Source organism: Helcococcus massiliensis (assembly GCF_900258485.1).
GTDB classification, from domain to species: domain Bacteria; phylum Bacillota; class Clostridia; order Tissierellales; family Peptoniphilaceae; genus Helcococcus; species Helcococcus massiliensis.
In genome coordinates this window covers 1-230686 of the sequence record NZ_OGVE01000002.1, presented here as the reverse complement: position 1 = coordinate 230686, position 230686 = coordinate 1, and the positions used below count along the sequence as shown (strand labels likewise).

Below are 230686 nucleotides of genomic sequence, written 5' to 3'. Positions count from 1 at the left end.
AAAATATATTTTAGAGCTAATAAAAAATGGCAAGATGGATGTCTATCAATTGCTAACAGTGGCTGGAATATACACTTTGGTATTTATAATATCAAAGTCCTTAAACTTATACCTTGAAGGTAAGATTCAATACATTTTTATGCTAGATAGAAATAATATAATGATTGAAATGGTTGACAAAGTCATGACCATGGACTTTGAATATTTTGAAGATTCAGAATTTGAACTTAAGGTAAACCAAGCCTTTATGGGAGTTGGAGGGGACAATAGGGGTTATCAAAATATTTTAATGAGGACCTTTAGACTTTTTCCAAATCTACTATTGATAATAATCTTTTCAGTTTTCTTATTAAGAGAATCATACATAGTTTTTTTTGTAAGCATGGTATCCATGCTAATAAATCTGTTTTTAGCTACAAAAACAGCTGAATATGCTAATAAGGTTAGACCTGCTATCCAAGATGAGTCTAGGAAGTATGAAAAATACAAGGAAGTTGTAGAAGATTTTAAATATGGTAAAGATATTAGAATATTTTCCTTAAAAAATAGGCTGCTGGCTAATATCAAAAACTTTATGAATAGGATGCTTGATAAGCAACACAAGGTTGACGAATATAGGTTTAATATTTCATTTTTAGAAAATTTATCAATTTATCTAGGACAATTTGTAGCCTTGCTTGTCTTTACTTATATGGCGGTAAATGGGCAAATGACTATAGCGACTTTGATAGCTTCTTTGACCATTCTTACTATTTTGTCAAATATAATCCAAGCTGTAAACCAGGATGTCACAAATGTATACGAAAATATCCAGTATGTAATTTTAACCTATGATTTTCTCGATTCTAATTTAATAAAGAGTAGGGATGGCATAGATCATAAATTCCAAGGACCTATATCCATCAAATTTGATAGGGTTTCATTTAAATATCCGGGATCTGATAAATATGTATTTAAGGACTTATCTTTTGAAATAGATGCTGATAAAAATGTGGCCCTAGTTGGAGTAAATGGAGCAGGTAAAACTACTATAGTTAAACTTTTAGTTGGTTTATACAAGCCTACAGAAGGAACTATTTACTTAGATGGTGTAAATGCGGATGATTTGAGTATGCAAGCAAGATTTAGAATATTTTCCGTTGTCTTCCAAGAAACAGAACCTTTAGCTCTTACAGTTGCTGAAAATATAGCAGGTGTAGAAGATGGAATAAATAGGGAAAGAGTCAAAGAAACTTTAGAAAAAGTGGGTCTTTGGGATAAGATATCATCATTAGAAAATGGTATAGATCAAAATGTCTTGAAAGTTATATATGAAGATGGGGTCATTTTATCAGGTGGAGAAAATCAAAAACTAATGATAGCTAGAGCTTTGTATAAAAAGGATACATCGGTAATGATTATGGATGAACCAACATCGGCCCTAGATGCCCTGGCGGAAGAGAAGATATATAAAGAATTTGATTCATATATGGGAAATAAGACCGGTATATTTATATCACATAGGCTGGCTTCAACAAGATTTTGTGATGAAATTCTATTCTTGGATGGGGGTGAAATTTCAGCCAAGGGTAGCCACCAATACTTAATGGAAAATTCTAATGAATATAGAGAAATGTTTGAAACTCAAGGTAAATACTATAAGGAGGTTGAAAATGAAAGCTTATAAAACTATATCAAGGCTAATAAAAGAAGCTTGGAAGATTGATAAGACTTACTTTGTCTTATTGGCCATATTAGTTATATTTGAAAGTTTAATCTCCATAGCAAGTATGTATTTACCAGCAAGCGTAATAGCTTACTTAGAAAAAGGAGAATCCTTTAAGTCTATTTTATATCTTATACTTGCCTTTGTAGGAGGAATTTATTTATTAAAACAAATAAGTGAATTTATAAAACTTAAATACCAAAAAAGAGCCAATTTTCAAAGTGAAATGTTGGCTGTTAAATTGTCTGAAAAAACTATGGACCTATCTTATGATAATCTAGAAGATCCAAAAGTTTTAGACTTTATACAAAGGGCTAAGATGCCAATAAGTTGGGGATATATCGAATTAACTTTAGAGGAAATTAAAGATCTTTTAGTAGCTTTAACTACCATATTTGGATTTTTAGTGATTTTATTTACTCATAGTATCGTATACACTATTACAATATTGATTATTTTAACACTTTCAACTATAACAACCATACATATGCAAAAAAAGCATGATAGTTTGATGCAAGAAAATGTTCCTTTGAATAGGAAGTACGGATATTTTTTAGACGAGGCTGTTGGTCCTACTAGTCAGAAAGAGTATAGGATATATGGAATAAGTAAAATATGGATTTCCAAAATGCTTGGATATAGGGACTTTGTATTTAAATGGGTTGGAGACTTGATCGGTATTGCAACTAGTTTAGAAGTTTTCAGAACTATCTTTGCCAGCTTAATTACCTTTATAGCTATAGCCTATAATGGGACAAGATTAATAAGCGATATATGGGGTCCGGTAATAAGCATAGCTACTTTTACCCTAGTTTTTAATTCAACAGATAAATTAGTAAATCTTATCCAAGCTGTATCAAAATCAATCTCTGGGCTTAATACTGCCAATGCCCACTTAAGTCCATGGAAAGACTATATCGACTTAAAAGAATTTGAAAATACAGGAAATAAAAAAGCGGACAAGCTCGAAAGTCTTGAATTTAAAAATGTTTACTTCTCCTATCCAAATACATATAGGTTGATATTAGAAGATGTATCATTCAAGATAGAAAAAGGAGAAAAAATATCAATTGTAGGATTAAACAATGCTGGTAAGTCTACCATAGTAAAATTAATATCTAGATTTTACGAGCCAAACAAGGGTCAGATTTTATGGAATGGTGTTGATATAAGAGAATACGATATAAATTCTTATATAGACCAAATTTCAGCTGTCTTCCAAGACTTTACCCTTATGCCTTATACAATATTTGAAAATATAATGCCTGGATCTGATGATAGGAAAGAAGCCGAAGAGTCCTTGAAAGATGTAAATATGTATGAATATATCGAAAGTTTACCTAAGAAAATGGACGCTTATCTTGATAAATCTTTAGAAAAAGATGCTACACATTTTTCGGGCGGACAAGCTCAAAAACTTGCTATAGCCAGGGCTATAAACAAGGGAGGATCACTCATGATAATGGATGAGCCTACAGCTGCTCTAGATCCTATAGCAGAATCTGAAATATTTGAAAAGTTTGCAGAACTAACAAAAAATAAAACTTCTATATTTATATCCCATAGGATGTCATCATCAACTTTTTCTGATAAGGTCCTATTGATAGATGGGGGTAAGGTTGCTGCCTATGACCACCATAGTAAGTTGATGAAGGGGCATAACTTATATAGGGAACTATTTGAAACTCAAGCAAAAAATTATATATAAAAAACTCTCCCTTTTTTATAGGGAGAGTCTTTTTTATCCTTAGGGGGATATGTCAATTAAAGTTTTTTACATAGTTATTTATTTATAAAGTTCTTTAGTTTTTCTAAATCACCATCGTATTTATAAGTTTCAAAATCTAATTCTTTTGCTATAGTTAAGCTTTCTTCACATGTATCTATTAGTAAGCAATCTTCTGCCTTTAACTTATTTTGCTTTAAAAAGTCAAGGTAAGATATATAAGTTGGTTTTATAAAACCTCTCACATATGATATATAAACCCCATCGAATAAATCTATTAAATCTTGGTTGGACTTTTCGATGTTAACAAATTGGTCAGAAAAGTTTGCGAATAAGTATAAGTTAAAAGATTCTTCTTTTAATTTTTCTAAGTATCTTTCCATTTTACCGTTTATATCGAAAAACTTGTACCAATTAGCCAAGATTTCCTTTATTGCTTTATGGTACTTAGGGTTTACTCTTTTTATTGCCTTGTTATAAACTCTTTCGGTAGTTTTTCCTTCATAGAGCTCATTCCATATTTTTTTAGAATTGAACAAGTCTTTAATGTAGTCAGCATCTTCGGTGGAATCTGTGTAATTATAAAAAACTTCATCTTGGTCGAATGAGGCGATTACATTTGCAAAGTCAAATATCAAATTTTTCATCCTTCACCACCTTTACATTATTCTGCCTATATTATAACAAAAAGAAAACATTTTCACAACTTATATTTATTTTTCGTTAATTTTATAATAAAAACAATAATTTTATTAAAGTTTTTGGAGAATTATAGCTTTATTATAAATATTTTTGCTAATAAATTTATATCTCATCATTAAAAATGCTATAATATCAGTAATTGAATGGAGGAATTATGTCAAACACAATAAAGTATATAAAAGAGTTAACAAGTATAGCCTCACCTACAGGTTATACAAAAGATATTATTAATTATGTAGACCAATTAGTTAAAGATTGGGGTTATGAAAGTAAAATCACAAACAAGGGTGGTTTGATGGTAACTGTAAAAGGTAAGGATGACGAAAAACACAGAGTCCTTACAGCTCACTTAGATACCCTGGGAGCTATTGTAAGATCTATAAAGGCTGATGGAAGATTGAAAATTGACTTAATAGGTGGCTTTGCCTATAGCTCAATAGAGGGTGAAAATTGTATGGTTCATGTAAATAAAAATCAAGCAAAAATTTCGGGTACTATCCTAATGCACCAAAGTACTGTTCATGTATATGATAATGTAAATAGTGCAGAAAGAAACCAGGCTAATATCGAAGTAAGACTTGATGTGGAAAGTAAGTCTGCAGAGGATACAAAGAAATTAGGTATAGAAGTTGGTGACTTTATCTCCTTTGATCCAAGGACTATAGTTACCGATACTGGATTTATAAAGAGTAGACACCTAGATGACAAGGTTTCAGCAGCCATTCTATTGAACCAGTTAAAGACTATCAAGGAAGAAAATTTAGAATTGCCTTATACAAGTCATTTTTATTTCTCAAATAATGAGGAAATAGGCTATGGGGCAAACTCATCTATTCCGAAAAAGACGGTAGAATATATAGCTGTGGATATGGGTGCCATGGGGGATGACCAAACAACTGATGAATATTCAGTATCAATTTGTGTTAAAGATTCTTCAGGTCCCTACAATTTTGATTTAAAAAACCATCTAGTTTCCCTTTGCGAAGAAAAGAAAATTGATTATAGGCTAGATATTTATCCAAGATATGGGTCTGATGCTTCAGCTGCAATGATGGCGGGCCTTGATATAAAACATGCCTTATTTGGTGCTGGTATAGAATCAAGCCATTCTTATGAAAGAACCCATAAAAAATCTGTAGAGGCTACAGAAGCCTTGGTAAATGCTTATCTATTTAGTGAAATGGCATAGGAGTAAATATGAATAAGGGACAAATTTTAAGAAGAATAAATGATTGGTTGAAAGAAAACTTTATATCATTTTTGATACTATCACTTATGGTGGTATTTTTAGGTGTTTCAATATTTTACTTTAATAACGATAATCTTGATAGCAAGGATTATACTAGAGACTTGCTTATATATACATCATTAAATACGTTACTAGCCCTATTTAATACTTATGTAAGGATAGAAAATTATGAAGCTTTAAAAGAAAATAGAAAAGTTAAAACTTTTGGATTTATAAAACAAGCAAGTAAGCATGGTAATAAAATGTTTTTACTAAGCATGTTGATACAAATAAAAATAACCTTATGGACTATGTTATTTATAATACCAGGTTTGGTAAAAAGATTAGAATACCAAAGGGCTGTATATAACATGGTTGACTATCCAGATATGCAAATTGGTGAAGCTTTTGCAAGTGCTAGACAGGAGATGAGTAGTAGAAAATGGGACCTATTTTCAATAGAATTGATAACCTTAATACCTCTTATGCTTGCAGTAATGATGTTATTCTACTCATTTGTACAAATTACTTTTGATGGTGGGATGAGAATTGACTATTCTATTGATGTATTTAAAGTAATTGTTGGCTTATTTGCAGTATTTGGAATCATGTATTCAAACATGCTTTCCTTATCATTAGAACCAGTATTTAACTTAGAATTAAATAAAAAAAGAGAAGAAAATATAACAGATAATTATAGTATTTAATAAAAGAAATGGAGCTTGAAAAATTCAAGCTCCATTTTTATATATATTCTTAAACACCTTCATATGCTTGGTATAAGATTTCTTTTAATTCTTCAATCATTGGTTCTTTAGGGTTAGCTGTTGTACATTGGTCTTCGTAAGCTAATACTGCTAGCTTATCAACCTTAGCTTCAAATTCTTCCTTGCTTATACCTTGGCCCTTGATTGAAAGATCAAGATTTAAGTCTTTAGATAAGTCTATGATTTTTTGTACAAATGCTTCTACCAATTCTTCAGTAGTTTCACCTTTACAACCTACAGTCTTAGCTAATTTAGCATAGTCTTCATCTGCTCTAAAGTATTCATACTTAGACCAAACTTGTGTCTTACCGTTGTTCTTAGCATTGTATCTAATTACGTGTGGCATCAAGATAGCATTAGCATAACCGTGAGCTATGTGGAATTCTGCACCAATCTTGTGGGCAAGTGAGTGGTTTATTCCTAAGAATGCATTGGCAAATGCCATACCTGCGATTGTTGATGCGTTGTGCATGATTTCTTTTGGTTCGTGTTTATTTGTATGGTAAGAATCAGATAATGACTTAAATACTAATTCTACAGCTTGCATACTTAAACCTCTTGTATAGTCGGATGCCATTGAAGATACGAATGATTCAATAGCATGGGTAAGTACGTCCATACCTGTGTAAGCGATCATTGGTTTTGGTAGGGTATAAGTAAATTGTGGGTCTACGATTGCTACTGATGGTGTCAATGCGTAGTCAGCAATTGGATACTTCATACCTGTTTCTGAGTCTGTTATAACTGCAAATGGTGTAACTTCTGAACCTGTACCTGATGTTGTTGGGATACATACTAATTGTGCCTTTTGTCCTAAGTCAGGTAGCTTGTAAGCTCTCTTTCTAATATCTAGGAATTTTTGTTTTGCTCCCCAGAAGCTTATTTCAGGTGCTTCATACATTAACCACATCATCTTTGCAGCATCAAGTGGGGATCCACCACCAACAGCTATGATTGTATCTGGTTCAAAGTCTTTTATCTTAGCTAATCCTTTTTCTACTGTATTTGTTGTTGGATCTGGTTCGATATCTGAGAAGATTTCATAAACAACTTGGTTTGATCTCTTTCTTAAAACGTCAACAACTTTTGCTACTAGACCGTGTTCCACCATACCTTGGTCAGTAACTATAAATACCTTTTCTACATCAGGCATTTTTTCTAGATATCTTACTGAGTTCTTTTCAAAGTATAATTTTGATGGTAGTTTTTGCCATTGCATATTGTTTCTCCTCTTAGCTATAGTCTTTACGTTTATTAAGTGTTTTACTGATACGTTTTCACTTATTGAGTTTTTACCGTATGATCCACAACCCAATGTAAGTGAAGGAGTCATTTCATTATATAGGTCTCCTATACCACCTATTGAAGAAGGAGAGTTTACTAAGATTCTAGAAGCTTGCATTCTTACTGCGAAATCTTCGATTAAATCGTTGTTGCTTCCGTGTGTATGGATTGATGCAGAGTGGCCCATACCGCCAAATTCAAGCATTTGTTTTGATTTTTCAAAACCGTCTTCTGTTGATTCAGCCTTGATAAATGCTAAAACAGGAGATAGTTTTTCTCTTGTAAGTGGATATTTTTCACCAACACCCTTACATTCAGCTATAAGTAATTTTGTACCTTCAGGTACTTTTACTCCTGCGTGTTCTGCTATCCATTCAGCACTTTGACCAACTATGTCTGGGTTAACTGATTGTTTTTCCTTGTTGATTACAAAGTCTTCTAATTTTTTGATGTCTTTGCTTGGTACAAAGTAAGCTCTATTTCTTTCGAATTCTTCTTTAACTTGGTCGTAAATTTCTTTATCACATATTACTGCTTGCTCTGAAGCACAAATCATACCATTATCAAAAGTTTTTGAAACAATTAGGTCGTTTACAGATCTTCTGATGTCACATGATTTTTCAAAATATGCTGGTACGTTTCCTGGTCCAACACCTAAAGCTGGTTTACCTGTTGAGTAAGCTGCGTGAACCATTCCTGCTCCACCTGTTGCTAGAGTGATAGCAACACCATCGTTATTTATAAGAGCGGATGTCTTATCTAAACCTGGATTTTCGATCCATTGGATACAATCTTTTGGAGCGCCTGCTTCAACTGCTGCGTCATAAACTGTTTTAGCTGCTAGGGCAGAACAGTTTTGTGCGCTTGGGTGGAAGGCGAAGATGATTGGGTTTCTTGCCATGATTGAAATAATAGCCTTAAACATTGTTGTTGAGGTTGGGTTTGTAACTGGAGTGATACCTGCAACTACACCAAGAGGGGATGCAACCTTTATGATACCTGTTTGCATGTCTCTATCTATAACATCACATGTTTTTTCATACTTAATTGAGTGCCAGATTGTTTCTGTTGAATATAAGTTTTTAATAGCTTTATCTTCAGCAACACCTCTTTTTGTTTCTTTAACTGTTTCTAAAGCTAGGTGCATGTGTTGGTCTATACCAGCCATTACCATAGCGTGTACTATTTTATTTACTTTTTCTTGGTCAAATGTTTCTAAAGTTTTTAAAGCAACTTTAGCCTTGTCAACTAATTTTTGTATTTCTTGTTCAGCTGTTATCTTTGTTTCTTTCTTTTCGGTCATAATTTTTTCCTCCATTATGATATTTATCTGTTAAATAATTAACACTACATGAATATAGTAACCTATGAAAAAATAAATGTAAATAGACAAATGATGTGTTAATGTTTTCACAAAATAAGATATTAATTATTTGTAACATAATCTGTGTTATAATCAAATAAAAGCAGTAAGGAGTATTAGATGAATGAGATTTTAACTACGGTTTACCATGATTCGAGTAAACACTTTATTTCAAATCCCTTTCCTAAAATTGGAGATACTATAGAAGTACTTATAAGGATAAAAAAGAATGACCTTATAAAAAAAGTGTTTATAAGATATAGGGACCAGGGTGTAGAAAAAATTGAAGAAATGTCTGTTAAATATGAAAAAAACGGCTTGATTTATTATAAGTATGATATGGAAGTTTATGATAAATTAATTACTTATAATTTCGTATTGGCGGGTGAAGATAAATTTTATTACTATTCCCAATATAAGATAAGTGACTATCAACCCGATAGGTCTAGGGACTTTAAGATACTAGTCGACTATAGGGCGCCTAGCTGGATGAAGGACCAGGTCTTTTATCAAATACTTCCAGATAGATTTTACAATGGTCGTCCAGACTTAACATATAAGGAAGATTCTTTCACTTATAGAGGACATAAGCCTATACAAATGGCTTGGGAAGACCAACCTTTAGAATTCGAAGATAGTCATTGTTTAGACTTTTACGGTGGTGACCTTTGGGGGGTAATAGATAAGCTGGATTACCTTGAAGAGCTCGGAGTCACAGGTTTGTATTTAAATCCGATATTTAAATCACCTACCATGCACAAGTATGATAGTTTAGATTATTTTAAGATAGATGATAGTCTTGGTGGAGAAGAGGCTTTGATAGCCTTGTCTGAAAACCTGCATAAAAGAGGGATGAAGCTGGTTTTAGATATTTCGATCAACCATACCTCATCAGATTCAAAGTGGTTTAATATGGATGGGACCTTCTATCCTAAATCTGTTGGTGCCTACAACAATCCTTCATCTGAAGAAAGAGACTTTTATTTTATAAATGATGATGGAACTTATGAGTCTTGGTATGGGGTGAAGACCATGCCTAGTTTAAACTATAGTAGTCAAAATCTAAGAGACTTGGTTTATAGGAATGAAGATTCTGTCCTAAAAAAATATTTGAAAGAACCCTTTAATATAGATGGTTGGAGATTTGATGTTGCCGATGTAATGGCTAGAAATAGACAAAAAGACTTATACTATGAAGTATGGGAAGAAATCAACCACGAACTTAAGTCTGTAAAGGAAGATGTTTTAATCATGGCTGAAGAATGGGCTGATACCCCAGATATGTACAATCAAGATAGGTGGGATTCTACCATGAACTATTTTGGTGTAGGATCACCTTTAAGAGAATTTACAGGCCAAAAAGACCTGCTTTTAAGAAGAAAACCATACTTTTCAGACTTTGCCTACGAGTTTACAGGCCACCAATTAGCAGAAAGGATAATCCAATTTTTAGATAAACACCCTACAGAAATAGGTTATCAAATGTTTAATTTGATAAATAGCCATGATGTCGAAAGATTATATAACCATGAAGATTTAGATTATGATGTTTATAGGGGAACGATAATAAGTCTATTTGGCTTACCAGGTGCAGTAAACATCTATTATGGTGATGAAAAATATTTAGATGGAAGAATTGAGACTATGGAAGGGGCGAGGTATCCAATGGATTGGACCCCGGAAAATGATTTAATAGGAAGAAAGAAAGATTCTTACCATTTATATAAAACCTTGGCGAATTTGAAAAAGAATAATGAGGCTCTTAAATCGGGAGGATTTAAGTTGCTTCATGTAGATGATGAAGTTTTTGCTTTCGCTAGATTTACCCAGGACGACTTATTTATATTCGCCTGGACCAAATCTGAAAATAAAGAAAAATTTGAAGTAGACTTAGGACAGTTTGGATTAACTAGCTCATTTGACCAAATAATTGGAAATTCTTCTTTAAGTATAGAAAGAGAAAAATTAACTATTGAATTAAATCCTAAGGAATCAATAGTAGTTCAAGTAAGATAGGAGCATATATGGACAATTATATTTTATTAAATTTTAACTTATCTAAAGAAGAGAATAAGAAATTTGAAAATAAGATTTATGATTTTGATAATATAGGATTTTTAGTAGATGACCCTGAAGAGAAAATTGAAATTTTAAGTTCTTTACCAGAATGGGAAACTAGTGATTTAGTAATTGATAAAGATGCTAGGATCAACTATGAAGTATATTTCGAAGCTTCCGATAAAGGCCTAGAAGATAGGGAAAAGCTTAAGAAATATCTGTCTAAAGAATTTCCTTCAATAGACTTTATAGAAAAAGAAATTGATAATTCTAATTGGGAAGATGAGTGGAAAAAGACCTACAAGTCTTTCAATATAGGAGATAGGATATTGATTAAACCTTCCTGGGAAGAAGAGGTAGATACAGACAAGATTGTTATTGAAATAGAACCTAAAATGGCCTTTGGGTCTGGGACTCACGAAACTACTTCCTTGTGTATGGAATATGTTGAAGATAAAGACCTATCTGGAATGGATATCTTAGATATAGGTTGCGGGTCAGGTATACTTTCAATACTTGCTAAAAAACTAGGGGCTAAAAATGTTTTAGCTTGTGATATAGATCCTATAGCTGTTTCTTCAACAATAGATAATGCTAAGATAAATGGGGTTGATTTACAAGCTAAGGAGTCAAACCTTTTTGCTAATGTTGAAGGTGAATACGACTTAATATTTGCCAATATTTTAGCGGAGATATTAGTTGAAATGATTGGACAATCTAAGGAATATATTAAAAAATCAGGAATCTTAATCTTATCTGGAATAATCAATGAAAAGGCTGATATAGTAAAAGAAGCCTTGATAGAAAATGCTTATGAAATATTAGACCAAAGAGAAAAAGGGGAATGGACCCTATTGGTAGCAAGGAGCAAAGATGTATAGGTTTTTTGAAGACCAGTCAAGTGTAGTAAATAATGAAATAATACTTTCAAAAGATAATAGCCACCATATAAAAGTGCTTAGGATTAAAGATGATGAAAAATTTGAAGTGGTGGTTGATGGAGTGGTCTACCTGGTAAAACTATTGGAAAAAGATAAAAACAACAGCTCTTGTGTCATCTTGTCCCAAAAAAAGGACGAAAATGAGTCAAATATTAAAATAAACCTATACCAGGGTCTTGCTAAGAGTGATAAGTTAGAATGGATTATACAAAAATGTACAGAACTTGGTATAAATACAATAACTCCCTTCACATCATCCAGAACTATAGTTAAATGGGATGGTAAAAAAGAAAAGAAAAAACTTACTAGATACCATGATATAGCTGAATCAGCTGCTAAACAATCAAAAAGATCAATCATACCTACCGTTAAAGCATCCTTGACTTTTAATGAAATGGCAAGGGATTTAGAAGGTAAGTTTGTGATTGTAGCCTATGAAAATAGGGGCTATAGCTTAAAAGAAGTATTAACAAAAAACTCCTTAAGTGAAGTGAATATAGTTATAGGACCAGAAGGTGGTTTTTCAGAAGAAGAGATTGAAAAGCTTGAATCAATTTCTGCCCACATTGTAAACTTAGGCAATAGGATATTGAGAACTGAAACTGCTGCTATGGCCCTTACTGCAATGATTCAGTATGAATCTGGAGACATTAATTAAGTTTGCAATATTAATGTAAATCATATATAATAAACCAGTAATCCACAAAAGTGGGGAGGTGAAGAGATTGACAGAAGTTAGAGTTCATGAAAATGAATCTATTGATAGCGCATTAAAAAGATTTAAGAGACAATGTGCACGTACAGGAGTTTTATCAGAATATAAAAGAAAAGAATTCTACGAAAAACCATCTGTAGTTAAGAAAAGAAAAATAGATCAAGCAAAAAGAAAGAAAAGAAGAGGTTAATTAACCTTTAGATAAAGATTGATTATTACTATTACGAAATGACACTTATCCAAGTGTCATTTTTTTTGTGCAAAAAAATTTGACTTTTTTTTAAATCCTAATATAATTAAACGGTAATGAGAATCACTATCAATTAAAAAAAAGGAGTTAATATGAAAAGATTCAACAAAATATCAATTTTAGTATTAGCATTATCATTAGCTTTAGTAGCTTGTGGTAAAGGTAATAAGGAAAGTCAAAAGGAAACAGTAAAAGAAACTGTAAAAGAAACAACTATGGAAGAATCCAAAGATGATAAAAAAGATGGCTTATCTTTAGTAAAAGTTGTTAAAATAGATGACTTAAAAGATAAGGAAGTTACAGAAATTTCTAAGCATGGTGATCATTGGCACATTATTACAAAAGAAGGCGAAGAATTTTTAACTTATGAAGATCCAAGCCAAGCATTTCCAAATATTGAGATAAAAGAATATGAAGGACACCATGGTGACCATGACCACGACCATGACCACGATCACGACCATGACCATGATCATAAAGAAAGCAAAAATAGTGGTAAAAATATTTTTTTAGGAAGCGGCTCTACAGCTAGAGCTGCTTCTAATTCTGTAAAAAAGAAATCTACAAATGAAACAAAAGAAAAAGTGATAAGAATAGCAAAACATGGAGACCATTACCACTTATATACAAACAAGGGAAATGAGTATATAACTTATACAAATCCAAGTGCCCAATATCCTGGTATAAAAATTGAAACCTACCATGGTAGCCATGGACATGGATCAGTGGCTAAAACCAATAAAACAACTAGTTCGTCAAGAAGAACTAGCCAAGGTTCAAGCAAAAAAACATCAAACAATTCTTCTTCAACTTCATCCTCAAATACAGGATCAACAAGTAAAAAACCTTCAAATACAAATAAAAAGTTAAATAGGAATAAAGAAATAAGTAAACTCAAAATTACAAATATTCTAGGGAAAGCAAAAGTAAATAGGTTTGATATAGTAAGGATATTAAAACACGAAGACCATTATCACTTATTTGATTCCAAGGGAAATGAAGGAATAGTTTATGAAAACCCTAAAGACCTATATCCAAATGCACAATTTGGAGAATATAAGGGAGACCATGATAACAACAATCAAACCAGCAATAAAGAAGAAAATAATAAAAATATAGATAAGAAACCAGAGAATCAAGATCATAATCACGACCACAATCATGGCCAAAATGCTGATCATAGCCATGATCACAATCATGACCACAATCATGACCATAGCCACGACCACAATAGTGAAGGAAAGTTTGAATGGCCAAAAGGTGTTACAAGAATTTGGCAACATGGAGACCACTATCACTTATATATAAATGAAGAAGAAATAGCTATAGTTCATGAAGATCCTAGACCTCATTACCCAAATGCTGAATTTATAGCAGATGATTCAGACGCAAATAAAGATGTAGAAGTTAAAGATTCTGAATTATTCACATATGATTCAATAAGTCCAGAGCTTCACAAGGATTTGATTCCATACCTAGATGATCTAAAAAATATGACTCATTTTGGTAGCTTAAAAAATACTGATTTACCTGTATATGGTACAGAAGAAAGAGAAAATATTTTTTACTGGTTACATGGTGGACATTATCATGCCATGAGTATTAAGCAAATCATACAAAATTCTAAAGCTGGCAAATATAATGGTTATACTGCTAAAGAAGTTGTTGCTACAGTAAAATATTTACTAAATAATGACTATGAAATAGAAGAAAAAGAAATTGATTTTGATAAAGCACAAAAAGTAAAAGATTATCTAATAGACCAATACAAGGCTGATCCATTTGATGTAATGCATATAGGTAATTTAATATATCTTACAGATCCAAAAACTTCAGACCAATATACATTTAATTTAGATGACTTTGAAATTAAAAATAATCAAGTTAAATATAAAAAAGAATTTCCAGGTAAATAAAGAAAAGGGGCTATTTTTCAACAGCCCCTTTTTTTTTCAAAAATTGTACTGTAGATAAATGCATTTCTTGCACCACTTCTACTTTTCAATATATTTTTATATTTTTTTGTATTTTTTTTCTTTTCTAAATTAGTAAATTCCAAACTATCATTTTTTTCTCTTTGAAGAGTTTTAACTTCTGCATTCCTTTTAGTCTCTTTATATCTTCTAAGTCTTTCTTCGATAGGAATATCTTCGATATTTTTATTTACATCTGCTTCAATAAGAGTTTGAAATTCAGTCGGATTTTTCCTTTTAATATTTGTTTTTACAGAAGATTTTTTACCTGATTTATAGTTTTTATTCTTATATTCTTTTTCTATTCTTTGTAAAAATTCTTCCGCCTTTTTACCATTTTTATTTATTCTATCTTTTCTAGCCTTATCTGATTTTAGCTGTTCTGATACAACTTCATTCCCAATCTCTGCAAGTTTAGATAAAAGATCTATTAATAAACCCATATTATTCCCCCTCTGTTGGGTCTAATTCATCACCTGCAATAGAATTTCTCATATCAGTGTCAGCTATAACATTTTGTAATTTATAATAATCCATGTATCCCATCTTACCTGATTTTAATGCTTCAGCTAATGCAAGTGGAACTTCTGATTCTGCTTCTACTACTTTTGCTTTCATTCGTCTTACTTCTGCTTGCATTTCTTGTTCTTGGGCAACAGCCATAGCTCTTCTTTCTTCAGCTTTTGCTTGAGCTATCTTCTTATCTGTTTCCGCTTGGTCAGCTTGAAGTGCAGCACCTATATTTCTTCCAACGTCAACGTCTGCTATATCAATAGATAAAATTTCAAAAGCGGTACCTGAGTCTAAACCTTTAACAAGAACATTCTTTGATATATTATCTGGATTTTCTAAAACTTCTTTATGTGTTGTTGATGAACCTACTGTAGTTACTATACCTTCACCGACTCTTGCGATGATAGTTTCTTCACCAGCACCCCCAACTAATCTATTTAAATTTGCTCTAACTGTTACTTTTGCAATAGCTCTAATTTCAATACCATCCATTGCTACCGCTGCAATTGTTGGTGTTTGTATAACTTTTGGATTTACAGAGATTTGTACAGCTTCGAATACATCTCTACCTGCTAAATCTATAGCTGCAGCTTGTTCAAATTCAAGATCTATATCAGCTCTTTGAGCTGCAATCAACGCATCCACTACTTTACTTACATTACCACCTGATAGATAATGTGCTTCTAATTCATTAATATTTATTTTAATTCCACCCTTTGTTGCTTTAATAAGTGGATTGATTATTTTAGAAGGGATTACTCTTCTCATTCGCATACCAATAAGTGTGCCAAGTCCTACTTTTACACCTGAGAATGCAGCTGTAATCCACAATCCAACAGGAATAAATCTAAAGAAAATAGACACAAACATTATTACTAGTATTGTAATAATTCCTACGCTAAAAAATCCACTATTGTCTAATAATGCTAAAACCATAATTATCTCCTATTTATTTTACAATATAATGTGCTTCCTTCAACATTATCTACAATCACTGTGTCTCCTTTATCAATAAAGTTTCCATAGCTTGTTGCTACATATACTTTTCCTTCAATTTCAATCTCGCCATAAGGTCTTAATGTTTTGTTTACAATACCCATCTTTCCTATTAAATCTTTCGTATCTAAATTTGGACCATTTCCTTTAGCTTTAGACAAGTTAGTATTTAATACTATTTTATTAGTATCCATGTTTTTTACGAAAGACTTCACGAGTATAAAATCTAATATTAAAGTTATAAATATAGATATTAAAACGTACATAACAACATTTTCAATATTACCAGCTGCAAGTATTGATTCAAATATCAGATACCCTCCAGTTATACCGAAAATTCCACCAGGTACGAAAATCTCTATTGAAACTAAAGTCAACGCAATAGTTAACAGCAATGTAAATAGTACTGGGTTTGTTATAAACTCTTTAAGCATACAACCTCCTTGTAATATGGGATTATCTTAATAAAACTTTAATCCACTTATACAGCTTAATTATACCTTAAAATCAATATATCAAGCAATAAATTAATATTATTTTATTTATAAAGTTAAAAAGGTAGTGTATCAGAAATTTAGTCATTCTGACACACCACCTTTGTGAATATAAATATTTTTTAATAAGCGTATTTTATATCAGCTTCACCAGAAACTTGAGAAGCTATTATTTTCTTTGCAGCTTCTTTGTATTCTTCTGGGCTATCATTTTTGATTAAATTATTATCGCCTAAAATATTTTCTCCATTAAACACTACAAATACGCCGGTAGTAGATTCTTTATAGTAAACAGCATTACCAATTTTGTTTTCTCCGTATCTAACTACATAACCAATAGAATCTTTGGTTTCGTATTTAGCAATAGCTTGTAAGTTTTCTTTAGGAAATTGGTTGTAGTTTAAATCATCGCTTTCTATAAGGGTTACAGAGTAATCTTTTAAGAAGTTTTGCATTTCTGCTGTTAGATCACTATTTAACTCTTTTGCTTCTGATTGTTTTACATTAATTTCTTTTGATTTAGGATTGTCAGATCCACTTTCTTTATCTTCGACAACAATATTATCTTCAGATTTTACAGCGTTATTTTCAGTTTCTTTTTGTGTTTCTGTCATAGTCTCTTTAACTGATTCTTTAACAGTTTCATTGACAGTTTCTTGTTGAGTTTCTTTTTGTTTTTTATCAGAACATGCTACAAAAATTAAACTCAAGGCCAAGATTGACAATATGATTTTTATTTTTTTCATATTTATCCTCCTCTATTTTTTAATATTAGCATAAAAGTGATGTAAAATAAAGTATTCAGCGTTTCATAAGTTTATAAATTTGCTGACTTATAGTATAATACACATATAAATAAGACAAAAATGGAGGCTAATTATTAAAAAAATATATTACGATTTAAAAGACGGACAAGACGTAAGGATCTTGTTTGGAGATTTAGATAAAAATATAAACTTTATAGAGGAATCTTTTGGAGCTAGGATTAAACTTGATAATGGTAGACTTAGAATAAAGGCAGATGAAAACTTATTGCCTATGATAAGCCATTTATTCGATGTTCTATTCGAAATTATTGAAAGTAAAAATACCCTAAGCATTGAAGATGTAAGATATGCTGTAGATATGGAAAAGAAAAATAATAGTGATAAGATAAAAGATGCTCTAAATGATGTAGTGGTTACTACTTATCAAGGTAAGCCTATAAGACCAAAGACTATTGGTCAAAAAAAATATGTGGATATGATAAGAAATAATGGTGTTGTCTTTGGTATAGGACCAGCAGGTACTGGTAAAACATACTTAGCTATGGCCATGGCTATAGAAGCTTTTAAAAATAAGGAAGTGAATAGGATTATACTTACAAGACCAGCAGTTGAAGCTGGAGAATCACTTGGTTTCTTACCTGGTGATTTGCAAGAAAAAATAGATCCATATTTAAGACCTCTTTATGATGCCCTATATGAAATAATGGGGCCTGAAACCTATCTAAAATTGATGGAAAGAGGACAAATAGAGGTGGCTCCTTTGGCTTATATGAGAGGTAGAACCTTAGATAATTCATTTATTATTTTAGATGAGGCTCAAAACACTACTGCTGAACAGATGAAGATGTTTTTAACCAGGATGGGTTATGGTTCTAAGGCTATAATCACTGGTGATATTACCCAGCTAGACCTTCCAAGAGGTAAAAAATCAGGCTTAGTTACGATAAGAAAAATCCTGAAGGGGATAGAGGGAATTAAGTTTATAGAATTAGATAGTAGTGATGTAGTTAGACACCCTCTAGTACAAAGAATTATAGAAGCTTATGATAAGTATGACCAAGAGATGAAAGAAAAACATGAGCTGAGAAATAAAGATAAGGAAAATAAGGAATAGGCAAATGGATATTCTTATAAATAATGAAAATGAAGATATAAAAATTTCTGACTCCATGCTAAAAAAAATAGAAGAAGCTTTAGAAACTGCCTTAGATTTAGCGGGATATGGTCAAGATTATGAAATTTCTATATCTGTGGTTAGTCCAGAAGAGATAAGAATTCTAAATAGAGACTATAGGTCAGTAGATAAGGAAACTGATGTCTTATCATTTCCCTTGTTTGAAAGAGGACAAATCCCTTCTAGTGGAATGCTTGGGGATATAGTTATTTCAAGCCAAAGGGTAAAGGAACAGGCTAAAGAATTTAACCATAGTGAAGAAAGAGAATTTATTTACCTATCAATTCATTCTTTACTTCATCTTTTAGGTTATGACCATATAGAGGATGATGATAGGCTAGAGATGAGAAGTAAAGAAAAAGAAATAATGAAAAAATTAGGTATATTCAAATGAAGTCATATGATAATGAAGAATCAAAAAAAGTAAAAAATAATAGTAAGATAGTTGATTCTTTCAATAATGCTATTAATGGAATTATCGAGAGCATAAGCACAGAAAGAAATATGTTCTTTCATATGTTTATGGCCTTTTTTATTATAATCTTAGCCATGATATTAGATTTTACTAGACTAGAATTGATAGTTATCGGCCTGACGGTTGTTTTTGTTTTAGTTTCAGAATTATTTAATACTGCAATAGAAGTTCTGACTGATCTGGCATCGGACAATAAATATCATGAACTTGCTAAGAAAACAAAAGACATAGCGGCTGGCGCAGTTTTACTTTCAGCTATAGCTTCTGTCTTTGTAGGATACTTACTTATATATCCAAAGATAAAAGATATGATAGAGAAAGGTTCCTTTCAATTAAAAGCCATGGAAAATGTTGAACACATGATAGTTATTTCTATAGTTGTAACTTTGATAGCTGTTCTTTTATTGAAAGGAATATTTTATAAAAAAGATACCAGCCACCTATTTGGAGGCAGTGTATCTGGTCATGCAGCCTTAGCTTTTAATTTATCAACAATAGCTACAATCTTGGCTGATAATATAACACTAATTGTTATTGTTAATATGCTTGCTATAATAGTTGCAGAATCAAGGTATGAGGCTAAAATTCATAGTTTAAAAGAAGTTATTTTGGGAGCTATTTTAGGAATATTACTAGCCTTATTATTATTTATGAAATTTATATAGGAGACTTATGTTTAAATCAGGATTTATAACAGTTGTGGGTAGACCAAATGTTGGAAAATCAACCTTGCTTAACGGTGTGGTTGGTGAGAAAATTTCAATCATTTCAGATAAACCACAAACTACCAGAAACAAAATACAGATGATATATACAGATGATAGGATGCAAGCTATATTTTTAGATACTCCTGGCATTCAGATGCCTAAAAATAAGCTAGGCGACTATATGTTGACTGTATCTAAATCTACATTAAATGAAGTTGACTTGATAACCTTCATGGTGGATTTAAGCGAAGATATAGGAAAGCTAGACCAGTACATTTTAGATGAATTGTCCGGTATATCAACTAAAAAAATATTACTAATAAATAAAATAGACCTTGCAGAGGATGAGAAACAGATACAAGATTTGATTAAAAAGTATGAAAAAATGAATGCTTTTGAAAGAATTATTCCTATTTCAGCCTTGGAAGAAAAAAACTTTGACCAATACTTTGATGCAGTATATGACTTACTTTCTGAAGGTCCTATGTATTATCCATCAGACTATATTACAGACCAACCTGAAAGGAATATAATTGCTGAAATAGTTAGGGAAAAAGTGCTTAGAAATATGCGCCAGGAAATACCTCATGGTATAGCTGTTGAAGTTTTACAGATTAGACAAAGAGAAGGTAAAGACTTGTTGGATATTGATGTAAACTTATTTGTTGAACAAAATTCACACAAGGGAATGGTTATTGGAAAAGGCGGAAGCATGCTTAAAAAAATAGGCAGCGAAGCCAGACAAGATATTCAAAATCTCATGGATTCAAAAGTTAACTTAAATATTTGGGTTAAGGTTGCAAAAGACTGGAGAAAAAAAGACTTGAGGTTGAAAGACTTTGGATACATATAATTTTAAGGGTTTAGTGTTTAGGTCTGTAGACTACGGAGATACAAGCAAAATAGTAACCGTCCTTACTGAAGATAAAGGCTTTATCTCTCTAATGGCTAGGGGAGTAAAAAAACCAAAATCAAAAAAACAAAATTTAGTTGCAAGCTTTACCGAATTATACTTTGAAGCCAATAGGTCAGGGGATTTCTATTATTTAAAAGATGGGGAAATTATTAATGACAATTTAAATTTAAGGCAAGGCCTTATGAATATATACCTAGGTCAATTATTTTTAGATATTGTCGAAAGAACATCTATTAAAGACCAGGTGGAAAAAGATCATTATTCCCTACTAGTCAAGGCTTTATCGACTTTGAATGATAATAGTGACAAAGAAGATATTCTTAAGATTGCTAATATGTTTTTGATAAAATATATATCTATGATAGGTTACAAACCGTCTATTTTTTCTTGCCTGAAATGTAAGACAAGCAAGTTCAAACAAGTATATTTTTCTAAAGAGCTAGGCGGAATATTATGCCAAAATCATTATACAGAAAATGCTATTAGACTTAGTTTTGAAGAGTACCAATATTTAATTGATATTTTATTAGGAGTTTTCGAAAAGCTTGGTATAATAGATGGTGGAATAGATCAGATTAAGATATTTAATTTAATAATTGATTTTATATTTTATAATTTAGATATAAAGGTTCCGGCTTCCTTAAATATGTTCAAGAAGCTTATAGGAGCTAATTAAAGGAGTAAGAATGAATTTACAAGAAATGATGGATAAGTTAAAGTCCTTCTGGGCTGAAAGAGGTGCTGTAGTTCTAGAACCCTATGATGTAGAAAAGGGTGCGGGGACTATGAATCCTAATACATTTTTAAAATCATTAGGACCAGAACCTTGGAAGACTGTTTATGTAGAACCATCAAGAAGACCATCTGATGGTAGGTATGGTGAAAATCCTAATAGATTATACCAACACCACCAGTTACAAGTAATATTAAAACCAACACCAGAAGACATTCAAGATATATACCTAAAATCTCTTGAAGAAATTGGCATAGATCCAAGTATTCATGATATTAGATTTGTTGAAGATAACTGGGAATCACCAACCTTAGGTGCATGGGGAGTTGGCTGGGAAGTCTGGTTAGATGGGATGGAGATCACACAATTTACTTACTTCCAGCAAGTAGGAGGGATTCCTCTAGACATAGAGACTGGTGAAATCACAATGGGAATTGAAAGATTAGCCATGTATATTCAAAATGTTGACTCTGTATATGATTTAAAATGGAATGATGAAATCACCTATGGTGACTTATTTAAAGATGCAGAATATGAAAATTCATCTTACGCCTTTGACCATGCAGATACAAAGATGTTATTTAAAACTTTTGAAATGTATGAAAAAGAAGCAGAAAGATTATCTGAATTAAAATTAGTATTACCAGCTTATGACTACACTTTAAAATGTTCTCACATATTTAACACCCTAGATGCTAGGGGAGCCATATCTCAATCCGAGAGAAATAATTATATTTTAAAGGTGAGAAATTTAGCTAGAAAAGTAGCAGAGAACTATTTAGAAAAAAGAGAAGAAAAAGGATTCCCATTATTAAATAAGGGGGAAAGTAATGAGTAATTATTTATTAGAAATTGGTGTTGAGGAGTTTCCAGCAAAATACATTCCTAGTACAGAAAGCCAATTAAAAAATAATTTGGAAAAAACTTTATTAGAAAACAATTTTACTTTTGAAGATATAAAGGTTACATCTACACCAAGAAGATTTTCCTTATTGATAAAAAATATTGAGGCTAATAAGAGTAATCAAAAAGAAAAAATCAAAGGACCTTCTAGAAAAATTGCCTTTGATGACCAAGGATTACCAAGCAAGGCCTTACAAGGCTTTATGAAATCTAAAAATATTAGCCTTGAGGATATTGTCTATGAAGAAGTAAATGGTGAAGAGTATATTTATGCTGTTATCGTTAAAGAAAATAAAAAACTTGACCAGCTGTTAAAAGAAAGCGTTCCAAATATAATCAAAAATATCTCCAATCCAAGACAAATGAGATGGGGTGGTAAAAATATAAGATTTTTAAGACCTATCAGGTGGATTGTATCACTCTTAGATGATGCAGTTTTAAAATTTGATTTAGAAGGAATAAAAGTTTCAAATGTTACCAAAGGGCATAGAACTTTAGGTTCTGACAATATTGTAATTACTTCTATAGATGATTACGAGAGCTTATTAGAAGCGAATTATGTAATTGTTTCAGAAGAAAAAAGAAAGAAAATGATTCTCCGAGGAATAAATAGGCTCTCTAAAGAAATAGGTGGCCACTATCTAGAAGATGAAGATTTATTAGAAGAATTAGTTTATATAAATGAATACCCAACAGCTTTCATGGGTAAATTTGATTCTGAATATCTAAACCTTCCAAAAGAAGTAATTATAACTCCAATGAAAGACCACCAAAGATATTTCCCGGTTGAAGATGATGATAATAATCTTTTGCCATACTTCTTAGGTGTAAGAAATGGGGATGATAAAGGACTTGATGTAGTAGCTACAGGTAACGAAAAGGTGCTAGTAGCAAGACTTGAAGATGCTAAGTTTTTCTATGAAAAAGATATGGAGAAAAAACTTGAAGAATATGTTCCAGAATTAGAACATGTTGGTTTTGTAGAAGGTTTAGGTAATATGCTTGATAAGACCCAAAGACTTGAAAAATTAGTTGAGACTTTAGGTGAAAATATCGAAAGTGGTCTAGATGCTATAAATATTTCTAAAAGAGCAGCTTATTTAGCAAAGGCTGACTTAGTTACTCAGACTGTAATAGAATTTACTGAATTACAAGGTATTATAGGTAGGGTTTTTGCGGAGAAATCTGGAGAAAGTCCTTTAGTTGCCAAGGCTATTGAAGAACAATATATGCCAGTAAAATCAGGAGCTGATTTACCAGAAACTATAAGTGGTAGAATTTTATCAATAGCTGATAAATTAGATACTATTACAGGTCTTCATTCTGCTGGAATTGAAGTAACTGGTTCTCAAGACTTATATGGGCAAAGAAGGGCTGTTTTAGGTATATTAAATATTCTTATAGAATACAAGATTAATGTAGACTTAAGAGCGATGATAAGTGAATCCTTATACAACTATGTAGATATGTTTGGAGAAAACTTTGAGTTCAAAGAAGTAAGAGATAAGGTTGAAAACTTTATTTTAGGTAGGTTTGAAAACTTATTATCTGAAAGAGGATTCAGATATGACATTATAGACTCTGTATTAGGCCAAAAGGATTTGAATATCAGAGAAATGTACAACAAGGTTGTAAGCTTAGATGAAATGGCTAAAAGTGATGAATATTTTGATGAAATAACCACAAAATATGTAAGACTAGTAAACATATCCTCAAAAGCAGAAAGATCTGAAGTAGACCAAGCTTCATTATTAGAAGAAGATATGGATGTATACCATGCTTTATCAGAACTTGATCAGGTAGATAAGCTAATAAACCAAGGAAACTTGGCAGAAATTAGAGAATTTTTAGATCCTATTGTTGATAAATTCAATGATTATTTAGACAATACACATGTAATGGTTGAAGACGAAAACTTAAAAGCTAACCGTTTAGCAATGGTTAAAAGTGTTGCTGACAGAATATTGAAAATATTTGACCCAAGAAAAATAGTGAGGTAGGTATGTATAATTTATTTACTGTATCAGATTCAACAGGCGAAACAGTTAACCAGATAGCAAATGCTATATTAATACAATTTCCTAATTTAGAATTTGTAAAAAAAAGATTTTCAAATATAAATACTATAGAGGCTTGTCAACAAGTATTTGATCACCTACCAGATGGTAAAACTATTATTTTAGTTACTGTTGCTAAAGATGAAATAGCAACTGAACTAAAAGAGTTAGCTGAGGGTAGAGATGAAGTTTTGCTTATTGATCTATTAGCAAATTCATTAAATCAAATTGAACAATTTACAAATGAGAAAGCTACTAGAGAAGCAGGATTGATCAGAGTTTTAGACAATGAGTACTTTGACAAAATTGAAGCTATAGAATTTGCTATGAACTTTGATGATGGTAAAAATCCGGCTGGATTTTTAGAAGCTGATGTAGTTTTATTGGGTGTATCACGTACATCAAAAACACCCCTATCAGTATATCTAGCCAACAAGTCTTATAAAGTGGCTAACCTACCTTTAGTTCCTGAGGTAAACATTCCTAAAGAAATCTACCAGGTAGACCCTAAAAAGTTGATAGGACTTATTATAGATCCTGAAAAATTAAATGAAATTAGAAATGAAAGACTAGCAACTCTTGGTTTATCACTTGACTCAACTTATGCGCAGAATGAAAGAATTCAAAAAGAATTAGATTACGCAAAAGAACTATTTGATGAATTAGGTTGCGTGGTTATTGATGTATCATCTTCTACGATTGAAGAAACTGCAGCAAAAATTATAGAACATATAGAAAATTAATTTACAAAATTTGTTGATATTTATTTTAAAGAAATAGAGGTTTTATGGGTTACATACCAGAAAATCAAATAAACGACTTAAAAGATAGGCTTGATATAGTGTCTATTATTTCTGAATATGTAGAATTGAAAAGGGCAGGATCCAGTTTTAAAGGATTGTGCCCGTTTCATCATGAAAAAACTCCTTCTTTTTCAGTTAGTCCGGAAAGGAATACCTTCCATTGTTTTGGTTGTCATGAGGGAGGAGATGCTATATCTTTCATAATGAAGATTGAAAATCTTAATTATATAGAAGCAGTTAAGTTTTTGGCTGACAAGATGGGGATTACCTTATCAGAAGAAAATTATTCTCATTCTAAAACTCAAAAACGTCAAAGAATGTATGAAATAAATTCTTTAGCAGCCAAATATTATATGAAAAATTTATTAACCCATGATTTTCCTCAAAAATATATGGAAGACAGGGGATTGCAAAAGAAGATATTAAATAGATTCTTTTTAGGTTATGCAAAGTCTGGACCAAACAGGCAAAATGATGACCTTATGCAATACTTGCTCTCTAAAAATGTTTCCAAAGAAGAAATGCTTGAATTAGGACTTTTATCAGAATCAAATGGCAAGGTATATGATAGGTTTGTAGAAAGATTGATATTTCCTATATTAAATAATAAAAATCAGGTAATAGGCTTTGGTGCAAGGACCCTAACTAATTCAAAGATTAAATATTTAAATTCTCCTGAGTCTGAAATATTTATAAAAGGAGAAAACTTATACGGGGTTAATGTCATAAACAGGTCTAGAAATAGGACTAAAATATTGTTAGTAGAAGGTTACATGGATGTGATTGGTCTCTATAACCAGGGAATTGATTATGCTGTAGCTAGTCTTGGTACTGCTCTTACTCCGGCTCAAGCTAATCTTGTTAAAAGGTATGGACACAATATTATAGTAGCTTACGATGGGGACGAAGCAGGTATAAAAGCAGCCTTAAAGGCTATAGATGTATTTAAAAACATGGAAGTAAACTTAAGCATAATGGAATTACCAAAGGGTCAAGATCCTGATGAATTTATTGTTAATCATGGTAAAGAAGCCTTTCATGAACTAGAAGACCAGGCTGTAAGTCCTATAGATTTTAAATTGCAAAAGCTCTATGAAAAGTATCCAAAGAAATTAGATTTTATTAAAGAAATTATTGAATTCCTTGCTGATATTGAAGGGAATACTGTTAGGGACCTTTATACAGATAAGACTGCAAAGTTTATAGGAGTATCAACGGACTCTTTAAGACAGGATGTTGATATAAGAAGAAAAGAGCTATTGGCAAAAGAAGAAAGAAAAAATGCTGTAAATAGTTACAATAACAATGATTTTGGGTATAAAGACAATAAGTATAGTAGCAGGCTTATAAATCCAGTAAATCAAAAAGAAAACATGACTAAAGCTAATGATATAAAATTAGAAAAAGAGTTGCTTATTATGTCAATGATAGATAAGCAAAAGTTCGCTTTACTAAAAGAGCATTCAGATATCATAGAAAATGAAGAGGTCAAGGAATTTTATTACGAAATTAATAAAGTCTATGAAAATTCAAATCAAGCAAGTGATCTTGTAAATTCAGATTTGTTTAAAAGTCTAAACTTGCTTAAAGATTACGAAGAAGCAAAAGATAGTCCTAAAATAGACCAAATGGTTGATGAATTAAGGGATAGAATATTGAGATATAAGCTTTTATTAAGGAAAAAAGAATTGGAAAAGCTTATTAAAAACAATTCAAAAGATGAGAGTGTTTATTTAGAATTAGCAGATATATTAAAGAAATTGACTTGAGGAGGCAATGTGAAAGATAATGATATAGAGTTAGAAGATTTAAGATTGTCTATTTTAGAAGAGGCTAAATCAATAGCTGAAGATAATAATGATACTATTTTGATATCTCAGCTAGAGTCAATTGAAGGGTTTTCAGAACTAGAAGAGGACGATGTAGATAAATTAAGGAAAGATTTGACCCAACTTGATATAGACTTGTTAAAAGATATGTATGAAGTAGAAGAAGATGATCCTGATGAAGTTGATTATGATTCCATAATGGATAATGATGATGACGATGATGAAGAAGATGATGAAGAACTTGTTGATGAAAATATCAGTGAAATCAAGGGTGCCTTCGTTGATGATCCTGTTAAGATGTATTTAAAAGAAATTGGTAAATTAAATCTTCTTACAAAAGATGAAGAAATACAGTTAGCAAGGGAAATGGAAGAAGGGGATATAGCTTATAAGGCTATAAATAATCTTCCTTATACATTAGATGAAGAGGTTGAATTATCTAAAAAACAAATTTATTTCGACCTAGCTAAAAATTTACTATATTCAAATTCTTTATTAGAAGATGGGGAAGAGATTCCGAAAGAAAAACTAGATGACCTTAAATTTGCTAAGGCCTTTAGAGACTTTACAAATAAGGAAGAAAAAGCGAGCGAAGAAGAAAATATAAGACTGCAAATTCTAAAAGCTCTTAATGACATGATCGTAAATAGGTTAGATAAAGATGAGCCTAGTTTAGATCAAGTGAATGACGTAAGAGTGACTGTTGAAATGATCAAATCTGTCTTGTTCGATTTATTAATTGATGAAAACCACGAGTTAGAATTAGATCAAGTTAATGTAAATAGTTATGAAGATATCTTCAATTATGTTTTAAGTAATAGAGATAGAATATTGAAGCTATCAAGATCTCTTTCAGACAAAACAGATTCTGAAGATTATTACCATGAAGAATTTTCAGATTTAGGTATAAAACTTTATACAGATGCTGATGATTTATCTACTGAAAAGAAATATCAAATATTAAAATATTATGTATATTCTGACGTGCTTATTAGAGAAAAGTATGATAAGGACAGTAGGAAGTTAATGTTCTTCGAAGAAGAAGCTTATAGTATTTTAGATATAGGTTTAGAAAAGATATTTAATAGACTTGAAGGTGGAGAAAACCAAGCAGATATAAGCTTATCAGTAGATGAATATGAAACTATAAAAAGAATCTACGAAAAAGGTAAGTTAAATGAAAAGATGATTACCTCTGCAGAATTAGATGAAGCAGATATAAAATATCTTAAAAAACTAAATAGGACTGGTGAATTAGCGAAAGCGAAATTAGCTGAAACCAACTTAAGATTAGTTGTTTCTATTGCGAAAAAATACGTAGGTAGAGGGATGTCATTCCTAGACCTTATCCAAGAGGGGAACTTAGGTTTAATGAAGGCTGTAGAAAAGTTCGACTATAAGAGAGGTTTTAAGTTTTCAACTTATGCGACCTGGTGGATAAGACAAGCTATTACAAGGTCTATTGCTGACCAGGCACGTACAATCAGGATACCAGTTCATATGGTTGAAACTATAAATAAATTAGTTAGAACTCAAAGGCAACTAGTTCAAAAATTAGGACGTAACCCTACCAATGCTGAAATTGCTAAGGAAATGGGTATAGACGAAGAGAAAGTAAGAGAAGTAAGAAAAATTTCACAAGAGCCTGTGTCATTAGAAGCTCCAATAGGTGAAGAGGACGATTCACACTTAGGTGATTTTATAGAAGATGAAAGAGCCCTTGCTCCTGAACAAGCCGCAGACCAAACTATGCTAAGAGAGCATTTAGAAGAGATTTTATCAACCCTTTCTGAAAGAGAGAAAAGAGTTATAGAATTGAGATTTGGATTAATTGATGGTGTACCAAAAACCTTGGAAGATGTAGGTAAGGAATTTGATGTAACCAGAGAACGTATAAGACAAATCGAAGCTAAAGCTATTAGAAAACTTAGAAGACCTGGTAAGGGTGATAAGGTAAAAGACTTCTTAGAAGGATTTTAATATTTAGGAAAAAGCCGCAAGGCTTTTTTCTTTTTTAAATATTGTCTAGATATAATTTTAAGCTTATGATATAAGTATATATGGTATTAATTAAGCTGAGGATGAGGAGTTAAGAAATGAAAAGATTAGATAAAATAGTATCTTTTGTAGGAGAAAATAAAATAGTTGCAGATATTGGATCTGACCATGGTATAACAGCCATAAAAATTTATGAAGAAAAAAATCCTAAAAAGGTTATTGCTACAGATATTTCTGCTCCTTCCTTACAAAAACTAAAAGATAAGCTGAAACATTCTGGATATGAAATAGAAACAATAGTGACAGATGGATTGAAAAATCTGCCAATGGATATAGAAGAGGCTGTAATTTCTGGTATGGGAGCAAATCTGATAGTAAATATTTTAAGAGGCAACTTGGATTTATCAAGGTCTTTAGAAAAAATAATTACATCACCAAATAATTCCCTTGAATACTATAGAAGATGGTTGATGGATAATGGTTTTACAATAATAAATGATGAAAAAATAGAAGACGAGGGTGTCTTATATGATGTGGTTGTTATCAAATACACTGGTGAAAAGACTAGTTATGATAGGGACTACGAATATATGTATGGAAAAAACAATTTAGCAAATAAAAACCCATTCACTATAAAAGAGATTGAACAAGAGATAAATAGAAACCATGGAATATTAGAAAAGTTTTCTGGAATTGATTCAGCCAGAATTACAGATAGAATAGAAGAGTTGAAGGTTAAAAATCAAAAGTTGGAGGAATTATTGTGCGAATTAAAGAATTAATAAATAGTTTTGAAGAAGACTATCCTTTAGAAACGAGTGAAGATTGGGATAATTCAGGTATTCAAGTGGGTGATATAAATCAAGAACTTAAGAATATAATGGTGACCCTAGAAATAACAGAAGAAGCCCTAGCAAGAGCAGTTGAAGAAGATGTTAATTTAATAATATGCCACCATCCACTTATTTTTCCAACTATAGCAAATATAGACAAGGATAATTTCAAAGGATCAAAGCTTATCAATGCTATTAAAAACAACATAGTTATATATGCTTCCCATTCACCAATAGACATGGCTGGTTTTAATGAGTATATTTTTAATAGACTAGGTTTCCAATCTGAAGGAAAGATTTCATATACTAATGAAGCGAAAACTTTGGCTTATGGAGACTATGCAAACGAGAAGATTAGTCTAAGACCCCTGGTGGAACAAATAAAAGAAAACCTAGACTTAGACCATCTTGTAGTCTGGGGAGATAAAAATGAGTTTAAGAAAATTGGTCTAGTTACTGGGTCCGGGATGAGTTTTATAGAAGATGTGAAAAGATTGGGTATTGATTTATTCATAACGGGAGATATAGGTCACCATGACGCCATGGATGCTATAGAACAAGGTATAACCTTGATAGATATATCTCATGAGGGGTCTGAAAAGTTCTTCACATATTTTGTTGAAAGAATACTGGATGAAGAATTTGAAGACGGACAAATAAATATAATTAAATACTATAATGAAGATAAATATTTAAGAAAAATAATGTAAAAAATGTTATTATATAAGAGTAAGGGTGAGAGCTTACAAAAGTTAAGACTTTTGTGAGCTCTTTTTGCTTTTAAATGAGATATTGGAGATAAAAAGGTGAGAGCAAAACTATGAGATTTGATAAATAAGTTTTAAAAACAAAAATTGAAAATAAAACTTACTAAAATGTGAAAAGTGTAAGTGTAAAATTCGAAAAGTAGATTTAAAACTTATCCAACCAAGAGTAAATAAGTTTTAAAATCGAAAATTGAAAATAAAACTTACTAAAATGTGAAAAGTGTAAGTATAAAAGTCAAAAAGTTAATTTAAAACTTATTTATATAAATTTGAAAAATATTAAGGAGTTAAAATGAAATCAATAGAAGAAAATTTAATGGAAATAAAAAATAATTTAGAAGAAAATATCAAAATAAGTGAATCTAAATTAGATAAAAATAACAAGGATAAGATATGGGTATCCAAGATAAATGGAAAAAGTCGATTTTATCATTTATCTAATGGCGAAAAAAGATATTTATCTGATAATGAGGAAGATAAAAAGAAGTATCTTATTCAACAAGAATACTACAGAAAGTTAAATCTACATAGTAGAGCTCTAATGAAGAAAGTAAATTCTATATTAAAGTATTGTGATAAAAAGAAATTGTTTAATTTTCAACGAAATTTTCATCCTGAAAAAGAAAAATATATTGAACCAATAAATAAAAGCTGGGTAGACCTAGTTGAAGAATGGTATAAAATCCCATTCATCCCAAGTTCGTATAAAAGTGAAAATTTAATTATTCCTACAAAATCAGGGGTTCAAGTTAGACGTCGTATTGAAAAAATAATTGCGGATTATTTATATGATAATAATATTAAATTCAAGTATGAGTGTCCGATATTTCTAAAAAAGAGTAAAAATACTTTATATCCAGATTTTACAGTCTTAAATCCAGCGACTGGTAAGGTCTTGTTAATAGAATATTTTGGGCTTATGGATAATGAAGAATATAGAAATGATGCTTATAAAAAAATAAAAATTTATGAGGACGAAGGATACTTGCATGGAGTAGATTTTATTTACTTTTTCGAATCCGAATCTCATCCCTTAAACCTGAAAAATATTTTTGTCTATCTTAATTTATATATAATTAATCCCGCTAAAGATCTTATCAATTGAAAAGAATCCCATTTTAAGGTAAAATATATAGGCAAGTATGTCAGATAATCGCTAGATATAAATATCTAGAGGAAAGTCCGTGCACCACACAGCAGAATGCCAGATAACATCTGGTGGAGGTGACTCCAAGGATAGTGCAACAGAGATATACCGCCTGGTAATCCAGGTAAGGGTGGAAAGGCGAGGTAAGAGCTCACCAGCATATAGGTAACTATGTGGCTATGTAAACCCCATTCGGTGCAAGATCAAGATAGGATAAAAGTCCTGCAGCTGGCAGGGCCCGGAAGGTAGATTGCTTGAGTCTATAGGCGACTGTAGACCTAGATAGATGATTATCTAATACAGAACACGGCTTATAGACATGCTTGCTAAACTTAATCCAAAAAATTAGGAGTGAGTATGAAATTAAAAATGATGACAGAAAAATTCAAACCTGCTTATGCTACAGAAGGTTCAGCGGGTTTTGATTTATATTGCAACAACAAAGAACCGATAGTAGTAGGACCAAATGAAGTGGCCAAGGTGCCAACAGGCATTAGAGTTTCCATTCCAAAAGGATATTTTGGTGCTGTTTACCCAAGGTCTTCCACAGGTATTAAACATAGGATAACTTTAGCTAATACAGTAGGAATCATTGACTCGGACTATAGGGGTGACATACAGATATTTTTTGTGAATAATTCTGATAAACCTTATACTATAGAACATGGTGAAAGACTAGCTCAAATGGTTATACAACCTTATGTAAAGGTAGATATAGAACTAGTCGATAGTCTTGATGAAACTGAAAGAGGAGAAGGTGGAATAGGTTCCACAGGTAAATAAAGCCAAGGATTAAATTTATATTTAATCCTTTTTTTATAAGGGGAGAATATGTACACAATAGAAACAATTAATAATGGGATTAAAGTTTCTGGTTTAAGAGATTTTAATATTGAACACATCTTTGAATGTGGCCAAGCCTTTAATTGGGAAAAAACTGAAGATAATACTTATATAATAGTTGCTTACAATAAAGTTATAGAGCTTGAAGAAAAAGGTGATGACTTATATATTTACAATAGTAATGAAGAAGATTTTGAGAATATTTGGCACAAGTACTTTGATTTAGATAGGGATTATTCTGAAATAAAAAAAGAATTAGCAAAAACAAAGGCATATAACCTAAATGAAAGTCTTCAAGAGGCTATGGAATTTGGTTATGGAATTAGGATCTTACAACAAGACCAATTTGAAATGATAGTATCATTTATAATATCAGCTAATAACCAAATACCAAGGATAAAAAAATCCATAAAAATTCTATCGGAAACATATGGAGACTTTATTCAGACCTATAAGGGAAATGACTATTATGCCTTTCCTAAGCCTGAAGTTTTAGCATCAGCAGACCCGGAAGAGGTAAAAGAAATTGCTAGAGTTGGATTTAGAAATCAAAGGATTGTCGATGCTGGGCAAGCATTCTTAACAAGGCCAGAGGATTTCTCTCAAGATTTATCAGATGAAGATTTAGGAAATAACTTACTTGAACTTAATGGAGTAGGTCCCAAGGTTAGGGACTGTATACTGCTATTTGGCTACAACAGACCAAAGACCTTCCCAGTAGATGTATGGGTAAAAAGATTGATGGAGACCTTATATATAGGACATGAAATTCCTAATAAAAAGATTTTAGAAAAAGGAACTGAGCTATTTGGTGATTTTAGAGGATATGCTCAACAATATTTATTCTACTATGCAAGAGAAAATAAAATAGGAAAATAAAGATAAGTCAAACAAGGTCAAAAATAACTTTGACTATGTTTGACTTTATGTTATAATAAAATTATCACTCGGGAGTATAGAGTGATAATAAACTTTTAAAAATGAATATAAAAAATAAAATTAATTATAGGGGGAAGTATGAAGATTAAGCCAATAGGACAAAGATTAGTTTTAAAAGAGATACATAAGGAAGAAAAAACTTCTTCAGGTATCATCATGCCTGATTCAGCAGTAGAAAAACCAGAGTTTGCTGAAGTGGTAGAAATATCAAAAGACCTAGATACAGATTTGATTAGAAATGGTGATAAAGTCTTGTATACAAAATATAAGGGAACTAACATTAAAGATGGAGATGATACTTATATAGTAATTGACTTTGAAGATGTATTAGCAGTAGTTGAAGAGTAAGAGTTTAAAGATTAGGAGTTTTTATTATGGCAAAAGATATTAAATATGGATTAGAATCAAGAAAATCTTTAGAAGCAGGTATTAATAAATTAGCAGATGCTGTCAAGGTCACAGTAGGGCCTAAGGGTAGAAATGTAGTTATAGACAAGGCCTATGGTGCACCTTTGATTACAAACGATGGGGTGACTATAGCTAAAGAAATTGAACTAGAAGATAGATTTGAAAATATGGGAGCTCAACTTTTAAAGGAAGTTGCTATAAAAACAAATGATGTAGCGGGTGATGGTACAACAACCGCAACTATTTTAGCCCAAGCTATTGTTAGGGAAGGCTTGAAAAATATAGCAGCTGGCGCAAATCCTGTAATTATAAAAAAAGGTATTGAAGAAGCGGTTAAAATAGTGGTGGAAGAAATTAAATCATTCTCTACACCGGTTGAAACTACAGAAGCCATAGCTCAAGTTGGCGCTATTTCCTCAGCAGATCCTAAGGTTGGACAATTAATAGCTGACGCTATGGAAAAAATTGGCAAGGATGGGGTCATAAGTGTTGAAGAATCAAACACTATGGACACAAATCTATCAGTTGTGGAAGGTATGCAATTTGACAAAGGATACCTATCACCATATATGGTAAGTGATGGAGAAAAGAAAATCGCAGAATTAGAAAATCCATTTATCCTCGTAACAGACAAGAAAATAAATAATATCCAAGAAATCTTACCAGTTTTAGAACAAGTTGTTGAATCATCTAGACCACTATTGATAATAGCCGATGATATAGAGAGCGAAGTGCTCACAACTCTAGTATTAAACAAGCTAAGAGGAACCTTCAATGTGGTAGCTGTGAAGGCGCCTGGATACGGTGAAAATAGGAATGCAATCCTTGAAGATATAGCTGTATTGACAGGTACACAGGTATTTAAAGAAGAATTAAATGATGACTTGAAATTAGTAAAACTAGACCAATTAGGATCAGCTAAAAAGGTAAATGTAGACAAGGATTCTACAACTATCGTAGATGGTTCTGGTTCAAAGGAAAACTTAGAAAACAGAATCAATCACATTAAAACAGATATAAAAAATTCTGATTCAGAATTTGATGTTAAGAGATACCAAGAAAGATTGGCTAAGTTATCTGGTGGTGTTGCTTTAATCCAAGTTGGAGCTGTTACTGAAGTAGAAATGAAGGAAAAGAAACTTAGAATTGAAGATGCCTTAGCTGCAACAAAAGCAGCTGTTGAAGAAGGAATAGTTGCAGGAGGTGGAACTGTTTTAATAGATTCTATAAAATCACTTGATGAATATATCTCAAGCGTAGATGGGGATGAAAAAACAGGAGCCATGATAGTAGCTAGAGCCTTGGAAGAACCTTTAAGACAAATCGCAGAAAATGCTGGTATAGAAGGTGCTATAATAGTAAATGAGGTAAAATCATCAGACAAGGGATTAGGATATGATGCCTTAAATGATAAGTTTGTAGACATGGTAAAGGAAGGGATAGTAGACCCAACCAAGGTTACAAGATCTGCCTTGGAAAATGCTGCATCAATAGCTTCAATGATTTTGACAACAGAAACAGCTATAGCAGATATAGAAGAAGAAAATCCTATGAACCCAATGGCTGGCCAAATGGGTATGGGAATGTAATTTAATAAAGCGTGAAAAAGCAGACTTAGGTCTGCTTTTTTTATGAAAAAACTTACTTTAAATTATTTATAAAACTATAGTATTTATTTATGAAGAATGTAAAAAAGCATGCTAAATAATTGGTAATATAATTCTTTTTTGATAATATAAAAATGTAAACGTATAGCTAATAATAAAGAGAGAATATTATGAAAGAAAAACGAAACTTTTATTTAATACTATTCATTTTAAATATATGTCTAATATTTGCTTTTAACTATTTAGTTTTAGGAGCCTACTATAAGTATAAATATGATTTAGGAACTGACTATTTGCAATTTACTAAAACAAACAAAAGTAAGGATAGCGATTTTTCATTTTTGTTAGACTATGAAGACCTATCTCTAGTTGCTGAAACAAATAAAGATGATTCTGTGGTTGCCCTATATGACCCTTCTATGTACTATTATACAAGTTCATCGAAAATAATTTCACCGCAAGATTTAAGATATTTTTCAAAAGATGACTATATAAATAAAAAAAATGTTTCTATGCTTCTAGCTGATCTGGAATCTATATTTAATGGAAAAATAGACGAAAAATTACATGGATTTGAAGATAAATATAACACAAACATTATAAATGTTTTAGCTGATAATTCTGCAATTGCTATTGAGAATAAAAATTTAAAATTAATAAAAAATTTATTTTCTGTAAACACTTCTGATATAGACCATATCTATATGAGAAATCATCCTAAGGAAAAAGAGAGTGATCTAATATCACATTTTGAGCAAGCTGGATTTAAGCAAAATAAAGACAGTCTATTGCAGCTATTAGAAAGATTTATAGTGATGAATTGGAATACAAGTCTTTACACACGTGCAATACTTCTGTCTCTTGGGATAATTTATATGATACTTATATTTTTCACAGAAATTTATAGTAGAAGATTAAAAAAAGATGTTTTGATTAGCAGGATATATGGGGCAAGTTTAAAAGACTATATTAACTTGCATCTAAAGGACCATATAACAAAAGTTTTTTTAGGACTCTTAGTATCGACAATACTGACTATTTTTTACTTTGAAATAATTGGAAATAGGCAAATAAAGTTAGACTTTATAATAGTTTCCTTTGTATCAGTATTGTTTATTACATCCTTTATATCTATTTTTAAAATAATTAAATATTTTAAGATGAAACTTCCTCAAAGGGGGGAATTATGAGTACAAGTACAATCAAATTAGCTTTTAGAGATATAAAAAATATGTATAAATCATTTATATATTTGCTTATTATTTTATCTGGCTTTTCTTTTTTGTTCATCCCCTTGTTCTCATCTATTTATCATAATTATATAAATGAAAATGAACTTAAGCCATCACCTTTTAAGGTTCACTATGCACCAGTAGTAACGTCCCTAGAAAATAATGATGATTTGTCGAAATTAACTAAAGATTTAGATAAATTATATGCTAAAGATGTGTTTACTTATTTTAATAGTAGTAAACTTTCTGAAGATTTTGGCTATCATACTTATATAGTAGATGGCAGGGGGATAAAGGATTTAGATAATTCCTTTTATTGGATAGTGGCTCAGAAAGTAGATAAAGAAAGTATAGAAAAATATACAAATGAATATAAAATAGACAATTCTATAGAGAAGATGAACTTTTTATCAAAATTTACTCACCTTGAAAAGGAAGAATTATCTACACTTTATAACATTTTAAAGGTTGAAGATTCAAAATGGCAAGATTTTCAAGCTTATGATATAAAGAAAAATGAAATTATGGAAATTGTAGACCATAGCAAGCTTCAAGATGAATTATTAAAAGATAAGGTATACGAAAAGATGAAGACTATATTCAAGGGTAGCTTTTTATCTGTTGCTATGCAGGTAGCTACAGAAAGTGTTTCTGAAGAGTACTTCATATTAACTTATATGGTTCCTTATGTAATCTTTTTATTAGCACTGCTTGTGGCTGTATTTGTCTATTTTTATAATAATTTATTTACAGAGTTAGAAAAAGAATATGATATTCATTATATATTTGGAGCAAAAAATAAGGATATATTTCTAAGAAATCAAATTTTGATAATATCTATACTTTTTATAAATTTTGCTTTGATGAATTATCTTAATGGATTTAATATCGACCATAGATTTACCATTATAGCCTGCGTTACTATGTTTTATTATATAATTTTTACTATAAATCTATTGCATCAAATATATAAGAAAAATCAAAGAGGAGTCTTGAATGCTAGAGCTTAAAAATATCAATAAAATTTTTAATAAAGATTATGATAATCAAACTATTATTTTAAATCAGGCCGATTTTAAAGTTAATAAGGGAGACAAGATACTTATTAGTGGAGAAAATGGTATAGGAAAGACAAGTCTTTTAAAAATATTAGCTACTTACGATCTTGATTTTGAGGGGACCTATTTAATAAATGGGAAAGATGTAAAAGACATGACAGAAGGAGAATTAGCAAAAATAAGAAATGAAATGTTTGGATTTATTTTTCAAGATTACTTTCTTCTAGAAGATGAAAGTACCAAGTACAATATTGAAATTCCCCTACTTTATTCAAAAAAATATAAATCTAGCGAAAAAAAAGAACGCTTTGACAAACTAATTGATGAATTTGAACTTAATAAAAAGTTGAAGCAAGCTGTTAAGACTATGTCTGGAGGGGAAAGACAAAAGATAGCTATTTGCAGGGCTATTATAAATGATCCTGAAATTTTAATTTTAGATGAACCTACAGCAGCCTTAAATCCTAGATTCAAAGAAAAGTTTTATGAATATATTTTTACCAACATCAAAGACGAAACCACCCTCATATTGGTAAGTCATGATACTAGATATTTTGATTCAAAGATATTTAAAGAATATAAATTTGTTGATGGAAAATTGTATTTGAGTTAGTTATATAATTTTTTTGTTATTGATTTAATAGTTAAAAATCCTTTTTCGTTGCCATAAATGATGTTAACGAAAGAGGATTTTTTTATTATAACTAAACATGGTTAACACCTAGAATGCATTAAAAGACAAGAGATTAAGATTTCTTGTCCTATATATTACATTTATGTTATAATTTATTTATAAATGTATGGAAGAGGTATAGATTTGAAAATATTATTAGTAAACTCTGACCAAGACTTTATAGACAATTTCAAATATAGTTTTAAGACTGAGGATTATGCAATCACTTCTACTAAAACTATAAAAGAGGCTATAGATGCCTTTAGTAAATATCATTATGATTTAGCAATTATAGACATGAAATATAAAGATGGTACAGGTTTAGATTTAAAAAGACAAATGAATGAAGTCCGTAATATTCCTACAATAGTAGTATCAGAAACGAAGGAAGCAAATGAAGTTGTTTTAGCCTTAGAATATGGTTGTGATGACTATATTGTGAGACCTTTTTATTTACTTGAGCTTAAGGCTAGGATTAGGTCAGTATTGAGAAGAAGTATACCAAATAAACCTACAAATGAAAATTCAAATAGCAAACAAATAAATACTGTGAAAACAGGTGACTTTGAATTTAATATGCTAGGTAGAAAGGTTAGAATAAATACAACCGACATAGAATTAACTGGTAAAGAATTCGACCTGTTGTTTATCCTAGTTACAAATAAGGATAAGATATTTACTAGACAAGAACTAGCCCAAGAACTATGGGAAGGTGTTGGGGAGTCTAACATAAGAACTGTTGATGTTCATATTAGAAGGCTTAGAGAAAAGCTTACACCAAGTGATACATATAAATATATAAAGACAGCCTGGGGTGAAGGTTACTACTTTAATGATGACGAATAAGGAGGTCCTATGTCAGAGAGTATAAAATGGGATTTAACTAGTATATACGAATCAGATGATAAGGCTTATGAAGATTTAAAAAATATACAAAAAGATGTAGACAAATTAAATGAATTAAAGAAGAATCCAAAAGAAAATTTAACAGATTTAATTATTTTAGAAAGTGATTTTTCTAGAAAAATTGAAAAATTATATGCTTATTCACACTTGAAAAAAGACGAAGACTCAAATGTGGCTAAGTACCAAAGATTAGATAAGGAAGTTTTAAATCTAGTTAATGAATTTTCTACAGGTATTTCATTTTTAAATCCTTTACTTTTATCTTTAACTAATGAAGAAATAAAAAAATTAGAAAATGAAAAGAGATTAAAAGACCATGACTTATATCTTGAAAGGATTTTAAGGTATAAAGATCACACTTTGTCTGATAAGGAAGAGGCTGTACTATCTACCTTGTCATCTGCAAGGTCTACAGCGTCAAATGTATACTACTACTTAACAAATTCCGATATGGAATTTCCATATCTAGAAGATTTTGATACAAAAATTACCAATGTAAATTTTGTCCAATTACAACAAGCAGAAGATAGAGAATTAAGAAAACAAGCTTTCGAAGCTTACTATAAAACTTACAATCAATTTGGAAATACTATAGCTCAAGCTTATTATTCACATATTGATAACCTGGTTAAGATAGCTAAATTAAAAGGTTATGAAAATGTTAGACAAATGTTTCTATTTAGGGATGATGTAGAAGAGAAAGTCTATGATGCTCTTATAGAATCAGTTCATAACAATTTAGACTATTTACAAAAATATTATGAAATTAAAAAGAGAGCTTTGGGGCTAGAAGACCAACACATGTATGATGTTTACATGCCAATATCAAGTGACTTTGATAAGAAATATACTTTTGAAGAAGCTAAAGATTTAGTTATAGAGTCTGTAAAACCTTTAGGTGAAGAATACGTTGACAACTATAAAAAGGCTTTCGAAGAAAATTGGATAGATGCAGATATTAGAGAAGGCAAAAGGGGTGGAGCATATTCATCAGGATCTTATGATACCAAACCATTCATCCTAATGAACTTTGATGGAAGCCTATCTTCAGTCTTTACTTTAGCTCATGAAATGGGACATTCATTGCATTCTTACTATGATAGGAATACAAATGACTACCTACATTCAGGCTATACAATTTTCGTAGCTGAAGTTGCTTCTACCTTCAATGAAGCTCTATTATTAGACTTATTGATGGATAGAGCTGAATCAGAAGAAGAAATGATTTACCTAACAGACTTTTATATAAACAACTATAAATCAACAGTATTTAGGCAAACAATGTTTGCTGAATTTGAAAGAGAAGTTCATTCAAAAATAGAGAATAAAGAAGTTTTAACAAAGGATGATTTTTCAAAGATATACCATGACTTAAATAAAAAATACTTTGGAGATTCGATAATTTCTGATGAAGAAATAGCCTATGAATGGATGAGGATACCTCACTTCTATTCAAACTTCTATGTATACAAATATGCAACCGGATTCTCGGCTTCATCAATACTATCTAAAAGAGTATTGGACGGCCAAGAAGGAGCTGTGGAAGATTATATTAAGTTCCTAAAAGACGGGGCAAACCACTTCCCAATTGAGCAACTTAAGATTGCTGGGGTAAATATGTCAAAACCAGAAACTGTAAATCAATCACTAGATATATTTAGAAATCTAGTTGATAAATTAGATAAGTTAATAAAATAAAAATATAAACATTTTATAAGGGGGAAAAAATGGCGCAAGCAAAGGTAACAAATAGATATAGATTTTCAGCAAGAGGACAAGTATTTACATTTTATGCAAATAGTAAAGAATTATTAGCAGTAGATGTAAACCACAGTGAAAATGTGGATTTAGAAGGTCCATTCTTAACAAAATCAAATGAAATCATTGATAAAGCAATTTCACAAATCAATGACTTTATACATGGTGAAAGAAAAACTATTGATCTACCATTTGTTGAAAATAAGAGCAAACATAACAAAGAAATCAAGGATGCTTTATCTGGAAAATAATTAAGAGGTAATATGGGAAATATAGTCAAAGTTAGCTTGTTAGCTACAAGTGACATACATGGCTTTTATCTTCCCTGGGATTATGCGAAAGATGAAGAAGTAGAGACTGGTGGTTTAGCCAGGATAAGTACAATAATAAATAAGATTAGAGAAGAAAATCCCCATACTGTCGTTATTGACAATGGGGATTTAATTCAGGGAAATAGTGCTGAATACTTCTTGTCTGATAAAAAATATCCAGGCATAGAAGCTATAAATTTAATAAAATATGACATCTATAATATGGGAAACCACGAGTTTAACTTTGGCATGGATCATTTAAACCAGGCTATAAAAGACTTTAATGGTGTATCCATGATGGGAAATATTTATAAAAAAGGTGAAGATTTCAGGTATTTAAAAGCTATTTATTATAAGGAAATAGCTGGAGTGAAAATAGCCTTTATTAGTCTAAATACTCCTTTGGTAAGAGTTTTTGAAGCCAAAAGAGGAAACCTAGACGATTACACAGTTACAGATGCGGAAAAAGAATTAGAACTTATACTAAGTCAGCTAGAAGATGTTGATGCAGTTATAGGTCTATTTCACATGGGTAAAATGAATGAAAATGATATTCCTTTTACAGGGGTGAAAGATTTAATAGAGAATGTAGATGGAAGCCATAGAATTGCTGGAATTTTTGCAGGTCACATGCACAAAAAATTAATAGAAAAAATTAATGACACCTATATTTTAGAACCAGGTGCCTATGGACAAGCACTTTCTAGAATAGACTTATACTTCGATTTGGATAAAACTCAGAACAGACTTATCGATATAAATGCAAAACTTATAGATATAAACAAGGACATAGACCAAGATTCTGAAGTTATAAAGGCTATGGAACCATACCACAAGAGATTGAGGGCTTATATAAATGAAATCCTTGGTTATTCAGATATAGCCTTGGATGATGAAGATAAAATCAAAGGTATCCCACAAACCAGGATAAGTCAAAGTAAATTGGGAGATTTTTTTACTGACCTTATGTTGTATTATTCAAAGGCGGATATAGTTGCCTACCATTTTGACAACTTCTATCCAAATATAAAATCTACAACCATTAAAAGAAAAGACTTATACAATGCCTACAGGTATGCTGGAGGTGAAATAAGTAAGTTTGTAATAAGTGGAAAAGAATTAAAGGCTTACATGGAGTGGTCAGCTGGATATTTTAATGGCTACCAAGATGGAGATGTGACTTTATCTTTTGATAAAGATAGGGCCATGAGCAAATATTCTACATTTGATATGTTTGGAAATTTAAACTATGAAATTGATTTAAGGCAAGAGGTTGGGAACAGGATAAAAAATATCTGTAAAGCTAATGGTCAGTCTATCAATGATGACGACCAAATAGTTATAGGTATGAATAAGTATAGGATGGACTTTTTATGTTCGTCTAGAGGTCCTTTAGCTGGTAAAGATATAAGACCTATCTGGTCTTCAATGGCAGATGAAAATATTGCAAAACCTGGAAATATAAGGTCTTTAGCTATAAGTTTTTTAGACAAACAAGAAAATAAAACTTATAAGCATAAAAGAAGGGCTAAGTGGAATATCAAGACTGCAGATGAAAATACTGAATTAGTAGATGCAGCGATAGCTTTAATCAATAGTGGAGATTTATTACTATATAAAGACGAAGATGGTAATAATGATTTAACAAGGTCTATCAACCTATATAAGGACTTAGAAGACTATCAGCTTGATAAGTTAAAAGAAAAGTATGATATAGGGTCTGCTAAAACTTTAATTGATGTCTTAGATATTATTAGAGAAAGTAAGAGATAATCAAAATATGAAAATTATAGTTAAATATTAGCCTTTATATTTTATAAAAACCTTTTCAAACTTAGAAATATCCTATATAATATAGGTGCAAGTATGCTATAAAAATATTTAGGAGGTTATATGTTAGAAATTTTCTATTTTGTTATGATTAGTGTTTTCTTGATTTGGGCATGGTCGAAAATGACTGGTATAATGAATGAGTATATATAGGAAATATCAACATATATTAAAAGAAAGTGATTGAAAACCAATCACTTTCTTTTTTTATGCTTAACCTAGTGCTACGTCTAATACCATCATGAGTGTAAATCCAGCTAAAAAAGCTAAGGTTGCAGAATCAGTAAAACCAGATTCTTGAGATTCAGGTATCAACTCTTCAACAACTACGAAAATCATAGCGCCTGCTGCAAAAGATAGGCCGTATGGTAGTAGTGCTGTAATTTGTGTAACAGCCCAGGCACCGAGAACGGCACCTATTGGTTCGATTATTGCGGATAATTGTCCTAAATTAAAGGCTTCTTTTTTACTTTTACCACCTGCTAGAATAGGTAGGGATAGGGCTGAACCTTCAGGGAAGTTTTGCAGGCCTATACCAATTGTAAGAGCGATAGCTCCAGACATACTTGCAAGTCCCGGTTGAGCAGCTGCAGCAGCATAAGCTACACCCAAGGCCATACCTTCTGGGAAGTTATGGATAGTAACTGCTAAAAATAGCATGGTATTTTTACCTAATTTACTATCATTTATATCAAAGTCCCCATGGTCAGCACTGGTATGTAAGTGTGGAATTACTTTATCTAGTATTCTTAAAAATATACCACCTAGTAAAAATCCTATAGCTGCAGGCATCCATGCTGGTAAAGGACCACTTTCTCCATATTCTACATGTGGAGACCATAGCGTTGATACAAAAGACGTAAATTTAGAAATCCTGCATTTTAAGCAGTTTTATAAGCATTTTGTCTTCGATAAAGATGAAGAAGGATATGTAAAAAAGACTCAAAAAAACTACATGGATGTAAGAGTAGTTTTGAGACTAGTATGAGGAAACACAAAAAATATAATAACTCATTTTGTACTTTCTACAAGAGTAGCTTATAAGGCTGCTCTTTTTTTCTAAAAAGTTGGTACATATAAATTTTAAATATTACGAATAATACAAAATCTAATTTCCGAAAAGCAGAAGTCCAGACTTCCGAAAATCGGAATTCAAGAACTCCGAATATCGGAGAGTAACTATAATAATATTAGTAATATTGAGTTAAGAAAGAATAATTTTAGAAAAGGATTAAGGATTCGTTACATCCTTTTCAAAATATTAAAAATTCACAAGCCAACTTTACATATTCGCTTTTATAATATATAATAAAAGCGTAAACGAGAGGAGGCGGACTATGAATACACTTAAAGAATATATACAAGAAAATTTAGTAATCACCAACAAAGAAGCAGAAGAACTTGGATATACTAGGCATAATCTATCAGAATTAACAAAAAATGGACAATTAGAAAGATTAAGACCGGGACTATATCAATTAAAAGGAAAAGTAATAGACGATTTTGTTTTAATATCATCCAATAGTAACCGAATTATATTTTCCCATCAAACAGCTCTATACCTCTACGATCTATCAGATAGGACTCCAAATGTATTTCATATATCTGTACCCCAAGGCTACAATGCCAGCCATATCAAAAAGAGGTACGAAGATCTACAAGTTCACTATGTAAAAAAAGACTTATATGAAATTGGAAAGACAGAAATAAAATCACCCCAAGGCAATGTTATACCAGTTTACGATATTGATCGAACAATTTGCGATATCATAATCGATAGAGAAAGAATAGATAAGCAAATTTTTACAGAAGCCATAAAAAGATACTTTAAATCATCAAATAAAAATCTAAGACGACTCATAAAATACAGTAGACTATTTAAAATAGAAGATGAAATTAGAAAATACATGGAGGTATTATCGAAGATTTAATTTTCAAAGGTTGTATTGAAGGAGATGAACAAAATCTTATTGAGACACATAAAAGAATTAACATTATAACGTTTGCAGTAGATGCATTAAATTAGCAGAAAAAACCAAAGAGTTTGAAAATGGAGCTATCATATATTACACAAGGAAAGTCCGCAAAGAAAAAATTTTATAAGTGACTAAAAAACTAGATAAAAGAAGTGGTTTCAACTTATATAAAGTAAGATGATTCTAATATCAAGGACGAAGAAGCAATAAAAATTCAACATTATAAAAATATACAAATTTTAAAGGAGAAGAGTAAATATGGAATGGGATGAATTTATTGATAAAGTAAAATTTATATTGAGAAGATTTAATAAAGAATTTAATATAGATTATAGCGAAGATAGTATTAGTTATATTGTGGGTGAAAAAAGTTTTGAATTTAGTAAATCTGACTATAATAATATTAGTAATGATGCAATGAAATCGGATTTGTCACAATTTACAGTATCAAATAATAATAGTTATGAAGTTATTATTTATCAAACAAATAAAATGATTCGAAGACTTTTGCCATATAAATTTGAGGAACGAATAATATCTACTAATATTAAAGATTCCATGAATAATATAGAATATAAATTTCAAGAAATATCAGATGTAATGGTATGGAACATTATTAAAGAAATAGACTTGGAAAGTTTAAAAAGAACTTTTATGATTTTTCCTCCTAGATTGCGAGAAGATGAAGGTGAAAATTTTTTTAATTTATTAAGAGTTTGTTTTAGAAATCCTTATTCATTAATTGTTTCATATAATAAAGATATTGATAAAAATAAACTTAATGATTATATTAATTCGTTTTTATTTAACTTTTGCTATAATTATGGATATTCCTTCAGGATTATGAATAGCTTAGATGAATTATTAAATATTAGGTATAGGAATAAAAATAGCTCTTACAAAAGTGAAGAGTTAGATGCACCAAGATTATTATATAAACAAGATTTAACAGAACAGTACCATATGGCGGTCTCTTCAGAAGATCCGTTTGTACAATTCATAGGATTTTATCATATTATGGAATATTTTTATGAAGAAATATATAAAGAAGGTGTTGTTAATAATGTTAAGGAAATATTGTTAGATCCGGGATTTTCTACAAAAAGAAAAAAAGATATAATGAAACTTGTAGATTTAATTAATAAAAAGAGAACTGAAAGTACAGTAGGAAGTGAATTGGAAGCACTGGAATTAACATTAAGAAAGTATATAGATATTGAAAAGATAATAGAAAAATTGAATGAAATTGATAAAGATATTATAGAATACTATAAAAACAATAAGGTTAATTTTTCAAATGGAGATGCAATAGATTTAATAGGAGACAAAAAACATATATTTAAGAAGTTGGCTAATAGAGTATATAAAACTAGAAATTCACTTGTTCACAGCAAGTCTAATAAAGTTAGATCGAATGAAAGAGGAATTTATAAACCTTTTAAAGATTCTAAAGCCTTATTAAAGGAAATACCATTACTTAAAGTGATATCAGAAGAGATTATTATAAAATCAGCGAGTGAATTATAGTATAATAAATTTAAGAGAAGATACATAAGACTAAAAGGTCTTGTATCTTCTTTTATGGAAGTATTGTCTTTTATGGAAGTATTGTCAAATTGATAGTGTAAAGAGTTTGTGTATCATCCCTACTGATATGAGGTATTTTTGTAATTGCCATACTAATCACCAGAACTTTCTTTTGATTTATTAAGAAGTAGGGAATGAATCTGCCATATTTCTCTTGATAAATTTTCTATTTGCTTATTCATTGATTCAATTTCATTTTTGTAAATAACACCAGTTGTATTAGTTGTTTTTGCAATCTGGTTTATGTTATTTGTTGCATTCGAAAGTAGCCATTGTAGGTTTCTAAATGGCTCTAAATCTACAACATAAATCTCTTTTTCTAATACACATTTTCTAAGAAAATGGGACATTGTTTTGCAATTAGCAAGTTTCATTTTCTTTTCAAAAACTTCTTTTTCTTCTTTAGTTAGTTTTATTTCTATTCTTTCATTTCTAAATCTATTTGCCATTTTATTCTCCTTTATAAAATATATTTCGGGGTCTTAGGGTTCTCCCTAACAAGGTAAAAATTAAAAAAATGGAGCATTCCGTAAAGGGCTGCTCCATTAATTTTTTCGTAAGTGTCCGTACACTTACTGTGCTTGCTATTAAAGTTATAAGCGTTAAGCGTTTATTCAGTTTTATTAATTATACCGCATTTAAATAAATTAATAAAGAAGTATAAGCGAAGCTATTGACAATGATTATCAGTGCTGATACAATAATACCGACAAGAGTGTCGGTTTGGAGGTTATTTATGAAATGAAAATGGAAGCTGATGAAAGAAAAAAGCAGATTAGACAAGCGGCTATGAAAGTATTTTTGGACAAAGGGTTTAGAAATACAGTTATGAATGACATTATGGAAGCTACTGGGCTTTCTAGAGGTGGTTTGTATCATCATTATGGTTCTACGCATGAAATCTTATACGACATTATTATGGAAGGTAATTTAAATAGAAAAGATATTGTTCAAAAATCAAGTTACGATGAAGGATTAATATTAAGTCCACAATTGTTTTCAAGAATGATTATAGACAAGATACTTGCGGATAGCGATTATGTAAAGCTTTATGTTATGTTTTTATGTGAGTTAAAAGAAAATGATGATCTGAGAGAACTATATGTGAAAATAAAAAAAGAGTCCATACAAGTATTTAAAGAATTGTTTTCTACTTTGTTTAATGAGTTACCTTCTGATGATACATTTGAATTTATGATTAATATTATAAATTCTGGATTGATGGCTTGCGAAATTTTGAATGCACGTGAGAATTTTACAAAAAATAAGATATATCTAACTGAAATGATAGAGACTTATTTTACAAATGTAATGAAAAAAGATGATGAAAGGAGTTAAATTTATGGATCTATTAAAAAATTACATTAAGAGAAATAAAGCACCATATTTTATTTCTGTCTTGTTTGCAATACTTGGAGTAATTTCAAATCTTTTTGTATATATTATTCTAAGTAAGATGATTATATCATTAATTGATGGTAGCCAAGATTTTTATTACTATATAAATAAAATTTTCTTTATACTTTTATGTCTTATAATCAAAGAAGTGTTTATGTTTTTGTCAACAATGATTTCTCATAAAACAGCCTATAAAATAATACGAGATATAAGAAAAAGCCTTATGGAAAAATTATTTAATATGCCATTAGGAGATATATTGAATGAATCTACTGGTAAGTTAAAAGACATAATTGTAAATCAAGTCGATAATACTGAAACAACATTGGCTCATATGATACCTGAGATGACAGCTAATTTAGTCGGACCTATAATATTATTTGTTTACATGTTAATTTTAGATTATAGACTAAGTTTAATATCTTTAATTCCATTAGTTATTGGTGGATTTTTTATGACAGGGCCGATGAAAAGAATGAAGGTAAAGTTTCCACAAGCAGTTAAAATTGGCCAAGATATGAATAATTCCGTGGTTGAATATATAAATGGAATAGAGGTTATTAAAACATTTAATCAAGGCGAAAAATCTTATAGAAAATACAGGGACAATGTGTATAAAAAGGCAAATTACTATTATGATTGGATGGGAGAAAATACAAGAGACTATGCGATAAGTATGTCTATTGCTCCAGTTGGTATTTTGACAATTATACCATTTGGTTTATATTTCTGTATGAATGGTTCACTAGATGGTGGTGTATTTTTAACATTGATAATCCTTTCTTTTGGGACTATCCAAAATATTATGAGAGTAATGACTTTTGAAGATGATATTGGAAGAATGTCAACTATTTTCGAAGAGATTAAAAATATACTTTCTGCGAGAGAATTATCTCATAAAAATGAAAATTTGGATATAAAAAATTATAATATAGAGATAAAAAACGTAGATTTTTCTTATGAAAAAGATAAGCAAGTCCTAAACAATATAAATATAAATATAGAAGAAGGAAGTGTGAATGCTTTAGTAGGCGAATCGGGTTCGGGAAAGTCGACTATTGCAAAACTAATTTCAGGATTTTGGGATGTAGATAGTGGTTCTATAAGCATAGGAAATGTAAATATTAAAGATATGTCCCTTGAAAAGTTATCTACTGTTATTTCCTATGTAGCACAAGATAATTTTCTTTTTGATATGTCAATTAAAGATAACATCAGAATAGGAAATAAAAATGCCAGTGATGAGGAAATAATTGAAGTATGTAAGAAAGCAGCCTGCCATGATTTTATAATGAAGTTGTCAGATGGATATGATACAAGAGTAGGAGAAGCTGGTAAACATTTGTCTGGAGGAGAAAGGCAAAGAATATCAATTGCAAGAGCTATGATAAAGAATGCTCCAATAGTTATTTTAGACGAGGCTACCTCTTATATCGATCCTGAAAATGAAGCCTTGATTCAAGATGCAATATCAGAGCTTGTCAAAGGGAAAACTCTAATTATAATTGCCCATCGTTTAAAGACAATAACAGATGTAGATAATATATTTGTAATTAAAAATGGAGAACTTGCATGTAAAGGAAGTCATGAAGAGCTTTTGAAGGAATCAAAAGATTATCATGATCTTTGGGAAACTGCCTTGAAAGGAGAAGAAAATGCTTAGTGTTTTTAAAAAAATATGGAATTTTTCTATTGAAGAACAAGTGTATATAAAAAAATCAATCTTTGCTAATTTTTTCGGTTCTATTTTTAATGCTCTACAATTTGCAGCCATTTATTATGCGATTTTTGGGATAGTAAACAAGGATATAAGTTTCAAAACAATAGGAATATCATGTTTATTTTTATTAATTAGTATAGCTGGAGTAATTATTTCAAAAAATTCCTCTATGCTCAAACAAACACATGCTGGATATTTTATGGCTGGACACAAGAGAATTGAATTAGGTGAAAAAATAAAAAAAGTTCCCATGGGATTCTTCTCAAGTTTAAGTTTAGGAAATTTAACAACTATTGCGACTACTAACTTAGATAATGTAGAGACTTGGGTTCCAACTTTGTGTATTATGGTTTTCGGTGGCATGCTTAATGCTATTGTTTTTATCTTATCCTTATTTTTGTTTTCTTATAAGGTAGGTATTGTAGCAATAGTTGGTTCTATTGTATTTTTAATGATCATTGCTCGTATGCAAAAAAGGTCAAGTAAAAATGCAGATAAGATTCATGAGATTCAGGTATCACTTACCAAAGAAGTCTTATCAACATTGCAAGGAATGCAAATTATAAAATCATATAATCTTGGAGGAAACAATAATAAGAAACTTGACAAGAGCTTAGATAGTGCTAGTGAATATTCTTTTGATTTAGAAAAAACTATAATGCCATATAGTTTATTAGCTAAAATCATAATAGCTATAACAATTTGTTTGATGTTGTTTATTTCAATAAAATTATATTTTGTTGAAAATGGTCAAATAGTCAATACTATTATGATACTTATAGCAAGTTTTGTAATATTTGACGGACTTATTACATCTGGATCTGCTATTGCAATGCTAAGAATGGTTGAGAATGCAATAGATTCTTATTCTTATGTAAATGATATGGAAGATATGAAAGAAGGAAGTATTACAGAGCCAATAAAAAATCACAACATAGTCTTTAAAAATGTATCATTTTCCTATGATGATAGACCAATTTTAAAAAATGTATCAGCAGAGATAGAAGAAAATACTATGACTGCTATTGTTGGACCATCTGGATCTGGTAAGACAACATTTTGTAATCTTATTGCAAGATTTTGGGATGTAAAATCTGGCGAAATTTTAATAGGTGGAAAAAATATTAAGGATTATAATATAGAAAATCTTATGAACTCAATTTCCATGGTATTTCAAGACGTCTATCTCTTCGAAGACACTATTGAAAACAATATAAAATTTGGAAAACAAAATGCAAGCCAAGAAGAAGTAGTTGAAGCTGCAAAGAAGGCAAGGTGCCATGAATTTATAGAAGCTTTACCAGAAGGATATGACACTATAATCGGAGAAGGTGGAGCAAGTCTATCTGGCGGAGAAAAACAAAGAATTTCCATAGCTAGAGCCATGCTAAAAGATGCAGATATAATTATCTTTGATGAAGCAACTGCAAATATAGACCCAGAAAATGAAGATAAGCTTAAAGAAGCAATAGAATCATTAACAAAAAATAAGACAGTAATTATGATTGCCCACAGACTAAAGACAATAAGAAATGCTGACCAGATTTTAGTCTTAAAAGATGGAGAAATAGTAGAACGTGGAAATCATGAAGAACTGATTAAAAATAATGGACTTTATTCTGATCTTATTAATGCAAAAGCTAAGGCAGAATCATGGAAATTAAATAATTGATGGAAGAAAGATTTAAAGTCTTTAAACAGTAAAATTTAGATTAGAGGATTTATGCCTATGTGCATAAGTCCTCATTTTTTATGTTCAAATTAATCATTAAAACTCAAAAATACAATAAACAATAAAAATTCTGGTTACCAAAGAGGACAAATTTCACTATATAAAGTGAGGGGTATTTTGTCATCTTTCTATAAAAATCCAAATACTTTGAAGTGTGAAGATTCTTGAAATTGATTATGTGAGATTAGTATATGTCAAATTTAATCCACTTATCAAGGTAAAAAAATAACTTACATAGGAGGTAAAATGCAAGCAATAAAGATTTATAGTATGAGAGTTGCTATGTTATGTAGACTTTATGATCTTAAATTAATTAATGATAAGGAATATAGAAAAATTAAGAACAGGTTAGAAAATGATTATAAGAATATGGATAGAAAGTAGTTAATCTTGTGATATAATAACACTGTAGAAAGATACAAAATGGGAAGGAGGTAAAATGAATACTAAAGTAAAAGTAATAAAAGCTTCAAATACAGGAGCAAGAAATAGAAATGCACTGCATTTAGATTTAAAACGAGTTGCAGCATATTGTCGAGTTAGCACTGATAGTAAAGACCAACTTGAATCATATAAATCGCAAGTTGATTATTACACAAATCTAATAAAAAATAATAAAAACTGGACTTTAGCTGGTATATATGCAGATGAAGCAACAACAGGAACAACTGCTACTAAAAGAGTAGATTTCATGAGGCTAATTAGTGATTGTCAAAATGGAGATATAGACATGATAATTACTAAATCTATATCAAGATTTGCTAGAAATACATTAGATACCTTAAAGTATGTAAGACTATTAAAGGAAAACAATGTTGGTGTAGTATTTGAAGAAGAAAATATAGATACTTTGACAATGGATGGAGAGCTATTACTAACAATATTAAGTTCAGTAGCTCAACAAGAAGTAGAAAATACCTCAGCCCATGTAAAAAAAGGACTGAAAATGAAAATGGAAAAAGGGGAGCTTATTGGTTTTCAAGGTTGCCTTGGATACGATTATGACCCTACAACAAAAAGTATCTCTATAAATGAAGAAGAAGCCAAAATTGTCAGATACATCTTTAAAAGATATTTAGAGGGCAATGGCGGATCAGTCATTGGCAGGGAACTAGAAGAGCAAGGATATCTCACCCCGAGAGGTAAAACAAAATGGTCTGATACTACAGTGTTAGGAATAATTAAGAATGAAAAGTATATTGGCGATATACTAATGGGAAAGACCTTCACAGTTGATCCCATAACAAAAAGAAGGCTAGCAAATTTTGGAGAATCTGATAAATACCACATTGAAAATCATCACGATCCAATTATATCAAGAGAAGACTTTGAAAAGGCACAGGAGATTAGACTCAGAAGAGCACAAAACAGAAACACCATTGCTAATAAGGATAGGAAAAGAGAAAAACTATCAAGACAATATGCTTTTTCAAGTATGCTTGAATGTGGATTTTGTGGCGAAATACTTTCAAGAAGAACTTGGCACACAAGTTCAATTTACAAAAAAATTAACTGGCAATGTGTAAGGTCAACAAAAAAAGGTAAAAAATATTGCCCTCATTCAAAGGGAATACAAGAAGCGGCAATAGAAAAAGCATTTGTTGAAAGCTATAGGCAATTATGCCATGCAGATTCAACAGTAATAGATGACTTTTTAAAAATTGTAGAAGAAGAAATAAATGATAATACTTTAGTCAAAGATTTGAAAAAGTTAGAAAACCAATTAAACAGAGTCATTAGTTAAGAAAGAAAGTTAGTTGATCTTCATTTAGAAGATAGTATAGACGAAGAAGTTTATGTTAAAAAGTATAAAAAACTGACAAAGCAAAAAGAAGAATTACTTGATGAAAAGAAAACACTTGAACTAACGATAAAAGATGAAGACTCTATTAAAGAAAGATTAAAGCAATTTAAAAAGGTGTTAGAGAATAGAGAAGTTATAGAGGAATTTAACAGAACAGTATTTGAAAGCATAGTTGATAAAGTCGTGGTTGGAAGAATTGACAAAGACGGAACAGTTCATCCATATGACTTAACATTCTATTTCAAAACAGGAGTTAAAGATAGTCAAGATTCTAATAATTTTAAAGATAAAAGAAAAAATGCCAAAGACGATGACATTAATAAATTGTGTTCCTACAAGAATGACGAGGATAAAAAATTATGTTCCCAAGCAAAAGACAACACAGCTGGATCAAGTAGAGACCAAAATGATGCTGCAGTCATCACTCCTGCTGCTAATCCTTGTATTATAGCAAGAAACTTATCATCCATTTTTCTTACAAAAAACACCACAGCAGCTCCAAGGGCTGTACAAGCCCAGGTGAAAATACCAGCCATTAGTGCTTGTAAGATTGGATTTATTCCTAAAAACCATTCATACATAATTAACTCCTTTTGTTTTTAACATACTCATTATACTGAACTTATTAAAGTTTTACAATTTCATTTATAAATTCAATTTTTAGTGGTAAGATATATAACAAGACAGGAGGAATTATGAAATTTAATGATTTACAATACAAAAGACCAGATTTTGACCAAGACTTAGAAAGTTTAAATCAATATCTAGATACTTTAGAAAATGCAGAAAATTCAGAAGAATTTTTCGAAGCCCATAAAAAATATGAAGATAAAATGGCTCAATTTGCAGAAATGTATACAATAGCCTACATAAGAAATTCAATTGATACAAGGGATGAGTTTTATGAAAAAGAGGTAGAAGCTTTTGATCAAATCATTCCTAAATTTTCACAAGCTGGAAATAGGCTTCAAAATATCAGATTAAAATCTCAATTTAGAAAAGAATTTGAAGATAAGTATGGTACAAACATCACTAAAACTGATGAATTGCAAAAAAATATCTTCAAACCTGAAATCATGGAAGATAGGGTGGAAGAAGCAAAGTTGACTCAAGAATACCAAAAATTAACGGGTACAGCAGAGTTTGAATTTGAAGGAAAAACCTACAATCTTTCAAGTTTTTCACCAGTCCTACAAGACAAGGATAGGGCTAGAAGAAAAGCTGCCCAAGAAACTATGACCAAATGGTTTGAAGAAAGAAAAGAAGATTTTGATAGGATTTATGATGAATTGGTAAAAATCAGAACAAGAATAGCCAACAAATTAGGCTTTGATTCATACATTGATGTAGCCTACAGATCTTTTGGTAGAACCGATTGGGATAGAGATGATGCTAAAAATTATAGGGACCAAATTTACATATATATTGTACCGCTAGCACAAAAATACTATAAAGAACAAGCTAAGAGAATCAGTATTGAAGATATGAAATATTACGATTTAAATCTAAATTTCATAAGTGGAAACCCTACACCAAAGGGGGATGAAAATCATTTAGTTAAATTAGCTAAAGACATGTATGCTGAACTTTCGCCAGAAACTGAAGAATTCTTCAATAAAATGGTAGAAAATGAAATGATGGACTTAAGTTCTAAGGCGGGTAAGGCACCAGGTGGCTATATGACATCTCTACCTGTAACAAAACTACCTTTCATATTTGCAAATTTTAATGGAACTGCCCATGATGCTGAAGTTTTAACCCATGAAGCCGGTCACGCCTTCCAAGGTTACCTTGTAAGGAATGTTTATCCATCAGACAACCAATCAGCATGTATGGAAATCATGGAAACTCATTCCATGTCAATGGAATATTTTACACACCCTTGGATGAAAGAATTCTTCAAAGAAGATACTGAAAAATTCCTATATAACCATGTAGTTGGATCTATCCAATTCTTACCTTATGGTGCTTCAATTGACGAGTTCCAAGAATGGGTATATGACAATCCACAAGCAAGCCCACAAGAAAGAAATACTAAGTTTAGACAAATCCAAAAGAAATATAATCCTGAAATAGATTATGAAGATAATCATTTCATGGAAGAAGGTAGAAGATGGCAAAGACAAGGTCATGTTTACTCATCACCTTTCTATTACCTAGACTATACAATAGCCCAAGTAAATGCCTTCCAATTCTTTGTAATGGATATGGAAGACCACAAGGATGCATGGGAAAAATACCTAGACTTATGTAAACTTGGTGGTAAGTATGGAACAAAAGAAACTATAGAAAAGGTTGGATTAAAAAATCCATTTGAAGAAGAAACCTTTAAGTATATAGTTCCTAAATTGGAAGAATATATAGAATCATTGGATCATTCAAAAATTAAATAGAATAAAAGTAAAAGCTATGAAATAATTTAATTTCATAGCTTTTTAATTATTAATCATTATTTTTGTTAGTTCATATATAATTTTTTCGAAAATATAGTAAACACTAAAAGTTTGCCAATGTACAAAGTTGCTGTCTTTATCATTATTCAAATAAATTAGACTAATATCTGATATTTCATCAAGTGGGGAGTTTTTATTTAAGCATAGACCTATAATTTTTACCTTATTATCTTTTAATTCTTTAACCTTATCATGGTAGGCTGCTAAATCACCACTATAAGAAAGTATCAAGACTGTAGAATCGCTAGTTTTTTTTATCTTCACAAATTCTTCAATAGACCTTATATAACTTATTTCAATATTATATAGACTTATATCACTAATAAAGTTTTGAGATAATTTTTCTTGTTTCCATCCTGTAGAATAGCAATATATATTTTTGCTGTTCATCAAGGTTTCAGCTACAAGTTTGATTTTATCTTGGTTGATTTTATCAGTTAGTTCTAATTGCTCCTCTAGTTTTGTTAAGAATAGATTATCTGAAAGTTTATCGTCTTTTTTGCTTTTATCGATTTCGTTTCGAATGTAAAATTTAAATTCAGTAAAACTATTAAATCCTAGTTTTTGTACCAATCTAAAAAAACTAGAAGTAGAAGTATAAGTTATCAATGCAAGTTCATTTATTGTACTATCTTTTATTTTGTTAATATTTTTATCTAATACTTTTAGGATATCAATATCAGAATTTGAAAGATTATCTTGATTTTTAATTATTAGATAATTTATGATACTCATTTTTTTCTCCTAACTAAACTATATGTGTATTTTATCATATAGAAAAATAAAAATATAGTTTGGAAAAATTTCCATGAAACACTTTATATAAAACAGATTAAGAAAAAACTTCCATTTTATGTCCCATGATTGGAATATGAACATTAATTTGATATTATTATTTTGAAGGAAAAAGTTTTCAAAATAAAAAAGGAGGAAAAATGAAGAGTATAAAAGTAACAATTGCAGGTGCGGGTAGTGGATATACACCTGGTATAGTTTTAACTCTACTAAATAGTGATGAATTCAATGTGGAAGAGTTAAGATTGTATGACATAGATCCTGTTAGAAATGATGATATGCATGTAATTATCGATTTTATAGTAAATAATGGTGGCTATGATATCGAGTTAATTAAAACAGAAGATCCAAAGATAGCTTTTACAGGAGTTGATTTTGTATTCTCTCAAATCCGTGTAGGTAAAATGGAGATGAGAGAAATCGATGAAAAAATCCCTCTAAAGCATGGCTTAGTTGGTCAAGAAACATGTGGTTTAGGAGGATTTTCATATGGAATGAGATCTATGAAGGGATTCTCTGAATTAATAGATCTTATCCAAGAATATGCTCCACAAGCATGGATTCTAAATTATACTAATCCAGAAACTATTGTTGCTGAAACAGTTAGAAGAAAATATCCTGACGCTAAAATTGTAAATGCTTGTGATATGACTATCGGTATAGAAGATTTAATATGTGATAGTTTCGATTATGATAGAAAAAATTGGATACAAGAATATTATGGTCTAAATCATTTTGGTTGGTATAAGTCAATTTATGATGTTTCTTTAGGAAGAGATATTATGCCAGAAATTTTAGAGAAAATTCAAAAACAAGGTTTTAATGTTGAAGGAATGGATGATAGTTGGGCTTTAACCTATGAAAATATGAAAAAAATGGTTGATGATTTTCCAACACATATTCCTAATAATTATTTACAATATTACTTATATCCAGAAATGATAGTTGAACAATCTGATCCAAACTATACTAGAGCAAATGAGATAATGGATGGTAGGTTAAAGAAAATCAAAGAAACAGCAAAAATGATTAGAGAAAATCCAGACTTAGAAGGAATTGACTATGAAGGAAATTCACATGGTCAGTATATTGTAGATATAGCTGCTTCTATTCTTTACAATAAGAATGACAGATTTATGCTGATAGTACCAAATATGGGGTCTATACCAAATCTTAGACAAGATGCTACGGTTGAAGTACCTTGCTATGTAAACGCGAAAGGTGTAGAACCTATTAGGTTAGGATTTAATATACCTGATTTCCATAAAGGGTTAATGGAAGCTCAAGTTGCTTCAGAAAAATTATTGGTTGATGCTTACTTTGAAAATTCATATCAAAAAGCTTTAGAAGCCTTCACCTTAAATCAAACAGTTCCAAATGCTAAAGTTGCAAAAGCTGTATTAGATGATTTAATCGAAGCCAACGGAGATTATTGGGTTGAATTAAAATAGGAGATATGATGGGAAAGTTAATAATTAATGCGGATGACTTTGGATATGGCAAAGGTGTTAATATGGGGATTATTGAAGCCTATCAAAATGGAGTTTTGACATCTACTACATTAATGGCAGGTATGCCAGGCTTCGATCAAGCGGTAAAACTTGCTAAAGACAACCCTGGTTTAGGTGTAGGTGTTCACTTGACACTTACTTGTGGTTATCCTGCAAGTAAGGGGTTAAAGACAATAGTAGATGATGAGGGAGCATTTCTAAATCTTTCATTCTATGAAAAAAAAGATAATCTAAACTTAATAAATTTAGACGAAGTTTATAAAGAATGGAAGGCTCAAATAGACAAAGTAATAGATAGCGGTATAAATCCAACTCATATTGATAGCCACCACCATATAAATAGTGTAGGTGAATTAAAGAAAATATATTTAAGATTGGCTGATGAATATAGTTTGCCTGTAAGAAATAATTTTAATTTACCTGAAGGGTATAAATCAACAAGTAAAATGATGGATTACTTTGACCATATAGGATCAAATAAAGAAATTTGGAGACACATGGATACTAATAACTTGATAAGAGATTGTAAAATCTATGATAGTATTGAAATTATGTGTCACCCAGCCTATGTTGATTCATTCTTAGTTGAAAATTCTTCTTATACACTTGGTAGAACAAGTACATTAAAAGAGTTGCTAAGTCCTGAAATAAAGAAACTTTTAGAAGACAACGAAATAGAACTAGTTACTTTTAGAGATATATAGGAGATACTATGAAAAATAAGTTATATAATTTAGGTCAGAAATTTTCACAAGCAGTAATACAGCCTGTTATGTTCATGGCGGTAGCTGGTATTCTTATTGCTTTAGCAGCTATAATGAGATTAGAATTTATGCCTGATTTTCTTATTAAAACAGGAGAATTTATAAATACTGTAGCTGTAAATGGTATGATAGGTAATTTAGCCGTTGTATTCTGTATTGGGATAGCCTCAGCTTTAGTACCTGATAAGAAGACTGATGCGGCAGTAATTGCAATTACTTCATTCTTAATGTTTTTATTTGCAAACAATTATTGGTTGACAGCAACAAACCGTTTAGCAGAAGCTGGAGATACAGGATTATTTGGTACTGGTCAAGGCATGGTCCTTGGTGTACAGGTTACCGATATGGGTGTATTTTTAGGTATAGTTATGGGATGTATAGTTGGCTATGTTGTTAATAAGTTCAAGGATGTAAAATTCCACCAATACTTACAACTGTATGAAGGTACAAAATTTGCATTTTTAATAATGATTATAGTATCAAGTTTGCTAGCAATAGCAGTAACTTATGTATGGCCAATATTTAATCAAGGTTTAAGTGCAATGATGAGATGGATTTCAGGCGCTGGTCCATTTGGATACTTTGTATATGGATTTGTAAACAGGTTAGCCTTACCATTTGGTCTCCATCATTTATTATGGGTTCCAATGTCCTATTCACCAATAGGTGGGGAGGCTATTATTGCAGGCCAAGCCTATTACGGTGCAACTAATATTTGGTATGCTGAGTTAGCAAACTTAGATAAGATTACAGAAATTCATTCATCAATTGGTTCTTTATTGAACTTTGGATACACAGCTTTACCTTTAGGTATTGCATTCGCCTTAGTTCATACAGCTAAAGCAGAAAATAAGGATAAAGTTAAATCAATGGTTATACCAGCTGTTGCGGCTTCAATGCTAGCAGGTATCACAGAACCTATAGAATTTCTATTCTTATTCAGTTCACCTATACTATGGCTAGCCCATGCTGTAATTTACGGATTTGGTATGCTGATTTCTAGTGCCTTAGGACTTGGTGTATATGTAGGTAACTTAGTTGAAACTATACTATACTCCTTAGCAGTTCCAATGGAATTAGGTAAACAATGGTTAATACCTATACTATTTATTGGCCTTGCCGTATTAGAATACTTTGTATTTAGATTAATGATTAATAAAATGAATCTAAATACTGTTGGTAGAACTATGCCAACAGAAATTGAAATGAAAGAAGCTAGAGAGAAAAGAGATAGGATGAAAGGAAAGATTCCAGTAGAAACATCATCAGTAAATGAACGTGATTCAGAAATAGCCTTGATAATTGATGGATTAGGCGGAAAAGATAATATAAAATCTATAACTAACTGTTATACAAGGTTGAGAACGGAAGTTCATGATGCAAACAAGGTTGATAAGGAAATCCTTGAAATTTATCCATCAAAAGGAATTATCCAATCAGGCTCAAATGTGCAAATCATAATTGGCTTGGGGGTAGAAGAAGTAAGGAAAGATGTAGAAAATGAACTAAATAAATATTGAATGAAAAAAAGCTTGCAAATTTTTGCAAGCTTTTCTTAAAATACTTCTAAAACAGATAAGGTAATAAATACAATTATATAAATATAAAATGCAGGATCTTTTATTAAATTATTTAATCCATCAATATTTTTTTCTTTATCTGCATCTTCTTTTGAAACGCCTAGATTTTCTTTTATCTCATCCTTAACTGACTTATTAAAAATTAAAAGTCCAGCTGTAACTAAGATCAATATTAGGATTGCTATTCCTACAAACATTGCTAGTGTGGATTCAGGATTAGCAATGATATATCTAGAAACAATAGTTGCATATAAGTTGTTTATAAAGTGGAATAAAACTGCATATACAAATCCATATGAGTATCCAACATAACTTATAACTAAAGACATACCTATAGTACCTATACTTTGAATAAAGTTTCCATGCATAAAAGAAAAACAAATAGAAACTAGTAAGATAGTAGCTAGACTACTATATTTTCTTCCGTGCTCTAGGTATAAACCTCTAAATTGGAATTCTTCCATGATAGGTGCAAAAATAACTGCATATATAAATAAGTTTAAGTTTAGGTTATCATTTATTATTCGAGTTACATCAACAGATTGGATGTTAAAAGCCTTAATTAAAATATTTGTAAGATTAACAAATACTATACTAGATAAAAACATGAGACCAAATAAAAATAAAAAATTAGAAAAAGTCATTTTTTTTCTTATTACTTTTAATTTTCCAAGTTTGTTTTTTCCATCCATTAAAAGAAAAACTGGTATAAGAGAAATTGAGACAGCTAATATCATTAAAATTCCGCTTATTTCCTGGCTAATAAAATTAGCTAAAAATGGTACGATAAAATTTAGTGAGAATAAGAAAATTATAGAAGTGAAAATAATTTGCCTATAGGCTCTTCTTTCTTTTTCTTTATAATCGTTATTAAATTCGAAATTATCTGAGTGATTTTCGTTATTTTCATCAAAATTATAATTATTTATCATAAAGACTCCTTTCTAGATTATTATAGCATAATATCAGTTTTAAACTTAGTGCAAAAAATAACAAACTTGTGCAAACATTTGTCATTTAACTTTATCACTTTAATTGATATATTTAGAGTGAAAGATATTAGGAGGTGAAATTATGTCGGTTAGAAAAATCATGACAGCCTGTGGATCAGGTATTGGCTCAAGCTTAATGGTAAGAATGAATGTGCAAAAAATTCTTACAGCTATGGGTAGAGATGATATAGAAGTATTTAACTCTACAACATCTGATGCTCAGCCAGGAGCTGCAGATATATTTGTAGTAGGTAAAGACTTGGAAAACTTTGTATCAGGATTAGACAATGTTATTACTTTAGATAATATAGTTTCTAGACCTGAGTTAGAAGAAAAATTAAAAGCTTTATTCGATGAATTAGGCGAAGAATATAATAAATAATCTAGAAAGGATTAAAATGAATCAAAAGGAGTTAATTGAATTAAAAAAATTAACAGCACAAATAAGAATTGACGTTATTAAAATGCTTAAATGGCGTAGATATGGACACCTAGGTGGTTCATTATCTATAGCAGAGCTACTATCTGTGCTTTATGGTAAATATATGGACATAGATCCAAAAAATCCCCACAAAGAAGATAGAGATTACTTAGTTCTATCTAAAGGACATGCAGGTCCAGCTTTATATGCAACACTAGCTAATATGGGATATTTCGACAAAGAAATGCTTTATACTTTGAATGAAATAAGAACAAACTTACCTTCCCATCCAGATAGACTTAGAACCCCAGGTATAGATGCTACTACTGGTTCACTAGGACAAGGTACATCTGTAGCTACCGGTTTAGCTTATGGATTAAGAATGGAAAAATCGGATAAGAATGTATACTTAATAGTTGGTGATGGGGAATTAAATGAAGGACAAGTTTGGGAAGCCTTCCAATTTATAGCCCATCATAAATTAAATGAAGTGGTTGTATTTATCGATAATAACAAAATGCAATTAGATGGAACAACAGAAGATATTCTAAATCCATTTGACATAAAAGCTAAAATGGAAGCTTTTGGATTCTATACTCAAGAGGTGGATGGACACTCTGAAGAAGCATTGATTGAAGCTATAGATAAGGCGAAATCAGTTAAAGATAAGGCTGTAGCTATTGTATTAGATACAGTAAAGGCTAAAGGATTCCCATATTTCGAAGAAAACATTGGAAACCACTCTCCAAAATTCGATGATAAAGTTGATGCGGAAGCTGACAAGATTGTAAAAGAACTTGAAGACTTTATTAAAGAGAATGGAGGTTTGAAACATGTTTAAGTTAAGCAAAGAAAGAAAAGATAAAGAATTAAGACAAACTTTTGTAGATACCATTTCAGAATTGATGGATGAAAATCCTAAGCTTGTTTTATATGAAGCTGACTTGGGTGGAGCATCAGGTACTACAAAGCTTAAAGAAAAGCACGGTGATAAATTTATACAAGCTGGTATTGCTGAGGCTAATATGATTGGTATGGCAGCTGGATTATCAATTAAAGGATATGTACCATTTGTTCATACTTTTGCACCATTCTCAACAAGAAGAGCTTTGGACCAAATATTTATATCTGGAGCCTATGCAGGTAATACAGTAAATATATGGGGATCAGACCCTGGCTTCTGTGCTGGAGCTAACGGTGGTACCCATTCTACTTACGATGATATTTCAATCATGAGAAATATACCAGGAGTTACAGTTTTAGCGCCCGCTGATAGTGTGCAATTTGAATGGTGTATTAAACAAGTAGCAAATATTAAAGGGGTAAACTACATAAGGGCTAATAGAAAAGACAATCCTAAAATCTATGAAGAAGGATCAACTTTCGAGTTAGGTAAAGGAAATGTTTTAAGAGAAGGTAATGATATTGTTATATATAGTATTGGTGAACTTTTATCATATGCTTTAGAAGCAGCTGAAGAACTAGAAAAACATGGTATACAAGCTCAAGTTATAGACATGTTTTCATTAAAGCCTTTTGATAAGACTGTAGTTAAAGAAGCAAGCAAGGATAAAAAATTAGCAATTACTTTTGAAAACCACAATGTACTTGGCGGTTTAGGTTCAAGTGTATCAGAAGTTTTAACAGATAATGCTATATGTACTAAATTGGTTAGAATAGGTGTTGAAGAAAGATTTGGACAAGTTGGTGATCCAGAACTTCAAAGACTAGATTATAACTTAACTACAGAAAATGTAGTAAACACTGTATTAGATAATATAGGTGAATGATATGGATCTAAAATCTGTATTGAAAAGGGATAATGTTTCTTTAATTAACCAAGATATGGATTGGGAGCAAGCAATACGTCTTGCTACCAAACCATTAGTAGAACAGGGTTATGTTGAAGAAAGATATCCAGAAGAAATTATAAAAAACACCCTAGAATTTGGTCCTTATTACATTTTAGTAGAGGGGATAGCATTTTTACATGTTAGACCTGAACAAGGCGTTATCAAAGACCAAATTGCAGTAACTGTAAACAAGAGTTCTGTTAAATTTTCAGAAGATGATCCAAGCAAAAGAGCGAATTTATTAATTACTTTTGCTGCAGAAGGATCAGAAAGCCATCTTGAAATAATGCAAGCCTTAGCAGAAATTTTAACAGACGAGGAAAGAACAAGGAAAATAATAGAAGCAAATAGCGAGGAAGAAATCTACCAATTAATGGTGGATTAAAGGAGGAAAGATGCAAATTCTATTGATATTTCAGGAAATTTTATCAACTCCAGCTATATTAGTTGGTTTGATGGCATTATTAGGATTAATTTTACAAAAAAGACCTGCTACAGATGTTATTAAAGGAACTGTTAAAACAATAGTTGGTTTCTTAGTATTATCAGCAGGTGCATCATATCTACAAACAGGTTCATTAACAGACTTTGGAGTTATATTTAATTATGCGTTTGAACTAAAGGGTGTTGTTCCTAACAACGAAGCTATAGTAACTACAGCCCTAGTAGATATTGCAAGTATTACTGCTTGGATAATGATGTTTGGTATGTTAGCTAACATCGTTATTGCAAGATTATCAAACTTAAAATACATATTCTTAACAGGTCACCACACCTTATACATGGCATGTATGATAGCTATAGTATTAAGAGTTGGTGGATTAGATGGATGGCAATTAGTTTTAGGTGGATCATTAATTTTAGGTCTAGCAATGGCAGCATTCCCTGCATTAGGTCAAAAAACAATGACACACATCACAGGATCAGATGATATTGCTTTAGGACACTTCTCAACAGTAGGTTACTGGTTCTCAGCTCAAGTTGCTAAGTTAACAAGAGGTAAAAAATCAAGAGAAGAAGTTAAATCAACAGAAGATATAAACTTCCCTAAATGGATGACATTCATGCGTGATACAACTGTTGCTATTTCAATCACAATGATTGCAGTATTTGTAATAGTAGTAGCTGTAGCAGCATCAAAACCTGGTTATGCAGAAGCTTTAAAAGATGGTGGAGTATTATCAGGAACAGCTTTAACAGGATATTCAAACTGGATTGTATATGCATTAATTAGTGGTATGAACTTTGCTGGTGGTATTTATGTAATCCTATCAGGTGTACGTTTAATCTTAGCTGAAATAGTTCCAGCCTTCCAAGGTATAGCTGATAAATTAGTACCAAACGCAAAACCAGCTATTGACTGTCCAGTAGTATTCCCATATGCACCAAATGCAGTATTGATCGGTTTCTTAACCTCATTCGTTGGTGGTATTTTAGGTATGTTTATACTAATAGCTATAAACCCAGCATTCAGCAATGCTTTACCAATAATCTTACCAGGTGTTGTTCCTCACTTCTTCTGTGGTGCTACTGCAGGTGTATTTGCTAACGCAGAAGGTGGTTTGAAGGGTACTATAGTAGGTGGTTTATTACACGGTCTACTAATTACATTCTTACCAGTATTATGTATGCCAGTAATGGGTGATTTAGGTTTTGCAGCTACAACATTCTCAGATGCAGACTTTACAGTAATAGGTATTGCATTAGGTAATGTTGCTCAATTAATCAAGGGTACACCATTACTAATATTCTGTATAGTAGCATTCTTAGCACCAATAGCTACAAGACTAGTTAGAGGCGAAAAAGTTAAATAAAACAAAAATAAATAAATAGTATATAATTAAAGAAGGATCTTACGTTAGTAATATCCTTCTTTAAATTTTCTAGGAGCAAAAAATGAAAAATCGTCAATATAAAATATTTCAATCAATATTACAAAATAATGGTTTATCATTGCAAGAGTTAATGGATAACTATGGGGTCTCTAAGAGAACTATATACTATGACATTAATGAAATTAACTATGAAATAAAAGAATACGGTAAAATCGAAAATCTTAATAGAAAGTTTATTTACTTGGGTGATGAAAAAATTTATGCCAAATATAATATAAAAAATGATATATCAAGTGATATGGAATATAGGCATAGATATCTTGTAGAAAAAATATTTACAGACACTTTTTCTACTATAGATGAAATTAGTGAAGAACTTTTGGTTAGCAAGGGAACTATTTTTACTGATATTAAAGAGATAAAAGACCGCTTACATTTAGAAAATATTGATTTAATTTTTGACAAGAAGTATAAGTTAAAAGCAGATGAGCTAATAATTAGAGATTATTATATTAATTATATGTATCTAGACCAAGACCTAATTAGTTATGTTGATCCAAGGATTTTGGAAGTAAATAAAAGAGCAGATTTACATCTTACTGATTACTCAATTTCTTTATTATCTAAATTTGTTATGTTTACTGATAATAGAATAAAATCTGGTAATAAGTTAAAAGAAACCAGTTTATATGATGATGCTAAAAACTTTTATTATTACAAAATACTTGAAGATGTTATGGACTATGATGATGAAGATGAGTTAAAATATTTAGCAGCCTTTGTAGCTTCTATGACAAAATTAAAAAGTGACAAGTTAAATAGTAATATCAAAAAATTTGTAAATGAATTGATTCATAATTTTGAAAAATATGCTGCTGTAGTGATACAAAATAAGGATGATTTTGCAAAAGACATTACTAGGCACCTATCTTCTTCATATTATAGGTTAAAATTTAAGTTTCCTATATATAATGGATCATTAAAGGAGATAAAAAAAGATTATTCTTACTTAATGGACCTAGTTAAAATATCGGTTAAAAATACTAATAGTGCAGTTTTCAGTGAAATGAGAGAATCTGAAATTGGATTTTTAGCTATGTATTTTGGAGCTAGGGTAGAAAGTTTTTCTAGAAGAGAAAATAGAGTTGTTATAGTTTGTCCAAATGGTAGAGTAATTTCTAAGATGTTAGAAACACAGCTTTATAACTATTTACCAACCATAAATATTGTTGGTGTAGTATCTATACACGAACTGGATGAAATGAGTACTCAATTTGATTATATAATATCAACAGTTCCCTTAGAAAAATATAAGAATGTTATTTTAGTTAAGCCAGTTTTAACACCTCATAACATATCCGTTTTATACGAGAAGCTATTGAATATAAATTCTGTAATAGATGAAGATAGTATAAATCAAATTATAGATATAGTAAAAGACTATGCAGAAATAAAAGATGAAGAAAAACTTAAAAAAGCATTGTTGGAAACGCTAATATATAAAAATGAAGCCATAAGAAAAGCTGATAATAAGATTATGCTTAGTCAAGTATTAGATGAAAATAGAATAAGGAAAATTAAAAGAGTTAGTGATTGGAAAGAAGCTATTAATATAGGCTCTGAAATTTTGCTAAAAGAAGCAAGTATAGAAAAATCCTACGTCGAAGATATGATTGAATCTATAGAAAAAGTAGGTCCATATGTAGTTATATCAGATGGTATCGCTATGCCGCATGCTAAATATAAACATAATGTTTCTAAAGTAGATATAAGCATACTTATTTTAGACGAAGCAGTAGATATGAAAGGTAAGGATATAGATACTTTTATAATACTAGCCAACATGGACAATAATGACCATATCCAGATGTTATCAGTATTAACTGACATATTGAATGATAAAAAATCTATGGAAATATTAAAAACTGCTGACTATAAGATAGTAAATAAGATGATTAAAGGTTATGAAGATTAAAAGAAAAATGTAGCATAAAAATTTCCTACCCCTAGGGGTAGGATGGGACAAATAAATACCAGAGCTAGTCTAGTTCTAACCCTGGTATTAGGTCCAACTTTATGGGGTCACCTTAAAGCAACTCATTTTTTTATACATTAAATCTAAAATTAACTATATCTCCATCTTGCATGATGTAGTCTTTACCTTCAAGTCTGATTTTTCCTGCTTCTTTTGCCTTAACCATTGAACCTTCGTGTTTCATAAGTTCATCAAAGGAAACTATTTCTGCTCTAATAAATCCACGAGAAATATCTGTATGGATTTTACCTGCTGCATCAACTGCCTTGGTTCCTTTTTTTATAGTCCAAGCCCTGGTTTCAATTTGGCCTGTTGTTATAAAGCTCATTAGTCCCAATAGGTCATAAGAGGCTTCAATCAATTTATTTAATCCTGGCTCTTCAAGACCCATCAAGGATAAGTATTCTTCCTTTTCTTCTTCATCTTCTATTGTAGAAATCTCAGCTTCTATTTGTGCAGAAATCACAACAACCTTTGCGTCTTCTGTAGCTGCAAATTCTCTTATTTTTTCTACCCATTCATTAGAAGCACCATCATTTGCTGCATCTTCTTCTGAAACATTAGCAACATAAATGATAGGTTTTGAAGATAGTAGATTATAGGATTTCAAGATTTTTTCTTCGTCTTCAGTTAAGTCTAAAACTCTAGCTGATTTACCTTTTTCTAATACTTCTAAAACTTTATTTACCAAATCAAGTTCTATCTTTTTATCCTTGTCAGCCTTGGCTTGTTTTACAAGTCTTTGGCTAGCTTTTTCCATCAATTCCATATCTGAAAGAATAAGTTCTAAATTGATAGTTTCTACATCTCTTAAAGGATCAACCCCTCCATCTACGTGGGTTATATTTGGGTCTTCAAAACATCTTAAAACTTCAACGATAGCTTCAGATTCTCTAATATTTTGCAAGAATTTATTTCCTAAACCTTCACCCTTGCTTGCACCTCTTACCAATCCAGCTATATCGTAAAATTCTATGTAGGCAGGTACTATTTTTGTAGAATTTGATAGTTCAGATAATATGTTCAATCTTTTATCTGGTACATCTACCACACCCACATTTGGTTCAATAGTTGTGAAAGGATAGTTGGCAGATTCTGCACCGGCCTTGGTGATGGCGTTAAATAGGGTGGACTTACCAACATTTGGTAAACCAACAATACCTAGTTTCATCATTCCTCCTTATATAATCTAAAATATTAATAACATCTTGTATTATACCATTTTTTTCAGATTCTTATTTTAAATATATTTTTTAAAAATTTCATATTTGTTTCATAATTGGATCTTATACTATAAATAGATCAAGAAAGGAGATCAATATGAAAAAATTAGTAAGCGTAATTTTAGGCTTGGTTTTAGTATTAAGTCTAGTAGCATGTAACTCTACATCAGGAAAAGCTAAGGCTACTGATGAAAAGGTTAAAGAAACAGTACAAGAAACAAAGAAAGAAAATAAAAATAAGAAAGATGATGCTAAAAATATGAAAGAAGTATTGGAAGCGAAAGTTGAAGAAGTTCATGACGAATCAATTTTAGTTAAGGATAAAGAAGGTATGCCTTACCTAGTTTTATCTAAAGTTAAAGATGTTAAAAAAGGCGATACTGTTAAAATCACATATGATGGTGTGGTTACAACAAGCGATCCAGGACAAATTACAAATGTATATTCAATCGAAAAGAAATAATATACGATCCTCCAAAAACAAGAACATATAAATACCAAAATAGTTCTGGAATGAGCAGCAAGATTTTACTTGCTGCTTTTTGTTTTGCAATTATTTATTGGTTGTAGTATTCTAAAAGTTGTAAAGAAATAAAAAATAGGAGGAAAACATGGACTCGAGTGTCCCTAGGAAGCAGATAAAATCTAATATGTCTTGTGTATTAAAAGTGTGCTATTTAGAGATAAGAGCCTATGTAAGACCTAACTATTGAGTCTACCTTTTATTGCAAGATAGTTTTTATATTTAAAGGAGGTAGAAATGTTAAATACAGATTACAAAGTTGAAAATCTAAAAGATTTACAAGAGTATATAAATAAATTAAACCCTGTTGACTTGGCTGAAAGATTTGTTGAGCTAGATGATACAGAGTTAGTTATATGGATAAAGCTATTAAACAAAGGTTTATTGGCTGATACCTTTGCTGAGTTACCAAAAGACAACAAGATCAAAATGATTGAATTATTATCAGATGAAAGAATTAGAGACCTGATAATTAAATTGGACGAAGATGAACTTGTAGATACCTTGCAAGAACTACCAGCCAATATGGTTAGAAAAATGATGACCTATTTAGTAGCTGACGAAAGAAGAGACAAAATCAATGAACTTTTAGGTTATCCTGAAGATAGCGTTGGTTCTATCATGTCAGTTAACTTCTTATCAGTAATGGAAAATGAAAATCCAAGAGATGCCTTAGATAAAATAAGGACTTCTGATTTGGATGCTAGCCGTCTGGAGTTAATTTGGATCACAGATAGTTCTCTAGTTTTAAAAGGTTATGCTTATTTAGCTGATATAGTTAGAAAAGAAGAAGGTACTATACAAGAATGTACTTATCCAATCACAGTTAGCGTTTATGCAAAAGATGACCAAGAATTAGTTGCTAAACTAGCCTACAAATATGATTTGGCTGAAATTCCAGTTACCGATTCTGAAGGAAGGCTAATAGGTATTGTTCCTGCAGAATGGGCAATTGATGTTTTACACGAAGAGCATGAAGAAGACTTGGCAAATATGCACGGTATCCAAGACTCTAGTGATGAAGACGATATCTACCTAAACAAGTCAAGCTTCCAAATTGCTAAAGATAGGACTATGTGGTTAGTTATATGTCTAGTTACAGCAAGTATAACTGGTTTTATTATCCATAGGTATGAAGCTATACTTGCCGCTCATGTTATCTTAACAGCATATATACCTATGCTTATGGACTCCGGTGGGAATGCTGGTAGTCAATCATCAACAACAGTTATTAGATCCTTATATGCTGGAGAAGTAAACTATAAAGAAATTTTAAAAGTAATGTTTAAAGAATTAAAAATTGGTTTCATTACTGGTTTAGCACTTCTAGCAGTAAATATGATAAGGATGTTTGTAATTGATGCTCCTGGTTTGATGGTAAACTTGACAGTATCTATAACATTATTATTAACAGTTATGCTTTCTAAGGTTGTTGGTGGTATGCTTCCATTGATTGCTGATAAGTTGAAAATAGACCCAACAATTATGGCTGGGCCATTGATAACAACAATAGTTGATACAGTTGCTCTACTTATTTACTTTGAAGTGGCAAGTATTTTATTAGGATTATAAATATTAAATAGACTGAACTTATCTACGATTTAGACTTTATCTAAATCAGCTAGGAGGTTCAGTTTTTTTTATGAAAAATTAAATTTATTTGCAAATCTTGTAAATGGCTAAAATTAATGTTATAATTATAGCAAGCTCGTATGGGCAACTATTAGACAAAGTCTAGTAGTTATCATAATAAATCGTTTGAACTAATAAGGAGGAAATTTATTATGTCAATTAAAGTAGCTATTAACGGTTTTGGACGTATTGGACGTTTAGCACTAAGAAGAATCTTAGAATCAGATACAAACTTAGAAGTTGTTGCAGTTAACGACTTAACAGACAACGACGACTTAGCATATCTATTAAAATATGATACAGCTCAAGGTAGATTCCCATATACTGTAGAAGTTAAAAATGACGACTTAGTAGTAGATGGTAAAGCTATCAAATCATATGAAGAAAAAGATGCTTCAAAATTACCATGGGGTGAATTAGGAATCGATATTGTTTTAGAATGTACAGGTTTCTACAATAGTAAAGAAAAAGCACAAGCTCACATCGATGCAGGTGCAAAGAGAGTATTAATCTCAGCTCCAGCAAAAGATAAAGAAACAAAGACAGTAGTATTTGGTGTAAACCACGATATCGTAAACTCAGATGATGTTATCATTTCAGCAGCTTCATGTACAACAAACTGCTTAGCACCAATGGTAAACGCATTACACAAAGAATTTGGTTTAGATAGAGCTTTAATGTCAACAATCCACGCTTACACAGCTACACAAGGTACACAAGATGCACCAGGTGGAAGAAAATCAAGAGCAGCAGCTCAAAACATTATTCCAGCATCAACAGGTGCAGCTAAAGCAGTAGGTAAAGTAATACCTGAAGTTAACGGTAGAATCGACGGTACAGCATTAAGAGTACCAGTAATCACAGGTTCTGTTGTTGAATTATACTCAGTATTAAACAAAGAAGTTACAGTTGAAGAAGTAAACGCAGCTATGAAGAAATATGAATCTGATGCATTTGTATACAACACAGATGAAATTGTATCATCAGACATTATTGGACAACCAGCTGGTTCAATCTTTGACGAAACACAAACAAACATCATGGTTGGTGAAGAAGGTGAACAAATCGTTAAGACTGTTTCATGGTATGATAACGAATATGGTTTCACAGGAAACATGATCAGATTATTAAACCACTTCGCAAGCTTATAAGATAAAGATTTTTAAGACAGAGGATTTTATCCTCTGTTTTTTCTTTTAAAATACTTTATTTTCTCCAAGTATTTAAATAAACCATTAAATGTAGTAGTATAAATAGGTTAGTATTTAGATAATGGAGGAGAAATGGATATAGATAAAAAGCTTAAAAATAGAAATATATTATTTGATATCTTAAAAGGTATATTTGTTGGCTCAGGCTTTATAGTACCAGGAGTATCCGGTGGTGCTATAGCTGCTATATTTGGTATATATAAACCGATTATAAATTGGTTGGCAAATATCACTAAAGATTTTTGGAAAAATGTTAAATATTTTATACCTTTTGCAATTGGTGGAGTTTTAGGACTGGTAATTTTTTCTTATATAGTTAAAGTTGCCCTTGGAAGATATGAAACAATCATGATGTGGGCCTTTGTAGGTACAATATTAGGAATGTTACCTTCCTTATGGAGGGAAGCTGGCCAAGAAGGTAGGGATAAGACAGATTATATGATAATGGTAGGAGCATTCTTACTTGTACTTGCGATACTCTTATTTGCTTCAAAATATATTAAGGCAAATGTAGAACCTTCATTTATTTCTTGGTTTGTATGTGGAGCCTTGATTGCTTTAGGTATCTTAGTTCCTGGACTTAGTCCATCAAACTTCATCCTTTATATGGGAATGTATAAAGAAATGGCAGAAGCTTTTTCTAAATTAGATATGTCTGCTGTTATACCAATAGGTTTGGGTGGGCTTGTAACCATATTTTCTTTAGCAAAAGTAATAGAATATATATTTAGAAAAAACTATTCTAAATTCTATCACTTTATATTTGGGGTAGTTATGGCTTCAACAGTCATGATTGTGCCAACAAGCTATGCTGGATTTACTGGTATAGATTATGTATGGTGCCTGGTAGGATTTATAGCCGGTGCAGGACTTGGATATTGGATGTCAGGCTTGGAAGAGAAGTATAAATAGACTTAATTAAACTGATACATGAATTTATCTTGTATCAGTTTTTTGTTTTATAGTATACTTATATTAATGACAAATTTGAGGTGGTGTATGAAAGAAAATCAGATAAATGTAAAAAAAGAAAAAAATATCAAGTACATTATTATTTCTGTGTTTGCCTTAGTTTTGCTTGCTCTTGGGGCTGCCATGCAAGTAAAATCCGCAGTTGGATTGAGCCCATGGGATGCTTTAACTGCAACTATATCTGAAATAACAGGTTTAAAGTTTGGTACAGCTTCAATGGTATCTAACTTTATAATGATAACCTTGCAATTATTAATATTAAGAAGATATTTTAAGCTAAGTTACTGGACCCAAGTGCCTATAGTACTCGGATTTGGCTATGTAGTAAATTTCTTTTTATATAAGATATTACAATTTGATTTAAACCAATATTGGTTTAGGATAATCTTTTTTGTTGTGGGTAATAACTTGGCAGCTCTTGCGAACTCAATCTTAGTGACTATAGATACAATTATCATGCCACCTGAAGGATTTTCATCAGCTCTTGCTAAGGTAAGTGATTTTGAGTTTTCAAAAGTAAGATTATCCCTAGATATAGTTTCTGTGGCAATCTGCTTATTATCAACCTGGCTAATGTCAACAACTCTACAAATAAGGGAAGGAACAATATTGGGTATATTTATATATAATATATCTTTGAGACTATATATAAAATTACTAGGACCTATGTTGAAAAAATGATCTAAAATTTAAATTAAATAGAAAATTAGAGGAACAAGCTAAAAACTCAAAAATGTTTTTAGCTTGTTTTTTTGCAAAAAAGTAAAATAATGACATCGCATTCAAAATGTTAAATAAAATACATATTAATTGAAAACATTATCATGAAAATCCGTCATATCAAAAAAATATAATTCATTTATGGTATCTTATATATATGAGGTAATTACCACTGAATTGATATCGATATCAATTCTAAAATAATAAAATGTATATAGAAACTAGGAGGAAGTATGAAGAAAAAATATTTAATATATTTTGTTTTAATATTGATGCTTATTCTTAGTTTTTTCTTTTTAAAGTCAGTTAAAAATCAAAAAATTCTAGAAATAAATTCTAATGCTGTGAGTGAAAAAGAATTTCTATTTTTTTTGAACAAACAAGTTCAGCCAGTTATGCAAAAATTTAATAACAATGAAAATAACCTTAACAATGATTTTTGGACTAAGGAAATTGATGGTGTAAGGCCCATAGATAAATTACTAGAAGAAACAATTTATTCTATAAAAAGATTTAGAGCCACTTATGAACATGCTAAAAGTTTAGGATATGTTGATAAGATAAGCTTTGAAGACTTAGACCATAGAAAGACATTTGAAAATTTAGCAAGGGCTGAAAAAATTAAAAAAGGACACAGAGTTTATGGTTTATCAGAATTTTCTACAGAATCTTACATGACATATGAGATGGATACATTTGAAAAGAAATATATTGAAGATAATAAAGAAAACACAAATATAACAGATGAAGATAGACTAAGCTATTATGAAAAAAATAAAGATTTAATTTTTAAAAAGACAGATGATATAAAAATAGACTTTATAAAAATTAGACAGGATTATTTAAGCGAAGAAGAAATGACTTTAGCAGAAAAAGAATTGGATAAGGCTTATGAGTTGTTAGAAAATGGAAAACACCTGAAAGATTACTTTTCACAAAATGATTCGATAAAAAAATACTTTTATGAAAAAGATATAAATGAAAGTAATTATTCAATTATGTTAAAAGAGGATGGAGATGTTTTAGAATTGGCTAAAGATTTAAGTAAATCTGAACATAGCAATATAGTAAATAAAAATGATACTTTCTATTTAATTGAAATTTTAGATAGGAAAGATAATGGATATCATTCTTTAGCAGAGAGCAAAGAATATATTAATAAAGTTTTGAGTGAAAAAGAATATGAAGAATTGATAGATGAAAAACTTAAGGATGCAGAAGTTAAGGCAGACAAAGAAAAACTTTATGAATTGATAAAAAATAATCTTCGAATATAAGAAGAAAGTTGCTAAATAAATTAATTATAAAAATAAAAAGATATTAGAGGAGGTGGAGAAAGAAATTTAATAAGGGAACTATGTAGGCGGTGATGTATTTATATGAAGAAAGGATTTTGAAAAGAAAGGATAATATATGAAAAAAAGAATATTTTCGATATTATTAGCATTTATAATGGTGTTTCCAGTTTTAGTAGGGATCGCTCCAAGTAAGGAAGCTAAGGCTGAAGAAGCAAACTCCATAGGGACTACATATTATGTAAGTTCAATAAATGGTAATGATGATAATACAGGTAAAACTGAACAAGAAGCTTTTAAAAGCTTAAATAAGATTAACGAAATTACACTAAAACCAGGCGATAAAGTTTTATTAGAAGCTGGTTCAGTGTTTGAAGATCAATATCTACATATAAAAGGTAGTGGTTCAGAAGAAGCTCCATTAATTATAGATAAATATGGGGAAGGAAATTTACCACAAATAAATACTAATGGTAAGGGAACCTGGTACCAAGATTTTGGTAAAAGACTAGATAATCCAGGACACAAATACCAAGGTACAGTTTCTTCATCAATACTTTTATATGATGTAGAGTATATTGAAATTAGTAACCTAGAAATCACAAACACTCCATTGACTGATGATTTAGCTTACAACGATTTAAATTATATGAACAAAACAGGGGTTGCTGCAGTTGCTCAAAACAAGGGAACTATAAATCATATTTACCTATCAAATCTATACATTCACAATGTAAAGGGTAATGTTTATGACAAACATATGAATAATGGTGGTATTTACTTTACAGTATTCCAACCTAAAAATGAAGCTGAAACTGGAATAGCTAAATATGACGATGTGAAGATTGAAAATTGTTACCTTGATACAGTTAATAGATGGGGTATAGCAGTTGGTTACAGTTATACTTGGGATAAGTTTTTAGGTGGTCACCTAGCTGATGATGTAGTTAAAAAATATGGATCAACAAATGTTGTAATCAGAAATAACTATATTAAGGATGCTGGTGGTGATGCTATTACTGTTATGTACTGCTTCAGACCTTTAATTGAATACAATGTAGCTGATGGTGTAGCTAAACAAATAAATCCAACAGATTATTCAGCTACTAATTTTGGTAGAGTAGCAGCAGGTATATGGCCATGGAAGTCAAAAGATGCTATCTTCCAATACAATGAAGCTTTCGATACAAAACCTAACCAAGACGCTCAAGCTTGGGATGCTGACTATGGTGATGGTACTGTATACCAATACAACTACAGCCACAACAACGCCGGTGGAGCAGTGATGTTCTGTGGACACGAAGCTATTAACAATATATTTAGATATAACATAAGTCAAAATGACTTTGGTGGAATTATAAATCCAGCAGGTAACCCAGATGCTCATGTATATAATAATACATTCTATGTAAAAGAAGGTGTAGACTTTATACGTACAAACATGGGTGGAGGAAGAATGGTAGTAGAAAACAATATAATCTACTATGCAGGAGATACTCCAAAAGAAGAAGATTGGTTTAAACATACAAATGATGTTAACACAAAATACGATAACAACATCTATTATAATTACAAAAATACACCATCAAACGATGCAAATGCTATTACAGAAGATCCAAAACTTGTAGATCCTGGTAAGGCACCATCTAGACCAAATGTGGACAAAGTTGGATACATTGAAGGAGAAGTAACTCATTTAAGAGAAAAATTTGCAGGATATAAATTACAAAAAGATTCACCAGCTATAAACAGAGGTAAGGCTATAAGCAACAATGGTGGAAAAGATTTCTTCGGAAATCCTATAGTAGGTTTACCAGATATTGGAGCTAGTGAAACTACAAGAGGACTAAGTTCAACTATCTACATGCAAGAAGATAAGACTATATATGTTCCTTCTGTAGAAAAAAATCCTACTACAGTAGAAGAATTTTTAGAAAATGTTCAAATCCATAAGACATCTAGCAGAAAACTTTTAACAAAGGATAATGCGGAAGTTACAAGTGGAAATGTAGAAGATGGTATGAAGCTTGTAGTTAACTCAGAAAATGGTGACATAGATGAATATACCATAAAAGTTAAAAATGTTTACAATTGGGCTCTTGATTATGCAGGTCCACAACAAGGTAATGTATGGTTTGGCCAACACAAAAAGAATAGTGGAGAATACAAGAATATAACAGCTTATGACCCAGTTTACCCTAACTGGCAAATTGACACCTATTTTGGACCAGGTGTAGACTTACCTAACCATACAACTCCAACAGATAAAGACACTCATGGATTATTATCAGATACCACAGGTCCATCTAAAGAAGCTGGAATGGCAATGGCATACAGGATTCCAAAAACTGGTGTAGTTACATTGAAGGTGAAAGATGATGAACCTTACCTACGTCAAGATGGTAATAGGGGTGGTAGTGTTACATTGAGTGTAACCAAAAATGGACAAGTTTTGGGTAAAACTTACGAGTTAACAGAAAGTAAGAAAAAAGCTGACTTTGAAGAATTGAAGATAAATGTTCAAAAGGGTGACTATATACGTATTGAAGCAAGCAACAATGAAACTCCAACAAAACCTTCAATTCACATAACACCAATAATTTCTTACTTAAATGAAGCTAATAAAGAGTTATTAGAAGAAAAAGCTGCAAATATAGAAGAAGAATTAGATGAATTAAAAGAAGCTAAAACAGAAGATTCTATTACAAACTTAGAAGATGCTTCAACTAAGGCTAAAGAAGTTTTAGCTAATGAAGGAGCATCACAAGATCAAGTAGACCAAGCTTTAGTAAATCTAAACAAGGCATATGATGCTTTAGAAGATAAGAAAGATCCAGAAGAAACAGAAGAAGAACCAGAAGTACCAGGAGAAACAGATAAGGAAGAACCAGAAGTACCTGACGAAACAGAAGAAGAACCAGAAGTACCTGGAGAAACAGATAAGGAAGAACCTGAAACTCCAGAGGAAACAGACAAGGAAGAAGAAACTCCAAAGGAAACAGAAAAAGAAGTTGAAACTCCAAAGGAAACAGAAAAAGAAGTAGAGACTCCAGAGGAAACAGAAAAAGAAGTAGAGACTCCAAAAGAAACAGAAAAAGAAGTAGAGACTCCAAAAGAAACAGAGAAAGAAGTTGAAACTCCTAAGGAAACTGAGGAAGAACCAACACAACCAGGAGAACCTGGAACACCTGGACAACCAGAAACTCCAGAAGAAACCGAAAAGGATAGAATCACAATAAGATTGTCTGATATTACTGATTCAGAAAAAGATTTATTTAGTCTACACAAAGACCTAGAAGAAAAAGTAAAAGAAAGATACAAGGATTACCAATACAAGATATTTGATATAAGGGCGATAAATAGTAAAAATGAAGGATTATCGAACTTAGAAGAAAAAGAATTGGTAAGGGTAGACTTAAAAGACTTGAATCTAGCTAAAGTTAATAAGTTAAGTATATGGACAGTTCATGAAGGAGAATTACTAGAAATTACAGACTTTGAAGTAAAGGGTGATAAAGTAGAATTTATGTGGGATAAGTTCTCGGAATTTGCATTCGTAAATGAAGTGAAAAAAGATGAAACACCTGCAGTAGATCAAACAAGTCAAGAGCAAAACACTCAAAGTCCAACAAAACCAAGTAAGACTCCAAAGACAAATGATGCTGGTATAGCAATGATGTCAATGATGTTGGTTTTATCTATTGGAGCTTATCTAGTATCTTCAAAGAAAAAGGAAAGTTAAAAAGATATAAATGAATGCAAAAAGGGGCTTCCCCTTTTTGTGTTCTAAAAATATTATTTTATAGGGGCGTTTTATGATAAGGAAAATTAAAAGGATAGGAAGCGCTTTGTTAGCTTTTACATTGGTCATGACATCCACATCAGGGGTCTTAGCGAGTAATACAAAGTCTACATCAAATGACAGAACTTATACATTAAAATACTCTAAACCAGCTGCAGAAACTTATCATGGTTGGGAAAGAGAAGCACTGCCTATAGGTAATGGTACTATAGGTAATAAATTATTTGGATTAATAGGAAAAGAAAGAATTCAGTTTAATGAAAAGACCTTATGGTCTGGTGGTCCAATGCCTGATTCAAAAGACTATAATGGTGGAAACTATACTGATAAATATAAATATATACCTCAAATCAGAGAGGCCTTAGAAAAAGGAAACTTACTTAGAGCTAGACACCTAGCTGAAACTAATCTTGTAGGTCCTAATAATTCTCAATATGGTAGATATTTAAACTTTGGTGATATTTTAATCGATTTTACAAATCAGAAAAAAGATAGTTCAGCTACTAAAGATTATCAAAGAAGTTTGGATATAAGTTCTGCTATACATAGAGTAAATTATAGCCAAGATGATACAAAGTTCACAAGAGAATCCTTTGTATCAAAACCTGACAATGTAGCAGTTACAAGACTTTCAAAAGATGGTCCGAAAAATATGGACCTAAGCCTAGAATTGAAATTAAACAATGACACTGCTAGACATGGTCCATGGGACTATAGTGGTCAATCAGACTTCAAAACAGGAAGTACAAAAGCTGAAAATGATGGTTTATTGCTTACAGGAAAAGTTAAAGATAATGATATGAACTTTGCCTCCTATGTTTTAGTAGATACTGACGGAACTAAGGAAGTTCAAGAACAAAAATTAGTAATCAAAAATGCGACTTATGTAAACTTAATACAGTCAGCAAAAACTGATTATGCTTTAGACCATAGTACAAATTATAGAGATAAAGACATAGATGTAGAAAAATATGTAGTAGAAACTGCAAAGAATGCAAGTAAAAAATCTTACGATGAAATTAAAAATGATCACATTACAGATTATAAGAACTTATTCGATAGAGTTAAGTTAAATGTATCTCAACAAGATAATAGAGATACAGATGTATTGTTAAGAGAATATAAATCTTCAAAAGGTAATTATTTAGAAGAGCTATTTTTCCAATATGGAAGATATTTATTAATATCCTCTTCTAGAGATGATAAAAATGCCTTACCTGCAAACTTGCAAGGTGTATGGAATGCTATTGACAATCCACCATGGAATTCAGATCATCATATGAATGTAAACTTACAAATGAATTATTGGCCTGCCTACAGCACAAATTTAACTGAAACAGCCCTACCATTGGTTAATTTTGTTGATGATTTAAGATATTACGGTAGAGTGGCAGCTAGAGAATACGCAGGAATACATTCAGGACAAGGTGAAGAAAATGGTTGGTTGGCTCATACTCAAGTTACACCATTTGGATGGACAACTCCAGGATGGGACTATTATTGGGGTTGGTCACCAGCTGCTAATGCTTGGATAATGCAAAATGTATATGACTATTATAGGTATACAAATGATACAGAATATTTAAAAAATAAGATTTATCCAATGCTAAAAGAAACAGCAAAATTCTGGAATTCATTTTTACAATATGATGCAAGTTCAGATAGATATGTATCATCACCATCATATTCACCAGAACACGGACCTATAACTATAGGTAATACCTTTGACCAATCATTAATCTACCAATTATTTACAGATTTCATAGAAGCATCAGGAAAATTAGGTGTAGACCAAGGATTGGCTAAAGAAGTTAAAGAAAAACAAGATAAGTTAAAACCACTACATGTGAACAATGCTGGTATGGTAAAAGAATGGTATGAAGAGGATAGTAAAGGATTTAATCCTAATGCTCAACCAAGACATAGACATATATCACATTTAGTTGGATTATTCCCAGGTTCTTTATTTGATACAGACAATGAAGAAATGATGAAGGCTGCAAGAGCTACCTTAAATGATAGAGGAGATGAAGGTACAGGTTGGTCAAAGGCCAATAAGATTAATCTATGGGCAAGACTATTAGATGGAAATAGGGCTCATAAATTATTGTCAGAACAATTGATCAATTCAACCTATGATAACTTGTGGGATACCCATCCTCCATATCAAATTGATGGTAACTTGGGTGCAACAAGTGGTGTAGCTGAAATGTTAGTTCAATCTCATTTAGGAAGAGTTCAATTGCTACCAGCTATTCCTGATGCTTGGAACAAGGGTTCCGTAGAAGGAATAATGGCTAGGGGCAACTTTGAAGTGAAAATGGATTGGGAAAACAAATTACTAAAAAATGCAGAAATCAAATCCAACAAGGGTGGAGAATTAGTAATAGAATATCCTAACATTGCTACAGCAGAAATAAAAGTAAATGGTAAGGAAGTAACTGATAAAGAACAAGTAAATTCTAACCAGGTAAAATTAAATACAAATGCTGGTGATATAGTAACTGTAAGTTCTGTGAAGGCAGTAGTTACAGATATATCAGCAAATAGATTAACAAAAAATGAAGCTGAGATTAAATTTAATCTAGTAGAAGATGCTAGTTCATATATTATTCAAAGAGAAAGCAAACAAAAAGACGGTTCATGGGGAAATCTTGAAAGATTTACTACAAATGAAACTACATTCTTAGATGACAAAATAGAAGCTGACTTAGAATACAGATATAGAGTTATAACTGTATATGGCGATATTGAGTCAGACCCATCTAGAGAAGCGACTATAGGAAAATATAGTCCTTTAATTGATGACAGGGATCCTAGAATAAGTTATGGAAGTGCCTATGCTACATGGGACGATCCGCTATTATACAAAGGAACTCAAATGGATGGTGACTTGAGAAATGTAAGTGGAGACAAGGTTCAAGCAGGTACTGCAAGCTTTAAGTTCTATGGTACAGGTATTAAGATTTATGGAATTAAATCACATGCTTTAGGTCAAGCTAAAGTGTTTATAGATGGAGAAGAGATGACTGATTTGAATTTCTTCGTTCCTGGAGAAACAGAAAAATCAGTGCTAATTGGAAGCTATGCAGGTTTAGAATTAAAAGAACATGAAATTAAAATACAAGTAGTAGAAAATCCTAAGGAAGGAATTCCTAAGATAACTTTAGACTACTTCAAGATTTTAGATGATGAAAGTGAAAATGAAAATCCTCTCTATGATGATGTTTTACCAAATAGCAACCAATATAAATATCAAAAAGACGAATTAGCTGCCTTTGTTCATTTTGGACCAAATACCTTTAATGAAGTTGAATGGGGTGAACACTATGGTACAAAACATCCTAGAGAAATATTTACTTTAGATAAAGATTTCGATGCTGAAAAACTAGTGAAAACTATTTATGATGCTGGATTTAAGAAGATTATTATAACAGCAAAACACCATGATGGTTTTGCTATTTGGCCAAGTGAATATACTGATTATGATATAGCCTCAACTGACTATAAAGGAGGTAAGGGAGATATCTTAAAAGAAATATCACAAGAAGCAAGTAAATATGACATAGATATGGGCCTTTACCTATCACCATGGGATATACATGAAAAATCATATGGATACTATGACGAAAATGGTAGACCTACAAGTAAAGAAAAAGACGTGCTTGACTATAATGACTTTTACAATAACCAACTAGAAGAAATTCTAGGAAACAAGGATTATGGTAATAAAGGTAGGTTTGTAGAAGTTTGGATGGATGGAGCCAAAGGGTCAGGAGCAAACGCTCAAGATTATGACTTTGAGAGATTTTTCGATACGATTCAAAGATTACAAGGTAAAGAAGCTGGACATGATTCAGATGTAATGCTCTTTGGAGCTGAAGCTTACACAACAGTAAGATGGATTGGTAATGAAAATGGTTATGCTCATAAAAATACATGGTCAAAATCCATAGTAAATTATGAAAAAAATACAATTGATAGTAATAAAGATGGTGCTTATTATAAAGGACATGAAAATGGTAACCAATGGACAGTTCCAGAATCAGATGCAAGAATAACATCTGGATGGTTCTGGGGAACAAAGAAAAATACACCAAAAACCATTGAAGAACTAGCAACAATGTACTTTAATTCAGTAGGACACAATTCACCATTACTATTAAATATACCACCAAATAATCAAGGTTCACTTGATGATGCAATAAGAGAAAGAACTCTTGAATTTGGTCAAAATATCAGAGATACCTTTAAGAATAACTTGTTATTACAAGAAGGTACAAAAATAACAGCTTCAGATACTAGAGAAAATACATCAACACAAAACTTACTAGACAAGTATGATGAAACTATCTGGGCTACAAATGATGATACAAATTCAGCAACTCTTACAATAAAATTACCAGAAGAAACAAGATTTGATGTTGTTTCAATCGAAGAAGCTATTTTATACGGTCAAAAAATTAATAACTATAAAGTAGAATACAAAAATGGTGATGGAGCTTGGACACTTATAGATGAAGGAATAACAATTGGGGCTAAGAGACTAATTAGAACAGAAGTAATCAAAGCTACTGATTTGAGAATAAGTGTTTCAACTCAAAGAGGAAAAGTACCTATCTTATCTGAAATTGGTATATATAAGGCTTCTAAAGGTTTTGAGTTACCTTCAGTCTTACCAAATGGTATGGACTATATAGATGTAAGAGATATCTATAAAGAAGGTGAAAATGATAAAGGATTTACGTTCAAAGGCCTATGGCATGATGAGACAGGAACCCAATATCAAAATGGAACAAATACATGGGCCAATATCGGTGCAAGATTTGAAGTTAAATTTAAGGGATCAAAAGTTTATCTAGTAGGTACAAAAGATCCAAACCATGGAATCATGGAAGTTCAAATTGATGATGGAGAAATCATAACTATAGATACACAAGCAAATCCAAGAACTACAAATACTATTATCTTTGAATCTGAAGACCTAGAAGATAAAGAACATGTATTGAAGGTAAAAGTTAAATCTAAGGCTATAGGTGTTGAAGGTGCCATGGTCATAAATAACAATGAGTTAGGAATGGCAAGTCTTGAAAAAGATGCCTATACAATGGAAGAAGATTCTGAAATTGAAGTGAAAATCAAAAGAGTTGGTGGTTCCAAGGGTGAGCTTAAGGTTAGATTAGAACCAAATCCAGGAACAGCTATCCAAGATGATTTCGATACAGAAGCAATTACAGATGTAGTTTTTGCTGATGGACAAACTGAAGCTACAGCAAAAGTAAGGACAAGAAGAAATACCAAGATTACAGGTGACCAATGGTTTACTATAAATCTAAAACCTATCACAGAAAATGCTATTGTTGGCTTTATTGAAACAGCAAAAGTAACAATAACAGACAAAGATCCTGTAGAAGAAGATCCTGTAAATAAGGAAGACTTAGAAGAGAAAATTTCATCTGTAGAATCTGAATTAGAAGAATTAAGAGAATCAAAAACTGAAGAATCTATGGCAAACTTAGAAGATGCATTAACTAAGGCTAAAGAAGTTTTAGAAAAAGAAGATTTGAAACAAGAAGAAATTGACCAAGCTTTAGAAAATCTAAATAAGGCATATGATGCTTTAGAAGATAATAAAGATCCAGAAGAAACAGAAGAAGAACCAGAAGAACCTGGAGAAACCGAAAAAGAAGAGCCAGAAGAACCTGGAGAAACCGATAAGGAAGATCCAGAAGAATCTGAAACTCCAAAGGAAACAGACAAGGAAGTCGAAACTCCAAAGGAAACAGAAAAAGAAGTTGAGACTCCAAAGGAAACAGAAAAAGAAGTTGAGACTCCAAAGGAAACAGAAAAAGAAGTTGAAACTCCTAAGGAAACTGAGGAAGAACCAACACTTCCTGGAACACCTGGACAACCAGAAACTCCAGAAGAAACTAAAGAAGATGAAATCACAATAGATGTAACAGATATTTCTGATAAAGAAAAAGACCTATTTGGTCTCCACAAGGACTTAGAAGAAAAAGTTAAAGAAAGGTACAAGGATTACCAATTCAAGATATTTGATATCAGAGCCTTAAATAGTAAGAATGAAGAGTTATCAAAATTAGAAGAAAAAGAATTGGTAGAAGTAGAGCTAAAAGACTTTTACTTAACTAAAGCTGACAAGTTAAGCATATGGACAGTTCATGAAGGAGAATTGATAGAAGTAGCAGACTTTGAAATAAAGGACGATAAAGTTGAATTTATGTGGGACAGGTTCTCTAAATTTGCATTCGTAAAAGAAGTGAAAAAAGAGAAAACACCTGCAGTAAGTCAAACAAACAAAGAACAAAGTCCTCAAAGTCCAACAACAAAACCAAGTAAGGGACCAAAGACAAATGATGCTGGTATAGCAATGATGTCAGTAATGTTGCTAGCATCAGTTGGTGCTTATATAGTATCTTCAAGGAAGAAGAAAGATCAATAATTAATTTTACGAAGAAGGCTTTATGCTTTCTTCGTAAAAAAATCATAAAAAGGAAAACGACATGCAAAAAATAAAGAATAAAATATTAAGTGTTCTTATAGCACTTGCGATAATTATGCCGTTTTTCGGAGTTAGAACTATAGTTAATGTTGATGCAAAAGAAATGAAACATAAACCATTATTAATGTATAGTGCTAATGAAGAAACAAAAGTAGATATAAACAATAAAAATACAAGACTAAATGCAGATAAAGATGTAGATAAAATAAAAGATCTAAAATCTGTAACAGTTACTTTAGAATTTAAGATAAGTGGTAATCCATCCCATATACATAACTTAATATATATAGGTAAGAATGGATCAACTAACCAGTATCTTAATGTATATGCAATACCTAATACAAATACTATAGGTATTGAAATAAGGGATAATAACAATTTTAAATTTAAAGATAAAACAACATTTAATGCGAATATAGCTGATGGTAACTGGCATAAATTTGCCTTTACTATATTTGAAAATGATAGGTATCAATTAAATCTAGATTTACAATATGAAGGAAAGAAATGGACTAGAAACCCAACCTTTTGGGCAAATGGTATAGGTGTTGATCCAGATATATTTTCATTTGGTGGTGGCCTAAGAAGTGGTAATAGCTATACCATGAATGGCTCCTTGAAAAATGTAAAAGTTTTTGATAGAGCCTTAAGTGATGAGGATGTGAATAGTTCATTTGATGAAGTTTATGTTGAAAATAATATGGATACTTTATTCAAGGGAGTAAACTATGATTTAACTAAAGAATCTTCACGAGAAGAAGACATATCATTAGACTTAAAAAATAGAGAATCTGTAACTGTACTATCAAGATTTAAATTAGAAAATCCACAAAGTAATGAAAAACAGACACTCCTTTCATTAAGTAAAGATGATAACAAAGCTGAATTATACCTAAAAGCTAAAGAGAATAAGCTAGTTTATAAAACTGCCGAAGATGAAATTGTAGAAATAAGTTTAGGTGAAAATGCTATATCTAATTCTCGTTGGCATAGTTTAGCTATGACAATCGGTAAAAGTGGAAATAGAGTTTCCTTAGATGGTAAAACTATAAGAGTAGAAAATGAAAACAATGTTTTATTCTCAAACGACAAAAACTCAATAAATAAAATTTTAGTTGGAGAAAACTTTACAGGTGGTATAGATTTATTAGAACTTTTTGGAGATGGTGCAGACCAAGACCTATTAAATTCTATGACAGAATTGACCAATGTAAAATCTAAATTAGGGCCAAATCCACAAACAACCCTAAAAACTGAAGCTAAGCCATTGTTTTATCCAGGTTTAGATTCACCATATTATAGAATACCTTCATTAATTACTACAAAAAAAGGAACTATAATTGCCGGTGCAGATAAAAGAAATACCACTGAAATGGACTGGGGCGATATAGACGCTGTAATTAGAAGAAAAGAAAAAGGCCAAGATAGATTTGATGAATTAATCAATGTAATTGACTTAGATGACAATGGAAATCCAGTATTCGTTATAGATATGGTTCTTTTACCGGTTATGGAAGGAAAACATGCTGGTAGAGTATACATGTTAATAGATATGTTCCCTGTAGAAGGAAGTTATTGGGCTTCAACACATAAGACAGGATACAAAACTATTGATGGAAACAAATACCAAATTTTAGAAAAAGATGGTAAAGAATATACCGTTAGAGAAAAGGGGATTGTTTACGATCCAGAAAATAATCCTACAGAGTATAAGGTTGTAGTAAACGATGTTCAGCCATTTAGTAGATTAGGGGAATTATACAAAAATAATGAAAGAATAGGAAACGTATATAGGGGAGATGCTGGATTCAAAGTTCAAATGACTCCATACCTATGGTTAACTTATTCAGATGATGATGGAAAGACATGGACCCAGCCTAGAGATATAACAGCTCAAGTAAAAGATGAGAAAATGAAGTTTTTAGGTACTGGACCAGGCGCAGGAATCCAACTACAACACGGAAAATACAAGGGTAGATTATTAATGCCTATCTACTATAACTCTGCCAATGGTGGTGAAGCTGCTGCTGTAGTTTACTCAGATGATGATGGAAAGACATGGCATAGAGGCGAATCTCCAAAAGATACAGCAACAAATGATTCCCTAGGAAGAAATACATTAGGATGGGATAATTCAGAAAACCAAGTAATAGAGATGAAGAATGGAACAGTCGTAATGTTTTCAAGAAGTAATAGTGGACTTGTTCATGCTGTAAGTAAAGATGGTGGAGAAACTTGGGAAGATCAAATCCATAGAATTCCAATACAACACCATGGTGGCGCAATGGTTGGAGCTACAAAGTATGTAGATGAAGATGGGGTTGAATATGTTTTAATATCAAATCCTGACGGACCAGCCAGAAGTAATGGATCTGTAAAATATGGAAAATTAAATGAGGATGGAAGTGTAGATTGGATAGGTAAGAAGCAGTTAAACAACACAGCTTATGCATATTCAGCTATAAGTGAAATTGAACCAGGCAAATTCGCAATATTATATGAAGAGCAAAGAAATTACGAAGGAACAAGTAGACAGCATCTAATGTATACTGAATTTGATTGGAACTGGCTAACTTCTAAAGAAGAAGATTATGTTGAACTTCCTCAAGAAAGTCCTAAACTTTTACAAGTAGATTCTAAAATTGAAGATAAAAAACTTACTTTATTAGTTAAATTTGATAAAGAAGTCTATAACACAGGGCAAGCAGAACTTGTTTTAACACACCAAGACAAGGAAATCAAAGCCAATTATGTAGATGGATCATCTACAAATACTTTGAGATTTGAAGCTGAACTTGAAGGGAATGAAAAGTCTAAATTAGTAGCTAAAACTCTAACAAATGTTGCAGGATATCTAACAAATGTTGAAGGTAAAGATGTAGAAGATATAGAAATCAACAAATTGATAAAAGATTTCAGTGTTATAAGCCGTGATAAATATCAAGGCGCAAGTGCAAGTTCAAGTCACAATGGTGCACAAGAGGGTGGGCCACACCTAGCTATTGATGATAAATTAGACACATGGTGGCATACGGATTGGTCTAATGGAAGATTAGGTGATTTGACTAAAAATCCTGAACACATTACCTTGGAATTAAAAGAAAAGACTGAAATAGATAAACTTTCATATGTGCCAAGACCTGGAAATATGAATGGGAATTTGAAAGATTATGTAGTTTATGTAAGCAATGATGGTGAAGAATTTACTGAAGTGGCAAAAGGAAGCCTAGGACCATCACTAGAACCAGGTAAAAATTCTCATGAAATATTATTTGATCCAGTAGAAGCTAAATTCGTTAAATTAGAATACCATTCATCATATGGTAATCAAGCTAACAACTTTGCGAGTGCTGTAGAAATTAATTTACATTATGCTGATCCTTCAAATCCACGAGAATTTTTAGATACAAGCAAATTACAAGAAAAAGTTGATGAAATAAAAGATAAAAATCTAGATAAATATCTAAATGCTAATTCAATATTATCAGTATTGAATGATGCGGAAAGATGGTTATCAGATAATTCTAACAAAATAAAAACTGAAAATTTAGAAAAAGAATTAGAAAAATTAATTAATTTACTTGATTCAAGATTAAAGGATTTAATTAAAGAGCTTGATACAAGTGAATTGCAAGAAAAAATTAAAGAAGCTAAGGAAGTAGATACTTCAGAAAAAACCGATGATAGTGTAGATAAACTAAACGAAGCTATTAAAAAGGCTGAAGATTGGTTGAATATAGAATCATATAATGAAGAAATTCACTATGTGAAAGATCCTGTAAATGCTTTATTAGATTCCGAATACTATATTAAAGATAACGAATCAGCTAATGAACAAATGAAAGATTTAATAGAATCATTAAATTCAGCAATTAATTCATTGGAAAATATAGATGAAGAACCAGAAGTACCTGGAGAAACCGATAAGGAAGAACCAGAAGTACCTGAAGAAACTGACAAGGAAGAACCAGAAGTACCTGGAGAAACTGACAAAGAAGAGCCTGAAACTCCAGAGGAAACAGAAAAAGAAGTAGAAACTCCAGAGGAAACAGAAAAAGAAGTAGAAACTCCAAAAGAAACAGAAAAAGAAGTTGAGACTCCAAAGGAAACAGAAAAAGAAGTAGAAACTCCAAAAGAAACAGAAAAAGAAGTTGAAACTCCAAAGGAAACAGAAAAAGAAGTTGAGACTCCAAAGGAAACAGAAAAAGAAGTTGAAACTCCAAAGGAAACTGAGGAAGAACCAACACTTCCTGAAAATCCAGAAACTCCAGAAGAGACTAAAGAAGATAAAATCACAATAGAAGTAAAAGACATTTCTGATAAAGAAAAAGACCTATTTGGCCTACACAAAGAATTAGAAGCGAAAGTAAAAGAAAGATACAAGGATTACCAATTCAAGATATTTGATATCAGAGCCTTAAATAGTAAGAATGAAGAGCTATCAAAATTAGATGAAAAAGAATTGGTAGAAGTAGAGCTAAAAGACTTTAACTTAAGAAAAGCTGACAAGTTAAGCATATGGACAATTCATGAAGGAGAATTGATAGAAGTAACAGACTTTGAAATAAAAGACGGTAAAGTTCAATTTATGTGGGACAGATTCTCTAAATTTGCATTCGTAAAAGAAGTGAAAAAAGATGAAAAACCTATAGTAGATCAAACAAGTCAAGAACAAAGTCCTCAAATTCCTCAAGGTCCAACAACAAAACCAAGCAAGGGACCAAAGACAAATGATGCTGGTATAGCAATGATGTCAGTAATGTTGTTAGCATCAGTTGGTGCTTATTTAGTATCTTCTAAGAAGAGAAAGGATTAAGGTAAACAATCAAGCACAATAAAGTATTTGTTTTGTTGCGCTTGGTTAAAAAAGAGGTAAAAATGAAAAAATTAAGACAAATAACATCACTATTTATAGCACTTATAATGGTTTTTTCAAGCTTACCATTTAACAATCATCAAGTAAAAGCTGAAAGACAAAACCTAGCATCAAATAAAACGGTGACTGTTGATTCAATAGAAGCTGGAACTAGCTTTACAGGTGATAAGTTAACAGATAATAATCTAAAATCTAGATGGGCGTCTCAAGTAGATAAGAGTCCAAACTGGGCCTATATTGACCTGGGAGAAGAAAAAGAGTTTGAAACAATTAGATTATTTTGGGAAACTAGAAAGGCTGTTAATTACAAAATTCAAATAGCCAACAAGCTATCCGATCCAATGAAAGATGAAGATTGGCAAGATGTTTATAAAAAGGATAGCAGGCCTAGTGAACTTACAGAATATATAAACCTTGATAAAAAATATAAGGCTAAATATATAAGATTATTAATTGAAAAAATAGATCCTAAGGATCCTGACAACTCTTTAGTTTGGAACAACATTTCTTTATACGAAATAGAAGTTTTTAATGAAAGATTAAATAAAGAAGATTTTCAAGATCTAGGAGTTGTTCAGCCAACTGAAAATGATAAGAAGTTAAAAGTTGTTATAAAAGATAGCAAGGATTATAAAGCGAAATACAATGGTGCCGACTATAAGCAAATTATAGATGATGAATTAAATATCTATAAACCAATAGTAGACACTAAAGTAAAGGTGAACTTTAAGAAAGTAAGTAATTCTGGAGATATTTCATTTGAAGAACATGAAGTATTAGTTCCAGGTAAATACAAAGTCACAGACGAAGATAATAAGGCTCCAAATGTTGTTCCAGAAATTAAAGAATGGAAGGGATACACAGGGCAAATAGCTTTATCTGAAATTAAGGAAATAGTTGTTTCTGAAAATGAATTTAAGGATCAAGCTCTTGAATTACAAAAAGACTTTAAAGAAATATTTGGAAGAGAGCTTCCAATAGTAAATTCTAGCCAAACCAATAAAGGTTCAATCCAATTTATTAAAGCAGAAGAGGACAGTGGTCTAGGTGAAGAAGGATATTTATTAGAAGCTAAAGATGGAAAAATAAGTGTAGCAGCCTTAGATAAAAAAGGTGCTTATTGGTCAACAAGGACAATCTTACAAAGTCTAAAGACTGACAAACACATACCAAATGGTATTGCTAGAGATTATCCATTATACAAAGTAAGATCATTTATGCTTGATGTTGGTAGAAAGCCATTTAGTTTAGATTTCTTGAAAGATACTTTAAAACAAATGGCTTGGTATAAGATGAATGATTTCCATGTTCATTTAAATGATAATTTAATCTTTTTAGAAAAGGTTAAAGATCCAATGCAAGCCTATTCTGGTTTTAGATTAGAATCAGATATCAAAAAAGGTGGATTAAACCAAGCTGATTTAACATCTAAAGATACTTACTATACTAAAGATGAATTTAGAGAATTTATCAAGGAATCAAGGAAGTTAGGAGTTGAAATAGTACCAGAAATAGATGTTCCAGCTCATTCATTAGCTTTTACTAAGGTAAGACCTGATTTAAGAAGTTCAACAAAGGGAAGAGGCAACGATCAGCTTAACTTGAAAGAAAAGTATGATGAGTCTATTTCCTTTGTAAAAGAAGTTTTTAATGAATATATGACTGGTGATAATCCAGTCTTTGACAAAGACACTACTGTTCATGTTGGTGCTGATGAATACACTAGAGGAAATGAAGAGTTAAGAAGATTTACAGATGATATGTTGAAATTTGTAAGAGCTTCGGGTAGAGATGTAAGAGTTTGGGGAAGTTTAAGTCACGCAAAAGGAAAGACTCCTGTAGAAGGTAAGGGCAACCAAATAAACCTATGGAGTAAAGATTATGCCAATATGATGGAAATGTATGAGTATGGTTTTGATCTTATAACCTTTAGTGATAGCGACTACTATATAGTACCTAATGCAGGATACTATTTTGATTACTTGAATCAAAAACATATATACGATAAACCTATAAATGTAATCGGCAAAAATAAGATTCCAAATGGTGACCCACAAATGATTGGTGGTGGATTTGCAGTTTGGAATGACATGATTGATATATTCGATACAGGTGTTAGTGAATATGATGTATATGATAGAATCAATCAGGCTATCCCTTATATGGCTTCAAGTTTATGGGGTAAAAAGGATAGAACTTTTGAAGAAAGTAAAAATATTGTATCAAAATTAGGAGATGCTCCTAGAACAGATTTCCATTATAAAAATGATACAGCTGAAGATGGCAGCATTCTTCATGAAAATTTCAATGATTCAAAATTAGAATTAGTAAATTCAAAGATTAAAGAAGTAGACGGTAAAAAAGCTTTAGCCTTAGAAAGTGAAAATTCCTATGCTAAAACAGGATTGAAAACAATAGGCTTAGGAAATACTTTAAGGGTAAAGGTAAAAAGAACAGATGCTTCTGAAAGACCACAAGTTTTATTTGAAAGTCCATATGGAAAGATAATGGCAGTTCAAGATAAAACTGGTAAAGTTGGACTTTCAAGAGAGCTATTTGACTATTCATTTAACTATAAACTTCCAATTAATGAATGGGTAGAACTAAAATTTGTAAATAGGCTAAATGAAATAGACCTATATGTAAATGGAGAATTAGTAGATACCTTAGGTGATGGTGATAGAACAGGATATGAAAACAAGAAAATGTTAGCTACAAATATGTTCCCAGTTGAAAAAATAGGTAGTGAAACAGATTCCTTTGTAGGATTTATAGATGATTTAAGAGTAGGAAATACTAAAGACTTTAATTCTACAATGAAACTTGATTATCTAGTTGAAAAAGCAGCAAAAATATTGCAAATTACAGAAAATGAAAAGTTAAGCGAATTAGTAAACAAAGCTAATGACTTATTTGCAAAATATGAAGCTGATAAAGATGCGATTGAAGACTTATATAAGGATATCGAAGAAGAACTAGAAAAATTAAAGTATGAAAAAGCGGACTATTCAAGAGTTGATGGTTATTTGAAATTAGCAGAAACTGACTTAAGTCAATATACAGATGAATCTATAAAAGCTTTAGAAATGACCATAGCAAGAATAAGAAGAGACCTACCAATAACATCACAAGATACAGTTGATGGTTATGAACAGGCACTAATTCAAGCTTTGGAAAACTTAGTAGCAAAGGATTTATCTAATCCAAATGAGATTCCAAGACAAGACTTACAAGCCAAAGCGTCATCAGAAGAAAATAGAACCACTGGAGATGCAAATGCTAACGCAGTTTTAGATGACGATATGAATTCTTGGTGGCATTCAAACTATTCAAGTGGACAAGAAGTAGAAAAACCACATTGGATTGAACTTTCACGCAAGGATGGAGAATCATTCAAAACAAATGGAATTAGCTATACTCCAAGAAAAAATGCTCATAATGGAACCCTACTAAAATACAAGATTCAAATTAGTGATGATGGTGAAAATTATAAAGACATAGCAGAGGGTGAATTAGCACAAGATGACAGTGTCAAAGAAATTAACTTCAATACTGTTGAAACCAAAAAAGTAAGAATAGTATTCTTAGAATCTGTAGCAGGTTTTGGTAGTGCTGCAGAGATAAGGTTAAAAGATGGTGATGTTAAAAATTCTTATGAAGAACTAGAAAAATATATAGCAGAAGCTAAAGAACTTCTAAAAGAAAACTTTAGTAAAGAAAGTAAAGAAAACTTAGAAAAAGAAGTTAAAAAAGCTGAAGAATTTATTGCTAATAAAGGATCTGACTTTATAGAATATGGCCAAATTAAATTATCCTTGAAAAAAGCTATTTTAGACTTAAGGTTTGATGAAAGATCTGAAGCAGAAGAACCAGAAGTACCTGGCGAAACTGACAAGGAAGAGCCTGAAACTCCAGAGGAAACAGACAAGGAAGTAGAGACTCCAAAAGAAACAGAAAAAGAAGTTGAAACTCCAAAAGAAACAGAAAAAGAAGTTGAAACTCCAAAAGAAACAGAAAAAGAAGTAGAAACTCCAAAGGAAACAGAAAAAGAAGTAGAGACTCCAAAGGAGACAGAAAAGAAAGTTGAGACTCCTAAGGAAACAGAAAAAGAAGTAGATACTTCAAAAGAAACAGAAAAAGAAGAACCTGAAACTCCTAAGGAAACTGAGAAAGAAAATTCAGAATCTTCTGAAGAGACAGACAAGGAAAAACCAACACAACCTGGTGAAACTGGAAAACCTGGTAATACAGAAACACCTCAAAACCCAACAAAACCAAGCAAGGGACCAAAGACAAATGATGCTGGTATAGCAATGATGTCAGTAATGTTATTAGCATCAGTTGGTGCTTATGTATTGTCTTCAAGGAAAAAGGAAAATCAATAAATAATTTTACGAAGAAGGCTTTATGCTTTCTTCGTAAAAAACAAGAAAGTATAAAATCTATTCATATAAAAATGAAGGAGAAATAATGAAAAATAAAATACTTGCACTTTTATTGTTACTATCATTAGTTTTGCAACCAATAGGAAATGTATTTGCGGTTGGAAGTAATGATGTGACAAATAAAGAATATAATATTTATCCTAAACCACAAAGTTTAGAATATTCAGAAGGGCAAACAGAAATTAAAGAAAAAGTAAACTTAATTTATTCAGATAAGGTAGAAAAAGAGACCTTAGATAAATTAAGATTAGTATTTAATGGAAAAACTATTTTAGAAAATGAAGACCTTAAAGAAGAATATACAAATATTATCTTAAGCTTAAATGATGAAGATTCTAGAGTAAGCGAAGTAATAAATAATAAAGGTGTAAAATATCCTGAAGAAGGATTTAACCACTATATTTTAATTATAGATAATGGAAAGGTATATCTAAATGCTAAAGAAGCAAATGACTTATTTTATGCAGTTACTTCATTAAAACATATAGTTAACCAAAGTCAATCAACTTTAAGAAACTTAGTTTTAAATGATTATGCTGATGTAGAATATAGAGGATTTATTGAAGGTTACTATGGTATACCATGGAGCCATGAAAATAAAAAATCATTGATGGAATTTGGTGGAGATTTCAAATCAAATACCTATATATTTGCTCCTAAGGATGATCCATATCATTCAAGCAAATGGAGAGAATTATATCCACAAGAAGAATTGGCTAAGGTGAAAGAATTAATAGATGTAGGTAAAAAATCAAATAACAAATTTGTTTGGACCATACATCCATTTATGTCAAACCAAAAATTTAACTTCGATAATTATGAAGCAGATTTTAAAGTACTAACAAATAAATTCGAACAATTATATGATGCAGGAGTACGTCAATTTGGTATCCTTGCAGATGACGTAGGGACACTAGATAGAAATGTTCTATTGAGACTATTAAATGATATTAGTAAGTGGGCAAAAGATAAGGGAGATGTAATAGACGTCCTATTTTGTCCAGCAGGATACAACCATGCATGGCAAGGTAACTATTCAGAATTAAAAATCTTAAATAAGGCTCCTGCCAATATTAAAATATTCTGGACAGGAAATTCTGTTGTAAGTCCAGTAAGCCAAAACGCTGTAGATAACTTTATAAAGGGATCAACTACTGATGGTCACCCAGGTAGGAACCCATACTTCTGGTTAAACTGGCCAGTAAATGACTACCACCAACAAAGATTGTTGATGGGACCTGGATCTGTATTGAAAAAAGGTACTAAAAACTTAGCTGGTTTAGTTACAAATCCTATGCAACAAGGTCAAGCAAGTAAAGTAGCTATATTTGCCGTTGCTGACTATTCATGGAATACTGATAACTTTGATGCTGATAAATCATGGAGTGATTCATTTGAATATGTTGAACCAAATGCAGCAAAAGATTTGAGAAATATTGCTAATCACTTACAAGATGTAAGTCCAAGTGGTCATGGTTTAGTATTACCAGAATCACAAAATATTGAAGCTTTAATTAATGAATATAAAGATGCGCTTAAATCAAATGATAAAGTAGCTCTAAATAAAGCAACTGAAAAATTAACAAAAGAATTTGATGGAATCTTAAGCTCTATAGATTCATTAAGAACAAATAGTAAGAATGAAATTCTTTTAGAAGAAATGAAACCATGGTTAGATTCTTTTGAAGAATTATTAAAGGCTGGAAAGCTATTTATGGAAGCTGTAGCTTCAGAAGACATGTCTGCAAAATGGGGTAAGTTTGCTGAAGGAAACAAGTATTTAGAAAAATCTAAAACTCATAAGGCTCCTCATATCAAAAATCAAACTGTTTATGCTGATCCAGGATCAAAATTAATTAGCCCATTAATTAATAAAGTTATCAAAGAAAAGCTAAATGAAGAATTATATAAACAAGATGAAAATACTAATCAAGACAACTTATCACTAAAAGGTTTCTATGCAAGCGACATGCTTAGAACATATGATCCGGCTAATGGTGATATGTCTAAGATGGTAGATGGTGATGTATCTACAGCTATAACTGTTTATAGTAAAAATGGTGACTTCTTAGATGTTGGATCTTATGTAGGAGTGGAATTAAACAAAGTTGCAAACATCAATAATATAAGTATAAAACAAGGTAGAAATAGTGCTCCAAAAGATACTTTTGGCAAGGCTGTTGTTGAGTATTCTACTGATGGTGTAAATTATACACCTATACAAGAAGTAGCAAGCGGTAAAGATGTTGATATTCATCTTGAAGAAAGCATCCAAGCTAAATATATAAGATTTAGAAACTTAGAAAAAGTAAATGTATGGGCAAGTATTAGAGAATTTAATGTATCAAGTACAGGAAGTGCAGCTACCTTTACTAATGTGGATGAATTAAAAAATATGCAAGCTATGGTAAATGGAGATGAATTTATCCTTGACAAGGTAAATAAAACTCTAAAACCAGGACAATATATTGGTATTGACTTAGGTGAAATTAAGGAAATTGAAAATGTTGAAAATAATTCTAAGTTAAAATTAGAATATTCTAAAAATAATGTTGTTTACCATGATAAGTTAGATGCTGACAAGAGTGCTAGATATGTACGTTTAATTAATAATGGTCAAGAAGATATTTCATTAAATGAAGCATTAAAAGTTAAAACTTCTGACTATAGTCCAATTAGACTTATTGCAACAAACTATAGTGATAAATCAAATGAACTAGCAGCCTTTGACCAAAATCTAAATACTAAAGCATGGTTCAAAAACTCACAACATGCTGGTAAGTATGCTACTTATGACTTGGGTAGAACTATATCTTTAGAAAAGATTAGAATGATTGTTGATGACAGTGAGCATGACTTTATTAGATATGGAAAGGTAAGTGTAAGTGATGATAACAAAAACTGGGAAGGTGTTTTAACTATTGATGCAGGTGACAATGTAGAATACAATGCATCAGCATTCCCAAGTAAAGATGTTTCATTTAACTATAAAGAATCTAAATTTGAAGCTAAACCAGTGCGTTATATCAAATTTGAAATAACTAAAAATAAACCTGGGGATGATAAGTGGGTAAGATTTAATGAAATTCTATTGAACGATGGTCAATACTTACCAAAATCTAAAAAACCTGCTATTCAAGTAACAACAGCAGAAAGTCAAAAGAATAATAAGTTAGCATTAACTGATGGAAATATCATGACATTATATAAGGCTAATGAAGCTGGTGAATTAATCTACTATATTGATAAGCCAACAGACTTCAAATCAATCCATATCCTAACTTCAGGTTCTGAAAAAATGAACTTATCTATTATGGATGAAAAAGAAAACTGGGTTGACCTAGGTGAATTAGATGACACATTCAAAAAGATAGATGCAAGTAAATATGACCATGTTTTAGCTGTTAAATTAACATGGGATGAAGCTTCAAGAAATATACATGAAATTATTTTAAGTCAAGAAGTAGTTGAAGAAACAGAAGATGAACTAAATAAAAAAGACTTAGAAGATAAGATTGCATCTATAAATGAAGAATTTGATGAATTAAAAGAATCTAAAACTGAAGAATCTTTAGCGAACTTAGAAGATGCTTTAACTAAGGCTAAAGAAGTATTAGAAAAAGAAGATTTGTCACAAGATGAAATTGACCAAGCTTTAGAAAATCTAAATAAGGCATATGAAGCTTTAGAAGATAAGAAAGACCCAGAAGAAACAGAAGAAGAACCAGAAGTACCTGGAGAAACAGATAAGGAAGAACCAGAAGTACCTGGAGAAAAAGATAAGGAAGAGCCGGAAGTACCTGGTGAAACAGACAAGGAAGAACCGGAAGTACCTGGTGAAACTGATAAGGAAGAGCCAGAAGTACCTGGCGAAACCGATAAAGAAGAACCAGAAGTGCCTGGCGAAACCGACAAGGAAGAGCCGGAAGTACCTGGTGAAACTGATAAGGAAGAGCCTGAAGTGCCTGGCGAAACCGATAAAGAAGAACCAGAAACACCAGAAGAAACTGATAAGGAAGTACCTGGAGAAACTGGAGAACCTGGAACACCTGATCAACCTGGACAACCAGAAACTCCAGAAGAAACTAAAGAAGATGAAATCAGAATAGATGTAACAGATATTTCTGATAAAGAAAAAGATCTATTTGGCCTACACAAAGACTTAGAAGCGAAAGTAAAAGAAAGATACAAGGATTACCAATTCAAGATATTTGATATCAGAGCCTTAAATAGTAAGGGTGAAGAGCTATCAAAATTAGAAGAAAAAGAATTGGTAGAAGTGGAGCTAAAAGACTTTAACTTAACTAAAGCTGATAAGCTAAGCATATGGACAATTCATGAAGGAGAATTGATAGAAGTAACAGACTTTGAAATAAAAGACGGTAAAATTGAATTTATGTGGGATAGGTTCTCTAAATTTACATTCGTAAAAGAAGTGAAAAAAGATGAAAAACCTGTAGTAGATAAAACAAGTCAAGAACAAAGTCCTCAAAGTCCAACAAAACCAAGTAAGGGACCAAAGACAAATGATGCTGGTATAGCAATGATGTCAGTAATGTTATTAGCATCAGTTGGTGCTTATGTATTTTCTTCAAAGAAGAAGAAAAATTAGTAAGATAAGCTGAAAATTAACCTCAAAAAGAATTAAAAGTTAACTTTTTGAGGTTAATTTATAGCAAAGGAAGACAAGGTTTTCATAAATTGAGTAAGATATAGATTTATGCTAAGGCCTAATAGATTAAATGGGAGAATTATATGACAAAAAAAGATTCCATTAAAAATAAAAAATCCAGATCTAGGTTAGTTAAACAGATAGTTTCTGGCGTTTTAACATTGACTCTTCTCTTACAGCCTATTGGAAATGTTATGGCAAATAGTGAAAGAAAAGAAGTTACAAATAATATGATGAAAACAGAACCGGTTAGAGTTCCATTAAAAAAATCAGAATTAGAAGATGGTAGATTAAATTTTGACGAATCGTGGAAATTTAAATATGGAGATCAAAGTGGAGCAGAAAAAAACACTTTCGATGACAGTAATTGGCAAAAAATCAATGTACCTCATGATTATAGTTTAGACTTACCATATAGTAAAAGTGGTGAAGCAGAAAGTGGCTATAAACTAGGAGGAATTGGTTGGTATAGGAAATCATTTTATGTGGATGAAGATCTAAAAGATAAAAAATTTATTGTGGAATTTGGTGGAGTTTATAACAATGCCACAATATACATAAATGGAAATAAGATAGGAAGTCATCCTTATGGATACACACCATTTGCCTTTGATTTAAGTGAATATATTAATTTCGGTGAAGAAAATGTATTAGCGGTTAAAGTTAATCATAAATTTCCATCAAGTAGATGGTATTCAGGTAGTGGAATATATAGAAGTGTATATTTAAATGTTTCTGATAAGGTGCATGTAGATTATCAAGGAATAAAAATAACTACACCAAATATTGCTAATCAATTGGGTGGTGATATAGACACTAATATTGAAGCGAAAATAATAAATGATACAGATACAAAACAAAATGTTAAAATACAACATAAATTTAGAGAAAAAGGTAAGGATACAGTAGTAGCTCTTGCAGAAAGTACAGAGACTATTGAAGCAAATTCATCAAAAACAATCAATAGTAATTTATTTGTAAAAACCGCTAAAACATGGTCTATAGAAAATCCAAATCTTTATGAGATAGAAAGTTCAGTTGTTATAGATGATAAAGTTTCTGATACTAAGTACACTGACTTTGGGTTTAGAACTATTTCTTCTGATCCTAATAAAGGCTTTAGTCTAAATGGTGAAGTAATAAAATTAAAGGGTGTTTCAATGCACCATGACCAAGGTTCATTAGGTGCGGCTGCACATTATAGGGCTATTGAAAGACAGGTAGAAATTCTTAAGGATATGGGAGTTAATGCTATCCGTGTTACTCACAATCCTGCATCTGATGAAATAATTGATATTGCCAACAAAAAAGGTATGCTAATTATAGATGAAGCTTTTGATGCCTGGATTGACTATAAGAATGGTAATATATATGACTACACAGAATGGTTTGAAAAACCTGTAGAAGATGATAACCAAATTTTAGGAAAAGAATCGAACCCTATGACCTGGGCTGAATTTGATGTGAAATCAATGGTAAAAAGAGGTATAAATTCACCATCAGTTATCAAATGGTCCTTAGGTAATGAGGTTATGGAAGGAAATAACAAGAGTAGTGCTAGATATGCTCAATATCCAGCAGTCCTTCAAAATCTAATTAATTGGGTTAAAGAAGTTGATAACAGCAGATTTGTTACTTTAGGAGATAACAAATTTAAAGCTTCATGGTCAGAATCAACCCAATTCGGAAATCTTTTAACAAAAGAAGCTGGGACGGTAGGTATGAACTACTCAAGTGGAAATGACTTTGATCGCTTCCATAGAGAACATCCTGATTGGCATATATATGCTTCTGAAACAGCCTCAGCTATAAATTCAAGAGGCCAATATAAAGCAGATGAAATTAACAAGCTATATACATCTTATGACACAAAAACAGTAGGTTGGGGAATGGTAGCTGCTCAATCATGGTATACAGTTGTACAAAGAGATTTCGTTCAAGGTGAATTTGTATGGACAGGTTTTGATTATCTTGGAGAACCAACAAATTATAACAATATAGGTCCTGGACCTACAGGTGGTTGGCCATCATCAAAATCTTCATATTTTGGAATTGTAGATACTGCAGGTTTACCAAAAGACACTTATTATTTCTACAGGTCACAATGGAATCAAGAAGATACTACTTTGCATATACTTCCTGCATGGCATGAAGAATTAGTACGTCAAGACCTAAAGGGAAATGTAAGAGTAAATATCTATTCTAATGCAAAAGCTGTTGAGTTATTCTTTACAAATGCTGCTACAAATGAAAAAACTTCATTGGGTAAAAAAGAATTTACTGAAATGGTTAGTCCAAACGGATATAAATATCAAATGTATCAAGGTGCAGACAAATCAAATAAAGACTATGAAAATCTATATTTAAGATGGGATGTACCATATAAGTCTGGAAAGTTAACAGCTGTTGCCTATGATGGTTCCGGTAATATAATAAGTGAAACTGTTGGTAGAAGTGAGGTTTCTACTTATAAAGAAGCTAAAACTATAAATCTAACAGTTGATAGAAATGAAATTTTAGCTGATGGAAAAGATTTATCTTATATTGAAATAGATATATTAGATGAAAATCAAGAGTTAGTAGCTTCAGCTGAAAACTTAGTGAATATAGAAGTTTCAGGTGACGGTGAACTATTAGCTATGGATAATGGGCATCAAGCAGACCACGAACCTTATAATTCAGGTAAAAGAAAAGTTTTAGCTGGAAAAGCGATAGCTATAGTAAAGTCAGGTAAAAAAGGTACAGGATTTACAGTAACAGCGAAATCAGAAGGTCTTGAAACTGCTCAAATAACTGTAAATACAAAGGCTACAAGTGAAAATGAAGATATGGATGGACCAATAGCATATAGTATTCCTAGATATCACTATGTAAAATTAGGTTCTACTCCTGAATTAGTTAATAGTGTAAGACTACACTACAAGGATAGTAGCAAAGACAAGGATGAAAATGTAGCTTGGGAAGGCTTTGATGTTAAGGAAGCTGGTATTTATAAGATAACAGGCTCTATTGAAGGTATGGAATATAAAGTACAAACTAATTTAGTTGTCTTAGACGAAATTGCAGGCCTATTAAATTATTCTACTGCAGCCTTGGTAAATTCAGATGAAATAAAATTACCTGATACAAGACCACTTGTTCAAAAAGATGGCAAAGTCATGGATTTAAGCTTTACTGTTAATTGGGAAAAACAAGATCCAGAACTTTATAAAAAACCTGGTTTATATGAAGTAAAGGGTACAAGTGAAATATTTGGACAAAAGTACGAAGTGCTTGCAACAATTAGGATTTCTGAAGGAGAAAAATCTCTAAGTGAAAATATAGGACCTTTAGCCTTAGATTTAGTTCAAAAAAATGATGCTAATAAGTTTTCTGATAATCTAAATGCTATAAATGATGGTAAAAGAGAGTTTGGAGTGGTATCAAGTGGATCAAATCATACAGTATGGACAAATTATGATGCTGCACAAGATGGAGTTGATACAGCCGAAATCACATTTACCTATGCTACAGCACAATTGTTGACAAAAGCTGAATTATTCTTCTATCAAGATGCCTGGTCAGCTAAGATGCCAGGAAAAGTTGAATTACAATATTCAGCTGATGGTACTTCAAATTGGACGAAATTAGAAACCCAAGAAATCAAAAAAGAAAAACAAGGAGATGTTCCAAGTGTAACTCCTGTTGAATATACATTTGAACCTGTATCAGCAACAGGTTTTAGAATCATATTAACAACTTCAGGTGAAGATTTTGGTAATAGACTTTCATGTGTTGGACTTACAGAGGTAGAACTATTTACAGTAGCAACTTCTTTAGAAAAGAATAATGCTTCCACATTATCAGAATTAAAAATTAATGGGTACCTAGTTGAAGAAGACTTAGAAAAAGTTAAAGAAATATATAGAGAAGAAAGTGAATTATCAATTGAAGCAAAATCAGATGAAAATGCGTCAATTACAATACTTCCTCCATATAAATCAAAAATTACCATCATAACAGAATCTGAAAATGGGGAAAATAGAGACTTATATACTATTCATTTCAAAGAAGAAATTGAAGATATTGATAAGTCCTTATTAGAAGCAAAAATCAAGGAAATTGAAGAAGAATTAGATCATTTGAAAGCTTCTAAGACTCAAGATACTATTTCAAAATTAGAAAAAGAGTTGGAATTATCTAAGGCTCTATTAGAGTATGAAGATACCAATCAAGAAGATATCGATAAAGCCTTAAGTAATTTGGAAAAAGCATATGAAGAATTACAAGATAAACCAGAAACTGATAAGGAAGAAAATCCAGTAGAAGAGCCAGAAACTGACAAGGAAGAAAACCCAGTGGAAGAACCAGAAACTGACAAGGAAGAAAACCCAGTGGATGAGCCAGAAACTGGCAAGGAAGAAAACCCTGTTGATGAGCCAGAAACTGACAAAGAAAAAGATCCAGTGGATGAGCCGGAAACTGATAAAGAAGAAAACCCTGGTATTTTACCAGACGAATCAAGCGGTGAAATTGAATCACCTGGAGATAAGACAGATGAAGATCATACTGAAGAAGAAAATATTGAAAGTGTGATTAAAAAAATCGATGGAAAAGGCCTATTAAATGAAGAAAGCTTGGCTTTGTTGAAATCTAGAAAATTAGATTACAGAGATATTTATTTCATAAATACATTAACTAAAGAAAAAGTTAAAGTAAGCACTCCTAAAAAGATTTCACTTGAACTTGAGTCCATCGATGATCTAAAAGTGTATCATATCGAAAAGGATGGCAGTTTAACAGAAATACTAAAGACTGAAATAAATGGTAAAACTGTAAGCTTTATTCATGACGATTTCTCACCATTTGTATTTTCTACAGCAAGAAACAACGATAATTCTGTAGTAGATAAAAATCCAAAGCAAAAAGAAGTAGACCATTCACCAAAGACTTCCGATATACGATTAAGTGGATTTGCTGCATCTATAGTCTTATCATTAGCCTTGGTTAAATTCTTAAAAAAGAATAAAGAAGATTATTCCCTATAAGTTGTAAAAGCTAGAGAGCCTAGACTCTCTAGTTTTTTATTTTTTAAATACAAGTACTTTCGACTACTTTATATAATATATGATATTATATAAAATATATAATGAATAAAAGAGAATTTATATTTATCGAGTTTAGCTGGGGGTTTAATGAAAAAAATATACCTAGTAAGGCATGGAGAAACCTTATTCAATAAGAGGGGAAAAATCCAAGGAGTTGTGGATTCACCCTTGACAGAAGAGGGTGTAAGGCAAGCAAAAAGTGCTAAAGAATATTATACAAGTAAAAATATAATTTTTGATAAGGCCTATTGTTCAACTCTTGGTAGGGCTGAAGAAACCTTGAAAACCACCACCGATCTTCCTTATGAGAGATTAGAAGGTATTAAAGAATGGAATTATGGAAAGTTTGAAGGTGAGCCTATATATGCAGGAATACCTGATAAAGATTTCTATAAAAATAATATAAATTTTGGAGATTGGTGGGCTAATTTTGGCGGTGAAAGTGTTGAAGAGGTACAAGAAAGAGTAATCAAGACTCTAGAAAAAATTGCCAAAGATGAAGGGGAGAATGCTTTAGTTATTAGTCATGGAGGAGTTTTATGGGCTATTATCACAAAATTCTTTCCTACATTTGAAAGCTTGAAGGAAAATAATATTGAAAGAAAAACTCCAAACCTTATGACTATCGAATTTGAAGTTGGTAAAGACTATAAATTAAATTTTGTAAGAACTTTTATACCATTTAATGGAAATGTTTAGGAGGAAAAATGGATATAAAAACAATTGCGTTAGATATAGATGGTACCTTATTGGATATAAATGGCAAGATAATGCCCAAAACTAAAAAGGCCTTGCTAGAACTACAAGACAAGGGTGTTCACTTGATTTTAGCTTCAGGGCGTCCGGTAAAATCAATGTTGAAATTAGCCGAAGAGCTAGGACTACAAGACCACCATGGTATTATTTTATCTAACAATGGATCTATAGGATACGATACAAAAAACCACAAAATAATATTTGATACACCAATAGAAAAACAATTAGCACAAGAAATATTAAAGTCATTTAAAGGGAAAAAAATTCATCCAATGGTGGAAGCGGGAGATTATTTCTTAGTAAATGATGTATATTCTGGCTTTGTTACTTGGAATGGTGAAATCCACAACATCATGGAAAGAGAAGCAAGGGCTGGAGCTTATCTGTTAAAAGAAGTAGAAGCTATTGAAGACCACATAGATGACCATGTTAACAAGATATTGACCATAGTTGAACCAGCTGAGATAGAAGAGGTAATCCAAGAAAATAAAAAGATTTTTGGAGATAAAATCCATGTTGTTCAAACTTCACCTTATTTTATGGAGTTTGTCAGACCAGAATCAAATAAAGCCTATGGCTTGGGTAAACTTAACATTGATCCAGAAACACTTATGTCATTTGGCGATTCAATGAATGACAAGGAATTAGTTGAATATGCTAAGTATGGGGTTGCAATGGGCAATGCTCAAGATGGAGTAAAAGATGTGGCTTACCATGTAACATCTGACAATAACAGTGAAGGGATTTATAAAGCCCTAGTCCACTTTGGTTTAATAAAAGAATAATAAGAGACTATATCCGACTATTCATTATTTGATAAGTCGGGTATTTTTATATTTACTTAGAAAATTTCAAGATATTTTTGTCTAGGCTATTTTATCTAGTATAATATATATTAAGAGAAATTTATTAAAAAGGAGAGAATATGAATAAGCCAGATATTAAATACATTGCCTTAGATATGGATGGCACTTTGCTATCTACTGACCATGTTATTTTGCCTAAGACTAAAGAAGCCCTTATGCAGGCTCAAGAAAAAGGTATACAACTTATAATAGCTACTGGTAGACCCTTGAAATCCATTCACCAATATGCAGAAGAATTAAAATTAGCAGAATATGGTGGATTGATTATAGGAAGTAATGGTGGAATCATTTATGATCCTAAAAAAGATGAAGTTTTGTACCAGGCTAAACTTTCAAAAGAACAAGCTAAAAGAATTTTTGAAGTCTTGGAAAACTATGATTTAATTCCGTATTTTATTGATAAAGATGATATTTTATATGCTCAGCAAGACGAAGCCCATATAACATTATCAAATGGCGAGCCTATGGAAGTTTTTGATTTTGAACTTGCTATGGCTGATGATTACAGATTGAAAAATGTTGGATCTTTGAAAGATTTTGTAGACTGGCCAATAGACAAGGTTTTAAATACTGCAAACCCAAAATATATTTCAGATAATTATAAAAAATTACAAGCAGAGCTTGGGGAAGATTTTACAGTTGTGCCATCCTTAGACTTTATACTAGAAATATTTAGGTCGGATGTAAGTAAGGGAAATGCCTTAGAATTTATAGAAAAAGACTTTAACCACACCATGGCCTTTGGAGATGGTATGAATGACTACCATATGCTAGAAGTTGCCAAGTACAGCATAGCAATGGGAAATGCTGCTAAGGAGATAAAAGAATTAGCAACAGACATCACTGATACAAATGATAATGAAGGGATTTACAAGGCCCTTAAAAAATATCAAGTAATATAAGAAAAGGAGAAAATTATGAGTATATTTGAAAGAGTTGAAAAACTAAGAGATTTAATGGCTGAAAAAAATATAGAAGCTTATATTGTGCCTACATCAGATCCACACCAATCTGAATACTTAGCAGATTTTTATAAGAGTAGACAATATATATCTGGCTTTACAGGTTCAGCTGGTACAGCAGTTATAACAATGGATAATGCTGGACTTTGGACAGACGGAAGATACTTTATCCAGGCTGAAGATGAATTAAAGAATTCTCCTTTTAAATTATATAGAATGGGTGAAGATATAAATTACATTGAATTTTTGAAGGAAGAAGTTTCAGAATTTGGTAAGGTTGGAGTTGATGGTAGGGTATTATCACTAGAACTTTATAATCATATTAACAAAGAAATTGGATCTAGATTATTAGTAACAAACTCAGACTTAATTTCTGATATTTGGACAGATAGACCAGCCTTAGACCAGTCTAAACTTTGGATATTGGATGACAAATATACAGGTAAGTCTTACCAAGATAAGGTTGAAGAATTAAGAGCTACCATGAAGGAAAAAGAAATAGACTATACCTTCATTGGAGCCTTAGAAGACATAGCTTATTTATTCAATCTAAGAGCTTCAGACATATATGCAACACCAGTTTTCTTTGCCTATGCAGTTGTAAGTCAAAACCAAAGTTACTTATTCATCAAGGAAGAAAAACTTGACTATAAAGTTAAAGAATATCTAAGGGTAAACCAAGTAGAAGTATATGACTACGATTTTATATTTGACTTTATGAATAAGATACCTGGAACCAAAACTGTATTTTTAGATCCATCAAGAACTAATGTTGATGTTTATGAAAAATTAAATAAAAATGTAAGGATAAATAAGGGAACAAACCTTACAACCCTTATGAAAATGATAAAAACAGATACAGAGATTGAACATGAAAAAAACGCCTTCCATAAGGATGCTATAGCCTTGACTAAATTCTTTAACTGGCTAGAAGCAGGGGTTAAATCTGGAAATATAGATGAAGTATTTGCTTCAAATAAATTATTAGACTATAGAAAAGAACAAGATGGATTTTTAGAAGTGTCCTTTGAAACTATTTCTGCCTATGGTCCAAATGCAGCTATGCCACACTATGATCCAAATAAGGTAGTGCCAGCAACCTTGCAAACTAAAGGTTTATACCTAGTTGACTCAGGTGGACAATACCTAGATGGTACAACTGATATCACAAGGACTGTAGCCTTGGGTGAATTGACAGAAGAAGAGAAAATTGACTATACCCTTACTATGAAGGCTCATATAGCTGGTATGACAGCAAAATTCAAAAAAGGAAATACAGGAGCCTATGTTGATGCTATAGTTAGATATCCTTTATATAGAGTAGGTAAAGACTTCAACCATGGTACAGGACATGGGGTTGGATTTATACTTGGTGTCCATGAGGGACCAATGTCAATTTCAAGAAGAGACCAAGGTTATGCCTTACAAGAAGGTATGGTATTTTCAATAGAACCAGGTATGTATGTGGCAGGTTCACATGGTATTAGACTAGAAAACATTGTGTTTGTTAAGAAAGCAGAAGAAAAAGACTTTCTAGAATTAGAAAGTCTATTATACCTACCACTAGATACAAGACCAATTGTAAAAGAAATGTTAGACCAATGGGAAATAGATTGGTTAAACGACTACAATAGAAAATCCTTTGAAGGCTTAAAAGATGAACTAAATGCTGATGAAGTAAAATATCTTGAAAAGATAAGCAAGGAAATTTAAATAAATGAAAGATCTAAAATATGAACTTTCCAGACTGCCTGATTCACCAGGTGTCTACCTGATGAAGGACAAGGATGGAAATATCATATATGTAGGAAAAGCAAAAAACTTAAAGAATAGAGTAAGGTCATACTTTAATAGTGATAGTGGTAAGTCTAGAAAAGTTATAAAGATGGTTGAAAAGATTGACCACTTCGAATATATCATTGTAGACAACGAGGCAGAGGCTCTTGTGCTTGAATCAAACTTTATAAAAGAGCACAGGCCCCACTACAATATCTTGCTTAGGGATGACAAGCAATACCCTTACATCATGCTGACAAATGAAGAATTTCCAAGGATAGAAAAGGTAAGACAGGTAAAAAAAGATGGCAATGAATATTTTGGACCCTATCCAAATGCCTATGCAGTAAATGATGTAATAAGACTCTTACAAAATATTTTTAGGCTAAGATTAGATAAAAATCTTCAGTCATATGGAAAAAATAAAAGACCACCTTTAAAACAATTCCTTTACAAATATAATGACCCTGACCATGACTTCAATGACAGGGACCAATATATGAAAAATATTGAAAAAGTAAGGACTTTTCTAAAGGGGAATCCTTCAATTTTGACAGACATATTGGAAGAAAGAATGTATGACTATTCTAAAAACTTAGAATTTGAAAGAGCCTTAGAATACAAAAATTATATTGAATCAGTTGACTCGGTCATGGAAAGGCAAAAAGTAAGTACTGTTAGCGCAGATGACTTAGATATCGTGTCCATGGCCAAGGCCAAGTCTTATGTAACCATACAAGTGTTTTTCATGAGGTCCGGTAAAATAGTAGATAGGGAACATTTTATTATTGAAAATGAATTTAAAGAAGAGGACCAAGATATAATGTCTTCTTTTATGAAGCAATTTTATTTTGATATGACTTATATTCCAAATGAAATACTTATGCTAGAATTACCTAGAGAAAAAGAAGCTATAGAAAAGATTCTTTCTGAAAAAAAAGGAAGAAAAGTAGAACTCAAAAAACCTCAAAGAGGAAAGAAGAAAGCCTACCTAGACCTTGCGAGTGAAAATGCTGAAAAAATGATGTATGAATACATGAAGAAACTAGAAGTAAGGGAAAGAAATAAAAACCTAGGATTGAAGAAGCTTGAAGATTTTCTCGACATTCATCCAATAGACAGAATAGAGGCCTACGATATATCAAATATATCTGGAGTTGATTCTGTTGGATCTATGGTTGTATACGAAGAGGGGAAAAAGAGTAAGAAAGACTATAGGAAGTTTAAGATAAAAACAGTTGAGGGTCCTGATGACTATGCTTCTATGAGAGAAGTTTTAAGTAGGAGGCTTAAAAGGCTTGAAAAAGATGATGCCTCTACTTCCTTTGGTAAAAAACCAGACTTAATTATCATGGACGGGGGAAAGGGCCAGGTAAATATAGCCTTAAAAACTTTTAAAGACTTCAATATAGACATTCCTGTCATTGGACTAGCCAAGGATGACAAACACAAGACCAGGGCTATTGTATTCAACAATAAAGAATATGAACTTGCAGGAGAAACTGCAATTTATAGATTTCTCTATGATATACAAGAAGAGGTCCATAGGTTTGCCCTAGGCTACCACAATACCTTAAGGAAGAAAAATCTATTTGAATCTGAATTAACGAAAATACCTGGCTTAGGTCCAAAAAGAATCCAAGCCTTACTTAAAAAGTTTGCTTCTGTTGCAAATATAAAAAAAGCAAGTAAGGAAGAACTTTTACAAGTAGAAAATATAAATGAACAAGTAGCAGACAATATTATAAAATATTTTGGAGAGAATAATGGCTAAAAGTGTAAAATTATCTCAACTAGTTGAAGAGCTAGGTTTGAAGATTATTGAAAAATCTAGAGACTATGAAGAGATTGAAATAAGTGATAAAAACATAAATAGACCAGGCCTTCAATTGTCTGGATATATGGAAGGTTTTCCCTATAAGAGAATCCAGATTATTGGTAATGTAGAATATAGATATTACATGGGGATGAGTCCTGAGCTTAGATATGAAAGGTTTAGAGGGCTTTTTACTGCGGATATACCATGCTTAATGTTCTCTTATGACAGGGAAGTGACTAGAGATATCCTAGACCTAGCAAATTATTATAATAAAACAGTATTAATATCTGAATTAGAAACAACAAGACTTGCAAGTAAACTAAACATGTATCTAGAAAAACATTTAGCCCAAGAGATTTCTATCCATGCAGGTTTGATGGAAGTATATGGTGCAGGTGTGCTCATAAGAGGGGAATCTTCAGTTGGTAAATCTGAAACAGCCCTAGACCTTATTACAAAGGGACATAGACTAGTATCTGATGATGTTGTAGAAATAAGAAGAGTTGATAATCAACTAGTTGGTACAAGTCCAGAAAATATCAGACACTTTATGGAGATAAGGGGTATTGGTATCTTAGATATACGTAGGTTGTATGGAGTTGGTTCTGTAAAAACAGAAACAAATATAGACCTAATCATTCATCTGGAAAATTGGAAAGAAAATGTTGAATATGACAGACTTGGATTAGAAGATGCCTATGAAAATATACTAGGAAATGAAGTTCCGATATTGACAGTACCTGTAAAACCTGGTAGAAATGTAGCCATGATCATTGAAGTTGCAGTAAGAAACCTAAGACAAAAGAATCTTGGTTACAATTCAGCAAAATACCTAACAACAAGACTATTTAATGATATGAATCCTGACATGAAGGATATGGATTATATAGAAATGTATGATAACTTATAAAATAAAAAACATCAATCAAGAGTCTAAGCTCTTATTGATGTTTTTTTTTCTACCTTCTTCTAAACCTATGATAAGAACTATTTAACAAGTGCATAACTTGAGGTATCTTCATAAATAAGATAATTACCAGATATACCATGATAGATACCAGTACAGATCCAGCTAAAGCTAGCAAGTAGTGGATTCCAACAAGTGCATGGTAAATATTATATGTTACAAATCCCATTATTAAACTAGCAAACAAGATTTTTAAGAAATTAATCATTAAAACTTTTATGTGTATAGTCTTATATTCTTTTTTATATAAAATTACAGACATTATTCCGCCGAGTAGAGCAGAAATTGATGTAGCTAAGGCTAAACCGAACAATCCCATAATCTTATGAAGGATATAGTTCAAGCTAACATTTGTCACTACTTCAACTATAGTAACTATAATCGGAGTTCTTGTGTTTGACTTAGCGTAAAAAGCCTTCTTAAATAAGAAACTAACAGATTGTCCGATAATGGTTGGCATATAAAAGATTAACGTTTCTGCTGTCAACATAGTTGACTTTGCATCAAAATTTCCCCTTTGGAAAAGTAGTCTTACAAAAGGTTCTGACAATATCATTATCCCAACCATGGCTGGAACTATCAATATGAATGATAATATATTTGACCTTAACAAAGTATCTTCAAATCTTTTTTCATCATTATCACTTGCGTATACTGACAAGCTTGGATATGTAGAAGTCGAAATAGATACAACCACTACTCCTGAAACTAATTGCAAGATTAAAGCTGCATATCTCATTATAGAAACACCGCCGTTTACAATAGTTGAAGCAAATGCCTGGTCAGATATTGTTGAAATATCAACAGCTGCAATTGATAAGATTACAGGGATTGAATTTGTTATCATTGTTTTGATGTTGGGATCTTTAAAGTCTACTATCCATTTATGGGTATAGCCTTCTGTCCTCAATGTTTTTGGGAAGAATGAGTATTTCAGTAATTCAGAAATTACATAACCTATAGCTAATATATAAATATTTCCTAATTGTACTGCTAAAACCAAGAAGAAAACATTTAAAAAGTTCATTATTATTCCTGGAGTTTCAGCTGCAATAAATCTGTTGTTTAATTGCAAGTAACCTATTAAAACTGATGATAGAGCAGATACATATATAGACAAGGATATGATTCTTGTAAATTGTATACTCAATTCTCTCTTAGCCCCTGTATAGCCTGGAGCAAATAAGCTAACTAATGTAGGGGCAAATAAAAATACTAATAAAATAGTTATCGTTGAAATAAAAATCAAAATATTTACTAAATTAGAAGTAAATTCATCAGCATGAACCTTTCCCTTTTCTTTTTTTATTTTTGAATATATAGGAATAAAGGTTGCGACTACCCCCGAAATAACAAAAGAAAATACTGTATAGGGGATAGAGGTAGCTGTATTGTAGACGTCGATAATTTGACCAGTCCCTAAAAAGTAAGCGAAAAATTGCTCCCTCACTAGGCCCGTTACCTTAGAAATTAAAGTTATAATCATTAATGTAAAAGCTGTTTTTCCCATAATCACCTCTCGAATTAAATTATAACACAATAATTTATCTAATAGCTATATAGATAACGATACTTTTTTGACATAGTCCTCCAATAGTGATACCATTAAAGTATCTTCAGGGCAGGGTGTAATTCCCGACCGGCGGTAAAGTCCGCGAGCGCAAGCTGAATTGGTGAAATTCCAATACCGACAGTAGAGTCTGGATGAGAGAAGGTATTGTTAAACGTTTTTGACGTACAATAATGATTTTCAAACATGCCCCGAAGTATCGGGGCTTTTATTTTTTAAAAGCCCAAAAAAAGATATTTGGGAGGAAGAAATGGAAAGAAACATTAGTAGAAGTAATTTGTTGTCAATAGATAATATGGCTAAGATGGCTATATTTGCAGCTATATCGGGAGTTTTAATGCTGTTTAAATTCCCTTTACCTTTTGCACCGTCATTTATGACTGTTGACTTTGCGGACATAGGTACACTTATGTCAGGCTTTATATTAGGTCCGGTTTCAGGTGTTTTGACAGTAATATTGAAAAACCTTATAAACCTAATGCTAAATGGGACAACAACAGCCTATGTTGGAGAATTATCAAATACCATCATAGGGATTAGCTTTGTTTTAGTTTCATCACTTGTGTATAATAGAAAAAAGACCATGAAAGGTGCTTTATTAGGCCTTGGTCTTGGTATTTTAGTTATGACAGTAATTGCTAGCTTATCAAATTATTTCATCATATTTCCAATGTATGGAAAGATAATGGGCAAGAGCTTAGATGAATTTGCTCAATTTGTACCTTTAGAAAGTGTGAAAAACTTCAAGGACATGTTGGTAATATCTATAATACCGTTCAACTTAGTGAAAGGATTTTTAAATGCTCTTGTAACATTCTTAACCTATAAGAAAGTTTCAAGACTGATGAAAAAATACTAATATGCGTATAGACAAATACCTATCCAATATGGGAATAGGATCAAGAAAAGAAGTAAAAGACTATATTAAAAAAGGCTATGTGCTTATAAATAATCAAGTTATTACAAAGCCTACATTTCAAGTAAAAGAAAATGAAGATATAGTAAAATTTAATAATGAAGAAATTATATATAAAGAATATACTTATATTATGATGAATAAGCCTCAAGGAGTGATTTCTGCAACTAGAGATAGGGAAGATACAGTAATAGACTTGCTTGATGAAAAATATCACAACAAGGATATTTTCCCTGCTGGAAGATTAGATAAGGATACGGAAGGTTTAGTTTTACTTACCAATGATGGCAGGCTTGCCCATGATCTTTTATCACCTAAAAAAAATGTAGTGAAGAAATATTATGCAAAAGTAGATAACAAGCTTGAAGAAGCTGATATAACTTCATTTAGACAAGGTATATATTTGGAAAATGAACAATATTTAACCTTGCCTGCAAACTTAGAAATCATTTCTGACTATGAAGCTTATGTTTATATTAAAGAAGGAAAGTACCATCAAGTAAAAAGGATGCTATCTTCTTTAGGGAAAAATGTAGTATACTTAAAAAGAATTAGTATTGGTTCTTTAATATTAGATGAAAATCTAGATTTGGGACAATATAGAGAATTGACAGAAGAGGAAGTTATCAATTTAGAAGAGGCATAGGAGTTTTTATGGATAAAGTACTTATAATAGGTGTTTGTGGTGGTACAGCTTCAGGTAAAACTACAATAGTAAATGAAATAAAAAAGAAATTTGATAACGACATAGTGGTATTGGCTCATGATGATTATTATAAGTCACATGACGACCTTACTTATGAAGAAAGAACAGAACTTAACTATGACCATCCAAATGCTTTTGATACAGAACTTATGATAAAGCATGTTAAAAAGCTAAAAAATGGTCATTCGATAAAAAGACCAGTGTATGACTATACAGTTCACAATAGGTCTGATGAAGTAGTTACCGTACAACCAAAACCGGTTATAGTTATAGAAGGAATCTTGATATTAGAAAACAAACAACTTCGAGATGCCATGGATATAAAAATTTATGTGCAAACCGATTCTGATGAAAGGATTCTTAGAAGAATTCAAAGGGATGTTGTCCAAAGAGGTAGGACCCTAGAATCCGTAATTTCTCAATACAGAGAAACTGTAAAACCCATGCATGAACTTTTTGTAGAACCATATAAAAAATATTCAGATATCATCATTCCATATGGTGGTCAAAATCATATAGCTATCGAAATGTTGATGAATAATATATCTAGATTAGTGGATAATGAAGAAGAATAATAGTTAGTAAACTAGCCTTAAATCGTTGTTTTTAGACAACTATGAGAAGGCTAGTTTTTTTATTTTTTAAGCTCAGTGCAAATTGTCAAAATATTAATTAAAGTTAATAAATCAAAGTATAAATATCAAAAAAAAAAAAATAACTATACTTTTGACGAAAAATATAGTATATTCTAATTAACTAGAAGAATGTTGACATTAAAAAACTAGGGAGGAATAATGAAAAATACATTAAAAAGAGCATTAGCAATGGGTGTAGCTTTAACTTTAGTTGTAGCTCCTGTTGTTAAAGCTAACGAAGTGGATCCAGTTAAAGAAGCAGAAAAAAAATATGAAGATGCTTGGGATCAATTTGAAAAAGAATTATCAAAAGATAATAAAGAAGAAACAAAAGAAGAAAAGAAAGAAAATGAAAAAGTTCTAGACAACCAAGAAGACGATAGATGGGGCGATTGGGCAAAAGAACAAGAAAAGAAAGAAAAAGAAGAAAAAGAAAAAGAAAAAAGAGAAGAAGAATTATCAAAAACAACAAAACCAGAAGATGCTTCTTCAAGAGTAGAAAAACCAAAAATGACAGATGATACTGCTAAAAATGAAAAAGAATGGGCAGATAAATCTGAACAATTATACAAAGCATACAGAATTGAAGACCAAACAAAATATGCTATGCAAAAATTAGCAGCTTCAAAAGAATATCAAAAAGCATTAGCTAAATATAAAGCAGCATTAGCTAGAGAAGATCACTGGGATGCAGCAGCAACTAAAGCGTTAATTTTAGATATGATTTTAAAAGAATTCCCAAATGCTGATACTTATAATGCAGAAGACTTTGCTTCAGATTACTTAGAATTAACAGCTGCAGCAAACACAGAAACATTAAACAACAATGTTCCAGAAGTTGATAAATACGGTAATACTGATAAAAACAAAGTTGGTGAAGAAGGTACAACACCAGATGCTACAACACCAGGAACAGAAACAGAAACAGGTTCAGAAGATAAAGGAACAGAAACAGAAACAGGTTCAGAAGATAAAGGTACACAAACAGGTTCAGAAGACAAAGGTACACAAACTGGTTCAAAAGATAAAGGTACACAAACTGGTTCAGTAGAAAATGCTAAAGGTGGAGCACCAAAAACAGCTGACGCTGGTATTGCAATGTCAGTAATTTCATTTGCATTAGCAGGTGGAGCAACATTATTAGCTAACAAGAATAAAAGAAAATAATTAAAAAATCTTTAGAGATATAAATATTTATTTCTTCTAGTAGAAGAGAGAGTTGATTTTTCAGCTCTCTTTTTCTTTATTTAATAAAAAGCTTGACAAAGTAAATATAATTTTGTATATTATATAGGTACGATTAATGTATGGTGGATATAGCCAAGGGGTAAGGCACTGGATTGTGGTTCCAGGTACCGTGGGTTCAAATCCCATTATCCACCCCATGCGGATGTGGCGGAACTGGCAGACGCGCTAGACTTAGGATCTAGTATCGCAAGATGTGGGGGTTCGATTCCTCTCATCCGCACCAGTAAAAAGCTTGACTATTTAGTCAAGCTTTTTTTATGTGCTTATAGCTTGTAAACGGAATGGATGCTAAGATACAGCTGATTAAGTGTTTTTGTTATTTTGTATAAAAATTAATGTGAAATGAATAAAAAGAGTAGAATATAGGAAAAATTAAGCAATTTGTAGCTAATTTGTAGCTTTTTTATAAATATAAATCCCATAAATAAAGGCGTAAAAATGCTTAAAAGACTAGGTGTAATTTCTAGACTTTTTTGTTTTATCTGTAATATATAAAATATACATTCATTTAATTTGAATTTTCCTATCTTTGATAGAAATCATTTAGTATGTAACTATACTTATTTTTTCAGTAAATAAAAATCAATATTACTCTCGATCCATTCCAAATCCAAACCAGAATTTGCAGATTCCATACTTATGATTAAATTCTTTCCAAGCCTTATGCCATTCATCTCATATAAACTTAATTTTTTTATCATATTAAGAGCGTAATTTTCATTAGCAACCATTCCAAAATGCTCCCAATATATTTCTTCCATATTATATGGACTTATAAAAGTGAAGTCGGGATATATTGTGAAATTGTTAATCTGTAGGGGAGCTTCGTATTTATACAAGATTCCTTTGCTCGAAAATAAGTCGGCTAGAATTTTTTCGCTTTTAGACCTGACTTTTTTTCCTTTATTAGTCAAGTAGTGTTTATTTTCATTGTTGAAATCGAGTTTTTTGTAGCCTGTTTTGTACCATTCTTTAACAGTTTTATCGTAATTTGGAAAGACTGGGTCGACTAGATCTTTTTTGCAATCTGGTAGTTTTTCGTATTCATCAACATCATCAAAACTATCAATTAATTTGTCTAGCAAATTGTATCTTTTGTTTAACTTTGAAGCGATTCTTTTAGAATATTGCTTTTGAGTTAAATTTTTTATTAAATCAATTTCCTGATGTTTAATATATTCTCTAATTAACTTTTCATCTTTGTAATAATTGTGATAGAAGTAAACACTATCATTCTTTTTATTTATAGTTATATAACCTTCAACATAAAGCTTGAGGTATTTATCGTTTTTCTCGATGAGTGATTTATATAGTATTCTTAGTTTTTTTAATTCATTTTTTATATTAGTCATAATATCTCCTAAAAAAAGTATAAGACAAAATCGAAAAAATAAACTGTCAACATTATTAAGAATATTTAATATAACTTATATACAAATATGTAGTTAAAATGATGTTTGATGAATATTTGTGAAGAAATCATGACAGGAGTAGGTAGGTTGAATACACACATGACATGCAGAATGTGTAAATCATGATAGTAGAAGAAAAGTGTTGTATACACATGAAACGCGAGCTTGAGATATCATGACAGTGGAAGCAAAGTGTTGAATACACATGAAACGTAAGCTAGAGATATCATGACAGTAGAAGCAAAGTGTTGAATACACATGAAACGCAAGCTTGAGATATAATGACAGTAGAAGAAAAGCATTGAATACACATGAAACGAAGGCTTAAATATCATGACAGTGGAAGCAAAGTGTTGAATACACATGAAACGTAAGCTTGAGATATCATAACAAGAGAATAAAAGTCTGAAATTTGCATGAAATACAATCTTAATATGTCGTGATCGGAGAAGTAAAACTTAAAATTGACCCAAACTCCAGCCGCAAGCAGCCGATACAAAAAACAAAACCACCAAAATCAGCTCCAATCGACTACCTCAAAACATAATTATTACAAAAACTTAACACATTTCAAAATAATAAAAAAAAAAACCAATAAACTTGATTAATCTCTACAAATTTAGTAATATAATCAAGTACTAATTTTAGCGACGATGTGAGAGGTTGCTTAGAAAGCTTACTTCTACGGGCTTTTTAAGGGTAATTCGCACGGAGTTAGTTCAAGAAAAATTTTGAGCGAGGTAGCATCGCTTTTTTTAATGATTGGGTTTAGTACACCCGGATAAGAGTATGGCTACCAAACATAGGAGGAAAAATGGCAAAACAACAAAAAATCAGAATAAGATTGAGAGCTTATGATCACGAAGTAATTGATTCATCAGCAGAAAAAATCGTAGATGCATGTAAGAGAAGTGGTGCGGAAGTTTCAGGTCCAATTCCACTACCTACAGAAATAGAAAAAGTTACTATTATAAGAGCGGTTCACAAGTACAAAGATTCAAGAGAACAATTTGAACAAAGAACACACAAGAGATTAATAGATATTGTTAATCCAAATGCTAAGACATTAGATGCTCTTAAAAAATTAAATCTACCAGCTGGTGTAGATATCGAGATCAAGCTTTAAGCTTAGAATGATTGCTAAAGGCGTTTAACGCAGCAAGTTAAAATAAGTTTCCTTATATATAACTTGTCCAAAAAGTAATTAGCAATCCGCTATAAGAAAGGGGAAAATATGAAAGGTATTTTAGGAAGAAAATTGGGAATGACTCAATTATTTGATGAAAATGGTGTAGTAACACCTGTTACAGTAGTTGAAGCTGGCCCAATTGTTGTTACGCAAATAAAAACATTAGAAAATGATGGTTACAATGCTATCCAAGTTGGTTATTTAGAAAGAAAAGAAAAACATTCTAACCAGCCAATGAAAGGACACTTTGAAAAAGCTGGGGTTGAATTAAAGAAACATTTAAGAGAATTCCTAGTTAAAGATCCAAGCCAATATGAAATCGGACAAGAGATTAAAGTTGATGCATTTGAAGAAAATGACATCGTTGATGTAATTGGTACATCAAAAGGTAAGGGTACACAAGGTGCTATTAAGAGACATAATTATGGAAGAGGACCAGAATCACACGGTTCAAAATCACACAGAGTAGCTGGTGCTAGATCTGCTGGTTCATATCCTGCTAGAGTATTTAAAGGTAGAAAAGGCTCAGGTAAGATGGGTCATGATAGAGTTACAGTACAAAACCTACAAATAGTTAAAATTTACGAAGATAAGAATCTATTACTTATCAAGGGTGCTATCCCAGGACCTAAGGGCGGACTAGTAACTGTAAAAGAAGCTAGAAAGGCTTCTAAATAGGAAGGAGATAGTAAATGCCTAACGTTAATGTATTAGATATTAAAGGAAACAAAGTTAGTTCATTAGATTTACCAGAATCACTATTCGCGGTAGAAGTTAACGAACATACAGTTTACGAAGTAGTTAAAAATCATTTAGCAAACAAAAGACAAGGTACACAATCAGCTAAAACTCGTGCAGAAGTTAGAGGTGGTGGTAAAAAACCTTGGAGACAAAAAGGAACAGGTAGAGCTAGACAAGGTTCAATCAGATCTCCTCAATGGAGAGGTGGTGGTGTGGTATTTGCTCCAAAACCAAGAGATTATTCATACACATTACCAAAGAAAGTTAAGAGACTAGCATTAAAATCAGTTCTTACAACAAAAGTATTAGATGAAGAATTAATCGTATTAAACGACTTAAACTTAGATAGCATCAGTACAAAAGAAGCTAAAAATGTTTTACAAGCAATCAATGCTAAAAACAAGGCTTACTTAGTAGTTGCTGAAGCTAATGAAAATGTATATAAATCATTTAGAAATATACCAAACGTAGAAGTAGTTGTTGTAAACAATATGAACGTATACGACTTAGTAAAACACGATTCATTAGTTATGACAGAAGCTGCAATCAATAAGGCAGAGGAGGTATTCGCATAATGAAATCACCTTACGATATAATCATCGCACCTGTTGTATCAGAAAGATCAATGGAGTTGACTGATGAAAACAAATATGTATTTAAAGTAGATAGAAAAGCTAACAAGTCAGAAATCAAAGAAGCTGTAGAAGCAATCTTTGAAAATGTAAAAGTTAAAAAAGTAAATACCATCAATATGAAGGGTAAATCAACAAGACACGGAATGATTACAGGAAAGAAATCTGACTGGAAAAAAGCAATAGTTACATTAACAGATGATTCAAAAGAAATTGAATTATTTGGTGAACTATAAGAGTTAGGGGGATCAAATGGCTATAAAAAAATATAAACCAACTTCTGCTGGGCTTCGTTCAATGTCAGTTTTATCTTTTGAAGAAATCACAAAGACAAAACCAGAAAAATCATTAACAGCTCCATTGAAAAGATCAGGTGGTAGAAACAACCATGGTAGAACTACAACCAGATTCAGAGGTGGCGGAAACAAGAGAAAATATAGAATAATTGATTTTAAGAGAAATAAAGACGGCGTACCAGGAAAAGTAGCATCTATAGAATATGATCCAAACAGAACAGCTAATATAGCTCTAATCCACTATGTAGATGGTGAGAAGAGATATATCATAGCTCCAAGAGGATTAAAAGTTGGTGCAACAGTTGAATCTGGTCAAGATGCAGATATCCAAGTAGGTAATGCATTACAATTAAAAGATATACCAGTAGGTACAACAATTCACAATATAGAATTAAAACCAGGTAAGGGTGCACAATTAGTTAGAACAGCTGGTGCTGAAGCACAATTATCAGGTAAAGAAGGTAAATTCGGTATCGTAAGATTACCATCCGGTGAAATAAGAAGAATAGATATCAGATGTAAAGCTACAATCGGTCAAGTAGGTAATACAGAACACGAATTAGTTACTTTAGGTAAGGCTGGTAAGTCAAGATATCTAGGAAGAAGACCTCACGTAAGAGGTTCAGCAATGAACCCTGTAGATCACCCTCACGGTGGTGGTGAAGGTAGAGCTCCTGTTGGTAGACCTCAACCTATGACTCCATGGGGTAAGAAATCACGTGGTGTTAAGACTAGAGATAGTAAGAAGAAATCAAATCAATACATTATAAGAAGAAGAAAAGGTAAATAGATCCGGGAGGTAATAAATGGGTAGATCTCTGAAAAAGGGACCATTTGCAGACGAACATTTAATGAATAAAGTTGAAGCTTTAAATGAAGCAAATGATAAAAAAGTTATCAAAACATGGTCAAGAAGATCAACAATATTTCCACAATTCGTAGGACACACAATAGCTGTTCACGATGGTAGAAAACATGTTCCAGTTTATATCACAGAAGATATGGTAGGTCATAAATTAGGAGAATTTGTTCCAACAAGAACCTACAGAGGACATGCTAAATCAGACAAAACAAGTTCAGTGAAGAAGGGTTAATAGGAGGATAGAATGGAAGTAAGAGCAGAAGCAAAATACGTACGTATTTCTCCGTTAAAAGTTCATTTTATCTGTAGAGAAATAGTAGGAAAGAACGTGGATGAAGCATTAAACATCTTAAGATTCACTCCTAAAAAAGGTGCTAAAATTCTTGCAGATGTATTGACATCAGCTATAGCAAATGCTGAAAACAATCACAATCTTGACAGAGAAAATTTAGTAGTAGCAAAAGCCTGGGCAAATGACGGTCCAACAATGAAAAGAATTAGACCTAAAGCAAAAGGCTCAGCATATCCAATACTTAAGAGAACATCACACATCGGTGTGACAGTTACAGAAGAGAACTAGGAGGAATAATGGGTCAAAAAGTTAATCCACACGGAATGAGAGTTGGAGTTATCAAAGACTGGGATTCAAAATGGTTCGCAGACAAGAAAGATTTTCCACAGTTATTAGCTGAAGATAACAAGATCAGAACAGTTGTTAAAAAAGATCAATACGAAGCAGGAATTTCTAAAATTGATATAGAAAGAACTCCAAATAGAATTAAAGTTTCAGTTTATACAGCTAAACCAGGTATGATCATCGGTAAAGGTGGTGCTGGTGTAGAAGAAATCAAAAATAAACTAGAAAAAATGACTGGTAAACAAGTTATCGTTAATGTTGAAGAAGTATTAGACACTGCAGTAAGTGCTCAATTACAAGCAGAACAAATCGCTGCAGATTTAGAAAGAAGAATTACTTTTAGAAGAGCTATGAAACAAGCTATCCAAAGAACAATGAAAGCAGGAGCTGAAGGTATCAAAACACAAGTTTCTGGTAGATTAAATGGTGCTGACATGGCTAGAACAGAAGGTTATTCAGAAGGTAGAATTCCTCTACAAACACTTAGAGCTGACATAGACTACGGATTTGCAGAAGCAGATACAACATATGGTAAGTTAGGTGTTAAGGTATGGATTTACAGAGGTGAAGTATTACCAGGAGATAAAGCTGTAGATAATCCAAAACCAAAATTCTCAAGAAACAGAAGAAACAACAACAGAGGAAAAAATAGAAGAAGTAGAAATAACGATAGATAATAGAGATTATCACCAATTTTCTTAATTGGTTGAAGGAGGATATAATATGCTAATGCCTAAAAGAGTTAAGCGTAGAAGAGTTCATAGAGGCAGAATGAAAGGAAACGCTCAAAGAGGTAATACAATCACTTATGGTGAATATGGCTTACAAGCATTAGAACCACACTGGATAACATCAAATCAAATCGAAGCTGCCAGAAGAGCGATGACAAGATACATCAAAAGAGGTGGTAATGTTTGGATAAAGATTTTCCCAGATAAACCAGTATCTAAAAAACCTGCAGAGGTTAGAATGGGTTCTGGTAAGGGTGCACCTGAATATTGGGTTGCAGTAGTTAGACCAGGTAGAATTATGTTTGAAATGGCTGGAGTTTCAGAAGAAGTTGCTAGAGAAGCATTTAGACTAGCAGCAGCTAAATTACCAATCAAAACAAAATTCGTTAGCCGTACAGGTCCAGAAAGCGAGGGCGCAAATTAATGAAAGCTAAAGAAATAAGAAAATTATCAGACCAAGAACTTGATAGTAAATTAGTTAGCCTAAAAGAAGAATTATTTAACTTAAGATTCCAACAAGCTACAGGACAAATTGAAAATATAAGTTCTATCGGTCAAGTAAAAAGAGATATTGCAAGAGTTAAAACAATAATTACAGAAAGAAAGTTAAACTTAAATAGGGAGGCTTAATAAATGGAAAGAAATACAAGAAGAACTGTAATTGGTTTAGTTGTTTCTGACAAAATGGATAAAACAATTTCTGTTGAAATAACAAACAAAATTAAGCATCCAGTTTATAAGAAATATTTAAATAGAAGTAAGAAGATAAAAGCTCACGATGAAAACAATTCCGCAAAAGTGGGTGACAAAGTTTTAGTAATGGAAACAAGACCTTTATCAAAAACAAAGAGATATAGACTTGTTGAAATTCTAGAAGAAGCTAAGTAATAAACTTTTATTTCTGGAAAGGGAGGATCAAATGATTCAACAAGAAACACGTATGAGAGTTGCAGACAATTCAGGTGCAAAAGAACTACTAGTTATAAAAGTTTTAGGCGGATCAAAGAGAAAATACGCAAATATCGGAGACGTAGTAGTTTGCTCAGTTAAGAGTGCAACACCAGGTGGAGTAGTTAAAAAAGGTTCTGTTGTAAAAGCTGTTATAGTTAGATCTAAATCTGGTATATCTAGAAAAGATGGATCATACATCAAGTTTGATGATAACGCAGCAGTAATTATCAAAGAAGACAAGAACCCAGCTGGTACACGTATTTTTGGACCTGTAACAAGAGAGCTTAGAGCAGATGGATTTATGAAAATCATATCATTAGCTCCAGAAGTATTATAGGAGGAAAATATGCATATAAAAACTGGTGATAAAGTTCAAGTTATAAAAGGAAAAGATAAGGGTAAAGTAGGTAAAGTTTTAGTTGCTTTCCCAAAAGAAAACAGAGTTATAGTTGAAGGTGTAAACGTACAAGTTAAACACCAAAAACCAAGATCAGCTACACAACCAGGTGGTATAGTAGAATCAGAAGGTGCAATCAACGCATCAAATGTTCTATTATACGATGAAAAGCTAGGTAGAGGTGTAAGAACAAGAACAGAAGTTACAAAAGATGGTAAGAAAGTTCGTGTTTCTACAAAATCTGGCGAAAAATTAGATAAGTAGAAGGGAGATCAAATGGCTTCTAGATTAAAAACATTATATAAAGAAGAAGTTTTACCTGCATTAGTAAAAGAGTTTGACTACAAAAATGTTATGCAGGCTCCAAAACTAGAAAAAATAGTTATAAACATTGGATTAGGTGAAGCTAAAGACAATGCTAAACTATTAGAATCAGCTGTAGAAGAGTTAAGAAAAATTACAGGTCAACAACCTGTTATAGCTAAAGCTAAAAAATCTGTATCTAACTTCAAATTAAGAGAAGGTCAACCAATTGGTACAAAAGTTACATTAAGAGGACAAAAAATGGAAGACTTCTTTGATAAATTAGTAAACATTGCTTTACCAAGAGTTAGAGACTTTAGAGGAGTTTCTCCAAAGTCATTTGATGGTAGAGGTAACTATGCTTTAGGTATCAAGGAACAATTGATTTTCCCTGAAATTGTATTTGATGAAGTTGAACAAATTAGAGGTATGGATATCATAATTGTTACAACAGCTGAAACTGACGAAGAAGGAAGAGCATTACTAGCAAAACTAGGTATGCCATTCGCAAAATAAGTTAGGAGTTAATATGGCAAAAAAATCAATGATTGCAAAGCAAAAAAGAGAACCAAAGTTTTCTACAAGACAATACAGTAGGTGCTCTATCTGTGGTAGACCACATTCTGTATTAAAGAAATACGGGGTTTGTCGTATATGTTTTAGAGAACTAGCTTACAAGGGTGAAATACCTGGTGTAAAGAAAGCTAGCTGGTAAGAGGAGGTAACTAAGTATGATGACTGATCCAATAGCAGATATGCTATCAAGAATTAGAAATGCGAACTTGGCTAAACATAAGTCAGTAGAAGTTCCAGCTTCTAATATGAAAAAAGACCTTGCACAAATCTTACTAGACGAAGGTTACATCAAAGGTTTTAATGTAACTGAAGACGACAAACAAGGTATGATAACAATAGATTTAAAATATGTAGATGACCAAAGAGTTATCTCAGGATTAAAGAGAATTTCAAAACCAGGCCGTAGAGTTTACGTTGGTTCACAAGATGTACCAAGTGTATTAAACGGACTAGGAACAGCTATTATCTCAACATCAAAAGGTGTTATGACAGATAAATCAGCTAGAAAAGAAACTGTTGGCGGCGAAGTGATTTGCTACGTTTGGTAGTATTTCAACAAGGAGGAGAATATGTCAAGAATTGGATATAAACCAATCGAAATCCCTGCTGGAGTTGAAATTAAATTTAACGATGGTCTAGTAGAAGTTAAAGGACCAAAAGGAAATTTAAGTCAAAAAGTTGGCAGTGGTTTCAATATTAAAATTGAAGATAAAGAATTAGTTGTCGAAAGACCTTCAGACTCAAAAAATGATAGATCTTTACATGGTTTATACAGAACTTTAGTATACAACATGGTAGTTGGAGTTACAGAAGGATATAAAAAACAATTAGAAATAGTAGGTACAGGATACAGAGCTCAAAAACAAGGTAACAAACTAAACCTATCATTAGGGCACTCACATCCTATTTTATTAGAGGATCCAGAAGGTATTCTTACAGAAGTTCCAAATGAAAGAACAATCGTTGTATCTGGTATAGACAAACAATTAGTTGGTGACTATACAGCAAAGATTAGAGGATTCAGACCACCAGAACCATATAAAGGTAAGGGTGTAAAATACTCAGACGAATATGTAAGAAGAAAAGTTGGTAAGACTGGTAAATAAGAAAGGAGTAAGTAATGGCAAGATTTAATAAAAGTATAAGTAGAAAAGCTAGACACTCAAGAGTTAGAAAAAACTTAAGTGGTACTCCTGAAAGACCAAGATTAAATGTATACAAGAGTAATGCAAACATCTACGCACAAATTATTGATGATGTTAACGGAGTTACTTTAGCAAGTGCTTCAACTTTAGATAAAGAATTATCTGGAGAAAAATTAACAGCTAATGTTGAATCAGCTAAAAAAGTTGGTGAATTAGTTGCTAAAAGAGCTTTAGATAAGGGTGTAGAAGAAGTTGTATTCGATAGATCAGGTTATATTTATCACGGCAAAGTTAAAGAACTAGCGGAATCAGCAAGAGAAGCTGGTTTGAAATTCTAGTCGGGAGGATACATGGCAAATAATAAGAGAAATCAATCAGAATTTGAAGAAAAAGTTGTTGATATAGCCAGAGTTACAAAAGTAGCTAAGGGTGGTAGAACAATGAGATTTTCTGCACTAGTGGTTGTTGGAAATAAAAAAGGAACAGTTGGTGTAGGAATCGGTAAATCTAATGAAGTTCCTGAAGCTATTAGAAAAGGTGTAGAAGACGCAAAGAAAAATGCAATAGATATCAATATAGTAAATGGTACAATTCCTCACGAAATTTATGGTGAAAAAGGAGCAGGTTTAGTATTGTTAAAACCGGCTAAAGAAGGTACAGGTATTATCGCAGGTGGTGCAGTTCGTGCTGTATGTGAGCTTGCAGGTATACAAAATATTCGTGCTAAGTCTTTAGGATCTGCTAATGCTAAGAGTGTTGTTAATGCAACATTACAAGGTTTATCAAGTGTTAAAACTGTTGAAGAAGTAGCAAGACTTCGTGGTAAAAGTGTTGAAGAAATACTAAACTAGGAGGTTGACATGGCTAAAATAGAAATTAAACTTGTTAAGTCTACAATTGGTAGAATTGAAAAACATAGAAAAACAGTTCAAGCTTTAGGATTAAAGAAAATTGGACAAACTGTTGTTAGAGAAGCTACACCATCAACATTAGGTATGGTGAAAGCAGTTGACTTCATGCTAGAAGTTAAAGAAGTTGAATAGGAGGTGCATAGTGAAATTACATGATTTAAAACCAGCACCAGGTGGAAAAGTTAAAGATAGAAAAAGAATTGGTCGTGGACACGCATCTGGATGGGGTAAAACATCAGGTCGTGGTCACAAGGGTCTAAAACAAAGATCAGGTGGATCAGTAAGACCAGGATTTGAAGGTGGACAAATGCCACTATTCCAAAGATTACCAAAAAGAGGTTTTACAAATAGATTTGCAAAATCTTACGGTATCATTAACTTAGATCAATTAAATAACTTTGAAGACGGTACAGAAGTAACACCAGAATTATTATTCGAAACTGGCTTAGTTAAAAAAGCTAAGGCAAAAGATGGTGTTAAAGTATTAGGTTCAGGTGAATTAGACAAGAAGTTAATAGTTAAAGCCCAAAAATTCTCTAAATCTGCAGAAGAGAAAATTAATGCTCTAGGGGGAAGGGCAGAGGTGATCTAATGTTAAAGACATTCGCTAATGCTTGGAAGATTAAAGATTTAAGAGAGAAAATGCTATTTACATTAATGATGTTGGCAGTATTTAGATTAGGTAACATATTGCCACTTCCTTTTGTAAATGTACAGGTTGTTAAGTCAATCTATGAAGGAACAGCCGGATCCCTATTAGGTATAGTTAATACTATTACTGGTGGTGGTTTAGAATCACTTTCAGTATTTGCTTTAGGGGTTGGCCCATACATTACTTCATCTATCGTTGTACAATTACTTACATTTGCTATACCAGCACTTGAAGAATTGTCAAAACAAGGTGAAGCAGGTAGAAAAAAAATACAAAACATTACAAAATATGTAGCTTTAGCTTTGGCTGTATTACAAGCAATTGGTATAGTATTAGGGATATTTAATGATGCTATTGGAATTTTCAATGGTTCAGGAACCCTACCAAAGTTAATAGTTATACTTTCCTTAGTTGCAGGATCACAATTCTTAATTTGGATTGGTGAATTAATAACAGAAAAAGGTATTGGTAATGGTGTTTCAATGATTATCTTCATCGGAATCATATCAAGAATTCCAAATGTTATAATTGGATGGATAAATGGTATATCAAATGGAGTAGCTGGTTATGAATGGTATAAATTTATATTTACACTAGTACTTTCATTGATTTCAATCATTTTCGTACTATACTTAACAAATGGTGAAAGAAGAATACCAGTACAATACGCTAAAAGAGTTGTTGGTAGAAAAATGTACGGTGGACAATCTACTCATATACCTCTAAAGGTAAACATGAGTGGTGTTATGCCTGTAATTTTCTCATCAGCTATAATGGCATTACCACAAACTTTAGCCTTGATAATAGGTGGTGGATTTGCTAATTTCGTAAATAAATATTTAGTTCCTACAACAGCATTTGGAACAATATTTTATGTAATAGTATTGTTTGCATTAGTTATCCTATTTGCATACTTCTACAATACTATTCAATTTAACCCATACGAATATTCAAAGAACTTACAACAAAATGGTGGTTTCATCCCAGGTATTAGACCAGGAAAACCAACAACAGATTATTTAGGAAGCATAGTAAGTAGAATTACTTTAATAGGTGCTATAGGATTAGGCTTAGTTGCAGCCCTACCTAGATTATTATCCTACTTCTTAAATATCAATATGACACTAGGTGGAACATCAATCATCATCGCAGTTGGTGTTATAATTGAGACACAAAAACAATTAGAAGCAATGATGCAATTGAGACACTACAAAGGTTTCTTAAACAAATAAAAGGGGTAAATAGATGATATTAATATTATTAGGACCTCCAGGAGCTGGTAAAGGATCACAAGCTAAGCTTATAGTAGATGAGTTTAAGGTAAATCACATTTCTACTGGAGATATATTTAGAAAAAATATTAAAGAAGAAACAGATTTAGGCTTGAAGGTTAAAGACATAATAGCTAAAGGCGAATTAGTTTCAGATGAGCTAACAAATGAGTTGGTATTTGAAACCTTATCAAAAGAGAATACACCAGCAGGATTTATGCTGGATGGTTATCCAAGAAATATTAATCAAGCTAAAGCTTTGGACAAGTGGCTAGAAGAAAATAATAAAGAAGTCACAGAAGTTATCCTAGTTGATGCAGATGTTAATGTATTAATCGAAAGAATTTCAGGTAGAAGAGTATGTAAAAACTGTGGAGCAACATATCATGTAAAAAATCTTCCTCCAAAAGTGGAAGGAATATGTGATGTATGCGGTAACGAGCTAGTCCAAAGACCTGACGATAATGAAGAAACCGCTAGAGATAGAATTGAAGTTTATAATGAACAAACTTCACCACTCATTGATTATTACGAAAAATCTGGTAGACTTGCTAGATTTGACGGTAATGAAGATATCGATGTAGTGTATGAACATGTAAGAAATTCTCTGAAGTAATTCATATGAGATTTAATAAAGAAAGTAAAACTGATTTGTATCTTGGACAGTTTTGTAGATCAAAACAAGGAAGGGATAAAGATAAGCTTTATATCGTATATGAACTTGTAGATGAGGATTACCTATTGGTGGTAGATGGAAAGTATAAAACACTTTCTAAACCTAAGAAAAAGAACAAAAAACATTTACAAAAAATAAATGATATTATAGACGACTTTGAAAAAGATAAACTGGAAAATACTCTTACTAATGAATATATTAAGAGAAAGATAAAGCTTAAAGAGGAGGCGCTTATCAATGTCGAAAGATGTTATTGAGGTTACAGGTAAAGTAGTAGAAGCATTACCAAATACAATATTTACCGTAGAATTAGAAAATGGACATCAAATCCAAGCTCACATTTCAGGTAAATTAAGAATGAATTATATTAGAATTCTTCCAGGTGATACAGTAACAGTAGAAATGTCACCTTACGACCTAAGTAAAGGAAGAATTACTTGGAGAAAGAAATAGGGGGATTATATGAAAGTAAGACCATCAGTTAAAAAAATGTGTGAAAAATGCAAAATTATCAGACGTAAAGGTAAAGTTATGGTAATTTGCGATAATCCAAAACACAAACAAAAACAAGGTTAGGGGGCGCAATTTGGCAAGAATAGCTGGAATTGACCTACCAAGAGAAAAAAGAGTTGAAATTGGATTGACTTATATTTACGGAATTGGTAGATCAAGATCAAATGAAATATTAGAAAAAGCTGGTGTTAATCCTGATACAAGAGTAAAAGATTTAACAGAAAGCGAATTACAAACAATAAGAGACGTTGTTGACGGTTATACTCTAGAAGGTGATTTAAGAAGAGACGTTAGCATGAACATCAAGAGACTACGTGAAATCAACTCATACAGAGGACGTAGACATAAAGCTAACCTACCTGTTAGAGGACAAAACACAAAGAACAACTCAAGAACTCGTAAAGGTAAGAAGAAATAGGGGGTAGAATTTGGCAAAAGCAAAAAATGCACGTGGTAAACAAACTCGTGTAAGAAGAAGAAATCGTAAGCAAATCGAAAGTGGCCAAGCATACATTAATTCTACATTTAACAATACTATGGTAATGTTGACTGACATGAATGGTAATGCTATTTCATGGTCATCAGCTGGTCAATTAGGTTTCAAAGGATCTAGAAAATCTACTCCATTTGCAGCACAAGAAGCAGCTGAAGAAGCAGCAAGAAAAGCTATGGAACATGGTTTAAAATCAGTTGAAGTTTACGTTAAGGGACCTGGTTCAGGTAGAGAATCTGCAATCAGAGCTTTAACAACAGCAGGTTTGCAAATTACAAAGATTAAAGACGTTACTCCAATACCTCACAATGGTACAAGACCACCAAAGAAAAGAAGAGTATAGGGAGGATATTGATAATGGCAAGATATAAAGGACCAGTACTTAAGAGAGCAAAAACTTTGGGTGTTGCACCACAAGTACTAGGATATAATAAAAAAACAAATAGAAATCCTAAACAAAGATCTGGTAAATTAAGCGAATACGGCTTACAATTACAAGAAAAACAAAAAGCTAAATTTGTTTATGGTATTCTAGAAAAACAATTTAGAAGATTATATGCTAAGGCTGAAAAAATGTCAGGCATTACTGGTGAAAACTTACTACAATTATTAGAATTAAGATTAGATAATGTTGTTTATAGAATGGGCTTTGCTAAAACAAGAAGCCAAGCAAAACAATTAGTATCACACGGTCATTTCTTAGTAAATGGTAAAAAGGTTGACGTACCTTCATACCAAGTAAGTGCTGGTGATGTAATCACAGTTAGAGAAAAATCTAGAAACAACGGAGTATTTAAAGAAACTGAAGACAAAGTGTGGAATCAAGCACAATGGGTTTCAGTAGATGTTGAAAAATTAGAAGGTAAGGTAAATTCTTTACCAACTAGAGAAGATATCGACTTTGAAATAGATGAACAATTAATCGTTGAGTTGTATTCAAAATAATAGCATAATAGCGTAAAGCACAGGAGGCTAATCCGTGATAGAAAAGCTAAATACTAAAATAGAAATATTAGAATTCGATGAAACAAATAACAAGGGTCGTTTTGTAATCTCTCCATTAGAAAGAGGTTACGGAACAACTCTAGGAAATAGTATGAGAAGGGTACTTCTGTCATCATTACCAGGTAGCGCTATTTCTAGTATAAAATTCGACGAAGGTGTACTTCATGAATTTACTAGTGTAAAAGGAGTTATCGAAGATGTTCCTGAAATTATATTAAATCTTAAGGGTGTAGCTATTAAGAAACTAGTTGAAGATTCAGAACCTATCAACTTGAGGCTTGATGTTAAGGGACCAAAGATTGTTACAGCTGCTGATATAAGTGGTGATGCAAATCTTGAAATAGTTAACAAAGACCACTATATAGCAACTGTTAATGAAGAAGGATCAATTAATCTTGACTTAAAAGTGATAGATGGTACAGGTTACTCTGTAGCTGATCAAAATAAGGAAGAAGATGCTCCAATTGGAGTTATTGCGATAGACTCATCATTTACTCCTGTAAGTAAAGTTAACTACATTGTTGAAAATACAAGAGTAGGACAAGTCATTGATTATGATAAATTAATTTTAGAAGTTACCACAAATGGTACTTTAACACCTCAAGAAGCAGTAGCTAAAGGTGCTGAAATATTAATTAATTACTTAGACTTCTTTACTGAACTACCAAACTTAGAAGAAGTAGTAGAAGTTGAAGAAGACGAAGAAGAAGAAATTAATGAAGAAGAAGAATTACTTTCACTTACACTTGAAGAGCTAGATTTAAGTCTAAGAGCATTCAATTGTCTAAAGAGAGCAGAAATTAACACAGTAGGTGAAATTGTTGCTACTCCACTAGATGAACTTAAGAAGATCAAAAACTTTGGTAAGAAATCATTTACTGAAGTTGTAGAAAAAATTGAAAGCTTAGGATTAGAACTACAATCTTAATGAGATAATTATAGGAGGCAGTATGTCAAATTTAAGAAAATTAGGTAGAAGAACTGACCACCGTACTGCAATGCTAAGAAACCTTGTACAATCAGTATTAGAAAATGGTAGCATCAAAACAACAGTAACAAGAGCTAAAGAAGCTCAAAGAATGACTGACAAGATGATAACATTGGCTAAAAAAGGTGACTTACATTCAAGACGTCAAGCGTTAGCTTACCTATACAATGAAGAAACAGTAGAAAAACTATTTTCTGAATATGGCCCAGAATACAAGGATAGAAATGGTGGATACACCAGAGTTCTAAAACTTGGACCAAGAAGAGGCGATGCTAGTGAAATGGCAATTTTAGAATTAGTTTAATTTGAGTTCTTTTAAAATATTAAATTAGAGATCTAAGGTCTAGAAATTTACTTTCTAGATCTTTTTTATTACTTAAAAAATAAGCTAATGTGGTATAATTGTAAAGAGTCTTTAATAAGGAGATATTATAATGAGTAAATTAAAAAAGATATTAATGACAATTGCTATCCTTTTAGGAATTGTTTATTTATCAGGGTTAGTATATTTTTACTTTTATACTTATCCTAATCTACAGGTAAATGGTAAAGATAAGGCTTTAGTATTAAAAGAAAGTGTATTTGATATAAATCCCGAAACTAATAAGATTACAATCATACCAAAAGATAAAGACAGTTTTGATATAAATGCTAAGGACATTGACTTAGAATTAAATTTAGAAGAAAAACCAGATATAAAAAACATTCCATACCTTTGGCCAATTGAAGTATTTGAAAAACACAATTATGAAGTAAAATACGATGCAAAAATGGATGAAGAAAAGTTGAAAAATATTTTAGATAAGTCCGATTTGTTCAAAAATGTTCAAGAACCACAAGATGCTAGTTTTGAATTTGTTAATGATGAATTAATTATCAAGGAAGAGGTGAATGGAAACCTTATTGATAAGGACAAACTATTTGCTAATGTTAAAGAAGCTATCTCACAAAATGCTGACGAGATTAAATTAGAAGATGAATATATTCTTCCTAAAGTTACTAAGGAAGATAAGGATTTTATAGAAAACTTTAACAAGATCAAAAAAATAGCTGAAAATACTTATAAATTTGATTTTGAAGATAGAGACTGGCAATTAAAGGGAAGTGAATTAATTGCAATGTATGACGAAGAAGGCGGTAAGCTAAATAAAGTTAAATTAAGAAAATATATAGCAGACATAGCCCATGCAACAGATACCTATGCAAAGGAAAGAAAATTTAATGCTACAGATATTGGGGAAATAACTGTGCCTGGTGGTATTTATGGATGGCAAATGAATGTTGACAAGACAATGGATAATCTAATTGCCATGATGGATAAGGGAGAATCAGGTAATGTAGAAATAGTTTATAACCATGAAGGAAATATCAGGAAAAAAGATGATATTGGTGATACTTATATAGAAATAGACATCTCAAGACAAACCTTATGGTTATATAAAAATGGAGAATTAGTGATCAAAGCGCCAGTAGTTACTGGTATGGCTTCTGATAGAAGATTAGCTACACCAGTAGGGGTAAATAAAGTTTGGTCAAGAGAAGAAGACCGTTACTTAAGAGGTACAAACCCAAATGGAAGTAGTTATGAAACTCATGTTCATTACTTCATGCCTATTGGTTGGACTGGATCAGGTATACACGATAGAGTAAATAGGACTGAATTTGGTGGTAATGTATATACTTATAATGGGACATATTCATGTATAGCCATGAATTTGGAAGATACTAAGACAGTATTTGAAAATACACCTTACTTAACACCGGTAGTTACTTATGAGTCTACAACTAATAATTCTCCAACAGAATTTGAGAAACAACAAATGATTAGAGACGGTGAAGCTACAATGGATGCACAATAATGATAGAATTAAAAAATGTAAGATTTAAATATGATGAAGATGGTGAAGATATATTAAAAGGTATAAACCTTAAGATAAATACTGGAGAATTTATCTCTATATTGGGAAAAAATGGTTCAGGAAAATCAACTATTGCTAAATTGTTAAATGCCCAAATATATCCTGAAAGTGGCCAGGTATTGATTGATGGTCAAGATAGTAAGGATTTAGATGTTTGGGAGTTGAGAAGAAAAGTTGGAATGGTATTTCAAAATCCTGATAACCAAATAGTGGCAACCGTGGTGGAAGAGGACGTTGCCTTTGGACCAGAAAACCTAGGGATTGAAAATCCAGAATTAAGACAAAGAGTTGATAAGGCTTTAGAAACAGTAGGAATGGAAAAATTCAAACTTCATGCTCCCCATATGCTATCCGGTGGACAAAAGCAAAGAGTTGCCATAGCAGGAGTTTTAGCTATGGATCCAGACCTTATTGTTTTTGATGAGCCTACCTCTATGCTTGATCCTACAGGTAGGAAAGAAGTTATAGACCATGCTTTGAAGCTAAACAAAGAAGATAAAAAGACTGTTATCAATATAACTCACTTTATGAATGAAGCTGTTCTATCAGACAGAGTAATAGTAATAAATGAAGGACAAGTTGTTTTAAGTGGAAATCCAAAAGAAGTATTTTCTCAAGTAGATAAGATAAAAGAATATGGTTTAGATGTACCTCAAGTAAGCGATTTAGCATTTATGCTGAAAAATAAGGGGATAGATTTGCCAGATGGAATATTAACTATAGAAGAATTGGTAGATAGTTTATGAGTATTGAATTAAAAAATGTAAGATATGACTATGGGCAGGGCAATAAAAGACCTGCCCTAGACAATATTAACTTAAAAATTGATAAAAATGAATTTATAGGGATTATAGGTCATACTGGATCTGGTAAGTCTACACTTACTCAACTTTTCAATGGTTTACTTTATGCAAGTGGTGGGAAAGTTACTGTAGATGGACAAGAAGTATCAGAAGATCATAAGGATAAATTAAAGAAGATAAGACAAAATGTCGGTTTGGTATTTCAATATCCAGAATATCAATTATTTGAAGAAACTATAGCTTTGGATATTGCATTTGGACCTAAAAATCTAGGACTTTCTGAAGAAGAAATTACTAAAAGAGTTAAGGATTCTATGGAAAAAGTTGGCCTATCTTATGAGAAATTTAAGGATGAATCTCCCTTTGAACTTTCAGGTGGTCAAAAAAGAAGAGTAGCCATAGCTTCTATACTTGCTATGAAACCACAATATTTGATTTTAGATGAGCCTACTGCTGGATTAGACCCAGAAGGTCGTGATGAAATTTTAAGTGAAATAAAAAACATCTATGATTCTGAAGATGATATGACGGTTATCATTGTTTCACATTCCATGGAAGATATAGCTAAGGTAGCAAATAGAGTTATAGTTATGAATCAAGGTAAGGTATTTGCTGATGATAGACCAGAAATAATTTACTCTATGGATGAAGAATTAGACAAGATAGGCTTAGACGTGCCGCAAATTACTAGGGCAACAAAGCTGTTAGAAGAAAAAGGTTATAAGTTTTCTAAAACAATTATTACTGTTGAAGAAGCCTACCAAGAGTTGATTGGACAGTTAGGAGATAATCATGAATAATATGACTTTAGGACAATATATACCTGGAGATAGTTTAGTTCATAAACTTGATCCAAGGGTCAAAATTTTACTGGTTATATTTTATATGATATTCCTATTTTTGATTCAGGACTTATTATTCTTCATACCTATGTTTGCTTTTGTACTTTTGGTAGTAAAAGTAGCGAATCTAAACTTTTTTAAGATATTAAAATCTTTAAAATCAATTATATTCATACTAGCTTTTACAACCATCATACATTTATTTGCGACACCAGGTAGAGAACTATACAGTTTTTGGGGATTGACAATTACCTATGAAGGTATAGAAAGAGCTGTATTTATTGGAGTTAGATTAATATTATTAATAATAGGAACCTCCTATTTAACACTTACAACTTCAACAACAAAACTTACAGACGGTTTAGAATCTCTATTTAGTCCATTAAAAATAATAAAATTCCCAGCCCATGAACTTGCTATGATGATTTCAATAGCCTTAAGATTTATCCCAACTTTATTTGATGAGGCTAACAAAATAAGGAAGGCTCAATTGGCTAGGGGAGCTGATTTTGATTCTGGAAATATATTTAAGAAAGCCAAGTCCATGATTCCACTTTTGGTGCCTTTATTTATAAACTCTTTTAGAAGGGCATCAGAATTAGCCATAGCAATGGAAGCAAGAGGTTATAGAGGTTCTGAAGGTAGGACTAGGTTAAATCCTTTAGTTTTAACAAAAAAAGATATTTTCATATTTATTTCAGTTATGGCCTTTTATATAGCAGTAGCGCTTGGAAGTAGATACCTATGAAAAATATAAAGCTTACAATTTCTTTTGATGGAGCTAATTTTCATGGATTTCAAAGGCAAGTTGATAAAAGAACAGTCCAAGAAGAATTAGAAAAGGCCATATATAAAGTTACTAAAGAAAAGGTAAATATAATTCCCTGTGGCAGGACTGACGCAGGTGTTCATGCTTACAAACATATAGTCAATTTTAGGATTGAAACTTCTTTACCAGGGCAGGCTTTCAAATATAAACTAAGAAAGTATATAGCAGATGATATAAAAATTATTGAAGCTGAAGAAGTTGATTATGACTTTCATGCTAGATTTGATGCTAAAAATAAGACTTATAGGTATGTAATAAGTAGGGAAGACTACCCATTCTACAGAAATTATAAAACTTATGTAAAATACGATTTGGATATAAATAAAATAAAAGAAGCTGCCAAAAAACTTGAAGGTCTCCATGATTTTAGAGCCTTTATGAAGTGGTCAGATTATAAGAAGGAAGAAGTCAACAGTGTAAGGTCTATAGATAAGATTGTAATTGTTGAAAATCTAGATGATATATATTTTGAATTCACAGGACAAAGCTTCTTGCATAATCAAATTAGAATCATGTCAGGCTTATTGATTGATATAGGCAGAGGATTTAGGGATATTTCTTATATAGATGAAATATTTGAAGGAAAAGTAACAAGAGCTGCTAAAACTTATGGTCCCCAAGGTTTATATTTAATGGATGTAAGCTACTAAAATACTTGACTTTAAAGCATTATTTTTATATACTATATAAGTATTTGAAAAGAATCTTAATTCTTTTTAAATATCTACGATCCAAATTCGCAGCGTCGATGTGCGAAACAGAAATCGTCGAAGAAACAAGACCGCTACCTCTACAGCGGAGTCTAAATATAGAGGCTAGATATAAAGAGAGAATTAGGAGGAGAAAAAATGAGTACATTTTTTGCAAAACACAATGAAGTTGAGCGTAAATGGTATGTAGTTGATGCTACAGATTTAGTCTTAGGTGACGTTGCTACAAGAGTAGCTGCAATCTTAAGAGGTAAGCATAAAGCAATCTACACACCACACGTAGATACAGGCGATTACGTAATTATAGTAAACGCTGAAAAGATTAGAGTTACAGGTAATAAGGCAAACCAAAAGGTTTACAAACACTATACAGGTTATGCTGATGGTTTAAAAGAAATCCCTTATGCAGAAGTTCTTGAAAAACACCCAGAAAGAATCTTAGAACGTGCTATTAAAGGTATGTTACCAAAGAATTCTTTAGGTAGAAAAATGTTCAAGAAATTAAACGTATATGCTGGTCCAGACCACCCACACGCTGGTCAAAATCCAGAAGTACTAGAGTTTTAATAAGGAGGGATTTAGATGAGTAATCAATATAATGGTACAGGAAGAAGAAAAACTTCAGTAGCAAGAGTTAGATTATTACCAGGTTCAGGTGAATTTTTAGTAAATGGTAAACCACTAAATGAATATTTCAACTATGAAACATTAATTGAATTAGCAAAATCTCCATTAGAATTAGTAGAAAAAGCTGGAGACTTTGACGTTAGAGTTAATGTTAAAGGTGGTGGATTTACAGGACAAGCTGGTGCTGTTAGACACGGTGTAGCCAGAGCCTTAGTAGACTTTGATGAAGAATTAAAGCCAGTTCTAAAAAGAGCAGGTTTCTTAACAAGAGATTCAAGAAAGAAAGAAAGAAAGAAACCAGGTCTAAAGAAGGCAAGAAAATCTTCACAATTTTCAAAGAGATAAAATATTGCAAGATACAACCATTGGAGTTTTGGGTTTATACATTCCAGTGGTTTTTTGTTTTTAAATTTGCTATTAGGTATGATTTGAGGAAAGTCCACATACATTTAGGAGAGGTATATGATGATGGTTTTAAGGATTTGATAAAAACCTACATGACATTTAGGCGTAGTAGATAGTGATGGTTTCAGTGAATTAGTCAAAACCTACATGACATTTAGGCGTAGTAGATAGTGATGGTTTCAATGAATTAGTCAAAACCTACATGATATTTAGACGAGGTAGATAGTGATGGTTTAAGTGATTTGGCCAAAACCTACATGATATTTATGTGTTTTAGATGATGATGGTTTTCGGGATTTAGGCAAAACCTGCATGATAAAATATTAAGTCCCTATTTGCATTATTATTATTTCTATGTTATATTAAAGATAACTTAATAGTTATCTAATTATTAGATACAAATCTGAACAAGCGGTGGGAAACCATGCAGCCGGGCTATAAAAGATTTAGCAGCAGATTGTGATTATGAATTTGGTCGCACTGTGAGACAGTAACAACTGTCTTGTAGTGCGATTTTTTATAAATAATTAGTCTCTATACAAATAATTAGCTAGCTTTAAGTAATATAATAAGGAGGTAAGTATGCTTAAGTATTTATTAAGTAAAAGGCAGGCAAGATTTCTTCTTATTGGTATAGCTTTTACCATAGTAGGATTTATTTTACAAGCTTCGGGTAATGACTTATCAACTTGGATGTTTTATATAGCTATAGTATTTCTAGGGTTTTATGCAACTAAAAATGCTATAGTCGACACATTCAAAGAGAAGAAACCAAATGTAGACTTGTTGATGATATTATCAGCCTTAGGATCTATAATTATCAATTATGAATCTGAAGGTGCTATGTTACTAATCATATTTGCAGCAGCAGAAAACTTAGAAGATTATGTAATGTCTAAATCATCAAAGTCAATAGAAGAACTTATGAAGCAAGTTCCTGAAAATGCAAAATTGATTTTGGATAATGGAACTATTGAACATGTACCAACTTCAAGCTTAGAGATAGGTGATAGGGTTATGGTATCTAGAGGGGACCAAATACCAATCGATGGTTACCTAGATAGGGAAGGTGTTATAAATGAGGCTTCTTTAACAGGAGAATCTTTAGCGGTAACAAAAGAAAAAGGCGAAGAGGTATTTGCAGGTACTATAAATGAAGGTGATTCATTTGTAATTGAAGTAAGTAAGCTAGACAAAGATACTGTATTTTCAAACATAATTAAGATGGTTGACCAAGCTCAAAATAGACCATCAAAAAAACAAAGTATTATTGATAGAATAGAATCAAAATACGTAATTGGTGTACTTATAGCAGTGCCACTATTTATCTTAGGATTAATGTACATACGTGGTTACTCATTTAATGAATCTTTTTACAGAGGAATTGTTCTACTTACAGTTGCTTCTCCTTGTGCCTTGATAGCTTCAGCTACTCCAGCAAGTTTATCAGCCATATCAAATGGGGCTAAAAATGGTATCCTATTTAAAGATGGGAGAGCCATGGAAATATTTGAAGAAGTAGATATTATTGCTACCGATAAAACAGGAACTTTAACTCATGGTGATTTTGAAGTTGTAGAATATGACATTCCAGAGGAATATATAAAAGACCTAGTTATCATGGAGCAAAGTTCAAACCACCCAATAGCCCAAGGTATTGTAAAATATTTTGACCAAGTTGATGTATCTGGCAGTAAACATGAAGATATAGAAGAAATCCCAGGTGTTGGCTTGCAAATGGGTGATTTAATAGTTGGCAATATCAAGAAAAACATGGATTTCTCAGATCCAAAAAATATCTTGGATATTGAAAATGAAGGTAATACTATTTCCCACATAGCTCATGAAAAAGAAATAGTTGGCTACATAGCTCTTGCTGACAAGTTAAGAAGTTCAGCCATACCTGCTATAAAGTCTTTTAAAGATGAAGGAGTTATAGTTGAAATGCTTACTGGTGATAATGACAAGGTAGCAGCTAAGATAGCTGATAAGCTTGGTTTAGAAGCCTACCAAGCTTCAATGTTGCCAGAAGATAAGATGAAATTTATTACTGAAGAACAAGATAAAAATAAAACTGTTGCTATGATAGGCGATGGTATAAATGATGCTCCAGCCCTAGCCAATGCTGATGTTGGTATATCTATGGGGTCTGGTACTTCAATAGCCATGGAATCTTCAGATTTAGTAATAGTTCAAAATGATTTAAATAAGTTATTCCACTCATTTAAATTAAGTCAAAAATTAAATAAAATAATTTATCAAAATATTATATTTTCAATAGGAGTAATTATTATACTAATCACATTAAACCTATTGGGACTATTAGATTTACCTACTGGGGTTGTCTTCCACGAAGGCTCTACTATTTTAGTAATCTTAAATGGTTTAAGGCTTTTAAATTTCAAGTGGCAAAAATAATGGGGTATAATATAAGTGATAAGTTGTTTATTACTCGTAAGAGACAGGTTATCCTGTCTCTTTTTTTATAAGGAGGCTAAATGGATATATTAGTAATCGGTGGTATTGCAGCAGGTGCTTCAGTTGCCAATAAGGCAAAGAGGACGAATCCAGATGCAAACATTACTATAATTGAAAAAGAAAATTATGTATCTTTTGGAGCTTGTGGACTTCCATATTACGTAGGAAGGCAGTTTACAGACTCATCAATTATGTATGCTAGATCAGTTGAAGAAACTGAAGCAAAAGGCATAAATGTATTGTTAAACCATGAGGCGAAAGATATTGATTTTAGTAAGAATAAAGTAAAAGTTTACGACCTCAAAAATAATGAAGAAAAAACACTTAAGTATGATAAATTAGCTATTTGTACAGGAGCTACTCCAAATATTTTTGGTGATGGATCTGATGCTAAAAATATATTTAAGATGACCAAGGAAAGAGATGCAAACAAGCTATTAGAAAAACTAGATGACTATAAAGATATAGTGATAGTTGGAGCTGGTTTCATTGGTCTAGAAATGGCTGATCAATTAGCTGAACTTGGTAAAAAAGTTAAAGTAGTCCATAGAGATTCAAGTGTAATGGAAAATATTTTTGATAATGAAATTAGACAAATGCTTATCAAGGCAGCTGAAGAAAAAGGAGTAGAGTTCTTATTTGAACATTCCTATGAATCATTTGTGACTGAAGATGGTATAGCCAAAGAAATTGTCACAGACAAAGGAAATATAAAATTAGACTGTGCTATATTAGCCCTAGGCTTTAAGCCTAATACATCATTTATCAAGGATGAAAGTCTAAAGAAACTTAAAAATGGAGCTATCATTATAGATAAAACTGGTAAAACTTCTATAGATAATGTCTATGCAGCAGGTGATTGTGCTAGTGTTTACCATCAAATATTAGGTCAAGATTTTTATTCAGCCTTAGCTACCTATGCGAATAAAATGGGTAGACTAGTCGGGGAGAATATTGTATCTAATAATCAAAAAGAATATATTGGAGCCTTGGGTGCATCATCTATAAAAATAGGAGACTATGGAGCAGCTTCAGTTGGATTGACTGAAGACAAGGCTAAAGATATGAATTTAGCATATAAAACAAGCTTCATTAAATCAAAAAATCAAAGTGGATACATTAAAGGCCAAGAAGATATTTATATTAAATTAATATATTTAGAAGATTCCAAAAAAATCATTGGTGGACAAATATTTGGTAAAAAGGGAGCTGTGGAAAGGTCTACAGCACTTGTAGTAGCTATCCACAAGGAAGTTACTGTAGAAGAATTAGCCTTTATGGACTTCCCTTATTCACCAGGATTTGCACCAACATGGGATCCATTAAATATAGCAGGAAGCGCATCAAAATAGGAGGAATTATGGAAAAAGAATATTTAGAAGAAATAGAATTAAGCGAAGAGGATGAAATTATACTAGATTTACTAGACTACTTGGATGATTCAGTATCAATGTATCATTCAACACTAGCTACAAAAGAAAGATTAGAAGAAAATGGATTTAAAGAATTAAAGTTAGAAGAAAATTGGGAGTTAAAGTCTGGAGACAAGTATTATTTAATAGTAAATAATTCAACCGTTATAGCCTTTGTAGTAGGAAAAGATAAAAAATCCGGATTTAGAATAGTTGGTGCCCACACAGATTCTCCTACCTTTAAAATTAAAGAAAATCCAACCATTAAAAAGGAAGGATACCTACAATTAAATACAGAAGTATATGGTGGCCCTTTACTAAATACCTGGTATGATAGACCTCTATCGATTGCAGGAAGAGTATTTATAAAAGGCGAAAGTGCTCATAAACCAAGAGTTGAGCTATTTAATGTTGATGAAGATTTATTGACCATACCTTCATTAGCTATCCATATGCAATCTATGGAAGAAAGAAAGGGACAAGCACCAAACCCACAAAACCACTTACTTCCAATTTTAGGCTTAGGTGATGATTTTGATATAAATGATTTGATTACAGAATATTTAGATGTCAATAAAGAAGATATTTTATGCCATGATTTATTCCTATATAACAGAGAGCCAGCCAACATATTTGGTAATAATGCTGAATTTTTCCAATCTGGAAAGATTGATAACTTAGGAATGATGCATGCTGGATTGACAGCCTTACTACAAGCAGAAGAATCAGACAACACACAAATTTTTGTTGGTTTTGACAATGAAGAAATAGGTTCTTCAACCCTTCAAGGGGCTGCTTCAGCAATGTTTAGAGATGTTCTAAAGAAAATTTCATTATCTTTAGGCAATGAAGAAGTAGATTTTATCAATCAAATATATGAATCATATATGATATCTGCTGACCAAGCTCATGCTATACATCCAAACTATTTAGAAAAATCAGATCCTACTAATAAACCAAAATTAAACCAAGGACCTGTGATAAAAGATTCTGCAAGAAAATCTTATGCTACAGATGGATTTGGAAGGGCGGTTTTAGAAGGCATAGCTAAAGAAAATGATATATCATTACAATATTTTCATAATAGGTCTGACATGCGTGGTGGATCAACTATTGGTGCCATTATAGAAACAAATACAGGTATAAGAAATATTGATATAGGTAATCCAATGTTGGCCATGCATTCAGCTAGAGAAATGGCTGGAATTCAAGATCAAATCGATATGATTAAATTGATGAAAGGATTTTTTGAAGCTGAGTAATTAATCTAAAAATATTTATCATATTTAATAATTAATTCTTATGTGATATACTGAAAATGATGACATGAAAACAATATCATAATATATTTTTATAATTTCAAGTCAAAATTTATAAAAAGAAAAGGAGAACATATGATACCAACACCACATATTGGGGCAACTAGCAAAGACCAAATAGCAAATACAGTGCTTATGCCAGGAGACCCAAAAAGAGCTAAATTTATAGCAGATAACTTCCTTACAGATGTTGAACAATTCAACGATGTAAGAGGCATGTTAGGATTTACAGGATACTATAAAGGAAAAAGAGTTTCTGTAATGGGATCAGGTATGGGTATACCATCCGCAATGATTTATTACCATGAGCTTTACAACTTTTATGATGTTAAAACAATCATAAGAGTAGGTACAGCAGGTGGTTTAAATCCAAATTTAAAAGTTAGAGATATAATTGTTGCTACATCAGCAAATACACCAGCATCTGTAGTGCATGGAAAGTTTGACATTATAAACTTTGCACCTACAGCAACATTTGATTTACTATTAAAATCTGCAAAATATGCAGAAGAAAATCCAGATATTAATGTGAACTTTGGTTCAGTATTATCATCTGACGAATTCTATAGAAAATGGGATCAAAAAGTTTTAGACAATCTAATAAAATATGATTGTTTAGGAATAGAAATGGAAGCTGCAGGCCTATACATGGAAGCTTTAGAAAGTGGAAAGCAAGCCCTATGTATATGTACTGTTTCTGACAACTCTGAAGAAGCTGAATCTGCAGAGGTTAGAGAAAAAGCCTATACTGAAATGATGGAAATGGCTTTAGAAATAGCTCCAGAATAATAAAAAAAGCAATAATCATTTATTGCTAATATTAATTTTAGGTTATTAAGGTCTAGTTACTGCTAGGCCTCTATAATAATATATTAAGCCAACATTGTCTTGGTAAAATTAAAGGAGGATCTTGAATGAATTCAAGTAAAAAATTCAATGCGTTACTAAGTCTTTTATTAGTATTTGCTCTAGTATTAGGACCGGTACACGGAGTATTTGCTCAAAATGAAACAGGAGCAGATGATAACAAGGTAGAGATAAAAGTTCTATATATGAATGACGTTCATGGTAGAATATCATTTGATAATAGTAGAAACTCTCAAATAGGTTATGGTAAGATGAAAACTTACTATGACAGTGTAGAAGGTAATAAGTTATTATTAGACATCGGTGACTCAAGCCAAGGTACAGTAGAAGTCAACTTGAAAAAAGGTGCACCTACATTTGCTTTAATGGGCTTGATAGGTGTAGATGCTTCAGTTTTAGGTAACCACGAATTTGACTTCTCTTATGATGTATTAAAGAGCAATATTAAACTTGCAGGTGGGAAATATCCAATCCTAGGTTCAAATATTATTGCTGAAAATGGAGAGAGACCATTTGATAATCACCTAATCAAAGAATTTGATGGTGTTAAAGTAGGTATTTTTGGTATAGATACACCAGAAACAAAATATAAGGCTAACCCACTAAACACAAAGGGGTTAGAATTTGAAGCACCAGTAGTAACAGCAAAAAGAAAAGTTGCAGAATTGAAAAAATTAGGTGCAGATATAATTATTTGTATGACACATTTAGGAATTGATGGATCAACTAAACTTGAAGAAAGAGGTACCTATGTACTTGAACAAGTAGATGGTATCGACCTATTACTTGACGGACATAGTCATACTATTGGATCAAAGAAAATTGGTAATGGATATTATGCACAAGCTGCTAAATATTCAGAATTATTAGGTGAAGCTACACTTACTTTCGATAAGACAACAAAGAAAGTGTCTGTAGAAAACCAATTCCACCACACATATACAGAAGCAATGTTAGAAAAGAATAAAAATAATTCTTACTATGCTGACTTCTATACACACATAGGTAAAGATTTGACAAACATTGAGCCAGATGCAGAAGTAGAAGCATATATAGCTAAATTACAAAATGAAGTAGAACCACTTAAAAAAGAAGTAGTTGGTGAATCACAAGTACACTTAGAAGGTATAAGTGGAAATGTTAGAACAAGACAAACAAACTTATCAACAATCATTGCTGATGCTATGAGAAAAGCTGGAAAGGCTGATGTAGCATTGACAAATGGTGGTGGTATCAGAGATTCTATCCAAGCTGGAAAAATCACAAAGGGTGATGTTTTAACAGTTCTTCCATTTGGTAATACTGTTACAGTTATAAAAGTTACTGGACAAAAGATATATGAAGCTTTAAAACATGGCACGGATTCATATCCAGCACCTAAGGGAGCTTATCCTCAAGTATCAAATATGACCTTTGACATATTAACAGATAAAGATGGAAAACCAATTGATGTTGTAAATATCAAGATTGGTGGAGAAGATATAGATCTAAAAGCTGAATATACATTAGCAACAAATGACTTTATGGCAGTTGGTGGTGACGGATACACAATGTTTGAAGGTGCCTACCAAGTTGGTGTCCATGAAGGTATGGCAGAAATTGTAATGGACTATATCAAAGAATTATCACCAATTACATTGAAAGATGAAGATGTAAAAATTACAAACATATTAGTTAAGGAAGAACCAGGTGAACCTACACCAGAACCAATCCCAGATGAAAAGAAAGATTTAGCTATTGTAGATGAAAACGGAAAAGCAAAAGAAAATCTTGAATATAAATGGACAGAAGGTAAGGCTAAAGATATTCAAATTAGATTGAATGCTGAATTTGGAACTAAAGTATTATCTGTAAAATTAAATGGAAAAGATTTAAAGGTTAAAGTTTCAGAAGGTTCAACAATAGTTCATATAGCTAAAGAAGATTTAGCTGAATTAAAGGCAGGAAAACACAATTTAGAAATAAGTCTTGCAGAAGGTAAAACAACAAAAGCAGGTACAGTTAAAGTTTCTTTAGTAGTAGAAAAAGCAGAAACTGCAAAAGAAATGACAGCAAAACCTAAAGATAATAAGGGTTCATCACCAAAAACTGGTGATATAAGCTTATTAGCTCCTATAGCTTTATTAGCTGTATCAACAGGTGGATTCATTGTTTTGAAAAAAGGGAAAAAAGAAGATAAGTTAGACTAAGACATATAAAAGTAAAGCCGTAAAATTCAATAGTAAATTTGCGGCTTTACTATTTTTTTTTACATATTAAGGAGACAAAATGAATAAAATCTACGGCAGCTCAAAAAGGATAATTGCTTTAGCTTTAGCATTCATCATTGCTTTTTCAGGATTTGGCCTTCCTTTAGCTAATAGTATTGTAAAAGCTGAAGGTGAAATTTCAGTTGCAGAAGCTATTCAAAATAACACTGGAAAAAAGACAGTTAAAGGTTATATAGTAGGGACTGTAATAAATACATCTAACTATGAATTTGAAGGAAATTTTTCACATACAAACCTAGCTATAGCTGATAGTAAGGATGAAAAAAATCCAGAAAAAATTTTAAATGTTCAATTACCAAAAGGTGATGTTAGGGATGAATGGAATTTAAAAGATAATCCAGATAATTTAGGAAAATTTGTTTCCATAACTGGTAAATTAGAAAATTATTTTGTTGAACCAGGATTAAAAAACACAAAATCAATAGTCCTTGCAGACCCTGCAACAGCACCTGATCCTACTGAAATTCCAGATAAGCCAGAAGAAACAGTTGATGAAACACAAGCTGAAGTAGAAGCTAAAGAAGTAACTTTAAGTGAACTAAAAACTTCTAAAAAAGGTGGTACATATAAAACAAAGGGTGTAGTGATAAGTAAAGTAAATGCTTGGGGTGGAAATGGTTTCTATATCCAAGATGAAACAGCTGGCTTTTACGTATACCCAGGTGCTTCCAATAAAACTCTAAATAATTTAAAATTAGGTGATGAAATAGAAATCACTGGTAAGTTAGACGAATATGCTAATTCATTACAACTTGTAGATATTGTTGACCACAAGGTGCTTGGACAAAAGGATTCTATACCAGCAGCAAGTGAGCTTGATATAGCAAATATAGATACAAAGAAACAAGATACATTAGTAAAAATAAATAATGTAAAAGTATTAAACTTTAGACGTGCTGACGACTTTGGTACAGTTGAATTTATAGCAATAGATGAATCTGGAAATCAAATCAATGTAAGACATGACAATAGGTCAGGTATAGGATTTGATAAATTATCTGAAATCTTAGGAAATGGTGCCGTAATCAATCTAGAAGGTATTTTAAGCAAATACTATAATGATTATCAAATAAAACCATTTGAATTAAGTCATTATGATGTTATAGAAGAAGCTCCAAAAGTTGAAGTTCCTGACTTACCAGATGGAAAGGCTAAAATAGGTCAAATCCAAGGTGAAGGTCACTTCTCACCATACAATGGACAAAAGGTAACTATAGAAGATGCAGTAGTTACACAATTAAATGGAACTACTGGATTTTATATCCAAGATATCGAACCAGATGACAATCCAAACACATCTGATGGTATATATGTATATAATAAAAACCATGGTGTAAAGGTTGGAGACAAGATTAATATAACAGGTGTTGTAGATGAATATATAAGTTCACAATCAAAGGGTATGACACCTACAACCCAACTTACAAAACCTGAAATTACAAAAACAGGTACAGAAGAATTGCCAGAACCAGTTTTAATAACAGACTCTATGGTTCCAAGAAAACACATTGATAACGATGGTTTAACAGCCTTTGAACCTAATGACGATGCTATTGACTTCTGGGAATCATTAGAAGGTATGCTAGTAGCCGTTGAAGATCCTAAGGTTTTAGGACCAGTAAGTTATGGAACAATTTATTCTCTTCCAGGTGACACAAGTCAAAAATTAAATGCCTTTGGTGCATATATGTTACAAGAAAATCAAAATCCTAACGTAGTACCATTATATGTAGGAAGGAATACAAAACTTATAACAAAAGCTGGAGATAGCATAAAAGGTAGGGTAGTTGGTGTTGTAGATTGGGAATATAGCCAACCAAAGATCTATACTAATAACATAACTCAAGATATGATAGTTGAAAGTGAAAGAATATTAGACCCTACTACACTAGAATCTGGAGATGATAGGCTAACAATAGCTTCATATAACGTAGAGAACTACACAGCTTTAAGAACTGGTAAATATTCTACTTCAGATGCTAAATCTAAGAGAATAGCATCTACAATTGTAAATGAATTAAAAACACCAGATATCCTTGTTTTAATTGAAGTTCAAGACAACGATGGACAAGCAGGACAAGGTGATGTAGATGCAAGCAAGTCAGGTCAAAGATTAGTTGATGACATAAAAGCTGCTGGTGGACCAGAATATGTATATAAGGATGTAGCACCTGAAAAAGATGGTACTAATGGTGGTGCTCCAGGAGCTAATATCAGAAATGGTATTATCTATAGACCAGACAGAGTAACTTTAGAATCAACTGATGCCTTAAGATTCAATAATACAAGAGACCTATTAATTGCAAACTTTGATTACCAAGGAAATAAAGTGGCCGTATTGGGTGTTCACTTAAACTCTAAACGTGGCGATACAACCTTATTTGGTTTACAACAACCACCAGTATTGGGTTCAGTAGCATGGAGAGTAGACTTAGCTACACAAATTAACAAATATGCTCAAGAAAGATTAGAAGAAAATCCAGACTTAAACTTAGTTGTAGCAGGAGACTTAAATGATTTTGAATTCTCAAAACCATTAAAGGCTCTTAAGGGAGATATTTTAACAAACCTAGTAGAAAACCATGATGAAAATGACAGGTTCTCATACTTCTTCAATGGTAATGCTCAAACCCTAGACCATATACTAGTAAATAATGGAATAGTTGATTATGTGAAATTTGATATGGTTCATATAAATGCTCTATTTATGGAAGAACATGGAAGAGCATCTGACCATGATCCAGTAATAGCCAAAATCTATATGCCTGTTACAAAAGAAGTTGAAGAAACTGAAGAGATACCATTTGAAACTGAAAAAGTTGAAAATCCTGAATTAGATGAAGGTGTTGAAAATATTTTAGTAGAAGGTAAAGTTGGACTAAAAACATCTAAAGTTAAACTTACAACACGTAATGGTGTAGAAGTAAATAGAGAAATTTTAGATGTTAAGGAAGAAGCTCCAACAACACAAGTTGTTGAATATGGCAGCAAATCAACTGATCAACCAGGTGAAACACCGGAACCAGGTGAAACACCAGAGCCAGGAGAAACACCAGAACCGGGTGAAACATCAGAAGATAAAGCTGATTTAGCTATTCTAAACAGTGAAGATAAGATAATTGAAAATCTTGAATTCAAATGGATTGAAGGAAAAGCTAAAGATATTCAAATTAGACTAAATCCTGAATTTGGTACAAAAGTAACTGTTAAATTAAATAGTAAAGAAATAACAGTAAAAACTTCAGAAGGTTCAACTATAGTTCATCTAGCAAAAGAAGATATAGAAAAATTAGAAGTTGGAAGACATGATTTAGAAATTACATTTGAAGAAGGAAAAACAACAAAAGCTGGTACAGTTCATGTTGCACTAGTTGTAGAAAAAGCTGACGCAACAAGTCCATCAACCGATAAGAAGCCAGGAAATGACCAAAAACCTTTAGACGGCAATCAAACTAAGGGTCAAAAACCTTCCGAAAAAGCTAAAAATCAAAAGGTAAGTCCAAAGACTTCTGATATATCAATATTCTTACCAGTATTTATCACACTTGCTTCAGCAGGAGCATATGTATTTACTGATAAAAGAATAAAATAAAAGTCTATAAAATGAAGAGGTTCGGTTAATCCGACCTCTTTATTTTTATATAAAAATATATATGCTAAAATAGTTGTAAGGAGAAATTGATGACATATAAATTATACATACCAAAAAATTATAAATCTGACCTAGACCTAGGTCAGACTCAATATTTAATAAAAGAAATTAAAGATTTTTTCCAAAGCAACCTGGCATATAAACTAAACCTATTGAGGGTATCTGCACCAATAATAGTCAAATCAGAAACAGGACTTAATGACAACCTAAGTGGTGTAGAAGAAGCAGTAAATTTTAATATCTTGGAAAAAAATAAGGAAGCTAGGATAGAGATTGTCCATTCATTAGCCAAATGGAAGAGAGATGCCTTAGCTAGATATGAAATTCCAATGTATCAAGGAATTTATGCTGATATGAATGCTATAAGAGCCTTTGAAGATTTTGATAATACTCATTCTCTATATGTAGACCAATGGGATTGGGAAAAAGTTATAAAAAAAGAAGATAGAAACCAAGTATACCTGCACAAAATTGTAAATACAATTTTTACAAGTCTTAAAGAATTAGAGACTTTCTTAAATATAAAAGTTAATAATTACAAAAATTTATTACCTGATCAAATCACTTTTGTGACTAGCCAAGAGCTTGAGGACATGTATCCTGATTTGACCCCAGAAGAAAGAGAAAGTGCCTATGCAAAAGAAAAAAAAGCAATCTTTGTAGAACAAATAGGTGATAGGCTGAATTCTGGAAATAAACATGGAGACAGGTCTCCAGACTATGATGATTGGCAATTAAATGGTGATATTATCGTATATAACCCTATACTTGATGATGCCTTAGAGCTATCTTCAATGGGAATTAGAGTCTCAGAGGAAGTCTTAAAAGATCAACTTACAAAAACAGATAATTTAGATAGACTAGACCTTGACTACCACAAAAAATTAATGAATGGTGACTTACCTTATACCATAGGTGGGGGAATCGGACAATCTAGACTATGTATGTTTTTCTTACAAAAAGCACATATAGGAGAAGTACAAGTATCTGTTTGGCCACAAGAATTGATAGATGAATGTAAAAAGAATTCAATAATACTTTTATAGGAAATACTTATGTTAGATATAAATAAAAAATCGAATGCAAAATATGCTCTTATACAAGCTATCTTTTGGGCTAGTATAGGTGCTATATTTGTTTATTCGAGCGTATATTTGCTTGATAAGGGATTTACAAATACAAGAGTAGGCTATGTGATGGCCCTAGGCTATATAGTGTCAGTAGTATTGCCACCTATTATCGGTAATTTTGCTGACAAATCTAAAAAAATGATTGTTCATAGGATAGTGATTAGCATGTCCTTACTTATGATACTGGCATCGGCTTTTCTTTTATCTTTTGATAAGACAAAATGGATTGTTGCATTTTTCTTTGCAGTCTTAGTTGCTATAAGTCAAAGTTTGATACCTTTTATAAATTCTTTAGGAATGTTTTTTATAAATAAGGGTTTGAAAATAAATTTTGGACTTGCTAGAGCTATAGGTTCTTTAGTCTTTTCACTTTCATCCATGCTAATAGGATATTTAATCGATAGGTTTGCTAGCACAAATTTTGTAATTTATATGGTTAGCTTAGTTTATATATTATTGATTATTATCATTAATAAATTTCATTTTGAGGAAATAGAAGAAGTGAATGATATTGATGAAAACAAAGAAAATGAAAACTCTATTACTTATATTGAATTTTTTAACCACCATAGGAGTTTTATAGCAGTATTAATTGGTATTGTTTTAGTATTTATATCTTATAATATGATAGGAAATTACATGTTTCAAATTGTAAACCACCATGGCCACCAAGCCAAAGAAATGGGAACTATCATATCTATAGGAGGAATGCTTGAATTACCTGCCTTATTTGGACTTAGTTTATTACTGAAAAAAATTACTAGTGGAAATCTTATGAGAATTTCGTGCTTCTTTATATTTGTTAGAGTTCTATTTACCTACCTAGCAGCAGATTTATCTGGAGTATACTTTGCCTTAGTATTTCAACTATTAGGTTTTGGATTATTTTCTGGAGCCAATGTATATTATGCGAGTGATGTATTGGATGAAAAATATTTAGTTAGGGGACAGGCCTTGATAAATTCAAGCATGACCCTTGGAGCCGTCTTATCTTCTGTGATAGGCGGCAGACTCTTAGATTTATCTGGAGTGAATACTATGCTTTTTTCTGCGACAGTATTTGCAGGGTTAGGATTTTTAATTGTAAGTATCTTTACTGAAAAAACTCATATAAAAAATGAAGGTCATGACTAATGTCAAAAGACCTTCATTTTTATATTAAAAATATATCCTTGCTAACCCTGTGAGATAAATTTATATTATCTTTGTTATTTATTAATATATCTACTGAGTCATCAATTTCATTAAATTCAATTACTTTAATCTTATCACCAATCTTTAAGCCTATTTTATTTATATAGGTTAAAAGTGACTTATCATCAAAGATACTTTGGATGGTGTACTCCAATCCTACTTTAGCTTCATCTAAACTAATTTTATCATTAGATTTTTTTAGGTTGCTATAGATTATACCACCATGAGGGCAAGTTTCAGGTGCTCCTAAAAACTTGTTAAGATCTTCAAACATCTTATCACTGGTAACATTTTGGAGTAATTGAGCTTGTTCATGCACATCTTCCCAATTATATTTTAGATTTTCGGTTAAAAAGTATTCCCAAAGTCTATGCTTAGAGACTATATCTTTAGCATATTCTTCACCAGCTTGGCTAAGTTCAATAGTTTTTTGATCTTTAAGAAAACCATCTTTCTTTAGCTTTTTAACCATTTCTGTTACAGAAGATGGAGCTATATCTAAAGATTTACTTAAAGCCTTATTAGTTACTTTTTTATTTGATTCTTTTAATTTAAATATTGTAGTTAAGTATTCATTTCTCTCAGGTACGACTTTCATTTAATTTACCCTTCATATTTTTTATTGCAATAGTTAGTAAAAAATTTACCATAGAAACAAAGGCAACCATACCTGACATAGATACGTTTAAGTAATACGCCAGTGTGAAACCTTCGATACTATTAATTATAGCAAAAATGCAAGTAATTATTAAAGTATTTGATAAAGATTTTCCCAACAATAAACCTATAGAGGCTGAAGTTATAAAAAATGAAACAACCAAGATTGAACCTACAGCGTTAAAGGACATTACACTTGTTACTGATGTCAAAACCATTATGGAATAAAATAAAAAACTTGTAGGTATACCAATGCTTTTAGCAAATACTATATCAAATGTTGCAACTTTGAGTTCTTTGAAGAATAGTTTTATAAAGAGAATATTTACCAAAAACATCAAGGATAAGTTCACAAATGATTTAGCTATTTCCATACCAAATATATTATAAGTATCTAAGCTTACAAAAATTACTTCTCCTAAGAGAACTATATCTGTATCTAGATGGGCGTTTTTAGCATATCTACTTATTAATATAACTGCTATGGAGAAAAACATAGGATATATTATTCCCACTGCATCATCTTTTTTTACATACTTACTTGACCCGAGTTTTTCTATTGCTAAAACTGCTATTAATCCGGATATACTTGCGCTTATCAATAGGAAAGGTGAATCTAAAGATTTTGTTATAAAAAAGGCTAATACTATTCCCAATAATACTGAGTGACTTATTGCATCAGTTAGCATTGACTGCCTTCTTAAGACTAAAAATACTCCTAAAACACTGCAGGCTAGAGCAGTAACTATAAGAGTAAGTAATGAATAAATCATTTTTGCCTCCTCAATTTATGATAAATAAAGCTTCTTTTTCCAAACAACATAGAAAAGAAAGCAATTATACAAGAGACTACTATTATAGTTGGACCAGTTGCTAAGCCATCAGCCGATGATGATAGATAATTTCCTATAAAGGTTGATATAGCAGAGAATATGCAAGCAAGGACCAATACATGGCCAAATTTATGTGACCATTGTTGGGCGCTTATTGTTGGTATTATTAGAAAAGAACTAATTAATATAAAACCAACAGATTTTATGCCTGCGGATATTACTAATAGGGTCAATACTAGGATAACCATATCTACTAATCTACTAGGGATACCAGTAACTTGAGCAAATTCAGGATCAAAAAGATAAAGTTTTAATTCTTTATAAAAAGCCAACATTAAGAAAAGACATATTATAGTTATAGTAGCTATTATAATTACATCTAATTCTAATAGGTATGAAGCTTGTCCAAAAATATATTTTTCAAGTCCAGCTTGACTGGTTCCTGTAAAGCTTTTATTTCCTTGTATATAACTTTTACATACCATACCAATACCGAAAAAGCCCGATAATACTATAGCTAAACTGGCGTCCAACTCTATTATCGAGTTCTTTTTTATTTTTTGAATTATGTAATAAGCTATCCCACCACTTATACAAGCACCTAGCAATAAAATTAAAGGATTTCTACTTTGAAAGAGGATAAAGGCTAAGGTAATACCAGGAAATGTTGAGTGACCTATTGCATCACCAATTAAACTTTGTCCCTTATAAAGGTTTAAAGACCCTACTAATGCACTTGAAATAGACAATAGTAAAGTGCCTGCAAAAACGACTTTAAATGTATATGAAGTTAAAATATCTAACATAATTAGCTCCTTATACTATAAGCTTTATCAATATTTTCCTGATTTAAGCTTGTTTCTATTGGACCTGCTACCTTGATATCATGGTTTAATATTATTAGGTAATCAAAATATTCTTTTAAAGATCCTAAATCATGGTGGACAGCTATTACAGTTTTACCTTTTTCTTGTAAGTCTGTAAACTTATCCATAATTATTTTTTCAGTATTTTTATCTACACCTGCCAAGGGTTCATCCAAAATATATAAGTCTGCATCTTGGCATAAGGCTCTGGCTATGAAGACTCTTTGCTTTTGACCGCCAGATAATTGTGAAATATGGCGGTCTGCAAATTCTTCCATTTTCATTTCCTTTAGGGCATCCATAGCTATTTTTTTATCTTCTTTTTTAGGCCTTCTAAATAAAGATAGATGTTGGTATCTACCCATCAAAACTACATCAAATACACTGATAGGAAAGTCCCAGTTTACATTAGACCTTTGAGGGACATAAGCAATTTTGTCCCTCACATCGTCTAAATTTTTATTGAAAATTTTTATAGTACCCGTTTTGTTTTCTACTAGGTCTAAGATAGACTTTATTAAGGTTGATTTACCAGCTCCGTTTGGCCCAACTATAGCAGCTCTTACATTTGCAGGTATATCTAAGTTTATATTAGAAAGAACCCTGGTATTTTTATCATAGCTAACATTTAAATCTTTTATTTCAATTACTGATTCTTTCATAATCAACTCCTAAATCTCATCTATTTTAAATTATTTACTATTAAATCTACGTTTTGTCTATACATATCTATATATGTATGACCTTCTCCCTTGTCAGCTAATGAGTCAGAATATAGTTCTTGACCTTCACCAGAAACAACCTTTACTTCAAATCCCTTAGCCTTACAAATTTCTTGTAATTTTTTCATTTTTTCTGGATTTGTGGTTGATTCGGTAAATATAGCCTTAATCTTATTCTTTACAATAAATTCTGCAGTTTTTTCTATATCAGCATTTGATACTTCTGAATCAGTACTTACACCTTGAGGAGCTACAACTTCCATCTTGAACAATCTTGAGAAGTAATTGAAAGCATCATGAGGAGTGATTAAGTATCTTGATCCTTCAGGTATTTGATTAATCTTTTCAGTTAATTCAGTCTTTAATTGGTCTAATTTTTCAGCATAAGCAGTATAATTTTTTTCAAAATTTGCTTTTTCGTCTGGTAATAAACCAGCCAATTCATCAGCAACATTTTTTACAGCCTTTTTGTATAAATCTATATCAAACCAGAAATGAGGGTCAACTACTTTTGAACCTTCTTCATCCATGTAAATTAGCTCATCATCTTTAAAGTCTTTTGTGATAGCATGACCTTTCTTTTCTAAAACATCCACCATCTTACCTTCAAAGTGTAGACCGTGATATAAAACAAGGTCAGCTTCTTTTATTTTCTTTAAATCTTCTGGTTTAGCATGGTATAGGTGAGGATCTTCACCATAAGGTATAACAAGTTTTATATCAACCTTATCACCAGCGATTTCTTTAACTGCATCATATATAAATGATGTGGTTACAGTAACAACTTTCTTATCAGTGCTAGTTTTATCAGCACCAGTTTTGTCTGCAGGTTTTGTCTTTGCTTGACATCCTACTAATAAGACTAAAGCTAATAAAAAGCTTGCTAGTCTACTAATTCTTTTTTTCATATTTACCTCCGAAAATTTTTAGGTGCACCTAATTTATTAATATATTAGCATTATTTTTTTATTAATGCAAATAAAAAATTAGGTAAACCTAAATTTATACGCAAGTTATTAAAAAACAATAATTATTTATTGTATTACAACAAACAATCTGATAAAATTGTATAACAGATAAGAGTATTAGAGATTTAAATTAAAAATATAATTAATGGTGACTTATGAAAATAAAAACACATGGTAAAATAATATTAATAGGAGAACATTCGGTAGTTTATGGAAAACCTGCCATTGCTATACCTTTTATGGATAAGGAATTAGAATTGACAATAAAGGATTCTAAGGAAAATTACCTATGTTCTGATTTTTATAATGGAAAAATAAAAGACTTGGATGGAAGATTACTTGGATTTAAAAATTTAATAAAGACTTTTATAGACAAGTATAAGATATCTAATAAAGTTAAAATACTAATTAAATCAGATATTCCACTTCAAAGGGGAATGGGCTCTTCTGCTTCTATTGCTGTGGCTATAGCCAAAGGCTTGTATGAATATTTCAAGATTAATTATGATATAAATAAGATTATAGACTTAGCAAGTATATCTGAAAAATATGTTCACGGTAATCCATCAGGCATTGATATAGAGACAATAGCAAGAGATAGGGCTATTTGGTATATTAAAAATAAAGAAACTATAGATTTTCCAATAGATTTGGATGGATACCTAGTAATCAGTGATAGTGGTATCAAAGGATCTACCAAGGAAGCCGTATCAGATGTAAAGACTTTGTATGATAAGGACGATAAATATAAATCTTATGTTGAAAGCCTTGGTGAATTAACTTTTTCAGCTAAGCAAGCTATAAAGGAACATAATTTAAAATTACTTGGTGAGATTATGGATAAGGCCCAAGTATACTTAAGAGAATTAAGTGTTTCAGATCCTATCATAGAAGAGATGATAAAATTGGCAAAAGATGCTGGAGCCCTAGGAGCTAAACTTACCGGTGGGGGCAGAGGTGGTTGCATGATAGCCTTAAGCCCTGATATAAAAACAGCAGAAAAAATAAAGAAAAAGTTAAATGATTTGGGTAAAGAAGTGTGGATATCTGATCTTAAAAAATTAAAGGAAGAATAATGAAAAAATATAAGGCAAAAGCAAATGCGAATATTGCGTTGATTAAATACTGGGGTAAGGAAAATGAAGAATTAATTATTCCAAACACTTCATCCTTGTCTCTTAGTCTGGATGCATTGTACACTGAGACTAAAGTATCTTTTATAGATTCAAAAAAAGATAAATTTTATTTAAATGATCAAGAACAAGGCGAAGACGAATTAGTAAAACTTTCTAAGTATATTGATTTATTTAGAGACTTATCTAAAAATGATAAAAGAGTATTGGTTGAGTCATACAATCACGTACCAACAGCAGCAGGACTGGCATCTTCAGCTTCAGCCTATGCAGCTTTGGCAACAGCTTTAAATGCTTTATTTGAAACAGACCTTAGTCAAAAAGATCTTTCCATAATGGCCAGAAGAGGATCAGGTTCTGCCAGCAGGTCTATTTATGGTGGCATAGTAGAATGGGAAAAGGGTCATGATCATGAAAGTTCCTTTGCTAAAAAAATAGATAATCCCGGCTTAGATATGGCTATGATAATAGTTTTAGTTAATAAAAATAAAAAGTCTATATCATCTAGACAAGCCATGAAGACTACTATGGCTACTTCACCTTTATATGAAAGCTATATTAAGCATTCAAAAAAAGATTTAGAAGCTATAAAAGAAGCTATAAAAAATAAAGATTTTAAGAAGGTTGGTGAAATTACTGAACATAATGCCATGCAAATGCACGCAACAATCATATCAAGTAATCCACCTATTATCTATTTTGAAGAAGATTCCATAAAGGCCATAAATAAAGTCAGAGAATTAAGATCTAAAGGAATACCAGCATATCTCACTATGGATGCAGGCCCAAATGTAAAGATTTTAATACAAAAATCTGATGCGGATAAGGTTATGGAAGAACTATTAAAAGACTACAAAGAATCCGATTTGATTTATAGTGACATAGCAAGTGAAGATGCTAGTGTAGAGGTTTTGGAATGTTAGAAGTAAAAATTCCAGGTAAGCTATATTTAGCAGGGGAATATGCTGTCGTTGAACCAGGTCATAAGGCCGTGGTCATGGCTATAGATAAATTCATTAAAGTAAGAATTAGCTATTCAGATATTGGTCAAATCCATGTAGATGGTAAAAAAACGATGCAATATTATCGAAAAGATAAGAATATAATTCTAGAGAATGATGACCAATACTATAAATATGTTTTAAATGCTATGCAAATAGCTGAAGAGTTTCTACAAGCTAAAGGACTTGATTTAGAATACTATAAGTTAGAAATATTTTCAGACCTGGATTCAGACCAGCATAAGAAATATGGTTTGGGTTCATCAGGTGCTGTAGTAGTTGCAACTATCAAAGCTATTTTAGAACTTTATTCTTACCATTATTCTAAACTAGAATTATTCAAACTATCATCCTTAGCTACTATTTTGCTTAATCATAAATCATCATGTGGGGATTTAGCAGCATCAGTCTATACAGGATTGATAAAATACCAATCATTTTCTAGACTTGGTATTTTAGAAAAATATAAAAAAACTGATATATTAAATATAATAGATAAAGATTGGAAATATTTAGATATAAAAAAAATAAGTATAGATAAAACTTTAGATGTAGAAGTCGGCTGGTCAGGAGAAGAGGCTTCAACAGAAAAATTAGTAGAAAAGTCTAGAAGCAAGCTAGATGAAGCTTATATGGATAAATTCTTAATGGAGTCGGATGCTATAGTAGAAAATGTTTCTTTAGCTCTAGAAGAAGGAGATTTAGATCTATTGAGGTCTAAAATAAAAGAAAATAGAATCCTATTAAATGACTATGCAAAAGCTACAGGCTTCAACTATGAAATTAATAAATTAAAAATATTGATTGATACAGCTGTTAGTAGTGGTTATGCTTCCAAAGCCTCAGGTGCAGGTGGGGGTGACTGTGGTATAGCTATTGGTTTAGTAGAAAATAGAAAGCATCTCATTGAAGAATGGGAAAAAGTGGGATTAATTAACTTAGATTTAAAAATATTTGAGGAATAGAATGAATAGAAAAGATGAACATTTAAAATTAGCTCTAGAATACCATAAGGAAAACACATATTCAGATTTTGATAAACTTTCTTTTGTCCACCAAGTTTTTTCAGAAATCAATGTAGACGATGTTGACCTATCAACTGAAATAGCAGGTATAAAATTAGACCATCCTTTTTATATAAATGGTATGACTGGAGGGTCTGAACTTACAAAGAAATATAATCAAAAATTAGCCATATTAGCTCGAGAAACTAATACCTTTATGGGGGTAGGATCTTTATCAGCAGCTTTAAAAGATGAAAGTTTAGAAGATTCATTTACAATAACTAGGAAAGAAAATCCCCAAGGTAAAATATTTGCAAATTTAGGGGCTGATAAAAATTTGGAAGATACAAAGAAAGCTATTCAAATAATAGAAGCAGATGGTATACAAATCCATGTCAATGTTGCCCAAGAAATAGTAATGCCTGAAGGGGAAAGAGACTTCAGAGGTTGGATTAATAATATTAAAGAAATAATCGAAGGAGTAGGCAAGCCAGTTATAGTAAAAGAAGTTGGATTTGGTATGTCTAAGAAGGCTATTAAACAATTAATAGATATTGGAGCTAAGACCATAGACATATCTGGAACTGGTGGTACCAATTTTGCTCAAATAGAAAACTCTAGAAGAAGTAAAGATAAGTATGATTTCTTATTGAATTATGGAAATTCAACAGTAGCTTCTTTATTAGAAGCTCAAGATTATTTGTCAGATGTTCAAATAGTAGCATCAGCTGGTATTAGAAATTCAATGGATATCATTAAATCCTTATCATTGGGAGCATCTGCAGTCGCTATGGCAGGTAGGTTTATAAACTTAGTAGATAAGCATGATATAGAAGAAGCTATTCAAATAGTAGAGGAATGGAAGTACCAATTAAAATCAATAATGGCTTTATTAGGTGCGAAAAATATTGAAGAATTAAGAAAGACTGATATAATTGTCGGATCTGACCTTAAAGACTGGTGTGAAGCAAGAAATATTGACTATAAAAAATTAGCAAATAGAAATATATTTTAGTATAGAAAAACTCCGTAAAGCTTGAATGCTTTACGGAGTAAATTTTTATTATCTAACATATACGTCATACCAATTTGGTGAGCAGTTTCCACATCTGTCGTAAACTTTTCCTTGACCACCAAATGGAGTATTGATCACTGTTCCCTTTGGAATGCCATATCCAGCGGCTAAAACAATATATCCATTGCTATCAGCTACATATCCATTACCATTAACGTGTCTACCAGGTATTCTTAATCCACCACCAGGTAATACTGATTGTGAGTAGTATGTGAATTTATAACCACCCCATCTTACAACACCATTAAACTTAAATTGTCTTAGTGAATATAAAGCTGATGAACTTGAAGGACCACTTGCTGCTGGTCTAGCTTTTGTACCGACTTCAATTATCTTATCTACAGCTTCTTTTACAGTTTCTTTCTTCGCAAGTGTTCTATCATCTTCACCCTTATTTTCGTAAGTTTCTTTTACAAGACCATTTGAACCCTTTTGTACAACTTTGCTTTCGCCCTTGTACATAGAAGAATTATTTTTCTTTACTGTTTCAAAGTCGATTGATTTTTCAACAACTTCTTTTGAACCATAAACTGTAACTTGCTTCACTGGTTCTTCTATTATCTTAGTATCAACTTCCTTATCAGAGATTAATTCTCCATTGATAGAAGTTTTTTCTTTATTTACTACTTGCTTACCATCTTTACCTTCAGTTTTCACTTCAGTTTCACCATAAGCAAGGTCGAATGAATATTCTTTTTCTTCTTCAAATTCTACAATTTCTTCTACATCGTATTTTTCGATTTCAACATCATCATACTTAACTGCTAAGTTATCAATAATTTTAAATGTTCTACTTGGTGATACCAAGTCATTATCATCAGCAACTATACCTTGTTCCTTTAAGAAGTCTTCAACAGTATTTGTATAAGTGCTTACTTGGGTCATTGTACCCTTGTTTGTAAATTTAACTGTTTTTTCAGTGTTTGCAATAATTTCTAAATCATTTTTTACTTTATCATCTAAATTATTTTCAACCTCTAATTTTTCAAGGTCTAATCCTTCTTCCAATAAAGCTTCTCTAACAGTCTTACTTGAAGTTGTTACTTCTTTGATTTCATTGTTAATATTTAATGTGATTGTTTTTGGCATGGAAGCTAAAACAAATCCACTTGTGAAAACAAAAGCTATAACTGCTATAAAAGTAGCTATAAGTGTTTTGTTCTTTTTAATAAACATATATCTCCTCCAATTTCTTAACTTCCTATATATTAGAGTTTTTGAAATAATTTGTCAATATTTCTGTAATTATTTTGTAACTATTAGTAACTTTTAAATTAATTCATAATTACTGATTTTTAAACCTCGATGAAAGCTTGCAAATTAGCCAAATAAAAAAGACAAGCTATGAAAAGCTTGTCATAAAATATTACTTTTATTTAACAAATTACTATTTTACCATTATTTGCCTTTATATTTAATATTAAAATGTCCGAATTATCTCTGTCAAAATTCTTAATAATATTTAGATTAGGACCAATTTTACTATGTGAATTTATGGATTTGTTCTCAAATATAATAGGACGACTTTGGTCAATATTCGAAATTTTTACCATGGAATTAAAACCAGAAATAGATAAAGTCTTAGTCATTGAATTAATAGAACTGATATCTATACTTCCATTAGGATTGGTGATTTTTGTATTAACTGACTTTAATTCATCAAGTTCCAAGTTTGCGTTTAAGGCCTTTATAGCTAAATCATTTGTTGCAGTTTTGCTTTGCCTATAAGAACCATTTAGTAATTTGATATCTATTTTATGACTAGAGATATTATTAATATCAATAGGAGCATTTATATTTTCAACTTCCAACTCATTAGAAGTTATATTATAAATTTTTATATCATCATTTAGGCTTTTCACAAATAATGAATTTATAAAGTTCTTAGGAATTCTAATATCCAAGTTAATTTTAAAGTTTTTATGATTGGAAGATATATTATTTTTGAAGCTAAGGTCAAAGCTATTATTAGTATTTTTATAGCTATAAAAGTCTTTAACTTTATTTTCATATGATTTTTTATAAGCAAGATCTATATTAATTAAAATATTGTCTTCATCGTGGCCATATAAGTTGATAGGTCCATAAGGGTTATTTATTACAAAGTCTTTTTTATTATCAATTATTTCATCTATTGTATAAGATTCATTTAGGATAGGAGATTCGTCATCAGATTCTTCAATAAAACTTTCTTCAACATTTTCGAATTCTTCTGCCAATTTATCTTGAAAGTTATCCATAAAAACATTTAACTTTCCTAAAATATTTCCTACGGCTTGGGCTGATTTTTTTACAAAGCTATTAGAAGTATCTTCCCTTTCTTCTGTATTTTTTTCTGTTGTATCTTCTTGGTATGAATCTTGTTTTGTTTCATTATTTAAATCTTTATTATCTTTATCATCTTTAATTGCTTCTAATAGTTCTAAAGCTTCTTGGCTAGATATTTTCCCTTCATCTAACATATTTAATATTAAGAGTCTTTTATCATTCATGTTTGCCTCCGTAATTTTCTATATAACCATTATATAATATAGAAGATAAAAATGTCTTAATTATGTTATGATAGTTATATATTTTGAGGAGGATATGATGAATATAGTTATCGTAGGGGCTGGAAAAGTTGGTCAGGTCCTATGTCATGATTTAAGTCATGAAAATCATAATATTACATTAATAGAAATAAATTCAGATCTTTTAGAAGAAATGCTTAATGAACACGATATAAATGGTGTAGTAGGGAATGGCTCTTCCTATGAAATACAAGTAGAGGCAGGTGTTGAAAAGGCAGATATTTTCATTGCAGTAACAGACAATGATGAACTTAATTTGATAGCAGCAGTCTTAGCAAAAAATATTGGGGCAGAGACAACTATAGCCAGGGCTAGAAAAGAAGAGTACATATATCTAAATGGACCAGTTAGAAGGTCTCTAGGGATTAATTATATAGTTAATCCTGAATTAGAAGCTGCAGAATATATTAGAAGGCTAATCACTTTCCCACAAGCTATTTCTTATGAATCTTTTACAAGTAAAGATGAAGCTCCTATTGTGGAAATGAGAGTATCTCCTGATTCTAACTTAGTTGGTAAGATGCTTATACAATTTAGGAACTTATATAAAAATATACTTGTATGTGCAGTAGCAGATGGCGACAAAGTATTTATACCAAATGGTGATTATGCAATTAAATCGGGAGACCACTTATTTGTAATTGGCCCAATAGAAGAACTTTCTAAGTTGTTTTTAGAAAATAAACAGACTACAAAAGCCATCAAATCAATTTTTATAATTGGTGGAGGTTTGTTGTCTAGATATATTTTAAAAGTACTTAATGATACTAATATTAAAATAAAATTAGTTGAAAAAGATAGGGAAAAGGCTGAATACATTAGCTTAAATTTCCCAAAGGTTGAAGTTATAAATGATGATGGTACATCATCTAAAACACTTAAAGAACAAAGGGCTGATCAATATGATGCCTTATTTGCTCTTACAGGAATAGATGAAGAAAACATGATCGTTTCAATGGTAGCTCAAAAATATAATATTGGAAAAACTCTAACTAAAATATCTAGGACAGAATTAAATGACTTAGGTGACTTGATTGGACTTCAGTCGATTGTAACTCCAAAGAGGATAATTGCAGATAAGATACTGCAAAAAATTAGGGCCTTAGAAAATTCTCAAGGGTCCAATGTTGAGGCCTTATACAAAATGGCCAGTGACCAGGTTGAAGCTTTGGAGTTTATTGTTAAGGAAACTTCCAAGGTTACTGGTATTAAACTAAAAGATTTACCTATCAAAAATGGAAATCTTTTAGCCTTTATAAAAAGAAACAATGAAGTATTGTTCCCAAGTGGGGAAGATACAATAGAGGTATATGACAGGGTAATTTTAATTACTCAAAATGAAGGATTAAATGAATTGGATGAGATTTTACTATGAATATAAAAAAAGTAATTAAGACCATTTCAAGATTGCTATTGGTTGAAGCTTTGTTGATGCTTATTCCTTTAATAACAGCTTTTATATATAAAGAAAGTTCAACTGAAAAAATGGCTTTTGTATGGACTATACTTATATTATTAATAATAAATTTACCCTTGCAATTTATAAAAGTAGATTCGAAAAAACTATTCGCTAGTGAAGGATTTGTAATTGTTACAGGTACCTGGACTCTAATGTCGTTTTTTGGAGGCTTACCCTTGTACCTATCAGGACAATTTACTTCTCTAATTGATAGCTTCTTTGAGGTAGCATCTGGCTTTACAACTACAGGATCTTCAGTGTTGGCGGATGTTTCTGTACAGACTCCATCAATAATTATGTGGAAGGCCATGCAACAATTTATAGGTGGAATGGGAGTTTTAGTATTCGCCCTAGCCGTATTGCCAAGTGTAAGCAAGGAAGATATCCACTTGATGAAGGCAGAATCACCAGGACCAATATTTGGTAAATTACTATCTAGATTAAAAGATTCAGCAAGGATACTTTATACCATATATGCCTTACTTACATCAATATTGATCGTTGCCTTGGTATTGGCAGGTATGCCGTTATTTGATGCCATTACCCATGCCTTTGAAACAGCAGGTACTGGAGGATTTTCTATAAGAAATGGATCAGTTGCACACTATAACTCAGTCCTTATTGAAATGATAATAGGGCTTGGGATGCTAGCTTTTTCAATAAACTTTTCTCTTTATCACTTATTTTTAATTGGTAAAGCTAAAAACTTTTTTGATAATGAAGAATTAAAATGGTTTATAGGAATAGTGCTTTCAGCTATTTTGCTCATAACCATTAATATAAGCTCAGATTTGGGCGTATTACAAGCTTTAAGACATTCATTCTTTACAGTGTCTTCAACCATATCTACGACGGGGTTTTCTTCTAATGACTATACAACTTGGCCTTTATTTTCACAGATTATCATACTATCACTAATGGTAATTGGTGGAATGGCTGGTTCTACAGCAGGTGGATTAAAAGTAATCAGGGTATCAATGGCTAGCAAGTTGGCCTTGATTGAAATAAAGAAGCAAAGAAATCCTAAAAGAGTTATGAAAATGAGATACGACGGAAAGGTTGTGGAAGATAAGTATTTAAGGACACTTATAAACTACTTTAGCTTGTATGTTATAATTTTCTTTATTTTAATATTGAGTGTATCAATAGATTTACAAGACTTTATATCAGCCTTTTCAGCTGTAGCAACAACCTTTAACAACGTGGGACCAGGTCTTGGCAAAGTTGGACCGACATCTTCCTTTGCTATGCTCTCCAATTTTAACAAGATCTTATTATCTTTTGCTATGATAGCGGGGAGACTTGAAATATTCCCTATGATAATTTTATTTTCACCAGACACATGGAAGAAGGTATAGATGGAAAATATAATATTCGAAATATTTGATTTAGATGACAAGGGCAGAGGTGTAGCTAAAAAAGATGGCTTGGTTTATTTTGTTGACCAGGCTAAGCTTGGACAAAAAGTAGCAGTAGAAATTGTAAAAGAAAAGAAGAATTTCTGTGAAGCTATTATTAAAGATATTATAAAAGAATCTCCATATTTAACTTCTGATAATGTAGGAGAAGAAAATCTCTGTGGTGTTTATGAATTATATGATATTTCTTATGACAAACAGATAGAATTTAAGAAAGACAAGCTTATAAATCAGATAAATAGGATAGCTGGTGAAAATTTAGAAGATATAAAGTTTGTAGAAGCTGATAAAAAGCAAGGCTACAGAAACAAATTAGAATTAAAAGTTGATCCAAATGGTGATTTATCATATTTTTCAAGGTCTACAAATGACCATGTAAAAATCAACCAGTGTCTGATGAACACCAAAGAGATAAATGATATTGTACTTTTATTAAAAGATTTATTGAAACAACACGATATAAAGGGTTATGATCCAAGGACGAATAAAGGGCTTGTAAAAAATATAATCATAAGATCAACTTCTCTTGGGCAGACTATGCTTATCTTGGTCTACAACGAGAACTTTGACTTTTCAAAACTTGCAAAAGATTTGGAAGATAGTGGAAAAATAAATTCTTTTTATATAAGCAAAAACACCAAATCTAGAAACTATAAGATGCAAGATTTACAGCATATTTTTGGTGCTGAAAAGATACAAGAACAATTGGGGGATAAGACCTTTAATATTTCAGCCAAAGCTTTTATGCAAGTCAACAAGGATGTTTCCTATGACATCTATATGCAAGCCAAGGAATACTTGAAAGATATCAAACCTCAAATACTTCTAGACCTGTATAGTGGTATTTCTACCACTTCTATACTTTTTGCTGACCAAGTTGAAAAGATAATGTCTGTGGAGATCAACAAGGATGCAGTTCAAGATGCTAAAGAAAATGCAGCAATAAATAAGGTTGATAATATTGAATTTATAAATAAGCCTGCAGAAAAAGCTATAGAAGACCTTAAATTAAATAGGGAAAACACTACAGTTTTATTTGATCCACCAAGAAGAGGCTTAGATGAAAATATAATCTCTAAAATTGGTGATTCAAATATAGGAAATATTATTTATATATCTTGCAATCCAGCAAGCTTAGCCAGAGATATAAAAAGGTTTAAGAAATATGGGTATAAATTAATTGACATCATAGCTTATGATCAATTTGTAAATACACTAGAAATTGAAACTCTAGTAAGAATGAAAAGGAAGGTGAAAAGATGAATAAAGAATTAATAACTTATGATAAAGCAATTGAAACTATCAGAAAGTCTAATGATATTCAATTCATATATAAAAATAGTTTGTACAACCTAACCTTATTTTCTAGAAAATGGTATCTTGCAGCTACAGGAGAAGAAAACTTCACAAAAGAATTAGCAGATGGAAAAGATATAGATAAGCTAATAGATAAGTTAGATGAAATTTTGATAAAAGATAAAAAACTAAAAGAAATAATCAATGACCATTTATATGGTGAAGGTACATTGATTTTATTTGATAAGTACAAATAATAGTTTTAGGAGTTGTATAATGCATAAAAATTATATCTGGGACTTAGATGGTACGCTTTTTGATTCATATAAGGGCATAGTTGAAACTGCTTATCTATTAGCAAAAGAAAATGAACTTGAATTTTCTAAAGATGAAATATATAAGCAGGTTGTTGGTGACTCAGTAACTTCATATATAGAACAATTATCTGAATTAACAAAAAAGCAATATAAAGAATTAAAGTCCAGGTATTCTAAGATAAGAAAAGAAATAGAAAAAGATTTAACCAGTATCGATGGTGCCTATGAAGTCTTAGACGAACTAGCAAATAGAGGTGCCAAGCATTATGTATACACCCATAGGGGAGATACAAGCTATCCTTTATTGAAAAAGTTGGGTATGGATAAATTTTTCGAAGAAATAATTACCGCTGAAGAAGGATTTAAAAGAAAGCCTGATCCAGAGGCTTTGACTTATTTAATAGATAAATATGACATGGATAAAAACCAAACATATTATGTAGGAGACAGACACCTTGATGTGGAATGTGCCAAAAATGCAGGAATAAAGGCTATATTTTATATAGCAGAAGAAAGTTTTTTAGAATCCAAAGGTCAAGAAGATATATTGGTTTTCAGGCTTAAGGATATATTAAAATTTGATGAGTAAAACAGGCTTTGTATGAGCCTGTTTTATTTTGTTAACTTGTGAATTGGCGCAAAATTCAGGTGAAATTTAGATTTGAGCCAATCTCTTGGAAAAATATAGTGCAAATTTAGAAATAAGCTCATATTTGCGCCGTTTTCTATTTTTTCTCTTTGTGTAATAGCGCAAAACACAAGAAAGTTCTCGATTTGAGCCAATTTCTTGGTAAATTTTGGTGCATATTTGAAAATAAGGTTATATTTGCGCCGTTTTCTATTTTTCAATACTTGTGAAATGGCGCAAAATTCAGGAAAAATTTAGATTTGAGCCAGTTTATTGGTAAATTTTGGCGCATATTAGAAAAAAAGGTTATATTTGTGCCCTTTTCTATTTTTCAATACTTGTGAAATGGCGCAAAACACAAGAAAGTTCTCGATTTGAGCCAATTTCTCGGTAAATTATGGCGCATATTTCTAGATAATTATAAATTTGATTCAAAAAGCATTATTCATGTAAATAAATATCTTAATAAAAATTTACATAATAAAATAACGAAAAACTCATGTAAATAAAAATTCAAAGTAAATTTTACATGAACTTATAAAAATGAAGAGGCTGCCCATGGTGCAGTCTCTACTGATGTAAACTAAAATTTTATCTAACTTTAATAACAGAAGACTTTAATAGTAAGTTTCCAAAGCCATCTATCTTACCTTGGATATCATGACCATTAACTTCCTTGTCTAAAATTTGAATCCCTTTAACCTTGGATCCTCTTTTAATAGTATCTGAACCAAGTTTCAAGTCTTGACTTATAGTAGCTTCAGCGCCTTCATAAATTTCATTTCCTACCGAATCTCTTAAAATTAAAGCCTCATCCTCTGCCTTTAATGATTCTTCAGTCCATTCATAAAAGCACATAGGGCATACATATAAGTGTCCATCTTCATAGGTGTATGTTTCCCCACATTTAGGGCATTTTGGTAATGACATATAAAACTCCTTATAATTATATTCACTTCTAGTATACCATATACTAGATATATTGCTAATTCACTTATTTACACATTTCTAAAAAATATTTTTAGAATTATTCTAAATATGATAAACTAGTTTTAGTCAAAAATTAATATGTCCACGTAGCTCAGCTGGATAGAGCACCGCCCTCCTAAGGCGGGTGTCGGAGGTTCGAATCCTCTCGTGGACGCCATAAGTAAAGTTGCAAAATCTTGTTTAACAAATTTTGCAGCTTTTTTTATAATTTAGATAATTGGTCCTATCTTGTAAAATTTGATTGAGTACTTTAAGGCGAATTATGTAAATAAGTCCACAAAGTTTGTATTCTTTAGATATTTTTATTTCTCAAAATTTTTTTATGATTAATAAAAAAAGAACACCTACAGTTAGCCAAAAAAAATAGGGCCGACCTGGTGTTCTTAGATAGCTATCTAGATATATTATATTTTAAAATTATAAAATTAGCAAAAAATATCAAAAGTTACAAAATAAAATAAATGTTAAAATAGTACTTTACATTTCTCATTATAATCTTGTAAAATTCAAATAGGATATTGGCGAAGAATATCTGCCGTTCACGTGGCAAAAGCTTGAAGAGGTAGGGACAGGCAGTCCTACATATCCTAAAAATTATAAAAGTACATCTAAATCTAATAATTTGTAAGACATAGATGTACTTTTTATCTATTTAATCAAAAAGAAAATAAAGGCGACTGAGACCCAGTCCATAGAGATTACTCCCATTGGCATTTGATTGAGGCCACAATCACCTTTATTTTCATCTTTACTATACTGAATATAAATAACTTTGTCAAAACTTATAAAATAAACAAAACAATATAAAGTTCAAAACACTAGCAAAAAAAAAGTAAATATAATATAATGGTAATGACAAGTTAGAGATTTCTCATTTGTAAAATATAGGAGGACTTATGAAAATTTCAGAAAAGAAATTTGCACACCTAGAACAATTATCAGATAAAAACAATGTGATTGCAGCTTTAGCTATTGACCAAAGAGGATCAATGGAAAAGATGTTTTCAAAATTACAAGGTGAAGACCAAGCAAAGGCTATTAGTAGATATAAGGCTTTGGTTGCTGAAGAGTTAACCAAGTATGCTTCATCAATCCTTTTAGACCCAATTTATGGTTTAGAAGCTATTGACCATATTGACAAGGATGCAGGACTTTTAATGTCGTATGAAGTAACAGGTTTTAGAGATGACCACAGAAGATTAGACTTAATCGAAGGCCTATCAGTACGTAGAATCAAAGAAATGGGAGCTGATGCTGTAAAAATTCTTTTATACTATGATGTGGATGACTGCGATAAAAACAATGACATCAAAAAAGCAGCAGTAGAAAGAGTTGGGGACGAATGTGATGCCCAAGATATTCCATACTTCTTAGAAATTTTAACTTATGATAACAAGATTACTGACAAAAAAGAATTTGCTAAAGTTAAGGCTAGAAAAGTTAATGAAGCAATGAGAGAATTTTCAAAACCACAATACAAGATTGATGTATTGAAAATGGAAGTTCCTATAGATCCTTACTACACAGAAGGATTTACAGATGGTGAATTTGTAACAAGCAAGGAAGAAGCTAAACAAGCATTCTTAGACCAAACAAATGCAAGCCACCTACCATATATCTTCTTATCAGCAGGGGTTCCAATGGATATGTTTACAGAAACATTGAGATTTGCTAAAGAAGCTGGAGCAGAATTCCACGGGGTATTATGTGGTAGAGCTACATGGAAAGATGGCGTAGATATCTTTATTGAAGACCAAGATAAAGGTTTAGAATGGCTACAAACACAAGGTAAAGAAAATATTTTAAGCTTAAACAAAGTAATTGAAGAAGTTTCAACACCTTGGACAAGTAGGTTAGAAAAATAATTAAATAAGAGCCTGCCGCAAAATCTTTATATTTTGTGGCAGTTTTTTAACTTAAGAATGTTATAATTTATATATGATTATCACATTATAAGTTAGAAAGGGAGTAGATGAAAACAATACAAACTGTAGATATAGATAAAAAAATAGATATATGGGAAAAACCAGCAGGCTATTCTGAAAAATCCAAGCTAGACTATATGGATATAGATTATTCATACAATAGGTATGATGCAACAGTCCAATATGCTAGGGCGATAACCAATACAGAATATGTTGATATTTCAAGGCTAGGGGATACCTTCACCTACTTACATGAAATAAAGGGTGGCTATGAAAATGAAGAATTCACAGATATTCCTTATCTTATTCCTTATCCAGTTGAAGGCTCAAAAGAAGCTGTTATAGTCTTATCTGGTGGAGGCTTTGCCTATAAGACTATTGACGGGTCTGTTTCAGGAGGGAAGGCTATAGCTTCTAGACTTAATAAGGCTGGGATATCAGCATTCTTACTTCACTATAGGACAAATCCATATAAGTTTCCTATACCAATGCTAGATACCCAAAGGGCTGTAAGATTTTTAAGATACCACAAGGATGAATATGGTATTGATGAAGATAAGATATATTTGATGGGTTTTTCTGCAGGAGCTTATGCAGTAGGAGCCTTTGTAAATCAATACATGGGTAAAAATAATTTTCCTACTGACTATAAAATTGATGAAATTGATGGAGTAGATGATTCAGTAAATAAGGCTGCATTTATTTATCCTCAATTGACTTTCAATTACCATTTACCAATGCTTTCATCTATATTGGAAAAAGAAAAAATTGATAGTCCAAAAAAGAGAGCGAGTGTATTAAAAGACTTGGATTTAAAAGAGCATATAAGCAATACCTATGTATGGCAATTTATAGCTTATTCAAATAAGGACCATACTATTCCACAAGAGTCGGTAGAAGACTATATCAAAGCTGCCAAAGATGAGGGAGTGAATATGACTAGGATATTTATTCCTGACCAAGACCATGGTTTTTCAGATGACTTATATCTAGAAGAAATAGTAGCATGGCTTAAGTTTTAAAAAGCTTGCTATGTTTGTGAAAAGGTTTATAATAGATAGGTAAAGGTATTTACAAATTAATTATATAAAGGGAGAATATAATGAGCAAAATAGTTGTAGTAGGTGCTAACCATGCAGGTACAGCAGCAGTTAGGACTATATTAGATAAAAATGCTGGCCACGAAGTAGTTATATATGATAGAAATAGCAATATTTCATTCTTAGGTTGTGGTATGGCATTATGGATAGGAAATCAAATTTCTAAACCAGATGGACTTTTCTATGCAAGCAAGGAAGAATTTGAATCCAAGGGTGCAAAAGTCTATATGGAAACAGCAGTTGAAAGAGTAGATTTCGAAAACAAAAAGATTTATGCGAAAACTAAAGATGGCGAAGAAATTGTTGATACATACGATAAAATAATTTTATCAACAGGTTCAGAACCAATAATTCCAAATATTCCAGGACATGAATTAGAAAATGTAATGCAAGTTAAGTTATATCAAGATGCCCAAGCTGTAATTGAAAAAATAAAAGATAAAGACGTGAAAAATGTTACAGTTGTTGGTGCAGGTTATATAGGTGTTGAATTAGCAGAAGCCTTTGAAAGACATGGTAAAAATACCACTTTAGTAGATATGGCTGACACTGTATTATCAACTTATTATGATGAAGAATTTACAGATTTAATGAAAGAAAACTTATCTAAACACAATATAAATCTTGAATTAGGACAATCAGTACAAGAAATTAAAGGTGAAAATGGTAAAGTTACATCAATAGTTACAAATGAAAAAGAAATCGATACTGATTTAGTTGTCTTATGTATTGGATTTAAGCCAAATACAGTAATAGGTAAAGACCAACTAGAAACATTCAGAAATGGTGCTTACCTAGTAAATAAAAAACAAGAAACAAGCATTAAAGACGTTTACGCTATTGGTGACTGTGCTACAGTTTATGACAATACAATTGATGCTCCAAACTACATTGCTCTTGCATCAAATGCTGCAAGAAGTGGTATCGTAGGTGGTAGCAATGCTGCAGGTGTAGAATTAGAATCAAATGGTGTACAAGGTTCAAATGGTATTTCAATCTACGGATTAAATATGGTTTCAACAGGTATTACCCTTAAAAAAGCAGCTGCTTTAGGTATTGAAGTTGGACACACAGACTTTGAAGATACACAAAAACCAGGATTTATTGAAACAACAAATCCAACAGTAAAAATCAGAATTGTTTATGATAAGAAGACAAGAGTTATCTTAGGTGCACAAATGGCATCAGAATATGATATGTCAATGGGTATTCACTTATTCTCATTAGCTATCCAAGAAAAGGTAACAATAGATAAATTAGCTTTAACTGATTTATTCTTCTTACCACACTTCAACCAACCATACAATTACATTACAATGGCTGCAATATCAGCAGAATAATAGAAGATAAAAAAAGTAGGATGTTTGAGATAATCTCATATCCTACTTTTTTTTTGAGAGGCTGCATAAAATAGACTTTCAAATAGTAGGTAAATTATTGACGATAAAATAACAAAGATTTATAATTAAGTTAATAATACAATGCTTAATTATCAAAGATTATTATAGTAATACTTTAATATAAGAAGGAGGTAAGGATGAGAAAAAAAGTTATATTTTTATTGGCTTTACTATGTTTATTACTTTTACCAGCCTGCTCAAAAAGTAATATATCCCAAATAGATGAAGTTTATGAGAAAAAGTACGAGTATGCCTATGATAAAATTCCTTGGGAAAATTATGACTTAGATACTAAATTAGTAGATAAACTCAATGATATGGAACTCGCTTATGCATTTTTTAACTATCCTTTATTAAAAGATATTCCACTTTCTTCTAATTCTGAAGTAGTTCCTCCTAGAATTAGTCAATTAAAGATAATGAACAAATTGCAAGAAAAAAAAGATCCTCTATCAATTTTAATCAATTACTATAACAAAGAATTGGGTGATTTAAGGGAAGCTGATAAGAATTATCAGAAAAAATCTGATTCTAAGCTTATTTTAGATTCAATAAAAAATTATAATATTTTCAAATCTAAAGCTAGCAAGGAAACAAAAGAAAAATTAGAAACTATTATTTCTAAATAAGTTTTTGATGAATTTCCAGACCTAGTCTAACAAAGTAAAATGAAACTCTTCACTGCAGAAGTGACTTTAACATACAAGATACTCAATTTAAAAATGGTTCAATAATTTTCTTAGAAATTATTTCAAGGAAAATTGTTGAACCATTTATTTTTATTTTTTCTCATAAACTACATATTTATAGCTAATATTATCTTCATTTTTATGACTTTTACTTTCAGAAATTACTGTATAGTCATCTGGATCAAATCTTGGGAAGAAACTATCTGCTAGAGCAGGAAAGTTTTCTTCTATTTCAGTTACATAAAGTCTCTTAGCATGGTTTATAAATTGACTATAAACATTGTCTCCACCGACTATAAAAATTAATTCTTCTGGGTGGTTTTCAGCATAATCCAGTACTTCTTCCTTTGAATTCATAGTATAGGCATTTTCGAATTTTTCATTTGACCTAGTCAATACTATATTTTTTCTATTTGGAAGAGGCTTCTTATTAAAAGTATGGTAGGTCCTTCTCCCGCAAACAATAGTATGGCCATCTGTTGTTTCTTTAAAATATTTCAATTCTTCTGGTAGATGGTAAAGCATTTGTCCATCAATACCGATTGCCCTAGATTTCTCAGTGGCTGCAACTATCATATAAATATTGTTATACATTTATTCCTCCTATACTTATTAGCTAAATATTGTTTTATAAATTAAGTATACCCAAAAGTTTTGATATCAAAATATTTATAGCTTTATATTATTTATAAATAGTGGTATTATTGTTATGACACTTTGAAATATGGAGGACAGAGGATTAATGGACTCAGACCAGTTAGTTTATATATTAATATTTTTTGCTTGCGTGGCGATGTCAGCATTTTTTTCATCATCCGAAACAGCCTTTACTTCACTTAAGCGTGCTAAATTGGATGTATTAGTGAAACAAGGTGATAAAAAAGCGAAAAAAACATTGAAATTACACGATAGATATGATGACCTTTTATCTACAATATTGATAGGAAATAACCTTGTAAATATTACAGCTTCAGCTGTAGCAACAGTATTTTTTGTAAATATATTTCCACTATATGGGGCCTTGATATCTACAATAGTTACAACCATACTACTTTTGATTTTTTCTGAAATTTCACCAAAGCTAGTTGCAAAGATAATGCCGGAAGACATAGCTTTAAGATTTACACCAGTTTTAAATTTTGTTATGAAGCTTTTGTATCCCTTAGTGTTAATTATGGGAGCCTTACAAAATGCTTTGAAAAAAATCATTCCTAGCAAAGAAGAAGCTGAGGTTTCTGAAGATATTTTGCAACAGTATATAGATGTAGCCAAGGAAGAGGGATCGATAGAAGACGACGAGCATACCTTGGTAACCAAGGCTATGGACTTTGATGATGAAAATGTAGAAAATATTATCACACCAAGGGTTGATGTTATAGCAATCGATATAGACGAAGACGAAGATGAAATAGAAGCCTTGTTCGATGAATATTCCTATTCTAGGTTAATAGTATATGAAGAAACTATCGATAAGGTAATCGGTCAAATTCACGAAAAAGACTTTAATAAATATTTAAGAATGAAATTAAGAGGAAACCACGACCTTAAAATTAGAGATATCATTACAGAAATCTTATACATACCGGGTACTCTTAAGTTATCTGAAGCTCTTAAGATGATGCAGAAAGAAAAGGTTCATATGTCAGCTATCATTGACGAACACGGTGGTTTTGAAGGTATAATCACTATGGAAGACTTACTTGAAGAATTGGTAGGGGATATATGGGATGAGACTGATGATGAAGATAGTGAATCAAAAATTTCGGTGCAAAAAGGGTCTATAGAAATATCAGGAATGACAGACCTAGATGATGCCTTTGAATTTTTAGGCTTGCATGATTCTGATGACTTTTATTCAAATACCTTGTCAGGATTTGCTATTGAAATTTTAGATAAAATACCTCAAAAAGATGATTCATTTATCTACGAAAATTATCTATTTATAATTGAAGAAGTAGAAAATAATAGAATAGAGAAATTACTGGTTAAGGCGATTAAGAATGAAAAAAACTAGAAGGGAAACTTTCTAGTTTTTTGTTTTAATTATAAAATATCTAAATCAGATTTACTTATGATATTATTATATATAAGATTAGGAGGAGATATGACTATATTAAAATTAAAGGCTGCTCAAAAAGATTACTTATGGGGTGGCAAAAATCTTGTAGAAAAATTTAATAAAGAAACTAATTTAGATAAGCTTGCTGAAACTTGGGAAATTTCGGCCCATAAAGATGGGGTATCACAAATAGAAAATGGAGAATACCAAGGGAAATTGTTTACAGAATATCTAAAAGATATGGGAAATCAAGTAATAGGTAAGAACTATAATAAAGATAGGTTTCCTATACTAAACAAGTTTATAGATGCCCAAGACAACTTGTCTATCCAGGTTCACCCTGATGATGAATATGGTCTAAGCCATGAAAATGACTATGGTAAAACTGAAATGTGGTATGTGATTGATGCCAAGCCTGGCTCATATCTTTACTACGGATTAAATAAAGAGGTTAGCAAGGAAGAATTTACCCAAGCTATAGACCAAGGAAGTTTTTTAGACCTGTTAAACAAGGTGGAAGTTAAAAAGGGTGATGTATTCTTTATAGAAGCAGGAACAATCCACGCTATAGGAAGTGGTATTTTAATATATGAGGTCCAACAAAACTCAAATATTACCTATAGGGTCTACGACTATAAGAGAAGAGACAAGGATGGAAATGAAAGAGAGCTTCATGTAGACAAGGCTATTGAAGTTTCTAATCTTTCAGTAAATAAGACTTATAATTTTGAAAATGACAATGAAATAAATGATAACCTAAAAAGACTTGTAAAATCAGACTATTTCGATGTCCTCAAAGGGCAAATAAGTGATGAAATTTACAATATAAATGAAGACTCCTTCCAAGCCTTGACAATCATCGATGGCAGAGGCACAATTCAAATGGGAGAAGAATCTTTAGAATTTACTAAAGGAGATAGTTTCTTTTTACCAGCCCAAAATGGAAAGTATAAGATTGAAGGAAATGGAGAGTTTATCTTGTCTATGTTACCATGATGGGATGGGATAAAAATTTATTATGAAAGAATTAGATGTGAATGGGCGTAAATTTGCGATAAAAATTGCGAAATAGATTTATCTCGGAAGTACTTCATTGTGGACATTTGTTGTACAATACACGGTGGAGTTTTCTAGCTTGCGTATAGTTAGCTAACGCAAACCTAAAAATACGTTAAAGAGCAACGCAAAAGTGCAACGTAAAAAAATACGTTGCACTTTTGCGTTGTATTTGTTACTATAAGATCATGGAGGTGAGAATATTATCATGAGAGAAACATATAATTTAGAATTTAAGTCAAAATTATCAGATAGTTTTTTAAAAACAGTTAGTGCTTATGCAAATTATAATGATGGAATTATTCAATTTGGAGTAGATGATAGTGGTGAATCTTTGCATATTGATAATTTAAAAGAATTGACATTAAGGATAGAGAACAAAATAAATGATAGTATCACTCCAATTCCAGAGTATAATATCGAAATAGATGAACAAAATGAAATTGTCTTACTAAAAGTATATGAAGGTGAATTAAAACCCTATTTTTACAAGGGGAAGGCATATATGAGAAGAGATTCTTCAAGTCTACCTGTAGATGATAGAGAAGAATTAAAAAGACTTATACTAGAGGGAATGAACCAAGATTATGAAGATTTGCCATCTAAAGATAAGAACTTATCTTTTAACATTTTAGAAAGTGCATTAAAAGAAAAGATGAATATAGATAGTTTAAGTTTAGATATCTTAAAAACATTAGGATTATATGATGATAAAAAAGGTTATAATTTAGCAGCGAATATTATATCGGATGAAAATAATTATAAAATATTTGATATTGTTAAGTTTGGAGATAATATAAACGAATTTAAAGAAAGAATTATTATTGAAAATACTTCTATACTTAGTGCCTATTATCAAGCGATAGAAGTGTTTAACAGGTATTTTAAGTATGAAAAAGTTGATGGATTTGTTAGAAAAACAATTGAACTTATACCTGAAGATGCCTTCAGAGAGGCAATAGCAAATGCACTTGTTCACAGAGATTGGAGTATATCTGCACCGATTAAAGTTGAATTACATGATCAATATATCGATATATCATCTCCAGGTGGTTTACCTAAGGGAATAAGCAGTGAAGAATATATTAGTGGTCAAATTTCTATTCTCAGAAATGAGAAAATCGGAAGTCTATTTAATAGACTAGGGTTAATAGAAAAATTTGGAACTGGGATAAGAAGGATAAAATATTTATATCAAGGAAGAGCTAGACAACCCCAATTTCAAACTTATCCTAATTCAATAATAGTCAGACTTCCTATTCTTATTGATAAGGTAGAAGGAATAAGCAAAAATGCATCTATTATCCTACAAAAAATGCCTAGAAATAAAGAGATTAGTAGATTGGAAATTGAAAAAATATCAGGTTTTGATAAATACAAGACCCTTAGAGAACTAGAAGAATTAATGAGTGAGGAACTAGTTAAGAAAGTAGGACTAGGTAGGGGAACAAAATATATAAAGATATAGATAATAAAAAGCATTAAACATGATGTTAATATGATAGGGACTTAACGAAAAAGAAAAATAAGCAAAAGTGCAACGTAAAAAAATACGTTGCACTTTTTCGTTGTTTTTGTTACGTAAAGGATTTTGGATATAGATAATAAATGTTTAATTGAATTCACTATGATGTTTAAAATTAAAAAGTGGTAGATAAATGAAATAGAAATTTCTAAAAGCTGATTTAGATATATTTGATGAAATAAAAGAGTATTTTTATAATGAGATGTGAGTGGGGGAGTATTCCCAAATGCCTTATATTCTAAACAAGGAGAATATTATTTAGAAGCAAAAATTGCAAGGCTCATTTAACCTTGCAATTGTTATCTTTATTCACTTTTATCATCCTACCACTCACTAGCCCCAGCAGTACCATCATCATAAGGGTCTTCCTCAATGTAGCCACCTGCCGCTAAAGCTCTAGTATAGGCTGAATCGATATTTGAAATATCAAATTCTTTTACTATTTCAGCAAATTTTTCAAATCTTAATATTACATATTCTAGGTAATCGATAGTTTGTTCATCAATTAAAAATCCATCTTTGTCAAATTTCTCTAAGGCGTGAGATAGTAAAAATTCACTACCAGGGATTACAAAGGCTTCTATACCTGGTGCATTTAAGACTTCTTTTAAATGACTTTGTGCTTTGGCTGTACCTTGTTCAGTATATGAAGCGCCCAAGACCAAAACAGGTTTAGACTTAAATGGTTGTAGCTTGTAAGAGAACCATTCTAAAATTGATTTAAGTACAGCAGGAATGGTGTAGTTATGCTCTGGTGTAGCTATGATAACTCCATCTGCTTCCTCAATTTTATCATTTAATTCGATAAGTTTTGGATAGTCCTTGTAGTCCAAACTTTGGTTGAATATAGGTATACCACTTATATCCAAGATTTCTATATCTATTCTTCCATTAAATTTTAATTTAGCAAATTCTAACAACTTTTTATTATAAGATTTTTCAGATATAGAACCTGCTATTGCAACTAATTTCATTATTCAACCTCCCAGGTATCTTTATCGATCTTATCCCATTTGAAATTATCAAAGTCATGAATGTTAATTAGCTTTTCTTCTCTGGATTTATTAATCATTTCTGCAAATCTCAAGAATTCATGGAAGAGTTCTTCCATTTCTTGAATTTTTTCTCTGCCTCTTAAGTCACCCCAATCATCAAAGGCTTGAAGGGAATTACCCAATTGGTAGGTCTTATAAAATACTTGAGCATCTACTTCTGGAGATACAAGTATTGTCCTAAGAGCTCCTTGAGACCTTGAAGTACCTAAGTTTCCATAAGATGCACCTGTTATTAGTACAGGTCTTCCTGATAGGGGGTGGATCTTATATGATAGCCAGGAAATAGCATTTAATAGGGCTGCTGTAGGCATATGGTCATATTCAGCTGCTGCTATGATTATTCCATCAGATTCGTCTATTGCCTTTTTGATTTTGGCAACTGATTCAGGCATTTGATAATCAGAATGCACATCAAATATTGGTAAATCGTCTATTTCTAATATTTCTATGTCCGCTATATAGAAATATTGTGACTGTAGATATTCTAACAATTTTCTATTTGTTGACTTTGGATTATTTGTTCCAACAATAGCTGCAAATTTAGTCATGATATTCCTTTCTTCTTAAATATTTTTTAACACCTTGAGTGTATTTTATTGTATTGTCTTTATATATAACTATTATATCAATATTTTCTGTTTTTGAAGTTTTTTCTATGTCTTTAAAGTTTTTACCAAATAAGCGACTGGTCCAAATTTCACCATCTAAAGAAGTATCAGATATAACTGAAATAGAAGCCATATCACTTTTTATTGGGTAGCCGGTTTTTGGGTCTAGTATATGGTGGTAAATCTTTTCATCAGTCTCTAGTTTTCTTTCATAAATACCAGAAGTCACTATTGACTTGCCGTTTAGTAGTAGTTTCAATAAGTGATTTCCTCTTTTTTCTTTTGGGTCTTGTAAACCTATGTGAAAGTAAAGGTCTGGATTGTGAAGGGCGAGCCCCAGCACTTTTATATTGCCGCCTAGATTTACCATGGCAGACTTTACTCCAGATTTTTCTAAATAATCGATCAATTTATCTGCTATATATCCTTTTGCAAGGGCACCCAGGTCTATTTGCAAATCTTTATTTAATTTTTTTATCCTTTTATTTTCCTGGTCTAAAACTATTAATTGTGGATTAGTGTAGTCCAAGACTTGATCTATTTCTTCTTGACCAGGCACACTTGCATTAGAAAAACCTATATTCCACAATTTTACTAGGGGAGATATACAAATATTTAGCATGGAATCTTCTGGCAAGCTATGTTTTATCCCTTGGTCTATTAGATAAAATAAGTCGTCAGAAATACTTAAATATTCAAGAGATTTGTTTGCATTAAACTTGTATAACTCAGTATTTTTATCATACATGGAAAAAATATTATTGTAGTAGTAGAGTAAATCTACACATTCTTCTAAGATTTTTTCACTATAGTTCCCATAAATTTTAATGGAGATATGGGTACCCATTAAGTCTATTCTTTTTTCTTTAATTTTAGGTGAAATAAATTTATTCATATTTTAATTATACACCAATGGCTTTTATATGTAAGCCTATTGATTAGCCCAAGTTTTGTAATCTCTAAACTTGATATATATTTCATTGTCATATTCTATGATTGATCCCTTTGCTGGATACATAGGCATATCATCAATAATTTGTCTTAATTCATCATTAGTTGCTGAATAGTCTGGGTACCACATATTATCAACTTCATTTGGGAAGGCTGCATATCTTATTGGATATAATTTCCAGTACAAGTGGGCAACTACTTTTTTATCTAAAATTGTTGAAATTAATACATCCGGACTTGTATATCTTTGTGTAAAGCTATTTGTGATATCAGGATTACCTATAAAGTAAACTTTTTTATCTGCTTCATAGAAGTCTTCATTTTCAATTCTTGATAAGACCCTAGTTGTATAGGATAGGATATTGCTCTTATCAATTTCATAGGCTGTATAAGCCTTGTTAGCTAAAACTACAAAGTTAAATATACTTAAGAACAAGCTTAAGCAAATTATCCATCCAGCTATTATCTTTGCTGGTATTTTATTTGCAAAATATTCTACCAGTACGATAGATAAAATATAAAACACGATATATGTTTGTAGCATCCTTAAACCTATGGCTGAATTTGGAGCCATCAAATATATTAGGTTTATAAATATAGGTAGTAAGAAGAGTGTTAAGCTTGCTAAAACTATTTCCTTATTTTTGAGCTTGCTTATAGCATCGATAATCAAGTATAGGCAAGCTATAAAAAATAGTACATTTAAATATTTCAAATAAGAAAATTGATAGTAAGAATCTTTTATAAAGAACTCATAAAACTTAACGTAAGTATTTGGTATAGACTTGATCAAGTCTAAGATGCTCAATGATCCCATCTTATCTATATTTTGGTAGTCTGTTAATTCAATTTTCAATACATATTTAGTTATGATTACATAAGAGATGATTGCTATTAAATAATTGATTAGTGTTAGAAGTAAATTTCTAACAAACTTATCAGCCTTTATTTCTTTCCTTAAAAGTTTTACTAGATAATATACAACGATAGTCGCAAAACAAAAGGAGAAGTAAATCTGATAACTAGCAAGTCCTAATACTGTAAGTGAAATAGTTATTAAAGAAATATTTTCTTTTTTAATAAAATGGTACATACCTATAAAGGCTAAAAGGCCACCAAATGCGTAAGCATCATAACTATTTGAGTAAGGGAATAGGGCGGCATTAGAAGGAAAAGTAATCATCATTGCTGATGCAAAAAATATACTCAACTTACTTTTTAATTGAAATATATCAATCAAAATTGCAGTCATTATACCAGTATAAATGATAACTAAACAGCCATTAACCCAGGACATACTCAAATTAGAACTAATAGCATTACCATATTTCAAAAACCATCTACCAGAACTTGAAAAATCCATGTCGTGAACTAATTGCAAAAGGTCATCGTGGTTTATAAATTTATTGGTTAAGAAAAACATGTGAGTTAATACACCCACTACTAAGGTATATAAAAATGCCCTTTTTATATTTGAAGGTATCTTTTTAATCTTTTTATCAAAATATTTTGTAACTTCCATAAATAACTCCTTACTTAAAACATATTAATATTGTATAACATTTGAGGATAAAAACCTATTAATTGCAGAGTTTAACAAGATAAAGTTTAATTGATATAATTATCTTTAAGAAAAGGAGTATCATATGAAAAAAATATTGTTTAGACTACAAAGTTATTATAAGTATCAAGCAACAGATATAGAAAAACCTGTCATCAGATATATTTTAGATAACCCTAGAAAAGTAACTACTATGGATATATATACTTTAGCTAAGATAGGATATTGTAGTGCACCAACGATAGTAAGAATTTGTAAAAAAAATGGTTTTGAAGGATTTAAAGATGTAAAGCTTGCAATTATGAATGAATTAACTTTCAATGAAGAAATTTTTAGAAATAAATTTATAGATTTTGAAGGTGATGACATTCATAAAACAGTTCAAATCGTACTAAATGAAAATGTAAATGCTATTACCAATACCTACAATCTAATTGATTTTGTTGAATTAAACAAGATTATAGAGAAAATTGATGAAGCAAAAATTATAAGGCTGTTTGGAATAGGCGCTAGTTATTTAGTTTGCAAGGATTTTCAACAAAAATTAGAAAGGATAAATAAATATAGTATCTTACATGAAGATACTCATATGCAGTTGATAAGTGCATCAAATGTACAAAAAGATGAAATTGCTATAGTTATTTCTTATTCTGGAATGACTCAAGAAATTGTTAAAATGGCTAATATGATAAAAGATAATGGAGCAAAATTGATATCAATTACAAGATACGATAGTAACAAACTTATGAATTTAGCAGATTATAAAATGTTTGTCCCAAGTATAGAAGGTCTTCAAAGAATTAGTGCAGGGTCAAGTAGGATTAGTCAATTATCCCTTATAGATGTGATATTTAACGCATATGTAGATAAAATGAAACTTAAATATGCTGATAATATTACCAAAACAGGCCAGCTATTAGACAAGGAAGGATAGTTAAAATAATTACAAAGTGTGAAACTTTATTACAAAATTCTTTTTACCAATTGTAAATGTTTACGATTTCAAGTAACATATAATTAACAAAGTAATCTAGATTATAAATGTTGGATATTATGTCTTAAATTTTAAAGGAGATAAAATGAAAACAAGAAAGAGAATCTCTTCTATATTGTTATCTTTTGTACTCTTACTCACTAGCTTTTCAACAGTAAAAGCAAAAGATCAAATAGATGATATTTTTGTAAATAAAGGATACATAAGTTTACTAGATGATTTAATAGAGGCAGAAACAAATTATGGATTATCTGGTGCTCAATTAGCAGTTTATAAAGATGGAAAACTTATTAAAAATTCTGCTTATGGTTACATAAACAAGTATGAAAATATTAAAGATAAAGATGGCAACATTATTCCTGGAGAAAATAAAGTACTTGATGACAAGGACTTAGTGAAAGTTACAGAAGATACTATTTTTGACTTAGCAAGTAATACTAAAATGTATGCAACAGTTTATGCTATGCAAAAATTAGTTTCTGAAGGAAAAATTTCTTTGGATACTAAGATATCTGAAATATTTCCAGAGTTTTTAAATCATGCAAATGAAAATAATTGGAAAGACGAGATAACATTAAGAATGATTTTAAGTCATAGGGCTGGATTTGTACCATCTCCAAAATATCATGATGAAAATTATGATAAAGCAGATATGATAGAAAATGGCAAAAATGATTTATATTCTCAAAATAAAAAAACAACTTTTGAAATGGTTATGAAAACACCTTTAGTAAGAAAACCTGATACTGAATGGGAATATTCAGATGTAGATATGATGTTAGCAGGTTTTATAGTAGAAAAATTAAGTGGTTTATCTTTAGATCAATATGTCAAAGAAAATATATATAATCCATTAAAATTAAATGAAATTACCTTTAATCCTCTTAAAAACGGATTTAATAAGAATCAAATTGCTTCTACAGAAGTAAATGGTAATACTCGTGGTGGTAGAAGAACTTTTAATAATGTAAGAAGTTATGTTTTACAAGGTGAAGTACATGATGAAAAAGCCTTCCATTCCTTTGAAGGTGTAGCTGGACATGCTGGACTATTTGCTAGTGCAAAACAAATAGCTTATCTAGGTCAAGCTATGTTAAATAGTGGAGAATTGGATGGAGTAAAATTATTTGACCAAAAAACTATAGATTCTTTCATGGAAAGTTCAGAAATGAATTCACAAGCAGTAGGCGGATGGAGAAGAAAAAGTGAAGATGGCAAAGGAACCGTATGGTTCTCAAAATTTGCTCCTGCAGGAACAATAGGCCATACTGGTTGGACTGGAACAAATACATTAATAGATAAAGAAAATAATATTACTTTATCTTTAAACACCAATGCAAGAAATACACCAATTATGGGGCCTGGAGATAATGATTTTTATACAAAAAGAAGTAATGTTTCATCATATGGTTTAGTATCTGAATTAGTATATAGAGGATTGGGGTTAGGCCAAGATGAAATAGAAAGTCCAGAAGATTTATTAATAAGTTTAATCGAAAATAAATTAAATAAAGATGGATCTGAAGTAGATTTAAATGAAAAAGATGCATCCTATAGAAATGTAATTCGATCTTTAATTAGTGTTTTAGACTCAAGAAAAGATTCAAATACTAAACTTAATGAATACTATAATACAGAAAAAATACAAAAACTAATATCTTTATTAGGTGAAAGTCAAGATGAAGATTTAAAAGAAATTAGATTAATTAAATCTGAGGAAAGTCAAAAAGAAACTGAAAAAGAAACTAAAAAAGAAACTAAAAAAGAAATAGAAAAGGAAACTGAAAAAGAAATTACAAAAGAATCAAGCGAAGAAAACAAGAAAGATACGAGTGGTAAGAATAATAAGGAAGACAAACAAGTAATCACTGCAAAAGAAAAAAATCCTAAAACATCTGATAAGGGTCTATATTTAGAATTTACATCTTTATCTGCAATATTTCTTGTTATGTATATCGCCAATAAAAAGAAGATTAAAAATAAATAAAGTAGAAGGGAGGATTTATGGATTTAAAAAAGATCGATACTGAAAGAAACAATGTAGAGTCTCGAGATTTTAGTTCCATGTCCATTAAAGATAGCGTAAGTTTAATGAACAAGGAAGATATCAAAGCGGTTCAGTGTATAGAACCTGAAATTGATAAAATAAGTAAGGTAATTGAATATACATCCCAGGCTCTTAAAAACAAAAATAGAATTATATATATAGGTGCCGGTACTAGTGGTAGACTAGGAGTTTTAGATGCTGTTGAATGTCCGCCAACCTTTGGTGTTGACTATGATACAGTAGTAGGATTAATTGCAGGTGGAGAAAACGCATTTGTAAAAGCTAAAGAGGGGGCTGAAGATTCCTTTTCAGAGGCTGAAAAAGATTTGGAAAAAATAAATTTCACTAAAGGTGATGTATTAATAGGTATTGCAGCAAGTGGAAGGACTCCTTATGTAATAGGTGCGATAGAATATGCTAAATCACTTGGTGCGCATGCTTTTGCTGTTGTTGCTACAAAAAATAGTGAAATAAAAAACCATGCTGATATTACAATTGAAGTAGTTCCAGGACCTGAGGTGTTAACTGGATCAACCAGACTTAAAGCTGGTACAGCTACCAAACTTGTATTAAATATGATATCTACAATTTCAATGAAAGAAATAGGTAAGGTATATCAAAATTATATGGTAGATTTGAAGCTAAGCAATAAAAAGCTTTACCAAAGAGGTATAAATATATTAAGAGATATTACCTCATGTGATGAAGAAACAGCAATAAAGGTATTAGAAGCTTCAAATGGTCATGTAAAAGCTGGTATAGTTATGATCCTTCTAGGAGTTGACTATGAAACAGCTGTAAATAAATTAGACAATAATAATGGAATTATTGATGAAGTTATTCATAAGTAAAAGGAGCAATTTATGAGTATCAAACAATTATCAAATGATATATTAACTCATCTGGGAGGAAGAGAAAATATCATAGATGCAGAAAACTGCATGACTAGATTACGTGTAAATATAAAAGATACAAGTCTAGCAAACTACGAAGCCTTAAAAAACACTGAAGGTGTTTTAGGTCTTGTAGGAGAAGGTGAAACTTATGTACAAATAGTTTTAGGACCTGGAAAAGTTAGAGATGTTATCAATGAATTTAGAAAAGAAAATATTAAAGAAGTAAATACTGACGAATCTGATGTTGATTGGAAACGTAATAAGGAAGATATTAAGGGGCAAAGGAAAAATAATAAATTTACAGATGCTCTAAAAACAATATCTAACATATTTATCCCTATGATTCCAGCCTTTATAGCATCTGGTGTTGCTAATGGTTTAGGTAGGGTATTGAAAATTTTAATTGCCAATGGTACTTTACCTGAAACAACAGCAATGCTTGTTACACAAGGTGTTGTAGAATTAATTGGTGCAGGATTCTTATCATATCTAGTAATATTTACAGGTGTAAATTCTGCTAAAGAATTTGGTGTAAACCCAATGCTTGGTGGTATGGTAGGTGCTGCTGCTTTAGATAAAAGAATTAATAATATTTCTGAATTAATTGGTTGGTTCAATGCAGATGTACCAAATGATTCTATTTTATCTGCAGGAGCTGGTGGTGTTATAGGTGTTATTGTAGGAGTATGGATCTTATCAAAGATTGAAATAAAAGTACACGAAAAGATGCCTGCAGTATTAGACACATCATTTACACCAATTGTGACAATGTTTATAACAATTCCATTATTTATATTTTTAATAATGCCAGTAACTGGTTTCATATCAGTACAAATTGGTAACTTAATAGGATTCTTTGTAAACTCAGAAAACACCTTAGTTTTAACATTAACAGGTTATGTATTGGCAGCTACATTCTTGCCATTAGTACTATTTGGACTACACAGAGGGCTTACACCTATATATACCTTACAAATCGATTCAGTTGGATACACAAAATTATTCCCAGCTGTTGCTATGGCAGGTGCAGGACAAGTTGGTGCTTCATTAGCCTTATATGTAAAAGCAAAAAGATTGAAAAAACAAAAATTACAATCAGTAATTACTGGTGGTTTACCAGCAGCTATCTTAGGTATTGGTGAACCATTGATTTACGGTGTTACTCTTCCATTAGGTAAACCATTTATCACAGCTGGTTTAGGTGCAGGCTTTGGTGGTGCCTATGTAATGTTTAAGGGAGTTGGTTCTACAGCATTCAGCCCATCAGGTGTTTTAGCTGCAACTCATATATTACCAGAGTTAGTATTACATTATTTAATTGGTTTGGTAATTTCTTATATAGCAGCTGCAATAATTACTTATATATTTATACCAGATGAATTAATTGAAAACTACTAAGAAGGACAAAATGTTTGATTTACACATGCATACAAAATTTAGTGATGGCATATATAATCCTGATGAATTAGTTGAAAGGCTAAAAAAAGAAGGAATTACTTTATTTTCAATCACTGACCACAATCATTCTTTAGCATATGAAAAATATGATAACTTTGATCTTAATTATATAAAGGGAACTGAAATCGCGACTTCATATGATGGAGTAATCATAGAGATTTTAGGATATAAGGTAGATGATAAAGTTATAAATGAGTGGTATAGAGATTTTTATTCTGCTGACAATTTAGCTAGAATTGAAAACCTATTATTTAATGATTTAAAGGAAATATCTAAAGAAAATGGTTACCAAGTAGATCAAAACTTAGAAATGGAGAAAGTAGAAAAAGGCCTGTCTAAAAAGACTATTTATTATCATCTTTTTGAAAAATATGATGATTTTGAGTTTAAGACTTACAAAGAGTTTTTTAGAAGAGGCTTAAGTAATCCAGAAAGTCCATGGTTTTTAGATGAAGGAAGAACTTATCCATCAATTAAAGAAGTTATAGATTTGATACACAAGGCAGGAGGTGTAGCATTCTTAGCCCATCCATATGAATATGGTTTTGATAGTTTTGATGATTTATTTGAAACTATAGTCGACTTAGGTATAGATGGTATCGAATGTTTTCACCCTAGTTGTGCTATGATTAATAGTGTAAAGCTTGCTAAGTATTGTGTTGAAAACAAACTTTTAGGAAGTGGGGGAAGTGATTTTCATAGTGATAAAAGACTTGTACCACTTGGAGTTCATATTAATAAAAATTTATTTGAATTTGAATGCTTTGATTGGATAAGAGAATTATTATAAAATTAGAAGCTGGCCTCTATATAGAGGTCAGCTTAATAATATTTAAGGAGATTATTTAAAAAAATAATATGTATAAATTAACAGTAAGTGAAATTTTTATAAGACTATTATTAAGTATCTTATTTTCTGGATTGATAGGCCTTGAAAGAGAAAAAAATAATAGTAGTGCAGGATTAAAAACCCATATACTTGTTAGTATGGGGGCTACTATAATTGCTTTGATACAGATAGATGTAATGAGTTTCGTAGCTGCTAGTCCAGAATCAAATATTAGAGTAGATGCTGTAAGACTAATAGCTCAAGTTGTCAGTGGTATAGGTTTCTTAGGGGCAGGTACAATATTGACAACTAAAAGAAGTATAGTAGGACTTACCACTGCTGCTTCCATTTGGGGGGTTTCAGGTATAGGTTTGGCTTTAGGCATGGGATTCTATGAAATATCAATAATAGGATCTTTGTTGATACTAGCTGTTTTAGTTGGATTCAAAAGAATATTTGTTGTACATGGTCCACAGCAAGTACTGGTAAAATTTTTCCAAGAAAAAGAAGTAGAAGACAAAATTAAACAATTAGTAGGAAGTGTTGATGAAAACTTTGAAATATTAAGTATGAAGACTGAAGTGCTTAAGGATGAATTAGTAAAGACACAAATATATAGGCTAAAACTAAAAAGACATATGCAGTTTTCTGATATAGTGACATTGTTATCTTCTATAGATGAGGTTTTAACTGTAGAAACTACAGAAGTTTCATAAAGAAGGGGCTGTTGTATAAGTCCAAACATAAAAAAGATAAGAAAGTTAAAAAAATTGAACTGTCCCTTTTTTGGGACAGCTCATTCAATCTAAATTATATAATAATTAAATATCTAAATTATATCCTTGATCTCTAATAACTCTAATTATCTTAGATCTATCAATTCTTTGAACTTTATATTTATCCTCTACCTGTTTAGTAAATTCATCAAGAGGTTTCTTTTTAACCCTTAAATCATAGTATTTAGACATTTCTTTATCATAATCTTTTAAAAGCTTATGATAGTCATCCATTTTTTCATATCTATCTTCAAATATTCTAAAATCAGCTTTCATTCTTGGTTTTAATTCTGGTTCTTGATCAGGATAACCAATACCCATACCCACAACGGGGAAGGTATTTTCAGGGAGCTCTAATATTTCTACAGTCTTTTGAGGATTATTTAATATAGAACCAAAGTATACTGCACCTAAACCCATTGATTCAGCTGCGTTCATTACATTTTGTGCCATGATAGCAGCGTCTGTAAATGCTTGGAAGAATTTATCAGCATCATTAGAAAAATTATCTTCATCTAGATTTTCTCGATAAATTCTATCATTTCTATAGTTATCAGCTACAAATATCCAAAGTTCTGGAGCGGTAGCCAAGTACTTCTGAGTAGATACTTCGACTAATCTTTCTCTCTTTGCAGGATTTTTAACTCTAATAATTGAAGCATATTGCATACCCTCTGATGTAGATGTTCTAATAGCTACTTTCTTAAGAGTTTCTATTATTTCAACAGATAAAGGCTCGTCCTTCCATTGTCTAATTGATCTATGATCAAGCATTCTTTCAATAGTCTCATTTTTCTTCATTAATTCCCTCCTTTATTACTTATTTTTGATGGTATAAGTGAATAAAATATAAAAACCATAGCTACTAGTATACCTATTTATATCTTACATAAATTATATCATAAACAAAAAAGACTCTTTAATGACAAGAATCCCCAAAAGTTAGTTTTAAGTCCAATTTTTATTAATTTGGAAGAAAAATTTATTGTGATATGGTTTGATCATAATGTTATAATAAGCATGAGAAAGGAGCTTTTTATGTATGGTGCGATAGAAGCTGGTGGAACTAAATTTGTCTTAGCCGTAGCTGACGAAAAATTAAATATATTAGATAAAAAGGTTATAGCAACTAGGGATTCTGAATCTACTATGAGAGATGTTTTCAATTTTTTTGATTCCTATAAAAACTTAAGATCAATCGGAATAGGATCATTTGGTCCAATAGATGTTGTTAAGTCTTCAAAAACTTATGGATATATAACTAGTACACCTAAAAAAGGATGGAGAAACTTTAACTTCCTTGGAAGCATGAAAGACAGATATCAAATCCCTATTGCTTTTACCACAGATGTCAATGCTGCTTGCCTAGGAGAAAATATACTAGGAAGTGGTATGGGGCTATCATCATGCCTGTATTTAACTGTTGGTACTGGAGTAGGTGGAGGCGCCATAGTGAATGGTGAGTTTGTCGAAGGATTTGGACATCCGGAAATGGGTCATATACTTATTAAAAAAGATCCAGTTGATGATTTTGAAGGAGTTTGCCCTTATCATGGTTCATGTTTGGAAGGTTTAGTATCTGGCCCTAGTTTACAAGCTAGATATGGACTTTCAGGAAAGGATATAGAAAAAGACCATGAAATATGGAATATCTTAGGAAGTTACCTTGCTCAAGCTTTAGTTAATTATACTTTGATTTTAAGGCCAGAGATAATTATATTGGGTGGAGGGGTAATGAAGCAAAATCAATTATTTGAAAGCATTAAATATAATTTTGAAAAAATGATAAATAATTATGTTACTTACCCTGACATAGATAAATACATAGTAAGGCCAGAACTGGAAGATAATGCAGGTATAATGGGAGCTTTATTGTTAGCGGAGAGGGAATATAAAAAATAATTTTTTGAATATGTAATAGGTGAATTATGAATGATAGACAAAAAAACATATTAAAAGAATTGATAAATAAAGAATATAAATTAGTAGAATTAGCTGATATCTTTGGAGTATCTGACAGGACAATAAGAAATGATATAAAATCATTAAATGAATTTTTAAAAAAATATGATTCTGAAATTATCATAAAAGATAGAAAATGTATATTTTTAACTTCTAATAATTTTTTTGTAACGAAACTAAAAAAGGATTTAATCTATCCTAAAAAATATAATTTTAATGAGCCAAAAGATAGAATAGTTTATTTGAAATTAAAATATTTATTTGCGGATAACTATATTAAACTAGATGATATTATAGATGAGTTATTTGTAAGTAAGTCTACAATTCAAAACGATCTTATTGAAGTTAAAAATGATTTAAGTAATTATAACTTAAATTTTGATTATAAACCTAATCACGGAATGAAAATAGTGGGTAAAGAATTTGATATAAGAAAATCTATATCTGACTTGATATATAATACCACTAATGCATACAAGATGATGCGTTTTAGAGAAGAATTATTTAATTTTGATAAAGTTGAAATAAATACTATTCATAATATTGTAGTACAAAATATTTCTAATACAGATACTCAACTATCAGATCTAGACCTATATAATTTAACTATGCATCTGGCAATATCTATGAAGAGAATAGAGAAAGGTATACACATTAATCAAATTATTTCAAAGGGATTTTCTAACAATAAAGAGCATATTATAACAAAATCAATTATTTATGATTTAGAAAATGAATTTAATATAAAATTTCCAGAAGAGGAATTATATTATATAACTATGCATTTAATGGGAACAAGATTAATATATAGTGATGTTGAAGAAAATATTATTAATGAAGTTAAAATGAATGAATTAGTAACTAATTTAATTATTAATATTGAGAAAGCTCTAGACATTAATTTATCAGGTGATACAGAACTTTTCTGCGGGATTTTAACACATTTATATCCAGCTATTTATAGGATGAAAAATAATATGAAAATAAGAAATCCTCTTTTAAATTCTATAAAAAATAATTATTCAAATATTTTTAGTGCATGTTTGAATTCTTGCAAAGAAATAGAGGATTCATTTAATATTAAATTAAATGAAGACGAAATTGGCTATCTTACTATTCACTTTGGGGCTGCAATAGAAAGATTAAATTTAAAGAACCCAAAGCTTAGAGTACTTATTATTTGCACTACTGGATTAGCAAGTTCTCAGTTATTAACCTATAAAATAAAAAACAGATTTAGTAACAAAATATCTATAATAGGCACAACCCAATATTATAATTTAAGTGAATATAATGCTAATGACTATGATTTGATTATATCAACTATAGCCTTTAACAATAAAACATCTAAGCCTCATATTGTTATTTCAGATATATTTGATGAAAATAGCTTTACTGAATTAAACAAATACTTGGAAAAATTTGATAATGAAGAAAAAAGTGTATATTTAAATCTTGATGATATACATCTAAATATTGATTTTAAAAATAAAGAAGAGTTAATAAAATACTTATGTTTTGAATTAAATATTGACGAATGCGAAAAGAATATGCTATATGAATCAATATTAGAAAGAGAAAAAATATCTGACACTGATTATGGTAAGATGGTGGCAATACCACATCCTATAAAACCTATTACTGAGAAAACATTTATTAGTTTAGGAATTCCTAAAAATGGTATCAATTGGGGTAAGAATGATGTAAGAATTATTATCTTATTATCCATAGGAAAAAATGAATCTAGAAATTTAGAAGACTTATATGTAAAACTGCTTAAAATACTAGATGATGATAATTATTTAAATCTAATATTGGAAAGTAGTGATAAAAAACAAATATATAAATTATTGAATTTTTAAGAGCTTAATACAAGCTCTTTTTTTATAATATTTTTTTTCATAGAAAATGAAAAAGATTACATTAACAAATTTAGGATTTCATTTAATAATATAATTAAATGATGATTATTTAGAGGGAGGGAGTATGAAAGATTCATTTACTTATGAAGATATAATAATGACAATAATAGCCCAATCAGGGGAAGCAAGAACATATTCTATGGAAGCTATAAAAAAAGCTAAAACAAATGAATTTGACATTGCTGAAGAATATTTAAAAAAGGCGAACGATTGTTTTTTAGAAGCACATAAAGTTCAAACGCAAATGATACAAGATGAAATTAACAATAAAAAACATGAAGTAACACTTCTAATGGTTCATGCACAAGATCATTTAATGAACGCTATGACTGTTAGAGAGCTGGCAGAAGAAATTATTTCATTACATAAAAAACTTCAAAAGGATTAAACTTGAAAAAAATTTTAATCATATGTTCAGCAGGAATGTCAAGTTCTCTGATAACAAGAAAATTAAATGAAAAATTTAATATAGAAAAATTAAATTATATTGTAGAATCCACTTATTTATCTGAAAAAAATAATATTGAAGATAGGTGTTATGATTTAATTTTGATAAGTCCACAAATTAAAAGATATCGACAAACAATTATTGAAAATATAAAATTTGACAATTATATTTGTCTCGATATTCCAAGTGATCTATATACATTGACTGATGAAGCGGTCAATGGGTTGGGTGAATTAATTATGAATAATTTAAGTTCGAATGAGCAAAGTTATAAAAGAAATATATTAAATAAAAATCAAAAAGGAGGTAGTATGAAAATTTTGTTAGTATGTGCTGGTGGTTTTTCAACTAGTATATTGGTAAATAAAGTCGAAAAATGGGGAAAAGAAAACAACCAGGATATTGAAATACAAGCTGTAGGTAAATCAGCATATAGTGATGTTTGGGAAAAATATGATTGTATACTACTAGGACCACAAATTGGATTTGCTAAAGATGAAATACAATCAAACGTATCAATACCAGTAGAAAATATTGAACCTATGGTCTACGCTTTAGGTGATGCGGAAGCAATTGTTAAACAAGCTAAATCAATTATAAAATAGGAGGATAATATGCAAGAAGGATTGAGAAAATTTGCGAATAGTAAATTTATTGAAGGTCTAAGGAAATTAAGTGAAAAATTTACAAATAGTCCAGCTATGAGTACCATATCTACGGGGATGTCATCAAATATGGGAATTATTTTATTAGGTGCCATAATACAAATAATAGTTGCTTTAGCTGGATTAATATTTAAGATAACACCAGAAGATAGAATATATCAACTGTTATATATGCCATACAATTATACTATGGGTATTATAGCTATATTCATGGCATTTTCACTAGCTTATAATTATACTATAAAAATTAAAGCAGGATCACCTGTACAAGCAGGTTTTATATCAATTATCTGCTATCTCATAGTTGCTGCACCTATTCAAGTTGTTGCAACTGAGACAGGATCTATGAATGTGATAAATATTAATAATCTTGGAGCACAAGGTTTATTTGTTGCTATAATAGTGAGTTTAATTTCTGTAAGAATCACTAAGTTTGCACTAGATAGAAATCTAGTTATAAAATTACCTGATGTAGTACCAACAGGCGTTATAGAAGGTTTTAATGCGATTATACCAGGAGCTATAAATATAGTATTTTGGTATGGATTAACTATATTAATCGGATATTTATCTGGTGGGGTATATACATTATCTAGCTTAATTGTTGCGATTTTAGGTTATCCAGTTAAATATTTAGTAAGTCCATTAGGTATGGCTGTTATAATTTTGCTAGCTCAATTTTTCTGGTTTTTTGGAATACATGGTACAACCGTAATATTTTCTGTTATGTTGGTTCCGTTAATAACAGCATATACTACAAACTCAGAATTGGCAGCGCAGGGTTTACCTTTAGTATTTAGTTCTGTATTTTTATTTGGAGCTAACGGTGTGGTAGGTGGTGCAGGTAATACATTACCTTTAGTTTTAATGGGATTGAAAAGTGAATCTAAGCAAATAAAAGCTGTATCAAAAGCGTCACTTATACCTAGTTTCTTTAATATAAATGAACCTGTAATATTTGGTTTTCCAATAATGTACAACCCTATACTATTAATTCCATTCTTATTAGCACCAATTGTGTATATGGGATTCTTATGGTTAGCATATCACTTTAATCTAATTGCTTTACCTCATATATTAATTTTTTCTATTTTACCAATGGGGCTAAATACATTTATGCCAACACTAGATTGGAGAAATGCAATAATGCCTTTCTTAATGATACCTGTAATGTGGCTAGTTTGGTATCCATTCTTCAAAATATATGAAAAAGAGTTAATTGAAAAAGAATTATCAGAACAAGAACATAAATAGAAAAGTAAAAAGAAAGGAGAAAATATGTCACACACATTAGGAATATCAGTATATCCAGATTTAAGACCCTTAGATGAAATAAAAGAATATATAAAACTTGCTTCAAAATATGGATTCAAAAGAATATTTTCAAGTATGTTTTCAGTTGAAGGAAGCAAGGAGGAAGTTTTAGATTATTTCAGAGAATTAATAGAATACGCCCATGAATATAATATGGAAGTGGACCTAGATGTAAATCCAGGACTATTCAAAAGACTTGGTGCTTCAGAAGATGATCTATCAGTTTTCGCCGATATTAAGGTTGATGTCTTAAGAATGGATCTTAGTTATGGTGGGGAAAAAGATTATCAACTAGTAAAAAATCCTTATGGTATCAAAATAGAATTTAATTCATCTCCAAAAATTGTGAAAGGACTAGTTGATGCAGGTGCCAAAGGCGATGAATTTATGGTATGCCATAACTTTTATCCTCAAAGATACACTGGTCTTAGTTGGAATAGTTTTTTAGAAAAAAATAAAGAAATGAAGGAACTAACAAATGTAAATATAGGTGCCTTTGTAAGTTCTAATAATCCTGAAACTCATGGGGTATGGGATTCGAAAGATGGCTTGCCAACTGTTGAGAGATTAAGAGGTCTACCAATAGACTTACAAGCTAGGGTTCTATTAGCAACTGGTATGGTGAATGATATTCTAATTGGAAATGCCTATGCTACAGAAGAGGAGCTAAAAGCCTTATCTGAAGTAGTTAAAGATGATAACATAAACACAGAAAGACCAATATTAAAGATGTTGGTTGAAACTGGAACTATTAATCTAGACCAGCTAAAGGTGATAAGACTTAAACCTGAAATTTGCCCTGACATATCTGAAACAGAAAAATCTGTTATATTTGATTTTGAACCTCACATGTCTTTAGGAGATAATTCAGAATGGATGTGGAGATCAAGAATGTCAAGATTAGATCCTGACTTAGTTATAGAACCTAGAAAATATGATAAAGAATACTTCGAAGTAGGCTCTATAGTTATGGTTAATGACAATTATAAACACTATTCTGGAGAAGTTCAGATAGTCAAAGAACCTATGGAAAATGATGGTGAAAGAAACTATATAGGTAGAATTTCAGAAGAAGAAAAAATAATGCTAGAATTATTGGATGATATAAGCATTGTAAAATTTTTGAAGTAAGATGATAAAGGGACCCTTCGGGGTCTTTTCTATTTATTACAAAAAATTATTAATTTCATTTAAACATTACATACAAACCAAAGAATATATATGCAAAATAACCAAGTAATTAACGGCTATAAAATGGTTAATAATTTATATATACACTCATTATTCATTTGATAAATTTGTGATTAGATAACTATATATTGTATTGTTCGTAATATTACAACACTATATAAGCTTTAATTATGAAATCTCTTAATATACAATATAGTTAGTTTTAATTTGCTTATAGTTCATTTTTTAGTTAAAATTATATAATAATAATGTAAAAAATAGGAAGGGTGAAGTGATGTCTAAAGAGATTAATTTATATACCAATACAGGTTGTAGTAAATGCAAAATGTTAAAGAGATGGCTTGAAATGAAGGGTATATCTTACCAAGAGTTAAATATAGGTGAAGACGATAAGGCCCGTCAAAACTTGATAAATAAAGGGTATAGACAACTTCCTCAAATTGAAATTGATGGGGAAATAGTTGAATTTGTAGAATATAATGATATCTTAGAACACATTTAGGAGTTTGTGATGATAAAGACTGTTGTTAAAAGAAATGGTGAAGTAGTTGATTTCAATAAAGAAAAAATTATTATAGCAATCACAAAGGCTAACCATGAAACCGAGGAGATGTCTACCCAAGACATACTTGATAGTGCTAACCAGGTTGTAGAAGCCTTTGACCAAGATAGTGTTGATGTTGAAACAATCCAAGACAAGGTAGAAGAAGTATTGATGCTTAATAAGCATACCCGTACTGCTAAAGAATATATTCTTTATAGGGAAGAAAGAAAAAATGAAAGAAAAAGAGATATATTTAAACCTAGAAAAAATCTAAAACCATATGAATATCCAGAACTTGAAGCTTATAAAGAAGCTATCCAGCATTCATACTGGTTACATACAGAGTACAACTATACTTCAGATATCCAAGACTATAAGGTAAATGTAGAGAGCCACGAAAGAACAGCTATTAAAAATTCTATGCTAGCTATAGCACAAATTGAAGTGGATGTTAAAGAGTTCTGGGGAGACTTATACAAGAGACTTCCTAAACCTGAGCTTGCTAATGTTGGCCATACTTTTGCTGAATCTGAAGTTAGACATAGTGATGCCTATGCTCATTTATTAGAAATATTGGGATTGAATAATGAATTTGAAAAGATAGAAGAAATACCAGCTCTAAATAGACGTGTAAATTACCTAAGAAAACACAACGAATATGCAAGGACTGGAAATGATAGAGACTATGCTATTGCTATACTTCTATTCTCAGCCTTTATTGAACATATATCATTATTTAGTCAATTCTTAATAATTATGTCATTTAACAAGTATAAAAACTTATTTAGAGGTATTTCAAATGCTATTGAAGCTACTTCTAAAGAAGAACAACTCCATGGTGAGTTTGGTGTAGACCTCATAAATACTATAAGAGAAGAACGACCAAAATGGTTTGATGATGACATGGCTAAGGACATTTATGACCTTGTAAATGAAGCTTATGAATCAGAGCATGAAGTATTGGATTGGATTTTTGAAGAAGGTGAATTAGACTTTATGCCAAGATATACAGTAGAAGAGTTTATTAAAAATAGATTAAATAATTCTTTAGAAGCAATAGGCCTAGAAAGAATATTTGAAGTAGATGAAAAAGAAGTAGAAAAAACAGATTGGTTTGATGATGAAGTTGTTGCAACAAAACACGTTGACTTCTTTGAAAAGAGATCTGTTAACTATACCAAGAGATCAAGAAGCATCACAGCAGATGATCTATTTTAATCATTAGGGGAGACGAAGTGAGAAAAGATTTTTATTGGTTGACCGACAATAGCCGCCTATTCCTAAGTCGTGGCTATTTAGGTGAAGGACAAACCGCTGAAGAAAGATTAAGACAAATAGCTGAAGTGGCTGAAAGTAAATTAGGAATTGAAGGCTTTGCTGATAAGTTTTATGGTTACCTAGGCAAGGGATATTATTCCTTATCCACACCAGTATGGACCAACTTTGGAAATAATAGAGGACTTCCAATTTCATGTTTTGGATCCTATATTTCCGATGACATGGGTGGTATCCTATATTCATCAAGTGAAGTAGGAATGATGTCAAAATATGGTGGAGGTACTTCAGGTTACTTTGGAGATGTTAGAGGTAGAGGAGAGCCAATAACAAATAATGGTGTATCCTCAGGAGCTGTTCACTTTATGAAGTTATTTGAACAAATGACAGACACTGTAAGTCAAGGGTCTGCTAGACGTGGACGTTTTGCTCCATACCTACCAATTGACCACCCGGATATAGATGAGTTTTTAGAAATAGGTACTGAAGGTAATGAAATTCAAAACCTTAACCATGGGGTGACAGTATCTGATGAATGGCTATTAGGCATGATAGGTGGCGATGCTGATAAAAGAAGAACATGGGCTAAACTTTTACAAAGACGTGTTGAAATGGGATATCCATATATATTCTTTACAGATACAGTAAATAACAACAAGCCTGAATGGTACAAGGACTATCCAATAACACATTCTAACCTATGTTCAGAAATTGCCCTACCAAACAATGAAGAATGGTCATTTGTATGTAACTTATCTTCTATGAATGCCTTGCATTTTGATGAATGGAAGGATACCGATGCTGTAGAAACTATGATATTTTTCCTAGATGCAGTAATGGATGATTTCCTAGAAAAATTAGAAAAATTAAGAGATTCTGACCATAGGGAAGACCAAGATGCCTTCTACTTCATGAGAAAGGCCTATAAATTTGCTTTAGAGAATAGAGCTTTAGGTTTAGGTGTCTTAGGATGGCATTCACTATTACAGTTTAAAATGATTGCTTTTGAATCAGTAGAAGCTAGTTTATTAAATGAAAGTTTATTTAAAACTATAAGGGAACAAGCAGAAGAAGCTAGCCAAAAATTAGCTGAAAAATATGGTGAACCAAAGATGTTAAAGGGTAAGGGAAGAAGAAATACAACCTTGATGGCAGTTGCACCAACTACATCTTCAGCTTTTATCTTGGGACAAACATCCCAATCAATAGAGCCGATTTGGTCAAATAATTATGTAAAAGACGTATCAAAGGCTAAGGTTACTGTACAAAATCCTTACTTGAAAGAAGTATTGAAGAAGTACGGTAAAGACGAAAGAGAAGTATGGATAGATATAAGAAATCATGATGGATCTGTACAACATTTAGATTTCTTGACAGACCATGAAAGAGATGTGTTTAAGACCTTCTCAGAAATAAACCAATTTGAAGTTATAAACCAAGCAAGTGTAAGACAAAGATATATAGACCAAGGACAATCATTAAATATAATGGTTAATCCAAAAACTTCTGCAAAAGAATTAAACGATTTACACCTATATGCATGGGAAAATGGTATAAAAACCTTATACTACCAACACTCAACAAATGCAGCACAAAAGTTCTATCAAACTTCAGTTTGCTTAGCTTGTGAGGCTTAATAAATATTACAAATAAAAAATACAGGATAGAATATTCTATCCTGTATTTTTGCTTTTGTTCCTATAAACTTTCAACCAATCTTGTCATTTTGTGTTGTCTGTCTCTAATTGTTTTTTGAGCAGCTGACAATCTTGAGATTGGAACTCTGAATGGAGAACATGATACATAGTCTAAACCTAAGTCATCACAGAATGCTACTGAACTAGGTTCACCACCGTGTTCACCACAGATACCTAAGTGTAGGTCTTTTCTTGTTCTCTTACCTAATTTAACTGCATTAGCCATTAATTGACCAACACCTTTTTGATCGATAACTTGGAATGGATCTTTTTCAAAGATACCATCATCTAGGTATTGAGACAAGAATTTACCAGCATCGTCTCTAGAGAATCCGTAGGTCATTTGTGTTAAGTCGTTTGTACCAAATGAGAAGAATTCTGCTATTTCAGCAATTTCATCAGCTAATAAAGTAGCTCTTGGTATCTCAATCATGGTACCAATATGGTAGTTTAATGTGATACCTGTTTCTTCAAATATTTGTTCGATTTCCTTTCTTATTGAATCTGTAACAACTTTAAGTTCTCTTGGGTCACCTGCTAGAGGAATCATGATTTCTGGTTCTACTTCTACACCTAATTCTTTGCTTACTCTTAATGCAGCTCTAATAATTGCTCTAGCTTGCATTTGGTAAATTTCTGGGAAAGTGATAGCAAGTCTTAAACCTCTATGACCAAGCATTGGGTTAACTTCGTGCAATTCATCGATAGCTTTCTTTTGTTCAAGGATTGTTACACCTAATTCATCAGCTACAATTGCTATTTCTTCATCAGTATGTGGTAAGAATTCATGTAGAGGTGGGTCTAATAGACGTACTGTTACATTTTTATCTTCCATTACCTTATAGATTTCGTAGAAGTCATTTTCTTGGATTGGTTCTATCTTAGCTAAAGCTTTTTCTCTTTGTTCTTTTGTGCTTGCTAAGATCATTTCTCTAACTGCGTTGATCCTATCTTCAGCAAAGAACATGTGCTCTGTTCTACATAGACCGATACCTTCAGCTCCTAAGTCTAAAGCTTGTTGAGCATCATGTGGAGTATCAGCGTTTGCTCTAACTTTTAATCTTCTATTTTCATCTGCCCATTCCATGAATTTAGCAAATTTACCTGTTAATTCTGGATCTTGAGTTTCTATTTGACCATGGTAGATATTACCTGTTGATCCATCTAGTGAAATCATGTCGCCTTCGCCTAATACTAAATCACCAATTGTAACTGTTTTTTCTTTTTCGTTGATGTGTACTTCGTGAGCTCCGGCTACACAACATTTACCCATACCTCTTGCTACAACAGCTGCGTGAGATGTCATACCACCACGAGATGTTAAAATACCTTTAGCAGAGTCCATACCTTGTAAGTCTTCTGGGGATGTTTCTGTACGTGCTAAGATTACAGGTTCTTCTTTAGCATTTCTTAATGTAGCATCACCAGCTGAGAATGAAATATATCCGGTTGCTGCACCTGGAGATGCTGCCAAACCTCTAGCTACTGGTGTTGCTTTTGATAAAGCTTCTTGGTTAAAGGTAGGGTGTAGTAATTGGTCTAGGTCATTAGGATTGATCATCATCAATGCTTCTTCCTTAGTCCTTAATCCTTCTTCAACTAAGTCTACAGCAATATTTATAGCTGCTTGAGCTGTTCTCTTACCATTTCTTGTTTGTAAAATGTATAGGGTGCCATCATCAATCGTAAATTCTAAGTCTTGCATGTCCCTATAGTGTTGCTCTAATCTTTCACCTGTTTCGTGGAATTGTTTATAGATTTCAGGCATTTGTTTTTCTAATTCTGAAATATGACTTGGTGTTCTTATACCAGCAACAACGTCTTCACCTTGTGCGTTAATTAGGTATTCACCATAAAGAATATTTTCACCTGTGGAAGGGTCTCTTGTAAAGGCAACACCTGTACCTGAGTTGTCGCCACCGTTACCAAATACCATTGTTTGTACGTTTACTGCTGTACCTAAGTCGTGAGCTATGTCATTCATATTTCTATAGTATCTAGCTCTTTCGTTGTTCCATGATTTAAATACAGCTGCAACAGCATCTAATAATTGTTGTTCAGGGTCTTGAGGGAAATCATGACCTGTTTCTTCTTTGTATAATTCTTTATATCTTCTTACAACTTCTTTCAGATTTTCAGCTGGTATATCCTTGTCTAATTCTACTCCAGCTTTTTTTCTTTCGTCAGCCAAGATTTCTTCGAATTTTTCAACATCTAATCCTTTAGATACGTTGGAGAACATTTGGATAAATCTTCTATATGAGTCGTATGCAAATCTTGGGTTGTCTGTATGTTTAGCTAAACCTTCAACTGAAACGTCGGTTAAACCTAAGTTCAATACTGTGTCCATCATACCTGGCATTGATACAACCGCACCAGATCTTACTGAGAATAGTAGAGGATTGGTATCATCACCAAATTTTTTACCTACTTTTTCTTCAGTTTTCTTGATGTTAGCTTCTATTTCTTTTACTAATTCGTCCCAAAGTTGTTCGCTTTCGTCATAGTATCTGATACAAGCTTCAGTAGATACTGTAAAACCAAATGGTACATTTATTCCTAGCCTGGTCATTTCAGCTAAGTTAGCACCCTTACCCCCTAGGAGGGTTCTCATATCTTTGTTACCTTCATCAAAACTATAAACATATTTCTTCGCCATCTTATTTTGACCCCTTTCTTGTTTCCATAATATTTTTTATTTTTTCAGAAGTTTCTTCTATCGACATATGAGTTACATCGAAATGTGTACATCCAAGTTGCTTTATAACATTTTCGGTATATTCCAATTCTTGTAGAACTCTTTCCTTATCAGCGTAGCCAGAATCATGAGGTATACCTAAAGATTTCAAGCGTTCCTTTCTTATTTCTACCAACCTATCCGGATTGATGGTTAGGCAAATAATACTTTCAGGATCTATTTGAAAAATTTCTTGAGGTAGCTCTATTTCTGGGATCAAGGGAAGATTGCTTACCTTGTATCCTAGGTTTGACATATAGATTGATAGGGGAGTTTTAGATGTTCTAGAAACTCCAAGTATCACTATGTCTGCTTCTAAAATAGACTGAGGATTGGAACCGTCGTCATTCAAAATAGCGAAGTCAACAGGGTTATTTTCCAAGCTATTTTTAATTACTAGTTCAATATCTTCTCCCTGACTTATTTTAGAAAATACGCTTGTCAAGAATTTGTATACAAGATGGTAGACATCTAAATGTTTAATATCTTTTTCTATACACTGATTCTTCGTATACTCGGCCATTAAATTGTCCTCGAAAGCATAGTATAAGATTTGATTATCATTATAAAACTCAAAAGCGTGCAAGTCTTTAATATCATCAATCTTATCGAAAATCTTGATATTCGTTTGCTCTTCTTGTAAAAAGAAATTTTGTATTAAAATATTATTAAATGTCTTTGAATTTATATCTGACAATACCCAAACCTTTTCATTACGCATTTCAAACTCCAAAATTAATATCCTTATAATTAGTATTATAACAAAATTTATAGATTTGTCTATTAAAAACAGAAAAATGATAACTATTTCATAATAATATTATTCTTTGATTAAATCGACTATGTCTTTTCCTTAAATTAACAAAAAGTAAAAAAGTAAAAGGATTTCACATCATATAAAAATGCTAAATAATTGAGTGAATAAAAGTATTGGAAAACAGCTAGTTTTCTTGACTATAAGCTCTATAAATAATATAATTACAGATAATATAATTTTAGGTCAAACACGATATTTGGAGGAAAAATGAGAAATTTAGATAAAAACTATAATCCTAAATCTTATGAAGATAGGATATATAGAGAATGGGAAGAAGGGGGATACTTTACACCTGAAGTAGATAAGTCTAAGGAGCCCTTTACAATAGTCATGCCTCCACCAAATGTTACAGGTAATCTGCATATGGGGCATGCTCTTGTTTCTACTTTACAAGATATAATGATTAGATATAAGAGGATGTCAGGATATTCAACCTTATGGTTACCAGGTACTGACCATGCTTCTATAGCTACAGAAGCGAGAGTGGTTGAAAAAATAAAAAATGATGGAAAATCTAAAGAAGAATTAGGTAGAGAAGGATTTTTAGAAGAAGCTTGGGCTTGGACCGAAAAATATGGTGGAAATATAAATAAACAATTGAGAAAATTAGGAGTTTCTGCCGACTGGTCTAGGTCTGCTTTTACCTTAGATGAAAACCTTTCAAAAGCTGTAGAAGAAGTATTTGTGAATATGTACGATGATGGTTTGATTTACAAAGATAAGAGAATCATTAATTATTGTCCTGTATGTAATACTTCATTATCAGATATTGAAGTTGACCACGAAGAAAATGAAGGTAAAATTTGGTATTTTAAATATCCATTAAAAGATTCAGATGGATTTTTAACTATAGCTACAACAAGACCTGAAACTATGCTGGGTGACTTGGCAGTTGCTGTAGATCCTACTGATGAAAGGTATGAAGATTTAGTTGGAAAGACTTTAATCTTACCTCTAGTAGGAAGAGAAATACCTATAATAGCAGATGATTACGTTGATAAAGAATTTGGTACTGGAGCTGTAAAAATAACTCCATCCCATGATCCTAATGACTTTGAAGTAGGTAGGAGACATAATTTAGGTCAATGTGTAGTTATAGAAAATGATGCTGTTATATCAGAAGGCTATGGTAAATTTTCTGGCTTGGACAGATATGAAGCTAGAAAGTTAGTTGTAGAGGAATTAGACAAACTTGGATTTGTAGAAAAAATTGAAAAAATCAATAACTCAGTTGGACACTGTTCAAGATGTGGTACTGTAATTGAACCTCTATTGTCAGACCAATGGTTTGTAGCCATGGAAAGTCTAGCTAAACCAGCCTTAGATGCTTATAAAAATGGTGAACTGAAAATCATTCCAGAAAGATTTGGAAAGATATATGTAAATTGGTTAGAAAATATTAGGGATTGGAATATCTCGAGACAATTATGGTGGGGACACAGATTACCTGTATACTACACTGAAGATGGTGAAGTAATAGTTTCTAAAGAAAAACCTGATGAAAAAGTATATGGAAAGGTAACAAGAGATCCGGACACACTAGATACCTGGTTCTCATCAGCCTTGTGGCCATTTTCAACTCTTGGTTGGCCAGATGCCGATTCAGAAGATTATAAATACTTTTTCCCAACCAATGCCTTGATTACAGGATATGACATTATCTTTTTTTGGGTGATTAGAATGGTATTTTCTTCCTTATATAATACTGGAAAGCTTCCATTCAATACTGTTTACCTAAATGGTTTAGTAAGAGATGCCCAAGGTAGGAAGATGTCTAAGTCACTAGATAATGGTATAGACCCATTAGATGAAATTGATAAATATGGGGCAGATGCTTTAAGGATGAACCTAGTTTCAGGAAATACTCCTGGAAATGATATGAGATATATCGATGAAGAGGTTAAAGACAAGAGAAACTTTGCTAATAAGTTATGGAATGCTTCTAGATTTATCTTTATGAACATGGAAGAAGATAAGACTTATGAGTTAAATAGAGATAAGTTAACCATAGAAGACAAGTGGATTATTTCAAGGATAAATACCCTAGCTAAAGAAACCAATAGACTTTTAGACCAATATGAAATGGGAATAGTTGCAAGTAATCTATATGAGTTCATTTGGTTTGAATTCTGTGACTGGTATATTGAGTTTGTTAAAAATAGATTGCATGACGAAGGTGAAGACAAGGACAATGCCTTAGGAGTTTTATTATTTGCTTTAGATAAAATATTAAAACTTTTACACCCATATATGCCATTTATTACTGAAGAAATATATTCATTCATACCTGGCAATGACGAATTAATCATACTAGCTGAATACCCAAGATATTCAGAAGAAAATGCATATGAATATGAAGAAAAGTCTATATCAAAATTGATTGACGCTATTACTTCTATTAGGTCAGAGAAAAAAGACTTAAATGTTCCAGATAAAAAAGAAACAAAGTTGTTTATTAGTACTGCTAATGAAGAAACCAAGAAGATATTCTCAGAATTATCTGCAAACTTAAAATCATTAGCTAAGGTAAATGAAATTGAAATTATCGATGAAAATTCAAGTTTAGAAAATGTAGCAACTATAGTTAAAGATGATTATAAATTATACTTATCTTTAGAAGGACTAATCGACTATGAAAAGGAATTAGCTAGATTAGAAAAAGAAAAGAAAAATATTGAATCAGAACTTAATAGGGCTAAAGGTAAATTAGCAAATGAAAAATTCACTTCAAAAGCTCCTCAAAAATTAGTTGAGGCTGAAGAAGAAAAAGTAGAAAAGTATTCTAAGATGCTCACAGAAGTTGAAAAAAGTATTATAGAAACAAAAAGTAAATTATAATTAACTAAATTGGAGGAGAAAATGGAGAGAAAAAAGCAAGTTCTATTTAGCAAAGAGGAAATTGCTGAAACAGTTAAGAGAATGGGCCAACAAATTAGTGATTCCTATGGTAATGAGCCTATTGTTGCTATATCTTTATTGAGAGGAAGTTTTGTTTTTGCAGCAGACTTAGTAAGAGAAATAAAAACTCCGACTAATGTTGATTTTATGACAACTTCTTCATATGGTGATAGCGAAGAAACTTCAGGTAGGGTAGATATTGTTCATGATATAAGAACTGATGTAGAAGATATGCATGTATTGATTATTGATGATATCTGTGATTCAGGACATACTTTGAAAGCTATCAAAGAACATATCTTAAAGAAGAATCCTAAGTCAGTGAAAACAGCTGTCTTCTTGGATAAACCAGATAGAAGAAGGGTGGAAATTTATCCTGAGTTTAAAGGTGAAGTTATCGATGACTTATTTGTAGTAGGCTATGGACTAAATTACGGTAACTATTACAGAAACTGCCCATATATATTTGCCTTTGTAAATCCTGAAGATGATGAATAAAATGTACCGTAAATTTTCTGATTTTTATGATGAGCTTGTATTTGATATAGATTATAAAAAATATAGTCAAAATATTATTGATATATTGAGTGAAAATAATATTCAATCAGGGAATTTACTTGAAATAGCCTGTGGTACAGGTAATTTAACACAAAGGTTAGCGGAAAATAAAAATTTCAAAATAACAGCTTTTGATTATTCGGATCAAATGCTTAACCATGCTTATAACAAACTAATTGACCATGATAATGTAGACCTTTTGTATTTTGACATGTGTAAGTTTCCATATGACAACTTTGAATTTGATGCCATTATTACTTTATTAGATGTTATTAATTATATTTTAGATGATAAGAAGCTTAAAGAATTATTTACTAAAATATATGAAGGGTTAAAATATGGTGGAGTTTTTATATTTGATTTAAATTCTAAACATAAATTATTAGAAGTATTAGCAGACAATACCTTCGTATATGAAAGAGATAATATTTTTTATACTTGGGAGAATCAATTAGATGGAGAAGAAGTTAACTTTGATTTAAACTTCTTTGTTAAGAATGATGATGGGTCTTATTCAAGATTTGAAGAAAACCAAATAGAAAAATATCATTCAATTGAAAAGATAAAAGAAATCCTGGAAGAGATAGGTTTTAAGAATATTTCATACAGAGATGAAGATGGTGGACCATATAAGGAAAATAAAAGCCAAAGAATATTATTCCATGCAATTAAATAATTTATACTTTTATTCAAATATATGTTAAGATATTAGAGTAGGTAAACTACAAAGATATGGAGGAAAAAATGACAAAAGGAACAGTAAAGTGGTTCAATGCTACTAAAGGATTTGGTTTCCTAACTACTGAAGATGGTCAAGATGTATTCGTACATTATACTGCTTTAGAAGATGATGGTGAATTTAGAACTTTAGATGAAGGACAAGCAGTTGAATTTGAAATTGTTGAGGCTGACAAAGGCCCACAAGCTTCTAATGTAGTTAAATTATAATTAAATTATTGGAAGTGAAAAAGAGGCTAGTAAATAGCCTCTTTAAATTTTTTAAGAGGAATTAATTATGAGAAATTATGTTATAAGAGCAATTAATAAAAATAAGACTATTAGATTTTTTATTGGACAAACTACAGATATGGTTCAAGAAATTAGAAATATCCATGAATCTTCTGCTACAGGTTCAGCTGCCATGGGACGTCTTGCTACTATAGCCAGCATGATGGGGCTAGCAAGTCTTCAAGATGACCAAAGTCTTACCATATCTTTTGATGGTAAGGGACCTGGCGGAAAACTAGTTGCAGTTGCAAATGCTGATGGTTTTGTAAAGGTAACAGCTACTAATCCTCAGGCAGACCCAGAATCAAAATATCCTGGTAAATTAGATGTAGGATCTTTTGTTGGTAGAGATGGAAACTTATCAGTTGTAAAAGATTTGAAAATGAAGGAGCCCTATGTTGGTCTTTCTGAAATTGTAACTGGGGAAATAGCAGAGGATATGGCTAATTATTTCTTTTATTCAGAACAAACTCCAACAGCTATTGCCTTAGGGGTTTTAGTAGATAAGGACCTTTCTATCAGAGCTGCTGGCGGGATATTCATCCAAGTTTTACCAGATGCTAGCGAAGAAGATTTAATTAAATTAGAAGATGCAATTAAAGGATTAAAACCAGTTTCTGAATTGATTGATGGAGGTTTAAGCCCAGAAGAAATCTTATCAAGATACTTTTCAGAATTTGAAACAGAAATTATAGCTACAAACGAAGTAGGCTTATATTGTGATTGTAGTAGAGAAAGAATTGAAACAGGCCTGGAATCAATTGGCAAGATTGAATTAGAAAATATACTTAAAGAAGATGGGAAAGCAGAGGTTGTGTGCGACTTTTGCAAAAAAACATATATATTTAATGAAGATGATCTAAAAAATATGATAAATAATGCTAAATAGAGGTAGTCATGAGTAGTTTTCTAACTTTTGTAGAATACATAGGTATAATAGCCTTTGCTATATCTGGAGCCTTAGAAGGCATCAAGAAAAGATATGACTATTTAGGTGTTGTGATATTAGGTATAGTTACCTCAACAGGTGGAGGGATGATCAGGGACCTTATTTTAGGAATTACCCCACCATATTCTTTAAGGTCTGGTATCAATATTTACCTAGCTATTGTTGTAGCTACTATAGTTTTTATAGTAAACTTACTTGATGACAATGTTAACCGTTGGACTGTAAATAAATTATTTGATGAAACCTTGGTTTTATCTGATGCCATGGGGCTTGCGGTATTTGTTATAACTGGTATGCAGGTGGCTTACAATATATCAAATTCTTATTCAGCAATTTTATATATATTTGTTGGGACTATATCAGGTGTTGGAGGTGGTATCATTAGAGATATGCTGGTAAGTAACACCCCTTATATTTTTGATGGACATATATATGCTTCAGCCGCGATTATAGGTTCAACAGCTTATCATTTATTGACTTATTATACTGGATTACCAGTCAGGTTGGTTATGATATCTTGTATAATATTAATATTTGTAATAAGAATGATATCATACCACTTCAACTTAAACCTACCTAGGGCAACTAGAATAATAAAATAGAATAAATGGAAAATCCAAAATTTATTATAAATTTTGGATTTTTCATTATTAATTATTCTTTTCATTTATAGCTTTTTCATACAAGGCTAACAGGGTCTCAGCTTGTTTTATATTGTTATTATTCTCAATATATGCTAAAGTAGTTTCTTTTAGTTTAGCTTCTTCTTCTGCAGAAAAGTTTAATACTTTATCTAAAAGATTTTTAAAATCTTCCTTATCTTCCCAGGTATAACCATTTAAACCTTGTCTAATTTGACTTTTATTAGGCTCATCCAATTTTATAAGGGCTGGTAAGCCTGACGCCATACCTTCAAGCATGGATATGGAATGCATTTCTGAAAGAGAAGCAGTTGTGTAATAATCCATAGCGGATAGATATAGTGGAATATCGGTATTATCAACAGGTCCAAGACATATAATCTTATCTTCAAGATTTTTTTCTTTTATCATTTCAGTAATGCTTTCTAAATCAGGCCCCTTTCCTATAATAAATAATTTTGCTTTGTCAGCATCGACATTCGCATAAATAAAGCTTTCCACTAATTCTTCTATATTTTTTTCTTTGCCAATTCTACCTACAAAAACTAGAGCTTTTGTAGAATCTGAAAGCTTATACTTTTCTCTAAAATCTTTTCTAAATTGATCTTTTTCTGGACTAGGTAAAAACTTTGAATTATCTATAGTATTTTCAATAACATAAACTTTTTTATCTATATTCTGTCTGTCAAGATAAGCCTGTGCCTTATAAGATGGGCTAGTTATTATATCAGCTGATTCAGGTAGTTTTTTCAAAAATTGATCTGATAATTTTTTCGAAATTTTTTCAAATAAAGGATTTCCATCCTTCAAACCTACATAAAATAGAAATCTATCATATTCACTATGAAGAGTATAAACTAAAGGAATATTATATTTCTTTGCAAATTTCCTTCCACTTAAACCAACACCAAATTCATTTTGAGCATGAATAATATCAGGATTAAAGTCTACCACTTCTTCTAAATGACTTGGACTTACAGGCATGGAAATTCTGTAATTGTAGATTTTTTTTAGTTCTATACCTGGCAAATATAAAACTCCATCTTTCAATATTTTTTCTTTTTGTTTTTCTGACCCTACAGTTACAACTAAAACTTCGTGTCCTAAAAGCTCATAAGTATCTTTAAGCATCTTAGTTTGGGTTGCGACACCATTTATATAGGGTGGATATGTTTCAGTAAAAAATGCTATTCTCATAATTTCCTCCATTTTTGATATTATAACATATTTAAATAATGAATTAATTAAGAATTTATTAATATTATTTAAAGTGCTATACTTAGCTTAAAGTAGGAGGGAACATGATAAAAATAATTAAGCATAATGATTTACAAGTTAAGATAGATACTTTAGGGGCCTATATAATAGAATTTAATAAGGCTGGTGAACAAATTTTTTATCCTAAAAAAGAAATAAAAGTGGGGAATAGTAGTAAATTAAGAGGTGGCAACCATGTATGTCTACCACATTTTGGAGTATCAGAAAAAATAAATCAAAGTAACCATGGATTTGCAAGAAGTTTAGAATGGGATATTTTAGAAGAAAGTGATCATAAGCTTATACTAACTTTACAAGCTCCAGTAAAAGATTATGAAGAAATGGAAGTTAGTTTAGAGTATAGCCTTGAAGATAATACATTCACAAGTAAGTTAGAAGTAGAAAACCTAGGAGAAGAGCCATTTACTATAAGCCCAGCCTTCCATCCTTACTTTGCTTACAAAGATGTAAATAGCTTGAAAGTAAATGGAGAAAAACTAGAAATAACAGACCAAGTAAGGGAAAGTTTGTTTAAAGGACAAGTTAAAGAAATAGAGATAGATGGTAAAAAAATTATATTAGAAAATAAAAATATAAACAAATATGTAATCTGGACAGATGAATTAGATAAATATATCTGTATTGAACCAACTTATAACTATGATGCATTAAATAGGGATCTAGATTTGATCCAAGTTGATAGGGGGAAAATCAAAGAGTTTGAATTTATCATAAGACTATAATTTGTAGTTATGAATAGAAATTAGATAATAGAGAAAAAACAACAGTTGATAAATAATAAACAATGATGTATTTTAGATATAAATGTTATAAGTTTTTTATGGTAAATAAGAATGATTTGTAAAAATATATCCTTAAAAGGAGTTCCAATGAACAAAATAATAGATAGTAAAAACTTAAAAAAATGGAGTATGCTTGCAATACTAGTTTTTACAATTACAAAAGTATTGTCGCTACTACCTCCATTAATTATGCAAAAAGTAATAGATACCTACATACCAAATCAAGATATTAGAGGGATTATCTTTGGTATAATTCTATTTGTGACTATCCCTGCTGTATATATTTTGTCACAGATTTTGTTTAATTATTTTTCAATAAAGTTTGCAAGAAATAAAGGGAATGATATAGCCATGCAGATCACAAAAAATCTAGTAGACCAAGACTTAGAATTTTTTGATAGGCAAAATTCTGTAGAATTAGTTACAAATTCTAGTAAGGAAGCTACAGGATATATAAACTTTTATATCTCGGAATTACCTATGTATTATGGCTACATATTTATTTCAGTTATTATATTAATTATCTTATGTACATATTCACCATATATAGCCTTGGTCCAACTTTTATTTATACCACTTGCCATTTGGCCTATAAGAAAGATGACGGGTACCATTCAAAGTCAAATAAATAGGGTCATGGAAAACAATGCTAAAATATCTCAAAAAAGAGTTGATATTTTTAAAGCGATAGGACTTGTAAAATCCTATAGGTTAGAAGATGAAAAAATACAAGAAGTTGCAGACATAAATGCAGATACAGCTTCTATATGGGGAAAAGTAGCAGCTTTGGACTCTACTTCTGGAATTTGGATTTCAGGTTTTCTATCCATGTTATTTACAGGTATAACCTTCACCTTAGCAGCTATCTTTATTATGGAAGATTGGGAAAATTTAACAACCGGATCTCTGATATCTATTATTTCCTATACAGCTATGCTGTATGGTTTTATAGATATAATACTTAAAATGCAAATTAATAAACAAAAGCAGGATGCTGAATTTTCTAGATTTCTTGAATATATTGATGTAAGTGGTGAAAGCCAAGCAAATGATCATAAAAGACCACTTGTTTTAAATAAAGATATAAGCTTCGAAGATGTTTCTTTCAAATATCCTAATTCTGAAAAAGAAGTATTAGAAAATGTAAGCATGAATTTTGAAATAGGAAAATGGACTGGTATAGTTGGTAAATCTGGTATAGGAAAATCTACAATATTTGACTTGATTTTAGCTTTTTATAAAACTGACAAAGGAAACATCTTATTTGATGGGGTAAATATAGAAGAAATCTCAAGTTTTTCTATTAGAGAAAATATTACTAGAGTTTATCAGGATATATTTATGTTCCCAGGCACTATAAGGGAAAACTTGCTTCTAGGTAAGAAAAATATCAGTTATGATAAATTAGAAGAATGCTTAAAAATAGCTAATATATATGATTTTGTAAAATCCTTAGAAAATGGGCTAGATACCAATATCGGAGAAGCAGGTAAACTAATTTCAGGTGGCGAAAGGCAGAGACTAGCCTTAGCTCAAGCCTTGATAAGAGGAAATAAAATATTACTTTTAGATGAGATAAGTTCCAACATAGATATTAATAGTGAGAATATAATAAAAGAAAACTTGAATAAGCTAGTAAGAGAAGATGGATACACCGTTATATCTATAAGTCACAATAGCAATTTCCTAGAATACGCTGATAAATGTTATGATTTAAATAGGATGTAAAAAATATCAAAAATAGAGCTAAAGACATTCCAAGTTAGGTTGATCTTTAGCTCTATTTCATTTTAAATCTTTTTATTAAGAATTAACTATCATATTTGCTAGAATATGAGTATTACCTGCACCTAAGGTAAGTACAAGATAATTTTCATCAATCTTATCTTTTAAGTAGTCTACAACTTCTTCAAATGTAGACAAGTACATAGCATTTTCGCCATTTTCTTTCAATTTTTCTACCAAGTGGCTTGAATGGATAGTTGGATCAAATTCTTCCCTTGCTGGATAAATATCTGTAACAATAGTCAAATCTGAATCATAGAAAGCCTTTGAAAAATCATCTAGTAGGGCCTTGGTCCTTGAAAATTCATGAGGCTCAAAGACAGTGATAATCTTTCTATCTGAAAATGTCTTTATAGCATCTAGGGTTGTCTTTATTTCTACAGGGTGGTGGCCATAGTCAGTGATTACAATTGCGCCATTTTTTTCTCCTATAGTTTCAAGTCTCCTATGCAAGGTCTTGTATTCTGAAATTGCTTTTTTAGTAGTTTCTATATCAATACCATTTTCATAGGTAGTGATGATAGCTGCAAGAGCATTATAAACATTGTGCTTACCAGCAACATTCAAATTAAATACTTCATCTCTGCCATCTATATTTATAACAAATTCACAATGTCCCAATTCATTCAATTTATAGCTTTTTACATAGTAATCAGCCTTATCATCTTCAAGAGAGAAGCTTATTGCCTTACCCTTGATATGTTCAAATAGTCTTGATGTATTTGGATCATCAAGGTTGATGATTGCCTTAGAATTTTCATCTAAATTTTTCATATAGCCAATAAAGGTCTCTACTATGTGGTTTAAGTCCTTGAAGTAATCCAAGTGGTCTTCATCGATGTTTAATACTATAGCTGTTGATGGATAGTAGTTTAAGATATTAGCTTTGAATTCACATGCTTCTGTAAGTAAAATATCAGAATCTCCAACCTTAACATTTCCATCCATTTCATCTAGGTCTCCACCTAAAAGAATAGTAGGATCTTCATCTGAGCTTAATAAGATTTTAGCTATCATAGAAGTTGTTGTTGACTTACCATGAGAACCAGATACAGCGATTGACCTGTCAAAGTTTCTCATCAAGGCACCTAATAAGACGCCTCTTGAAACAACCGGTTTGCCAGTAGCCTTAGCTGCCATAAGCTCTTCATTATGTTGAGGAATAGCATCTGTATAAACAAATAAATCTTGGTCGCTAATATTGTTTTTACTTTGACCAATATAGATTTTTATTCCTTCTTTAATTAAATTATTTATATGTGGATTTTCTTTCCTATCTGATCCACTTATTTGGTATCCCTTACTGTGTAAGAGCATAGCTATACCAGACATACTGATACCACCAATACCTATAAAATGTATTTTATTAAAATTTTTATCTCCAAAATCAAATTTAAACATATTTTACCCTTTTCTAAATTATTCGGTACTATAATATCACAAAAACCTTAGTAATTAAATAATAATTTTACATAGCTAGCAATTGTTGTATAATTAAAATGAATGTTAGTAAAAATAAGTGAGGTACAATGAATAAGGTAATTATTTTGGCTGCTGGAGAAGGTACCAGAATGAAGTCAAATATTTCAAAAGTATTACATAAACTATGCAATAGACCCATTCTTTCTTATATGATAGACGCTTCAATTGAGTCCAAAGTTGATGAAGTGATTGTGATTGTAGGAAATAATGAAGATCAGGTCAAAGAAGCCTTTGGAGACAGGGTAAAATATGTAAAGCAAGAAATAGGTGAAGGTATACCATATGGTACAGGCTATGCTGTAAAACTAGCGGAAGATTTCATTGGCGACAATGATAATATTCTAGTTTTAACAGGAGATGTTCCTTTAATAAGCAAGGAAACATTAGTTGGGCTTATGGACAAACAGAATAAGGAAAACAATCTTGCTACTGTATTGACCGCTGATTTTGAAGACCCAAGCGGCTATGGAAGAATTGTAAAAGACGCAAAAGGACAGTTCAAAAAAATAGTTGAGCATAAGGATTGTAGCCCTGAAGAATTAAAAGTAAAAGAAATCAACTCAGGTATTCAAGTATTTAATGGTGAAAAGTTGAGGTATGCATTAAATAAATTAGATATCAATAATTCTCAAGGTGAATTATACCTAACTGATGTCTTTGGTATTTTACAAGAAGAAAAAGGTAAGATAGATACATATAAATTAAGTGATAATGAAGAAATAATGGGAATTAATGATAAGATTCAACTAGCTCAAGTAGAAAAAGTAATGAGAAGAAGAATAAATGAATCTTACATGAGAGATGGAGTTATCTTAGAAAATCCTGAAACCATTACCATTGAAAAGGGTGTAAAAATTGGTAAAGATACTATTATCGAACAAAATACTAAGATTTTAGGTAATACTGAAATTGGAGAAGATTGTTTGATTGGTATGAATACTAGAATAAATGATGCGAAAATAGGAAATAATGTAACTATATTCTCTTCATTTATTGACCAAGCAATAGTTGGAGATGGGTCAGATGTAGGACCATTTGCAAGACTTAGACCAAAAGCTGAATTAAAAGAAAATGTACATGTTGGAAACTTCGTAGAAGTAAAAAATGCAGTCTTAGATGATGGAGCAAAAGCAGGCCACTTAGCCTATATAGGTGATGCTGATCTAGGAAAGAGAGTCAATGTATCATGTGGGGTAATATTCTCTAACTATGATGGTAAAAATAAATTTAGGTCAACAATTGGAGATGATGCGTTCTTAGGTGCAAATGTAAATATAGTGTCTCCTATAAATGTTGCAGATAAAGGTTTCTTAGCTGCAGGATCTACAATCACAAGAGATGTAGCAGAAGGAGAATTAGCAGTAGAAAGAAGTGAGCAGAAAAATATTAAAGGTTATTATACAAGAAAGTTTGGTGAATAATGGAGAAGACAATGTTTGATGCACAAAATGAAGTAGTTTTATATACAGGATCCTCAAATAAAAAATTAGCACAAGACATATCAGATGAGCTTGGCTTAAGATTGGGAGACCTTACCATAAGCAGATTTGCTGATGGAGAAATCCACGTTAGAATTAACGAAACTGTAAGAGGTAGAGATGTATTCTTAATACAACCTACTTCAGAACCTGCTAATGAAACAATTATGGAGACTTTAATTATAGTTGATGCTTTAAGAAGAGCTTCAGCTCATAAGATAAATGTTGTTATGCCTTACTACGGCTATGCTAGACAAGATAGAAAATCAAAGGGTAGGGAACCTATTACAGCTAAGTTGGTAACAAACTTGATTGAAGCAGCAGGTGCTGACAGAGTTGTTTCAGTAGACTTGCACGCTGCCCAAATCCAAGGTTTCTTTGATATCCCATTTGACCACCTTACAGCAAGACCAGTTATAGCTGAATACTTTGAAAAAGTTATAGAAGAAAATAATGAACATGATTGGGTAGTAGTTTCACCGGACCTAGGTGGGGTAACAAGAGCTAGACTTTTAGCTGACGTTTTACACTTACCAATCGCTATTATTGAAAAGTTTAGACCAAGACCAAATGAATCAGCTGTACTAAATGTTATAGGTGAATTCAAGGGTAAAAACTGTATAATCATCGATGACATTATTGATACTGCGGGTACAATAGTAAATGCCGTAGAAACCTTGAAGTCAGAAGGGGCGAAAGACGTATACATAGCAGCTACACATGGTGTATTATCAGGTTCAGCTTTAGAAAGAATAAACAATTCTTCTGTAAAGGAATGTATAATTACAGATACAATATTTCATGAAAATATTGAAGAAGAAAATGAAAAAATTACTGTTTTATCATTGGCACCAATGATAGCTTTAACTATAAAGAGTATAGTAACTTATACATCTGTATCAGATATAATGAAAGATAAGAAATAATGTATTTAATTGTAGGTTTAGGAAATCCAGGTAAGAAGTACGATAAAACAAGACACAATGTAGGTTTTGATGCTATAGACTTACTAGCAGACTACTTTGCCATTAATATAGACAAGGTTAAATTTAATGGTGTATATGGAGAAAGCAGACACAAAGGTGAAAAAATAATACTAGTAAAGCCAGAGACATACATGAATGCCTCTGGCGATTGTCTTGTCCAATTTGCTAATTATTTTGACGTAGATGAAGAAAATATAATAGTTTTAGTTGATGATATTGATATAGAATTTGGTAGTGTGAGAATAAAGAGAAATGGATCTCCAGGAACTCACAATGGCCTAAAGTCTATAGTTGAAAGACTAAAAACTAAAAACTTTCCAAGGGTAAAAATAGCAGTAAATCAAAAACCTTCATATATGAATTTAGCGGACTTTGTCTTATCTAGATTTTCAGATGAAGAAAGAAAAATTGTAGACCAGGAAATAGAGATAGCTAGGGATGCTGTTATTAAAATAATAGAGAATGGCATAGATCAAGCTATGAATGAAGTAAATTCTGTAAGGTTAATATAGTATGCAAATTAAATCATTGAATAATTTAATAGAGGCTATAAAACTGAATAAAAAGTTTATATATAATTATGGATTAATAGATGAAGCCACAGGTCATTTTATTTATGAGTTAAGACGAAATATAAAAAGACCTGTTTTTCTTGTGCTTAATAATGACAACAAGGCAAGAGACTTGTATGAAAATTACACTATAAATAATATACCAGCTTCTTACCTACCAGCCCTATCTACGAATTATCAATTGTTGCAAGACTTAGACTTTACAAATAGAAGTCATAGGATGAAGTCTATCATAGAGATGATTTCTGGAGATAATCCTATAATCATTAGTTCTGTTAATGGGCTTAGACGCAAGTTGTCAAGTGTAAAATCTTTTAAGGACCATTCTTTTATCATAAATTTAGATAGTGAAATTAAATTAGAAGACTTGGTTAAGAAATTGGTAGACCTGGGCTATGAAAAGAGGACCATGGTTCAAGCCAAGGGAGAATTTTCTGTAAGAGGGGATATAATAGATATCTTCCAAGTCCATGAAGAAAAACCTACTAGGATTGAACTCTTCGATATAGAAGTTGACTCTATCAGAAAATTTGATATAAATACTCAGATGTCCATAGATACTATAGATTCTTACGCTATATATCCTATGTCTGAAAACTATATAGCCTATAAAAATAAAGATAAGATTATAATAAAAATCAAAAATGATTTAGAAAAGTCTAAACAGATTTTATCAGACCAAGCATACATAAGAGCAGAAGAGAAATTTGCAAGGATTATAGAAAATATAGAATATGAAAATCCAATTGATAATATTGAATTATTGATTCCATATTTAGAGGAAAATTTGGCTTCAATATTTGAATATTTGCCAGAAAATACTTTGATAATTTTTGATGACATTACAAAAGAAATCCATGAAGCAAAAGAGATAGAAACCTTCAATATGGAAGATATTGAAAATAGGATAGATAATGGTGAACTTTTAGCTAGCCACAGAAGGATTTACCACAACTTTGACGACTTAATAAAAAACATCAATAATACAAAGATAAATTTCTCAAGACTACTAAAAAGCAATCCTGATATAAATTTTGATGAAATAATAGAAAGTAAGGTAAGGGAAAATCCGACTTACCATGGTAAATTCAACCTATTTGTAGAGGACTTAAAATATAATATTGAAAATAAATATATTACAAATATATTTGCAGCAAATAAGGAAGATGCTTTAAAACTAAATAAGGACCTTGAAGATAAGGAGCTTGCATCAAAAATAATAGATAAATTAGACTTTGACAATTTATCCAAGGTAAATATATTTCCTTATCATTTAGAAAAGGGTTTTGACTATTATCAAGATAAGATTAATTTTGTATCTTACAATCAAATATTTAAAAAGACCAACAAGAAAAAATCCAGGACCATAAAAAATAAGGAAATAATAAATTATGTGGACTTAAATAAGGGTGATTTCCTGGTCCATGATAATTATGGTATTGCCAAGTATCTAGGTATAAAAAATATAGAACTAAATGGAAATAAGGCTGACTATCTGGAGTTAGAATATAGCAAGGGAGATAAATTGTATGTTCCAACTACAGATATGACCATGATATCTAAGTTTATTGGTAATGAGGATAATAAGCCAAAATTATCCAACTTAAATGGTACAGACTGGGCTAGGTCGAAAAATAGGGCTAAAAAAGCTATAGAAGAAATCGCCGATAAACTTGTAAAATTATATGCAACAAGAATGGAAATTGATGGGTTTTCATATAGTCCAGATACAAGTTGGCAGGGAGAATTTGAAGATGCATTTCCATATGTTGAAACTGATGCTCAAATCAGGGCTATTGGTGAAATAAAAAATGATATGGAAAGTAAAAAGGTAATGGATAGACTATTAGCTGGTGATGTTGGCTATGGTAAAACTGAAGTTGCCTTAAGGGCTGCCTTTAAAGCAGTTATGGATTCCAAGCAGGTTGTTATGCTTGCACCAACTACTATCTTGGTTAAGCAACATTTCAATACTATTTACAATAGATTTAAGGATTTTCCTATAAACATAGATTTTTTATCTAGGTTTAAAACACCTAAAGAAAAAGAGGAAACTATTAGAAAGTTGAAGTCTGGAGAAATCGACTTTATAGTTGGTACCCATGCATTGTTATCTGATAAAATTAAATTTGATAATTTAGGACTTCTAATTATCGATGAAGAGCAAAGATTTGGAGTAAAACATAAGGAAAAAATAAAAGAGCTAAGTGAAGATATAGATGTTTTGACCTTATCAGCCACACCTATACCAAGGACTCTACAGATGTCTTTATCGGGTATTAGAGACATGTCTATATTAGACGAATACCCACAAAATAGGTTACCAATAAATACCTATGTCATGGAATATGATCCTTTATTAATCAGAGAGGCGATCCTAAAGGAAATGGCTAGAGGAGGACAGGTTTATTTTGTATATAACAAGGTAAGGTCAATAAATAAATTATATGAAGACTTGAAAAAACTAGTCCCAGAAGCCAATATAGCTATATCCCATGGTCAGATGCCAACCCGTCAATTGGAAAATATTTTAGAAGATTTCTCAAATGGAAAATATGACCTTCTACTGACAACAACCATTATTGAAACTGGGATGGATATACAAAATGTAAACACAATTATCATTTATAATGCAGATATGATGGGTCTGAGTCAACTCTACCAATTGAAAGGTAGGGTAGGAAGGTCTAGCAGGACATCTTACGCGTACTTTACTTATCCACAAGGAAAAGTGCTCACTTCCATAGCTGAAAAAAGGTTGAAAGCTATCAAAGACTTTACTGAGCTAGGATCAGGCTATAAGGTAGCTATGAGAGACCTAGAGCTAAGGGGAGCAGGAAATCTTTTAGGAGAAAGCCAAAGTGGCCATATAGAGTCAATAGGATATGACCTTTATGTAAGAATGCTGGAAGAAAAAATAGATGAGATAAAAGGGATAAAAACTAAATCACATATAGGTAGAAATGTAAAAATAGACCTATATTTAGATGCCTATATACCTGATTCTTATATAGAAGATGAAAATGAAAAAATCAATATCTATAAGAAAATATCATATATTGACAATGACCAGGACCATTATGCTATAATAGATGAGTTAACTGATAGGTTTGGAGATATTCCAAAACCTGTGCAAAATATTATTGATATTTCATATATAAGATCTTTGATGTTAAACAATGATATGGATGAGCTAAATGAAAAAGATAATCAAATAGCCTTATCATATAAAAAACTGGAATACTTTGATTTTGACAAGTTAAAAATATTAGCCCAAGACTATAGGGGCGATATGAAATTTGATATGACGGAAAATCCAACTATATTAATTTCTAAAGAAGGAAATTATATGATGAAATTGGTAGATCTTTTGAAATTGATTGATAAAATAAATAAGGAGAAAAAATGAAAAAAATAAAATTATTATCACTAACTTTAGCTTTAGTTTTAGTTTTAGTGGGATGTTCAAATGGTAAAATTAAAACTTCAGATGGAGAAATAAATTCTGATGTTTTAGGAAAAACAAACGAAGGTTTAGAAGATTTAAGAAATAAAAAAGGTGCTTATGTAACTATAAATGGTGATGAAGTTTCATATGAAGACTTTTACAAGTTTTATGACCTATATTCAGGTATCTTAGCAATGAGACAAAACTTAACACAAGAATTAACTAACCTATTTGTGCTTGATAAAATTGTAAGTAAGGAATTAGAAGAAAACAAGATAGAAATAAGTCAAGAAGAATTAGATAAAGAATTAGAATTATATATTAAAAATCTTGGATCAGAAGAAGCTTTCAACAATTATTTAAGTATGTTAGGTGTTTCCAGAGAAGTTTTTGTTCAAAATGTTTTGAACTCAATTAAAAATACAAAGCATAGAGAAATGTATGCTTCAAAATTAGATATTTCAGATAAAGAAATAAATGAATACTATGAAAAGAATAAAGATAATATAGATTCAGTTAATGCAAAACATATACTTGTAAAAGACGAAGAAACTGCAAAAACAGTTAAAGAAAAACTAGACAGTGGTGAAGATTTTAAAGCAGTATCAGATGAGTATTCTATAGATACAGCTGCAAAAGAAAAAGGTGGAGACCTAGGTAAGGTAACAAGAACAAGATTTGATGAAGATTTTGTTGAGGGTGCATTCGCAGTTGAATCTGGTAAAATATCTGATCCAATAAAGACTAAACATGGGTATCATATAGTTCAAGTAACAGAAAATAATGTAGGCTTAGACAAAAATATAGAAATGATAAAGGAAGCTTTATCTACAGAATCCTATAATAAATATATCCAAGAACAAGTATCAAAAGCAGATATTAAATTCTATGATCCAAAAGGAAGTTTACAAAACGGAAACTCAGAGTCCCAAGGTGAAACAAATCAAGAAACCAAGGCAGAAACAAATAAAGAAACAAAATCTGAATAAAATTTTATAAAAATAGTATAAAAAGCATAAAAAAGTATAAAAAAAAAGCAAAAAAGCCTTGAAATACACGTTTCATATGGTATAATAAACTTACAGTTAAAAAAACTGATATTTTAGGAGGAAAAATTATGAACAAATCAGAATTAGTAGCAGCAATCGCTGAAAAGAGTGGTTTAACAAAGGTTGATTCAACAAAAGCTTTAGATTCTTTATTAGAAGCTGTAACAGAAGCTTTAACAAAAGAAGAAAAAGTACAATTAGTTGGATTTGGTACTTTCGAAGTAAGACACAGAAAAGCTAGAGAAGGTAGAAACCCAAGAAATCCTGAAGAAAAGATTCATATCCCAGCATCTAAAGCACCAGTATTCAAAGCTGGTAAAACATTAAAAGAAGCTGTTAACAAATAAGAACTTATTTAAAAAGCAACTGTCTTAAGGCAGTTGCTTTTTTTTGTATGCGATGGTGGGCCATCGGTGACTTGAACCCATGCTTTCTGATTGTCACCTAGACGCTCTCCTAACTTAGGTAATGAACACAAAAGCTTATCTCGGAGGTTGATTGGTAAGATAGGATGGCCTATTCTCCAATACTATTTTATAAGTATACATATTTTATACATCATTTAATCTAAGATCTCAAAAATTTATTATTAATTTCTGGAATCGTTTTTAAGATGTTTTGTTTTCTATTCATTTCAGAAATTTTAAATAACAGCAGGTTAACATTAACATTTAGAGAAGCTGCTATTTGATCATAAGTATAATCTAGATTCGCTAAATCCAGAATTTCCTCTTGGTCTATTAATAGGTGGGAAGCAAATAAGTTAGCTTCAGTTTCTAAACTATTTTCAATATTAAATAGTTCAAATTCAAATATCTTATCTTTTAAGGCTTCTTCCTGGTGTAAAATGTGATGACCAAGTTCATGAGCAAAGACCATTTTTTTCATTTCATAACTATTATCTGGATTATAAAAAACAAAACTAGTATTTAATATGCGAGTATACATGCCTAAAAGTTTAGTTTTTCCTTTAAATGGCAAAATTTCTACTCCAAGATTCTTCAAAATGGTATAGGGGTCTCTAGTATTGTATTTATCAATCAATTTATTTGCTTGGTCTTCTATAAAATGATACCTATTCATTGTTTTCTTCTTTCATTTTTGCTATATAATAAGCTTCTTCTAAACTATCTAAAACAGCCTTTTTATCTTCTAAGTCTAACTTTCCTCCTGAAAATAGACCAAGCATTTCCTTTATTATTACATCTGCATCTTTATAATCATTTTCTATATGACTTAAAGTTTTTAAATCTTCTCCATCGGTAATTAGACTATTCAAATCTAAGTCATAAATATCTGCGATTTTTAAATATATATCATGCTTTCTAGGTCTTCTTTCACCTAATTCATAGGCCTTATAAGTTCTAAGGCTTACTCCTATTTTATTAGCAAAGTCACTTTGGGTTAATTGGCTTTGACTTCTTAATTTTTTTAGTTTATCTGAAAAATTCATAAAATCTCCTAGATTGACAAGGTGCCACTAGTAGCACTATAATAGTGTTACAAAAGACACCATACTTTAGAAAAGTGTTAACTATGACACTATAGTAAGGTTAAAATTAGCTTATGTCAAGGAGTTATTATGAGAGATATTTTACACTGCGATATGAATAATTGCTATGCTTCTATTGAAATGAAATTAAATCCAAAGCTTAGAGGACAGGCCTTGGTTGTTAGTGGGTCTGTAGATGAAAGACGTGGTATAGTCCTTGCTAAATCAGAAAAAGCTAAAAAATTAGGTGTTAAAACAGGCGAAACTATTTGGGAAGCTAAGTTGAAATGTCCAGATTTGATTACAGTCCCACCACAATATGACCAATATTTAAAGCACTCCTTAATGGCTAGAGAAATATATTATTCCTATACCAACCAGGTAGAACCCTTTGGTTTAGATGAAGCTTGGTTGGATGTTACATCTTCCAAAAAGTTATTTGGAAATCCAAATGTAATTGCAGAAGATATTAGGAAGAGGATGAAAAAAGAATTAGGTATAAGTGTAAGTATAGGTGTTAGTTTTAACAAGATATTTGCTAAACTTGGATCTGACATGAAAAAGCCTGATGCTATTACATGTATTCCTCATGAAAGATTTAGAAAGATTGTTTGGCCTCTGGACATAAGCTCTATCCTAGGTATTGGATCTTCTACAAGAAAAAAGTTAAATAAAATCAATATATATACTTTGGGAGACTTGGCAAATACAGAATTATCTATTGTTGAAAAACTACTTGGGAAAAATGGCAAAAAGCTTTGGTTATATGCTAATGGGCAAGACCAATCAAAAGTAGCCGATATGGGATTTAGACCGGAAATAAAGTCTGTTGGCAACTCGTCTACATGTACAGAAGATTTACTAAATGCTGAGGAAGTTTACCATGTTTTTCAAGTTTTAGCTTTAAAAGTATGTGAAAGGTTAATCCAATATGGCTACCAGGCCTATGGGATAGAAATCCACATAAGAGATTATGAATTTAATTCTGTTTCTTATCAAAAAAAATATTCTTATCCAGCCTATTCTTCTATAATTTTGTGTGAAAGGGCCATGGATTTATTTGAAAATTATAAGGTCTTTAGACCTATAAGGGCCCTAGCCATAAGGGCTATATATTTGGTTGACATCGATAAGACCCAGCTTGATTTTTTTGCTTTAGAAGATGGCTTAATTAAGAAAAGCAATCTGGACCAAGCTATTTATGAAATTAGAAAAAAACATGGGAAAGATTCTATAACATTTGCTTCCTTGAAAGAAAATGTAAAATTACCAACAGATCTCCAAGATATATATACTCTTCCAAATTCTATGAGATAATGTGATAAAATATCTATAAGGAGGGGATATGAATAGGCAAATTTTACATATAGATATGAACAATTGTTTTGCTTCAATAGAAATGAAGCTAAGACCAGAGCTTAGGGGTATCCCTTTAGTTGTATCAGCAAGTCATGATGGCAGGCATGGTATAGTTTTAGCTAAGTCAGAAGAGGCTAAAATCTTCAACATAAAAACAGCTGAACCTATTTGGATGGCAAAAAAGAGATGTAAAGACCTTAAAATAGTAGAACCACATTATGATGAATATAAAAAGCATTCCATATGGGCTAGGGAGATTTATTATTCCTATACCAATCAAGTTGAGCCTTTCAGTTTAGATGAAGCCTGGTTGGATATAACAGGGTCTACTAAGTTATTTGGAACCCCTTTGGAAATTGCAAATACCATCAGGCAAAGAATAAAGGATGAGTTGGGTATTACAGTGAGTGTAGGCCTTAGTTTCAATAAAATTTTTGCTAAACTAGCTTCAGACATAGCTAGACCTGATTCAGTTAATGAGATAAGAAAAGACAATTTTAAGCAAATAGTTTGGCCCATGAAAATATCCAATATGATGGGGATAGGGCAAGCTAGTGTAAAAAAATTAAATGAGGCAGGTATATTTTCTCTGGGAGATATAGCTAAAACTAAAAGAGAAGAATTAGAAAAGATTTTAGGAAGTCATGGTGAGAAAATTTGGGACCAAGTAAATGGTTTGGATAATAGTGAAGTAAAGGATTTTCATCACCTAGATCCAATTAAATCCATATCACATGGTAGAACCTTTATTGAAAACTTAGATAGCAAGGAAGAAATCAGATATGTTTTTCATAGATTAGCCCAAAAGGTAAGCAGAAGGCTGATTGAAGAAAACTTAGAAGCTATGGGAGTTCAAATTAGTGTAAAAGATAAGGATTTAAAACAAGAAAGTTTTCAAAAAATCTTAGATTATTCGAGTTTTTCATCTATAGTGTTGAGGGATACAGCCTTAGACCTATTTGAAAATTATAAATGGGATAAATCTATAAGGTTTTTAGAGTTAAGAGCTATAAATCTTACCAAAGATTCAAATGTACAAACGAATTTTTTAGCAGATTTTAAGGACGAAGATAAAAAATCAAAATTAGACAAGGCTATATTTAACTTACAAAATAATTTTGGTAAAGATATGGTTAAATTAGGCTATTCTCCTGATTTAGATGAGAGATATGGAGATGAAAAATTTGAGAGATAATTATATATTATAATAAAGCAAGTCAGATTAAGGAGTTTTCTTATGAAAAATAAAATATTATTAGTTATGGTCATTATTACAGGAATTTTGGCAATGACAAGTTGTGGTAAAAAATCTAAATCAGAATTGGAAACTAAGGAAACAGTGGAGGAAACTAAAAAAGAAACTCAAAAGGAAGAAACGACTGAAGAGACAGTAAAAGAAACAATTAAAGAAACAAAAAAAGAAACAGAAAAAGAAATGACCAAGAGGGCATATACAAGTGGTGATGAAATAAGTATATTAGAGACAGTTTCAGGTTTCAGTAATGCCGCTAATGCTATGGAAGGAAAAGATCAAGTTTCTAGCTATGGTCCAGGCAAGTATTTTGTTTATAAGACATATGAAAATGGGGCTATTAATATAAGTAAAAGCCCTGATGTTGCTGGTATCTGGATTAATCCAAACAAGGTAAATATAAGCTTAATTGCAAAAGCATCAAATAAAAAAACATCAAATAAAAAACCATCAGCTACTAAACCGGATAATGGAAAATCTACTGACAATAAAAATATTAAAACAGCTGGATCAACAGAAACTACAGGCTGGTCATGGTCTCATCCAAGTGCCTATGGCAGAAAAGTATTAAAAGAAAATAATGGCTACTATAATTTTGGGAATAAAGTTTATTTAACTTTTGATAATGGTTATGAATACCAAAATATCACAAGTGATATATTAGATTCATTGAAAGCTAAAAATGTAAAAGGTGTTTTCTTTGTAACAGGATCTTATATTAAAGATAATCCAAATTTAGTTAAAAGGATGGTAAGAGAAGGACATATTGTTGGTAACCATACCAATAAGCACCTAACCCCAAGAAAAGTATCCTCTGAAAGAGTAATTCAAGATATCAAAGAATGGGAAGACATTTATAAGTCTATTATAGGTGAATTGCCAACAACAAAGCTATATAGACCAGCAGAAGGAGTTTTCAGTGAAAGAACTGTAGCTGGAGCCAAGAAGATGGGATATAAAACAATTTTATGGGGATTAGCCTATAAAGATTGGGATACAGATAATCAACCTTCTACTTCCGAATCTTTAAGCTTTTTACAAAAAAACACTAAAAGTGGTGATGTAGTCTTATTACATTCCGTATCAAGAACCAATTCATTGATATTAGCTGATTATATAGATTGGTTAAGAGATAATAATTTTGAAATTGGTAATTTTTGATAAAATATTTTAGATAAAACATAGTCAATGAAAAAAGAGAGTTGTAAGGAAAAAAATAAACTGACCCCAAAAAGTTGGACCTAAAAACTAACTAAGGAGGTCAGTTTTTTCATGGCAAAATATAGTATAGAATTCAAAAAGAAAGTTGTAAACGAATATTTAGAAGGATGTGTAAGCTTAAAAGA

The 230686-nt window shown here is 31.3% G+C and carries 198 protein-coding genes, 3 tRNA genes, 1 other RNA gene, 1 pseudogene and 1 riboswitch (1 of these 204 cut by a window edge); of the genes and pseudogenes, 170 read left to right on the top strand and 33 right to left on the bottom strand.

What is annotated here, in order from left to right:
- On the top strand, positions 1 to 1666 hold the 3' portion of the coding sequence (locus C4Q29_RS02715) for an ABC transporter ATP-binding protein (RefSeq protein ID WP_103981297.1). Its footprint begins 140 nt before the window's first position; the window shows 1666 of its 1806 coding nt (coding positions 141–1806); the start codon falls outside the window, past its left edge; the stop codon is at positions 1664 to 1666.
- Positions 1653 to 3413 carry an ABC transporter ATP-binding protein gene (locus tag C4Q29_RS02710; RefSeq protein ID WP_159459192.1) on the top strand — a complete coding sequence of 587 codons (1761 nt, stop codon included), beginning with the start codon at positions 1653 to 1655 and terminating at the stop codon, positions 3411 to 3413. Before C4Q29_RS02715 ends, C4Q29_RS02710 begins: the two co-directional genes overlap by 14 nt.
- Before the next feature lie 74 nt (positions 3414 to 3487).
- Here the strand turns inward: C4Q29_RS02710 and C4Q29_RS02705 are convergent, their stop codons facing one another.
- Positions 3488 to 4078: an HAD hydrolase-like protein gene (locus C4Q29_RS02705; protein ID WP_103981295.1), complete on the bottom strand. Its 591-nt coding sequence runs from the start codon at positions 4076 to 4078 to the stop codon at positions 3488 to 3490.
- 209 nt (positions 4079 to 4287) lie between these two features.
- Between C4Q29_RS02705 and C4Q29_RS02700 the strand changes: the two genes are divergently transcribed.
- Both C4Q29_RS02700 and C4Q29_RS02695 read left to right on the top strand, forming a co-directional pair.
- Positions 4288 to 5322 (top strand): M42 family metallopeptidase, encoded by a 1035-nt coding sequence (locus tag C4Q29_RS02700; RefSeq protein WP_103981294.1) that lies wholly within the window; start codon positions 4288 to 4290, stop codon positions 5320 to 5322.
- Between the two features lie 8 nt (positions 5323 to 5330).
- The gene (locus tag C4Q29_RS02695) at positions 5331 to 6068 is read left to right on the top strand and encodes a DUF975 family protein (RefSeq protein WP_103981293.1); all 738 of its coding nucleotides are present in this window, start codon (positions 5331 to 5333) and stop codon (positions 6066 to 6068) included.
- A 49-nt stretch (positions 6069 to 6117) separates the two neighbouring features.
- Here C4Q29_RS02695 and adhE read toward each other — a convergent pair whose 3' ends face one another.
- On the bottom strand, positions 6118 to 8715 hold the full coding sequence (adhE, locus tag C4Q29_RS02690) for a bifunctional acetaldehyde-CoA/alcohol dehydrogenase (protein ID WP_200813105.1): 2598 nt from the start codon (positions 8713 to 8715) through the stop codon (positions 6118 to 6120).
- Positions 8716 to 8895: 180 nt separating this feature from the next.
- On the opposite strand from adhE, the gene C4Q29_RS02685 reads away from it, so the two are divergent.
- The 5 genes from C4Q29_RS02685 (at position 8896) to C4Q29_RS02665 (ending at position 14655) form a co-directional block, all read left to right on the top strand.
- Positions 8896 to 10791 (top strand): glycoside hydrolase family 13 protein, encoded by a 1896-nt coding sequence (locus tag C4Q29_RS02685; RefSeq protein WP_103981291.1) that lies wholly within the window; start codon positions 8896 to 8898, stop codon positions 10789 to 10791.
- A gap of 8 nt (positions 10792 to 10799) precedes the next feature.
- Positions 10800 to 11714: a 50S ribosomal protein L11 methyltransferase gene (prmA, locus tag C4Q29_RS02680; protein WP_103981290.1), complete on the top strand. Its 915-nt coding sequence runs from the start codon at positions 10800 to 10802 to the stop codon at positions 11712 to 11714.
- Positions 11707 to 12432 carry an RsmE family RNA methyltransferase gene (locus C4Q29_RS02675; protein WP_103981289.1) on the top strand — a complete coding sequence of 242 codons (726 nt, stop codon included), beginning with the start codon at positions 11707 to 11709 and terminating at the stop codon, positions 12430 to 12432. The genes prmA and C4Q29_RS02675 overlap by 8 nt, the downstream gene beginning before the upstream one ends.
- 67 nt (positions 12433 to 12499) lie before the next feature.
- Positions 12500 to 12679, top strand: a complete 180-nt coding sequence (gene rpsU / locus C4Q29_RS02670) for a 30S ribosomal protein S21 (protein ID WP_103981288.1) — start codon at positions 12500 to 12502, stop codon at positions 12677 to 12679.
- Between the two features lie 152 nt (positions 12680 to 12831).
- A complete protein-coding gene (locus tag C4Q29_RS02665) occupies positions 12832 to 14655 on the top strand; it encodes a hypothetical protein (protein WP_103981287.1) in 1824 nt (607 codons plus the stop codon).
- 17 nt (positions 14656 to 14672) lie between these two features.
- Here C4Q29_RS02665 and C4Q29_RS02660 read toward each other — a convergent pair whose 3' ends face one another.
- From C4Q29_RS02660 to C4Q29_RS02645, 4 genes are all read right to left on the bottom strand, one after another.
- The gene (locus C4Q29_RS02660) at positions 14673 to 15155 is read right to left on the bottom strand and encodes a hypothetical protein (RefSeq protein ID WP_103981286.1); all 483 of its coding nucleotides are present in this window, start codon (positions 15153 to 15155) and stop codon (positions 14673 to 14675) included.
- A gap of 1 nt (position 15156) precedes the next feature.
- Positions 15157 to 16161 (bottom strand): flotillin-like protein FloA, encoded by a 1005-nt coding sequence (gene floA, locus C4Q29_RS02655; protein ID WP_103981285.1) that lies wholly within the window; start codon positions 16159 to 16161, stop codon positions 15157 to 15159.
- 2 nt (positions 16162 to 16163) lie between these two features.
- Complete coding sequence (locus tag C4Q29_RS02650; protein WP_103981284.1) at positions 16164 to 16655, bottom strand: NfeD family protein; 492 nt, start codon at positions 16653 to 16655, stop codon at positions 16164 to 16166.
- Between the two features lie 182 nt (positions 16656 to 16837).
- Positions 16838 to 17461, bottom strand: a complete 624-nt coding sequence (locus C4Q29_RS02645; RefSeq protein ID WP_103981283.1) for a hypothetical protein — start codon at positions 17459 to 17461, stop codon at positions 16838 to 16840.
- A gap of 178 nt (positions 17462 to 17639) precedes the next feature.
- Here C4Q29_RS02645 and C4Q29_RS02640 point away from each other — a divergent pair, with 178 nt between their 5' ends.
- The 25 genes from C4Q29_RS02640 (at position 17640) to C4Q29_RS02520 (ending at position 43332) form a co-directional block, all read left to right on the top strand.
- The gene (locus tag C4Q29_RS02640; RefSeq protein ID WP_103981282.1) at positions 17640 to 18596 is read left to right on the top strand and encodes a PhoH family protein; all 957 of its coding nucleotides are present in this window, start codon (positions 17640 to 17642) and stop codon (positions 18594 to 18596) included.
- 4 nt (positions 18597 to 18600) lie between these two features.
- Positions 18601 to 19050, top strand: a complete 450-nt coding sequence (gene ybeY, locus C4Q29_RS02635; RefSeq protein ID WP_103981281.1) for an rRNA maturation RNase YbeY — start codon at positions 18601 to 18603, stop codon at positions 19048 to 19050.
- On the top strand, positions 19047 to 19796 hold the full coding sequence (locus C4Q29_RS02630; protein ID WP_103981280.1) for a diacylglycerol kinase: 750 nt from the start codon (positions 19047 to 19049) through the stop codon (positions 19794 to 19796). Before ybeY ends, C4Q29_RS02630 begins: the two co-directional genes overlap by 4 nt.
- Before the next feature lie 7 nt (positions 19797 to 19803).
- The gene (gene era / locus C4Q29_RS02625; protein ID WP_103981279.1) at positions 19804 to 20691 is read left to right on the top strand and encodes a GTPase Era; all 888 of its coding nucleotides are present in this window, start codon (positions 19804 to 19806) and stop codon (positions 20689 to 20691) included.
- The gene (gene recO / locus C4Q29_RS02620; protein WP_103981278.1) at positions 20678 to 21430 is read left to right on the top strand and encodes a DNA repair protein RecO; all 753 of its coding nucleotides are present in this window, start codon (positions 20678 to 20680) and stop codon (positions 21428 to 21430) included. Before era ends, recO begins: the two co-directional genes overlap by 14 nt.
- Positions 21431 to 21440: 10 nt before the next feature.
- On the top strand, positions 21441 to 22325 hold the full coding sequence (gene glyQ, locus C4Q29_RS02615) for a glycine--tRNA ligase subunit alpha (protein ID WP_103981277.1): 885 nt from the start codon (positions 21441 to 21443) through the stop codon (positions 22323 to 22325).
- Positions 22318 to 24390: a glycine--tRNA ligase subunit beta gene (glyS, locus tag C4Q29_RS02610; protein ID WP_103981276.1), complete on the top strand. Its 2073-nt coding sequence runs from the start codon at positions 22318 to 22320 to the stop codon at positions 24388 to 24390. The genes glyQ and glyS overlap by 8 nt, the downstream gene beginning before the upstream one ends.
- A 2-nt stretch (positions 24391 to 24392) precedes the next feature.
- Entirely contained in the window at positions 24393 to 25190 is a 798-nt protein-coding gene (locus tag C4Q29_RS02605) for a pyruvate, water dikinase regulatory protein (RefSeq protein ID WP_103981275.1), read from the top strand.
- 44 nt (positions 25191 to 25234) lie between these two features.
- Positions 25235 to 27019 carry a DNA primase gene (gene dnaG / locus C4Q29_RS02600; RefSeq protein WP_103981274.1) on the top strand — a complete coding sequence of 595 codons (1785 nt, stop codon included), beginning with the start codon at positions 25235 to 25237 and terminating at the stop codon, positions 27017 to 27019.
- A 9-nt stretch (positions 27020 to 27028) separates the two neighbouring features.
- Positions 27029 to 29059: an RNA polymerase sigma factor RpoD gene (gene rpoD / locus C4Q29_RS02595; RefSeq protein ID WP_103981273.1), complete on the top strand. Its 2031-nt coding sequence runs from the start codon at positions 27029 to 27031 to the stop codon at positions 29057 to 29059.
- A 116-nt stretch (positions 29060 to 29175) separates the two neighbouring features.
- Positions 29176 to 29859, top strand: a complete 684-nt coding sequence (locus tag C4Q29_RS02590; protein WP_103981272.1) for a tRNA (adenine(22)-N(1))-methyltransferase — start codon at positions 29176 to 29178, stop codon at positions 29857 to 29859.
- Positions 29841 to 30620: a Nif3-like dinuclear metal center hexameric protein gene (locus C4Q29_RS02585; RefSeq protein ID WP_159459191.1), complete on the top strand. Its 780-nt coding sequence runs from the start codon at positions 29841 to 29843 to the stop codon at positions 30618 to 30620. Before C4Q29_RS02590 ends, C4Q29_RS02585 begins: the two co-directional genes overlap by 19 nt.
- A gap of 349 nt (positions 30621 to 30969) precedes the next feature.
- Positions 30970 to 31782, top strand: a complete 813-nt coding sequence (locus C4Q29_RS02580; protein WP_103981270.1) for a hypothetical protein — start codon at positions 30970 to 30972, stop codon at positions 31780 to 31782.
- A gap of 32 nt (positions 31783 to 31814) precedes the next feature.
- Positions 31815 to 32154, top strand: an RNA gene (rnpB, locus tag C4Q29_RS02575) — RNase P RNA component class A.
- Positions 32155 to 32181: 27 nt separating this feature from the next.
- Complete coding sequence (gene dut / locus C4Q29_RS02570) at positions 32182 to 32607, top strand: dUTP diphosphatase (RefSeq protein ID WP_200813104.1); 426 nt, start codon at positions 32182 to 32184, stop codon at positions 32605 to 32607.
- A gap of 48 nt (positions 32608 to 32655) precedes the next feature.
- On the top strand, positions 32656 to 33546 hold the full coding sequence (locus C4Q29_RS02565) for a DNA-3-methyladenine glycosylase family protein (RefSeq protein WP_103981268.1): 891 nt from the start codon (positions 32656 to 32658) through the stop codon (positions 33544 to 33546).
- A gap of 138 nt (positions 33547 to 33684) precedes the next feature.
- Positions 33685 to 33954, top strand: coding sequence for a co-chaperone GroES (locus tag C4Q29_RS02560; RefSeq protein ID WP_103981267.1), 270 nt, complete (start codon positions 33685 to 33687; stop codon positions 33952 to 33954).
- Positions 33955 to 33980: 26 nt separating this feature from the next.
- Positions 33981 to 35603 (top strand): chaperonin GroEL, encoded by a 1623-nt coding sequence (groL, locus tag C4Q29_RS02555; protein WP_103981266.1) that lies wholly within the window; start codon positions 33981 to 33983, stop codon positions 35601 to 35603.
- Positions 35604 to 35791: 188 nt separating this feature from the next.
- Positions 35792 to 36811 (top strand): hypothetical protein, encoded by a 1020-nt coding sequence (locus C4Q29_RS02550; protein ID WP_103981265.1) that lies wholly within the window; start codon positions 35792 to 35794, stop codon positions 36809 to 36811.
- Positions 36808 to 37863, top strand: a complete 1056-nt coding sequence (locus C4Q29_RS02545) for a hypothetical protein (protein ID WP_103981264.1) — start codon at positions 36808 to 36810, stop codon at positions 37861 to 37863. The genes C4Q29_RS02550 and C4Q29_RS02545 overlap by 4 nt, the downstream gene beginning before the upstream one ends.
- Complete coding sequence (locus C4Q29_RS02540) at positions 37850 to 38524, top strand: ABC transporter ATP-binding protein (protein WP_103981263.1); 675 nt, start codon at positions 37850 to 37852, stop codon at positions 38522 to 38524. Before C4Q29_RS02545 ends, C4Q29_RS02540 begins: the two co-directional genes overlap by 14 nt.
- Before the next feature lie 204 nt (positions 38525 to 38728).
- Positions 38729 to 39430: a response regulator transcription factor gene (locus C4Q29_RS02535; RefSeq protein WP_159459190.1), complete on the top strand. Its 702-nt coding sequence runs from the start codon at positions 38729 to 38731 to the stop codon at positions 39428 to 39430.
- Positions 39431 to 39439: 9 nt separating this feature from the next.
- The gene (gene pepF / locus C4Q29_RS02530; RefSeq protein ID WP_103981261.1) at positions 39440 to 41188 is read left to right on the top strand and encodes an oligoendopeptidase F; all 1749 of its coding nucleotides are present in this window, start codon (positions 39440 to 39442) and stop codon (positions 41186 to 41188) included.
- 29 nt (positions 41189 to 41217) lie between these two features.
- The gene (locus C4Q29_RS02525) at positions 41218 to 41499 is read left to right on the top strand and encodes a hypothetical protein (RefSeq protein ID WP_103981260.1); all 282 of its coding nucleotides are present in this window, start codon (positions 41218 to 41220) and stop codon (positions 41497 to 41499) included.
- Between the two features lie 12 nt (positions 41500 to 41511).
- Positions 41512 to 43332: a bifunctional metallophosphatase/5'-nucleotidase gene (locus C4Q29_RS02520; RefSeq protein WP_103981259.1), complete on the top strand. Its 1821-nt coding sequence runs from the start codon at positions 41512 to 41514 to the stop codon at positions 43330 to 43332.
- Positions 43333 to 43602: 270 nt separating this feature from the next.
- Here C4Q29_RS02520 and C4Q29_RS02515 read toward each other — a convergent pair whose 3' ends face one another.
- Entirely contained in the window at positions 43603 to 44181 is a 579-nt protein-coding gene (locus C4Q29_RS02515) for a ZIP family metal transporter (protein WP_103981258.1), read from the bottom strand.
- Positions 44182 to 44726: 545 nt separating this feature from the next.
- On the opposite strand from C4Q29_RS02515, the gene C4Q29_RS02510 reads away from it, so the two are divergent.
- Positions 44727 to 45320, top strand: a complete 594-nt coding sequence (locus tag C4Q29_RS02510; RefSeq protein ID WP_103981257.1) for a type IV toxin-antitoxin system AbiEi family antitoxin domain-containing protein — start codon at positions 44727 to 44729, stop codon at positions 45318 to 45320.
- Between the two features lie 303 nt (positions 45321 to 45623).
- Positions 45624 to 46892 carry a hypothetical protein gene (locus C4Q29_RS02505; protein ID WP_103981256.1) on the top strand — a complete coding sequence of 423 codons (1269 nt, stop codon included), beginning with the start codon at positions 45624 to 45626 and terminating at the stop codon, positions 46890 to 46892.
- A 152-nt stretch (positions 46893 to 47044) separates the two neighbouring features.
- Here the strand turns inward: C4Q29_RS02505 and C4Q29_RS02500 are convergent, their stop codons facing one another.
- A complete protein-coding gene (locus C4Q29_RS02500) occupies positions 47045 to 47401 on the bottom strand; it encodes a plasmid mobilization protein (protein WP_103981255.1) in 357 nt (118 codons plus the stop codon).
- Positions 47402 to 47693: 292 nt separating this feature from the next.
- On the opposite strand from C4Q29_RS02500, the gene C4Q29_RS02495 reads away from it, so the two are divergent.
- The 6 genes and pseudogenes from C4Q29_RS02495 (at position 47694) to C4Q29_RS02470 (ending at position 55999) form a co-directional block, all read left to right on the top strand.
- On the top strand, positions 47694 to 48290 hold the full coding sequence (locus C4Q29_RS02495) for a TetR/AcrR family transcriptional regulator (protein WP_103981254.1): 597 nt from the start codon (positions 47694 to 47696) through the stop codon (positions 48288 to 48290).
- A 4-nt stretch (positions 48291 to 48294) separates the two neighbouring features.
- Complete coding sequence (locus C4Q29_RS02490) at positions 48295 to 50013, top strand: ABC transporter ATP-binding protein (RefSeq protein ID WP_103981253.1); 1719 nt, start codon at positions 48295 to 48297, stop codon at positions 50011 to 50013.
- A complete protein-coding gene (locus C4Q29_RS02485; protein ID WP_103981252.1) occupies positions 50006 to 51742 on the top strand; it encodes an ABC transporter ATP-binding protein in 1737 nt (578 codons plus the stop codon). The genes C4Q29_RS02490 and C4Q29_RS02485 overlap by 8 nt, the downstream gene beginning before the upstream one ends.
- Before the next feature lie 306 nt (positions 51743 to 52048).
- Positions 52049 to 52186, top strand: coding sequence for a hypothetical protein (locus C4Q29_RS06370; RefSeq protein ID WP_200813103.1), 138 nt, complete (start codon positions 52049 to 52051; stop codon positions 52184 to 52186).
- Between the two features lie 55 nt (positions 52187 to 52241).
- A pseudogene (locus tag C4Q29_RS02480) lies at positions 52242 to 53996 on the top strand (recombinase family protein); the annotation flags it as partial.
- A 305-nt stretch (positions 53997 to 54301) separates the two neighbouring features.
- Positions 54302 to 55999, top strand: a complete 1698-nt coding sequence (locus tag C4Q29_RS02470; protein ID WP_103981250.1) for a M3 family oligoendopeptidase — start codon at positions 54302 to 54304, stop codon at positions 55997 to 55999.
- A gap of 42 nt (positions 56000 to 56041) precedes the next feature.
- Here C4Q29_RS02470 and C4Q29_RS02465 read toward each other — a convergent pair whose 3' ends face one another.
- Positions 56042 to 56794 carry a MurR/RpiR family transcriptional regulator gene (locus tag C4Q29_RS02465; RefSeq protein ID WP_103981249.1) on the bottom strand — a complete coding sequence of 251 codons (753 nt, stop codon included), beginning with the start codon at positions 56792 to 56794 and terminating at the stop codon, positions 56042 to 56044.
- A 200-nt stretch (positions 56795 to 56994) separates the two neighbouring features.
- On the opposite strand from C4Q29_RS02465, the gene C4Q29_RS02460 reads away from it, so the two are divergent.
- Genes C4Q29_RS02460 through C4Q29_RS02450 form a run of 3 tightly spaced genes read left to right on the top strand, consistent with a single transcriptional unit; the run spans position 56995 to position 60649 of the window.
- A complete protein-coding gene (locus C4Q29_RS02460) occupies positions 56995 to 58305 on the top strand; it encodes a family 4 glycosyl hydrolase (RefSeq protein WP_103981248.1) in 1311 nt (436 codons plus the stop codon).
- An 8-nt stretch (positions 58306 to 58313) separates the two neighbouring features.
- A complete protein-coding gene (locus C4Q29_RS02455; RefSeq protein ID WP_103981247.1) occupies positions 58314 to 59069 on the top strand; it encodes a carbohydrate deacetylase in 756 nt (251 codons plus the stop codon).
- A gap of 8 nt (positions 59070 to 59077) precedes the next feature.
- A complete protein-coding gene (locus C4Q29_RS02450; RefSeq protein WP_103981246.1) occupies positions 59078 to 60649 on the top strand; it encodes a PTS transporter subunit EIIC in 1572 nt (523 codons plus the stop codon).
- Between the two features lie 35 nt (positions 60650 to 60684).
- On the opposite strand, the gene C4Q29_RS02445 is transcribed toward C4Q29_RS02450, so the two are convergent.
- Positions 60685 to 61641 (bottom strand): CPBP family intramembrane glutamic endopeptidase, encoded by a 957-nt coding sequence (locus tag C4Q29_RS02445; protein WP_103981245.1) that lies wholly within the window; start codon positions 61639 to 61641, stop codon positions 60685 to 60687.
- Between the two features lie 142 nt (positions 61642 to 61783).
- Between C4Q29_RS02445 and C4Q29_RS02440 the strand changes: the two genes are divergently transcribed.
- The 6 genes from C4Q29_RS02440 (at position 61784) to C4Q29_RS02415 (ending at position 67785) form a co-directional block, all read left to right on the top strand.
- Positions 61784 to 62083 (top strand): PTS sugar transporter subunit IIB, encoded by a 300-nt coding sequence (locus C4Q29_RS02440; protein ID WP_103981244.1) that lies wholly within the window; start codon positions 61784 to 61786, stop codon positions 62081 to 62083.
- Between the two features lie 16 nt (positions 62084 to 62099).
- Complete coding sequence (locus C4Q29_RS02435; RefSeq protein ID WP_103981243.1) at positions 62100 to 62963, top strand: transketolase; 864 nt, start codon at positions 62100 to 62102, stop codon at positions 62961 to 62963.
- The gene (locus C4Q29_RS02430) at positions 62956 to 63912 is read left to right on the top strand and encodes a transketolase family protein (protein WP_103981242.1); all 957 of its coding nucleotides are present in this window, start codon (positions 62956 to 62958) and stop codon (positions 63910 to 63912) included. Before C4Q29_RS02435 ends, C4Q29_RS02430 begins: the two co-directional genes overlap by 8 nt.
- A 1-nt stretch (position 63913) precedes the next feature.
- Positions 63914 to 64360, top strand: a complete 447-nt coding sequence (locus C4Q29_RS02425; protein WP_103981241.1) for a PTS sugar transporter subunit IIA — start codon at positions 63914 to 63916, stop codon at positions 64358 to 64360.
- Positions 64361 to 64370: 10 nt separating this feature from the next.
- Entirely contained in the window at positions 64371 to 65789 is a 1419-nt protein-coding gene (ulaA, locus tag C4Q29_RS02420) for a PTS ascorbate transporter subunit IIC (RefSeq protein ID WP_103981240.1), read from the top strand.
- A gap of 82 nt (positions 65790 to 65871) precedes the next feature.
- Positions 65872 to 67785, top strand: a complete 1914-nt coding sequence (locus tag C4Q29_RS02415; RefSeq protein ID WP_103981239.1) for a BglG family transcription antiterminator — start codon at positions 65872 to 65874, stop codon at positions 67783 to 67785.
- A gap of 130 nt (positions 67786 to 67915) precedes the next feature.
- On the opposite strand, the gene ychF is transcribed toward C4Q29_RS02415, so the two are convergent.
- On the bottom strand, positions 67916 to 69016 hold the full coding sequence (gene ychF, locus C4Q29_RS02410) for a redox-regulated ATPase YchF (RefSeq protein WP_103981238.1): 1101 nt from the start codon (positions 69014 to 69016) through the stop codon (positions 67916 to 67918).
- A gap of 149 nt (positions 69017 to 69165) precedes the next feature.
- Here ychF and C4Q29_RS02405 point away from each other — a divergent pair, with 149 nt between their 5' ends.
- The 18 genes from C4Q29_RS02405 (at position 69166) to hprK (ending at position 111915) form a co-directional block, all read left to right on the top strand.
- Positions 69166 to 69531 carry a hypothetical protein gene (locus C4Q29_RS02405; protein ID WP_103981237.1) on the top strand — a complete coding sequence of 122 codons (366 nt, stop codon included), beginning with the start codon at positions 69166 to 69168 and terminating at the stop codon, positions 69529 to 69531.
- Positions 69532 to 69828: 297 nt separating this feature from the next.
- On the top strand, positions 69829 to 71163 hold the full coding sequence (gene mgtE, locus C4Q29_RS02400; RefSeq protein WP_103981236.1) for a magnesium transporter: 1335 nt from the start codon (positions 69829 to 69831) through the stop codon (positions 71161 to 71163).
- Positions 71164 to 71375: 212 nt separating this feature from the next.
- Positions 71376 to 72374 carry a type I glyceraldehyde-3-phosphate dehydrogenase gene (gene gap / locus C4Q29_RS02395; RefSeq protein ID WP_103981235.1) on the top strand — a complete coding sequence of 333 codons (999 nt, stop codon included), beginning with the start codon at positions 71376 to 71378 and terminating at the stop codon, positions 72372 to 72374.
- 132 nt (positions 72375 to 72506) lie between these two features.
- On the top strand, positions 72507 to 73346 hold the full coding sequence (locus C4Q29_RS02390; protein WP_103981234.1) for a DUF368 domain-containing protein: 840 nt from the start codon (positions 72507 to 72509) through the stop codon (positions 73344 to 73346).
- An 87-nt stretch (positions 73347 to 73433) separates the two neighbouring features.
- A complete protein-coding gene (locus tag C4Q29_RS02385; RefSeq protein ID WP_103981233.1) occupies positions 73434 to 74087 on the top strand; it encodes a YczE/YyaS/YitT family protein in 654 nt (217 codons plus the stop codon).
- Between the two features lie 272 nt (positions 74088 to 74359).
- The gene (locus C4Q29_RS02380) at positions 74360 to 75403 is read left to right on the top strand and encodes a hypothetical protein (protein ID WP_103981232.1); all 1044 of its coding nucleotides are present in this window, start codon (positions 74360 to 74362) and stop codon (positions 75401 to 75403) included.
- Positions 75404 to 75539: 136 nt separating this feature from the next.
- Positions 75540 to 79163, top strand: coding sequence for a right-handed parallel beta-helix repeat-containing protein (locus tag C4Q29_RS02375; RefSeq protein WP_103981231.1), 3624 nt, complete (start codon positions 75540 to 75542; stop codon positions 79161 to 79163).
- Positions 79164 to 79269: 106 nt separating this feature from the next.
- Positions 79270 to 85686: a glycosyl hydrolase family 95 catalytic domain-containing protein gene (locus C4Q29_RS02370; RefSeq protein ID WP_159459188.1), complete on the top strand. Its 6417-nt coding sequence runs from the start codon at positions 79270 to 79272 to the stop codon at positions 85684 to 85686.
- Between the two features lie 61 nt (positions 85687 to 85747).
- Positions 85748 to 90562 carry a discoidin domain-containing protein gene (locus tag C4Q29_RS02365; RefSeq protein WP_103981229.1) on the top strand — a complete coding sequence of 1605 codons (4815 nt, stop codon included), beginning with the start codon at positions 85748 to 85750 and terminating at the stop codon, positions 90560 to 90562.
- Positions 90563 to 90624: 62 nt separating this feature from the next.
- The gene (locus C4Q29_RS02360) at positions 90625 to 95007 is read left to right on the top strand and encodes a family 20 glycosylhydrolase (protein WP_103981228.1); all 4383 of its coding nucleotides are present in this window, start codon (positions 90625 to 90627) and stop codon (positions 95005 to 95007) included.
- Between the two features lie 85 nt (positions 95008 to 95092).
- Positions 95093 to 99679 carry a beta-N-acetylglucosaminidase domain-containing protein gene (locus C4Q29_RS02355; RefSeq protein WP_103981227.1) on the top strand — a complete coding sequence of 1529 codons (4587 nt, stop codon included), beginning with the start codon at positions 95093 to 95095 and terminating at the stop codon, positions 99677 to 99679.
- A gap of 143 nt (positions 99680 to 99822) precedes the next feature.
- Positions 99823 to 104766 carry a glycoside hydrolase family 2 TIM barrel-domain containing protein gene (locus C4Q29_RS02350; RefSeq protein ID WP_103981226.1) on the top strand — a complete coding sequence of 1648 codons (4944 nt, stop codon included), beginning with the start codon at positions 99823 to 99825 and terminating at the stop codon, positions 104764 to 104766.
- Between the two features lie 147 nt (positions 104767 to 104913).
- A complete protein-coding gene (locus C4Q29_RS02345) occupies positions 104914 to 105525 on the top strand; it encodes a histidine phosphatase family protein (RefSeq protein WP_103981225.1) in 612 nt (203 codons plus the stop codon).
- An 8-nt stretch (positions 105526 to 105533) separates the two neighbouring features.
- Positions 105534 to 106367, top strand: coding sequence for an HAD family hydrolase (locus tag C4Q29_RS02340; RefSeq protein WP_103981224.1), 834 nt, complete (start codon positions 105534 to 105536; stop codon positions 106365 to 106367).
- Between the two features lie 140 nt (positions 106368 to 106507).
- Positions 106508 to 107350: a Cof-type HAD-IIB family hydrolase gene (locus C4Q29_RS02335; protein WP_103981223.1), complete on the top strand. Its 843-nt coding sequence runs from the start codon at positions 106508 to 106510 to the stop codon at positions 107348 to 107350.
- Between the two features lie 15 nt (positions 107351 to 107365).
- Positions 107366 to 109123, top strand: coding sequence for a M24B family metallopeptidase (locus tag C4Q29_RS02330; RefSeq protein WP_103981222.1), 1758 nt, complete (start codon positions 107366 to 107368; stop codon positions 109121 to 109123).
- Positions 109124 to 109127: 4 nt separating this feature from the next.
- Entirely contained in the window at positions 109128 to 110960 is a 1833-nt protein-coding gene (uvrC, locus tag C4Q29_RS02325; RefSeq protein ID WP_103981221.1) for an excinuclease ABC subunit UvrC, read from the top strand.
- Complete coding sequence (gene hprK / locus C4Q29_RS02320; protein WP_103981220.1) at positions 110953 to 111915, top strand: HPr(Ser) kinase/phosphatase; 963 nt, start codon at positions 110953 to 110955, stop codon at positions 111913 to 111915. The genes uvrC and hprK overlap by 8 nt, the downstream gene beginning before the upstream one ends.
- Before the next feature lie 49 nt (positions 111916 to 111964).
- Here the strand turns inward: hprK and murJ are convergent, their stop codons facing one another.
- Positions 111965 to 113482 carry a murein biosynthesis integral membrane protein MurJ gene (gene murJ / locus C4Q29_RS02315; RefSeq protein ID WP_103981219.1) on the bottom strand — a complete coding sequence of 506 codons (1518 nt, stop codon included), beginning with the start codon at positions 113480 to 113482 and terminating at the stop codon, positions 111965 to 111967.
- A gap of 98 nt (positions 113483 to 113580) precedes the next feature.
- Positions 113581 to 113692, top strand: a riboswitch (FMN riboswitch).
- 100 nt (positions 113693 to 113792) lie between these two features.
- Here murJ and C4Q29_RS02310 point away from each other — a divergent pair.
- From C4Q29_RS02310 to C4Q29_RS02285, 6 genes are all read left to right on the top strand, one after another.
- Positions 113793 to 114401 (top strand): ECF transporter S component, encoded by a 609-nt coding sequence (locus tag C4Q29_RS02310; RefSeq protein ID WP_200813102.1) that lies wholly within the window; start codon positions 113793 to 113795, stop codon positions 114399 to 114401.
- 1 nt (position 114402) lies between these two features.
- Positions 114403 to 115104, top strand: coding sequence for a pseudouridine synthase (locus tag C4Q29_RS02305; protein ID WP_103981218.1), 702 nt, complete (start codon positions 114403 to 114405; stop codon positions 115102 to 115104).
- Positions 115105 to 115112: 8 nt separating this feature from the next.
- Positions 115113 to 115739, top strand: a complete 627-nt coding sequence (gene udk / locus C4Q29_RS02300; protein ID WP_103981217.1) for a uridine kinase — start codon at positions 115113 to 115115, stop codon at positions 115737 to 115739.
- 219 nt (positions 115740 to 115958) lie between these two features.
- Positions 115959 to 116966, top strand: a complete 1008-nt coding sequence (locus C4Q29_RS02295; RefSeq protein WP_103981216.1) for a hypothetical protein — start codon at positions 115959 to 115961, stop codon at positions 116964 to 116966.
- 143 nt (positions 116967 to 117109) lie between these two features.
- Positions 117110 to 117184 (top strand) — tRNA-His (locus tag C4Q29_RS02290).
- A gap of 1 nt (position 117185) precedes the next feature.
- A tRNA-Leu gene (locus C4Q29_RS02285) sits at positions 117186 to 117270 on the top strand.
- Between the two features lie 337 nt (positions 117271 to 117607).
- On the opposite strand, the gene C4Q29_RS02280 is transcribed toward C4Q29_RS02285, so the two are convergent.
- On the bottom strand, positions 117608 to 118399 hold the full coding sequence (locus C4Q29_RS02280) for a hypothetical protein (protein ID WP_103981215.1): 792 nt from the start codon (positions 118397 to 118399) through the stop codon (positions 117608 to 117610).
- 874 nt (positions 118400 to 119273) lie between these two features.
- Between C4Q29_RS02280 and rpsJ the strand changes: the two genes are divergently transcribed.
- From rpsJ to C4Q29_RS02050, 46 genes are all read left to right on the top strand, one after another.
- Positions 119274 to 119585, top strand: a complete 312-nt coding sequence (gene rpsJ / locus C4Q29_RS02275) for a 30S ribosomal protein S10 (protein WP_103981214.1) — start codon at positions 119274 to 119276, stop codon at positions 119583 to 119585.
- Positions 119586 to 119693: 108 nt separating this feature from the next.
- The gene (gene rplC / locus C4Q29_RS02270) at positions 119694 to 120326 is read left to right on the top strand and encodes a 50S ribosomal protein L3 (RefSeq protein ID WP_103981213.1); all 633 of its coding nucleotides are present in this window, start codon (positions 119694 to 119696) and stop codon (positions 120324 to 120326) included.
- A gap of 14 nt (positions 120327 to 120340) precedes the next feature.
- Positions 120341 to 120964 carry a 50S ribosomal protein L4 gene (gene rplD / locus C4Q29_RS02265; protein WP_103981212.1) on the top strand — a complete coding sequence of 208 codons (624 nt, stop codon included), beginning with the start codon at positions 120341 to 120343 and terminating at the stop codon, positions 120962 to 120964.
- Complete coding sequence (rplW, locus tag C4Q29_RS02260; protein ID WP_103981211.1) at positions 120964 to 121257, top strand: 50S ribosomal protein L23; 294 nt, start codon at positions 120964 to 120966, stop codon at positions 121255 to 121257. The genes rplD and rplW overlap by 1 nt, the downstream gene beginning before the upstream one ends.
- A gap of 16 nt (positions 121258 to 121273) precedes the next feature.
- On the top strand, positions 121274 to 122107 hold the full coding sequence (gene rplB, locus C4Q29_RS02255; RefSeq protein WP_103981210.1) for a 50S ribosomal protein L2: 834 nt from the start codon (positions 121274 to 121276) through the stop codon (positions 122105 to 122107).
- Between the two features lie 16 nt (positions 122108 to 122123).
- Positions 122124 to 122411 carry a 30S ribosomal protein S19 gene (gene rpsS, locus C4Q29_RS02250; protein WP_103981209.1) on the top strand — a complete coding sequence of 96 codons (288 nt, stop codon included), beginning with the start codon at positions 122124 to 122126 and terminating at the stop codon, positions 122409 to 122411.
- Positions 122412 to 122423: 12 nt separating this feature from the next.
- Positions 122424 to 122759: a 50S ribosomal protein L22 gene (rplV, locus tag C4Q29_RS02245; protein WP_103981208.1), complete on the top strand. Its 336-nt coding sequence runs from the start codon at positions 122424 to 122426 to the stop codon at positions 122757 to 122759.
- An 8-nt stretch (positions 122760 to 122767) separates the two neighbouring features.
- Positions 122768 to 123493, top strand: a complete 726-nt coding sequence (rpsC, locus tag C4Q29_RS02240) for a 30S ribosomal protein S3 (RefSeq protein ID WP_103981207.1) — start codon at positions 122768 to 122770, stop codon at positions 123491 to 123493.
- Positions 123494 to 123539: 46 nt separating this feature from the next.
- Positions 123540 to 123971 carry a 50S ribosomal protein L16 gene (rplP, locus tag C4Q29_RS02235; RefSeq protein ID WP_103981206.1) on the top strand — a complete coding sequence of 144 codons (432 nt, stop codon included), beginning with the start codon at positions 123540 to 123542 and terminating at the stop codon, positions 123969 to 123971.
- Positions 123971 to 124177: a 50S ribosomal protein L29 gene (gene rpmC, locus C4Q29_RS02230; RefSeq protein WP_103981205.1), complete on the top strand. Its 207-nt coding sequence runs from the start codon at positions 123971 to 123973 to the stop codon at positions 124175 to 124177. The genes rplP and rpmC overlap by 1 nt, the downstream gene beginning before the upstream one ends.
- Positions 124178 to 124180: 3 nt before the next feature.
- Positions 124181 to 124435, top strand: coding sequence for a 30S ribosomal protein S17 (rpsQ, locus tag C4Q29_RS02225; RefSeq protein WP_103981204.1), 255 nt, complete (start codon positions 124181 to 124183; stop codon positions 124433 to 124435).
- 31 nt (positions 124436 to 124466) lie between these two features.
- A complete protein-coding gene (gene rplN / locus C4Q29_RS02220) occupies positions 124467 to 124835 on the top strand; it encodes a 50S ribosomal protein L14 (protein ID WP_103981203.1) in 369 nt (122 codons plus the stop codon).
- Between the two features lie 9 nt (positions 124836 to 124844).
- A complete protein-coding gene (rplX, locus tag C4Q29_RS02215) occupies positions 124845 to 125159 on the top strand; it encodes a 50S ribosomal protein L24 (protein WP_103981202.1) in 315 nt (104 codons plus the stop codon).
- Between the two features lie 12 nt (positions 125160 to 125171).
- Complete coding sequence (gene rplE, locus C4Q29_RS02210; protein ID WP_103981201.1) at positions 125172 to 125714, top strand: 50S ribosomal protein L5; 543 nt, start codon at positions 125172 to 125174, stop codon at positions 125712 to 125714.
- A 13-nt stretch (positions 125715 to 125727) separates the two neighbouring features.
- Positions 125728 to 125913: a type Z 30S ribosomal protein S14 gene (locus C4Q29_RS02205; RefSeq protein WP_103981200.1), complete on the top strand. Its 186-nt coding sequence runs from the start codon at positions 125728 to 125730 to the stop codon at positions 125911 to 125913.
- A 16-nt stretch (positions 125914 to 125929) separates the two neighbouring features.
- On the top strand, positions 125930 to 126322 hold the full coding sequence (rpsH, locus tag C4Q29_RS02200) for a 30S ribosomal protein S8 (RefSeq protein ID WP_103981199.1): 393 nt from the start codon (positions 125930 to 125932) through the stop codon (positions 126320 to 126322).
- A gap of 21 nt (positions 126323 to 126343) precedes the next feature.
- Entirely contained in the window at positions 126344 to 126880 is a 537-nt protein-coding gene (gene rplF / locus C4Q29_RS02195; RefSeq protein WP_103981198.1) for a 50S ribosomal protein L6, read from the top strand.
- A gap of 14 nt (positions 126881 to 126894) precedes the next feature.
- Entirely contained in the window at positions 126895 to 127257 is a 363-nt protein-coding gene (gene rplR, locus C4Q29_RS02190; RefSeq protein WP_103981197.1) for a 50S ribosomal protein L18, read from the top strand.
- A 12-nt stretch (positions 127258 to 127269) separates the two neighbouring features.
- Positions 127270 to 127770 (top strand): 30S ribosomal protein S5, encoded by a 501-nt coding sequence (gene rpsE, locus C4Q29_RS02185; protein ID WP_103981196.1) that lies wholly within the window; start codon positions 127270 to 127272, stop codon positions 127768 to 127770.
- A 9-nt stretch (positions 127771 to 127779) separates the two neighbouring features.
- Positions 127780 to 127962, top strand: a complete 183-nt coding sequence (rpmD, locus tag C4Q29_RS02180) for a 50S ribosomal protein L30 (RefSeq protein WP_103981195.1) — start codon at positions 127780 to 127782, stop codon at positions 127960 to 127962.
- A gap of 10 nt (positions 127963 to 127972) precedes the next feature.
- Positions 127973 to 128422 carry a 50S ribosomal protein L15 gene (rplO, locus tag C4Q29_RS02175; protein ID WP_103981194.1) on the top strand — a complete coding sequence of 150 codons (450 nt, stop codon included), beginning with the start codon at positions 127973 to 127975 and terminating at the stop codon, positions 128420 to 128422.
- Positions 128422 to 129714, top strand: a complete 1293-nt coding sequence (gene secY, locus C4Q29_RS02170; protein WP_103981193.1) for a preprotein translocase subunit SecY — start codon at positions 128422 to 128424, stop codon at positions 129712 to 129714. Before rplO ends, secY begins: the two co-directional genes overlap by 1 nt.
- A 13-nt stretch (positions 129715 to 129727) precedes the next feature.
- On the top strand, positions 129728 to 130369 hold the full coding sequence (locus tag C4Q29_RS02165) for an adenylate kinase (protein WP_103981192.1): 642 nt from the start codon (positions 129728 to 129730) through the stop codon (positions 130367 to 130369).
- A gap of 5 nt (positions 130370 to 130374) precedes the next feature.
- Positions 130375 to 130686: a KOW domain-containing RNA-binding protein gene (locus C4Q29_RS06365; protein ID WP_234994016.1), complete on the top strand. Its 312-nt coding sequence runs from the start codon at positions 130375 to 130377 to the stop codon at positions 130684 to 130686.
- On the top strand, positions 130667 to 130882 hold the full coding sequence (infA, locus tag C4Q29_RS02155) for a translation initiation factor IF-1 (protein ID WP_103981191.1): 216 nt from the start codon (positions 130667 to 130669) through the stop codon (positions 130880 to 130882). The genes C4Q29_RS06365 and infA overlap by 20 nt, the downstream gene beginning before the upstream one ends.
- A 9-nt stretch (positions 130883 to 130891) precedes the next feature.
- Positions 130892 to 131005, top strand: a complete 114-nt coding sequence (rpmJ, locus tag C4Q29_RS02150; RefSeq protein ID WP_071028065.1) for a 50S ribosomal protein L36 — start codon at positions 130892 to 130894, stop codon at positions 131003 to 131005.
- Between the two features lie 10 nt (positions 131006 to 131015).
- Positions 131016 to 131360 carry a 30S ribosomal protein S13 gene (rpsM, locus tag C4Q29_RS02145; RefSeq protein WP_103981190.1) on the top strand — a complete coding sequence of 115 codons (345 nt, stop codon included), beginning with the start codon at positions 131016 to 131018 and terminating at the stop codon, positions 131358 to 131360.
- A 10-nt stretch (positions 131361 to 131370) separates the two neighbouring features.
- Positions 131371 to 131778 carry a 30S ribosomal protein S11 gene (gene rpsK, locus C4Q29_RS02140; protein ID WP_103981189.1) on the top strand — a complete coding sequence of 136 codons (408 nt, stop codon included), beginning with the start codon at positions 131371 to 131373 and terminating at the stop codon, positions 131776 to 131778.
- 14 nt (positions 131779 to 131792) lie between these two features.
- On the top strand, positions 131793 to 132380 hold the full coding sequence (gene rpsD / locus C4Q29_RS02135) for a 30S ribosomal protein S4 (RefSeq protein ID WP_103981188.1): 588 nt from the start codon (positions 131793 to 131795) through the stop codon (positions 132378 to 132380).
- Between the two features lie 34 nt (positions 132381 to 132414).
- Positions 132415 to 133368, top strand: coding sequence for a DNA-directed RNA polymerase subunit alpha (locus C4Q29_RS02130; protein WP_103981187.1), 954 nt, complete (start codon positions 132415 to 132417; stop codon positions 133366 to 133368).
- A 22-nt stretch (positions 133369 to 133390) separates the two neighbouring features.
- A complete protein-coding gene (gene rplQ / locus C4Q29_RS02125) occupies positions 133391 to 133732 on the top strand; it encodes a 50S ribosomal protein L17 (RefSeq protein ID WP_103981186.1) in 342 nt (113 codons plus the stop codon).
- 130 nt (positions 133733 to 133862) lie between these two features.
- Entirely contained in the window at positions 133863 to 135287 is a 1425-nt protein-coding gene (locus tag C4Q29_RS02120; RefSeq protein ID WP_103981185.1) for a L,D-transpeptidase family protein, read from the top strand.
- Positions 135287 to 136093 carry an energy-coupling factor transporter ATPase gene (locus C4Q29_RS02115; RefSeq protein WP_103981184.1) on the top strand — a complete coding sequence of 269 codons (807 nt, stop codon included), beginning with the start codon at positions 135287 to 135289 and terminating at the stop codon, positions 136091 to 136093. Before C4Q29_RS02120 ends, C4Q29_RS02115 begins: the two co-directional genes overlap by 1 nt.
- The gene (locus C4Q29_RS02110; RefSeq protein ID WP_103981183.1) at positions 136090 to 136950 is read left to right on the top strand and encodes an energy-coupling factor transporter ATPase; all 861 of its coding nucleotides are present in this window, start codon (positions 136090 to 136092) and stop codon (positions 136948 to 136950) included. Before C4Q29_RS02115 ends, C4Q29_RS02110 begins: the two co-directional genes overlap by 4 nt.
- Positions 136943 to 137740, top strand: coding sequence for an energy-coupling factor transporter transmembrane component T family protein (locus C4Q29_RS02105; protein WP_103981182.1), 798 nt, complete (start codon positions 136943 to 136945; stop codon positions 137738 to 137740). The genes C4Q29_RS02110 and C4Q29_RS02105 overlap by 8 nt, the downstream gene beginning before the upstream one ends.
- Complete coding sequence (truA, locus tag C4Q29_RS02100; RefSeq protein ID WP_103981181.1) at positions 137737 to 138471, top strand: tRNA pseudouridine(38-40) synthase TruA; 735 nt, start codon at positions 137737 to 137739, stop codon at positions 138469 to 138471. The genes C4Q29_RS02105 and truA overlap by 4 nt, the downstream gene beginning before the upstream one ends.
- Before the next feature lie 198 nt (positions 138472 to 138669).
- Positions 138670 to 139098 carry a 50S ribosomal protein L13 gene (gene rplM / locus C4Q29_RS02095; RefSeq protein ID WP_103981180.1) on the top strand — a complete coding sequence of 143 codons (429 nt, stop codon included), beginning with the start codon at positions 138670 to 138672 and terminating at the stop codon, positions 139096 to 139098.
- A 15-nt stretch (positions 139099 to 139113) separates the two neighbouring features.
- Complete coding sequence (gene rpsI, locus C4Q29_RS02090; protein ID WP_103981179.1) at positions 139114 to 139503, top strand: 30S ribosomal protein S9; 390 nt, start codon at positions 139114 to 139116, stop codon at positions 139501 to 139503.
- A 642-nt stretch (positions 139504 to 140145) separates the two neighbouring features.
- Entirely contained in the window at positions 140146 to 141981 is a 1836-nt protein-coding gene (locus tag C4Q29_RS02085) for a heavy metal translocating P-type ATPase (RefSeq protein ID WP_103981178.1), read from the top strand.
- Positions 141982 to 142061: 80 nt separating this feature from the next.
- Positions 142062 to 143393, top strand: a complete 1332-nt coding sequence (locus C4Q29_RS02080) for a CoA-disulfide reductase (RefSeq protein ID WP_103981177.1) — start codon at positions 142062 to 142064, stop codon at positions 143391 to 143393.
- Positions 143394 to 143401: 8 nt separating this feature from the next.
- The gene (locus C4Q29_RS02075; RefSeq protein WP_103981176.1) at positions 143402 to 144715 is read left to right on the top strand and encodes a M18 family aminopeptidase; all 1314 of its coding nucleotides are present in this window, start codon (positions 143402 to 143404) and stop codon (positions 144713 to 144715) included.
- Positions 144716 to 144847: 132 nt separating this feature from the next.
- Complete coding sequence (gene deoD / locus C4Q29_RS02070; RefSeq protein WP_103981175.1) at positions 144848 to 145561, top strand: purine-nucleoside phosphorylase; 714 nt, start codon at positions 144848 to 144850, stop codon at positions 145559 to 145561.
- A gap of 125 nt (positions 145562 to 145686) precedes the next feature.
- Positions 145687 to 147828 (top strand): bifunctional metallophosphatase/5'-nucleotidase, encoded by a 2142-nt coding sequence (locus C4Q29_RS02065; protein WP_103981174.1) that lies wholly within the window; start codon positions 145687 to 145689, stop codon positions 147826 to 147828.
- Between the two features lie 79 nt (positions 147829 to 147907).
- Positions 147908 to 151501: a DUF6359 domain-containing protein gene (locus C4Q29_RS02060; RefSeq protein ID WP_103981173.1), complete on the top strand. Its 3594-nt coding sequence runs from the start codon at positions 147908 to 147910 to the stop codon at positions 151499 to 151501.
- 89 nt (positions 151502 to 151590) lie between these two features.
- Positions 151591 to 152607: an aspartate--ammonia ligase gene (gene asnA, locus C4Q29_RS02055; RefSeq protein ID WP_103981172.1), complete on the top strand. Its 1017-nt coding sequence runs from the start codon at positions 151591 to 151593 to the stop codon at positions 152605 to 152607.
- A gap of 9 nt (positions 152608 to 152616) precedes the next feature.
- Positions 152617 to 153825 (top strand): MFS transporter, encoded by a 1209-nt coding sequence (locus tag C4Q29_RS02050; protein ID WP_103981171.1) that lies wholly within the window; start codon positions 152617 to 152619, stop codon positions 153823 to 153825.
- 19 nt (positions 153826 to 153844) lie between these two features.
- On the opposite strand, the gene C4Q29_RS02045 is transcribed toward C4Q29_RS02050, so the two are convergent.
- From C4Q29_RS02045 to C4Q29_RS02025, 5 genes are read right to left on the bottom strand one after another with little or no spacing between them, the layout of a single operon-like run.
- On the bottom strand, positions 153845 to 154483 hold the full coding sequence (locus C4Q29_RS02045) for a metal-dependent transcriptional regulator (protein ID WP_103981170.1): 639 nt from the start codon (positions 154481 to 154483) through the stop codon (positions 153845 to 153847).
- Positions 154467 to 155315, bottom strand: a complete 849-nt coding sequence (locus C4Q29_RS02040; protein WP_103981169.1) for a metal ABC transporter permease — start codon at positions 155313 to 155315, stop codon at positions 154467 to 154469. Before C4Q29_RS02040 ends, C4Q29_RS02045 begins: the two co-directional genes overlap by 17 nt.
- Positions 155312 to 156181, bottom strand: coding sequence for a metal ABC transporter permease (locus C4Q29_RS02035; RefSeq protein WP_103981168.1), 870 nt, complete (start codon positions 156179 to 156181; stop codon positions 155312 to 155314). The genes C4Q29_RS02040 and C4Q29_RS02035 overlap by 4 nt, the downstream gene beginning before the upstream one ends.
- Positions 156182 to 156183: 2 nt before the next feature.
- Positions 156184 to 156903: a metal ABC transporter ATP-binding protein gene (locus C4Q29_RS02030; RefSeq protein WP_103981167.1), complete on the bottom strand. Its 720-nt coding sequence runs from the start codon at positions 156901 to 156903 to the stop codon at positions 156184 to 156186.
- A 20-nt stretch (positions 156904 to 156923) separates the two neighbouring features.
- The gene (locus tag C4Q29_RS02025; protein WP_103981166.1) at positions 156924 to 157871 is read right to left on the bottom strand and encodes a metal ABC transporter solute-binding protein, Zn/Mn family; all 948 of its coding nucleotides are present in this window, start codon (positions 157869 to 157871) and stop codon (positions 156924 to 156926) included.
- A 215-nt stretch (positions 157872 to 158086) separates the two neighbouring features.
- Between C4Q29_RS02025 and mvk the strand changes: the two genes are divergently transcribed.
- Genes mvk through fni form a run of 4 tightly spaced genes read left to right on the top strand, consistent with a single transcriptional unit; the run spans position 158087 to position 162084 of the window.
- Complete coding sequence (gene mvk / locus C4Q29_RS02020) at positions 158087 to 159007, top strand: mevalonate kinase (protein ID WP_103981165.1); 921 nt, start codon at positions 158087 to 158089, stop codon at positions 159005 to 159007.
- Positions 159007 to 159987, top strand: a complete 981-nt coding sequence (mvaD, locus tag C4Q29_RS02015) for a diphosphomevalonate decarboxylase (RefSeq protein ID WP_234994014.1) — start codon at positions 159007 to 159009, stop codon at positions 159985 to 159987. Before mvk ends, mvaD begins: the two co-directional genes overlap by 1 nt.
- A complete protein-coding gene (locus tag C4Q29_RS02010) occupies positions 159981 to 161030 on the top strand; it encodes a phosphomevalonate kinase (RefSeq protein WP_103981163.1) in 1050 nt (349 codons plus the stop codon). Before mvaD ends, C4Q29_RS02010 begins: the two co-directional genes overlap by 7 nt.
- A 1-nt stretch (position 161031) precedes the next feature.
- Positions 161032 to 162084: a type 2 isopentenyl-diphosphate Delta-isomerase gene (fni, locus tag C4Q29_RS02005; protein WP_103981162.1), complete on the top strand. Its 1053-nt coding sequence runs from the start codon at positions 161032 to 161034 to the stop codon at positions 162082 to 162084.
- 48 nt (positions 162085 to 162132) lie between these two features.
- On the opposite strand, the gene C4Q29_RS02000 is transcribed toward fni, so the two are convergent.
- Entirely contained in the window at positions 162133 to 163320 is a 1188-nt protein-coding gene (locus tag C4Q29_RS02000; RefSeq protein ID WP_103981161.1) for a G5 domain-containing protein, read from the bottom strand.
- A 200-nt stretch (positions 163321 to 163520) separates the two neighbouring features.
- Positions 163521 to 164636: an SHOCT-like domain-containing protein gene (locus C4Q29_RS01995; protein ID WP_103981160.1), complete on the bottom strand. Its 1116-nt coding sequence runs from the start codon at positions 164634 to 164636 to the stop codon at positions 163521 to 163523.
- A gap of 97 nt (positions 164637 to 164733) precedes the next feature.
- On the opposite strand from C4Q29_RS01995, the gene trkA reads away from it, so the two are divergent.
- From trkA to C4Q29_RS01970, 5 genes are read left to right on the top strand one after another with little or no spacing between them, the layout of a single operon-like run.
- Positions 164734 to 166089, top strand: a complete 1356-nt coding sequence (trkA, locus tag C4Q29_RS01990; RefSeq protein WP_159459187.1) for a Trk system potassium transporter TrkA — start codon at positions 164734 to 164736, stop codon at positions 166087 to 166089.
- The gene (locus tag C4Q29_RS01985) at positions 166086 to 167531 is read left to right on the top strand and encodes a TrkH family potassium uptake protein (protein WP_103981158.1); all 1446 of its coding nucleotides are present in this window, start codon (positions 166086 to 166088) and stop codon (positions 167529 to 167531) included. Before trkA ends, C4Q29_RS01985 begins: the two co-directional genes overlap by 4 nt.
- Positions 167532 to 168854, top strand: a complete 1323-nt coding sequence (gene rlmD / locus C4Q29_RS01980; protein ID WP_103981157.1) for a 23S rRNA (uracil(1939)-C(5))-methyltransferase RlmD — start codon at positions 167532 to 167534, stop codon at positions 168852 to 168854.
- On the top strand, positions 168851 to 169144 hold the full coding sequence (locus tag C4Q29_RS01975) for a hypothetical protein (RefSeq protein ID WP_103981156.1): 294 nt from the start codon (positions 168851 to 168853) through the stop codon (positions 169142 to 169144). The genes rlmD and C4Q29_RS01975 overlap by 4 nt, the downstream gene beginning before the upstream one ends.
- A gap of 19 nt (positions 169145 to 169163) precedes the next feature.
- Positions 169164 to 169793 carry an HAD-IA family hydrolase gene (locus C4Q29_RS01970; protein ID WP_103981155.1) on the top strand — a complete coding sequence of 210 codons (630 nt, stop codon included), beginning with the start codon at positions 169164 to 169166 and terminating at the stop codon, positions 169791 to 169793.
- A gap of 630 nt (positions 169794 to 170423) precedes the next feature.
- Here C4Q29_RS01970 and C4Q29_RS01965 read toward each other — a convergent pair.
- Positions 170424 to 170762 carry a zinc ribbon domain-containing protein YjdM gene (locus C4Q29_RS01965; protein ID WP_103981154.1) on the bottom strand — a complete coding sequence of 113 codons (339 nt, stop codon included), beginning with the start codon at positions 170760 to 170762 and terminating at the stop codon, positions 170424 to 170426.
- Between the two features lie 140 nt (positions 170763 to 170902).
- On the opposite strand from C4Q29_RS01965, the gene C4Q29_RS01960 reads away from it, so the two are divergent.
- The 5 genes from C4Q29_RS01960 (at position 170903) to C4Q29_RS01940 (ending at position 175876) form a co-directional block, all read left to right on the top strand.
- Positions 170903 to 170979, top strand: a tRNA-Arg gene (locus tag C4Q29_RS01960).
- Positions 170980 to 171718: 739 nt separating this feature from the next.
- Positions 171719 to 172687, top strand: coding sequence for a tagatose 1,6-diphosphate aldolase (locus tag C4Q29_RS01955; RefSeq protein WP_103981153.1), 969 nt, complete (start codon positions 171719 to 171721; stop codon positions 172685 to 172687).
- A gap of 107 nt (positions 172688 to 172794) precedes the next feature.
- Complete coding sequence (locus C4Q29_RS01950) at positions 172795 to 173769, top strand: alpha/beta hydrolase (RefSeq protein ID WP_103981152.1); 975 nt, start codon at positions 172795 to 172797, stop codon at positions 173767 to 173769.
- Between the two features lie 80 nt (positions 173770 to 173849).
- Positions 173850 to 175187: a H2O-forming NADH oxidase gene (nox, locus tag C4Q29_RS01945; RefSeq protein WP_103981151.1), complete on the top strand. Its 1338-nt coding sequence runs from the start codon at positions 173850 to 173852 to the stop codon at positions 175185 to 175187.
- A 197-nt stretch (positions 175188 to 175384) separates the two neighbouring features.
- The gene (locus tag C4Q29_RS01940) at positions 175385 to 175876 is read left to right on the top strand and encodes a hypothetical protein (protein ID WP_103981150.1); all 492 of its coding nucleotides are present in this window, start codon (positions 175385 to 175387) and stop codon (positions 175874 to 175876) included.
- 150 nt (positions 175877 to 176026) lie between these two features.
- Here the strand turns inward: C4Q29_RS01940 and C4Q29_RS01935 are convergent, their stop codons facing one another.
- Entirely contained in the window at positions 176027 to 176530 is a 504-nt protein-coding gene (locus tag C4Q29_RS01935; RefSeq protein ID WP_103981149.1) for a dihydrofolate reductase, read from the bottom strand.
- Positions 176531 to 176660: 130 nt separating this feature from the next.
- Here C4Q29_RS01935 and C4Q29_RS01930 point away from each other — a divergent pair, with 130 nt between their 5' ends.
- From C4Q29_RS01930 to C4Q29_RS01920, 3 genes are all read left to right on the top strand, one after another.
- Positions 176661 to 177950: a hemolysin family protein gene (locus C4Q29_RS01930; protein WP_200813100.1), complete on the top strand. Its 1290-nt coding sequence runs from the start codon at positions 176661 to 176663 to the stop codon at positions 177948 to 177950.
- A gap of 90 nt (positions 177951 to 178040) precedes the next feature.
- A complete protein-coding gene (manA, locus tag C4Q29_RS01925; RefSeq protein WP_103981147.1) occupies positions 178041 to 178991 on the top strand; it encodes a mannose-6-phosphate isomerase, class I in 951 nt (316 codons plus the stop codon).
- A 268-nt stretch (positions 178992 to 179259) separates the two neighbouring features.
- Positions 179260 to 180519 carry an RNA/DNA-binding domain-containing protein gene (locus tag C4Q29_RS01920; RefSeq protein ID WP_200813099.1) on the top strand — a complete coding sequence of 420 codons (1260 nt, stop codon included), beginning with the start codon at positions 179260 to 179262 and terminating at the stop codon, positions 180517 to 180519.
- Positions 180520 to 180899: 380 nt separating this feature from the next.
- Here the strand turns inward: C4Q29_RS01920 and C4Q29_RS01915 are convergent, their stop codons facing one another.
- From C4Q29_RS01915 to C4Q29_RS01900, 4 genes are read right to left on the bottom strand one after another with little or no spacing between them, the layout of a single operon-like run.
- Positions 180900 to 181550, bottom strand: coding sequence for an NADPH-dependent FMN reductase (locus C4Q29_RS01915; protein ID WP_103981145.1), 651 nt, complete (start codon positions 181548 to 181550; stop codon positions 180900 to 180902).
- On the bottom strand, positions 181550 to 182179 hold the full coding sequence (locus C4Q29_RS01910) for an NADPH-dependent FMN reductase (RefSeq protein WP_103981144.1): 630 nt from the start codon (positions 182177 to 182179) through the stop codon (positions 181550 to 181552). Before C4Q29_RS01910 ends, C4Q29_RS01915 begins: the two co-directional genes overlap by 1 nt.
- Positions 182172 to 183134, bottom strand: a complete 963-nt coding sequence (locus tag C4Q29_RS01905) for an FAD:protein FMN transferase (protein WP_103981143.1) — start codon at positions 183132 to 183134, stop codon at positions 182172 to 182174. Before C4Q29_RS01905 ends, C4Q29_RS01910 begins: the two co-directional genes overlap by 8 nt.
- Before the next feature lie 36 nt (positions 183135 to 183170).
- Positions 183171 to 184712 (bottom strand): glucosyltransferase domain-containing protein, encoded by a 1542-nt coding sequence (locus C4Q29_RS01900; protein WP_103981142.1) that lies wholly within the window; start codon positions 184710 to 184712, stop codon positions 183171 to 183173.
- A 124-nt stretch (positions 184713 to 184836) separates the two neighbouring features.
- On the opposite strand from C4Q29_RS01900, the gene C4Q29_RS01895 reads away from it, so the two are divergent.
- The 6 genes from C4Q29_RS01895 (at position 184837) to C4Q29_RS01870 (ending at position 191691) form a co-directional block, all read left to right on the top strand.
- Positions 184837 to 185685, top strand: a complete 849-nt coding sequence (locus tag C4Q29_RS01895; protein ID WP_103981141.1) for a MurR/RpiR family transcriptional regulator — start codon at positions 184837 to 184839, stop codon at positions 185683 to 185685.
- Positions 185686 to 185830: 145 nt separating this feature from the next.
- On the top strand, positions 185831 to 187732 hold the full coding sequence (locus C4Q29_RS01890; RefSeq protein WP_103981140.1) for a serine hydrolase: 1902 nt from the start codon (positions 185831 to 185833) through the stop codon (positions 187730 to 187732).
- Between the two features lie 17 nt (positions 187733 to 187749).
- On the top strand, positions 187750 to 188643 hold the full coding sequence (gene murQ, locus C4Q29_RS01885) for an N-acetylmuramic acid 6-phosphate etherase (RefSeq protein ID WP_103981139.1): 894 nt from the start codon (positions 187750 to 187752) through the stop codon (positions 188641 to 188643).
- A gap of 12 nt (positions 188644 to 188655) precedes the next feature.
- A complete protein-coding gene (locus tag C4Q29_RS01880; protein ID WP_103981138.1) occupies positions 188656 to 190086 on the top strand; it encodes a PTS transporter subunit EIIC in 1431 nt (476 codons plus the stop codon).
- Positions 190087 to 190096: 10 nt separating this feature from the next.
- A complete protein-coding gene (locus tag C4Q29_RS01875; RefSeq protein WP_103981137.1) occupies positions 190097 to 190936 on the top strand; it encodes a PHP domain-containing protein in 840 nt (279 codons plus the stop codon).
- 68 nt (positions 190937 to 191004) lie between these two features.
- Positions 191005 to 191691, top strand: a complete 687-nt coding sequence (locus C4Q29_RS01870) for an MgtC/SapB family protein (protein WP_103981136.1) — start codon at positions 191005 to 191007, stop codon at positions 191689 to 191691.
- 105 nt (positions 191692 to 191796) lie between these two features.
- Here the strand turns inward: C4Q29_RS01870 and C4Q29_RS01865 are convergent, their stop codons facing one another.
- A complete protein-coding gene (locus C4Q29_RS01865; protein WP_103981135.1) occupies positions 191797 to 192552 on the bottom strand; it encodes an NADPH-dependent oxidoreductase in 756 nt (251 codons plus the stop codon).
- A 237-nt stretch (positions 192553 to 192789) separates the two neighbouring features.
- Between C4Q29_RS01865 and C4Q29_RS01860 the strand changes: the two genes are divergently transcribed.
- The 9 genes from C4Q29_RS01860 (at position 192790) to C4Q29_RS01820 (ending at position 202709) form a co-directional block, all read left to right on the top strand.
- Positions 192790 to 193653, top strand: coding sequence for an ROK family protein (locus C4Q29_RS01860; RefSeq protein WP_159459186.1), 864 nt, complete (start codon positions 192790 to 192792; stop codon positions 193651 to 193653).
- Positions 193654 to 193679: 26 nt separating this feature from the next.
- Positions 193680 to 195575, top strand: coding sequence for a BglG family transcription antiterminator (locus C4Q29_RS01855; RefSeq protein WP_103981134.1), 1896 nt, complete (start codon positions 193680 to 193682; stop codon positions 195573 to 195575).
- 124 nt (positions 195576 to 195699) lie between these two features.
- A complete protein-coding gene (locus tag C4Q29_RS01850) occupies positions 195700 to 196023 on the top strand; it encodes a PTS lactose/cellobiose transporter subunit IIA (RefSeq protein ID WP_103981133.1) in 324 nt (107 codons plus the stop codon).
- Between the two features lie 2 nt (positions 196024 to 196025).
- Positions 196026 to 196688 (top strand): hypothetical protein, encoded by a 663-nt coding sequence (locus C4Q29_RS01845; RefSeq protein WP_103981132.1) that lies wholly within the window; start codon positions 196026 to 196028, stop codon positions 196686 to 196688.
- A 9-nt stretch (positions 196689 to 196697) separates the two neighbouring features.
- Positions 196698 to 198002, top strand: a complete 1305-nt coding sequence (locus C4Q29_RS01840) for a PTS sugar transporter subunit IIC (protein WP_103981131.1) — start codon at positions 196698 to 196700, stop codon at positions 198000 to 198002.
- 24 nt (positions 198003 to 198026) lie between these two features.
- Positions 198027 to 199193, top strand: coding sequence for a MupG family TIM beta-alpha barrel fold protein (locus C4Q29_RS01835; protein WP_103981130.1), 1167 nt, complete (start codon positions 198027 to 198029; stop codon positions 199191 to 199193).
- Between the two features lie 334 nt (positions 199194 to 199527).
- Entirely contained in the window at positions 199528 to 199755 is a 228-nt protein-coding gene (locus C4Q29_RS01830) for a glutaredoxin family protein (RefSeq protein WP_103981129.1), read from the top strand.
- Positions 199756 to 199764: 9 nt separating this feature from the next.
- Positions 199765 to 201015: a ribonucleotide-diphosphate reductase subunit beta gene (locus tag C4Q29_RS01825; protein WP_103981128.1), complete on the top strand. Its 1251-nt coding sequence runs from the start codon at positions 199765 to 199767 to the stop codon at positions 201013 to 201015.
- A gap of 17 nt (positions 201016 to 201032) precedes the next feature.
- Positions 201033 to 202709, top strand: a complete 1677-nt coding sequence (locus C4Q29_RS01820; protein ID WP_103981127.1) for a ribonucleoside-diphosphate reductase subunit alpha — start codon at positions 201033 to 201035, stop codon at positions 202707 to 202709.
- 61 nt (positions 202710 to 202770) lie between these two features.
- Here the strand turns inward: C4Q29_RS01820 and ppdK are convergent, their stop codons facing one another.
- Together ppdK and C4Q29_RS01810 are read right to left on the bottom strand one after the other, a co-directional pair.
- A complete protein-coding gene (ppdK, locus tag C4Q29_RS01815) occupies positions 202771 to 205428 on the bottom strand; it encodes a pyruvate, phosphate dikinase (RefSeq protein ID WP_103981126.1) in 2658 nt (885 codons plus the stop codon).
- Between the two features lies 1 nt (position 205429).
- A complete protein-coding gene (locus tag C4Q29_RS01810) occupies positions 205430 to 206227 on the bottom strand; it encodes a kinase/pyrophosphorylase (protein WP_103981125.1) in 798 nt (265 codons plus the stop codon).
- 303 nt (positions 206228 to 206530) lie between these two features.
- On the opposite strand from C4Q29_RS01810, the gene C4Q29_RS01805 reads away from it, so the two are divergent.
- From C4Q29_RS01805 to C4Q29_RS01780, 6 genes are all read left to right on the top strand, one after another.
- A complete protein-coding gene (locus C4Q29_RS01805) occupies positions 206531 to 209161 on the top strand; it encodes a valine--tRNA ligase (protein WP_103981124.1) in 2631 nt (876 codons plus the stop codon).
- 21 nt (positions 209162 to 209182) lie between these two features.
- Positions 209183 to 209719, top strand: coding sequence for a hypoxanthine phosphoribosyltransferase (gene hpt, locus C4Q29_RS01800; protein WP_103981123.1), 537 nt, complete (start codon positions 209183 to 209185; stop codon positions 209717 to 209719).
- Positions 209709 to 210455 carry a class I SAM-dependent DNA methyltransferase gene (locus C4Q29_RS01795; RefSeq protein ID WP_103981122.1) on the top strand — a complete coding sequence of 249 codons (747 nt, stop codon included), beginning with the start codon at positions 209709 to 209711 and terminating at the stop codon, positions 210453 to 210455. The genes hpt and C4Q29_RS01795 overlap by 11 nt, the downstream gene beginning before the upstream one ends.
- Before the next feature lie 68 nt (positions 210456 to 210523).
- A complete protein-coding gene (locus C4Q29_RS01790; protein WP_103981121.1) occupies positions 210524 to 210727 on the top strand; it encodes a cold-shock protein in 204 nt (67 codons plus the stop codon).
- Positions 210728 to 210794: 67 nt separating this feature from the next.
- Positions 210795 to 211676, top strand: coding sequence for an Hsp33 family molecular chaperone HslO (gene hslO / locus C4Q29_RS01785; protein WP_103981120.1), 882 nt, complete (start codon positions 210795 to 210797; stop codon positions 211674 to 211676).
- A gap of 8 nt (positions 211677 to 211684) precedes the next feature.
- Positions 211685 to 212338 (top strand): trimeric intracellular cation channel family protein, encoded by a 654-nt coding sequence (locus tag C4Q29_RS01780; protein WP_103981119.1) that lies wholly within the window; start codon positions 211685 to 211687, stop codon positions 212336 to 212338.
- 48 nt (positions 212339 to 212386) lie between these two features.
- Here C4Q29_RS01780 and C4Q29_RS01775 read toward each other — a convergent pair whose 3' ends face one another.
- Positions 212387 to 213574, bottom strand: coding sequence for a glycosyltransferase (locus C4Q29_RS01775; RefSeq protein ID WP_103981118.1), 1188 nt, complete (start codon positions 213572 to 213574; stop codon positions 212387 to 212389).
- 104 nt (positions 213575 to 213678) lie between these two features.
- Between C4Q29_RS01775 and C4Q29_RS01770 the strand changes: the two genes are divergently transcribed.
- Both C4Q29_RS01770 and C4Q29_RS01765 read left to right on the top strand, forming a co-directional pair.
- A complete protein-coding gene (locus C4Q29_RS01770) occupies positions 213679 to 214377 on the top strand; it encodes an aldose epimerase family protein (protein WP_103981117.1) in 699 nt (232 codons plus the stop codon).
- Positions 214378 to 214524: 147 nt separating this feature from the next.
- Positions 214525 to 216165: an ABC transporter ATP-binding protein gene (locus C4Q29_RS01765; RefSeq protein ID WP_159459185.1), complete on the top strand. Its 1641-nt coding sequence runs from the start codon at positions 214525 to 214527 to the stop codon at positions 216163 to 216165.
- Between the two features lie 75 nt (positions 216166 to 216240).
- Here the strand turns inward: C4Q29_RS01765 and murC are convergent, their stop codons facing one another.
- Positions 216241 to 217623 (bottom strand): UDP-N-acetylmuramate--L-alanine ligase, encoded by a 1383-nt coding sequence (gene murC / locus C4Q29_RS01760; protein WP_103981115.1) that lies wholly within the window; start codon positions 217621 to 217623, stop codon positions 216241 to 216243.
- A 128-nt stretch (positions 217624 to 217751) separates the two neighbouring features.
- Between murC and glmU the strand changes: the two genes are divergently transcribed.
- The 6 genes from glmU to hbs all read left to right on the top strand — a co-directional run bounded on the left by glmU (position 217752) and on the right by hbs (position 225584).
- Complete coding sequence (glmU, locus tag C4Q29_RS01755; RefSeq protein ID WP_103981114.1) at positions 217752 to 219125, top strand: bifunctional UDP-N-acetylglucosamine diphosphorylase/glucosamine-1-phosphate N-acetyltransferase GlmU; 1374 nt, start codon at positions 217752 to 217754, stop codon at positions 219123 to 219125.
- Positions 219126 to 219136: 11 nt separating this feature from the next.
- Positions 219137 to 220108, top strand: a complete 972-nt coding sequence (locus C4Q29_RS01750; RefSeq protein WP_103981113.1) for a ribose-phosphate diphosphokinase — start codon at positions 219137 to 219139, stop codon at positions 220106 to 220108.
- Complete coding sequence (gene pth / locus C4Q29_RS01745; RefSeq protein WP_103981112.1) at positions 220108 to 220680, top strand: aminoacyl-tRNA hydrolase; 573 nt, start codon at positions 220108 to 220110, stop codon at positions 220678 to 220680. Before C4Q29_RS01750 ends, pth begins: the two co-directional genes overlap by 1 nt.
- 1 nt (position 220681) lies before the next feature.
- Positions 220682 to 224149: a transcription-repair coupling factor gene (gene mfd / locus C4Q29_RS01740; protein WP_103981111.1), complete on the top strand. Its 3468-nt coding sequence runs from the start codon at positions 220682 to 220684 to the stop codon at positions 224147 to 224149.
- On the top strand, positions 224146 to 225177 hold the full coding sequence (locus C4Q29_RS01735; protein ID WP_103981110.1) for a peptidylprolyl isomerase: 1032 nt from the start codon (positions 224146 to 224148) through the stop codon (positions 225175 to 225177). The genes mfd and C4Q29_RS01735 overlap by 4 nt, the downstream gene beginning before the upstream one ends.
- A 128-nt stretch (positions 225178 to 225305) precedes the next feature.
- Positions 225306 to 225584, top strand: coding sequence for a non-specific DNA-binding protein Hbs (gene hbs, locus C4Q29_RS01730; RefSeq protein ID WP_103981109.1), 279 nt, complete (start codon positions 225306 to 225308; stop codon positions 225582 to 225584).
- Positions 225585 to 225804: 220 nt separating this feature from the next.
- Here the strand turns inward: hbs and C4Q29_RS01725 are convergent, their stop codons facing one another.
- Positions 225805 to 226320, bottom strand: coding sequence for an ImmA/IrrE family metallo-endopeptidase (locus C4Q29_RS01725; protein ID WP_103981108.1), 516 nt, complete (start codon positions 226318 to 226320; stop codon positions 225805 to 225807).
- Complete coding sequence (locus C4Q29_RS01720) at positions 226313 to 226690, bottom strand: helix-turn-helix domain-containing protein (protein WP_103981107.1); 378 nt, start codon at positions 226688 to 226690, stop codon at positions 226313 to 226315. The genes C4Q29_RS01725 and C4Q29_RS01720 overlap by 8 nt, the downstream gene beginning before the upstream one ends.
- A 129-nt stretch (positions 226691 to 226819) precedes the next feature.
- Here C4Q29_RS01720 and C4Q29_RS01715 point away from each other — a divergent pair, with 129 nt between their 5' ends.
- The 3 genes from C4Q29_RS01715 to C4Q29_RS01705 are packed head-to-tail and all read left to right on the top strand — an operon-like array spanning position 226820 to position 230501.
- Positions 226820 to 228046, top strand: coding sequence for a DNA polymerase Y family protein (locus C4Q29_RS01715; protein WP_306457080.1), 1227 nt, complete (start codon positions 226820 to 226822; stop codon positions 228044 to 228046).
- Positions 228047 to 228074: 28 nt separating this feature from the next.
- On the top strand, positions 228075 to 229283 hold the full coding sequence (gene dinB, locus C4Q29_RS01710) for a DNA polymerase IV (protein ID WP_103981105.1): 1209 nt from the start codon (positions 228075 to 228077) through the stop codon (positions 229281 to 229283).
- 42 nt (positions 229284 to 229325) lie between these two features.
- Positions 229326 to 230501: a polysaccharide deacetylase family protein gene (locus tag C4Q29_RS01705; RefSeq protein WP_103981104.1), complete on the top strand. Its 1176-nt coding sequence runs from the start codon at positions 229326 to 229328 to the stop codon at positions 230499 to 230501.
- The last annotated feature ends 185 nt before the right edge of the window (positions 230502 to 230686 follow it).

What these genes read in the sequence shown, in the direction of transcription:
- C4Q29_RS02660 (WP_103981286.1), bottom strand. Translation starts at nt 15,155, where the DNA reads ATGGGTTTATTAATAGATCTTTTATCTAAACTTGCAGAGATTGGGAAT.
- C4Q29_RS01780 (WP_103981119.1), top strand. Translation starts at nt 211,685, where the DNA reads ATGAGTAGTTTTCTAACTTTTGTAGAATACATAGGTATAATAGCCTTT.
- C4Q29_RS02465 (WP_103981249.1), bottom strand. Translation starts at nt 56,794, where the DNA reads ATGAGTATCATAAATTATCTAATAATTAAAAATCAAGATAATCTTTCA.
- C4Q29_RS02350 (WP_103981226.1), top strand. Translation starts at nt 99,823, where the DNA reads ATGACAAAAAAAGATTCCATTAAAAATAAAAAATCCAGATCTAGGTTA.
- C4Q29_RS02390 (WP_103981234.1), top strand. Translation starts at nt 72,507, where the DNA reads ATGGATATAGATAAAAAGCTTAAAAATAGAAATATATTATTTGATATC.
- C4Q29_RS01985 (WP_103981158.1), top strand. Translation starts at nt 166,086, where the DNA reads ATGAATATAAAAAAAGTAATTAAGACCATTTCAAGATTGCTATTGGTT.
- C4Q29_RS01930 (WP_200813100.1), top strand. Translation starts at nt 176,661, where the DNA reads ATGGAGGACAGAGGATTAATGGACTCAGACCAGTTAGTTTATATATTA.
- C4Q29_RS02030 (WP_103981167.1), bottom strand. Translation starts at nt 156,903, where the DNA reads ATGAAAGAATCAGTAATTGAAATAAAAGATTTAAATGTTAGCTATGAT.
- C4Q29_RS02630 (WP_103981280.1), top strand. Translation starts at nt 19,047, where the DNA reads ATGAAGTCATATGATAATGAAGAATCAAAAAAAGTAAAAAATAATAGT.
- C4Q29_RS01920 (WP_200813099.1), top strand. Translation starts at nt 179,260, where the DNA reads ATGAGAGAAACATATAATTTAGAATTTAAGTCAAAATTATCAGATAGT.
- C4Q29_RS02415 (WP_103981239.1), top strand. Translation starts at nt 65,872, where the DNA reads ATGAAAAATCGTCAATATAAAATATTTCAATCAATATTACAAAATAAT.
- C4Q29_RS02295 (WP_103981216.1), top strand. Translation starts at nt 115,959, where the DNA reads ATGAAAAATACATTAAAAAGAGCATTAGCAATGGGTGTAGCTTTAACT.
- C4Q29_RS01860 (WP_159459186.1), top strand. Translation starts at nt 192,790, where the DNA reads ATGTATGGTGCGATAGAAGCTGGTGGAACTAAATTTGTCTTAGCCGTA.
- C4Q29_RS02105 (WP_103981182.1), top strand. Translation starts at nt 136,943, where the DNA reads ATGAATAATATGACTTTAGGACAATATATACCTGGAGATAGTTTAGTT.
- C4Q29_RS01805 (WP_103981124.1), top strand. Translation starts at nt 206,531, where the DNA reads ATGAGAAATTTAGATAAAAACTATAATCCTAAATCTTATGAAGATAGG.
- C4Q29_RS02700 (WP_103981294.1), top strand. Translation starts at nt 4,288, where the DNA reads ATGTCAAACACAATAAAGTATATAAAAGAGTTAACAAGTATAGCCTCA.
- C4Q29_RS02080 (WP_103981177.1), top strand. Translation starts at nt 142,062, where the DNA reads ATGGATATATTAGTAATCGGTGGTATTGCAGCAGGTGCTTCAGTTGCC.
- C4Q29_RS02165 (WP_103981192.1), top strand. Translation starts at nt 129,728, where the DNA reads ATGATATTAATATTATTAGGACCTCCAGGAGCTGGTAAAGGATCACAA.
- C4Q29_RS01955 (WP_103981153.1), top strand. Translation starts at nt 171,719, where the DNA reads ATGAAAATTTCAGAAAAGAAATTTGCACACCTAGAACAATTATCAGAT.
- C4Q29_RS02565 (WP_103981268.1), top strand. Translation starts at nt 32,656, where the DNA reads ATGTACACAATAGAAACAATTAATAATGGGATTAAAGTTTCTGGTTTA.
- hslO (WP_103981120.1), top strand. Translation starts at nt 210,795, where the DNA reads ATGAGAAATTATGTTATAAGAGCAATTAATAAAAATAAGACTATTAGA.
- C4Q29_RS02545 (WP_103981264.1), top strand. Translation starts at nt 36,808, where the DNA reads ATGAGTACAAGTACAATCAAATTAGCTTTTAGAGATATAAAAAATATG.
- C4Q29_RS02470 (WP_103981250.1), top strand. Translation starts at nt 54,302, where the DNA reads ATGAAATTTAATGATTTACAATACAAAAGACCAGATTTTGACCAAGAC.
- rpsE (WP_103981196.1), top strand. Translation starts at nt 127,270, where the DNA reads ATGGCAAATAATAAGAGAAATCAATCAGAATTTGAAGAAAAAGTTGTT.
- C4Q29_RS02010 (WP_103981163.1), top strand. Translation starts at nt 159,981, where the DNA reads ATGTTAGAAGTAAAAATTCCAGGTAAGCTATATTTAGCAGGGGAATAT.
- C4Q29_RS02345 (WP_103981225.1), top strand. Translation starts at nt 104,914, where the DNA reads ATGAAAAAAATATACCTAGTAAGGCATGGAGAAACCTTATTCAATAAG.
- C4Q29_RS01850 (WP_103981133.1), top strand. Translation starts at nt 195,700, where the DNA reads ATGAAAGATTCATTTACTTATGAAGATATAATAATGACAATAATAGCC.
- C4Q29_RS02430 (WP_103981242.1), top strand. Translation starts at nt 62,956, where the DNA reads ATGTTTAAGTTAAGCAAAGAAAGAAAAGATAAAGAATTAAGACAAACT.
- pepF (WP_103981261.1), top strand. Translation starts at nt 39,440, where the DNA reads ATGTCAGAGAGTATAAAATGGGATTTAACTAGTATATACGAATCAGAT.
- C4Q29_RS01720 (WP_103981107.1), bottom strand. Translation starts at nt 226,690, where the DNA reads ATGAATTTTTCAGATAAACTAAAAAAATTAAGAAGTCAAAGCCAATTA.
- C4Q29_RS02365 (WP_103981229.1), top strand. Translation starts at nt 85,748, where the DNA reads ATGCAAAAAATAAAGAATAAAATATTAAGTGTTCTTATAGCACTTGCG.
- rpmC (WP_103981205.1), top strand. Translation starts at nt 123,971, where the DNA reads ATGAAAGCTAAAGAAATAAGAAAATTATCAGACCAAGAACTTGATAGT.
- rpsH (WP_103981199.1), top strand. Translation starts at nt 125,930, where the DNA reads ATGATGACTGATCCAATAGCAGATATGCTATCAAGAATTAGAAATGCG.
- rplM (WP_103981180.1), top strand. Translation starts at nt 138,670, where the DNA reads ATGAGTACATTTTTTGCAAAACACAATGAAGTTGAGCGTAAATGGTAT.
- C4Q29_RS02605 (WP_103981275.1), top strand. Translation starts at nt 24,393, where the DNA reads ATGTATAATTTATTTACTGTATCAGATTCAACAGGCGAAACAGTTAAC.
- C4Q29_RS02205 (WP_103981200.1), top strand. Translation starts at nt 125,728, where the DNA reads ATGGCAAAAAAATCAATGATTGCAAAGCAAAAAAGAGAACCAAAGTTT.
- C4Q29_RS02085 (WP_103981178.1), top strand. Translation starts at nt 140,146, where the DNA reads ATGCTTAAGTATTTATTAAGTAAAAGGCAGGCAAGATTTCTTCTTATT.
- glyS (WP_103981276.1), top strand. Translation starts at nt 22,318, where the DNA reads ATGAGTAATTATTTATTAGAAATTGGTGTTGAGGAGTTTCCAGCAAAA.
- C4Q29_RS01795 (WP_103981122.1), top strand. Translation starts at nt 209,709, where the DNA reads ATGATGAATAAAATGTACCGTAAATTTTCTGATTTTTATGATGAGCTT.
- C4Q29_RS01950 (WP_103981152.1), top strand. Translation starts at nt 172,795, where the DNA reads ATGAAAACAATACAAACTGTAGATATAGATAAAAAAATAGATATATGG.
- C4Q29_RS01830 (WP_103981129.1), top strand. Translation starts at nt 199,528, where the DNA reads ATGTCTAAAGAGATTAATTTATATACCAATACAGGTTGTAGTAAATGC.
- C4Q29_RS01705 (WP_103981104.1), top strand. Translation starts at nt 229,326, where the DNA reads ATGAAAAATAAAATATTATTAGTTATGGTCATTATTACAGGAATTTTG.
- C4Q29_RS01875 (WP_103981137.1), top strand. Translation starts at nt 190,097, where the DNA reads ATGTTTGATTTACACATGCATACAAAATTTAGTGATGGCATATATAAT.
- C4Q29_RS02050 (WP_103981171.1), top strand. Translation starts at nt 152,617, where the DNA reads ATGTTAGATATAAATAAAAAATCGAATGCAAAATATGCTCTTATACAA.
- rplP (WP_103981206.1), top strand. Translation starts at nt 123,540, where the DNA reads ATGCTAATGCCTAAAAGAGTTAAGCGTAGAAGAGTTCATAGAGGCAGA.
- C4Q29_RS01790 (WP_103981121.1), top strand. Translation starts at nt 210,524, where the DNA reads ATGACAAAAGGAACAGTAAAGTGGTTCAATGCTACTAAAGGATTTGGT.
- rpsS (WP_103981209.1), top strand. Translation starts at nt 122,124, where the DNA reads ATGGGTAGATCTCTGAAAAAGGGACCATTTGCAGACGAACATTTAATG.
- C4Q29_RS02060 (WP_103981173.1), top strand. Translation starts at nt 147,908, where the DNA reads ATGAATAAAATCTACGGCAGCTCAAAAAGGATAATTGCTTTAGCTTTA.
- C4Q29_RS02380 (WP_103981232.1), top strand. Translation starts at nt 74,360, where the DNA reads ATGAAGAAAAAATATTTAATATATTTTGTTTTAATATTGATGCTTATT.
- udk (WP_103981217.1), top strand. Translation starts at nt 115,113, where the DNA reads ATGGATAAAGTACTTATAATAGGTGTTTGTGGTGGTACAGCTTCAGGT.
- infA (WP_103981191.1), top strand. Translation starts at nt 130,667, where the DNA reads ATGTCGAAAGATGTTATTGAGGTTACAGGTAAAGTAGTAGAAGCATTA.
- C4Q29_RS02340 (WP_103981224.1), top strand. Translation starts at nt 105,534, where the DNA reads ATGGATATAAAAACAATTGCGTTAGATATAGATGGTACCTTATTGGAT.
- hpt (WP_103981123.1), top strand. Translation starts at nt 209,183, where the DNA reads ATGGAGAGAAAAAAGCAAGTTCTATTTAGCAAAGAGGAAATTGCTGAA.
- C4Q29_RS01840 (WP_103981131.1), top strand. Translation starts at nt 196,698, where the DNA reads ATGCAAGAAGGATTGAGAAAATTTGCGAATAGTAAATTTATTGAAGGT.
- C4Q29_RS06370 (WP_200813103.1), top strand. Translation starts at nt 52,049, where the DNA reads ATGCAAGCAATAAAGATTTATAGTATGAGAGTTGCTATGTTATGTAGA.
- hprK (WP_103981220.1), top strand. Translation starts at nt 110,953, where the DNA reads ATGGCTAAAAGTGTAAAATTATCTCAACTAGTTGAAGAGCTAGGTTTG.
- C4Q29_RS02645 (WP_103981283.1), bottom strand. Translation starts at nt 17,461, where the DNA reads ATGAAAAAAATAAAAATCATATTGTCAATCTTGGCCTTGAGTTTAATT.
- C4Q29_RS01900 (WP_103981142.1), bottom strand. Translation starts at nt 184,712, where the DNA reads ATGGAAGTTACAAAATATTTTGATAAAAAGATTAAAAAGATACCTTCA.
- rpsC (WP_103981207.1), top strand. Translation starts at nt 122,768, where the DNA reads ATGGGTCAAAAAGTTAATCCACACGGAATGAGAGTTGGAGTTATCAAA.
- rplN (WP_103981203.1), top strand. Translation starts at nt 124,467, where the DNA reads ATGATTCAACAAGAAACACGTATGAGAGTTGCAGACAATTCAGGTGCA.
- C4Q29_RS01835 (WP_103981130.1), top strand. Translation starts at nt 198,027, where the DNA reads ATGTCACACACATTAGGAATATCAGTATATCCAGATTTAAGACCCTTA.
- C4Q29_RS02405 (WP_103981237.1), top strand. Translation starts at nt 69,166, where the DNA reads ATGAAAAAATTAGTAAGCGTAATTTTAGGCTTGGTTTTAGTATTAAGT.
- C4Q29_RS02035 (WP_103981168.1), bottom strand. Translation starts at nt 156,181, where the DNA reads ATGTTAGATATTTTAACTTCATATACATTTAAAGTCGTTTTTGCAGGC.
- C4Q29_RS01775 (WP_103981118.1), bottom strand. Translation starts at nt 213,574, where the DNA reads ATGAGAATAGCATTTTTTACTGAAACATATCCACCCTATATAAATGGT.
- C4Q29_RS02515 (WP_103981258.1), bottom strand. Translation starts at nt 44,181, where the DNA reads ATGCCTGCAGCTATAGGATTTTTACTAGGTGGTATATTTTTAAGAATA.
- rlmD (WP_103981157.1), top strand. Translation starts at nt 167,532, where the DNA reads ATGGAAAATATAATATTCGAAATATTTGATTTAGATGACAAGGGCAGA.
- mvaD (WP_234994014.1), top strand. Translation starts at nt 159,007, where the DNA reads ATGAAAAAATATAAGGCAAAAGCAAATGCGAATATTGCGTTGATTAAA.
- asnA (WP_103981172.1), top strand. Translation starts at nt 151,591, where the DNA reads ATGACATATAAATTATACATACCAAAAAATTATAAATCTGACCTAGAC.
- C4Q29_RS02525 (WP_103981260.1), top strand. Translation starts at nt 41,218, where the DNA reads ATGGCGCAAGCAAAGGTAACAAATAGATATAGATTTTCAGCAAGAGGA.
- C4Q29_RS02460 (WP_103981248.1), top strand. Translation starts at nt 56,995, where the DNA reads ATGAAGAGTATAAAAGTAACAATTGCAGGTGCGGGTAGTGGATATACA.
- rplQ (WP_103981186.1), top strand. Translation starts at nt 133,391, where the DNA reads ATGTCAAATTTAAGAAAATTAGGTAGAAGAACTGACCACCGTACTGCA.
- C4Q29_RS02490 (WP_103981253.1), top strand. Translation starts at nt 48,295, where the DNA reads ATGGATCTATTAAAAAATTACATTAAGAGAAATAAAGCACCATATTTT.
- era (WP_103981279.1), top strand. Translation starts at nt 19,804, where the DNA reads ATGTTTAAATCAGGATTTATAACAGTTGTGGGTAGACCAAATGTTGGA.
- C4Q29_RS02560 (WP_103981267.1), top strand. Translation starts at nt 33,685, where the DNA reads ATGAAGATTAAGCCAATAGGACAAAGATTAGTTTTAAAAGAGATACAT.
- secY (WP_103981193.1), top strand. Translation starts at nt 128,422, where the DNA reads ATGTTAAAGACATTCGCTAATGCTTGGAAGATTAAAGATTTAAGAGAG.
- C4Q29_RS02685 (WP_103981291.1), top strand. Translation starts at nt 8,896, where the DNA reads ATGAATGAGATTTTAACTACGGTTTACCATGATTCGAGTAAACACTTT.
- groL (WP_103981266.1), top strand. Translation starts at nt 33,981, where the DNA reads ATGGCAAAAGATATTAAATATGGATTAGAATCAAGAAAATCTTTAGAA.
- hbs (WP_103981109.1), top strand. Translation starts at nt 225,306, where the DNA reads ATGAACAAATCAGAATTAGTAGCAGCAATCGCTGAAAAGAGTGGTTTA.
- rpmD (WP_103981195.1), top strand. Translation starts at nt 127,780, where the DNA reads ATGGCTAAAATAGAAATTAAACTTGTTAAGTCTACAATTGGTAGAATT.
- rplC (WP_103981213.1), top strand. Translation starts at nt 119,694, where the DNA reads ATGAAAGGTATTTTAGGAAGAAAATTGGGAATGACTCAATTATTTGAT.
- trkA (WP_159459187.1), top strand. Translation starts at nt 164,734, where the DNA reads ATGAATATAGTTATCGTAGGGGCTGGAAAAGTTGGTCAGGTCCTATGT.
- pth (WP_103981112.1), top strand. Translation starts at nt 220,108, where the DNA reads ATGTATTTAATTGTAGGTTTAGGAAATCCAGGTAAGAAGTACGATAAA.
- C4Q29_RS02435 (WP_103981243.1), top strand. Translation starts at nt 62,100, where the DNA reads ATGAATCAAAAGGAGTTAATTGAATTAAAAAAATTAACAGCACAAATA.
- adhE (WP_200813105.1), bottom strand. Translation starts at nt 8,715, where the DNA reads ATGACCGAAAAGAAAGAAACAAAGATAACAGCTGAACAAGAAATACAA.
- fni (WP_103981162.1), top strand. Translation starts at nt 161,032, where the DNA reads ATGAATAGAAAAGATGAACATTTAAAATTAGCTCTAGAATACCATAAG.
- rplV (WP_103981208.1), top strand. Translation starts at nt 122,424, where the DNA reads ATGGAAGTAAGAGCAGAAGCAAAATACGTACGTATTTCTCCGTTAAAA.
- prmA (WP_103981290.1), top strand. Translation starts at nt 10,800, where the DNA reads ATGGACAATTATATTTTATTAAATTTTAACTTATCTAAAGAAGAGAAT.
- C4Q29_RS01995 (WP_103981160.1), bottom strand. Translation starts at nt 164,636, where the DNA reads ATGAATGATAAAAGACTCTTAATATTAAATATGTTAGATGAAGGGAAA.
- dnaG (WP_103981274.1), top strand. Translation starts at nt 25,235, where the DNA reads ATGGGTTACATACCAGAAAATCAAATAAACGACTTAAAAGATAGGCTT.
- C4Q29_RS02705 (WP_103981295.1), bottom strand. Translation starts at nt 4,078, where the DNA reads ATGAAAAATTTGATATTTGACTTTGCAAATGTAATCGCCTCATTCGAC.
- C4Q29_RS02305 (WP_103981218.1), top strand. Translation starts at nt 114,403, where the DNA reads ATGCGTATAGACAAATACCTATCCAATATGGGAATAGGATCAAGAAAA.
- rpmJ (WP_071028065.1), top strand. Translation starts at nt 130,892, where the DNA reads ATGAAAGTAAGACCATCAGTTAAAAAAATGTGTGAAAAATGCAAAATT.
- C4Q29_RS02540 (WP_103981263.1), top strand. Translation starts at nt 37,850, where the DNA reads ATGCTAGAGCTTAAAAATATCAATAAAATTTTTAATAAAGATTATGAT.
- C4Q29_RS01725 (WP_103981108.1), bottom strand. Translation starts at nt 226,320, where the DNA reads ATGAATAGGTATCATTTTATAGAAGACCAAGCAAATAAATTGATTGAT.
- C4Q29_RS02455 (WP_103981247.1), top strand. Translation starts at nt 58,314, where the DNA reads ATGGGAAAGTTAATAATTAATGCGGATGACTTTGGATATGGCAAAGGT.
- uvrC (WP_103981221.1), top strand. Translation starts at nt 109,128, where the DNA reads ATGAAAGATCTAAAATATGAACTTTCCAGACTGCCTGATTCACCAGGT.
- C4Q29_RS01735 (WP_103981110.1), top strand. Translation starts at nt 224,146, where the DNA reads ATGAAAAAAATAAAATTATTATCACTAACTTTAGCTTTAGTTTTAGTT.
- murC (WP_103981115.1), bottom strand. Translation starts at nt 217,623, where the DNA reads ATGTTTAAATTTGATTTTGGAGATAAAAATTTTAATAAAATACATTTT.
- C4Q29_RS01905 (WP_103981143.1), bottom strand. Translation starts at nt 183,134, where the DNA reads ATGAATAAATTTATTTCACCTAAAATTAAAGAAAAAAGAATAGACTTA.
- C4Q29_RS02355 (WP_103981227.1), top strand. Translation starts at nt 95,093, where the DNA reads ATGAAAAATAAAATACTTGCACTTTTATTGTTACTATCATTAGTTTTG.
- C4Q29_RS01915 (WP_103981145.1), bottom strand. Translation starts at nt 181,550, where the DNA reads ATGAAATTAGTTGCAATAGCAGGTTCTATATCTGAAAAATCTTATAAT.
- C4Q29_RS01870 (WP_103981136.1), top strand. Translation starts at nt 191,005, where the DNA reads ATGTATAAATTAACAGTAAGTGAAATTTTTATAAGACTATTATTAAGT.
- C4Q29_RS02045 (WP_103981170.1), bottom strand. Translation starts at nt 154,483, where the DNA reads ATGAAAGTCGTACCTGAGAGAAATGAATACTTAACTACAATATTTAAA.
- C4Q29_RS02650 (WP_103981284.1), bottom strand. Translation starts at nt 16,655, where the DNA reads ATGCTTAAAGAGTTTATAACAAACCCAGTACTATTTACATTGCTGTTA.
- ulaA (WP_103981240.1), top strand. Translation starts at nt 64,371, where the DNA reads ATGCAAATTCTATTGATATTTCAGGAAATTTTATCAACTCCAGCTATA.
- rplW (WP_103981211.1), top strand. Translation starts at nt 120,964, where the DNA reads ATGAAATCACCTTACGATATAATCATCGCACCTGTTGTATCAGAAAGA.
- C4Q29_RS01770 (WP_103981117.1), top strand. Translation starts at nt 213,679, where the DNA reads ATGATAAAAATAATTAAGCATAATGATTTACAAGTTAAGATAGATACT.
- C4Q29_RS02505 (WP_103981256.1), top strand. Translation starts at nt 45,624, where the DNA reads ATGGAATGGGATGAATTTATTGATAAAGTAAAATTTATATTGAGAAGA.
- C4Q29_RS02025 (WP_103981166.1), bottom strand. Translation starts at nt 157,871, where the DNA reads ATGAAAAAAAGAATTAGTAGACTAGCAAGCTTTTTATTAGCTTTAGTC.
- C4Q29_RS02075 (WP_103981176.1), top strand. Translation starts at nt 143,402, where the DNA reads ATGGAAAAAGAATATTTAGAAGAAATAGAATTAAGCGAAGAGGATGAA.
- C4Q29_RS02385 (WP_103981233.1), top strand. Translation starts at nt 73,434, where the DNA reads ATGAAAGAAAATCAGATAAATGTAAAAAAAGAAAAAAATATCAAGTAC.
- C4Q29_RS01880 (WP_103981138.1), top strand. Translation starts at nt 188,656, where the DNA reads ATGAGTATCAAACAATTATCAAATGATATATTAACTCATCTGGGAGGA.
- C4Q29_RS02440 (WP_103981244.1), top strand. Translation starts at nt 61,784, where the DNA reads ATGTCGGTTAGAAAAATCATGACAGCCTGTGGATCAGGTATTGGCTCA.
- C4Q29_RS02675 (WP_103981289.1), top strand. Translation starts at nt 11,707, where the DNA reads ATGTATAGGTTTTTTGAAGACCAGTCAAGTGTAGTAAATAATGAAATA.
- murQ (WP_103981139.1), top strand. Translation starts at nt 187,750, where the DNA reads ATGGATTTAAAAAAGATCGATACTGAAAGAAACAATGTAGAGTCTCGA.
- C4Q29_RS01895 (WP_103981141.1), top strand. Translation starts at nt 184,837, where the DNA reads ATGAAAAAAATATTGTTTAGACTACAAAGTTATTATAAGTATCAAGCA.
- C4Q29_RS02330 (WP_103981222.1), top strand. Translation starts at nt 107,366, where the DNA reads ATGAGTATATTTGAAAGAGTTGAAAAACTAAGAGATTTAATGGCTGAA.
- nox (WP_103981151.1), top strand. Translation starts at nt 173,850, where the DNA reads ATGAGCAAAATAGTTGTAGTAGGTGCTAACCATGCAGGTACAGCAGCA.
- C4Q29_RS01855 (WP_103981134.1), top strand. Translation starts at nt 193,680, where the DNA reads ATGAATGATAGACAAAAAAACATATTAAAAGAATTGATAAATAAAGAA.
- ybeY (WP_103981281.1), top strand. Translation starts at nt 18,601, where the DNA reads ATGGATATTCTTATAAATAATGAAAATGAAGATATAAAAATTTCTGAC.
- C4Q29_RS02695 (WP_103981293.1), top strand. Translation starts at nt 5,331, where the DNA reads ATGAATAAGGGACAAATTTTAAGAAGAATAAATGATTGGTTGAAAGAA.
- C4Q29_RS01965 (WP_103981154.1), bottom strand. Translation starts at nt 170,762, where the DNA reads ATGTCATTACCAAAATGCCCTAAATGTGGGGAAACATACACCTATGAA.
- rplE (WP_103981201.1), top strand. Translation starts at nt 125,172, where the DNA reads ATGGCTTCTAGATTAAAAACATTATATAAAGAAGAAGTTTTACCTGCA.
- rpsQ (WP_103981204.1), top strand. Translation starts at nt 124,181, where the DNA reads ATGGAAAGAAATACAAGAAGAACTGTAATTGGTTTAGTTGTTTCTGAC.
- C4Q29_RS02485 (WP_103981252.1), top strand. Translation starts at nt 50,006, where the DNA reads ATGCTTAGTGTTTTTAAAAAAATATGGAATTTTTCTATTGAAGAACAA.
- C4Q29_RS02710 (WP_159459192.1), top strand. Translation starts at nt 1,653, where the DNA reads ATGAAAGCTTATAAAACTATATCAAGGCTAATAAAAGAAGCTTGGAAG.
- C4Q29_RS01865 (WP_103981135.1), bottom strand. Translation starts at nt 192,552, where the DNA reads ATGAAGAAAAATGAGACTATTGAAAGAATGCTTGATCATAGATCAATT.
- floA (WP_103981285.1), bottom strand. Translation starts at nt 16,161, where the DNA reads ATGGTTTTAGCATTATTAGACAATAGTGGATTTTTTAGCGTAGGAATT.
- truA (WP_103981181.1), top strand. Translation starts at nt 137,737, where the DNA reads ATGAAAAATATAAAGCTTACAATTTCTTTTGATGGAGCTAATTTTCAT.
- C4Q29_RS02280 (WP_103981215.1), bottom strand. Translation starts at nt 118,399, where the DNA reads ATGACTAATATAAAAAATGAATTAAAAAAACTAAGAATACTATATAAA.
- rplR (WP_103981197.1), top strand. Translation starts at nt 126,895, where the DNA reads ATGGCAAGATTTAATAAAAGTATAAGTAGAAAAGCTAGACACTCAAGA.
- C4Q29_RS01750 (WP_103981113.1), top strand. Translation starts at nt 219,137, where the DNA reads ATGTTTGATGCACAAAATGAAGTAGTTTTATATACAGGATCCTCAAAT.
- C4Q29_RS01940 (WP_103981150.1), top strand. Translation starts at nt 175,385, where the DNA reads ATGAGAAAAAAAGTTATATTTTTATTGGCTTTACTATGTTTATTACTT.
- C4Q29_RS01810 (WP_103981125.1), bottom strand. Translation starts at nt 206,227, where the DNA reads ATGCGTAATGAAAAGGTTTGGGTATTGTCAGATATAAATTCAAAGACA.
- mfd (WP_103981111.1), top strand. Translation starts at nt 220,682, where the DNA reads ATGCAAATTAAATCATTGAATAATTTAATAGAGGCTATAAAACTGAAT.
- dut (WP_200813104.1), top strand. Translation starts at nt 32,182, where the DNA reads ATGAAATTAAAAATGATGACAGAAAAATTCAAACCTGCTTATGCTACA.
- C4Q29_RS02450 (WP_103981246.1), top strand. Translation starts at nt 59,078, where the DNA reads ATGAAAAATAAGTTATATAATTTAGGTCAGAAATTTTCACAAGCAGTA.
- C4Q29_RS02665 (WP_103981287.1), top strand. Translation starts at nt 12,832, where the DNA reads ATGAAAAGATTCAACAAAATATCAATTTTAGTATTAGCATTATCATTA.
- C4Q29_RS02310 (WP_200813102.1), top strand. Translation starts at nt 113,793, where the DNA reads ATGGAAAGAAACATTAGTAGAAGTAATTTGTTGTCAATAGATAATATG.
- rplX (WP_103981202.1), top strand. Translation starts at nt 124,845, where the DNA reads ATGCATATAAAAACTGGTGATAAAGTTCAAGTTATAAAAGGAAAAGAT.
- C4Q29_RS01765 (WP_159459185.1), top strand. Translation starts at nt 214,525, where the DNA reads ATGAACAAAATAATAGATAGTAAAAACTTAAAAAAATGGAGTATGCTT.
- mvk (WP_103981165.1), top strand. Translation starts at nt 158,087, where the DNA reads ATGAAAATAAAAACACATGGTAAAATAATATTAATAGGAGAACATTCG.
- C4Q29_RS02115 (WP_103981184.1), top strand. Translation starts at nt 135,287, where the DNA reads ATGATAGAATTAAAAAATGTAAGATTTAAATATGATGAAGATGGTGAA.
- C4Q29_RS02495 (WP_103981254.1), top strand. Translation starts at nt 47,694, where the DNA reads ATGAAAATGGAAGCTGATGAAAGAAAAAAGCAGATTAGACAAGCGGCT.
- C4Q29_RS01935 (WP_103981149.1), bottom strand. Translation starts at nt 176,530, where the DNA reads ATGTATAACAATATTTATATGATAGTTGCAGCCACTGAGAAATCTAGG.
- C4Q29_RS01910 (WP_103981144.1), bottom strand. Translation starts at nt 182,179, where the DNA reads ATGACTAAATTTGCAGCTATTGTTGGAACAAATAATCCAAAGTCAACA.
- glyQ (WP_103981277.1), top strand. Translation starts at nt 21,441, where the DNA reads ATGAATTTACAAGAAATGATGGATAAGTTAAAGTCCTTCTGGGCTGAA.
- mgtE (WP_103981236.1), top strand. Translation starts at nt 69,829, where the DNA reads ATGTTAAATACAGATTACAAAGTTGAAAATCTAAAAGATTTACAAGAG.
- glmU (WP_103981114.1), top strand. Translation starts at nt 217,752, where the DNA reads ATGAATAAGGTAATTATTTTGGCTGCTGGAGAAGGTACCAGAATGAAG.
- dinB (WP_103981105.1), top strand. Translation starts at nt 228,075, where the DNA reads ATGAATAGGCAAATTTTACATATAGATATGAACAATTGTTTTGCTTCA.
- ppdK (WP_103981126.1), bottom strand. Translation starts at nt 205,428, where the DNA reads ATGGCGAAGAAATATGTTTATAGTTTTGATGAAGGTAACAAAGATATG.
- C4Q29_RS01825 (WP_103981128.1), top strand. Translation starts at nt 199,765, where the DNA reads ATGATAAAGACTGTTGTTAAAAGAAATGGTGAAGTAGTTGATTTCAAT.
- C4Q29_RS01715 (WP_306457080.1), top strand. Translation starts at nt 226,820, where the DNA reads ATGAGAGATATTTTACACTGCGATATGAATAATTGCTATGCTTCTATT.
- C4Q29_RS02580 (WP_103981270.1), top strand. Translation starts at nt 30,970, where the DNA reads ATGAAATCAATAGAAGAAAATTTAATGGAAATAAAAAATAATTTAGAA.
- C4Q29_RS02550 (WP_103981265.1), top strand. Translation starts at nt 35,792, where the DNA reads ATGAAAGAAAAACGAAACTTTTATTTAATACTATTCATTTTAAATATA.
- rpsJ (WP_103981214.1), top strand. Translation starts at nt 119,274, where the DNA reads ATGGCAAAACAACAAAAAATCAGAATAAGATTGAGAGCTTATGATCAC.
- rplB (WP_103981210.1), top strand. Translation starts at nt 121,274, where the DNA reads ATGGCTATAAAAAAATATAAACCAACTTCTGCTGGGCTTCGTTCAATG.
- C4Q29_RS06365 (WP_234994016.1), top strand. Translation starts at nt 130,375, where the DNA reads ATGAGATTTAATAAAGAAAGTAAAACTGATTTGTATCTTGGACAGTTT.
- rplF (WP_103981198.1), top strand. Translation starts at nt 126,344, where the DNA reads ATGTCAAGAATTGGATATAAACCAATCGAAATCCCTGCTGGAGTTGAA.
- C4Q29_RS02065 (WP_103981174.1), top strand. Translation starts at nt 145,687, where the DNA reads ATGAATTCAAGTAAAAAATTCAATGCGTTACTAAGTCTTTTATTAGTA.
- C4Q29_RS01970 (WP_103981155.1), top strand. Translation starts at nt 169,164, where the DNA reads ATGCATAAAAATTATATCTGGGACTTAGATGGTACGCTTTTTGATTCA.
- rpsI (WP_103981179.1), top strand. Translation starts at nt 139,114, where the DNA reads ATGAGTAATCAATATAATGGTACAGGAAGAAGAAAAACTTCAGTAGCA.
- C4Q29_RS02520 (WP_103981259.1), top strand. Translation starts at nt 41,512, where the DNA reads ATGGGAAATATAGTCAAAGTTAGCTTGTTAGCTACAAGTGACATACAT.
- C4Q29_RS02110 (WP_103981183.1), top strand. Translation starts at nt 136,090, where the DNA reads ATGAGTATTGAATTAAAAAATGTAAGATATGACTATGGGCAGGGCAAT.
- rpsD (WP_103981188.1), top strand. Translation starts at nt 131,793, where the DNA reads ATGGCAAGATATAAAGGACCAGTACTTAAGAGAGCAAAAACTTTGGGT.
- murJ (WP_103981219.1), bottom strand. Translation starts at nt 113,482, where the DNA reads ATGGGAAAAACAGCTTTTACATTAATGATTATAACTTTAATTTCTAAG.
- rplD (WP_103981212.1), top strand. Translation starts at nt 120,341, where the DNA reads ATGCCTAACGTTAATGTATTAGATATTAAAGGAAACAAAGTTAGTTCA.
- C4Q29_RS02040 (WP_103981169.1), bottom strand. Translation starts at nt 155,315, where the DNA reads ATGATTTATTCATTACTTACTCTTATAGTTACTGCTCTAGCCTGCAGT.
- manA (WP_103981147.1), top strand. Translation starts at nt 178,041, where the DNA reads ATGACTATATTAAAATTAAAGGCTGCTCAAAAAGATTACTTATGGGGT.
- C4Q29_RS02425 (WP_103981241.1), top strand. Translation starts at nt 63,914, where the DNA reads ATGGATCTAAAATCTGTATTGAAAAGGGATAATGTTTCTTTAATTAAC.
- C4Q29_RS02590 (WP_103981272.1), top strand. Translation starts at nt 29,176, where the DNA reads ATGAAAAGATTAGATAAAATAGTATCTTTTGTAGGAGAAAATAAAATA.
- C4Q29_RS02120 (WP_103981185.1), top strand. Translation starts at nt 133,863, where the DNA reads ATGAGTAAATTAAAAAAGATATTAATGACAATTGCTATCCTTTTAGGA.
- C4Q29_RS02510 (WP_103981257.1), top strand. Translation starts at nt 44,727, where the DNA reads ATGAATACACTTAAAGAATATATACAAGAAAATTTAGTAATCACCAAC.
- deoD (WP_103981175.1), top strand. Translation starts at nt 144,848, where the DNA reads ATGATACCAACACCACATATTGGGGCAACTAGCAAAGACCAAATAGCA.
- ychF (WP_103981238.1), bottom strand. Translation starts at nt 69,016, where the DNA reads ATGAAACTAGGTATTGTTGGTTTACCAAATGTTGGTAAGTCCACCCTA.
- C4Q29_RS02335 (WP_103981223.1), top strand. Translation starts at nt 106,508, where the DNA reads ATGAATAAGCCAGATATTAAATACATTGCCTTAGATATGGATGGCACT.
- gap (WP_103981235.1), top strand. Translation starts at nt 71,376, where the DNA reads ATGTCAATTAAAGTAGCTATTAACGGTTTTGGACGTATTGGACGTTTA.
- C4Q29_RS01890 (WP_103981140.1), top strand. Translation starts at nt 185,831, where the DNA reads ATGAAAACAAGAAAGAGAATCTCTTCTATATTGTTATCTTTTGTACTC.
- C4Q29_RS02360 (WP_103981228.1), top strand. Translation starts at nt 90,625, where the DNA reads ATGAAAAAATTAAGACAAATAACATCACTATTTATAGCACTTATAATG.
- C4Q29_RS02445 (WP_103981245.1), bottom strand. Translation starts at nt 61,641, where the DNA reads ATGATAAATAATTATAATTTTGATGAAAATAACGAAAATCACTCAGAT.
- C4Q29_RS01975 (WP_103981156.1), top strand. Translation starts at nt 168,851, where the DNA reads ATGAATAAAGAATTAATAACTTATGATAAAGCAATTGAAACTATCAGA.
- C4Q29_RS02000 (WP_103981161.1), bottom strand. Translation starts at nt 163,320, where the DNA reads ATGTTTATTAAAAAGAACAAAACACTTATAGCTACTTTTATAGCAGTT.
- C4Q29_RS02500 (WP_103981255.1), bottom strand. Translation starts at nt 47,401, where the DNA reads ATGGCAAATAGATTTAGAAATGAAAGAATAGAAATAAAACTAACTAAA.
- C4Q29_RS02375 (WP_103981231.1), top strand. Translation starts at nt 75,540, where the DNA reads ATGAAAAAAAGAATATTTTCGATATTATTAGCATTTATAATGGTGTTT.